The sequence below is a fragment of the Rhodococcus sp. MSC1_016 genome (genome assembly GCF_023667485.2).
GTDB lineage: Bacteria > Actinomycetota > Actinomycetes > Mycobacteriales > Mycobacteriaceae > Rhodococcus_F > Rhodococcus_F oxybenzonivorans.
This window is the reverse complement of sequence record NZ_JAMOZI020000001.1, coordinates 4,419,670-4,650,355: the sequence shown is the minus strand read 5'-3', so window position 1 is coordinate 4,650,355 and position 230,686 is coordinate 4,419,670. Positions and strand designations below refer to the sequence as shown.

At 65.5% G+C, this 230,686-nt stretch carries 218 protein-coding genes and 1 tRNA gene (2 of these 219 running past the window's edge); 124 read left to right on the top strand and 95 right to left on the bottom strand.

From position 1 onward, the window contains the following. Positions 1 to 178: the beginning of an aldo/keto reductase gene (locus tag L1080_RS21600; RefSeq protein ID WP_250772960.1), read on the bottom strand. The gene continues 704 nt to the left of window position 1, outside the view; only the first 178 of its 882 coding nucleotides appear in the window; the start codon lies at positions 176 to 178; the stop codon falls past the left edge of the window. Positions 179 to 244: 66 nt separating this feature from the next. On the opposite strand from L1080_RS21600, the gene L1080_RS21595 reads away from it, so the two are divergent. Beyond that, complete coding sequence (locus L1080_RS21595) at positions 245 to 1,069, top strand: HAD family hydrolase (RefSeq protein WP_250772962.1); 825 nt, start codon at positions 245 to 247, stop codon at positions 1,067 to 1,069. A gap of 286 nt (positions 1,070 to 1,355) precedes the next feature. Here the strand turns inward: L1080_RS21595 and L1080_RS21590 are convergent, their stop codons facing one another. Continuing rightward, complete coding sequence (locus tag L1080_RS21590; RefSeq protein WP_250772964.1) at positions 1,356 to 2,690, bottom strand: HNH endonuclease signature motif containing protein; 1,335 nt, start codon at positions 2,688 to 2,690, stop codon at positions 1,356 to 1,358. Between the two features lie 87 nt (positions 2,691 to 2,777). Between L1080_RS21590 and L1080_RS21585 the strand changes: the two genes are divergently transcribed. Continuing rightward, a complete protein-coding gene (locus L1080_RS21585; protein ID WP_250772967.1) occupies positions 2,778 to 3,356 on the top strand; it encodes a cold-shock protein in 579 nt (192 codons plus the stop codon). Between the two features lie 9 nt (positions 3,357 to 3,365). Here L1080_RS21585 and L1080_RS21580 read toward each other — a convergent pair whose 3' ends face one another. Genes L1080_RS21580 through fadD3 form a run of 5 tightly spaced genes read right to left on the bottom strand, consistent with a single transcriptional unit; the run spans position 3,366 to position 8,965 of the window. Continuing rightward, a complete protein-coding gene (locus L1080_RS21580) occupies positions 3,366 to 4,424 on the bottom strand; it encodes an acyl-CoA dehydrogenase family protein (protein WP_250772969.1) in 1,059 nt (352 codons plus the stop codon). Continuing rightward, positions 4,421 to 5,389, bottom strand: a complete 969-nt coding sequence (locus tag L1080_RS21575; protein WP_250772971.1) for an acyl-CoA dehydrogenase family protein — start codon at positions 5,387 to 5,389, stop codon at positions 4,421 to 4,423. Before L1080_RS21575 ends, L1080_RS21580 begins: the two co-directional genes overlap by 4 nt. Continuing rightward, on the bottom strand, positions 5,386 to 6,546 hold the full coding sequence (locus tag L1080_RS21570; RefSeq protein ID WP_250772974.1) for an acyl-CoA dehydrogenase family protein: 1,161 nt from the start codon (positions 6,544 to 6,546) through the stop codon (positions 5,386 to 5,388). Before L1080_RS21570 ends, L1080_RS21575 begins: the two co-directional genes overlap by 4 nt. Beyond that, the gene (locus L1080_RS21565; protein WP_250772976.1) at positions 6,546 to 7,418 is read right to left on the bottom strand and encodes an enoyl-CoA hydratase; all 873 of its coding nucleotides are present in this window, start codon (positions 7,416 to 7,418) and stop codon (positions 6,546 to 6,548) included. Before L1080_RS21565 ends, L1080_RS21570 begins: the two co-directional genes overlap by 1 nt. Further along, positions 7,415 to 8,965 (bottom strand): 3-[(3aS,4S,7aS)-7a-methyl-1,5-dioxo-octahydro-1H-inden-4-yl]propanoyl:CoA ligase, encoded by a 1,551-nt coding sequence (gene fadD3, locus L1080_RS21560; protein ID WP_159919124.1) that lies wholly within the window; start codon positions 8,963 to 8,965, stop codon positions 7,415 to 7,417. Before fadD3 ends, L1080_RS21565 begins: the two co-directional genes overlap by 4 nt. A 48-nt stretch (positions 8,966 to 9,013) precedes the next feature. On the opposite strand from fadD3, the gene L1080_RS21555 reads away from it, so the two are divergent. The 15 genes from L1080_RS21555 (at position 9,014) to L1080_RS21485 (ending at position 21,649) form a co-directional block, all read left to right on the top strand. Further along, positions 9,014 to 10,234, top strand: a complete 1,221-nt coding sequence (locus tag L1080_RS21555) for an acyl-CoA dehydrogenase family protein (RefSeq protein WP_159919125.1) — start codon at positions 9,014 to 9,016, stop codon at positions 10,232 to 10,234. Next, a complete protein-coding gene (locus L1080_RS21550; RefSeq protein ID WP_250772978.1) occupies positions 10,231 to 11,031 on the top strand; it encodes an SDR family oxidoreductase in 801 nt (266 codons plus the stop codon). Before L1080_RS21555 ends, L1080_RS21550 begins: the two co-directional genes overlap by 4 nt. Positions 11,032 to 11,130: 99 nt before the next feature. After that, positions 11,131 to 11,745 (top strand): TetR/AcrR family transcriptional regulator, encoded by a 615-nt coding sequence (locus tag L1080_RS21545; RefSeq protein ID WP_109326700.1) that lies wholly within the window; start codon positions 11,131 to 11,133, stop codon positions 11,743 to 11,745. Positions 11,746 to 11,758: 13 nt separating this feature from the next. Further along, a complete protein-coding gene (locus tag L1080_RS21540) occupies positions 11,759 to 12,907 on the top strand; it encodes an acetyl-CoA C-acetyltransferase (RefSeq protein ID WP_159919126.1) in 1,149 nt (382 codons plus the stop codon). 91 nt (positions 12,908 to 12,998) lie between these two features. Then, positions 12,999 to 13,328, top strand: a complete 330-nt coding sequence (gene hypA / locus L1080_RS21535) for a hydrogenase maturation nickel metallochaperone HypA (RefSeq protein ID WP_109326702.1) — start codon at positions 12,999 to 13,001, stop codon at positions 13,326 to 13,328. Between the two features lie 5 nt (positions 13,329 to 13,333). Continuing rightward, positions 13,334 to 14,137, top strand: a complete 804-nt coding sequence (hypB, locus tag L1080_RS21530; RefSeq protein WP_250772981.1) for a hydrogenase nickel incorporation protein HypB — start codon at positions 13,334 to 13,336, stop codon at positions 14,135 to 14,137. Between the two features lie 150 nt (positions 14,138 to 14,287). Next, positions 14,288 to 15,343 carry an NADH-quinone oxidoreductase subunit B family protein gene (locus L1080_RS21525; RefSeq protein WP_159919128.1) on the top strand — a complete coding sequence of 352 codons (1,056 nt, stop codon included), beginning with the start codon at positions 14,288 to 14,290 and terminating at the stop codon, positions 15,341 to 15,343. Positions 15,344 to 15,372: 29 nt separating this feature from the next. Next, positions 15,373 to 17,166 carry a nickel-dependent hydrogenase large subunit gene (locus tag L1080_RS21520; RefSeq protein WP_159919129.1) on the top strand — a complete coding sequence of 598 codons (1,794 nt, stop codon included), beginning with the start codon at positions 15,373 to 15,375 and terminating at the stop codon, positions 17,164 to 17,166. Between the two features lie 10 nt (positions 17,167 to 17,176). Then, positions 17,177 to 18,094 (top strand): NifU family protein, encoded by a 918-nt coding sequence (locus L1080_RS21515; protein ID WP_250772983.1) that lies wholly within the window; start codon positions 17,177 to 17,179, stop codon positions 18,092 to 18,094. Beyond that, positions 18,094 to 18,735 (top strand): DUF5947 family protein, encoded by a 642-nt coding sequence (locus L1080_RS21510; protein WP_250772985.1) that lies wholly within the window; start codon positions 18,094 to 18,096, stop codon positions 18,733 to 18,735. The genes L1080_RS21515 and L1080_RS21510 overlap by 1 nt, the downstream gene beginning before the upstream one ends. After that, positions 18,732 to 19,379, top strand: a complete 648-nt coding sequence (locus L1080_RS21505) for a DUF6084 family protein (RefSeq protein WP_159919132.1) — start codon at positions 18,732 to 18,734, stop codon at positions 19,377 to 19,379. The genes L1080_RS21510 and L1080_RS21505 overlap by 4 nt, the downstream gene beginning before the upstream one ends. Continuing rightward, complete coding sequence (locus L1080_RS21500; protein WP_250772987.1) at positions 19,376 to 20,755, top strand: hypothetical protein; 1,380 nt, start codon at positions 19,376 to 19,378, stop codon at positions 20,753 to 20,755. The genes L1080_RS21505 and L1080_RS21500 overlap by 4 nt, the downstream gene beginning before the upstream one ends. Further along, positions 20,752 to 20,871, top strand: coding sequence for a DUF6893 family small protein (locus L1080_RS21495; RefSeq protein ID WP_374434400.1), 120 nt, complete (start codon positions 20,752 to 20,754; stop codon positions 20,869 to 20,871). The genes L1080_RS21500 and L1080_RS21495 overlap by 4 nt, the downstream gene beginning before the upstream one ends. 7 nt (positions 20,872 to 20,878) lie before the next feature. Continuing rightward, entirely contained in the window at positions 20,879 to 21,385 is a 507-nt protein-coding gene (locus L1080_RS21490) for a hydrogenase maturation protease (RefSeq protein WP_250772994.1), read from the top strand. A gap of 3 nt (positions 21,386 to 21,388) precedes the next feature. After that, the gene (locus L1080_RS21485; RefSeq protein WP_109326721.1) at positions 21,389 to 21,649 is read left to right on the top strand and encodes a HypC/HybG/HupF family hydrogenase formation chaperone; all 261 of its coding nucleotides are present in this window, start codon (positions 21,389 to 21,391) and stop codon (positions 21,647 to 21,649) included. 19 nt (positions 21,650 to 21,668) lie between these two features. On the opposite strand, the gene treS is transcribed toward L1080_RS21485, so the two are convergent. The 5 genes from treS to L1080_RS21460 all read right to left on the bottom strand — a co-directional run bounded on the left by treS (position 21,669) and on the right by L1080_RS21460 (position 27,681). Next, on the bottom strand, positions 21,669 to 23,873 hold the full coding sequence (gene treS, locus L1080_RS21480) for a maltose alpha-D-glucosyltransferase (protein ID WP_250772996.1): 2,205 nt from the start codon (positions 23,871 to 23,873) through the stop codon (positions 21,669 to 21,671). Between the two features lie 114 nt (positions 23,874 to 23,987). Continuing rightward, entirely contained in the window at positions 23,988 to 24,299 is a 312-nt protein-coding gene (locus L1080_RS21475; protein WP_159919137.1) for a hypothetical protein, read from the bottom strand. Between the two features lie 183 nt (positions 24,300 to 24,482). Further along, a complete protein-coding gene (upp, locus tag L1080_RS21470) occupies positions 24,483 to 25,112 on the bottom strand; it encodes a uracil phosphoribosyltransferase (protein ID WP_250772998.1) in 630 nt (209 codons plus the stop codon). 20 nt (positions 25,113 to 25,132) lie between these two features. Continuing rightward, entirely contained in the window at positions 25,133 to 26,398 is a 1,266-nt protein-coding gene (locus tag L1080_RS21465) for a URC4/urg3 family protein (protein WP_250773000.1), read from the bottom strand. Then, positions 26,395 to 27,681: a GTP cyclohydrolase II gene (locus L1080_RS21460; RefSeq protein ID WP_250773002.1), complete on the bottom strand. Its 1,287-nt coding sequence runs from the start codon at positions 27,679 to 27,681 to the stop codon at positions 26,395 to 26,397. The genes L1080_RS21465 and L1080_RS21460 overlap by 4 nt, the downstream gene beginning before the upstream one ends. Before the next feature lie 202 nt (positions 27,682 to 27,883). Between L1080_RS21460 and L1080_RS21455 the strand changes: the two genes are divergently transcribed. The 4 genes from L1080_RS21455 (at position 27,884) to L1080_RS21440 (ending at position 32,546) form a co-directional block, all read left to right on the top strand. Next, positions 27,884 to 28,333 carry a helix-turn-helix transcriptional regulator gene (locus tag L1080_RS21455; RefSeq protein ID WP_159919141.1) on the top strand — a complete coding sequence of 150 codons (450 nt, stop codon included), beginning with the start codon at positions 27,884 to 27,886 and terminating at the stop codon, positions 28,331 to 28,333. A gap of 79 nt (positions 28,334 to 28,412) precedes the next feature. After that, complete coding sequence (locus L1080_RS21450) at positions 28,413 to 30,833, top strand: ATP-binding cassette domain-containing protein (RefSeq protein ID WP_250773004.1); 2,421 nt, start codon at positions 28,413 to 28,415, stop codon at positions 30,831 to 30,833. A gap of 362 nt (positions 30,834 to 31,195) precedes the next feature. Next, a complete protein-coding gene (locus L1080_RS21445) occupies positions 31,196 to 31,894 on the top strand; it encodes a M23 family metallopeptidase (protein ID WP_250773164.1) in 699 nt (232 codons plus the stop codon). 43 nt (positions 31,895 to 31,937) lie between these two features. After that, entirely contained in the window at positions 31,938 to 32,546 is a 609-nt protein-coding gene (locus L1080_RS21440; RefSeq protein WP_250773006.1) for a DUF2867 domain-containing protein, read from the top strand. Positions 32,547 to 32,738: 192 nt separating this feature from the next. Here L1080_RS21440 and L1080_RS21435 read toward each other — a convergent pair whose 3' ends face one another. Next, positions 32,739 to 33,251, bottom strand: a complete 513-nt coding sequence (locus L1080_RS21435; RefSeq protein WP_250773008.1) for a hypothetical protein — start codon at positions 33,249 to 33,251, stop codon at positions 32,739 to 32,741. Positions 33,252 to 34,234: 983 nt separating this feature from the next. On the opposite strand from L1080_RS21435, the gene L1080_RS21430 reads away from it, so the two are divergent. From L1080_RS21430 to katG, 14 genes are all read left to right on the top strand, one after another. After that, a complete protein-coding gene (locus L1080_RS21430; protein WP_159919145.1) occupies positions 34,235 to 35,869 on the top strand; it encodes a ferritin family protein in 1,635 nt (544 codons plus the stop codon). Between the two features lie 84 nt (positions 35,870 to 35,953). Further along, entirely contained in the window at positions 35,954 to 36,997 is a 1,044-nt protein-coding gene (locus L1080_RS21425) for an FAD-binding oxidoreductase (protein WP_250773010.1), read from the top strand. Between the two features lie 52 nt (positions 36,998 to 37,049). Next, positions 37,050 to 38,156, top strand: a complete 1,107-nt coding sequence (locus L1080_RS21420; protein WP_250773012.1) for an aromatic/alkene monooxygenase hydroxylase subunit beta — start codon at positions 37,050 to 37,052, stop codon at positions 38,154 to 38,156. After that, positions 38,153 to 38,494, top strand: coding sequence for a propane 2-monooxygenase effector subunit MimD (mimD, locus tag L1080_RS21415; protein ID WP_201453501.1), 342 nt, complete (start codon positions 38,153 to 38,155; stop codon positions 38,492 to 38,494). The genes L1080_RS21420 and mimD overlap by 4 nt, the downstream gene beginning before the upstream one ends. Positions 38,495 to 38,572: 78 nt before the next feature. Further along, complete coding sequence (locus tag L1080_RS21410; RefSeq protein ID WP_250773015.1) at positions 38,573 to 39,619, top strand: amidohydrolase family protein; 1,047 nt, start codon at positions 38,573 to 38,575, stop codon at positions 39,617 to 39,619. Next, entirely contained in the window at positions 39,616 to 40,362 is a 747-nt protein-coding gene (locus L1080_RS21405; protein ID WP_250773017.1) for an iron-sulfur cluster assembly protein, read from the top strand. Before L1080_RS21410 ends, L1080_RS21405 begins: the two co-directional genes overlap by 4 nt. Then, on the top strand, positions 40,359 to 41,384 hold the full coding sequence (locus L1080_RS21400) for an NAD(P)-dependent alcohol dehydrogenase (RefSeq protein ID WP_159919151.1): 1,026 nt from the start codon (positions 40,359 to 40,361) through the stop codon (positions 41,382 to 41,384). The genes L1080_RS21405 and L1080_RS21400 overlap by 4 nt, the downstream gene beginning before the upstream one ends. 43 nt (positions 41,385 to 41,427) lie before the next feature. Next, positions 41,428 to 43,077, top strand: a complete 1,650-nt coding sequence (gene groL / locus L1080_RS21395; RefSeq protein ID WP_159919153.1) for a chaperonin GroEL — start codon at positions 41,428 to 41,430, stop codon at positions 43,075 to 43,077. A 68-nt stretch (positions 43,078 to 43,145) separates the two neighbouring features. After that, positions 43,146 to 43,472: a putative quinol monooxygenase gene (locus L1080_RS21390; protein WP_109326758.1), complete on the top strand. Its 327-nt coding sequence runs from the start codon at positions 43,146 to 43,148 to the stop codon at positions 43,470 to 43,472. Between the two features lie 82 nt (positions 43,473 to 43,554). Beyond that, positions 43,555 to 43,869, top strand: a complete 315-nt coding sequence (locus L1080_RS21385) for a hypothetical protein (RefSeq protein WP_374434413.1) — start codon at positions 43,555 to 43,557, stop codon at positions 43,867 to 43,869. A 92-nt stretch (positions 43,870 to 43,961) separates the two neighbouring features. Continuing rightward, positions 43,962 to 45,710, top strand: a complete 1,749-nt coding sequence (locus L1080_RS21380; RefSeq protein ID WP_250773019.1) for a sigma-54-dependent Fis family transcriptional regulator — start codon at positions 43,962 to 43,964, stop codon at positions 45,708 to 45,710. Between the two features lie 331 nt (positions 45,711 to 46,041). Beyond that, positions 46,042 to 46,287, top strand: a complete 246-nt coding sequence (locus L1080_RS21375) for a hypothetical protein (protein WP_250773021.1) — start codon at positions 46,042 to 46,044, stop codon at positions 46,285 to 46,287. Between the two features lie 307 nt (positions 46,288 to 46,594). Next, positions 46,595 to 47,023, top strand: coding sequence for a Fur family transcriptional regulator (locus L1080_RS21370; RefSeq protein ID WP_159919163.1), 429 nt, complete (start codon positions 46,595 to 46,597; stop codon positions 47,021 to 47,023). A gap of 71 nt (positions 47,024 to 47,094) precedes the next feature. After that, positions 47,095 to 49,329, top strand: coding sequence for a catalase/peroxidase HPI (gene katG, locus L1080_RS21365; RefSeq protein ID WP_250773182.1), 2,235 nt, complete (start codon positions 47,095 to 47,097; stop codon positions 49,327 to 49,329). A gap of 103 nt (positions 49,330 to 49,432) precedes the next feature. Here the strand turns inward: katG and L1080_RS21360 are convergent, their stop codons facing one another. From L1080_RS21360 to hpaC, 4 genes are read right to left on the bottom strand one after another with little or no spacing between them, the layout of a single operon-like run. After that, complete coding sequence (locus tag L1080_RS21360) at positions 49,433 to 50,710, bottom strand: amidase (RefSeq protein WP_250773023.1); 1,278 nt, start codon at positions 50,708 to 50,710, stop codon at positions 49,433 to 49,435. After that, positions 50,707 to 52,257, bottom strand: coding sequence for a solute symporter family protein (locus L1080_RS21355; RefSeq protein WP_250773025.1), 1,551 nt, complete (start codon positions 52,255 to 52,257; stop codon positions 50,707 to 50,709). Before L1080_RS21355 ends, L1080_RS21360 begins: the two co-directional genes overlap by 4 nt. Before the next feature lie 6 nt (positions 52,258 to 52,263). Next, positions 52,264 to 52,557, bottom strand: coding sequence for a DUF485 domain-containing protein (locus L1080_RS21350; RefSeq protein ID WP_250773027.1), 294 nt, complete (start codon positions 52,555 to 52,557; stop codon positions 52,264 to 52,266). Between the two features lie 2 nt (positions 52,558 to 52,559). Then, positions 52,560 to 53,153 (bottom strand): 4-hydroxyphenylacetate 3-monooxygenase, reductase component, encoded by a 594-nt coding sequence (hpaC, locus tag L1080_RS21345; RefSeq protein ID WP_159919171.1) that lies wholly within the window; start codon positions 53,151 to 53,153, stop codon positions 52,560 to 52,562. 224 nt (positions 53,154 to 53,377) lie between these two features. Here hpaC and L1080_RS21340 point away from each other — a divergent pair, with 224 nt between their 5' ends. Next, the gene (locus L1080_RS21340) at positions 53,378 to 53,998 is read left to right on the top strand and encodes a response regulator transcription factor (RefSeq protein ID WP_007301658.1); all 621 of its coding nucleotides are present in this window, start codon (positions 53,378 to 53,380) and stop codon (positions 53,996 to 53,998) included. A gap of 16 nt (positions 53,999 to 54,014) precedes the next feature. Here L1080_RS21340 and L1080_RS21335 read toward each other — a convergent pair whose 3' ends face one another. The 7 genes from L1080_RS21335 to L1080_RS21305 are packed head-to-tail and all read right to left on the bottom strand — an operon-like array spanning position 54,015 to position 59,653. Beyond that, the gene (locus tag L1080_RS21335; RefSeq protein ID WP_250773032.1) at positions 54,015 to 54,974 is read right to left on the bottom strand and encodes a PDR/VanB family oxidoreductase; all 960 of its coding nucleotides are present in this window, start codon (positions 54,972 to 54,974) and stop codon (positions 54,015 to 54,017) included. 45 nt (positions 54,975 to 55,019) lie between these two features. After that, positions 55,020 to 55,760: an SDR family NAD(P)-dependent oxidoreductase gene (locus L1080_RS21330; protein WP_250773034.1), complete on the bottom strand. Its 741-nt coding sequence runs from the start codon at positions 55,758 to 55,760 to the stop codon at positions 55,020 to 55,022. A 41-nt stretch (positions 55,761 to 55,801) separates the two neighbouring features. Next, on the bottom strand, positions 55,802 to 56,305 hold the full coding sequence (locus L1080_RS21325) for an aromatic-ring-hydroxylating dioxygenase subunit beta (RefSeq protein WP_250773036.1): 504 nt from the start codon (positions 56,303 to 56,305) through the stop codon (positions 55,802 to 55,804). Next, complete coding sequence (locus tag L1080_RS21320) at positions 56,295 to 57,581, bottom strand: aromatic ring-hydroxylating oxygenase subunit alpha (RefSeq protein ID WP_159919179.1); 1,287 nt, start codon at positions 57,579 to 57,581, stop codon at positions 56,295 to 56,297. Before L1080_RS21320 ends, L1080_RS21325 begins: the two co-directional genes overlap by 11 nt. Further along, complete coding sequence (locus L1080_RS21315; RefSeq protein WP_250773038.1) at positions 57,581 to 58,081, bottom strand: nuclear transport factor 2 family protein; 501 nt, start codon at positions 58,079 to 58,081, stop codon at positions 57,581 to 57,583. Before L1080_RS21315 ends, L1080_RS21320 begins: the two co-directional genes overlap by 1 nt. A gap of 5 nt (positions 58,082 to 58,086) precedes the next feature. Beyond that, entirely contained in the window at positions 58,087 to 58,464 is a 378-nt protein-coding gene (locus L1080_RS21310) for a hypothetical protein (protein WP_005255968.1), read from the bottom strand. Positions 58,465 to 58,492: 28 nt separating this feature from the next. Next, positions 58,493 to 59,653: an acyl-CoA dehydrogenase family protein gene (locus tag L1080_RS21305; protein ID WP_250773040.1), complete on the bottom strand. Its 1,161-nt coding sequence runs from the start codon at positions 59,651 to 59,653 to the stop codon at positions 58,493 to 58,495. 198 nt (positions 59,654 to 59,851) lie between these two features. On the opposite strand from L1080_RS21305, the gene L1080_RS21300 reads away from it, so the two are divergent. The 3 genes from L1080_RS21300 to L1080_RS21290 all read left to right on the top strand — a co-directional run bounded on the left by L1080_RS21300 (position 59,852) and on the right by L1080_RS21290 (position 61,876). Continuing rightward, entirely contained in the window at positions 59,852 to 61,357 is a 1,506-nt protein-coding gene (locus tag L1080_RS21300) for a PAS domain S-box protein (protein WP_250773042.1), read from the top strand. 97 nt (positions 61,358 to 61,454) lie between these two features. Continuing rightward, on the top strand, positions 61,455 to 61,724 hold the full coding sequence (locus L1080_RS21295; RefSeq protein WP_159926865.1) for a hypothetical protein: 270 nt from the start codon (positions 61,455 to 61,457) through the stop codon (positions 61,722 to 61,724). Continuing rightward, the gene (locus L1080_RS21290; RefSeq protein ID WP_250773192.1) at positions 61,721 to 61,876 is read left to right on the top strand and encodes a hypothetical protein; all 156 of its coding nucleotides are present in this window, start codon (positions 61,721 to 61,723) and stop codon (positions 61,874 to 61,876) included. Before L1080_RS21295 ends, L1080_RS21290 begins: the two co-directional genes overlap by 4 nt. 22 nt (positions 61,877 to 61,898) lie before the next feature. Here the strand turns inward: L1080_RS21290 and L1080_RS21285 are convergent, their stop codons facing one another. The 5 genes from L1080_RS21285 to L1080_RS21265 form a co-directional block, all read right to left on the bottom strand. Further along, a complete protein-coding gene (locus L1080_RS21285) occupies positions 61,899 to 62,684 on the bottom strand; it encodes a TetR/AcrR family transcriptional regulator (RefSeq protein ID WP_201453502.1) in 786 nt (261 codons plus the stop codon). 38 nt (positions 62,685 to 62,722) lie between these two features. Further along, on the bottom strand, positions 62,723 to 64,306 hold the full coding sequence (locus L1080_RS21280; RefSeq protein ID WP_250773044.1) for an FAD-dependent monooxygenase: 1,584 nt from the start codon (positions 64,304 to 64,306) through the stop codon (positions 62,723 to 62,725). Positions 64,307 to 64,483: 177 nt separating this feature from the next. Next, positions 64,484 to 66,172 (bottom strand): (2,3-dihydroxybenzoyl)adenylate synthase, encoded by a 1,689-nt coding sequence (locus tag L1080_RS21275; RefSeq protein ID WP_250773046.1) that lies wholly within the window; start codon positions 66,170 to 66,172, stop codon positions 64,484 to 64,486. A 43-nt stretch (positions 66,173 to 66,215) separates the two neighbouring features. Continuing rightward, on the bottom strand, positions 66,216 to 68,540 hold the full coding sequence (locus L1080_RS21270; RefSeq protein WP_250773048.1) for a hydantoinase B/oxoprolinase family protein: 2,325 nt from the start codon (positions 68,538 to 68,540) through the stop codon (positions 66,216 to 66,218). Positions 68,541 to 68,551: 11 nt separating this feature from the next. After that, positions 68,552 to 70,654, bottom strand: coding sequence for a hydantoinase/oxoprolinase family protein (locus tag L1080_RS21265; RefSeq protein ID WP_250773050.1), 2,103 nt, complete (start codon positions 70,652 to 70,654; stop codon positions 68,552 to 68,554). Positions 70,655 to 70,936: 282 nt separating this feature from the next. Between L1080_RS21265 and L1080_RS21260 the strand changes: the two genes are divergently transcribed. The 6 genes from L1080_RS21260 (at position 70,937) to L1080_RS21235 (ending at position 76,166) form a co-directional block, all read left to right on the top strand. Then, complete coding sequence (locus L1080_RS21260; RefSeq protein WP_250773052.1) at positions 70,937 to 71,695, top strand: maleate cis-trans isomerase family protein; 759 nt, start codon at positions 70,937 to 70,939, stop codon at positions 71,693 to 71,695. Positions 71,696 to 71,719: 24 nt separating this feature from the next. Beyond that, positions 71,720 to 72,364, top strand: coding sequence for a VOC family protein (locus L1080_RS21255; RefSeq protein ID WP_159919199.1), 645 nt, complete (start codon positions 71,720 to 71,722; stop codon positions 72,362 to 72,364). Continuing rightward, entirely contained in the window at positions 72,361 to 72,606 is a 246-nt protein-coding gene (locus L1080_RS21250) for a hypothetical protein (protein WP_159919201.1), read from the top strand. The genes L1080_RS21255 and L1080_RS21250 overlap by 4 nt, the downstream gene beginning before the upstream one ends. After that, positions 72,603 to 73,835 carry an alpha/beta hydrolase gene (locus tag L1080_RS21245; protein WP_250773054.1) on the top strand — a complete coding sequence of 411 codons (1,233 nt, stop codon included), beginning with the start codon at positions 72,603 to 72,605 and terminating at the stop codon, positions 73,833 to 73,835. The genes L1080_RS21250 and L1080_RS21245 overlap by 4 nt, the downstream gene beginning before the upstream one ends. An 82-nt stretch (positions 73,836 to 73,917) precedes the next feature. After that, entirely contained in the window at positions 73,918 to 75,228 is a 1,311-nt protein-coding gene (locus tag L1080_RS21240; protein ID WP_250773056.1) for an MFS transporter, read from the top strand. Next, a complete protein-coding gene (locus tag L1080_RS21235; RefSeq protein WP_250773066.1) occupies positions 75,225 to 76,166 on the top strand; it encodes an SDR family NAD(P)-dependent oxidoreductase in 942 nt (313 codons plus the stop codon). The genes L1080_RS21240 and L1080_RS21235 overlap by 4 nt, the downstream gene beginning before the upstream one ends. On the opposite strand, the gene L1080_RS21230 is transcribed toward L1080_RS21235, so the two are convergent. The 9 genes from L1080_RS21230 to L1080_RS21190 form a co-directional block, all read right to left on the bottom strand. Continuing rightward, positions 76,154 to 76,927 (bottom strand): DUF6390 family protein, encoded by a 774-nt coding sequence (locus L1080_RS21230; protein WP_250773068.1) that lies wholly within the window; start codon positions 76,925 to 76,927, stop codon positions 76,154 to 76,156. The genes L1080_RS21235 and L1080_RS21230 overlap by 13 nt on opposite strands. 5 nt (positions 76,928 to 76,932) lie before the next feature. Then, positions 76,933 to 78,060, bottom strand: a complete 1,128-nt coding sequence (gene hypD, locus L1080_RS21225; RefSeq protein WP_109326808.1) for a hydrogenase formation protein HypD — start codon at positions 78,058 to 78,060, stop codon at positions 76,933 to 76,935. A 16-nt stretch (positions 78,061 to 78,076) separates the two neighbouring features. Continuing rightward, positions 78,077 to 78,349, bottom strand: a complete 273-nt coding sequence (locus tag L1080_RS21220) for a HypC/HybG/HupF family hydrogenase formation chaperone (protein ID WP_109326811.1) — start codon at positions 78,347 to 78,349, stop codon at positions 78,077 to 78,079. A 25-nt stretch (positions 78,350 to 78,374) separates the two neighbouring features. Further along, a complete protein-coding gene (hypE, locus tag L1080_RS21215; RefSeq protein WP_250773070.1) occupies positions 78,375 to 79,475 on the bottom strand; it encodes a hydrogenase expression/formation protein HypE in 1,101 nt (366 codons plus the stop codon). Next, positions 79,472 to 80,143, bottom strand: a complete 672-nt coding sequence (locus L1080_RS21210) for a D-sedoheptulose-7-phosphate isomerase (protein WP_109326813.1) — start codon at positions 80,141 to 80,143, stop codon at positions 79,472 to 79,474. Before L1080_RS21210 ends, hypE begins: the two co-directional genes overlap by 4 nt. Continuing rightward, positions 80,140 to 80,901, bottom strand: a complete 762-nt coding sequence (locus L1080_RS21205; RefSeq protein ID WP_250773072.1) for a HypC/HybG/HupF family hydrogenase formation chaperone — start codon at positions 80,899 to 80,901, stop codon at positions 80,140 to 80,142. Before L1080_RS21205 ends, L1080_RS21210 begins: the two co-directional genes overlap by 4 nt. A gap of 45 nt (positions 80,902 to 80,946) precedes the next feature. Continuing rightward, on the bottom strand, positions 80,947 to 83,253 hold the full coding sequence (hypF, locus tag L1080_RS21200) for a carbamoyltransferase HypF (RefSeq protein WP_250773075.1): 2,307 nt from the start codon (positions 83,251 to 83,253) through the stop codon (positions 80,947 to 80,949). Positions 83,254 to 83,345: 92 nt separating this feature from the next. Continuing rightward, positions 83,346 to 83,915: an ATP-dependent Clp protease proteolytic subunit gene (locus L1080_RS21195; protein WP_250773184.1), complete on the bottom strand. Its 570-nt coding sequence runs from the start codon at positions 83,913 to 83,915 to the stop codon at positions 83,346 to 83,348. 80 nt (positions 83,916 to 83,995) lie between these two features. Beyond that, the gene (locus L1080_RS21190; protein WP_250773078.1) at positions 83,996 to 84,268 is read right to left on the bottom strand and encodes a helix-turn-helix domain-containing protein; all 273 of its coding nucleotides are present in this window, start codon (positions 84,266 to 84,268) and stop codon (positions 83,996 to 83,998) included. Between the two features lie 42 nt (positions 84,269 to 84,310). Between L1080_RS21190 and lhgO the strand changes: the two genes are divergently transcribed. Next, positions 84,311 to 85,516, top strand: coding sequence for an L-2-hydroxyglutarate oxidase (lhgO, locus tag L1080_RS21185; RefSeq protein WP_250773080.1), 1,206 nt, complete (start codon positions 84,311 to 84,313; stop codon positions 85,514 to 85,516). Between the two features lie 43 nt (positions 85,517 to 85,559). Here the strand turns inward: lhgO and L1080_RS21180 are convergent, their stop codons facing one another. Continuing rightward, positions 85,560 to 86,957 carry a cytochrome P450 gene (locus L1080_RS21180; protein WP_250773082.1) on the bottom strand — a complete coding sequence of 466 codons (1,398 nt, stop codon included), beginning with the start codon at positions 86,955 to 86,957 and terminating at the stop codon, positions 85,560 to 85,562. Positions 86,958 to 87,049: 92 nt separating this feature from the next. Here L1080_RS21180 and L1080_RS21175 point away from each other — a divergent pair, with 92 nt between their 5' ends. Continuing rightward, a complete protein-coding gene (locus L1080_RS21175) occupies positions 87,050 to 87,634 on the top strand; it encodes a TetR/AcrR family transcriptional regulator (protein ID WP_159919223.1) in 585 nt (194 codons plus the stop codon). Between the two features lie 5 nt (positions 87,635 to 87,639). Next, positions 87,640 to 88,116 (top strand): hypothetical protein, encoded by a 477-nt coding sequence (locus L1080_RS21170; RefSeq protein WP_250773186.1) that lies wholly within the window; start codon positions 87,640 to 87,642, stop codon positions 88,114 to 88,116. Here L1080_RS21170 and hutG read toward each other — a convergent pair. The 3 genes from hutG to hutU are packed head-to-tail and all read right to left on the bottom strand — an operon-like array spanning position 88,086 to position 91,924. Continuing rightward, on the bottom strand, positions 88,086 to 89,033 hold the full coding sequence (gene hutG / locus L1080_RS21165) for a formimidoylglutamase (protein ID WP_250773188.1): 948 nt from the start codon (positions 89,031 to 89,033) through the stop codon (positions 88,086 to 88,088). The two genes, L1080_RS21170 and hutG, sit on opposite strands and share 31 nt — an antisense overlap. Positions 89,034 to 89,035: 2 nt before the next feature. Beyond that, the gene (gene hutI, locus L1080_RS21160) at positions 89,036 to 90,241 is read right to left on the bottom strand and encodes an imidazolonepropionase (protein ID WP_250773086.1); all 1,206 of its coding nucleotides are present in this window, start codon (positions 90,239 to 90,241) and stop codon (positions 89,036 to 89,038) included. A gap of 9 nt (positions 90,242 to 90,250) precedes the next feature. Then, entirely contained in the window at positions 90,251 to 91,924 is a 1,674-nt protein-coding gene (gene hutU / locus L1080_RS21155; protein ID WP_250773088.1) for a urocanate hydratase, read from the bottom strand. Between the two features lie 222 nt (positions 91,925 to 92,146). On the opposite strand from hutU, the gene L1080_RS21150 reads away from it, so the two are divergent. Together L1080_RS21150 and L1080_RS21145 are read left to right on the top strand one after the other, a co-directional pair. Further along, positions 92,147 to 93,370, top strand: coding sequence for a glycosyltransferase family 87 protein (locus L1080_RS21150; RefSeq protein ID WP_250773090.1), 1,224 nt, complete (start codon positions 92,147 to 92,149; stop codon positions 93,368 to 93,370). Between the two features lie 99 nt (positions 93,371 to 93,469). Next, complete coding sequence (locus L1080_RS21145) at positions 93,470 to 93,751, top strand: DUF2277 family protein (RefSeq protein ID WP_250773093.1); 282 nt, start codon at positions 93,470 to 93,472, stop codon at positions 93,749 to 93,751. Between the two features lie 95 nt (positions 93,752 to 93,846). Here L1080_RS21145 and ipdC read toward each other — a convergent pair whose 3' ends face one another. Genes ipdC through echA20 form a run of 4 tightly spaced genes read right to left on the bottom strand, consistent with a single transcriptional unit; the run spans position 93,847 to position 97,330 of the window. Beyond that, positions 93,847 to 94,908 (bottom strand): (3aS,4S,5R,7aS)-5-hydroxy-7a-methyl-1-oxo-octahydro-1H-indene-4-carboxyl-CoA dehydrogenase, encoded by a 1,062-nt coding sequence (gene ipdC / locus L1080_RS21140; protein WP_159919233.1) that lies wholly within the window; start codon positions 94,906 to 94,908, stop codon positions 93,847 to 93,849. Beyond that, positions 94,905 to 95,666 carry a cholesterol ring-cleaving hydrolase subunit IpdB gene (gene ipdB, locus L1080_RS21135; protein ID WP_250773095.1) on the bottom strand — a complete coding sequence of 254 codons (762 nt, stop codon included), beginning with the start codon at positions 95,664 to 95,666 and terminating at the stop codon, positions 94,905 to 94,907. The genes ipdC and ipdB overlap by 4 nt, the downstream gene beginning before the upstream one ends. Continuing rightward, positions 95,663 to 96,550, bottom strand: coding sequence for a cholesterol ring-cleaving hydrolase subunit IpdA (gene ipdA, locus L1080_RS21130; RefSeq protein WP_250773097.1), 888 nt, complete (start codon positions 96,548 to 96,550; stop codon positions 95,663 to 95,665). The genes ipdB and ipdA overlap by 4 nt, the downstream gene beginning before the upstream one ends. 3 nt (positions 96,551 to 96,553) lie before the next feature. Next, complete coding sequence (gene echA20, locus L1080_RS21125) at positions 96,554 to 97,330, bottom strand: (7aS)-7a-methyl-1,5-dioxo-2,3,5,6,7,7a-hexahydro-1H-indene-carboxyl-CoA hydrolase (protein ID WP_250773099.1); 777 nt, start codon at positions 97,328 to 97,330, stop codon at positions 96,554 to 96,556. A 62-nt stretch (positions 97,331 to 97,392) separates the two neighbouring features. On the opposite strand from echA20, the gene L1080_RS21120 reads away from it, so the two are divergent. The 6 genes from L1080_RS21120 (at position 97,393) to L1080_RS21095 (ending at position 103,319) form a co-directional block, all read left to right on the top strand. Beyond that, positions 97,393 to 98,232 (top strand): SDR family oxidoreductase, encoded by an 840-nt coding sequence (locus tag L1080_RS21120; protein ID WP_250773101.1) that lies wholly within the window; start codon positions 97,393 to 97,395, stop codon positions 98,230 to 98,232. Next, positions 98,229 to 99,143 (top strand): SDR family oxidoreductase, encoded by a 915-nt coding sequence (locus L1080_RS21115; RefSeq protein ID WP_250773103.1) that lies wholly within the window; start codon positions 98,229 to 98,231, stop codon positions 99,141 to 99,143. Before L1080_RS21120 ends, L1080_RS21115 begins: the two co-directional genes overlap by 4 nt. A gap of 158 nt (positions 99,144 to 99,301) precedes the next feature. Then, positions 99,302 to 100,165, top strand: a complete 864-nt coding sequence (locus tag L1080_RS21110) for an LLM class F420-dependent oxidoreductase (protein ID WP_250773104.1) — start codon at positions 99,302 to 99,304, stop codon at positions 100,163 to 100,165. Between the two features lie 87 nt (positions 100,166 to 100,252). Next, positions 100,253 to 101,500: a glycosyltransferase family 4 protein gene (locus tag L1080_RS21105; protein WP_250773107.1), complete on the top strand. Its 1,248-nt coding sequence runs from the start codon at positions 100,253 to 100,255 to the stop codon at positions 101,498 to 101,500. Further along, the gene (locus L1080_RS21100; RefSeq protein ID WP_159919249.1) at positions 101,494 to 102,234 is read left to right on the top strand and encodes a class I SAM-dependent methyltransferase; all 741 of its coding nucleotides are present in this window, start codon (positions 101,494 to 101,496) and stop codon (positions 102,232 to 102,234) included. Before L1080_RS21105 ends, L1080_RS21100 begins: the two co-directional genes overlap by 7 nt. Beyond that, on the top strand, positions 102,231 to 103,319 hold the full coding sequence (locus L1080_RS21095) for a prenyltransferase/squalene oxidase repeat-containing protein (protein WP_250773109.1): 1,089 nt from the start codon (positions 102,231 to 102,233) through the stop codon (positions 103,317 to 103,319). The genes L1080_RS21100 and L1080_RS21095 overlap by 4 nt, the downstream gene beginning before the upstream one ends. Here L1080_RS21095 and L1080_RS21090 read toward each other — a convergent pair. Genes L1080_RS21090 through L1080_RS21070 form a run of 5 tightly spaced genes read right to left on the bottom strand, consistent with a single transcriptional unit; the run spans position 103,295 to position 107,511 of the window. Then, entirely contained in the window at positions 103,295 to 103,957 is a 663-nt protein-coding gene (locus L1080_RS21090) for a class I SAM-dependent methyltransferase (RefSeq protein WP_208962669.1), read from the bottom strand. The two genes, L1080_RS21095 and L1080_RS21090, sit on opposite strands and share 25 nt — an antisense overlap. Then, a complete protein-coding gene (locus L1080_RS21085; RefSeq protein ID WP_159926875.1) occupies positions 103,954 to 104,346 on the bottom strand; it encodes a carboxymuconolactone decarboxylase family protein in 393 nt (130 codons plus the stop codon). Before L1080_RS21085 ends, L1080_RS21090 begins: the two co-directional genes overlap by 4 nt. Positions 104,347 to 104,372: 26 nt before the next feature. Next, entirely contained in the window at positions 104,373 to 105,245 is an 873-nt protein-coding gene (locus L1080_RS21080) for an NAD(P)-dependent oxidoreductase (RefSeq protein WP_250773112.1), read from the bottom strand. Next, entirely contained in the window at positions 105,242 to 105,994 is a 753-nt protein-coding gene (locus L1080_RS21075) for an SDR family oxidoreductase (protein WP_250773114.1), read from the bottom strand. The genes L1080_RS21080 and L1080_RS21075 overlap by 4 nt, the downstream gene beginning before the upstream one ends. A 47-nt stretch (positions 105,995 to 106,041) precedes the next feature. Further along, positions 106,042 to 107,511, bottom strand: a complete 1,470-nt coding sequence (locus L1080_RS21070) for an aldehyde dehydrogenase (protein WP_250773117.1) — start codon at positions 107,509 to 107,511, stop codon at positions 106,042 to 106,044. Positions 107,512 to 107,727: 216 nt separating this feature from the next. Here L1080_RS21070 and L1080_RS21065 point away from each other — a divergent pair, with 216 nt between their 5' ends. Further along, positions 107,728 to 108,651 (top strand): SDR family NAD(P)-dependent oxidoreductase, encoded by a 924-nt coding sequence (locus L1080_RS21065; RefSeq protein WP_250773119.1) that lies wholly within the window; start codon positions 107,728 to 107,730, stop codon positions 108,649 to 108,651. Here the strand turns inward: L1080_RS21065 and L1080_RS21060 are convergent. Continuing rightward, the gene (locus tag L1080_RS21060; protein WP_236603374.1) at positions 108,543 to 109,184 is read right to left on the bottom strand and encodes a TetR/AcrR family transcriptional regulator; all 642 of its coding nucleotides are present in this window, start codon (positions 109,182 to 109,184) and stop codon (positions 108,543 to 108,545) included. The two genes, L1080_RS21065 and L1080_RS21060, sit on opposite strands and share 109 nt — an antisense overlap. 84 nt (positions 109,185 to 109,268) lie before the next feature. On the opposite strand from L1080_RS21060, the gene L1080_RS21055 reads away from it, so the two are divergent. The 9 genes from L1080_RS21055 (at position 109,269) to L1080_RS21015 (ending at position 118,196) form a co-directional block, all read left to right on the top strand. Next, positions 109,269 to 110,483 carry a cytochrome P450 gene (locus L1080_RS21055; RefSeq protein WP_250773133.1) on the top strand — a complete coding sequence of 405 codons (1,215 nt, stop codon included), beginning with the start codon at positions 109,269 to 109,271 and terminating at the stop codon, positions 110,481 to 110,483. Positions 110,484 to 110,547: 64 nt separating this feature from the next. Next, entirely contained in the window at positions 110,548 to 111,108 is a 561-nt protein-coding gene (locus L1080_RS21050) for a TetR/AcrR family transcriptional regulator (protein WP_159926877.1), read from the top strand. A gap of 6 nt (positions 111,109 to 111,114) precedes the next feature. Further along, positions 111,115 to 112,341, top strand: a complete 1,227-nt coding sequence (locus L1080_RS21045; RefSeq protein WP_250773135.1) for a cytochrome P450 — start codon at positions 111,115 to 111,117, stop codon at positions 112,339 to 112,341. Beyond that, entirely contained in the window at positions 112,334 to 113,116 is a 783-nt protein-coding gene (locus L1080_RS21040; protein WP_250773137.1) for an SDR family oxidoreductase, read from the top strand. The genes L1080_RS21045 and L1080_RS21040 overlap by 8 nt, the downstream gene beginning before the upstream one ends. Then, positions 113,116 to 114,468 (top strand): cytochrome P450, encoded by a 1,353-nt coding sequence (locus L1080_RS21035; RefSeq protein WP_250773139.1) that lies wholly within the window; start codon positions 113,116 to 113,118, stop codon positions 114,466 to 114,468. Before L1080_RS21040 ends, L1080_RS21035 begins: the two co-directional genes overlap by 1 nt. Continuing rightward, the gene (locus tag L1080_RS21030) at positions 114,468 to 114,686 is read left to right on the top strand and encodes a ferredoxin (RefSeq protein ID WP_159919264.1); all 219 of its coding nucleotides are present in this window, start codon (positions 114,468 to 114,470) and stop codon (positions 114,684 to 114,686) included. The genes L1080_RS21035 and L1080_RS21030 overlap by 1 nt, the downstream gene beginning before the upstream one ends. 92 nt (positions 114,687 to 114,778) lie before the next feature. Next, a complete protein-coding gene (locus tag L1080_RS21025; RefSeq protein WP_250773190.1) occupies positions 114,779 to 115,294 on the top strand; it encodes a nuclear transport factor 2 family protein in 516 nt (171 codons plus the stop codon). Then, a complete protein-coding gene (locus tag L1080_RS21020; protein ID WP_374434453.1) occupies positions 115,288 to 116,544 on the top strand; it encodes a hypothetical protein in 1,257 nt (418 codons plus the stop codon). The genes L1080_RS21025 and L1080_RS21020 overlap by 7 nt, the downstream gene beginning before the upstream one ends. Positions 116,545 to 116,558: 14 nt before the next feature. Next, positions 116,559 to 118,196 (top strand): acyl-CoA synthetase, encoded by a 1,638-nt coding sequence (locus L1080_RS21015; protein ID WP_250773143.1) that lies wholly within the window; start codon positions 116,559 to 116,561, stop codon positions 118,194 to 118,196. Positions 118,197 to 118,271: 75 nt separating this feature from the next. On the opposite strand, the gene L1080_RS21010 is transcribed toward L1080_RS21015, so the two are convergent. The 3 genes from L1080_RS21010 to L1080_RS21000 all read right to left on the bottom strand — a co-directional run bounded on the left by L1080_RS21010 (position 118,272) and on the right by L1080_RS21000 (position 120,699). After that, positions 118,272 to 118,934, bottom strand: a complete 663-nt coding sequence (locus L1080_RS21010; RefSeq protein WP_250773146.1) for a GNAT family N-acetyltransferase — start codon at positions 118,932 to 118,934, stop codon at positions 118,272 to 118,274. A 101-nt stretch (positions 118,935 to 119,035) separates the two neighbouring features. Then, positions 119,036 to 119,527 (bottom strand): nitroreductase family deazaflavin-dependent oxidoreductase, encoded by a 492-nt coding sequence (locus L1080_RS21005; protein WP_159919274.1) that lies wholly within the window; start codon positions 119,525 to 119,527, stop codon positions 119,036 to 119,038. Between the two features lie 8 nt (positions 119,528 to 119,535). Beyond that, complete coding sequence (locus tag L1080_RS21000) at positions 119,536 to 120,699, bottom strand: steroid 3-ketoacyl-CoA thiolase (RefSeq protein ID WP_213573746.1); 1,164 nt, start codon at positions 120,697 to 120,699, stop codon at positions 119,536 to 119,538. Between the two features lie 160 nt (positions 120,700 to 120,859). Here L1080_RS21000 and L1080_RS20995 point away from each other — a divergent pair, with 160 nt between their 5' ends. After that, the gene (locus tag L1080_RS20995; RefSeq protein ID WP_159919278.1) at positions 120,860 to 122,116 is read left to right on the top strand and encodes a cytochrome P450; all 1,257 of its coding nucleotides are present in this window, start codon (positions 120,860 to 120,862) and stop codon (positions 122,114 to 122,116) included. A 149-nt stretch (positions 122,117 to 122,265) separates the two neighbouring features. On the opposite strand, the gene L1080_RS20990 is transcribed toward L1080_RS20995, so the two are convergent. From L1080_RS20990 to L1080_RS20970, 5 genes are read right to left on the bottom strand one after another with little or no spacing between them, the layout of a single operon-like run. Beyond that, complete coding sequence (locus tag L1080_RS20990) at positions 122,266 to 122,682, bottom strand: nuclear transport factor 2 family protein (protein WP_250773148.1); 417 nt, start codon at positions 122,680 to 122,682, stop codon at positions 122,266 to 122,268. Positions 122,683 to 122,690: 8 nt separating this feature from the next. Continuing rightward, positions 122,691 to 123,554, bottom strand: a complete 864-nt coding sequence (locus L1080_RS20985; protein WP_159919282.1) for a TIGR03619 family F420-dependent LLM class oxidoreductase — start codon at positions 123,552 to 123,554, stop codon at positions 122,691 to 122,693. 13 nt (positions 123,555 to 123,567) lie between these two features. Further along, on the bottom strand, positions 123,568 to 124,746 hold the full coding sequence (locus L1080_RS20980; protein ID WP_109326894.1) for a thiolase domain-containing protein: 1,179 nt from the start codon (positions 124,744 to 124,746) through the stop codon (positions 123,568 to 123,570). Next, the gene (locus L1080_RS20975) at positions 124,746 to 125,810 is read right to left on the bottom strand and encodes a thiolase domain-containing protein (RefSeq protein WP_250773158.1); all 1,065 of its coding nucleotides are present in this window, start codon (positions 125,808 to 125,810) and stop codon (positions 124,746 to 124,748) included. The genes L1080_RS20980 and L1080_RS20975 overlap by 1 nt, the downstream gene beginning before the upstream one ends. Positions 125,811 to 125,822: 12 nt before the next feature. Beyond that, positions 125,823 to 126,803 (bottom strand): Zn-ribbon domain-containing OB-fold protein, encoded by a 981-nt coding sequence (locus L1080_RS20970; RefSeq protein WP_159926881.1) that lies wholly within the window; start codon positions 126,801 to 126,803, stop codon positions 125,823 to 125,825. Between the two features lie 79 nt (positions 126,804 to 126,882). On the opposite strand from L1080_RS20970, the gene L1080_RS20965 reads away from it, so the two are divergent. Further along, a complete protein-coding gene (locus L1080_RS20965) occupies positions 126,883 to 127,920 on the top strand; it encodes an LLM class F420-dependent oxidoreductase (RefSeq protein WP_250773160.1) in 1,038 nt (345 codons plus the stop codon). A 145-nt stretch (positions 127,921 to 128,065) separates the two neighbouring features. Here the strand turns inward: L1080_RS20965 and L1080_RS20960 are convergent, their stop codons facing one another. Together L1080_RS20960 and L1080_RS20955 are read right to left on the bottom strand one after the other, a co-directional pair. After that, positions 128,066 to 129,025, bottom strand: a complete 960-nt coding sequence (locus tag L1080_RS20960; RefSeq protein WP_250778090.1) for a hypothetical protein — start codon at positions 129,023 to 129,025, stop codon at positions 128,066 to 128,068. Between the two features lie 210 nt (positions 129,026 to 129,235). Then, a complete protein-coding gene (locus L1080_RS20955) occupies positions 129,236 to 130,078 on the bottom strand; it encodes a crotonase/enoyl-CoA hydratase family protein (protein WP_250771085.1) in 843 nt (280 codons plus the stop codon). 79 nt (positions 130,079 to 130,157) lie between these two features. Here L1080_RS20955 and L1080_RS20950 point away from each other — a divergent pair, with 79 nt between their 5' ends. Together L1080_RS20950 and L1080_RS20945 are read left to right on the top strand one after the other, a co-directional pair. Further along, a complete protein-coding gene (locus tag L1080_RS20950; protein ID WP_250771082.1) occupies positions 130,158 to 131,834 on the top strand; it encodes an acyl-CoA synthetase in 1,677 nt (558 codons plus the stop codon). Continuing rightward, on the top strand, positions 131,834 to 132,949 hold the full coding sequence (locus tag L1080_RS20945) for an NAD(P)H-dependent flavin oxidoreductase (RefSeq protein WP_109326908.1): 1,116 nt from the start codon (positions 131,834 to 131,836) through the stop codon (positions 132,947 to 132,949). Before L1080_RS20950 ends, L1080_RS20945 begins: the two co-directional genes overlap by 1 nt. Positions 132,950 to 132,998: 49 nt before the next feature. Here the strand turns inward: L1080_RS20945 and L1080_RS20940 are convergent, their stop codons facing one another. The 3 genes from L1080_RS20940 to L1080_RS20930 are packed head-to-tail and all read right to left on the bottom strand — an operon-like array spanning position 132,999 to position 136,915. Beyond that, positions 132,999 to 134,579: a long-chain-fatty-acid--CoA ligase gene (locus tag L1080_RS20940; protein ID WP_250771079.1), complete on the bottom strand. Its 1,581-nt coding sequence runs from the start codon at positions 134,577 to 134,579 to the stop codon at positions 132,999 to 133,001. Continuing rightward, on the bottom strand, positions 134,576 to 135,697 hold the full coding sequence (locus L1080_RS20935) for an acyl-CoA dehydrogenase family protein (protein ID WP_250771076.1): 1,122 nt from the start codon (positions 135,695 to 135,697) through the stop codon (positions 134,576 to 134,578). Before L1080_RS20935 ends, L1080_RS20940 begins: the two co-directional genes overlap by 4 nt. Before the next feature lie 9 nt (positions 135,698 to 135,706). Continuing rightward, positions 135,707 to 136,915: an acyl-CoA dehydrogenase family protein gene (locus tag L1080_RS20930; protein ID WP_159919299.1), complete on the bottom strand. Its 1,209-nt coding sequence runs from the start codon at positions 136,913 to 136,915 to the stop codon at positions 135,707 to 135,709. A gap of 249 nt (positions 136,916 to 137,164) precedes the next feature. Between L1080_RS20930 and L1080_RS20925 the strand changes: the two genes are divergently transcribed. The 13 genes from L1080_RS20925 (at position 137,165) to L1080_RS20865 (ending at position 150,187) form a co-directional block, all read left to right on the top strand. Then, positions 137,165 to 137,356, top strand: a complete 192-nt coding sequence (locus tag L1080_RS20925) for a ferredoxin (protein WP_109326911.1) — start codon at positions 137,165 to 137,167, stop codon at positions 137,354 to 137,356. A gap of 103 nt (positions 137,357 to 137,459) precedes the next feature. Then, on the top strand, positions 137,460 to 138,377 hold the full coding sequence (locus tag L1080_RS20920; protein WP_159919301.1) for a 3-oxoacyl-ACP reductase: 918 nt from the start codon (positions 137,460 to 137,462) through the stop codon (positions 138,375 to 138,377). A gap of 528 nt (positions 138,378 to 138,905) precedes the next feature. Beyond that, entirely contained in the window at positions 138,906 to 139,670 is a 765-nt protein-coding gene (locus tag L1080_RS20915; RefSeq protein ID WP_109326912.1) for an MlaE family ABC transporter permease, read from the top strand. A 20-nt stretch (positions 139,671 to 139,690) separates the two neighbouring features. Continuing rightward, positions 139,691 to 140,542, top strand: a complete 852-nt coding sequence (locus tag L1080_RS20910) for an MlaE family ABC transporter permease (RefSeq protein ID WP_109326914.1) — start codon at positions 139,691 to 139,693, stop codon at positions 140,540 to 140,542. A gap of 12 nt (positions 140,543 to 140,554) precedes the next feature. After that, the gene (locus L1080_RS20905) at positions 140,555 to 141,730 is read left to right on the top strand and encodes an MCE family protein (RefSeq protein ID WP_250771073.1); all 1,176 of its coding nucleotides are present in this window, start codon (positions 140,555 to 140,557) and stop codon (positions 141,728 to 141,730) included. Beyond that, entirely contained in the window at positions 141,727 to 142,749 is a 1,023-nt protein-coding gene (locus L1080_RS20900) for an MCE family protein (protein WP_159919305.1), read from the top strand. The genes L1080_RS20905 and L1080_RS20900 overlap by 4 nt, the downstream gene beginning before the upstream one ends. A gap of 2 nt (positions 142,750 to 142,751) precedes the next feature. Next, positions 142,752 to 143,801: an MCE family protein gene (locus tag L1080_RS20895; protein ID WP_109326918.1), complete on the top strand. Its 1,050-nt coding sequence runs from the start codon at positions 142,752 to 142,754 to the stop codon at positions 143,799 to 143,801. Continuing rightward, positions 143,798 to 145,087, top strand: coding sequence for an MCE family protein (locus L1080_RS20890; RefSeq protein ID WP_159919307.1), 1,290 nt, complete (start codon positions 143,798 to 143,800; stop codon positions 145,085 to 145,087). The genes L1080_RS20895 and L1080_RS20890 overlap by 4 nt, the downstream gene beginning before the upstream one ends. After that, positions 145,084 to 146,328 carry an MCE family protein gene (locus L1080_RS20885; RefSeq protein ID WP_250771070.1) on the top strand — a complete coding sequence of 415 codons (1,245 nt, stop codon included), beginning with the start codon at positions 145,084 to 145,086 and terminating at the stop codon, positions 146,326 to 146,328. Before L1080_RS20890 ends, L1080_RS20885 begins: the two co-directional genes overlap by 4 nt. Further along, a complete protein-coding gene (locus L1080_RS20880; protein ID WP_250771067.1) occupies positions 146,325 to 147,737 on the top strand; it encodes an MCE family protein in 1,413 nt (470 codons plus the stop codon). The genes L1080_RS20885 and L1080_RS20880 overlap by 4 nt, the downstream gene beginning before the upstream one ends. 191 nt (positions 147,738 to 147,928) lie before the next feature. Next, a complete protein-coding gene (locus L1080_RS20875) occupies positions 147,929 to 148,510 on the top strand; it encodes a hypothetical protein (RefSeq protein ID WP_250771062.1) in 582 nt (193 codons plus the stop codon). Next, positions 148,507 to 149,043, top strand: a complete 537-nt coding sequence (locus tag L1080_RS20870; RefSeq protein WP_250771058.1) for a h domain protein — start codon at positions 148,507 to 148,509, stop codon at positions 149,041 to 149,043. Before L1080_RS20875 ends, L1080_RS20870 begins: the two co-directional genes overlap by 4 nt. A 145-nt stretch (positions 149,044 to 149,188) precedes the next feature. Next, a complete protein-coding gene (locus L1080_RS20865; protein WP_159919317.1) occupies positions 149,189 to 150,187 on the top strand; it encodes an NAD-dependent epimerase/dehydratase family protein in 999 nt (332 codons plus the stop codon). Here the strand turns inward: L1080_RS20865 and L1080_RS20860 are convergent. Both L1080_RS20860 and L1080_RS20855 read right to left on the bottom strand, forming a co-directional pair. Then, positions 150,166 to 151,758, bottom strand: a complete 1,593-nt coding sequence (locus tag L1080_RS20860) for an alpha,alpha-trehalose-phosphate synthase (UDP-forming) (RefSeq protein WP_308202141.1) — start codon at positions 151,756 to 151,758, stop codon at positions 150,166 to 150,168. The genes L1080_RS20865 and L1080_RS20860 overlap by 22 nt on opposite strands. 33 nt (positions 151,759 to 151,791) lie before the next feature. Then, on the bottom strand, positions 151,792 to 151,965 hold the full coding sequence (locus L1080_RS20855; protein WP_201453505.1) for a hypothetical protein: 174 nt from the start codon (positions 151,963 to 151,965) through the stop codon (positions 151,792 to 151,794). 158 nt (positions 151,966 to 152,123) lie between these two features. Here L1080_RS20855 and L1080_RS20850 point away from each other — a divergent pair, with 158 nt between their 5' ends. Next, positions 152,124 to 153,830 (top strand): ABC transporter ATP-binding protein, encoded by a 1,707-nt coding sequence (locus tag L1080_RS20850; protein WP_250771052.1) that lies wholly within the window; start codon positions 152,124 to 152,126, stop codon positions 153,828 to 153,830. Then, complete coding sequence (locus L1080_RS20845; protein ID WP_250771049.1) at positions 153,827 to 155,572, top strand: ABC transporter ATP-binding protein; 1,746 nt, start codon at positions 153,827 to 153,829, stop codon at positions 155,570 to 155,572. The genes L1080_RS20850 and L1080_RS20845 overlap by 4 nt, the downstream gene beginning before the upstream one ends. Before the next feature lie 58 nt (positions 155,573 to 155,630). Here the strand turns inward: L1080_RS20845 and L1080_RS20840 are convergent, their stop codons facing one another. Continuing rightward, entirely contained in the window at positions 155,631 to 156,566 is a 936-nt protein-coding gene (locus L1080_RS20840; protein WP_250771046.1) for a methionyl-tRNA formyltransferase, read from the bottom strand. A gap of 111 nt (positions 156,567 to 156,677) precedes the next feature. Between L1080_RS20840 and L1080_RS20835 the strand changes: the two genes are divergently transcribed. From L1080_RS20835 to L1080_RS20820, 4 genes are all read left to right on the top strand, one after another. Further along, positions 156,678 to 157,481 (top strand): alpha/beta fold hydrolase, encoded by an 804-nt coding sequence (locus tag L1080_RS20835; RefSeq protein ID WP_109326929.1) that lies wholly within the window; start codon positions 156,678 to 156,680, stop codon positions 157,479 to 157,481. A 158-nt stretch (positions 157,482 to 157,639) separates the two neighbouring features. Then, positions 157,640 to 174,400, top strand: a complete 16,761-nt coding sequence (locus tag L1080_RS20830) for a non-ribosomal peptide synthetase (RefSeq protein WP_250771132.1) — start codon at positions 157,640 to 157,642, stop codon at positions 174,398 to 174,400. A gap of 160 nt (positions 174,401 to 174,560) precedes the next feature. Next, entirely contained in the window at positions 174,561 to 175,907 is a 1,347-nt protein-coding gene (locus tag L1080_RS20825; RefSeq protein WP_250771043.1) for a lysine N(6)-hydroxylase/L-ornithine N(5)-oxygenase family protein, read from the top strand. Further along, complete coding sequence (locus L1080_RS20820; RefSeq protein WP_109326935.1) at positions 175,904 to 176,155, top strand: MbtH family protein; 252 nt, start codon at positions 175,904 to 175,906, stop codon at positions 176,153 to 176,155. The genes L1080_RS20825 and L1080_RS20820 overlap by 4 nt, the downstream gene beginning before the upstream one ends. Before the next feature lie 91 nt (positions 176,156 to 176,246). On the opposite strand, the gene L1080_RS20815 is transcribed toward L1080_RS20820, so the two are convergent. Then, positions 176,247 to 177,680: a threonine/serine exporter family protein gene (locus L1080_RS20815; protein WP_159926885.1), complete on the bottom strand. Its 1,434-nt coding sequence runs from the start codon at positions 177,678 to 177,680 to the stop codon at positions 176,247 to 176,249. 22 nt (positions 177,681 to 177,702) lie between these two features. Further along, positions 177,703 to 178,083, bottom strand: coding sequence for a nuclear transport factor 2 family protein (locus L1080_RS20810; protein WP_109326936.1), 381 nt, complete (start codon positions 178,081 to 178,083; stop codon positions 177,703 to 177,705). 72 nt (positions 178,084 to 178,155) lie between these two features. On the opposite strand from L1080_RS20810, the gene L1080_RS20805 reads away from it, so the two are divergent. Next, positions 178,156 to 178,227 (top strand) — tRNA-Thr (locus L1080_RS20805). A gap of 45 nt (positions 178,228 to 178,272) precedes the next feature. Here L1080_RS20805 and L1080_RS20800 read toward each other — a convergent pair. From L1080_RS20800 to L1080_RS20785, 4 genes are all read right to left on the bottom strand, one after another. Beyond that, complete coding sequence (locus L1080_RS20800; RefSeq protein ID WP_159919329.1) at positions 178,273 to 178,431, bottom strand: hypothetical protein; 159 nt, start codon at positions 178,429 to 178,431, stop codon at positions 178,273 to 178,275. A 31-nt stretch (positions 178,432 to 178,462) separates the two neighbouring features. Further along, on the bottom strand, positions 178,463 to 179,365 hold the full coding sequence (locus L1080_RS20795; RefSeq protein WP_236603378.1) for a SigB/SigF/SigG family RNA polymerase sigma factor: 903 nt from the start codon (positions 179,363 to 179,365) through the stop codon (positions 178,463 to 178,465). A gap of 91 nt (positions 179,366 to 179,456) precedes the next feature. Further along, entirely contained in the window at positions 179,457 to 179,633 is a 177-nt protein-coding gene (locus L1080_RS20790; protein WP_159919331.1) for a hypothetical protein, read from the bottom strand. 229 nt (positions 179,634 to 179,862) lie between these two features. Next, on the bottom strand, positions 179,863 to 180,006 hold the full coding sequence (locus tag L1080_RS20785) for a hypothetical protein (RefSeq protein WP_250771041.1): 144 nt from the start codon (positions 180,004 to 180,006) through the stop codon (positions 179,863 to 179,865). 490 nt (positions 180,007 to 180,496) lie between these two features. Here L1080_RS20785 and L1080_RS20780 point away from each other — a divergent pair, with 490 nt between their 5' ends. Beyond that, on the top strand, positions 180,497 to 180,814 hold the full coding sequence (locus L1080_RS20780) for a MerR family transcriptional regulator (RefSeq protein WP_159926889.1): 318 nt from the start codon (positions 180,497 to 180,499) through the stop codon (positions 180,812 to 180,814). A gap of 48 nt (positions 180,815 to 180,862) precedes the next feature. Here L1080_RS20780 and L1080_RS20775 read toward each other — a convergent pair whose 3' ends face one another. Then, a complete protein-coding gene (locus L1080_RS20775; protein ID WP_250771037.1) occupies positions 180,863 to 181,249 on the bottom strand; it encodes a hypothetical protein in 387 nt (128 codons plus the stop codon). A 192-nt stretch (positions 181,250 to 181,441) separates the two neighbouring features. Next, the gene (locus L1080_RS20770) at positions 181,442 to 182,272 is read right to left on the bottom strand and encodes an SDR family oxidoreductase (protein ID WP_159919335.1); all 831 of its coding nucleotides are present in this window, start codon (positions 182,270 to 182,272) and stop codon (positions 181,442 to 181,444) included. A gap of 85 nt (positions 182,273 to 182,357) precedes the next feature. Here L1080_RS20770 and L1080_RS20765 point away from each other — a divergent pair, with 85 nt between their 5' ends. From L1080_RS20765 to L1080_RS20750, 4 genes are all read left to right on the top strand, one after another. Further along, a complete protein-coding gene (locus L1080_RS20765) occupies positions 182,358 to 183,935 on the top strand; it encodes a methylmalonyl-CoA mutase family protein (protein ID WP_201453507.1) in 1,578 nt (525 codons plus the stop codon). After that, complete coding sequence (locus tag L1080_RS20760; protein ID WP_109326953.1) at positions 183,935 to 184,336, top strand: cobalamin B12-binding domain-containing protein; 402 nt, start codon at positions 183,935 to 183,937, stop codon at positions 184,334 to 184,336. Before L1080_RS20765 ends, L1080_RS20760 begins: the two co-directional genes overlap by 1 nt. 87 nt (positions 184,337 to 184,423) lie before the next feature. Beyond that, on the top strand, positions 184,424 to 185,380 hold the full coding sequence (locus L1080_RS20755; RefSeq protein ID WP_159919336.1) for an LLM class F420-dependent oxidoreductase: 957 nt from the start codon (positions 184,424 to 184,426) through the stop codon (positions 185,378 to 185,380). Continuing rightward, the gene (locus L1080_RS20750) at positions 185,377 to 186,429 is read left to right on the top strand and encodes a CaiB/BaiF CoA transferase family protein (RefSeq protein ID WP_250771034.1); all 1,053 of its coding nucleotides are present in this window, start codon (positions 185,377 to 185,379) and stop codon (positions 186,427 to 186,429) included. Before L1080_RS20755 ends, L1080_RS20750 begins: the two co-directional genes overlap by 4 nt. Here L1080_RS20750 and L1080_RS20745 read toward each other — a convergent pair. After that, positions 186,420 to 187,421, bottom strand: a complete 1,002-nt coding sequence (locus L1080_RS20745) for a ferredoxin--NADP reductase (RefSeq protein ID WP_250771031.1) — start codon at positions 187,419 to 187,421, stop codon at positions 186,420 to 186,422. The genes L1080_RS20750 and L1080_RS20745 overlap by 10 nt on opposite strands. Before the next feature lie 73 nt (positions 187,422 to 187,494). On the opposite strand from L1080_RS20745, the gene L1080_RS20740 reads away from it, so the two are divergent. Genes L1080_RS20740 through L1080_RS20720 form a run of 5 tightly spaced genes read left to right on the top strand, consistent with a single transcriptional unit; the run spans position 187,495 to position 192,519 of the window. Beyond that, positions 187,495 to 188,964 (top strand): class I adenylate-forming enzyme family protein, encoded by a 1,470-nt coding sequence (locus tag L1080_RS20740; protein ID WP_250771027.1) that lies wholly within the window; start codon positions 187,495 to 187,497, stop codon positions 188,962 to 188,964. After that, positions 188,942 to 189,847, top strand: coding sequence for an acyl-CoA dehydrogenase family protein (locus L1080_RS20735; protein ID WP_250771024.1), 906 nt, complete (start codon positions 188,942 to 188,944; stop codon positions 189,845 to 189,847). Before L1080_RS20740 ends, L1080_RS20735 begins: the two co-directional genes overlap by 23 nt. Continuing rightward, complete coding sequence (locus tag L1080_RS20730) at positions 189,834 to 190,922, top strand: acyl-CoA dehydrogenase family protein (protein ID WP_159919346.1); 1,089 nt, start codon at positions 189,834 to 189,836, stop codon at positions 190,920 to 190,922. The genes L1080_RS20735 and L1080_RS20730 overlap by 14 nt, the downstream gene beginning before the upstream one ends. Before the next feature lies 1 nt (position 190,923). Then, complete coding sequence (locus L1080_RS20725; RefSeq protein WP_250771022.1) at positions 190,924 to 191,691, top strand: enoyl-CoA hydratase/isomerase family protein; 768 nt, start codon at positions 190,924 to 190,926, stop codon at positions 191,689 to 191,691. Positions 191,692 to 191,697: 6 nt separating this feature from the next. Continuing rightward, the gene (locus L1080_RS20720; protein WP_250771019.1) at positions 191,698 to 192,519 is read left to right on the top strand and encodes an enoyl-CoA hydratase/isomerase family protein; all 822 of its coding nucleotides are present in this window, start codon (positions 191,698 to 191,700) and stop codon (positions 192,517 to 192,519) included. A 15-nt stretch (positions 192,520 to 192,534) separates the two neighbouring features. Here the strand turns inward: L1080_RS20720 and L1080_RS20715 are convergent, their stop codons facing one another. Then, positions 192,535 to 193,458 (bottom strand): TIGR03564 family F420-dependent LLM class oxidoreductase, encoded by a 924-nt coding sequence (locus L1080_RS20715; protein ID WP_250771016.1) that lies wholly within the window; start codon positions 193,456 to 193,458, stop codon positions 192,535 to 192,537. 257 nt (positions 193,459 to 193,715) lie between these two features. On the opposite strand from L1080_RS20715, the gene L1080_RS20710 reads away from it, so the two are divergent. Continuing rightward, on the top strand, positions 193,716 to 194,426 hold the full coding sequence (locus L1080_RS20710; RefSeq protein WP_308202140.1) for a TauD/TfdA dioxygenase family protein: 711 nt from the start codon (positions 193,716 to 193,718) through the stop codon (positions 194,424 to 194,426). Between the two features lie 128 nt (positions 194,427 to 194,554). Continuing rightward, positions 194,555 to 195,061 (top strand): nuclear transport factor 2 family protein, encoded by a 507-nt coding sequence (locus L1080_RS20705; protein WP_308202142.1) that lies wholly within the window; start codon positions 194,555 to 194,557, stop codon positions 195,059 to 195,061. Positions 195,062 to 195,135: 74 nt separating this feature from the next. On the opposite strand, the gene L1080_RS20700 is transcribed toward L1080_RS20705, so the two are convergent. Further along, complete coding sequence (locus L1080_RS20700; protein WP_109326970.1) at positions 195,136 to 195,900, bottom strand: SDR family oxidoreductase; 765 nt, start codon at positions 195,898 to 195,900, stop codon at positions 195,136 to 195,138. 53 nt (positions 195,901 to 195,953) lie between these two features. On the opposite strand from L1080_RS20700, the gene L1080_RS20695 reads away from it, so the two are divergent. From L1080_RS20695 to meaB, 3 genes are all read left to right on the top strand, one after another. Then, a complete protein-coding gene (locus L1080_RS20695; protein WP_250771013.1) occupies positions 195,954 to 197,393 on the top strand; it encodes a class I adenylate-forming enzyme family protein in 1,440 nt (479 codons plus the stop codon). Next, complete coding sequence (locus tag L1080_RS20690) at positions 197,386 to 198,525, top strand: thiolase family protein (RefSeq protein ID WP_159919359.1); 1,140 nt, start codon at positions 197,386 to 197,388, stop codon at positions 198,523 to 198,525. The genes L1080_RS20695 and L1080_RS20690 overlap by 8 nt, the downstream gene beginning before the upstream one ends. Before the next feature lie 77 nt (positions 198,526 to 198,602). Continuing rightward, the gene (gene meaB / locus L1080_RS20685) at positions 198,603 to 199,526 is read left to right on the top strand and encodes a methylmalonyl Co-A mutase-associated GTPase MeaB (protein WP_250771010.1); all 924 of its coding nucleotides are present in this window, start codon (positions 198,603 to 198,605) and stop codon (positions 199,524 to 199,526) included. Here the strand turns inward: meaB and L1080_RS20680 are convergent. Genes L1080_RS20680 through L1080_RS20670 form a run of 3 tightly spaced genes read right to left on the bottom strand, consistent with a single transcriptional unit; the run spans position 199,515 to position 202,155 of the window. After that, on the bottom strand, positions 199,515 to 200,594 hold the full coding sequence (locus L1080_RS20680) for an NAD(P)H-dependent amine dehydrogenase family protein (RefSeq protein ID WP_250771007.1): 1,080 nt from the start codon (positions 200,592 to 200,594) through the stop codon (positions 199,515 to 199,517). The genes meaB and L1080_RS20680 overlap by 12 nt on opposite strands. A 42-nt stretch (positions 200,595 to 200,636) precedes the next feature. Then, entirely contained in the window at positions 200,637 to 201,455 is an 819-nt protein-coding gene (locus tag L1080_RS20675) for an acyl-CoA thioesterase (protein ID WP_250770981.1), read from the bottom strand. A gap of 46 nt (positions 201,456 to 201,501) precedes the next feature. Beyond that, complete coding sequence (locus tag L1080_RS20670) at positions 201,502 to 202,155, bottom strand: TetR/AcrR family transcriptional regulator (protein ID WP_159919367.1); 654 nt, start codon at positions 202,153 to 202,155, stop codon at positions 201,502 to 201,504. Positions 202,156 to 202,327: 172 nt separating this feature from the next. On the opposite strand from L1080_RS20670, the gene L1080_RS20665 reads away from it, so the two are divergent. From L1080_RS20665 to L1080_RS20655, 3 genes are read left to right on the top strand one after another with little or no spacing between them, the layout of a single operon-like run. Then, positions 202,328 to 203,326: an acyl-CoA dehydrogenase family protein gene (locus L1080_RS20665; protein ID WP_250770977.1), complete on the top strand. Its 999-nt coding sequence runs from the start codon at positions 202,328 to 202,330 to the stop codon at positions 203,324 to 203,326. Further along, a complete protein-coding gene (locus tag L1080_RS20660; protein ID WP_159919371.1) occupies positions 203,310 to 204,485 on the top strand; it encodes an acyl-CoA dehydrogenase family protein in 1,176 nt (391 codons plus the stop codon). The genes L1080_RS20665 and L1080_RS20660 overlap by 17 nt, the downstream gene beginning before the upstream one ends. A gap of 10 nt (positions 204,486 to 204,495) precedes the next feature. Then, complete coding sequence (locus L1080_RS20655; protein WP_159919373.1) at positions 204,496 to 205,278, top strand: enoyl-CoA hydratase; 783 nt, start codon at positions 204,496 to 204,498, stop codon at positions 205,276 to 205,278. Positions 205,279 to 205,348: 70 nt separating this feature from the next. Here the strand turns inward: L1080_RS20655 and L1080_RS20650 are convergent, their stop codons facing one another. Continuing rightward, entirely contained in the window at positions 205,349 to 206,116 is a 768-nt protein-coding gene (locus L1080_RS20650) for an SDR family NAD(P)-dependent oxidoreductase (RefSeq protein ID WP_250770975.1), read from the bottom strand. A gap of 140 nt (positions 206,117 to 206,256) precedes the next feature. Here L1080_RS20650 and L1080_RS20645 point away from each other — a divergent pair, with 140 nt between their 5' ends. After that, the gene (locus tag L1080_RS20645; protein WP_159919377.1) at positions 206,257 to 206,706 is read left to right on the top strand and encodes a nuclear transport factor 2 family protein; all 450 of its coding nucleotides are present in this window, start codon (positions 206,257 to 206,259) and stop codon (positions 206,704 to 206,706) included. A gap of 6 nt (positions 206,707 to 206,712) precedes the next feature. Here L1080_RS20645 and L1080_RS20640 read toward each other — a convergent pair whose 3' ends face one another. From L1080_RS20640 to L1080_RS20610, 7 genes are read right to left on the bottom strand one after another with little or no spacing between them, the layout of a single operon-like run. Then, the gene (locus L1080_RS20640) at positions 206,713 to 207,513 is read right to left on the bottom strand and encodes an acyl-CoA dehydrogenase family protein (protein ID WP_250770973.1); all 801 of its coding nucleotides are present in this window, start codon (positions 207,511 to 207,513) and stop codon (positions 206,713 to 206,715) included. Further along, complete coding sequence (locus L1080_RS20635; protein WP_250770970.1) at positions 207,510 to 208,607, bottom strand: acyl-CoA dehydrogenase family protein; 1,098 nt, start codon at positions 208,605 to 208,607, stop codon at positions 207,510 to 207,512. The genes L1080_RS20640 and L1080_RS20635 overlap by 4 nt, the downstream gene beginning before the upstream one ends. Further along, positions 208,604 to 209,020, bottom strand: coding sequence for a nuclear transport factor 2 family protein (locus L1080_RS20630; RefSeq protein WP_109326987.1), 417 nt, complete (start codon positions 209,018 to 209,020; stop codon positions 208,604 to 208,606). Before L1080_RS20630 ends, L1080_RS20635 begins: the two co-directional genes overlap by 4 nt. Continuing rightward, the gene (locus tag L1080_RS20625; RefSeq protein ID WP_159919383.1) at positions 209,007 to 210,239 is read right to left on the bottom strand and encodes a metal-dependent hydrolase family protein; all 1,233 of its coding nucleotides are present in this window, start codon (positions 210,237 to 210,239) and stop codon (positions 209,007 to 209,009) included. Before L1080_RS20625 ends, L1080_RS20630 begins: the two co-directional genes overlap by 14 nt. Positions 210,240 to 210,243: 4 nt before the next feature. Then, a complete protein-coding gene (locus tag L1080_RS20620) occupies positions 210,244 to 210,567 on the bottom strand; it encodes a hypothetical protein (RefSeq protein ID WP_159919385.1) in 324 nt (107 codons plus the stop codon). Next, the gene (locus L1080_RS20615) at positions 210,551 to 211,819 is read right to left on the bottom strand and encodes an aromatic ring-hydroxylating oxygenase subunit alpha (RefSeq protein WP_159919387.1); all 1,269 of its coding nucleotides are present in this window, start codon (positions 211,817 to 211,819) and stop codon (positions 210,551 to 210,553) included. Before L1080_RS20615 ends, L1080_RS20620 begins: the two co-directional genes overlap by 17 nt. A gap of 4 nt (positions 211,820 to 211,823) precedes the next feature. Then, on the bottom strand, positions 211,824 to 212,357 hold the full coding sequence (locus L1080_RS20610; RefSeq protein ID WP_159919389.1) for a carboxymuconolactone decarboxylase family protein: 534 nt from the start codon (positions 212,355 to 212,357) through the stop codon (positions 211,824 to 211,826). Positions 212,358 to 212,727: 370 nt separating this feature from the next. Between L1080_RS20610 and L1080_RS20605 the strand changes: the two genes are divergently transcribed. The 9 genes from L1080_RS20605 (at position 212,728) to L1080_RS20565 (ending at position 220,678) form a co-directional block, all read left to right on the top strand. Continuing rightward, positions 212,728 to 213,042 carry a hypothetical protein gene (locus tag L1080_RS20605; RefSeq protein WP_159919391.1) on the top strand — a complete coding sequence of 105 codons (315 nt, stop codon included), beginning with the start codon at positions 212,728 to 212,730 and terminating at the stop codon, positions 213,040 to 213,042. Positions 213,043 to 213,137: 95 nt separating this feature from the next. Beyond that, positions 213,138 to 214,304 carry an acyl-CoA dehydrogenase family protein gene (locus tag L1080_RS20600; RefSeq protein ID WP_250771128.1) on the top strand — a complete coding sequence of 389 codons (1,167 nt, stop codon included), beginning with the start codon at positions 213,138 to 213,140 and terminating at the stop codon, positions 214,302 to 214,304. After that, complete coding sequence (locus tag L1080_RS20595) at positions 214,304 to 215,071, top strand: SDR family NAD(P)-dependent oxidoreductase (protein WP_204164876.1); 768 nt, start codon at positions 214,304 to 214,306, stop codon at positions 215,069 to 215,071. Before L1080_RS20600 ends, L1080_RS20595 begins: the two co-directional genes overlap by 1 nt. After that, a complete protein-coding gene (locus tag L1080_RS20590; protein ID WP_250770967.1) occupies positions 215,071 to 216,297 on the top strand; it encodes a CaiB/BaiF CoA transferase family protein in 1,227 nt (408 codons plus the stop codon). Before L1080_RS20595 ends, L1080_RS20590 begins: the two co-directional genes overlap by 1 nt. 23 nt (positions 216,298 to 216,320) lie before the next feature. After that, complete coding sequence (locus L1080_RS20585; RefSeq protein WP_159919393.1) at positions 216,321 to 217,169, top strand: enoyl-CoA hydratase/isomerase family protein; 849 nt, start codon at positions 216,321 to 216,323, stop codon at positions 217,167 to 217,169. Next, a complete protein-coding gene (locus tag L1080_RS20580) occupies positions 217,162 to 218,307 on the top strand; it encodes a thiolase family protein (protein ID WP_159919395.1) in 1,146 nt (381 codons plus the stop codon). The genes L1080_RS20585 and L1080_RS20580 overlap by 8 nt, the downstream gene beginning before the upstream one ends. Positions 218,308 to 218,320: 13 nt before the next feature. Further along, the gene (locus L1080_RS20575; RefSeq protein ID WP_109327006.1) at positions 218,321 to 219,469 is read left to right on the top strand and encodes an acyl-CoA dehydrogenase family protein; all 1,149 of its coding nucleotides are present in this window, start codon (positions 218,321 to 218,323) and stop codon (positions 219,467 to 219,469) included. Positions 219,470 to 219,575: 106 nt separating this feature from the next. After that, a complete protein-coding gene (locus L1080_RS20570) occupies positions 219,576 to 220,181 on the top strand; it encodes a TetR/AcrR family transcriptional regulator (RefSeq protein WP_159919397.1) in 606 nt (201 codons plus the stop codon). Continuing rightward, the gene (locus tag L1080_RS20565) at positions 220,178 to 220,678 is read left to right on the top strand and encodes a hypothetical protein (RefSeq protein ID WP_159926897.1); all 501 of its coding nucleotides are present in this window, start codon (positions 220,178 to 220,180) and stop codon (positions 220,676 to 220,678) included. The genes L1080_RS20570 and L1080_RS20565 overlap by 4 nt, the downstream gene beginning before the upstream one ends. Before the next feature lie 61 nt (positions 220,679 to 220,739). On the opposite strand, the gene L1080_RS20560 is transcribed toward L1080_RS20565, so the two are convergent. Genes L1080_RS20560 through L1080_RS20545 form a run of 4 tightly spaced genes read right to left on the bottom strand, consistent with a single transcriptional unit; the run spans position 220,740 to position 224,800 of the window. Next, positions 220,740 to 221,714 (bottom strand): NADPH:quinone oxidoreductase family protein, encoded by a 975-nt coding sequence (locus L1080_RS20560; RefSeq protein ID WP_250770964.1) that lies wholly within the window; start codon positions 221,712 to 221,714, stop codon positions 220,740 to 220,742. 7 nt (positions 221,715 to 221,721) lie between these two features. Next, complete coding sequence (locus L1080_RS20555; RefSeq protein WP_109327009.1) at positions 221,722 to 222,489, bottom strand: enoyl-CoA hydratase-related protein; 768 nt, start codon at positions 222,487 to 222,489, stop codon at positions 221,722 to 221,724. Beyond that, the gene (locus L1080_RS20550) at positions 222,486 to 223,502 is read right to left on the bottom strand and encodes a phosphotransferase family protein (protein WP_250770961.1); all 1,017 of its coding nucleotides are present in this window, start codon (positions 223,500 to 223,502) and stop codon (positions 222,486 to 222,488) included. The genes L1080_RS20555 and L1080_RS20550 overlap by 4 nt, the downstream gene beginning before the upstream one ends. Beyond that, positions 223,499 to 224,800 carry an acyl-CoA dehydrogenase family protein gene (locus L1080_RS20545; RefSeq protein ID WP_159919403.1) on the bottom strand — a complete coding sequence of 434 codons (1,302 nt, stop codon included), beginning with the start codon at positions 224,798 to 224,800 and terminating at the stop codon, positions 223,499 to 223,501. The genes L1080_RS20550 and L1080_RS20545 overlap by 4 nt, the downstream gene beginning before the upstream one ends. A 109-nt stretch (positions 224,801 to 224,909) precedes the next feature. On the opposite strand from L1080_RS20545, the gene L1080_RS20540 reads away from it, so the two are divergent. Both L1080_RS20540 and L1080_RS20535 read left to right on the top strand, forming a co-directional pair. Beyond that, entirely contained in the window at positions 224,910 to 225,386 is a 477-nt protein-coding gene (locus L1080_RS20540) for a VOC family protein (RefSeq protein WP_159919405.1), read from the top strand. Next, complete coding sequence (locus L1080_RS20535) at positions 225,310 to 226,008, top strand: TetR/AcrR family transcriptional regulator (protein WP_250770958.1); 699 nt, start codon at positions 225,310 to 225,312, stop codon at positions 226,006 to 226,008. The genes L1080_RS20540 and L1080_RS20535 overlap by 77 nt, the downstream gene beginning before the upstream one ends. Positions 226,009 to 226,035: 27 nt before the next feature. Here the strand turns inward: L1080_RS20535 and L1080_RS20530 are convergent, their stop codons facing one another. Beyond that, positions 226,036 to 226,638 (bottom strand): TetR/AcrR family transcriptional regulator, encoded by a 603-nt coding sequence (locus L1080_RS20530; protein ID WP_250770957.1) that lies wholly within the window; start codon positions 226,636 to 226,638, stop codon positions 226,036 to 226,038. A 197-nt stretch (positions 226,639 to 226,835) separates the two neighbouring features. On the opposite strand from L1080_RS20530, the gene L1080_RS20525 reads away from it, so the two are divergent. The 4 genes in view from L1080_RS20525 to L1080_RS20510 are tightly spaced (at most 19 nt apart) and all read left to right on the top strand, a layout consistent with a single transcriptional unit that may run on beyond the window. Further along, positions 226,836 to 228,134, top strand: a complete 1,299-nt coding sequence (locus tag L1080_RS20525) for a hypothetical protein (RefSeq protein ID WP_250770931.1) — start codon at positions 226,836 to 226,838, stop codon at positions 228,132 to 228,134. A 10-nt stretch (positions 228,135 to 228,144) separates the two neighbouring features. After that, the gene (locus L1080_RS20520; protein ID WP_250770928.1) at positions 228,145 to 229,557 is read left to right on the top strand and encodes an acyl-CoA reductase; all 1,413 of its coding nucleotides are present in this window, start codon (positions 228,145 to 228,147) and stop codon (positions 229,555 to 229,557) included. A gap of 19 nt (positions 229,558 to 229,576) precedes the next feature. Beyond that, on the top strand, positions 229,577 to 230,548 hold the full coding sequence (locus L1080_RS20515; RefSeq protein ID WP_250770925.1) for an aldo/keto reductase: 972 nt from the start codon (positions 229,577 to 229,579) through the stop codon (positions 230,546 to 230,548). A 19-nt stretch (positions 230,549 to 230,567) separates the two neighbouring features. Beyond that, on the top strand, positions 230,568 to 230,686 hold the 5' portion of the coding sequence (locus L1080_RS20510; RefSeq protein WP_250770922.1) for an aldehyde dehydrogenase family protein. The gene runs 1,306 nt beyond the window's last position; only the first 119 of its 1,425 coding nucleotides appear in the window; the start codon lies at positions 230,568 to 230,570; its stop codon lies off the right edge, out of view.

The following is a 230,686-nucleotide window of genomic DNA, read 5'->3' as shown; positions in this document are numbered from 1 at the left end:
CGACCCCCTCCTCGTTGCCGTATGCGGCGGCAGTGTCGATGTGTCGGTAGCCCGCCTCGTCGATGGCGAACCGGACAGCGTGTTCGGTCTCGTCGTTGGTGGCCTGCCATACTCCCAGGCCGAGCTGCGGGATGGTGGTTCCGGAATTCAGCACGATGTGCGGTACTCGAGGACTCATGGTGTCCAGGCTATCGACTGTGATGGTGTCCGGCGCGCAACAAGCCCGGCCTGGCATCATGCGGGGGTGACGCAAATCCGGCTCCTCGCGACCGACCTCGACGGCACCCTGTTGCGCTCGGACCGGGTGATCTCGTCCCGCACCGCACACGCGATGGCGACGGCACAGCAGTCCGGAATCGAGATCGTCTGGGCAACCGCCCGGGCCCGCCACTCGGTGCACGAACTGGCGCAGTCGTGCGGGTTTCGCGGCCGGGCGATCTGTGCGAACGGCGCCGTGGTCCTCGACCTCGCCGACGGCACCCCAGTCGTGACGGCCACGACGTCGATCGCAATGGCTTCCGCGTCGGCCGCAATGAGCAGGGTGCGGACGCTGCTCCCGGGTGTCGTGTTCGCGAACGTGGGACCCACCCGCTTCGTCGCCGAGCCGGCGTACGCCGCGCTGTGCGACTTCGCCGACCACCACCGGCACCCCCACGACATGTCGCTGTCCGAGCTGCTGCCCGACCTGGACGAGCCGATGGTAAAGATCGTCGCCCGACACCCGGAGGTGTCGAGTTCAGACCTGTACCGGACGGCGTTGTCCGCCGGCGTCGACGGTGTCGAGCTGACACATTCCGGCGCGCCGTACGTCGAAATGGCCGCATCGGGTGTGTCGAAGGCCAGTGCACTAGCCGAACTGTGCGCCGTCGACGGGATCGGAGCGTCCGAGGTCGCCGTCGTGGGTGATGCGATCAACGACCTGCCCATGCTGGCCTGGGCAGGGACGGCACTGTGCCCGTCGAACGCCATAGCCGAAGTCCAGGCGCTGGCTGACCGTGTGCTGCCGAGCAACGACGAGGACGCCGTCGCCACGTACCTGGAGGAGCTGGTAGGCGCTTCGCGCCCGTGAGTGGTAACGACTCCGCCGTCTTGGATGGATGGACTGGCTATTTTTTTCTGGGGCTCTACGACGTCAACACCTTCTAGTTCGAAGCCGAGAAGGGAGACGATCTGCGCAAGGTCCGCTACTCGAGAGAGCTCGAGTCGACCCGTAGATCGTGGTTGGACTCCTGGTCGAAACCGCACCGGATCTGGCCTGGGCGCTGGGTCGTTTGGCGCTTGGCACGACGGTATGCCGGCTCTGCAACAGGTGTGGTCCTGTTGCGGAGTCGGCAGATGTGTGTCGCGCGCCGGGGTCAGGCCGCTCGGGGTCGGGCCTGGTTGTGCGCGGGTATGGGTGTGCGCTCCCAGTCGACTTGCCGGGGCGGAATGAAGACGGGGTGCCGGTCTGCCCCCATTTCGATTTCCCAGTCGCTGTGGTGGAGCAGTCGGTGATGGAACCCGCAGAGCAGGACCAGGTTGTCCATGTCGGAGGGCCCACCTTTGGACCAGTGGACGATGTGGTGGCCTTCGCACCATGAGGGTGGTGCACCGCATCCGGGGAATGCGCATCCTCGATCTCTCGCGACCAGCGCTTTTCGTTGTCGTTTGGTCACTGTCCGGGTGGTGGTGCCGAGGTCGAGTGGCGCGCCGTGGTCATCGAGGACGATCGGCGTGTAGATCGAGTCGCAGCTGAGGAGCCGAGCCGCTCGCAGGCTCAGCGGTCCCAGCCATTCGGTCCACGCGACCCCGTCGACCGCGAACAGCGACGCGTCGGTCGCGCAGGCGCCGCGCTGATCTCGAGGGGTGCCGCCGCCGTGGTCGGCGAGGTCTTTGATGTTGATGTGGAGGGAGACGTGGGGTCGTTCTCCGCCTTCTTCGCCGGCGATTGCGGAGTTGAGGTACCGGCGCAGCAGTTCGGTGAATCCGTCGGCCCTGCGCTGTCCGGGGGTGCGGGTGTCTGTGGTTCCGTCCTGCGCGGGTCGCGGCTGGGAGAGTCCGGAGAGTGCGGAGAGCAGCATTTCGCCGGTGACGGCGTCGAGGTCGCCTTTGACGGCGACGCGTCCGTTGAGTGTTCTGGAGGCGTGGAATTCGTTGAGTTCGGTGTCTTCGGCGGGCGGCGGGTCGTCGGATTCGAAGGCGCGTTCGAGTCGAGCGATGACGGCACGCACGGCGTCGGTGTTGGCGGTAGGACCGCTCGCCGCGTACAGCAATGCGTTTCGGCAGTCGTCCATCGCTTCGAGTGGCATGCCTTTGGGCGGCCGCTCGCAGAATTTCATGATCAGTGCGGTGTGCTCCGCCGAGATGGTGGTGTCGAAGTAGGCGTCCGCGATTTCCGGTTGGGAACGTAAACCTCGTCCCAACATCACGATTCGTCCCGCCGCACCGACCTCGAGCAACGTCTTGGAGGCCAGCCACATCTTGGTGTTCGGAAATCCCAGCACATCGACCTGGCAGCGGTGGTCGACGGCACCGACGAGCCTGACCCGCAAAGCTTCGAGTCGCTGGATCTCTTCCGACACAGCAACCACCGAATCGAGCAACTCGGCCTCGGCCAGACGCCACGCATCACCGACCGCAGTCGCCAGAATCTCGTCCGACGCCAAAATCTGGTCCGACAACGCCCCCTGGATATCCTCCCCGATCCCCATGAATCGAACCCTACTTCGAACGCGTGTTCGAGTCAATGGCCTGTCAATCCCGCCCAACCGCATCATCGTGAAGCGGACAATGACGGCATGGCAACTACCGGGGTGGTCCGTAGCTGGGACTTCGGGAGGATGCAGGGCATCATCGATTCCGACGAGACGCCGGGTGGATGCTGGACGTTGTTCCACAGCGTGGCGGTCGAAGGCTTCCCCTCACTTCGCGAGGGCCAGCAGGTGGAGTTCGAGTGGGATGTCCTCGACAGCCCCATGATGGGGTGCGATTTCTACACGATTCGCGCGTGGCCCGTGGGCGGCGAACCGTACGTCGCGCCGCGATCGGACAGCCCGTTCTCGACCAGGGTGTGGATCACCTTTTCCGACGGCACGGGGAGGGAGATGACCGAAGCAGATTTCCCTCCCGTGCCGCCACGCCTTCATGCCGAGAGAACCACCGGTATCGTGCGCATCTGGCACGCCGAAGAGGGCTGGGGTGTGATCGATTCCGACGCCACCCCCGGTGGCGCGTGGACGCATTTCAGCGACGTCGCTGGCCCAGGCTTCCGTTCGCTGACGCCAGGACAGCACGTCACCTTCGAGCCCGAGAGAGTGGTCAGCGGAACGCAGGACGGCTACCACCACCGCGCACTGGACGTTCGGAAAGCAGAGTAGATCTGCTCGCTACTTCCCTCGTCGCCAAGCCTCCGAATTCAAAAGCGGCAGATAGTCCCGCGGCTGCCCGAAGAGCTGGGCGCCGCCGTGGGCGCGTTTGAAGTAGAGCTGGGTGTCGTGCTCCCAGGTGATCGCGATGCCCCCGTGGAGTTGGATGGCCTCGGCTGCCACCGACTGCAGCGCCTCGGAGCAGTACACCTTGGCGATGACGGCGTCCTCGTGCGTGCCCGACAGCGCCGCGGCGTACGACATCGAGCGCGCGGTCTCGACCAACGCGTACATGTCGGCCATGCGGTGTTTGAGCGCCTGGAAAGACCCGATGGCCCGCCCGAACTGCTTGCGCGACTTCGTGTATTCGACCGTCTGTTCCAACACCGCGGACGCCGCGCCGACCTGTTCCGCCGACAGGGCGATCAGCGCGACGGTACGGATGCTGTCGACGAGGTCGGGTGACGACACCAGCCGGCGTGCGGCCACGTCGTCGAAGGTCACCTCGGCCAGCGTCCGCGTCGGATCCATCGTGGGTACCCGTCGTCGGGTCACGCCGTCCGCTGTCGCCGAAACTTCGAACAGGCCGTCGTCCGTGAGGACGAGTAGCACGTCGGCGACGTCGCCGCCGAGGACGTACTGCGCCGTACCCGAGAGGGTCTCGCCCGCCGCGGTGATCCCAAAACGGAACCAGCCTTCGGAACCTGCCCAGCACAATGCAGCCACCGAACCCGCGGCAATAGCCGGGAGTAGCCGGCCGCAGGCGTCGTCGTCGCCCGACAGCAGTAGGGTCTGCGCGGCGAGGACGGCACTGCCCAGCATCGGTGACGGTGTGAGCGTCCGCCCCAGTTCTTCCTGCACCACATGTACTTCGAGCAGGGAGGCGCCGACACCGTCGTACTTCTCCGGGATGGCCAGTGCCGCGACGCCGATCTGCTCGCACAGCCGTGTCCAGAGGGCCTCGTCGTAGCCGTGTTCGGTAGTGATAGCGCGGCGGACGGCACCGGAGTCGGAATGCTTGGACAGCAGGTTGCGTACGGACGCGCGGAGGTCGGCCCGCTCGTCGTTGTCGAAGCTCATGACGCACCCACGAGGAAATCGATCACGCGACCGCGGTGGAACGATGGTGTGCCCCAAGCGGTGACGAGTGCCCTAACTTTGGTAAGCCACAGCGACAGATCGTGTTCCTGGGTATAGCCGATGGCGCCGTGCACCTGCAGCGCCACGCGCGCCGCCCGGTAGGCGGCATCACCGCAGGCCACCTTGGCGGCGGAGACGTCGCGAGGGGCGTCCAGGGAGCCGTCCCGAACCGACAGCGCCGCGCCGTGCAGCAGCGGCCGGGACATCTCCAGCCCGACGGCCACCTCCGCGAGGTGATGTTTGATGGCCTGGAACTGCCCGATCACCTTGCCGAACTGCTTGCGCTGCTTGGCGTAATCGGTGGTCATCTCGAGCAGGGTGTGTCCGAGCCCCTGCAGCTGCGCCGCGGTTGCGAGCGCGCCCAGATCGAAGGCGGGCCCAAACTCGACCGCGCCCAGTCGTTGTCCGGCGGTCACGGGAAAGAGGCGGCGGGACTGGTCGACAGAGTCCTGCACTACCCCCGGATCACCGAGGTGAAGTGACGCGTCCTCGACGAGGAGCACGAGATCCGCGGAGTCCACATCGACGGCGAAAGGCACGTGTGGGGGAGAGGCCACGGTAGCCAGAGAACCTTCGGCGAGGGCGGACAGGCGCCCCGGTGCGGCCTGTGCGAGTAATTGCGGTGCCACAGCGATGGTCTCGGCCACCGGGCCGGGCACGGCGTGGCGCCCCAGCTGCTCCACGGCGACGACGAGGTCGACGGCGTCTGCGCCCAGACCGTCGTGCTCCTCACCGATCAGCAACCCGTTGATCCCGGTCTCGGCCAGACGCTGCCACACCTTCCGGCCGGGTTCTGTGTCACCGCGGTTCCAGGACCGGATCACCGCCGGCATATCGGACTTCGACAGCAGCGCATCGATACTGGATGCGAAATCCTGCTGGGAGGAGTCGAGCGCGAATCTCATTTATCCGCCTTGGGTAGGCCGAGCAACCGCTCGGCGATGACGTTCTTCTGAATCTCGTTGGTGCCGGCGTAGATCGGGCCCGACAGGGAGAACAGGTAGCCGTCCATCCAGTTGTCGGCGAGCTCGGCCGAGGCCCCCTGCAGTTCGAGGGCGGTCTCGTGGGTGGCGATGTCCCACTCCGACCAGAACACCTTGTTGATCGACGACTCGGCGCCCAGCTGCCCGCCTTCGGCGAGACGAGTCACCGTGCCGAAGGTGTTGAGCTGATAGGCGCGGGCCCCGATCCAGGCGTCCGCGACGCGGTTACGCAACGCGGTGTCGTCGGTGCGGCCCGTCGACTCGAACAGCTCGATCAGCCGGTCGACGGTGGCAAGGAACCGGCCGGGGCTGCGCAGGGACAGACCGCGCTCGTTGGACGCGGTGCTCATCGCGACGCGCCAGCCCTCGTTGACACCGCCGATCACGCCCGACTCGCCCGGGTGGGCCGGGTCGTCGGGGACGAAAACGTCCTCGAGGAAGATCTCGGCGAAACCGGGTTCGCCGTCGAGCTGGTCGATCGGGCGCACGGTGACACCCGGGGAGCGGAGGTCGAACATGAAGTAGGTGATGCCCTTGTGCCGCTGCGCGTCGGGGTCGGACCGGAACAGACCGAACCCCCAGTCCGCGAAGGTGGCTCGGGAACTCCACGTCTTCTGTCCGTTCAGCACCCAGCCCCCGTCGACGCGGCGAGCGGTGGAACGCAGTGAGGCGAGATCACTGCCCGACTCCGGTTCCGACCAGGCCTGGGCCCAGATGTCGTCGGCCCGGGCCATGCGGGGCATGATGCGCGCCAGCTGCTCCGCGTTGGCATGCTCGAACAGTGTGGGCGCCAACAGGAAGATGCCGTTCTGGCTGACCCGCCCGGGCGCGCCGGAGCGGTAGTACTCCTCCTCGAAGACCACCCACTCCAGCAGTGAGGCGTCGCGGCCGCCGAGCTCTTCCGGCCACGACACCACCGACAGGCGGGCGTCGGCGAGCGTGCGTTCCCACTCCCGATGAGCCTCGAATCCCTCGGCCGTGTCCATCGACGGCAGGGGGCGCGTCGGCACGTTGTCCTTCAGGAACGCTCGTACCTCGTCGCGGAACGCGAGAGTGGTGTCGTCGTACTCCAGATCCACTACTTGGCCCCGTTCTCCGAGTTACGTGCGCTTTCCGCCATCGACTTGGCGTTCATGCCGCCGAGCGGATCCGTGTCGATCTCGGCATTGTGCGCGTGCGCGAAATGGTGCAATCCGAAGACGGAGTCCATGCCGTTCCGCATGCCCATCTGGTCCTCGCACTGGTTGACGGCCTTCTTCGTGAGCGCGAGCCCGAAGCGCGGCATGGCAGCGATCCGTCCGGCGATCGCGAGGGTTTCCTTCTCGAGGTCCTCTCGCGGAACCACGCGGTTGATCATGCCGACCTCGTAGGCGCGTTGTGCGGGGAATCGATCACCGGTGTAGAGGATTTCCTTCGCGAACCGCGGATTCATCATCCACGGATGCGCGAAGTACTCGACACCGGGAATACCCATACGTACGACCGGATCGGAGAAGAACGCGTCGTCGGATGCCACGATCAAGTCACACACCCACGCCAGCATCAGACCGCCCGCAATGCAGGCTCCCTGCACCATCGCGATGGTGGGTTTCGGGATCTCGCGCCACCGGCGGCACATCCCGAGATAGACCTCCATCTCCCGGGCGAACCGCTGGTCGCCACCCGGCTTGTCGACGTGGTCCCACCACATCACGGCCTTGTTGTCGTAGTGGACGTGATGGTCGCGACCCGGTGTGCCGATGTCGTGTCCGGCGCTGAAGTGTTTTCCGTTGCCGGCGAGGACGATCACCTTCACCTCGTCGTCCTCGACTGCCCGCTCGAACGCGGCATCGAGTGCGTACGTCATCACCGAGTTCTGGGCGTTCCGATAGTCGGGACGGTTGAGCGTCACGAATGCCACACCGCCGCGCACGTCGTAGGTGACGACGTCACCCTCGTCGGGGACCGTCATGATGATTTCTCCTCACGCAAGATGTTCTTCATTACTTTCCCGGACGGGTTCCGGGGCAGAGAGTCGACGAATCGCACGGTGCGGGGGACCTTGAATCCCGCGAGGTGCTTCTTGCCGAAGGCGATCACGTCGTCCTCGGTCAGGGAGGTGCCCGGTTTCGCCACGACGTACGCCCGGCCGACCTCGCCCATGCGCTCGTCCGGTACACCGATGACGGCGGATTCGGCCACGCCGTCCAGGCGCGCCAGAACGTTCTCCACCTCGGCCGGGTACACGTTGAAGCCACCCGAGATGTACATGTCCTTCAGGCGGTCGGTGATGTCCAGGTACCCGCGGTCGTCGAGAACCCCGACGTCACCGGTGTGCAACCAGCCGTCCGGCTCGATGGTGCGGGCCGTTGCCTCCGGGTCGTCGAGATAGCCGAGCATGACGTTCTCCCCGCGCACCAGAATCTCACCCCGCTCGCCGATCCGCACCTCCATACCGGGGATGGCCCGACCGGACGTGGTCGAGACGGTCACGGGATCGTCGTCGGTGCGGCACATGGTGATCACCACCGCCTCGGTCTGGCCGTACGCAGTGAGGACTGCTTCGAAGCTCAACTCGGACTGCATGCGTTCGACGAGCGCCACCGGGACCGCTGCCGCGCCCGTCACCGCGATGCGCAGACTCGACAGGTCGTAGCGGGAGCGGTCGGGGTGGTCGAGGATCGACTGGAAGATCGTGGGGGCACCGGGCAACACGGTGATGTGTTCGTCGTGCACGGTGGCCATCACCTTGGGCACGTCGAACACGGCCATCGGCACGACGGTCGCCCCGGTGAGGAGGCAGACGAGAATGCCCGCCTTGTATCCGAACGTGTGGAAGAACGGGTTGATGACGAGGTAGTTGTCGTCGGCAGTCACCTCGGCACAGTCGGCCCAGGCCCGCGCGATCCCCACCACCTGCCGGTGTGCGCTCAGCACACCTTTGCTCCGTCCCGTGGTCCCGGACGTGAACATCACATCCGCGATGTCCTCGGCGTCGACGGCCCGGGCCCGCCTGTCTGCCGCCGCCCGGGTGTCGTCCGTGGCGAGGGCGAGGAAGTCGTCGAAGTCGAGGACTCCGGGTCTTTCGACGTCGCCCCCGTCGACGGGGACGCGGACCACGGTCGGCAGGTCGAGGGTGCTCGACTCGTCTCGCAGGGTCGCGTACCGGTCGGTGCCGAGGAACATGCCTGCGACCACCAGCGCGGCGGACTTCGTGCGCTCCACGATGTCGAGGGCCTCGGTCGCGGTGTAGCGGGTGTTGATCGGGACCAGCGTCGCCCCCGCGTAGTGCACCCCCAGTGCCGCGATCACCCAGTGAAACGTATTGGGAGACCAGATCGCGACGTGCTCACCTGGCTGTACGCCGCGGGCGCAGAGCGCTGCGGCGAAATCGCGGACACGGTCGTGGAGCTGTGTGAAGGTCAGACGGACGTCGCCGTCCGCCACGGCTTCGCGTTCGCCGAAGTCGTGTGCGGCCGCGATCACGGCGGCCGGAGTGGTTGTCGGTTGTGCGGTCACTTCGCTCCCTACCTACCTAGCAAGTGCTTGGTAGGTTATCTTACAGACGTGGACCAGAGCGAGAGCCCGGACGGGCTGATCACCGACGACGACTTTGCCCAGACCGTGAGAACCTGGCTGGCGGAGAACCTGACCGGCGACTTCGCACGCCTTGAAGGCAAGGGTGGACCCGGCAGCGAGCACGAGTTCTTCGAAGAACGACTCGCCTGGGACCGCCACCTCGCGGCCGCGGGGTGGACCTGCCTCGGCTGGCCTGCGGAGTACGGGGGCCGCGGCGCCACCCTGGCCCAGCAGGTGACGTTCCACCAGGAGTACGCGAAGTCGGGGGCCCCGGCGAGGGTCAGTCATGTGGGCGAGGAACTGCTCGGGCCGACGCTGATCGCGTTCGGCACCGAGGAGCAGAAGCGTCGTTTCCTCCCCGGGATCAAGACGGTCACCGAACTGTGGGCGCAGGGATACTCCGAGCCGGGCGCCGGATCAGACCTCGCCAACGTCGCGACGACGGCCCGGCTCGAGGGCGACAGGTGGGTAATCAACGGGCAGAAGGTGTGGACCTCGCTCGCTCACGTGGCGCAGTGGGCGTTCGTGCTGTGCCGCACCGAGCCGGGGTCGAAGCGCCACCACGGACTCAGCTTCCTCCTCGTCCCCCTCGATCAGCCAGGCGTCACCGTGCGCCCGATTCAGCAACTCACCGGCACGTCCGAGTTCAACGAGGTGTTCTTCGACGACGCCGTGACCGACGCGGATCTCGTGGTGGGCGAACCTGGTGACGGCTGGCGGGTCGCGATGGGCCTGCTCACCTTCGAACGCGGGGTCTCCACCCTCGGCCAGCAGATCGGCTTCGCCCGCGAACTGCAGGGAATCGTCGACCTCGCGCATGCCAACGGCGCGGCCTCCGATCCGAGTATCCGGGAGAAGATTGCGCGGGCGTGGGTCGGGCTTCGAGTGATGCGGGCGCACGCGATGCGCACCCTCGACGCGGTGGACGCCGGCACGTCCGGTCCCGAAGCGTCGGTCGCAAAGTTGTTGTGGGCCAATTGGCATCGCGACCTCGGCCAATTGGCGATGGACGTGCAGGGTGCGGCATCACTGCTGGCGCCCACGGGACCGTCGTCGGACATCACCGACCCCGAACATCTCGAACTGGACGAATGGCAGCGGCTGTTCCTGTTCACCCGCGCCGACACGATCTACGGCGGATCCAACGAGATCCAGCGCAACATCATCTCCGAGCGCGTGCTCGGACTTCCCCGAGAGGCACGACCGTGACTACTGCTCCACTCGCCACCGCGCCCGTCGAGACGCCGGGACACGACCTGCTGAAGGGCAAGAAGGTCGTCGTGACCGCCGCGGCCGGCACCGGCATCGGGTTCGCATCCGCCCGTCGCGCCCTCCTCGAGGGTGCCGACGTGCTGGTGTCCGACTGGCACGAACGCCGCCTGGGCGAGACGCAGGAGAAGCTTGCCGCCGAATTTCCCGAACGCACGGTGAAGGCGCTCGCCTGTGACGTGTCGAGCACGGAACAGGTGGACGCGCTGATCTCCGGGGCCGCCGACGCTCTGGGCCGGATCGATGTCCTCGTCAACAACGCCGGGCTCGGCGGTGAGACCCCACTCGTCGACATGACGGACGAGGAGTGGGGCCGCGTCCTCGACATCACCCTGAACGGAACATTTCGGGCCACCCGCGCGGCGCTGCGCTATTTCAAGGGAGTCGAGCACAACGGAGTGCTCGTCAACAACGCCTCCGTCCTCGGTTGGCGGGCGCAGCACTCGCAGGCGCACTATGCGGCTGCGAAGGCAGGGGTCATGGCCCTGACCCGGTGCAGCGCCATCGAGGCCGCCGAGTACGGGGTGCGGATCAACGCTGTCGCGCCGTCCATCGCTCGTCATGCCTTCCTCGCCAAGGTCACCAGCGAGGAACTTCTCGACCGGCTGGCGTCGGGGGAGGCGTTCGGACGCGCCGCCGAGGTGTGGGAGATCGCCGCGACCATCGCGATGCTCGCCAGCGACTACACCACATATCTCACCGGTGAGGTCGTGTCGGTGTCTTCGCAGCGGGCGTAGGCGGCTCCGCCGCCCGTGCGCCTTTTTGGTAGCTGGAGCAACCAGAAAGGCGCACAGGGCCGAAGGCCCTAGCAAGCGCTTGGTTGATAGGATGGAATGATGACTGCACCCCGAATCGACGAGACGTCCAAGACCGGACGCCGGGCCGAGCTGCTCGAGATCGCGGCCCAGCTGTTCGCGGAGCGTGGCCTGCGGGCCACCACCGTCCGTGACATCGCCGACGCAGCCGGCATCTTGTCGGGCAGCCTCTACCACCACTTCGACTCCAAGGAGTCGATGGTCGACGAAATACTACGAGACTTCCTGGACGACCTGTTCGGCAAGTACCGCGAGATCGTGGCGTCCGGGCGCAATAGCCGCGCGACCCTAGAAGCCTTGGTCACCACCTCGTACGAGGCGATCGACACGTCGCATTCCGCGGTGGCAATCTACCAGGACGAGGTCAAGCACCTCGTCGCCAACGAACGCTTCGCCTACCTGGCGGAACTGAACACCGAATTCCGCGAGCTGTGGGTCGGTGTGCTCGAGGCCGGTGTGCGGGACGGAAGCTTCCGCCCCGACATCGACGTCGAGCTCGCCTTCCGCTTCATGCGCGACACCGCCTGGGTTGCCGTGCGCTGGTACCGGCCCGGCGGCTCCCTGACCGTCGACACGGTCGCCAAGCAGTACCTCTCGATAGTCCTCGACGGACTCGCGAGCCCCAGAACCATCTGACTAGGAGTTCTCCATGACCGAGGCATACATCGTCGACGCCGTCCGGACCCCGATCGGCAAGAAGAATGGTGGCCTGTCCGGCGTGCACCCCGCAGACCTGGGTGCGCACGTCATCAAGTCGATCGTCAACCGCACCGGCATCGACCCTGCCGGCGTCGACGACGTCGTCTTCGGGTGCGTCGACGCGATCGGCGGCCAGGCGGGCAACATCGCACGGACGGCGTGGCTGGCGGCCGGATATCCGGAGGAGGTTCCGGGTGTGACCGTCGACCGTCAGTGCGGGTCGAGTCAGCAGGCCGTGCACTTCGGCGCACAGGCGATTCTCAGCGGCACCGCCGACCTCATTCTCGCCGGCGGCGTGCAGAACATGAGCCAGATCCCGATCGCGTCGGCGATGATGGTGGGGCAGCAGTACGGATTCGACACCCCGTTCGGCGGGTCGACGGGGTGGGTGGAGCGCTACGGCGACCAGGAGGTGTCGCAGTTCCGCGGCGCGGAGTTGATCGCGGACAAGTGGGACATCAGCCGGGAGGAACTCGAGCGCTGGGCGTTGCAGAGCCACGAGCGCGCGCGGACGGCGATCGCGGAGGGCCGCTTCGACCGCGAGATCGTGCCGTTCGGGGAGGTGACGACGGACGAGGGTCCGCGTGAGACGAGCCTCGAGAAGATGGCGTCGTTGAAGACGCTCACGGAGGGTGGCAGATTGACGGCCGCAGTCGCGAGCCAGATCTCCGACGGCGCGAGCGCGGTGCTTCTCGCGTCCGCTGAGGCCGTCGAGCGATACGGATTGACCCCACGTGCCCGCATCCATCACCTCAGTGCCCGCGGCGCGGACCCGATCTTCATGTTGAGTGCACCGATTCCGGCTACGCGCTACGCGTTGGAGAAGACCGGCCTGAGCATCGACGACATCGACCTCGTCGAAATCAACGAGGCCTTCGCCCCGGTGGTGCTCGCGTGGATCAAGGAAATTGGTGCCGACCCGGCGAAGGTCAACGTGAACGGCGGCGCGATCGCCCTGGGACATCCGCTGGGCGCGACCGGCACCAAACTGATGGCCACTCTGCTCAACGAACTCGAGCGCACCGGCGGCCGTTACGGTCTGCAGACCATCTGCGAGGGAGGCGGCACCGCCAACGCCACCATCATCGAACGACTGTGAGTACTTACTAACCTTCCATGGTTAATAAGTACTCACGGGCGCGAAGCGCTACGCTCGAGGGAGAGGTGACGAGTCCGTAAGCGGGGTCGTGATGCACGAACTGGCAATCACCCAGAGCGTCGTCGATGCCGTCTGCGAGAAAGCCGCCGGACGGACTGTTCACAGTGTGCGGGTTCAGGTGGGCGCCCTGACCGCGGTGGTCGCTGATTCGATGCAGTTCTGTTTCGAGTTGGTCACGGAAGGGACTGTGGCGCATGGTGCCCGACTCGACATCGACCACTCCCCGGGCAGCGCGCAGTGCCGCGAGTGCGGCACCACGTTCTCGCTCACCGACCTGGTGTTGCTGTGTCCGTGTGGAAGCGCCGATGTCGAGGTCACCTCGGGCCGGGAATTACGAATCCTCTCGATGGAAGTGAGCTGAGGCGTATGTGTGCCACCTGCGGATGCGGCGACGACACCGGTACCAGGGTCAGCCGCCCCCAGACCCATCAGCACCCGCACGACCACGAGCACCCGCACGACCACGAGCACCCGCACGACCACGAGCACCCGCACGACCACGAGCACCCGCACGACCACGAGCATGAGCACCAGACGGTCACCCTCGAGCAGAAGGTGCTGGCCAAGAACGATCTGACGGCCGAGCGCAACCGGGCCTGGCTGGCCGAACGGGGCGTGCTCGCGCTGAACATGATGAGTTCCCCCGGGTCCGGGAAGACCACCTTGCTCGAGCGGACCATCGCCGACATCGGCGGACACCGTCCGGTCTCGGTGATCGAGGGAGATCAGGAGACGATGCTCGACGCCAACCGGATCGAGGCGACGGGTTGCGCTGTCGTGCAGGTGAACACGGGGGCGGGGTGTCACCTGGACGCGGAGATGATGCGCGATGCGCTGACGGCGCTCGATCCCGGCCCAAACTCGCTGTTGTTCATCGAGAACGTGGGAAACCTGGTGTGCCCGGCGCTGTTCGACCTCGGGGAGCGGTCCCGGGTGGTGGTGATCTCCGTGACCGAGGGCACCGACAAGCCGCTGAAATATCCGCACATGTTCGCTGCGGCGAATCTGGTGGTGGTCAACAAGTCGGACCTGTTGCCGTACGTCGACTTCGACGTGGAGCTCTGCACGAAGTATGCCCGGTCGGTGAACCCCCATCTCGAGGCGATCACCTTGTCCGCGACCACGGGACAGGGCATGCAGCAGTGGTACGACTGGATCGCGGCGCAGTAACGGTCACGGCTGAACTGGCCCGATGTACCTGAGGGCCGTTGACACGCGAACGCCGTGAGGAGCTAAATAGGGAATAGCGTCACACAGGTGGGCCGACGGTCGACCCCGGTGGCGACAGGAGCCGTGTTCGGTTCCGGAAAGCGACCTGCTATGCCGACACAGGAAGCAATCAAAGCCGAGGAAACCCTGATCCACGTCCTGTGGATCAACGCGGGACTCAGCTGCGACGGGGATTCGGTGGCCTTAACCGCTGCCACTCAGCCCAGTGTCGAGGAAATCGCTCTCGGCGCTCTGCCGGGCCTGCCGAAGGTGGCCGTGCACTGGCCGCTGATCGACTTCGAATGTGGGCCCGAGGGTGGCGCCGACGACTTCATCGAGTGGTTCTGGAAGGCCGACCGCGGCGAGCTGGAACCTTTCGTACTGGTCGTCGAGGGGTCGATCCCCAATGAGCAACTTCACGACGAGGGGTACTGGTGCGGTTTCGGCAACAACCCGGAGACCGGTCAGCCCGTCACGACGAGTGAGTGGCTCGACAAGCTGGCTCCCAAAGCGACGGCGATCGTGGCTGCCGGTACGTGCGCGACGTACGGCGGTATCCACGCGATGGCCGGCAACCCGACGGGAGCGATGGGTGTCCCCGATTACCTCGGCTGGGATTGGAAATCGAAGGCGGGCATTCCGATCGTGTGTGTACCGGGTTGCCCGATCCAGCCGGACAATCTGTCCGAGACGTTGACCTATCTGCTGTACATGGCCACCGATCAGGCGCCGATGATTCCGCTCGACGACGCGCTGCGTCCGCAGTGGCTGTTCGGAAGCACGGTTCACGAGGGTTGTGACCGGGCCGGGTACTACGAGCAGGGTGACTTCGCCACCGAGTACGGCTCACCCAAGTGCATCGTCAAGCTCGGCTGCTGGGGCCCCGTCGTCAAATGCAACGTCCCCAAGCGTGGGTGGATCAACGGTGTGGGCGGTTGCCCGAACGTGGGCGGGATCTGCATCGGTTGCACGATGCCGGGATTCCCGGACAAGTTCATGCCTTTCATGGACGAGCCGCCCGGCGGAAGACTGTCCACGACCGCATCCGGTCTGTACGGCTCCGCGATCCGCAGTCTGCGCAGAATCACCAAGAACACCTTGGACAAAGAGCCGCAGTGGCGTAGCCGCGGCACGAAACTGACCACAGGCGCCACTCGCACCTGGTAGCCCAGCTCGGGCCTCTGAGAGGTACGTCGATGACAACGATCATTCCGGATCCTTCGCACAAGACGGAAACCGATGGCTTGGTGGAGATGGCGTGGGATCCGATCACACGCATCGTCGGCAGCCTGGGTATCTACACGAAGATCGACTTCAAGCAGAAGGAAGTCGTGGAGTGCCACAGCACGTCCTCGATTTTCCGCGGCTATTCGATCTTCATGAAAGGAAAGGATCCGCGCGACGCCCACTTCATCACCAGCCGCATCTGCGGTATCTGTGGTGACAACCACGCCACCTGTTCGTGTTATTGCCAGAACATGGCGTACGGCGTGCAGCCACCGCATATCGGCGAATGGATCGTCAATCTCGGTGAAGCCGCGGAATACATGTTCGACCACAACATCTTCCAGGAAAATCTGGTCGGTGTGGACTTCTGCGAGAAGATGGTCTCGGAGACGAACCCCGGGGTGCTCGCACAGGCGGAGAACACTCCGGCGCCGCACGCCGGCGACCACGGCTACCGGACCATCGCCGACATCATGCGATCGCTCAACCCCTTCACCGGCGAGTTCTACCGCGAGGCGCTGCAAGTCAGCCGCTGGACGCGGGAAATGTTCTGCCTCATGGAAGGACGGCACGTCCACCCGTCGACGCTGTATCCGGGAGGTGTGGGCACCTCGGCGACCGTCCAGTTGATGACCGACTACATGTCCCGCCTGATGCGTTACGTCGAATTCATGAAGAAGGTCGTGCCCATGCACGACGACCTGTTCGACTTCTTCTACGAGGCCATTCCGGGATACGAGAACGTCGGACTCCGTCGCACTCTGCTCGGCTGCTGGGGCTCGTTCCAGGATCCGGCGGTGTGCAACTTCGAGTACAAGGACATGGAGAACTGGGGCCGGTCCATGTTCGTCACTCCGGGTATCGTCGTGGACGGCAAACTGGTGACGACCTCCCTCGTGGACATCAACCTCGGTATCCGCATCCTTCTGGGCAGCTCGTACTACGACGACTGGACCGACCAGGAAATGTTCGTCGAAAAGGACCCGCTGGGTAACACGGTCGATCGCCGGCATCCCTGGAACCAGCACACCAACCCGCATCCGCAGAAGCGGGACATGGACGAGAAGTACAGCTGGGTGATGTCGCCGCGATGGTACGACGGCAAGGACTATCTCGCCCTCGACACCGGTGGTGGTCCGCTCGCCCGACTCTGGAGTACGGCTCTCGCGCAGTTGGTGGATATCGGTTACGTGCAGTCGACGGGCCACAGCGTGAAGATCAACCTGCCGAAGACGGCGCTGAAGGGTCCGGTCGAGCTGGAGTGGAACATTCCGCGGCACGGCAGTAACACCCTCGAACGCAATCGTGCGAGGACCTACTTCCAGGCGTACGCGGCAGCATGTGCCCTGCATTTCGCCGAGAAGGCACTAGCCGAAATTCGGGCCGGGCACACCAAGACGTGGGAGAAGTTCGACGTCCCCGACGAGGGAATCGGATGCGGCTTCACGGAGGCTGTGCGCGGAGTTCTGTCGCACCACATGGTAATTCGGGACGGTAAGATCGCGAACTACCATCCGTACCCCCCGACACCGTGGAACGCGAATCCTCGGGACAGTTACGGAACACCGGGCCCCTACGAGGATGCGGTGCAGAAGTCGCCCATCTTCGAGGAGAACGACCGGGACCACTTCAAAGGCATCGACATCATGCGGACCGTCCGCAGTTTCGATCCGTGCCTGCCCTGTGGTGTCCACATGTATCTGGGAGAGGGAAAGACACTGGAGAAGCTGCATTCGCCCACCCAGTCCGTGACCGGCGAGTGACGAGGCAGGCATGGAGGAGGCTGGAGTAGACGGCCCCGATCGCTGGCGGACCGCCGGCGAAAGGATCGACGCCCTCCTGGACGCCAGTTCGGCGGGCGGCGCGGTTGCCCGTGAGCGCGCCGAGCAGCTTGTCCGGGAGGTCGTCGAACTGTACGGCGCGGGCCTGGAGCGGATGCTCGAGATCGTCGGTGAGCAGGACGGCGCATTGGTCGACCGGCTCGCCGCCGACGAACTCGTCGCCAGTTTGCTGTTGGTCAACGGTCTGCATCCCCACGACGTCGAGACGAGGGTGGCCACCGCGCTGGACAGTGTGCGTCCGTATCTGGGTTCACATGGCGGTGACGTCGAATTGCTCGGTGTCACAGACGGAGTGGTGCAACTGCGCCTCACGGGCAGTTGTCAGAGCTGCCCGTCTTCGGCGGTGACCTTGGAACTCGCTGTCAAGGACGCCGTGTATTCCGCCGCACCCGAGACGGTCGACATCGAAGTGGTCGGCGCGAAACCGGAGGCCGGGTCCGGGTTGATCGCCACGGAGTCGTTGTTCTCGCACGTCCATGCTCACGAGTCGGGAACCGGAACGTGGGTATCGGCGCCCGACATCGCGGACCTCGCGTCGGGGGAGGTCGGCGGTTTTTCGCTCGCGGGGTTGCCGGTGCTGGTGTGCCGGATCGGGGAGCAGCTGTTCGCGTTCCGTGACCGCTGCGCGGCGTGCACCAACTCACTGGCCGGGGCCACCCTGCAGCGGCGAGCAGGCGGCAAGGTCGGCGACGCCGTGCTCCGGTGTCCCACGTGCCGCGCGCATTTCGATCCCCGGGGCGCAGGGAAACGGCTCGACGGTGACCCCGAGGCCGAACCACTGGCTCCACTGCCGGTTCTGGTCCGTGACGGCGTGATCTCCGTGGCGGTACCGGCCGCGGAGGTGGCGTGATGGGTCCGTCCGGAAAAGGATTGAGGATTCTGCAGCGAATCGCCTCCCAACGTCCGCAAACCGTGGAAGGCGAACGGTGCGACATGTGTGCCGTCCCGATCGCCGACGCCCACCAGCACGTAGTGAACGTGTCGGAGAGACACCTGATGTGCGTGTGCCGCGGATGTTATCTGCTGTTCACCGACGACACGGCGGAGCTGCGTTTCCGCGCGGTACCCGACCGCTACCTGTCGTTCCCGAACTTCGCGCTGGCACCGGGGCGCTGGGACGAACTCGAGATTCCCGTAGGGCTCGCGTTCGTGTTCCGGAACTCCGCCCTGGGCAGGACGATCGCGTTCTATCCCGGGCCGGCCGGCGCCACCGAATCGGAACTTCCACTCGCCGCCTGGGACGACGTGCTCGCCGCCAACCCGGCGCTCACCCAGCTGTCGGCCGATACCGAAGCGCTGCTGTTGCGAGTGCCCGAGCACGGCGGCGAGGCCGAGTGTTTTCTCGTCCCGATCGACGCCTGCTACCAATTGGTGGGTGAACTTCGCCGGTTGTGGCGAGGATTCGACGGCGGCCAGGATGCCCGCCGCGCCATCGATACTTTCTTCGACACGGTACGGTCCCGGAGCCGCGTCGCGAAGGAGCCGTCGTGACGGAGCTGTCGTTCGACGTCGTGGAGGTGTTTCCCGAACCGTATGCCGTCGTCCCCAATCTCACTGCCCGCCTTCGGGTGGCGGAGACGACGGGTGCCGTGGTGCATGCCATGGCCCTCCGGTGTCAAGTGCGGCTCGATCCGCAGCGCCGTCGGTACACCGACCGGGAGGCCGAAGGGCTGCTCGACCTGTTCGGTCCGCGTGCGCGGTGGACAGCAACGTTGAAGCCTTTCCAGTGGATGGAGACCAGCACTGTCGCCCAGGGTTTCACCGGGTCGACCGTGGTGGACCTTCCGCTTCCGTGTACCTACGACTTCGAGGTGACGGCGTCGAAGTACCTGCACGCACTCGAAGCCGCAGATTCACCGATCCCGTTGATGTTCCTGTTCAGCGGCACCGTCTTCACCCGGGGCGTTGCCGGGTTCGGTGTCGAGCGAATTCCCTGGGACCGGGAGGCCACCTACGAACTTCCGGTGACCGTCTGGCGGGACCTCGTCCAGGCGCATTATCCGAACACGGGCTGGCTGCGCCTCGACCAGGACACGCTGGCGGCCCTCGCGCGGTACAAATCGTCGCACGGCCTGATCGGGTTGGATGTTGCCGTCTCGGATCTGCTGCAGGGAGCCGGGGAGGTGATCGCATGATCTCCCCGGCGTCCCTGCAGCGCGTGCGCGCCGTTGCCGACGCGGTGCTCTACGAGGGTTACCTGCTCTATCCGTATCGTGCGAGTTCGTCGAAGAACCAGTCACGATGGCAGTTCGGTGTCGTGGGGCCACCGGGCGCAGCGGATGCAGGTGTCGGCGAGGAATCGACGATGTCCTGTTCGACGTTGTTGCGGGCGGACGACAACGCGGCGGTCGGCATCACCCTCCGATTCCTGCAGCTGCAGGTGCGGTGCGTCGAACGGGCAACCGATGAGGCGGGCACCGAATTCGCCCGCGTCGACGAATTGACCGTCGACGGGACCAGCTGGCTCAGCTGGGACGAGGCGCTGGAACGTGAGTTCGACTTAGAGGCAGTGAGTCTCGCCGAATGCGGTGGTGGCCGACGTCTCGACGTCCACATCGACGGGGGCTCCGAGGCGGAGGAGCTGCGGAGAGCGGATGGGTCTCTCGCCGGTCGAGTTGTGCGTACCCGGTGGCCTGCAGACGCCGTCGTGACGGTGGACTGCGAAAACAGTGACGGGTTCACCCGGCTTCGGCTCGAGGTGGAGAACGTCACTACCGGCGACATCGGCCTGGACCGGGACGGTGCCATCCGCCACTCGTTGATCGGCGCGCATCTGATCCTCGCGGCAGAGGGCACGGACTTCGTGTCGCTACTCGAACCCCCGGCCGAGGCCGAACACCTGGCGTCCGCATGTACACAGCACCGGTGCTATCCCGTCCTCGCGGGGTTGCCGGGGGAAACCGACCTCGTGCTGGCGTCACCGATCATCTTGTACGACCACCCGGAGATTGCGGAGCAGAGCGACGGCGCCCTGTTCGATGCCACCGAGATCGACGAAATCCTTACTCTCCGCGTCATGACTCTCACCGAGGACGAGAAGCGTCAGGCCCGGGCCACCGACCCGCTCGCGGCGCGGATCATCGACCGCTGCGACGAGATGTCGCCGTCGACGCTCGCGCAGATGCACGGCATCCTGCGGGATCCGCACCTTCCGGACATGGGACTCGTCCCGGAACTGACCGACGACGTGCCGTGGTGGGACCCGGAGGCGGATACCGCGGTCCGGCCCGACGTCGACGGGGTGCTCGTCGACGGCGTGCGGGTAGCCAACGGAAGCGTGGTGCGGCTCCACCCGTCGCGCCGCGCCGACGCCCAGGATTTGTTCTTCGCCGGGCAACTCGCCCGGGTCGTCACCGTCCACGCCGACGTGGACGGTGACACGCACATCGGCGTCGTGTTGCAGGACGACCCGGCGTCGGACATGCACGAGTGGTACGGACGGTATCTGTACTTCGCCCCCGATGAGGTGGAGCCCATATCGACGGACACCGGAAAGGATGAACAGTCATGAAGATTCTCGGAGAGGTCACCACGGCGGCGTTGGCGATCCTGGCGGTCGCCGGAGTGGTGGCAGCAGTCGTCTCGCTACCCGACATCAAGCGGTATATGCGTATCCGGCAGATGTGAGCGCTCCATGACGGTGGACAGGCGAGTTCTTGTTGCCGGGGTGGGCAATATCTTTTTCGGAGACGACGGGTTCGGCCCCGAAGTGCTGCGCGTAGTCGCGTCCAGGCCGTTGCCGGCGGGTGTCCGCGCTGTCGATTTCGGCATCCGGGGAACTCATCTGGCCTACGAACTGCTCGACGGGTGGGGCGCGCTCCTCCTTGTCGACGCGGTTCCGAACCGAGGTGCCCCCGGCGCGCTCAGTGCCGTCGAAGTGCAGCCCGACTCCATTCCGGACGCCCCTCTCGACGCACACAGCATGGACCCCGCTGCCGTCTTCGCCAGCCTGCAGGCGTTGGGCGGCACCCTGCCGCGGACCGTGGTGCTCGGGTGTCAGGTCGAGAACACGGAGGAGGGCATCGGACTGTCGATACCTGTCCAGGCCGCCGTGGAGCCAGCCGTCGAGGCGGTGCTGGACGTGGTGAAGCAGCTGCTCGACGCCGGTGCCGCTCTGCAAGCGGAGGGAAAGGAGAGCTGAATCATGTGTCTCGGTATCCCCGGTCGCGTGGTGCGCATGCTTGAGGGTTACGGCAACCAGTTGGCCCTCGTCGATGTGGTCGGCGAGGAGCGGCGCGTCAACATCGGCATGCTCGACGACGACGTGCACCTGGAGCCCGGTGACTGGATCGTGATCCACATGGGGTTCGCCATGGAGAAGGTCGACGAAGCCGGTGCCGAGAGGGCGATGGCCGGACTGGAGATGATGGGGCGATCGCGGACGGCAGACGACGACCAGGCATGAACAGGGTTCTCTGGTCCGGTCACGGGATCAGTGTCTCGTCGCTGCGCGGGCCCTTCAGGATGACGGGGACTCCCTCGTACGCGTGCAGTGTCACCGGGAAGCTGTGGAGTTCGTCGACGGTCCCGACGAGTTCGTCGGTGAAGAGGTTGTACGCGGACGCACCGGCGGGTAGATGCTGCGATTGGACCGTTGCGGTGATCTCCTCGGAGGTGAAGTTCAAGACCGTCACCTGGGTGCTCATGTCAGCGAGTTGGTGCACCATGACCAGCAATCCCTTGTGAGAGACCGTCGGGACATCGATCTGCACGGCTGTCGCAATTCCGAAGCGATTTCGAACCTCGATGATGCGGGACAGCTTGCAGGCGAACGACTCCGGATTCCGTAGCTGCTCGGGCAGGGTGCCGTAGAGGCTGGTGGCCCGCGGAATCCCGGACTCCGATCGGGTGGCCTCCGGGTTGACGCCCATGAGGTCGTGGGCGCCGCGGTTGATCCACCTCGTGTCGCCCTCGCGGACGAGGTCGGCTACGTCGTCGACGGGTACCGGGAGCAGCCCGCACAGATCCCAGCCGGACAAGGCGAACACCCCGGGCTGAAGGGCGTTGTACATCGCGAGGAGGAGATGCGCGCGTTCGACCATGGCGACGTCGTCGGCCGTCATCCGGTCGAGGTCCCGGATTCCGAGCGTGGCCGTGATGACACTGGCTGTGGTGCAGGCAATTCCGTTGGTGGTGAAGGTGCGGTTGTACGGCGCCCATCGCCCGGTGAGACGTTCGCACAAGTCTTTACGGATGCGGTCACCGAGCTGGGAACCCTTGATCGGCTCACCGCCGTAGACGAATTCGTCGTCCTTGTGGAGGGTGGCGAAGTGCACCAGCTCGAACGTCAACTCGTCGTGGTTCTGCAGAGCATGGACGAGGGATGCGGTATCCACGCCGTGATCGCGCGCCAGATTCATGGTCAAGCGAAGAAATTCGGTGTTGCCCATGACCAGGGCATGGTGATAGGCGGGGCGGTTGATGAAGTCGTACGACAGGTCCGCGCCGCTGGTGCCCATCTCCTTGATGTCGTCGATGGTGAGGTTCAACTCCTGGAAGGTGAAGCCGCCCATCTTGCGGACGATGCTCGCGATCAGGTGATTGGCAGCTTCCGACAGTGGATGTCCTTCCGACCACCCCGGTCCTTCCGTTCGCCGTTCGACACCGAGGAAGCCATTGGCGTCGAGTCGCAGGGCCCCCGCCCCGAGGTCGGCCAGTGAATGGCAGGCATCTCCGATGACCAGGCGCATACCCGCGAAGGATGGATCGAGCCAGTTGATGGACGGCTGACCCGCCTTGAAATAGTGCAGATAGACCCAGCGCCGGTCGACGCCGTCTACTCCCGTGACGACGGGGGTGACGCTCCAGTTGGTCTCCTTGACACCGAGTTCGTAGAAGATCACGCGCTGGAGTTGGCCGATGATGTAGCCCGCACGCGCCAACTGGGCCTCGGTCTCGGCGTCGATGTTGATCGAGTCCCGGCCCTCCGGCACACGGGGGAGTAGGTGCCAGTCCGGGGGTTCTATCTCGATCATGTGGTAGATCCCCGGATAGTCTGCGTACGCCATCTCCGCCAGACGGAAATCCGCGCCCTTGCCGGTGTGGCCCGGGACGATGTCGTCGATGACGGTGCCGTCATACGCTGCGGCGACGACGCAGAGGCGACGGAACTCTTCCTCGGTGCCGAAGGCGGCATCGATCTGCATACTGATTCTGTCGAAGTGACCGTCCACCGACGGGGTGGACTGCCAGCCGTTGATGCCGCCGGCCTGCTTGACGGGCCCGGTATGGACTGCGGTCACACCGATCTGTGAAAAGGCCTGCCACAGGGCCTCGTCGCCGAGTGAGGCCAGGAAACTGGCGCCCGGAGCTGTGATGATCGATATGGGGTATGCGGTGAACCAGACGGGCGCACGCTCGACAGCCGCTCGCGGATTCGGGTCCGCGTACGGGTTCTGCCACATGCTGCCCTTACCGGACAGTTGCTCGGCGATCTGAGTTGCGTCATGAAGGATGGACTGCTTGATGAGCCAATCCACGTAGGCGGAATTCGACGGGTGCGCGTCACCGGACTGGGTGTCCACCCGCGGGCTACGCCGGACGGACGGACGTAGAGGTCGTGGTCGTGCTGGGTAGAACTGCTCGTCGTAGCTGACTTCACTGGGCTCGTGATGGACCTCAGGGTTCATGTTCCTCCGTCTGTTTCTCGGTAACCGGGTACCCGTCGATAGTGACGCACAATCGACGTTCTCGGTCCGAGTCACGTTCGAGGACGAAAGCCCTGACCCGGTAATGCCTCGATATCAGTGGGCGTGTCCGGAGGGGAAGTGGACCGACCCGTCACTACCTACGCAACCTCCCTGGACCGGTCCGCTGCCGAAGAAGACACTGTTGGACTGGCCGATGCTGTTTGGGGGAGCCGTTCCCACTCCACCGCCGGTAACCCCGATGGTCCCGCAGGAGTAACTGTGCTGATCGTGCGAGCGGACATTCAGTTGCGTGCCGGGAGTGGCGGGGTCTCCGTGAAGGGTAGGTCCCGCCGATGCGACGCCGGTGCCGAGCGCGACCGTGATCGCCGCCGCCGCAATAACCGTGCGCAGTACAAAACCGTTCATCTCTAGCTTCACCTCTGGTCCGATTGTGGCCGGCTTCCCCTGACCGGTTCGACGATGCCGGGCTCCCCCGCTCTGTGTTCCGTTTCCGATAGAACAATCATCATCCGAAACGCGCCCGGAATCATCCGCCCATCAGCACTAAAGCTGAGGCTGGATTCGAACTCGTCTGTGCAAGCGGCACGGTTACTTGGTGCCGAAGATCCGGTCGCCCGCGTCCCCGATGCCGGGCAGGATGTAGCCGTGCTCGTCGAGCTGCCGGTCGACAGCGGCGGTGTAGATCGGGACGTCGGGATGAGCATTCTGCAGGACGGCAATGCCTTCGGGACAGGTGACCAGGCAGACGAACTTGATGGTCTTGGGGCTGCATTCCTTCAGCCGCTCCACCGCCGCCACGGCGGAGTTGCCGGTGGCCAGCAACGGGTCGACGATCACCACGTCGCGCTCGTGCAGATCGCCGGGCATCTTGAAGTAGTACTCCACTGCCACGAGTGTCTTGGGATCGCGGTACAGACCGATATGGCCGACGCGCGCGCCCGGCACAATCGTCAGCATCCCGTCGAGGATTCCGGTGCCTGCGCGCAGGATGGAGACGAACACCAGCTTCTTGCCGTCGATCACCTTGCCGGTGGTGACTTCCATCGGCGTCTCGATGTCGATGTCCTGCATCGGAATGTCGCGCAGGACCTCGTAGGTCATCAACGCGGAGATCTCGTTGGCCAGTCGTCGAAAACTGTTGGTGGAGGCATCCTTACGGCGCATCATCGTGAGCTTGTGCTGTACCAGAGGGTGATCGATCACGTGCACTGTTCCCATGTATCCGTCCCCGTTTCGCTCTAGAAGACCGTGCCGTCGCTGACGATGGACAGCGGTGGCAGCCCACCTCTCGCCCGCTGGGACAGGGCGCGGCCTGCGGCCCAGGTGCCGCCCTCCAGGACGCAGGCCAGCGGAAGCTGTGTGGCGTCCAGGCCGAGCCGTCCGCGCACCAGCGGCGCCAGCTCGTCGAGGAGCGCGACCGTCAGCGCACGCCACTCGACCACCACTTCGTCGCCGGCCGTCCAGCGGCGTGCGGCCCAGGTCGGGTCGTGCAGGCGTAGTACCCCGGTGTCCAGCAGGAGACCGCCGTTGCGGTACTCGGGCAGGCCGGTCAGGGCGTCCAGCCCGACGACCCGCACGCCTGCCCACTCGAAGGGCTCCAGCAGCGAGTAGGTCAGCCACTGCGACAGCTTGTGGAACGGAATCCAGCCTCGGGTCAGGCCCGGCCCGACCACCGCCTCGTGGCGCCAGCAGTCGCCCAGGGGCTGACCGCCGATGACGTTGTCTGCCGGCCAGATGCCCGACAGCGACGTCAGAACGTGGGAAAGAATGTCGTGGGCCGCCACTGACGACGTGGCCGAGCCGTGCGGCTCTGTCAGCAGGTCGAACAGGCCACCCGGCCGCCCGTGCGGGCCGAACACCGCGGGTTGTGCGGCGAGTGCGTCGCCCAGCCGGCGCAGCAGGAGCACCCGGCCTTCGAGTCCTACCAACGGATTGGACGGGCCGACCTGAAAGAACTCGGCCAGCCGGTTGGTGTCCAGGCTCCGTAGCGCGGCCGCATCGACCTGCAGTGGGTGTTCCACGTCGCTCGAGAACAGGCCGCCGACGAACGCATGCCAGCTGGCGACACCCAGTCCCTCGGAACGGGCGAACCGCTGCCCGCCGGGCTCCTCGTCGTAATGCCAGTCGGGACCCGCCCCGGCATCGAGCAGCACGCTGACCACGGCCAGATCGATCATCGCGCGGGCGCGGGCCTGCACGTCCAGCCCGGCCAGCCGGGCATCGAGGTCGGCCTTGCGGTCGACGCCGCCGGCCTCGAAATGCCGCCAGCGACTGTGGTAGGGAATCGCCAGGTCCGGATAGCGCGCACGGGTCACGTCGACCACCTCGGCCGCGGCAGTCTGCAACGCGTCGTCGTGAACGCTGAACCAGCGCGAGCCGCCCTCGCGCGCGCGGCGCAGCAGTTGTCCTGAGCGTTCCCGCACAGCGGTCGTGGTGCGCAGCGCCGCGGCCGCGCCCTCCGCCCGCCCGGTGTCGACGTCGGGACCGACGCCGAGCATGCTCATTCGTCCAGCTCCCGGCCCTTGACCTTCGCCAGTTCGTCGGCGCTCGGCACCACGCCCGGCGTGAAGTAACCGGCCGCCATCTTGGCGTCGATTTCTACCCGCGCGTCGGCAGGGATCAGCTCGTCGGGCAGGTCCACCCGTTCCCCGACCTCGATGCCCGAGCCCGTGATGGCGTCGTACTTCATGTTGCTCATCGAAACCAGGCGGTGAATCTTGCGCACCCCCAGCCAGTGCAGCACGTCGGGCATCATCTCCTGGAAGCGCATGTCCTGCACGCCGGCGACACATTCGGTGCGGGCGAAGTACTGGTCCGCGGTGTCGCCGCCCACCTGACGTTTGCGGGCGTTGTAGACCAGGAACTTGGTCACCTCACCCAGCGCGCGGCCCTCCTTGCGGGAGTAGGACACCAAGCCGACCCCGCCGTGTTGCGCACCTTGGATGCATTCCTCGATCGCATGCGTCAGGTACGGGCGGCAGGTGCAGATGTCGGAGCCGAAGACGTCGGAGCCGTTGCATTCGTCGTGCACGCGCGCCGTCAGCTCCACGGCAGGATCGGCCAGATCGCGTGGGTCGCCGAAGATGTACACGGTCTGCCCACCGATCGGCGGCAGGAACACCTCGAGATCCGAGCGGGTCACGAGTTCGGGGTACATGCCCCCGGTCTCCTCGAACAGCACGCGGCGCAGATCCGACTCGCTACAGTGGAAGCGCTCCGCTACACCCGGCAGGTGCCAGACAGGTTCGATCGCCACCTTGCTGACCAGCGCAGCACCGTTGGAGAACAGGAAGCGGCCGTCCGGGCGCAGGCGGCCTTTCTGTATGGCATCCATGATCTCCGGAAGCATGACGTGTGCCTTGGTCACGGCGATGCTGGGGCGGATGTCGTGGCCGGCTGCCAACTCGGCCGCGAATACCTCCGCCACCATGGCGCCCCACGGGTCGAGGCTCACGATTTTGCCGGGCTCGCTCCACTGCGGGTACGGGCCGATGATGTTGGTAGGCGCGGTGTTCGTGAGGTCGGCCTTGTGGTGGCGCGACAGCGCGCCGGCCGCGACCGCCAGCGCCCGGTAGATGCTGTAGGAGCCGCTGTGCGTGCCGACCACGTTGCGGTGGGCGCGATTGGTGGTGGTGCCGACCACCGGTCCGCGCTCGGCAGCCGTGGGAGCGCCCCATCGAATCGGCAGGGACCCGACGCCGCCGCTGTGCGACGTCAATCGGATGTGCCCGCTGGCGGTTTCGGGCGTGGCAGGCGACGGTGTGGTGGGGACGACTTCAGCGGACATGGCGTTCCTCCGTAACGACGGCCCGGCGACGAGGCGCGCCTCCGGAACGTTTCTCCCGCGCCCGGACGCTGCCGGCCACCGGAGACGCAAGCATAGCTATTTGCAGCGACTATCGCGTGGCGTGCACGTCCGCCGGGTCTGCCGTTCCGGCTGGATTGGTGGGCACTGGGCAACTGCGGTGCGGCGTGGCACGATCGAGCAGGTGACCAGCAGACCCGCCTCAGCGCAGCACCTGCAGGACCTTGCACGTCTGCGCCGCGTTCGCGACCGGATCGACAGGGAGTACGCGCAGCCGCTGGACGTCGAGGCGCTCGCCCGCGGTGTGAACATGTCGGCGGGGCACCTCAGCCGCCAGTTCCGGCTGGCCTATGGCGAGTCGCCGTATTCCTATCTGATGACGCGGCGTATCGAACGCGCGATGGCGCTGCTGCGTCGTGGCGACCTCAGTGTCACCGAGGTGTGTTTCGCGGTCGGCTGTTCTTCGCTGGGTACCTTCAGCACCCGCTTCACCGAGCTGGTCGGTGTTCCGCCGAGCGTCTATCGCCGCGAGGCGGAGCACGCGACGGCGGGGATGCCGTCCTGCGTGGTGAAACAGGTGACCAGACCGATCAGGAATCGAGAAGCGTCGGCACCCGAGCCACAGCTAACGTGACTGCGGCATCGAGTGGATGCGCGCGCACGACGCTGACGGAGACCGCGAGGGGCGGCCCGCGGAACCGAGGGGAGACACGATGAGCACGGCGACGAGGACGGACAGGGCGGGGCGAGCGCAGCGAGGGGACAACTCGGAGTCGCCGGCGCAGCATCGTGCCGACAGCCACGATCTGATCCGCGTGCAGGGTGCGCGGGTGAACAACCTTCAGAACATCAGCGTCGAAATCCCGAAACGCAGGCTGACGGTGTTCACCGGTGTGTCCGGCTCCGGCAAGAGTTCCCTGGTGTTCAGTACGATCGCCGCGGAGTCGCAGCGGATGATCAACGAGACCTACAGCGCCTTCGTTCAGGGCTTCATGCCGACGCTTGCCCGGCCGGACGTCGACGTACTCGACGGGCTGACGACCGCGATCATCGTCGACCAGCAGCGGATGGGCGTCGACCCCCGCTCCACCGTCGGCACTGCCACCGACGCCAATGCGATGCTCCGAATCCTGTTCAGCCGGCTCGGAAAGCCGCACATCGGCTCGCCCCAGGCGTACTCGTTCAACGTCGCCTCGATCTCGGGTGCGGGCGCGGTCACCATCGAGCGCGGCGGCCAGCAGACGAAGGAACGGCGCAGCTTCAGCATCACCGGCGGCATGTGTCCGCGCTGCGAGGGCAGGGGCTCGGTCACCGACTTCGACCTGTCCGCTCTCTACGACGACAGCAAGTCACTCAACGAGGGTGCGCTCACGATCCCCGGCTACAGCATGGAGGGCTGGTACGGCCGCATCTACCGCGGCTGCGGGTATTTCGACCCCGACAAGCCGATCCGCAAGTACACCAAGAAGGAACTGCACGACCTGCTCCACCGGGAGCCGACCAAGATCAAGGTCGAGGGCATCAACCTGACGTACACGGGGCTGATCCCGCAGATACAGAAGTCGTTCCTGTCCAAGGACGTCGACGCGATGCAACCGCACATCCGCGCGTTCGTCGAGCGGGCGATCACGTTCACCACCTGCCCCGACTGCGACGGCACCCGCCTCAGTGCGGCCGCGCGATCGTCGAAGATCAAGGGCATCAACATCGCCGACGCGTGCGCGATGCAGATCAGCGACCTCGCGGTGTGGGTACGCGGTGTGAAGGAACCGTCGATGGCGCCCCTGTTGGAGAAGTTGGGCGCAACCCTCGACTCGTTCGTCGAGATCGGGCTGGGCTACCTGAGCCTCGACCGGCCGTCCGGCACGTTGTCGGGCGGTGAAGCGCAGCGCACCAAAATGATTCGCCACCTCGGGTCCTCGCTGACCGACGTCACCTACGTCTTCGACGAGCCCACCACAGGCCTGCACCCGCACGACATCGACCGAATGAACGACCTGCTGCTGCGTCTGCGGGACAAGGGCAACACGGTGCTCGTCGTGGAGCACAAGCCGGAGACGATCGTGATCGCCGATCACATCGTCGACCTCGGCCCTGGCGCCGGTACCGCCGGTGGGCACGTCTGCTTCGAGGGCACCGTCGAGGGCCTGCGAGCCAGCGACACCATCACCGGCCGTCATTTCGACGACCGGGCCGTGCTGAAGGAATCGGTGCGCACCTCCACCGACTCGCTCGAAATTCGGGGTGCGAACGCCCACAATCTGCAGAACGTCGACGTCGACGTACCGCTCGGCGTGCTGGTCGTGGTGACCGGTGTCGCCGGGTCGGGGAAGAGCTCACTGATCCACGGCTCGTTGGCCAAGCGGGACGGCGTGGTGTCGGTGGACCAGGGCGCCATCCGCGGCTCGAGGCGCAGCAACCCGGCGACGTACACCGGATTGCTCGATCCGATCCGCAAGGCCTTCGCGAAGGCCAACGGCGTCAAGCCTGCATTGTTCAGCGCCAACTCCGAGGGCGCCTGCCCCACCTGCAACGGCGCCGGTGTCATCTTCACCGACCTGGCGATGATGGCCGGTGTCGCCACCACCTGCGAGGAGTGCGAGGGGAAGCGGTTCCAGGCTGCGGTGCTCGACTACCACCTCGGTGGCCGCGACATCAGTGAAGTGCTCGCAATGTCCGTGGCCGAGGCCGAGGAATTCTTCGGCGACGGGGAGGCGAAGAACCCGGCCGCGCATAAGATCCTCGTCCGGCTCGCCGACGTCGGGCTCGGTTACCTGGCGCTCGGCCAGCCGCTCACGACGCTGTCGGGCGGCGAGCGGCAACGACTCAAGTTGGCTACCCACCTGGCGGAGAAGGGTGGTGTGTACGTCCTCGACGAGCCGACCGCCGGCCTCCACCTCGCGGACGTCGAGCAGTTGCTCGGCCTGCTCGACCGGCTGGTCGACTCCGGCAAGTCGGTCATCGTCATCGAGCACCACCAAGCAGTGATGGCGCACGCCGACTGGATCATCGACCTCGGCCCCGGCGCCGGTCACGATGGCGGCACGATCGTTTTCGAAGGCACGCCGACCGATCTGGTCGCCGCCCGCTCCACACTGACCGGCGAGCACCTCGCGGCCTACGTCGGCGCCTGACCGAGTTACGCGGAACACCGACGGCGGGGATGTCTCGTTCCCGCCTGTCGGAGCCGTATCCGACGTCGATCCTGTGACCTAACTGTGAGGTCAGTCACCGCTTTTGCGTGACAGTTGGTGTCGATTGGTGCCTACGGGACTGGTGTTCCAACAAAATTTCATGAATCGGCGTTGGCCAGGACGGGCTTGTCAAATCGACGCGCCGTAACCTGTCGAACGCGTAGTAGCCTGTGACGAAACCGTGATCAATTCGTTACCGGTTACCCCGCTCGACAGAGGAATCTGGTTTGTCTCGACACCGGAAAATCGACCCAGCACCGCGCGCCCTACGGCGCCGCCACCTGAAGACCGTTCGCGGCCGACTGATAGCAGTCCCGCTTGCCGCCAGTGCATTGCTCGTGGCCGGGAGCACGATCGCGTCCGCGACCACCGGCGATGTGGCCGTCGGCATCGCGCCTACCGCTGCGGAGGCGGGCGTGTCGCTCTCGATGGCACCCCAGGTCTTGCAGTTCCCGCGTACGGAACTCACCGACTTCACCGACGAGCTGCAGCAGGCAACCCAGCGTGAGGTCGAGCGGATCGAGCGGGCGAGGGCCGAGGCCGAGCGGCTTGCCCGCGAGGCCGCCGAACGAGCTGCCGCTGAGGAAGCCGCGCGTCGACCGGGTGTCATCTTCCCGACCGACGGTACTTTCACGTCGGGCTTCGGCCCGCGGTGGGGCACGAACCACAACGGCATCGATATCGCCAACTCCATCGGCACCCCGATCAAGGCCGTCACCAACGGCACCGTGATCGAGTCGGGTCCGGCGTCGGGGTTCGGGCAGTGGGTCCGCCTGCAGCAGGACGACGGCACCATCGGCGTGTACGGCCACATCGACAGGTCCCTCGTATCGGTCGGGCAGCAGGTCCGCGCGGGCGATCACATCGCCACCATGGGCAACCGTGGTCAGTCGACCGGACCTCACCTGCACTACGAGGTGTGGACGGCCAACGGCGCCAAGATCGATCCCGTCGGCTGGTTCAGCTCGCGCGGAGTGTCCGTTCCCGGACACGGCGGCTGAGACACGCGTATACAGACGTTGTCGCGCATCCTACGATGCGCAGATGAGACTGCCGAAGAGCGCGCACACATCTCAGCCCTGGCGAATCCACGAATTCACCCGTGACTTCCGGCTCGAGGACGTGTGGGCTCTACCGACACCCGGTGGTCCGGACGACTTTCCCCGGCTGGTGCAGGTAGTCATAGCCTTCGACCCGATGCGGCGCGGGCCGTGGCCGATGCGCCTGTTGTTCGCGATTCGGTTCGAGCTCGGCAAGGTGTTCGGGATTGACGATCAGGACGCCGGTTCACGTGTGCCCGCTCCCACACTCGCCGATCGGTTGCCGGACGACCTGCGTGCGAGCTCGGGCGGCCCCGGCCCCGGCCCCACCACTGACACGCTGCCGTTCACCTCGCTGTACCAACTCGACGACGAGTGGGCGCTCGAAACAGTCAACCGGACCGTGCACGGAATTCTCCATGTCGGCTGGGTGCCCGACGGGGCGGGCGGTTACCGCGGCCAAATGGCCATACTCGTGAAACGGAACGGGAAGCTCGGGGCCGCCTACATGGCATCGATCAAGCCGTTCCGGCATGTGATCATCTACCCACTCATGATGCGGGAGTTCGGGCGGGCATGGCGGGCAAGCGCTGAGCGCCGAAAAAAGCGATGAGACCGGATCCGACGAACAACAGCACTCCGGCGGCGCGCTGAGCCCCGCGTCGAAGCTGTGGAACCCGTAGTCCCACAACAGGTAGTAGATGTTGGTCATCGGTTTCGAGCGCTGTGAATTCGCTGGGAATCGCCACGGTGCTGGTCTGGTCCCCGCTCTGCGCGAATACCGCGAAGCAGGCGTGAACGTGGGTCATTTCGTGTCGCGCACAGTAGCGGATGCCTGCCGTGCGAGCTTGACGACATCGGCTGTGTCGCCGTCGAGGAGGGCCTGCCTAAGAGTGCGGTCGTCGAGTTCTGGTTGTTGGCTCGACATCCACGATGCGATGGTCCAGGCCTGGACGTCGGCGGACGGCCAAGCCTTCAGGACGTCTTTGATCCCTCGGATCGGGACGTGGGGCGCGGTGTCGGTCAATCCGCCTGACCAGTAGCCGATCGTCCCGTCGGCGGCGGTCAGACGTAGTACGCGAGATTCCTTGACTGCTTGGCTGAGGGCCTGCTTCGTCCAGCCGGTGGCGTCGACTGCCTGCTTGTGGGTCAAGGTCGCGCCGATGTGGTTCTCCCATGCGCGACGTGCCTCGAGGTTCGAGAGCACGTTCTTCACGCCGGCGGCGACGTAGCTGGCGTCGACCTCGTCGAGCTGCTCCGAGGCCATCCCGCTGGCGTTGAGCTGATCGTCGACGACCTTCTTGAGTGGTGTACTCATGTCACCAAGGTCCTCGGTCAAGTAGGTCAGGTCAAGGGGTCAAGCAAAGCGCGCTGTCCCAGCAATCCTTCGGCCTTGTGTTCGTTGAACGCCGCTCGGAATCGGCGGCGACCGACAGAACTCGTGAGTTCATGGTGAGAAAACGTGCTGCATGTCGCGGCGGTCATGTCCTCGAGGCCGAGCCCATCGGCGGTGATCCGTCGTTCGGTCGAGTACATCTGTGCCAGCGCAGCAAGAACCGATCGTGATCTTTGCAGTCGGTCGTGCGGGGCGACCGACATGACTGCGATGGCAGCATGTGATAGAAGGGATATCTCCGCGGCATGGCGCGACGGCCCCCCCGAAACCCTGTACCCAGTTCAGGGATCGTGCAGTGGACACCGTCGGGCATCTGCAACGATGTCCGGTCTGGATGATTCGCAGGCCGCGGCCACCGTTCGAGCTGAATCCCCCCGCGGCGCCGCAGTCGGCATACTCCCGGTGCACCGTCGAGAATGATGAAATCAGTGAGCGATTGGCGGGCGGCGCGCAACATTCGGAACGTAATCCTCTGCGGTCCAGAAGAACTAGCCAATCCGAAACATCGGCGGCACCCAATGCCACTGGTGCGGAGTAAGTCTCCACGGAGAACGTGTGAGTGCGTCGAATTACCTCACCTCCGCGTCTTGGAATGTTGTCAGTTGCGAGATCCGCGCGGGAGTGGGGCAGTTCATCCGCCGAGGGGGAGCGATGTGGGATGACAACTGCTTGCAGTGGAACGAACGCTCAACGGGTGGGCCACCCCCGATGACCGCCATCCTTCGCCGAAACGTAAACCCTCACAGGTCCGTCATGTCGAAGAGCTGAGTGCGGACGCCCGACACCGCCTCAATGTGACGCCCGTCTCACACTGAGACGCTCGTGAGCTGGATTACGCGGTTGAATCAATCGCACAACGTCCCCACCGCCGGCACTCGGCCGGCACCCGATACAGGAGGCGCACATTGAGTAGGCAAAGCTTGACAAAGGCCCACGCGAAGATCACCGAACTGTCATGGGATCCGACCTTCGCGACCCCGGCCACCCGGTTCGGCACCGACTACACCTTCGAGAAGGCTCCGAAGAAGGACCCTCTCAAGCAGATCATGCGGTCGTACTTCCCGATGGAGGAAGAGAAGGACAACCGCGTGTACGGCGCCATGGACGGCGCCATCCGCGGCAACATGTTCCGCCAGGTTCAGCAGCGCTGGCTCGAATGGCAGAAGCTGTTCCTGTCGATCATTCCGTTCCCGGAAATCTCGGCCGCCCGTGCGATGCCGATGGCCATCGACGCCGTGCCGAACCCGGAGATTCACAACGGGCTCGCGGTGCAGATGATCGACGAGGTTCGGCACTCGACGATCCAGATGAACCTCAAGAAGCTGTACATGAACAACTACATCGATCCCGCCGGGTTCGATATGACGGAGAAGGCGTTCGCGAACAACTACGCCGGCACCATCGGCCGTCAGTTCGGCGAAGGCTTCATTACCGGCGACGCGATCACCTCGGCGAACATCTACCTGACCGTGGTTGCCGAAACTGCGTTCACGAACACCCTGTTCGTGGCCATGCCCGACGAGGCCGCCGCCAATGGTGATTACCTGCTGCCCACTGTGTTTCACTCGGTGCAGTCCGACGAATCACGACACATCTCCAACGGTTACTCGATCCTGTTGATGGCCCTCGCCGACGAGCGCAACCGTCCCCTGCTCGAACGCGACTTGCGGTACGCGTGGTGGAACAACCATTGCGTCGTCGACGCCGCGATCGGCACCTTCATCGAGTACGGCACCAAGGACCGTCGCAAGGACCGGGAAAGCTACGCCGAGATGTGGCGGCGGTGGATCTACGACGATTACTACCGCAGCTACCTCATCCCGCTCGAAAAGTACGGCCTGACCATCCCGCACGACCTGGTCGAAGAGGCGTGGAAGCGGATCACCGAAAAGGGTTACGTCCACGAGGTAGCGCGTTTCTTCGCCACCGGGTGGCCGGTCAACTACTGGCGGATCGATGCGATGACCGACAAGGACTTCGAGTGGTTCGAGCACAAGTACCCGGGCTGGTACTCGAAGTACGGCAAGTGGTGGGAGGAGTACAACCGCCTCGCCTACCCGGGACGCAACAAGCCGATCGCGTTCGAGGAGGTCGGGTACCAGTACCCGCACCGCTGCTGGACGTGCATGGTGCCCGCGCTCATCCGTGAGGACATGGTCGTGGAGAAGGTCGACGAGCAGTGGCGGACCTACTGCTCGGAGACCTGCTACTGGACCGACGCCGTCGCGTTCCGCAGCGAGTACCAGGGCAAGCCGACTCCGAACATGGGGCGGCTCACCGGCTTCCGTGAATGGGAGACCCTGCATCACGGTAAGGACCTCGCTGACATCGTGCAGGACCTGGGTTATGTCCGCGACGACGGCAAGACCCTCGTCGGTCAGCCGCACCTGCACCTGGACGACCCGAAGAAGTTGTGGACTCTCGACGACGTCCGCGGCAACACGTTCCAGAGCCCGAACGTGCTCTTGAACGAGATGTCGGACGCCGAACGCAACGCGCACATTGCCGCGTACCGCGCCGGCGGCGCAGTTCCGGCCTGATTCAGGCCCGGCGGGTGGCGCCGCGGCCACTTCCGGCGCCACCCGCCGCCTCACCATTCACTTCACAAGCACAGGAGAGACCCCGTGGCCGACAAGCACGTAATCAACTTCGAGCCCGTCGATATCGAGATGGAAGTCGGCGAGGACGAGTACATCCTCGATGCCGCATTCCGGCAGGGCATTCACCTGATGCACGGGTGCCGTGAGGGGCGGTGCTCGGCCTGCAAGTCGTTTGTTCTCGACGGCGATATCCAGATGGAGAATTACTCGACGTTTGCGTGCAACGACGCTGAGGTCGACGACGGACACGTCCTGCTGTGCCGTTCCACCGCATACAGCGACTGCACCATCGAACTGCTCAACTTCGACGAGGACGAACTCCTCGGCGGTGTCCCCATCCAGGATGTGCGCACCCAGGTGACCGCGATCGAGTCGATGACCAAGGACATCGTGTCGCTGCGACTGGCGCCCATCGAACCCGCGGCGTACGAATTCCGACCCGGCCAGTACTCCGACTTGCACATCCCGGGCACCGACGAGCATCGCTCCTTCTCCATGGCGACAACCCAATCGACGCCGGGGCACGTCGAGTTCCTGATCAAGAAGTATCCCGGCGGCAAGTTCGCCGGCCTGCTCGACGACGGGATCTCGGTGGGTGACGAGATCGCCCTGACCGGCCCGTACGGGTCGTTCACCATCAAGGACGGCCATGTCCTGCCGATGGTCTTCATCGGCGGTGGCGCAGGGATGGCTCCGCTGCTGTCGCTGCTGCGGCACATGAGCGAGACGGGCAACACCCGCCCCGTGCATTTCTACTACGGTGCCCGCACCCCGCAGGACCTGTTCTATCTCGACGAAATTGTCGAACTCGGACAAGGGTTGACGGACTTCACGTTCGTGGCCTGCCTGTCGGAATCGATGGACCCTGCGCCGGTGGGTGCGATCGCCGTCGAGGACGGCAATGTCACCGATGTCGTCAGCCGCCGCGAACCTGAGCTCGGTCGGGCAGAGGTGTACCTGTGCGGGCCGCCGCCGATGGTCGACGCGGCCCTGGAACTGCTCGAGGCGGAGGGCACCCCGCACGACCAGATCTTCTACGACAAGTTCACCAGCCCCGCATTCGATTAGGCGTCCCGAGGAAACCACCATCCTTTTTCACCGACAGAACTGAGAAAACGAGATGACCGCAACTTCTGAGCCCAAGCAGCGGAGCTTTCCGAAGATCGAGTTCACCGACTCCGAAGCCGGTGCACTGGAATTTCCCAGCTCCCGCAGCCGCACCTTCACCTACTACACGCCCGCCAAGAAGCGGTCGACGATGTACGAGGACGTCACGGTCGACGTCCAGCCCGACCCCGACCGGCACCTCTCCCAGGGCTGGATTTACGGCTTCGGTGACGGCCCCGGCGGCTACCCGCAGGAGTGGACGGCCGCGAAGTCGTCGAACTGGCACGCCTTCCTCGACCCGAACGAGGAGTGGGACCAGACGATCTTCCGTAACAATTCCAAGGTCGTCCACCAGGTCGAACTGTGCCTGTCCAACGCCAAGCGGGCCCGGGTCTACGACGGCTGGAACACACCGTGGCTGACGTTCATCTCCCGCAACCTGGGGGCGTGGATGCACGCCGAGAACGGGCTGGCGCTGCACGTGTTCACCTCCATCCAGCGGTCCTGCCCGACCAACATGATCAACACCGCCGTCGCGGTGAACGCCGCCCACAAGATGCGTTTCGCCCAGGACCTGGCACTGTTCAACCTGGATCTGTCCGAGGCCACCGAGAACTTCGACGGCGCCGCGCACAAAGAGGTGTGGCAGTCCGCTCCAGAGTGGCAACCCACCCGGGAGGTCGTCGAGCGGCTCACCGCGGTACCAGATTGGTGTGAGCTGCTGTTCGCCTCGAACATCGTCTTCGAGCAGCTGGTGGGATCGCTGTTCCGCACCGAACTGGTCATGCAGATCGCCGCCGGCAACGGCGACTACATCACCCCCACCATCGTCGGCACCGGCGAGCACGACTACGACCGCGACCTCAACTACACCCGCAACCTGTTCCGGTTGCTCACCCGCGACCCCGAACACGGGGAGACGAACAAGGAGCTGTTCGGCACCTGGCTCGCCACCTGGGTGCCCCGGTGCCTCGCCGCCGCCCGGGCACTGCAGCCGATCTGGTCGCAGCCGGCCGACAAGGCGGTCACCTTCGCCACCAGTTTGGACGCCGCAAGCGCGAAGTTCCGTTCCCTGCTCGAAGACCTCGGGCTCGACATCCCCAAGGAGTTGGACCAGTGACCATGCAATTCGGATCGACCACCGAGTTCTCCAACATGTGTGGCGTCACCTTGATGAACACCCCCATCGGCCGCGTCGTCGCGGAGGTGATGGGCGCCAAGGACGGTGTCGAGCTGACCGAGTACCCGTCGATGATCCGCGTCGACGGCCAGAAGCTGCTGAATTTCGACTACGAGGAACTCACCGACGCTCTCGGTGAGGAGTTCGACGGCTCCATCTTCGAGGAGATCAGCTCCACCCATTACGGGCGCATGGTTCACCTCGACGACAAGACCCTGCTGTTCGCCAGCCCCGAAGACGCAGCCGAGTACATCGGATTCGACCTCACCGAGCACTGACCGCAGCTGTCCGGGGCCACGCAGGGTGGCCCCGGACACCCCCAGCCCACCCGAAAACCAGGACCAAGCGAGGACGCGATGTATCAGAAGGACGGTCGGAAATACTTCATCGTGGACGGCCACGTACACATCTGGGACGGCCGCAAGTCGAACCAGAAGAACGTGCACGGCAAGCAGTTCATCGACTGCTTCTACGACTATCACAAGAACCTCAGCCCCGAAGAGGTCGTGTGGGACTACGACACCTACACGTACTACGGCAGCGAACGCTTCGAACGTGACATCTTCGTGGACGGATACGTCGACCACGCGATCTTTCAGGCCACCCTGCTCAGCGACTTCTACCACAACGGATTCGGGCAAACCGACGAAGCGCTCGCCCTGGTCGCCAAACACCCCGGCAGGCTCACCTACAACCACGCCTACGACCCACGGCACGAGGAGGCCGGGCTCGAACAACTCCGCAAGGACGCCGACCGGATGAACCTCCAGGGCGTCAAGCTCTACACCGCCGAATGGCACGGCGATTCCCGCGGCTACAAACTCGACGACCCGTGGTCGCGGCGCTACCTCGAAGAATGCATCAAGCTGGGGATCAGGAACATTCACGTCCACAAGGGACCGACGATCCGTCCCCTCGACCGCGACGCCTTCGACGTCTCCGACGTCGACAAGGTCGCCACCGACTACCTGGACCTGCGCTTCGTCGTCGAACATGTGGGTCTGCCACGGCTCGAGGACTTCTGCTGGATCGCCACCCAGGAGTCGAACGTCTACGGCGGATTGGCAGTGGCTCTGCCGTTCATCCACACCCGGCCCCGCTACTTCGCCCAGATAATCGGCGAGTTGCTCTACTGGATCGGCGAGGACAAGATCCTGTTCGGCAGCGACTACGCACTGTGGACCCCGAGATGGCTGATCGAGAAGTTCGTCGACTTCCAGATCCCCGAGGACATGCAGGGCGAGTACGCCCCGATCACCGTCGAGCAGAAGCAGAAGATCCTCGGCCTCAACGCCGCAGCGCTGTACGACATCGACGTTCCCGCGGACCTGCAACTGGCCGAGCCGGCCGGGCAGGAAGGTGTGGAGGTCGCTGCCGGGGCGCGGGAAACCGTGCCGTCATGACCACCGCCGCCGCCGTCTGCACCGAAGAGGACGTTCTGATGGCCCTGTCGACGGTCACCGACCCGGAACTGGACGAGCCGATCACCGAACTCGGTTTCGTCCGGTCGGTCACCCTCGACGACGACGGGGTCACCGTGCACCTGCGGCTGCCCACCGCGTTCTGCTCGCCGAACTTCGCCTACCTCATGGCATCCGACGCCCTCGACGCCCTGCGCCTGATCGAAGACATCGGCGAGGTGCGGGTGATGCTCGACGACCACCACGACAGCGACAAGATCAATACCGGCCTCGCAGCCGACGCCGGATACGTCGGAACGTTCGGCTCCGAGGCGGAAGAGAGTCTGCACGAACTGCGCCGAACGTTCCGGTCCAAGGCACATGCCGCGGCGATGGAACGCTGTGTGGAGGCGCACCTGAAGACCACCGACATGGGTGTGAACGAGATTTACCGACTCGTTCTCAGCGACCTCGCCGCCGGAAAAGCGAAGGCCGCGTTGCTGCGACGCAGAATCGGCATCGGGTTGAGCATCTGCCCGGCCAGCCCGGTGTTCGTCGACGACGCCGGCAAACGCATCCCCGCGGAGTCGGTGCCGATGCGGCTGCGGTTCGCCAAATCGGTGCGCATTTCGATGGAAGGCAACGCCCACTTCTGCCGCGGCCTGCTCGCCACCCGCTACGCCGACAGCGAATCCGTCGGCAGCACTCCGCGAATCACCAATCTCAGAACCAGGAGCCCGCGATGAAGGCCGTGCAAGTGGTGGGATACCACACCAAGCTGCAGCTCACCGATATTCCCGAACCCATAATCGAGGGTCCCCTCGATGTCATCGTGCGGATCGGCGGCGCGGGTGTGTGCCGCACCGACCTGCATGTTCTCGAGGGGCAGTGGGAGGAGAAGTCCGGTGTCGCACTGCCGTACACAATTGGTCACGAGAACGCCGGTTGGGTCCACGCGGTGGGTGACGCCGTCACCAACGTGGTGGTCGGCGACAAGGTGATCCTGCACCCGCTGATCACGTGCGGGCTGTGCCGGGCGTGCCGTTTCGGTGACGACGTCCACTGCCAGAACAGCAAGTTCCCCGGCATCGACACCAACGGCGGGTACGCCGAGTATCTGCGCACCACCGCCCGCAGCGTGGTCCGGATCGACGACTCGCTCGAACCCGCCGACGTCGCCGCCCTCGCCGACGCGGGCCTGACGGCGTACCACGCCGTGGCCAAGGTCGCCAGGACCACTCGCCCCGGAGACGTGTGCGTGGTGATCGGGGCAGGCGGACTCGGCCACATCGGCATCCAAGTCCTGAAGGCGATCTCCGGGGTCACCGTGGTCGTGCTCGACCGTAACCCCGCGGCCGTCGACCTCGCCGTGAAGATCGGCGCCGACCACGGCATCGTCGCCGACGGCACCCACATCCAGCAGGTGCTCGACCTGACCGGCGGGCACGGCGCCGAAGCCGTCGTCGACTTCGTCGGGGAAGGCGGCGCCACCGCCGAAGGGATCGCGATGCTGCGCCGCGCCGGGAACTACTACGTCGTCGGCTACGGCGAGAACCTCGACGTCCCGACCATCGACGTGATCTCCACCGAAATCAACTTCATCGGAAATCTCGTCGGCTCCTACAACGACCTGCAGGAGCTCATGACCCTCGCCGCCCAGGGCAAGGTCACATTGCACACCACCCGGTACCGGCTCGAGGATTTCCAGCAAGCCCTCGACGATCTCGATGCCGGTCGGGTCCGCGGCCGGGCGATCCTCGTCCCTTAACCGCATCTCTCCGCGAAAGAAAGCACGAAAGGACACATCAGCCATGGCGAAAGAGCTGCGGTACAACACGGACGCCCGAGCCCGCCTCGAGCAGGGCGTCAACGCCCTCGCCGACGCGGTCAAGGTGACCCTCGGCCCCAAGGGGCGCAACGCGGTGCTCGAAAAGCTCACCGGGCCACCGACGATCACCAACGACGGGGTGACCATTGCCCGCGAGATCCAGCTCCGCGAACCCTTCGCCAACATGGGTGCCCAGTTGGTCAAGGAGGTGGCGATGAAGACCAATGGTGTGGTCGGCGACGGCACCACCACCGCCACCGTGCTCGCTCAGGCCATGGTCCGCGAGGGTCTGCGCTCAGTCGATGCCGGCGCCAACCCCATGCGGGTGCGGCGCGGCATCGAGCGGGCCGTATCCGTGGTCGTCGATTCCCTCCGCGAGCAGGCCTCCCAGATCGGGGGGCAGAGTGAACTGCACCGGATCGCAACCCTCGCCGCCAGCGACGACGAAGTGATCGGGCACGCCATCTCGACGGCGGTTGATTACGTCGGCAAGTCCGGGGTCGTCACCACCGAGGAGAGCGACACCCTAGGGCTGTCGGTCAACATCGTCGACGGCATCGAGTTCGATCACGGCTACATCTCCGGCTACATGGTCACCGACCCGGAGCGGATGGAAGCGGTGCACACCAATCCGCTGATCCTGCTGACCAACAAGAAGATCACCCAGGTCCAGGACATCATGCCGAGCATCGAGGTGGCCAAACGTGCCGACCGACCGCTGGTGGTACTGGCCGAGGACGTCGACGGTCCGGCCCTGCAGCTGCTCGTCGGCGGAAACATGCACAAGACCATGCAGTCGGTGGTCGTGCGCGCCCCCGGTTTCGGCCACCGCCGCGTCGCCGAGCTCGAAGACCTCGCCGTGGCACTCGGTGGGCACGTGATCGCCAAGGACACCGGCATCGAACTGTCCGAAATCAGCGTCGAACATCTCGGATCGTGTGACCGCATCACCGTGACCGAGAACGAGACCACGATCGTCGGCGGACACGGGGACCAGCGCCTCCTCGATGCCCGCATCGCCCAGCTCGAGGCCCAGCTCGAGCGCGCCAGGATCGAGGCGGATCAGGAAAGCCTCGAACTGCGTATCGCCCGGCTCACCGGGCGTGTTGCCGTCATCCGCGTCGGCGGCGCGACCAGTGTCGAGCTCAAGGAACGGATGCTGCGCGTCGACGACGCGCTGGCTGCCACCCGCGCCGCGGTCGAGGCCGGAATCGTCTCCGGAGGTGGCACCGCGCTGGCGCAGTCGCATCGGGCATTGGCCGATCTCGACCTGGCCGGTGACGAGGCCATCGGATGCGACGTGGTGCGTCGCGCTCTTCCGGAACCGCTGCGCTGGATCGCGATCAACGCCGGGTTCGACGGCGACGAGGTCGTCGAGGTGGTCGCCGGCCTGCCGCTCGGGCACGGATTCAACGCGCTCACCGGCGAATACGGGGACATGTTCGACGACGGAGTGATCGACCCGTTCAAGGTAACCCGCGCCGCACTCGAAAGCGCAGCCTCGATAGCGGCACTGCTGATCACCACTGAAACCGCTGTCGTGGAGGAGGTTATCGGTAATCCCGGTGCCATCATGGCACCCGGTTTCGGCGATCTTGCCGAAGGCATGGTCCGCCCGTCGAATATCTACTAGAAACCAGTGGGTCACCGTCTCGGGGTCCTGCGAGGCGGTGACCCACGCCCGAAAGAAAGTGAAGCATAGTGATTTTCATTGTGGTGAAGTTCAACGTCCTCGACGAACACCAGAACGACTGGTTGCTCATCACCAAGGAGTTCACCGACGCGACCCGATCGGAACCGGGCAATCTCTGGTTCGAATGGCACCGCAGCGCCGACAATCCCGCCGAATTCGTGCTGATCGAGGCATTCGCCGACGGGCAGGCCGGTTCCGACCATGTCAATGCGGACCACTTCCGGAAGGGATTGGACGCGATGCGCCCGGCACTGAGCGAGACACCGCGCATCCTCCACACCGAGCTTCCCGGCGACGACTGGTCCCGTATGGGCGAGTTGGACATCGCTTCGTAATGCGCCAGGCACCACACCGGCCCAGGCAAACCCCGGTGTGGTGCACCCGTGACGGACACACAACAGTGCGGAAGGACAAGGCATGACCGTGGTGACCACCGGCCCCGTAGCGGATCTGGTTGCGGGTCTCGGCGATGCTGTGGTGACCGACGGAGACACCATGATCGCCTACACCCGCGATCAGGCGCTGCTCTCGCCATCCGGTCGACCGATAGCAGTGGTTCGTGCCCGGACGGTCGACGACGTCGTGACGACGCTGCAGACCGCCTACCGGTACACGATTCCGCGGTGTTCGACCCTCCCGGGATTCTCAATCCGGGACGCGCGATATGACCGCCACCCCCCGGCAAATATCGATCCCGTAGTCCTGCCTCGAACGGTGCCCACCCCCGGGTAGCTCGGCGTGTGTCTCATACTGAGACCCGTATCACATTGAGACGCCGTACGCTCATGCATGTGACTGGCGGAAGAACGGGGCGTGTAGGAATCATGACCGCTAGAAATCTACGGGTAGCACGTGAGCGTTTTCTCTCCGAGCATCATCTCGACAGCTCCATTCGGCAGGACATCTACTCCTCCTGGCAGCGGTCGAAGTCGCTGAAAGTGGTACCTGATCAGCTCGATCTCCCGTATGTCCGGGAGCCGAACCTGGACTGTCCCCTCGTCACGGCAGCCGGACCGGTCCTGAGGCAGCTCGCGGACGGGCTGGTGGACGAGCCGGTCAGTGTGATTCTGACATCCGCCGACGGAGTGATCCTGACCAGGATCGCCGCCAGCCAGCGGCTCAATCGCACGCTCGACGCTGTCAGCCTGGCCCCAGGTTTCAGCTACTCGGAAGAATTCGCAGGTACCAACGGTATCGGCACTGCTCTCGAGACCCGGCAACCAACCCTGGTCACCGGCGCCGAACACTACGTCGAATGTCTCGGGCAACTGGCCTGTGCCGGTGTCCCGATCACCCACCCGATTTCCGGAGCTCTCGTCGGCGCGCTCGACCTGACCGGCTGGGTGGAGGACGGGGGACCACTGCTGGCCACCCTGGCCAAATCCGCAACCGCCCAGATCGAAGGCCGGCTCCTTGCACAGGCCAGTGCCGAGCAGACAGCGCTCCTGAACGCCTATCTGAAGGCTGGTCGGCGGGCACCGCAAGCAGGGGTTCTCGCTCTGGGTGACGATCTGGTGCTGCTCAACCGTCGCCTGCGCCTGGCACTGGATGCCCAGGACCAAGCTGCGTTGCTCGAGCACGCTGTCGACCTGACAGGAATGCCTGCCACGCATCGACATATCGTCGCCCTACCCAGCGGACTGTCGGCGCGTCTGTCGTCCACCGAGGATTTCGGATTCGGATCGCGACGGCAGATGGCTTTGTTCTACGTACACCTCCTCGACACCCCCAACTCCGCGGTCCCGGCAGCAGAGAAACATGATTTCCTGCCCGGTATCACCGGCAGCAGCGCTTCCTGGCGCCGTAGTTGCCAGCAGATCGCCCGCTGCGCTCGCGACCAACAGTGGGTCACGGTTTCCGGAGAGCCGGGAAGCGGTCGCACTGCAGCACTCAAAGCGGCTGCTATGGCCCATATTCCGGTCCGAACGCGGATTTTCTGTGGGCAGGAGCTGTCGGGGGACAGTGGTGCCATGCAGGCGCTTCGGCAAGAACTCGAACAGGACCGCTTCAGCATCATCCTTCGCGACATCGATCTGCTCGACGAGGAGCATCAGAGGTCTGTCGCCGACCTCATTTCCGGACGTGAGCACGCCGGCTGGATCGGTGTAACCATCGGCGCTGCAGCGCACAACACCGATCTGGACACGCTGATCCTGCCCTATTTCAGCCATACCGTGTCCGTGCCCGCGCTGCGCCACCGCATCGAGGATCTCCACGACCTGGTGCCGCTCCTACTCCGTCAGCTGGGCCACGGGGCAGAGCTATCGCTCGACCCTGCGGCAATGCGTCAACTGTGCAAATACAGCTGGCCCCGAAACGTGAGCGAGCTCCGGCAGGTCCTCCAGGAGGTGGTGCAGCGGCAACGCTCCGGCATCGCCGGAGTCGATCAGTTGCCACCGGTATGCCGGGCGCTGAGCCGACACACGCTCACGCAGATCGAGGCCCTGGAGCGAGACGCCATCGTCCGCAGCCTCGAAGAAAACCACGGGAACAAGAAGGCGGCAGCAACCGCGCTCGGCATCTCACGCGCGACGATCTACCGGAAAATCAAGGAGTTCGGAATCGGCTTGTAAGTCGTCTCTCAAGCATCGACTGGCCGACCCGCAGTCACGCGGAGCTACTCAGCTATCGCTGATCGAGGACACCCCCGCGTCGTGGCTTCCTGCCTCGTTTCCGGATTGCTCAGTGCCCGAACCCGGTACGGACCGGGAAGCCACGCGACTCGCGGCCGATCGGGTGCCGATCGTCCTCTGTGGTCGTCTCCAGATCGCCGAGTGACCACCCTTTCCGTGTCCGGAAATGAGACGGCCATCACGCCAGTTCCGCCGGATTATGGGGGATACCGAGATAGTGCACTCGGTACGAAACCCGAAGTCTAGCGCAGCAACCGAGAAGGCGATTCTGATGACGACAAACCCGCATACTCTGCACGCAACGACTGGGCGAGAGCACTCCGGTAGTGGTCGGGTCTGGCTGGTGGCTCCACTGTGCACGACGGCCGCCCCCACCGACCGCCCTCCCGTGCGTGATGACCTGATGCGGACCTGGCTGCCGGACGGCGACGCTACCTACCGCAGCTCCGACGGCCGCCGCAAGACCACCTGGGCACAACTGCATGCACAGTTCGATCTGGTGGAGGTGACGTCATGACGACCCTCACCGAAAATCGATCGGCATCTGGATTGCGTTACCCACGAGATGCATCGACGAGCGGCTCGCGAGCGAGGACGCTGCCGAGGATGATCTGCGCTTGGCTCCCGACGACCGCGTCACGTGCCCGCTACACCATCGGTGGATCTACCGCTGCGTCGCGTCGCCGGCCCAGTCTCGCCACCTCGAAACAGCGAGCACGCAAGCCGGCGTGAACCCGGCTGTGCAATGCGCTACCGGGTTCCGCAGCGTCTCAATATGACTCATTATCTTGATCAGTTACAGAAAGCCGGGGCATAGTCTGCCCGTGTCTTCGACAACGGATTTCGCACGACAGTTGCGGCTCGCCGATCTGCGTGTGACCCAGCCGCGGCTTGCGGTATTGGAGGCGGTGCAGGCGAACCCCCACGCCGACACTGAGGGGATCCTCGCGGCGGTGCGCGGTGTTCTACCCCGAGTGTCTCAGCAAGCGGTGTACGACGTGCTTCACGCAATGACCGCGGCAGGGTTGGTGCGGCGGATCCAACCGTCAGGCTCCCTGGCCCGCTACGAGTCTCGGGTCGGTGACAATCACCACCACGTGGTCTGCCGATCCTGTGGAGCCATCGCTGACGTCGACTGCGCCGTCGGTGACACGCCGTGCCTGAGCGCTCCGCACGACAACGGGTTTCGTGTCGACGAGGCGGAGGTCATCTTCTGGGGCACGTGCCCCGACTGTTCCCCATCACACCGTTGACAACCCGATCCACCCAACACAGCCCGGATTACTCCCTTTTTGGAAGGAAAGAAGTGACTGACACCCAGACCATCGCAGAAGGACACCCTCCGATCGCCGAGGCCCAAACGGAGCCCGCGCAGAGCGGCGGCTGCCCCGTTGCCCACGGTCGTCAGAAGCACCCCACTGAAGGCGGGGGAAACCGTGACTGGTGGCCGAACCAGCTCAACCTGAAAATCCTGCAGAAGAACCCCGCCGTGCGCAATCCCATGGACGAGGACTTCGACTACGCCAAGGAATTTGCGACCGTCGACCTCGTCGCTCTGAAGCGTGACATCGAGGAGGTCATGACCTCCTCACACGAGTTGTGGCCCGCCGACTTCGGGCACTACGGCCCCCTCTTCGTCCGCATGGCATGGCACGCGGCGGGCACCTACCGCATCACCGACGGTCGCGGCGGCGCCGGCGCCGGGATGCAGCGGTTCGCGCCCCTGAACAGCTGGCCCGACAACGCGAACCTCGACAAGGCGCGCCGGCTCCTGTGGCCGGTGAAGAAGAAGTACGGCAAGACGATGTCGTGGGCCGACCTCATGGTCTTCGCCGGCAACGTTGCACTGGAGTCGATGGGCTTCGCAACCTTCGGATTCGGCGGAGGCCGGGTGGACCGGTGGGAACCGGAAGAGGACGTGTATTGGGGCCCTGAGCTCACCTGGCTCGGCGACGACCGCTACACCGGTGAGCGGGACCTCGAAAAGCCCCTCGGGGCAGTCCAGATGGGTCTTATCTACGTCAACCCCGAAGGCCCGAACGGCAACCCGGACCCGCTCGCCGCGGCCACGGACATCCGGGAGACGTTCGCCCGGATGGCGATGAACGATGTAGAAACGGCCGCCCTGATCGTCGGTGGCCACACCTTCGGCAAGACCCACGGGGCCGGCCCCGCCGACCACGTCGGCCCGGAGCCCGAGGCCGCACCGCTCGAGGAGCAGGGCCTGGGCTGGAAAAGTTCCTTCGGCACAGGTAAGGGCAAGGACGCCATCACCAGTGGCCTCGAGGTGACCTGGACACCCACCCCGACCACGTGGGACAACAGTTTCCTGGAAACCCTGTACGGCTACGAATGGGAGCTGAGCACCAGCCCCGCCGGCGCCAACCAGTGGATCGCGAAAAACGGCGCCGGTACCGGCACCGTTCCCGACGCCTTCGACTCCTCGGTGCGGCACGCCCCCACCATGCTGACCACCGATCTCTCCCTGCGGATCGACCCTGCCTACGAGAGGATCACCCGTCGCTGGCTCGACCACCCCGAGGAGCTCGCGAACGAATTCGCCAAGGCCTGGTACAAGCTGACCCACCGCGACATGGGCCCGGTCGCCCGCTACCTCGGACCGCTGGTCCCGCAGGAGACGCTGCTATGGCAGGACCCCATCCCCGCCGTGGCCCACGACCTCATCGGCGCCGATGACATCGCCACCCTCGAGGGGCAGATCCTGTCGTCGGGCTTGACTGTTCCACAGTTGATTTCGACTGCGTGGGCGGCGGCGTCGTCGTTCCGCGGAAGCGACATGCGCGGCGGCGCCAACGGCGGCCGTATCCGTCTCGAGCCGCAGGCGAGCTGGGAGGTCAACAACCCCGACGAGCTCGCGCACGTGGTACGCACCCTCGAGGGCATCGCGGAGTCGTTCAACTCCGCCCAGACCGGGAACACCCGGGTGTCGTTCGCCGATCTGGTCGTGCTGGGCGGAACTGTGGCTGTCGAGCAGGCCGCCAAGAACGCCGGACACGACATCGAGGTGCCCTTCACTCCGGGACGAGCCGACGCCACACAGGAACAGACCGACGTGGAATCCTTCTCGGCGCTCGAGCCGAGCGCGGACGGGTTCCGCAACTACCTCGGGACGGCACACCGGCTGCCCGCCGAGTATTTGCTGATCGACAAGGCGAATCTGCTGAACCTCAGCGCTCCCGAGTTGACGGTGCTGATCGGTGGCCTGCGGGTGCTGGGCGCGAACCACAACCAGTCGTCGCTAGGCGTGTTCACCGCACACCCCGGGTCGTTGAGCAACGACTTCTTCGTGAACCTGCTCGATCTGGAAACGGTGTGGGCGCCCACATCTGCGAACTCGGGTATCTACGAGGGCCGCGACCTCACCACCGGCGAGGTGAAGTGGACCGGCAGCCGTGTCGACCTGCTGTTCGGGTCGAACTCGGAGCTTCGCGCGCTGGCCGAGGTCTACGCCGCCGACGACGCCGAGGCGAAGTTTGTGCACGACTTCGTCTCCACATGGGACAAGGTGATGAACCTCGATCGGTTCGACCTCCGCTGACCCGTGCACCCGGCTGTGCCACCCCGCGAGCTCACCGCTCCGGGGTGGCACACCAGGCACGCGGTTGTGCCACCGTCGCACTTCGTTGACTGACGCTTCCCGGTCAGAGCACAGATTCGAGCCAGGCGGCTGTCTCGAAGAGTCGTTGCTCGGCACCGGGACGCCCGATCAACTGCAATCCGAGGGGAAGACCCGCACTGTCACGCTTCCCGGGGATCGTGACCACCGGCAGACCCATCGCCTGCCACGGTCGGCTCATGATGGGCGTACCTGTCGCGTCGTGGCCGTGCGGCGCGGCGCCGAGAGCCGCGGGCCCGAGGATTGCTTCGTCCTCGTCCAACGCCGAGAGCAGCAGCTGTCGGGCCTCGCGGATTCCGGCGAGGGCGGCACGGTAGTCTGCTTCTGCGGTTGCGGCCCCCGCGGTGAACAGTTCGGCGAGGGGCGCACTGATCTTGTCGGTCTGCGCGGCCTCGGCGGCGCGTTCGCGGGCTGCTTCGTACGCCATCACCGTGTGCTGGTATTCCGCCAGTGCCACAACCGTTGCGGCGGAGTCCAACTCACGGCATTGGATCCCCGTCGACGCGGCGGAATCAGCGGTCGTCCTGAGCGCCGCCGTCATCTCTCGGGACACCTCGCCGAGCTCGAACCCGCTCCACAGCCGCAGCCGGTGCGGAGCGGAAGGTTCGAGAGCGGGCGCTCGCGTGCCGTCGCGCAGTGCTGTCCACGCGAAGTGGAGGTCGGGCACGGTTCGTGCCAGCAGCCCCACCGTGTCGAGACTGGGACTCAGCCCGGTGATGCCCGCGGTCGGGAGTTCGCCGTGAGCGGTGACGAAACCTGCGACTCCGCAGAACGACGCCGGCCTCGTCAGCGACCCCGCGGTCTGTGTACCAAATGCGAGCGGCACCATGCCCGCGGCCACCGCTGCCGCCGAGCCGCTCGACGACCCGCCGGGGGTGTGACCCAGGGCGCGGGGATTGCGGGTCGGGCCGGGCTTGAAGTACCCGAATTCGGTGGTCACCGTCTTACCGAACGGGAGTGCGCCGAGGGCACGCGCACGCGCCACACAATCGGCGTCCGTCGTCGCGGAGTCCGCGCCCCGCAGCTCACTGCCGCAGCGCGTCGGCATACCCGCGACGTCGATGAGATCCTTGACTCCGACGGGCAGGCCCCAGAGCGCGCCGTCCGGGCCGCCGTCCTGGATTCGGGCGGCCGCGGACCGCACCGCATCGGCATCGAGGTGGGCCCAGGCGTGGATGTCCGGCTCGAGGTCCGCGATTCGTGCGAGTGCCGCCTCCGCCACATCGATGGGCGTCGTCGCGCCCGTCGCCAGCTGCTCAGCCAGCTCCCGGAGTGGGCTCGGTGACCATAGTTCCGTCTTCATCGCATCGCCACCATCGTGTCGTCGCTCGTCGTCTCGGTCTGCCCGGTGAGCGCTCGGGTGCGCATCACCGAGAAGAGGCGATCGGCTCGTGCTTTCGTCTCCCCGGACGGCGCCGACAACAGCGCGACGATGATGGACACCGCCAGCGAGAGGGGTGCCACGGCGAGTGCCGGGTTCGAGAATCCGAGGATGGAGTCCGGTCCCTGCACGACCGGGCTGAGCAGGATGACGGTCACCGACAGGACGAGCCCGACCACGATGCCGGAGATGACGGCACGCGCCGTCATGCGCTTCCAGTACATGGTCAGCAGCAGTGCCGGCAGGTTCGCACATGCTGCGATCGACATCCCCAGTGAGGCGAGGAACGCGACGTTCTGCTTCTGCGCCGCGAAGGCGATGGCGACACCGATGACGCAGGTTGCCACCGTCGCGGCCCGGGCCGCGCGATGCTGGGCCTTCGCCGACACCGATCCGTTCCTGATCACCTGCCCGTACAGGTCGTGTGCGATCGCACCGGAGGTGGCGATCACCAGGCCGGACAGTGCGGCCAGAATGGTCACGAACGCCACGGCCGCGACGAACGCCAGCAGGACGCCGCCGCCGACCGTCTCGGCGAGCTGCGCGACCGCAAGGTTGCCGCCCCGATTCTCGGACTTGATCACCTCGACACCGACCAGCTTGGCGGCGCCGTAGCCTAGCACGGGAACCAGTAGGTAGAAGGCGAAGAAGATCCAGATCGCCGTGTAGGCGGACGTTCTCGCCTGCTTCGCATCCGGAACGGTGAGGAAGCGGATCATCACGTGCGGCAGGCCGAGCACGCCGAGGACGAGCCCGACGGTCTGCGACAACTGGTCGAACGACGCGGCACCGGACGTACGCTGCGGCGCGACGAACGATTGCCCGAACTCGGCGAGCGCGGTGCTGAACGGGCCGAAGGGATTGAAATCGAACCGCACCAGCACGAGAACGAACAGCACGACGGCGCAGACCATGAGGAGACCGGTCTTGATGATCTGGATCCAGCTGGTGGCGAGCATGCCACCCACCAACGTGTACGCCGTGGTGAGTGTTCCGATGATCAACACGGCCACGGCGTAGTCGAGGTCGAACAGCAACGACACCAGAAGCGCGGCACCGACCAGCTGCGACACGAGATAGACCACGCTGATCACCACCGTGCTGATCGCCATCATCGACCGCACGTCCTTACCGGGGAAACGGGTGGCGAGAACATCCGCCAACGTGAAGCGGCCGAGGTTGCGCAGGGGTTCCGCGATCAGCAGCATCGCGAGGACGAACGCGACGGGCACGAAGACCGCGAGGTAGAACCCGTTGAAACCGGTCAGCGCGATCGCGCCGGTGACTCCGAGAAACGAGGCGGCAGAGATGAAGTCGCCGGCGATGGCGACACCGTTCTGCCTGCCGGTCAGGCTGCCGCCCGCGACGTAGTGATCGGCGGCGGACTTGTTCCTCTTGGAAGCCCACGCGGTGATCATCAGGGTGACAACGACGAGGGCCGCGAAAAGTGCAGCGGAGACGAGGTTCATGGCGCGTTATCCTTTCGCCGGCGAGGCGGTCCGGGAGTCGAGTTCGGCTGCCCGTGCCATGTAGTACCGGGCCACGACGATGGCGACGACGAATTGCGCGACCGCATAGAGCCACGCCACGGTGACGCCGCTGAAGACGACGCCGTCCAGCAGCGAGGTGAACCCGCCGAGGATCGGCAGGGGCAGGAACAGTGCGAGGACCAAGACGCTGAGACGAAACGTCAGGGCGGCACGCGTGTCTGCGAGCGCCTGCAAATCGGATTTGTGTGGGACTTGTTCGGGCGGTGACGAGGTGACCATGGCTATTTTCCTCCGGCTGCGGCGGGAACGAGGGCGGGTGTCACGGTGATCGGATCGGACCATTCGTCGTAGAACAGCCAGTCGGGGGACTCGACCGGAACCGACAAACGGTGGAATTTGCGTTGGAAGTAGACGAGGCTGTCGCCGTGTTCGCGCGTCTGCACGCGGTCCAGTTCGATGAACATCACCGAATGCGATCCCACGGTCTTGCTGTCCGCGATCCGGCCGGCGAGCACCACGTGGGCGGCGCGCAGGATCGGGACACCGTCGTCGGTGTCGTCTTCCCAGATGTCCCACTGGAACCGGTCGGCCATCGCGACTTGTGTTGCGCCCGCGAAATGCATGGCCAGTTCTTCGTCGTCGCCGGAGAGCACGTTGATACCGACTCTGCCGTTGTTCTGGAATACGTTGTGCATGGCGCTGTTCTGATTTACGCATACGAGTGCGGTGGGCGGGGAGTCGGTTACCGAGCAGACGGCGGTCACCGTCATTCCGCATCGCCCGGCAGGGCCGTCGGTCGTCACGATGTTGACCGCGGCCGGCAGATTCGCCATGGCGGTGCGGAAGATCGATTGCATGGTTGTGAGTTCGGGCATTTCGTCTCCATGAGTTGGAACAAGAAAGTCGTGTCACCACGTTGCGCCGGCGTTCCTGAAAGAAGGATATGACGCGCGTCATGCACTGGAACATTGGCGGCGACGCTACTTTCTTGCAGTAAGTCGCCTACCCGGGTAGGGGATTCCTTCAGTTGCCTACCGCTTCCGTTACGGTCGGTGTTCACTGGACGAGGAAGCAAGCCATCTGTACGAGGCAGGATTCGATGGATCAGCAAGAAACACGGGTTTACATCGTCGACGACGATCAAGAGTTGTGCGCATCGCTTGCGTGGTTACTCGATTCGGTCAACATCACGTCGGAGTACTACTTCTCGGTGCAGTCGTTCCTGGACGAGTACCGCCGCGACATCCCGGCCTGCCTCGTCCTGGACGTCCGGATGCCGGAAGTCGGGGGATTCCAGCTCCAGGAGGCACTCCTCGCCGACGAATCCCCGATTCCGATCATCTTCGTGTCGGCACACGGTGACATCAAGATGTCGGTGCGGGCCCTCCAGCGGGGTGCGCTGACGTTCATCGAGAAGCCCTACGATCCGCAGCACATGCTCGACGTCATTCAGGACGCGCTCCGAGTCGCGCGTCAACGATTCGGCGAGCGACGCAACAGAACGGAACTGCAGGGCCGGATAGACACGCTGACGGTGCGCGAAAAAGAAATCCTCGCACTCGTCCTCGACGGATTGCCCAGCAAGAACATTGCGAAAGAATTGGGAATCAGCGTGAAGACGGTCGACGTGCATCGCACCCGTATCAAGGAAAAGACCGGAGCAGAAAGCATCGCAGTTCTCGTACGCGATATTCTGCAGGCCGGAATTGCCGTGACCTGAAATATTTCGGCACTTTTCAGGGGAGTTCGACAACGAGCCGCCCGGATTTCGCGCGCGACACACACGCGGCAATTCTGTCTCCCGCCTTTCTCTCACTCTTGGTGAGGCAATTGTCGCGGTGGTCGGGCTCGCCTTCCAGCACGTCCAGGACGCACGTGCCGCAGATGCCTTCCCTGCAGGACGTGTCGATCTCGATGTCGTTCTCTTCGAGTACGTCGGCGATGGACTTCCCGGCAGGCACTTCGAACACCTCGCCCGTGTCGAGTTCCAACTCGAACGCCGTGTCCGATTCGGTCGCTGTAGGCGTCACCGCCTCGAAGTGTTCGAAGTGGACCGCGTCCTCACCGACAGCGGGTTCCGCCAACCCGCGCACCCGATCCATGAAACCTTCGGGGCCACAGGTGTAGACGTGCGTTGCGGCGGACGCATCCGCCAGGATCTTCTCGAGGGCGGAGAGCTGGTCGTCCCTCGTCAGGCCGAAATGCAGGTGCACGTCCCGGCGGAAATCCGCACTCTCCAGCAGGTCGACGAACGCGGCCTGAGCCCTCGTCCGCGCGAAGTAGTGAAGGTCGAACTGTTGTCCCCGCCGGTGCAACGCGAACGCCAGACTCAACATCGGGGTCAGCCCGATCCCCGCCGCGACGAGGATGTGCCGATCGGCGCACTCGGCGAGCGTGAGCAGTGTGCGCGGCCGGCTGATCTGCAACTCGCTGCCGATCGTCACACGATCGTGCAGTGCGGCCGAGGCGCCGCGGGGACCGGTCTCGCGCTTGACGGCGACCACATAGGATTCGGACTCGTGCGGCGGGCTGCACAGCGAGTACTGGGTGAGGACCTCGGTGGGGCCGAGGATGTCGATGTGGGCGCCGGCAGGGTACGGGTCGAACGGTGAACCGTCCGTCCGAACAAGCCGGAACGATTTGATGTCCGGCGTTTCGTCGACAATGTCCGCAACAGTGACAGTGAACATGCTCATGGTGATTCTTCCTCCGGTGCTGCGACCCGTCGCCCGCGGGCGGGGTCAGCGCATGTACAGGCCGCCATTGACGTCCCAGCAGGCTCCCGTCACCGACGCGGCCGTCGGCGACGCGAGCAGAGCAACGGTCTCGGCAATGAAGTCGGGGGAGCCCAGGGTGCCCACCGGGATCGTGGTGAGGATGGCGGCCAGCCTGTCCGCGGGCACCGTCTCACGCACCACCGGCAGATCCAGCGGCCCCGGGGAGACCGCGTTCACCGTGACACCCGATGGGGCGAGTTCGCGGGCGAAGACCTTGGTCAGTGTGCCGACGCCGCCCTTGGCCGCGGCGTAGTGCGCGCCAGTCGCCGTGCCACCGTTCTGTCCCGCCAGCGACGCGATGTTGATGATTCTGCCGTATCGCTTCTCGGCGAAGTAGCTGCCGAACACCTGGCAGCCGAGAAAGGCCCCGTTCAAGTTGATCTCGACGATGTCGGAGAACTCTTCCGGCGCAATGTCCATCAGCGAGCCTGTCTGCGACCGGCCGGCGTTGTTGACGAGGACGTCGATGCCGCCCCACTCCTGGATCACCCGGTCACGGACGGCTTCGAAACTCTCCCGTTTCCGGACGTCCAACTCCACGCCGATGGCCGTGTCACCGCCCGGATCCAGCTCCGCCGCAGTCTCTTTCGCGGAATCGCTGTCGATGTCCGCGACCGCGACGCGGTATCCGCGGTCGTGCAATTGGTGTGCGATCGCGGCACCGAGGCCGCGTCCGCCGCCGGTGACTACTGCGACAGAATCCACGTCGAGCTCCTGTTCGATCGATGAGGTTCGGAAAATGCTGGTCAGAGCAGGTAGCCGGAGGCGTTGACCGCTGCCTGCGAGTTCACCAGCCGGATGACCTTGAGATCCAACCGCGGTCCGCTCTCGGTGTACCGGATGCGGTGCGTGACGTCGGCGGCGAGGGTCTGCTGATCGTCGCGCTTGAAACCCACGAGTATCTGCGCGGACCTCACGGTGACCGAGTCCTCTGTCCTTTCCTCGACCGTGAACCGCGAGACGGTGCGGACCGTCCGCGCGGCGGCGAGCGCGGACATCGAGTAACCGGAGGTCAGACGTTCGATACGCATGCGGCGCATGCGAGTGTCGTCGTTGACCATGTTCAGCGATCGGTCGAAGTCGTCGGTGTCCGGGTCGATGGGAATGACGTACCGGCCTTCGTCGGTCCAGAGGGCGTCCCATGCCTGGTAGTCCTTGGCGTCGAGGAGGGCCGCTTCGTGCCAGATGAGTTCGATCGCCTGTAGTACGCGGGTGTCGGCGAACTGGGCGGTCATCAGATCAGTGCTCATCGGTCATCATCCTCTTCCACATTGCGTAGGCCTCGCGCATTCCGGTTTCGTCGGTGACGTGCGAGGTGCGGTGTCCGTTGCTGTCGAGCGCTTCCCGATTGAGGCCGCGGTTCACCATGATCGGCATTCCGGGTGCGCCGCGGGATCCGCGTTGTACCCGATCCCAGGCCTCGGAATCGTCGGGACTGCCGAACCCGAACGGGCCCTGAAAATGTTCGTGGATGCGGAGGCGTTCGCGATTGACGATCTCCGGGCCGCCGTCCATGCCGAGGGCGATGTGCCGAATCTCGGTCTCGTCGACCGAGATCGGGCGCAGGACCCGGAAGAACGACATCGACATCGCGACGTTGGGGAAGATGTTGAGGTTGAATCCGGCACCGTGCATCGAGCGGACGATGCGGCGGACCTTGTCGGCGGGCATCGTCTTCGACAGTTCCTCGACGATGTGGTCGAAACGGGACTGAATCTTCTCGGTGCCGTCGTCGTGGTCCAGGTCGACGTGCTCCGGGACCATGATCGCGACACTGTGGCCGTTTCCGAGTGCGTGGGTCACGGCGTTGTCGTCGGTCATGAAGGAGAGCATGTCGGCGGTCTCGGCGTCGACGGAGGACATCCAGGACCGGTGCACGATCGGGAAGTGGTATCCGTCGGTGGTGTTCTCCAACTGGATCTTCCAGTTTCCGCGGAAGCGGAAGCAATGTTCGCCCTGCGTCTTGATGGGGTATCCGGCGCCCTGCTTCATGAACAGGTCCATCCACACCTTGGCGTCGCCGAGGAAGTCGTCGAGAGGTTCGACGTCGGGGTTGAAGCTGGCGAAGATCATCCCGGCGTAGGACTCCACCCGCAGGCTCTGGAGGGGGAGGTCCTTCTTGTCGAGGTTCTCGTCGTATCCGTCGGGGTATGGAATTCCGCGCAGACGACCGTCGAGGGCGTACGACCAGCTGTGATAGGGGCAGGTAAATCCGTTCGCTTTGCCCTTGGGGACCTCACAGACGCTGGCCCCGCGGTGGCGACACCGGTTCAGCAGGACATTGAAGTTCCCCTTGCGGTCGCGGTTGACGATCACCGGCTGCCGGCCGATGGTCGCCATCTTGTAGCTTCCGGCCTCGGGGATCTCGCTCTCGTGGGCAACCCATACCCAGGTGCGGTAGAAGATCCTTTCGAGCTCCGCCTCGAACATGTCGGGGTCGGTGTACAGCGATCCGTCCACGCGGTCGCCCGTGGCGAGGTCCGCGAAGTTGGTGTCGGTGGTGGTGGGATCCAGGGAAGTGGTCATCAGTTTCTTTTTCCATTCGATTCGAGCAGTCGTGTCGCCTCGTCGAGGCGAGTGACGAACAGCTTCTCGGTCGTGAAGTACTTGATCCGGGCGATACCGCCCTGCACTTCACACTCGGCGGTGATGCGTGCGACGAGCAGTTCGGCCGATTCGTCCTCGTATCGCGACAGCTGCTGCATGATCCACCGCCCCCGCGCCACAGGGCCGTCCACCTCGACCTGCTCACTCCCGAGCAGGTGTACATTTCCCCGGAAATGGGAGTTCGGGGGAAGATACGCGGTGAGCATTCCGACGATCTCCGGCCGGCCCCGACGCGTGCCGAATTTGTGCGCGTACTCGGTGCCGATGCCTTCCCACACCGCATCGGGCGTGAACAGCGAGGCGAGTTCTTCGACTGAAAACTCCACGGAGGGAACATCGCACAGTTCCAGGTAACGGCACATCACGCGGTGCACGGCCTCACGACTTTCGATGCGCTCGGCCGCGGTCGCAGAGTGCATTCCGCTCACACGCCGAGGTCGACGTCTTCGCGGACGGTGAGCGCACGGCCGATGCGGGCCTCGATCTTCGCGTATCGCCACAACGTGTACTCGCCGACCGGGGTGGTGCGGAAGAGGTTGCAGACGGCCTTGACGGTCTCCTGGGTGTCGACGTCGGCGAGGATGTAGCAGGTCCAGGGCCAGCCGTCCGACGGTCCGACCAGATGGCTGTCGTCGTCGATGTCGCCGATCACCCGGACACCCGGTGTCTCGGCCACCGCGTCCATCATCCCGGAGAACGCCTTCCACACCAGCCCGCCCTGGCCGGTGGGGAGGTCGAAGAAGTTCTGATTGATGCCGATGCAGAACAGGACTCGCAGCGGTGCGGTCTTGGTGTCACTCACGATGATCTCCTCGATTCGAACGGGGTGGTCAGATGAAGCCGGGGAACGGCGGGATGTCCATGAGTACCGCACCGGCGCTGTCGTAGATGCCGTCGCCGAGGAAGGCGTGCTGCGGCGGGACCAGGGCCTCGCGCATGTACCGCTGCATCGCGTTGCCGTCGTAGATCGCGCCGGTGCCCGACAACTGGAAGGCGGTGTGCACGGCGGAAGCGCCCGCCTTCGCCACGTGCGTCGAGGACAGACGGAGAAGTGCCGCAAGCTTGTCCGGAACCGGATCGCCGGCGACCACCGTGGCGTACGCCTCGTCGGTGACCTCGTAGAAGAAGGCACGAGCGGACCTCAGGGTTGCCTCCGCCTTGGCCAGATCGATGCGATAGTAGGCCCGATCGGCGAGCTTCGGCGCTCCGGTGATTCCCGTGCGTCCCGCACCGACTTTGATCGCGTAGTCGAGCGCGGCGCGGCCCACTCCGAGATTGACGACGGCCAGGACCTGGGCGGCGTACGCGATGGAGGGATAGCGGTAGAGGGGTTCGTCGACGGTCGGGGTTCCGCCCCGGATGAACGTCCAATCCTCGGGGACGACGACGCCGTCGACCTTCAGTTCGTGGCTTCCGGTACCCGACAGGCCTACCACGTCCCAGTTCTCGACGATCTCGACGTCCTTCGGCCACAGCAGTGCGGTGCGGGGTTTTCCGGCTGTGGAGTCGCCGCCGCGAATTCCGACACCGAGAATGTCGGCGCCCTTGCATCCGCTGGCGAACTTCCACTGCCCGGTGATCTTCAGACCACCCGGCACCTGCTGCGCGGGTTGGACCGGGAATAATCCGCCGGCGAAGACCAGGTCCGGGCTGTCCTTGTACAGCTCCGCCTGAGTCGTGAGCGGCAGTGCCGCCAGGTAGACGAGCGCGGAGCCGAAGCTCGCAACCCAGCCCGCCGACGCATCCACCGCGGAGATTCGTTCGATCATCCGCAGGAACTCGCTCGGGGGAAGTGCGTCACCGCCGAATCGGCGGGGGGTCGCCGCGCGGTAGATGCCGATCTGCTTGAACTCGTCGATCATGTCGCGAGGCAAGAACTTCTGGCGAGCGAACTCTTCCCGCCGCAGTGCGACGTGCTCGAGGACGTCCTCGAACGACAGCGTCCCGTTCGCGGCGGCGTCCGTCGTGTCGAGGGTCGGTGCGTTGGTCATCAAATACTCCGATCGACGCGAAGTAGAAGGGGTGTGGCGTGTTTCGTGTCGAATTCACGCTATTGCGGTGGTGGGCATCACTCAATCGGTGCTTCCTCCCGCCGACGTGCAGAGATGTCGCCTCGGAGTAAAGGATTTCCCTATCGTGTCCGCTGTCTGCCCGCTCAGTAGACTCGACGTGAGCCGAAGGAGGCCGCATTGTCCGATCTCGCGCCGTCCGACTACGAACAACTCGTCGAGTCCCTCCGCTACTGCGTCCTGGTCCATGATGCGGCCACCAAGGACATCCTCTGGGCGAACAGGGCTGCGTCGGAACTGCTGGGGTTCACGGTCGAGGAACTCAAACCGCTCAAGGCGCCCGATATGAGTTCCCGGGCGAAGCGTTACCGCCGGTCGGTGGGACGGCGGTGGCTGCAGGACGCGGTCGACAACGGGGCGGCGGTCATCGAATGGGCGTATCGCGCGAAGAGCGGGAGGGAAGTCCTCACGGAGGCGATAGCGGTCCGGGTCGAGTTGAGCGCCCGGACCGTGGTGATGGTGCAGTTCCGCGACATCGAACAGGAGACGTCGATGCGCCGCGACCTCACCCGCACCGAGGCCGACCTCACCCGCACCGAGGCCCGCCTGGCCGCCTTCCTGCGGAACATGGCCGAGGGAATCCTCGTCCTGGACGACGACAGCCGTATCACGTATGCGAGTGAGGCGGCGTCGCAGCTCCTGAAGGTTCCGGTGGCATCGCTTGTCGGCGAACGTTTCACGGAGTTCTGCCGGGCGGGGCAGTCACGGGAGAGCGTGCGGCGCGCCCTGGAACTGACAACCGCCGACGGAGGCTCCCAGAGCCTGCGCTACGAGGTGGAACTGACAGCCGGAGAGCGCCGATGGCATGCGGGGAGCTGCCAGAACATCGGTATCGAGAACGATCTGAGCGGCCACCTCCTGCTATTCCACGACGTCACCGAACACGTCCGCACCGAGCAGGAGCACGAACGGGACTCGCAGTACCTCAATTACCTGGCCCGGTATAACGCGATGGGCGATATGGCCATGGCCATCGCTCACGAGCTGGCCCAGCCGCTGGCGGCCGCCACCAATTTCATCGCCGGAACGCAGAGCCGCCTCGACGACGGCCAGAGCAGTCACGACGAGGTGAGCTGGGGCCTGGGGGAGGCGCGCAAACAGATCGACCGGGCCAATCAGATTGTCCGCAGTCTGCGTGAGTACGTGACGCAACTCGAGGAGTCACAGCAGATCGTCGATCTCAACGACATCGTCGACGAATGCGCGTATTTCATCAACATCCGGGCGCGGCAGAAGGAAGTTCGGGTCGAGTACGTCCGTGCGCCCGGCGCCGTTGCCGTCGTGTGCGAACGTGTGCTCACCGGGCAGGTCATCCTGAATCTGTGTTTCAACGCCATCGACGAGATGGCAGAATGGCCGGCGGCCGATCGCATCGTGAAGGTACGCACCGACGTCACCGAGACGGAGGGCGTCGTGAGCGTCGAGGACCACGGCAAGGGGCTCTCGCACATCCCGGACGGCCGAATCTTCGACGGCGTGTTCACCTCGAAATCCACGGGTCACGGAATCGGGCTCGCACTGAGCCACCGCATCATCACCCGCCAGGGTGGGACACTCACCGCGCGCGAGAACGATCCGCACGGGGCCGTCTTCACGTTCACATTGCCCGCCGATCCGAACCACTGAGCGGCCGACCCCACGCGGGTAAAGGTTTCTTGGATTCCGTTGGGCGCGATCCGGTTCTAGCGTGGTGGAAAACACCACCGCGGCCCGGAGGTACCTCGTGGACTATTCGCATCATCACCGGACATTCCTGACCTGTTACGCCGACACCCACCGCTACGGCTGGCACCACGTCGACCTCTTCGTGCACGACGAGGACGGCAACGAAGTGAACTGGGTCCACTGGCAGACCCGGGAGGACGGACCGGACGGCGCCGACGCGGCCACGGCGCGCGTCGAACCGAGCCTGCGACGGACCACCGACTGGCAACACGGAATCAGCGCCGACGGCAGCGAGTACTGGATCGCCGAGGCGGCATGGGCTCAGTGAACCGGAGGATCGGGGAGGCGGGCTCGACGTGGGCCTGGGCCGTCCCGTTCGGCGGAGTAAAAAGCTCCGGCTACGGACTCGAGCACGGGGTCGAGGGTCTGAAGGCCGTCGCAGCGCCCCGCGTGGTCAACCATCCACCGAAAGGGCAGTGATTGGGACGGGCAGCCTCATCGGTCAGTCCGACTTCGCTGATTCGTCGATGAGACGCTCCAGATAGTCGAGATCTTGGCGGAGTAATGCAATGGCGCGGGCGGGACCTTCGGGTGTGACGGGATGTGGGTTCTCCTGAACCAGGGAACGTACTGCCATGTCGGCGAGTTGGCCGGCGATAGCGCGGTCGTTCTCGGCATTCCCGGGTTGGTGCCACCACGCGATCCAGTTGATCATGCCGATCACACCGAGTGCGGCAGTTCGGGGATCGACGGGACGCATCTCGCCGAGTCGGATTCCGTCTTCGATGACTCGAATGAACTCTTTGAGCACGTGCCGGCGGCTTTGCTGGTACGTGGATGCGATCTCCTCTGGCAGTTCGGCTTCGGATCGGATGATCAGCCGGAATCTGTCCGGACCTTCCGCCTGGTGCAGGGCGATGGCGGTGGCCATTTGCCGGAGCTTCTCGGTCGGACCGACTTCGGGACGTTCGTTGATCTCGTGCAAGAGAGCGGCGGGCGTCTCGGTGCTCTCACTGACCAGGCGCGAAAGGAGTTCGTCCTTGTTGGCCACGTAGTGGTAGAGAGCCGGCCGGGTGAGGCCGGTCGCATCAGCGATGTCCTGGAGCGTGGTGCTGGCGAAGCCTTTCTCGGCGAACAGCCGAGTAGCTTGCTCCATCATTTGCTTCTCCACGAGCTCACGACGAGGGTTGCTGCGGCTCGCTGCGCTCTCGACCGTGGCCTGATCTGCGGTGGTCGACTTACCCCGCCCACGGGGTCGGCGCCCGGGTGCAGCTTCCTCGCGTGTCATGCCCGAAGGATAACGGGAGCCCGACACGGGCCGGGTGCTCATCCCGAGGCCCCGAACCTGGCCAACACGGGATCGGCCGGTGTCGATGCGGGCTCATGGAAGAAAGCAAGGTCAATGCGTGCGCTGGCCAGACCGGCGGCAATATCTTCGCGGCATGAGGTGGGGGCTTCGACGACGACCAGGGCATCGGTGTGGTGGCGGAGTCGTTCGGCGAGATCGAGCCGGGTGAGCACGGCAGCCCGGGTAGGGGGGCCGGCGAGCCACAGAAGACGCGCGTTCGGTGCGGACGCGACGAGGTCGGTGGCTTCGGCGTCTCGAGCCGAGTCGAGATCGGCATCGAGTACGACGGTGGTCGCCGACTCCCGCAGCTCTGGCGGTGCGATCCGGTGCTCGAACCGGTCGTTGTCGTGGTCGAGCGGTTGCTCGAAAATCCAGTCCGCGATGGCCGTGCTGGGGACAGAGTCGACGGGTGCGTTCGCGTAGCTGGCCAGCCCCTTACGAACCAGGTCGGGTGCGGAATCGTGAAATCTGCTGACGCTGACCTTTCCGGCGCGGGTCATGTAGGCGATCATCAGCTGTTCGACGGGAAGGTTCATGCGTCGCGGGAAGGATTCCCACCAGAGTTCGCTGCGGTGCGCGATCTGCTGAAGGTATTCGACGGCGGGACGCCGTACCCGCTCGTACTCCGCGAGGGCGTCTTCGAGGGTCGGGGCCGTGGTGAGTGCGCGGTCGAGGGCGATGGCGTCCTCCATGGCCAGCTTGGTTCCCGAGCCGATGGAGTAATGCGCGGTGTGGGCGGCGTCGCCGAGAAGGGCAACGTTGCCGCTGTGCCAGCGCCCGCACGAGACGGTCCGAAAGCGCATCCAGCGGGTGCGGTTGCCGATGAGCGGGTGATGTTGCAGCGTGTCGACGAACGCATCCTGCAGGTACTGCAGCGCGAAGTCGTCACTGTCCTGCGGTGCGGTCTTGTCGGTGGAGACGTCGAACCGTGCCCGCCGCCACGTTTCCTCATCGGTCTCGATGAGGAAGGTGCTGCGGTCCGGGGCGTAGGGATAGGCATGCGCCACGAAGGTTCCGTGTTCGGTGGTCACGGGGATGAAGATGGCGCTGGGAAGCGCGAAATTTGTTCCGCACCAGAGATACAGGCCGGCGCCGGTGTCGATGCGGGGCCGGAGTGTGTCGGCCATCTGGGTGCGAGTGGCACTGTTGATCCCGTCGGCAGCGACGATCAGGTCCGCGTCGAGTTCTGTTGCGTCGCGTCGTTCGCCGAAATGCAGTCGCACGCCGGCGTTCTCCGCTTGCTGCTGGAGGACGTGGAGCAGGGTGGTGCGCGCGATGGCGAGAAGGTCTCCGTGTGCCAGCCGTGCGATCTGATCGCCGACCTGCATCGACATTTCGTGGGGGTGGGCCGCTGCCACGATCGCCTCGAGTGACGCCGGGTCGGCGTCCCGGAGGTTGCGCTGAGTGCGCGAGGCGAGACCGACGCCGAAGCCGAATGTCTGATCCGGGGGGCTCTGTTCGTAGACCGTCACCTCGGCGTCCGGGTGGCTGCGTTTGAGCAGTCTCGCGGTGTAGAGGCCACCAGGCCCGCCGCCGAGTACTGCGACTCGCTCGAGATTCATGACAACTCCAGTCTGTGACGTGTAAGTAGATTATTCTACGCAGCTGTCGAATGGTCAATCCGACATGTGGCGATCTCGGAGTAGCTCCGGTGTTGCGGTTTTGCGACGCCCCGGCCCCGCATCGTTTTCGGGGCATGCCTCGCTGAGGCATGCCCCGAAAGGTGGTGAACCGTTGGTTCACACGACCGTGTGACTCACTTCTGCCTCGGCGGCCACTTTCGCTGCGATCTCGGCACGCAATCGCTTCTTGTCGATCTTGTTCACGTTCGTGTGCGGCAACGACGAGGCCCATTCGAGCCGTTCGGGCCATTTGAACTTGGCCACACCGAGTTTCGCCAGATGTGCCTGAATATCGCTGAGTGGCAGCGGTTCTCCGTCGGTGGCCACCAGGTACGCGCAGGTTCTTTCCCCGAGTCGCGGGTCGGGCATGGCGACGACCGCCGCGTTTGCGACTCCGGGGTGTGCGAGCAAAAGCAGTTCGAGTTCTTCGGCGTTGATCTTCTCCCCGCCACGGTTGATGAGATCTTTGATGCGGCCTTCGATCGACAGGTACCGCTCACCGTCGATGATCGTGATCGCGGCGAGGTCCCCTGTGCGGTAGAAGCCGTCGGAGGTGAAGGCTTCCCGGTTGTGGTCCGGGGCGTCGAAGTAGCCGGGGATCGTGTACGGGCCTCGGCAACACAGTTCTCCCACCTCTCCGTCGCCGAGTTCGTTCTCGGTGCCGGGCTCGAGGATGCGGATTTCATCGTCCGCGGCGACCGGGGTGCCCACTGTCGTCAGTCGCGCCCGGGTGGGGGCACCGGGCGGAGTCACCGTGAACAGGCCTTCGGACATGCCGAACAGCTGCCCGGCCCAGTGGCCGGCACCGTCGTCGACACGCTCGAACAGTTCGAGTGGAACCTTGGCACCGGACAGTACGACGCGGGACAGTGATGCGCGGGCCTTGTCGAAGTCCGGGCTCAGCACGGCCTGGTAGTGACCGTGCCCGATCAGGACCTCGGTTGCCCGGGCCCGTGCCATCAGTTCGAACGCCGAGGAGGCGTCGGCAGTGGCCAAGATCAGGCAGGCACCGACCGAGTGCGCTGCGTGCAAACCACAGGTGATCCCGGCGTTGTGGATAATCGGAATCAGATGTGCCACACGACTGTGTTCGTCCCAACCGAGTCGCTTCGCGTAGAGCAGGGCGTTGTTCCAGTATTCGGCGTGAATGCGTGGAATGACCTTCGGGACCCCGGTGGTGCCGCCGGAAAGTTGGAACGCCGCGACGTCGAGTGGGTCGGTCTGTGCCTCGGTCTGCTCGACGATCGTTCGCGCCGACGCGACCGGGATGTCCAGCCCCAGTTCCTCGAGTCTCGGTTCGGCGCCGTCAGCGCCGCCGGCGACGGTGAGGATATGGCGAATCGTGGGATGGTCGGCGGCATGTTCGCGGGCGAACCCGACGAGATCGAAAGTCGGCAGACTCGCCTCGACGATGTGCGCAACAGCACCGACCTTTCGACTGATCTTCCCGATTTCGTGCATGCGGTGCGCGGCCAACGTCGCCACCGGAATCAGCCCGGCTTTGACGCAGCCGTACCAGGCGAGGACGGTTTCCAGTCGGTTGGTCAGTTGGAAGATGACCGGGTCGAGTCGCTGGAGACCGAGCCGGATCAGCCCGGCCGCGATCTGGTCGGTGCGCCGGTCGAGTTCGATGAAGCTCATCTCCCGTTCCGCGGTGATCACGGCCGACCGGTCCGGGAAGCGGGTGGCGATCTCGTGCAGTCGCTGCCCGGTGGGATCACTACTCCACGCACCGCTTGCGCGGTAGTGATCGGCCCGATCCTCCGGGAACGGGACCAGGCGCCCACCCCAGTCCGAGAATGTCACGGTCGATCTCCTCTGTTGGTCCTGATTGTCGCGGCGGGAACCATCACCGCTCCGTGACGGCAGGCAGAAGCCGTGCCAGCTCGAGAGCGTGGTCCGGGTGATCGGCAGGCACGATGCCGGAGTAGATGGCGGTCCAGCAGCCCGGGCAGCACAGCTGCCGGAATACGACAGGGGTGTCGACGTACTCGGCCGGGTCGGACGTGACCTGTGGTCCGGCGGTCGACGACGGACCTTCGAACCGTGCCAGATCGAGCGACGTGTTGTTCTTGTCGTCTCCGAGAAGTCGTCCGCACTGGGCGCAGGCGATGGCGCGGGTGTCTCCGATGGTGACCTCGGCGAGGTTGTCGTCGAGTCGGCGAGCGCCGGTCAGATCGAGTGTGGGGGCGTCGATCGGTGTGGAACCGGAGCGCTCTCGCCTCTCGGTGCGCATCGCGTCTCGCCGATCCGAGGTTCGAATCTCGTCGACGGCCCCGTCACCGAGGATGACGCCGTACACGGTCTCGGCACCGGATGCGGTGACCTTGCCCTCACGGAAGTCGGCGGCCACCGCGGCCGGGTCGCGCAGCAAGGGGTCGCCGTATCCGCCGCCGCCCTGCCAGTGCATGTACAGCACCTCGCCGGGGGCGACATAGCTCTCGGCGTAGCAGGCTCCGAGTTCACGACCGCCGCCGAGGTCGTCGAGCGACCCCGGAATGCGGCCCGCCGCGAATTGCTCGACGATGTCGGTGCCGCGGGCAAGCACCTCGACCCCGGTATTTCCGGGGTATCCGCCGGCGAGTCCGTTGTTCTGGGCGACGGCCTTGCCTGCGGATGCCAAGACAAGGCCCATCGGCAGGCTGGTGCCGTAGGGGGTGATGGCGATGGAGGCGCTGACACCGCCGCGGTGACGTCCCGGTCCGCCGGAATCGGGTTCCTCGCGGCGCCACAGGGTGAGTAGCGGATAGAGGAACTCGGTCATCTCGGTGTCCGGAATGCGGCCCATCGGGATGCAGAACAGGCCACCGGTGTCCATGCCGTCGGCGGTTGGGCGCGCACCGTATCCGCCCGCCATGGGTTCCATCATGATGTTGAGGAACGGTACCGATTGTTCGGGGCGCTCGTCGAGACCGGCGATCACCGCGGTGTCCCAGGTGCCGCAGCAGGCGGCCTGCACACTCGTGCCGAGATCGACGGAGCGGTCGAGCATCTGGGACAGGCATTCGGCGATCAGGGTGCCGGTGAGCCACGCCGGTCCGATCGGGCCGCGACTGACGGCGGCGGGGAAGGTGGCGTTGTTGATCGTCCCTTCCTCGGCGACGAGGTCGAAGCAGCGCATCAGCCCGCCCGCGGACCACGGAATGTCGCCGGCGAGGATCGGCAGCAGAGCCAGCATGACGCCGCCGCGCATGCCGGCGTAGGTGCAGTTGATGACGCCGGTCTGGGGGTCGGTGCCGGTGAAGTCGAAAGTGAGGTGATCGGCGGTCTTGGTCATCGCGACTGTGATCTTGTGGACGCCGCGGTCCCCGGTGTGTGACTGATCCTGGTAGCCGGTGGCCTTCCAGGTTCCGTCGGGCAGTGAGGTGAGCTTGCCCCGCAGCCGACTCTCGGCGTCGGCCATCATGCGCTTCATCACGGCCTTGACGGTGTCGGCACCGTACTGCTCGATCACGGCGAGAAGCCGATTGCGGCCGACCGTGTTGGCGCCGATCTTCGCCCGCAAGTCGAGTCCGACGAGCATCGGGACCCGCGAGCGCCGTACCCAGGCATCGGCGACGTCGCGCTGGAGTTCGTAGTCGCGGACCACCTTGATCGGCGGGGTGGGCAGCGACTCGGAGAACACATCCTTGGCTGCGGGGTCGAAGGACCCGAGGCCGGATCCGCCGAGATCGGGCTCGTGGCAGATCGCACTGGTCCACCCGAACAGCTTGCCTTCGTGAAAGATCGGCTGATAGACGATCACGTCGCTCTGGTGCAGGCCGCCCCCGACCCAGGGGTCGTTGCATAGAAACATGTCACCTTCGGTGATGCCCGGATTGGTGGCGCGGTGCTGCAGGGTCCAGTAGATCGCGAGGTCGACGGCACCGACGAGCATGGTGTTGTAGAGGCCGACCTGAACTTCCTGGCCGAGCTCGTCACTGATGGCGAAGTCGAAGTCGTTTGCATCGGTGACGATGGGGGAGCCGGACATTCGCTTGAGTGCCTCACCCATCTCGTCGGTGACCGACCACAGACGGTGCCGGATGACCTCATAGGTAAGCGGGTCGAGGTTGTCGATCTGTTCGTCGGTGACGGTGTGGACTTCCAGCGTCGGCGGAAGGGATCGGGAGAGCGCGTCGGGGTCGACGGGTCGGCTCGAGAAAACCTCGGCGCCGGGAATTTGCATGGTCATCTTCGGTGCTCCTAGTGGGCGACGATGTTGAGGTTGCCGAGACGGTCGACGGTGCCGGTGGTGCCGTGGGGGACGACGACGGTGGTCGTCGGGACCTCGACGATCGCCGGGCCGGACAGTACGTGTCCGGCGAGCAGCTTGCTGTAGTCGTAGACGTCGGTGTCCACGTATCCGATCCGGCCGTTCAGGCAGACCTTGCGGGTGCCGATCCTGGCGGCGGATGCATCGGCGGAGTCCGCGGACTTCAGTTCCGGCAGCGTGGGGGAGAAGGGCAGAATGCCGGTCGCGCGCACCCGGTAGGTAATCGCCTGGATGCCGGCTTCCCGGAATCCGCTGTCCTCTCCATAGAGTTCGGCGTACCGCTGCTCGAACAGATCCGACGCCTGCGCGATCCCGACTGCGTCGAGGTCTCCGGCCGGGATCGGGGTGGCGACCTCGGCGAGCTGCATGGTGTAGCGCATGTCGATCTCACGCTCGATTTCGACGCTGGTGAACGTCAAGCCCTGTCGGTTGATCTGTTCGAGCACCTGGTTTTCCAGCTGCGTGAAGTTGCGCTCGGCGCGGGCGGGGTCGAGGGGCATGGCAGCCGGGTCGGACAGTTCGGCGGCGAGGACGATGTTGGACGACGCGAGACCGTACGCCGAGAAGGCCGACGCGACCTGGCCGAGCGGAACGATGACCTCCCGGACACCGACCTCGGCGGCGTAGGCCGCACAGTGGGCTGGGCCGGACCCGCCGAAGGCGTAGAGGACGAAGTTCCGGGGATCGTGGCCGGCCTCGACCACGGTCTTGCGAAGCAGGTCGCCGGTCTGGGCGTTCTGGACCGCGTAGATGGCCGCGGCGGCGTCCTCGATCGACAGACCCAGCGGCTCGGCAATTCTGGTGCGGATCGCTTCGCGCGCAAGGTTTTTGTCGAGCGGTTTACGCCCGCCGAGGAGGCCGCGTTCGGGCAGGATTCCCAGCACCAGATTGGCGTCGGCGTTGGTCGGTTCGGTGCCGCCCTGGCCGTAACAGGCCGGGCCCGGGACGGCCTGCGCGCTGTGCGGGCCGATTTGCAGGTTGCCACCGGCGTCGATCCAGGCGATGGCGCCACCGCCGGAGCCGATGGCGTGGACCTCGAGGGTCGGCACGTTGATCGGATGGTGGTTGATGATCGTGCTGGAGGAACGGACGGGCTCCCCGTCGACGACGAGTCCGACGAGGAAGGTGGTTCCGCCGACGTCGGTGGCGATGATGTTGCGGTGGTCGAGTTGCTTGCCGAGGGAGACGGCGCCCACCACACCGCCGGTCAGCACTGATCCGACTGTGCTGATCGCGTTCTTCGGTGCCTCCGCGGCGGCGACTGCGCCACCGTTGCTCTGCATCACCAGCAGAGGTCCCGCGAGTTGGAGCTTGCGCAGCTTGGACTCCAATTCGCCGAGGTAGTCCCGGAGCCCGGGCCCGATCTGGGTGCTCATGATGGTCGTCGCGTTGCGGGCGAACTCGCGGATGCGGGGACTCACCTCGCTCGACAGGGAAACGAACATCGTCGGGTCGATTTCGTGGACGAGTTCGCGAATGCGCTGTTCATGCACGGGGTTGCGGAACGACCACAACAGCGAGACCGCGATCCCCGACACCTTCTCGGCGAGGAGCTCGCGGATGGACTCGCGGGCGGAGTCCTCGTCGAGGGCGACGACGACGTTGCCGTCCCGGTCGAGCCGCTCGTTCACCTCCAGGGCGTGCTTTTTCGGGACGAGACCGTGGGACTTGCTCTGTCCCATCACGTTCTGGAGCTGTTCAGGTGAGCTGCCTAGATAACGTCCTTCGACGTTCATGATGTAGATCGAGTCGCGGTGGCCCTTGGTGGTGAGGAAGCCGACCGGGGGCACGTTGCCCATGACGAGGGCGTTCAGGGACGAGGTGGTGCCGTGAGCGATGTGGTGCGTGTTTGCCAGCATCTCCTCGATCGGGCATCCCAGCTGCTCGGCGAGCGCCTCGAGAACGTCGATCACGCCGCGTGAGTAGTCGGGCGGGGTCGAGGGAGCCTTGGCGGCGAGAACAGTGCCGGCGTTGTCGTCCAACACCGCGTCGGTGAACGTGCCACCGACGTCCACTCCGATTACATATGCCATTGCCGCTGTGCTCCTTCGTGCCGGGGGTATGCGACGGGGTGTGAGGTCATCCTCGAACACCTCCTTACGTCAATGTCGAGTATTCGACGTGACTGACGACCTGTCAAGTGCTGAATGTGAGGACGGACACGAACGTGGCTCAGGTCAGCATCGTTGCTCGCGGGGTCCGCCAACCCCGAGGCTTGACGAATCGTCATTAGCGTCGAATAATCGTCGTGAACGTAAATATCCGGCAGGGCGGACCGCGCTCCCAGCTGCCATTCCAATCAGAAGGACTACGCCATGGGCATTCACCGCATCGGACTCGTCGTACCGAGCTCGAATGTGACCGTCGAAACGGAAATGCCGGCCCTGCTCGGCCGACATACGAAGGCCCAGTTCTCATTCCACTCGAGCCGCATGCGGATGCAGGCGGTGTCTCCGGAACAACTGCGAGCGATGAACGCTCAGCGCGAGCGGTGCATCCTCGAACTCGGTGACGCAGGCGTCGACGCCATCCTCTACGCATGCCTGGTCGCCCTGATGTCAGTAGGACCCGGGGAGCACCAACGCGTGGAAAGCCTGGTCGCCGAGCAACTGGCGACCGGGGGTTCCGACGCAGTGGTCCGCTCCAGCGCGGGCGCCCTCGTCGAAGCGCTCCACGCCCTCGACGCGAAACGGATCATCCTCGTCACGCCCTACATGCTTCCGCTCGCCGAGCAGGTCGTCGCCTATATCGAGGCGGAAGGCATTGCGGTGTCCGACTGGCGCGCTCTCGAGGTCTCGGACAACGCCGAGGTCGGCTGCATCCCCGGCGAACGGGTCATGGAAGCGGCACGATCGCTCGACCGCACCGGAGCCGATGCCATGGTGATCTCCGCCTGCGTGCAGATGCCCTCACTCGACCTCGTCCAAGGCGCGGAAGACGAGTTCGACCTGCCGGTGCTGTCGGCAGCTACCGCCGGCGCCTACAGCCTGCTGCGCGCACTCGACCTCGACGTCGACATTCCCGGAGCCGGAAGTCTGCTGCGCGCCGACGCGCCGGCTGCCGCCCGCCAGTAACCGAACCCCTTGGGAGAGTTCACCATGTCCGAACTGCAGCACACCGTCAGAGGCGTTGACCACGTCGCCTATCCGACCTTCGATCCCGCCGCCACCGTGAAGTTCTATCGCGACGTTCTCGGGTTCCCGGTCGTACACTCCATCTGCGCCGCCGGCTGGGGACCGGAGAAACACCCCGACTTCATTCACTTCTTCTTCGACATCGGCAACGACGACCGGCTCGCCTTCTTCTACTACTTCGGCCTCGAACCCTTCGACGGCGGACCACAGGGCGACTCGTACTCCCGCTTCGATGACGACGTGCCCATCTTCTTCATTCGCTCGCGTCATCTGGCCATCCATGTCGACAGCGAGGAAGACCTGACGGAATATCGGCGGCGACTGGACCACAGCGCATGGCCGGTGGAGATGCAGATCCAGCACGAGACGATCGAGTCGATCTACACCCATGACCCCAACGGGTACATGATCGAGATCACCCGGGCGCTGCGTCCGGTCACCCCGCAGGAAGATCTCGACGCGAACCTCACCATCGACGCCCTCGTCGACGTGGTGACCGGCCCCGATCCCAGCATGGCCGCCCTGCTGACTCGCAAGGCGGAACTGATCACCGAACGCGCGGCCGCCTGGCAGCAGGAACAAGAATCGAAGGAGGTGGTGACCCGATGACGACCTTGTTCGTCCTCGACGTCCCGGAGAACACCGCGGTCGCCGAAGTCGCCGGTCAGGATCCGGCGGTCACCGTCGACCACGTCGGTCCCTACTTCCGGATCGTCTCCGAGACGGCCATCGTCATCGACCGCCGCGCCACCGGCTGCCGCCACGCCGTCTGGTACAGCAGTGTCGCCGGGCTGGCGCAGTCTCGAATTACGCAGTGGGACAAGGACGTCATGCGGGTCGAGCCGCGATGAGTGAGGACTCACGGTTGGGCGCCGGCCGGTATATCGACGCTGCTCGAGCTCCCGAGGCCACGGTGACGTCGACGCACGAACTCGCCACCGCCGACGGTGCCACGGTCTCCGGCGTGCTGCGGGTCGTTCCTGGTGCGCGCACCGTCGTCACCTTGATGCACCCGCGTCAGGATCTGACTCATCATGTGCTCGTTCCCGAACTGCTCGCCCGTGGGTTCGCGGTGTGGACGCAGGGCACCCGGTCGGTCAACAACGACATCGCCCTGGTGCATGAGCAGGCGCTGCTGGATGCCGCGGCCGGACAGGTGTTCCTGCGGGAGAAAGGGTTCGAGTACGTCGTCAGTCTCGGGCACTCCGGAGGCGGGACCCTCTTCGCCTTCTATCACCAGCAGGCCGCACTACCGGCAGAGGAGCGATTGGCCCGTACCCCGGCGGGACGACCGATCGATCTCCCCGGCGCCGAGATGCCGCTGCCCGACGCGGCGATCTTCATGGCCCCGCACCCCGGACAGGGGGCACTGCTGTTGCGGTTGATCGACCCGTCGGTCACCGACGAGTCGGACCCCCTCGCCGCCGATCCCGACCTCAACCCCTTCGATCCTGCGAACGGTTTCGCCGAACCGCCGCACAGTTCCTCGTATCCATCGGATTTCGTCACCCGCTACCGGGTAGCGCAGCACGACCGGATCGCCCGCCTCGACGCGATCGCCCGCGCACGAGTCGACGAAGCCGCCGATGCGCGTCGCCGATACAAGCACACCGCGGACCCGGCGGATCGCCGCGCCGCGTTAGCGCCCCGCGTCCTGAGCGTGTACCGCACCGACGCGGACCTCAGGTTCACCGACCTGTCCCTGAGCCCGAACGAGCGTCCCTACGGGTCACTGTTCGGCCGGCGACCCGACCTGACCAACTACGGACTCGTGGGCTTCGGACGGTTCGCCACTCCGGACGCCTGGCTGTCTACCTGGTCGGGTCTCAGCAGCAATGCCGACTTCCTCCTCTGTGCTCCCGCCGTCACCGCCCCGACACTGTTTGTCGAACTCACCGGTGATCAGGCGTGCTTCCCCGAGGACGCCACAATGATGGTCGACGCCCTCGGATCGACCGACACAACGCACGTCCGCGTCGCCGGCACCCACTTCGGAGGGCCGATCCGCGACGGCGCCCCCACCGGCGCCAGCCTGGCCGCCGCCGAGATCGGCGCGTGGCTCGAAACCCGCTGCACGTAACGCGTCCCTAGCCACCGATGCATTCACTCTGACCTGCCTCCAGTGGGACAGCGTGGTCATGTCACTTCGAGCGGAGACACCGATGTCTGCCCGTATCACCCCTGCCGCGCCCGTCGTCGGACTCTGCCTCATGGCACTGGTCCTCGAGGGGTATGACCTTCTGATGTACGGAACAGTGGTCCCCTCACTGTTGAGCTACGACTCCTGGAACCTCGACGCCACCCAGGTTGGGATGCTCGGCTCCCTCGCCGGAGTCGGCATGCTCGTCGGCGCCCTGCTCGCCGCGGCCGTCGCCGACCGGTGGGGCCGCCGCCGCACTCTCCTCACCGCCGTCCTCGTCTTCTCCACGGCGATGGGGGTGTGCGCGTTCGCACCCAGCCCCGAAGTGTTCGGGGTCGGGCGTGTTGCGGTGGGACTCGGGGCCGGTGTCCTGATGCCGACCGCGGCAGCAACATTGATCGAGTTCGCCGAACCGGGTGCTCGGGCCCGGTCGGTGGCGCTCGGGTTCGTCGGCACCAGCATCGGCGGAATACTTGCCGGAGTGCTGTCGCTGTGGCTCGTGCCCGAGTACGGGTTCCGGGCGATGTTCCTGGCCGGGATGGTGCCGGCACTCGTCTTCCTTCCGGTGATGCTCCGATACCTGCCGGAGTCACCGGCCTATCTGAACGCTCGCGGCCGGCATGAGGCCGCGGCGGCGATCGCCGACCGCTATCACCTCCAGCACGCCGGGAGCTCCGCTCTGGCCGCGCCCAGCCCCCGACGCGGGCTGCGCGCACTGTTCGGCGCGGACCGCACTGTCGCGACGCTGCTGTTCTGGGGCATGACCCTGGTCTGCCTGCTCGTATTGTTCGGCGTCGCGACCTGGATTCCCGCGCTCATGAAGTCGGCCGGTTACCCGCTGGGCGCCGCCTTGTCGTTCCTGCTCACCCTGAACGTCGGCGGCGCGGCGGGCGCACTCATCGGTGCCGTACTCGCCGACCGGTACGGCATAAAACCCGTCACCGCAATCTTCTTCGTCATTGCCGCAGTCTCTCTGCTGCTCGTCGCCACCGCCCCGCCGCTCGCGGTCATCTATCTACTGGTACTGCTCGCGGGTGTGGGCACCACGGGCACCCAAATCCTGCTCAACACCTTCGTCGGCACCTTCTACCCGGCATCCTGCCGGGCCACCGGGCTCGGCATGGCATTGGGAGTGGGCCGGATCGGTGCGATCATCGGCCCCACTTACGGGGGACTTTTCGTCGCACTCGGCGCCGGCACCACCTGGCAACTGCTCGCCTTCGCCGTCCCCGCCGTCGTCGGCGCCGTACTGACGCTGCTCGTACCGCGGCATACCGCGGCCGACGCGGCCATCCCTGTCGCTGAGAACGTTGAACAGAAAGCACTGTCATGACCATTGATTTCACGGGCCAGGTCGCCATCGTCACAGGGGCCGGCGGCGGACTCGGCCGCGCCCACGCCCGCGCCCTCGCAGCCCGCGGCGCTCACGTCGTCGTCAACGACATCGCTGGATCCGCTGACGAAAGCTCCGCCGACAACACTCCGAACACGCCCGCAGACCGGGTCGTCGCCGACATCACCACCCGCGGCGGCTCGGCAATCGCCGACTACGCCGACGTCACCGACTATCCCCAGGTCACCGCCATGGTCGACCGGGCCCTGTCCGCATGGGGCCGGGTCGACATCCTCATCAACAACGCCGGAATTCTGCGAGATGCCAGCTTCCGCAACGCGAGCATCGACGACTTCCGCACAGTCCTCGACGTCCATCTGATGGGTGGCGTGCACTGCAGTAAAGCCGTATGGCCGCACATGATCACCCAAAAGTATGGCCGAATTCTCATGACGACCTCCGCATCCGGGATCTACGGCAACTTCGGGCAAGCGAACTACGCCGCAGCCAAATCGGCGCTCGTCGGCCTGATGAACGTGCTCGCGATCGAGGGGCAATCCAAGGGCATTCGAGTCAATGCGCTGGCGCCCCTCGCGACGACTTCCATGACCGAATCGATTTTCGACGTCACGGCCGCCGAACTTCTGACTCCGGAGTCGATTACGCCCGGTGCGCTGTTCTTGGTCTCCGAGGATGCACCGACCAAGACGATCCTCGGCGCCGGCGGTGGAACGTTCGCGGTCAGCCGCATGCTCGAAGCCCACGGCGTCTTCCTCCCCGCGGATGCCAGAACCCCAGAAGACGGTGCCCGTCACTGGCCTCAGATCAACGACTCGACGGCGCAGTCGGGCACCGACAGCACTGCAGCCCAGATTCAGCACTTCGTCGAAACCGCAATCCGGGCCACACCCGACAGAGGAGACTGCTACCCGGAGTGACCAGCCGTATTCAACCTCCGGTTGGTCTGCGCAAGTTGCCATTCCGTTTGCTGCGCGAGGCGGTCGAGCTGGGCGGCGTCGAGTCGGTCGCAGACGAAATTCCAGTGCACCGCGACACGATCGCCGACGGCGAGGTCGGGGACGAAGGCTCCCTCGGGCACTGTGTAGTCGGCGGGCACTTCCCGGTCGGGTCCGAGGAAGAGCTGTCCGTGCTCGAACATCAGCGGTCGTGAACGGACCACTGCCCGGTCGGCCGTGAACCCCACCACCTCACCCCAGCTGATGCGGCACGAGTCGAGGACGTGCAGCGGTTGCGGCATCCCCGTGTCGAGTAGTCGCGACCACGGGTAGACGCCGAAGACATGGAAATTGTGTGTCGGAGCCGCTTCGACGAGGAGCTCCCCGGTCAGATGTTTCCAGTAATGTCCCGCTGTCGACGCCAGCCGCGCGAGGAGGGTTGCGCCGAACTGGGCTCGGTCAATGCGGTCGATCAGGTCGTCGGCCGTCCAGTAGGCACGGACCACCCGCTCGTCCAGGGGGTCGGCGATGCCCGCGAGTTCCGCGATCACCTGCTGATACGGCCAGGCGCCGCTGAACTGCCGCGCCAGCGAGAGCACATCGACGTCGGTGGCCTGACCGCACGCGAGCGCCTGCAGTCGCTCGGAACCCGGAGGGCCACAATACCCGAGCGCATTCGGGGCGTGCGCGTATTGCGCGAACAGGCGGTGCCCCGGCAGCACCGAATGTTCGAGCGACACCATGGCAGTCAGGCTCGCTGCCCGAGCAGCTGCGCGGTCTCGCGGTGCAACCGGCCGAAGTTGTAGTAGGCGGCGCAGGCGCCCTCGGGAGAGACCATGCAGGTGCCGATGGGTGTCTCCGGTGTGCAGGCCGTCCCGAATACCTTGCACTCCCAGGGCTTGATGACACCCTTGAGTACCTCACCGCACTGGCATGCCTTCGGGTCGGCGACGCGGATGCCCGGCATCGAGAACTTCTCCTCGGCGTCGAATTCCGCGTAATTCCGGTGCACCTTCAGTGCGCTCTGCGAGATGAACCCGAGACCACGCCACTCGAAATGTGGTCGCAGCTCGAACGTTTCGGCCATCAACTTCAGGGCCTGCACGTTGCCCTCCGGGCGCACCACCCGCTTGTACTGATTCTCGATCTCGCAGCGTCCCTCCCGAATCTGCTGGAGCAGCATGTGCACCGAGGCAAGAATGTCGAGTGGCTCGAAGCCGGCGACGACCATCGGCTTGCCATACACCTCGGACACGAAGCGGTACGGGCGCAGTCCGACCACCGTGGACACGTGCCCCGGGCCGAGGAACCCGGACAGCCGCAGGTCCGGCGACTCCAGGATCGCCTTGATGGGCGGAACGATCGTGACGTGGTTGCAGAACACGCTGAAGTTCGTCACCCCGAGCGCCCGCGCCCGCACCAGGGTCACGGCCGTGGACGGCGCCGTGGTCTCGAAGCCGACCGCGAAGAACACCACCTGCTTGTCCGGATTGTCGATGGCCACCTTCAGGGCGTCGAGCGGTGAGTACACGAACCGGACGTCCGCGCCCCGCGCCTTGGCCTCGATGAGATTGCCCTTCGAGCCGGGCACGCGCATCATGTCGCCGAAGGTCGTGAAGATGACACCGGGCTGTTCCGCGAGCCACATCGCGTCGTCGACGCGGCCCATGGGGATGACGCACACCGGGCATCCGGGCCCGTGCACCAACTCCACCGATTCGGGCAGCAGGTGCTCGATACCGTGACGATAGATCGTGTGGGTGTGGCCGCCACACACTTCCATGAACTTGAACTCGTCACCGCGGGCCAGCTCGGTGATGGACTTGACCAGGGCTCGCGCCGCTGCGGGGTCGCGGAATTCGTCGACGAACTTCATCACTTACCTCTGACTCTCAGGCGATCTCGGACGAGTTGAACGCGTCGATCTCGTTCACGTAGTCGGCGCCCATCTTCTGCACCTGGTCCAGGGTGAGTTGCGCCTCGATTTCGTCGATCTTCGCCATCGCGAACCCGACATGCACGAGCACCCAGTCACCGACCACCAGGTTGTCTTCGGCGAGCAGTCGAACACTGATCGTTCTCTGGACGCCGTTCACGTCCACCTTGGCCAGATGCTGTTGGGCGTCGACGATGTCGACCACCTGACCGGGTATTCCCAAACACATCGGGTTTCTCCTCTCCGGGAGGTTCTCAGCAGATCCGGGGGAGTGGGTCACCGACGAGCATGTCGACGATCCGGCTGCCGCCGAATGATGTTCTCAACGCGACGATTCCTGGAGGTTCCCTCAGAATCTCGCCCACGACTGCGGCATTCGCTCCGCGGGGGTGCGCCCGCATCGCCGTCACGGCGGCCTCGGCTTCCTCCGCCGCGACGACGGCCACGAACTTGCCCTCGTTCGCGACATACAGGGGGTCGATGCCGAGCATGTCGCAGGCACCGAGCACCTGCGGTTGGATCGGCAGGGTTTCCTCGTCGACGATGACGGCGACCTGGGCGGCCTTGGCGAGTTCGTTGCAGACGGTTCCGACACCGCCGCGCGTGGCGTCGCGCATCCACCGTGTCGACGGCGCCGCCGCGAGGAGCGCCTCCACCACTCCGTTCACCGGCGCGGTGTCCGAGGCGATGTCCGCTTCGATCGCGAGGTCACCCCGCGCCAGCATGACCGCCATCCCGTGTTCCCCGATGGTGCCGGACAGCACCACCTTGTCGCCGGGCCGGACGAGGTCCGGCGACAACCGCCGACCGGCGGGGATCACACCGACGCCCGCCGTGGAGATGTACACGCCGTCGGCGGCGCCCTTGCCCACCACCTTGGTGTCACCGGTGACGATCTGCACTCCGGACAGAATCGCCGCCTCACTCATGTCGGCGACGATCTCCTTCAGCTCCGCGATGGGAAAGCCTTCCTCGATGACGAATGCCGCCGACAGCCACTGCGGCCGCGCACCCGACACCGCCAGGTCGTTGACCGTGCCATGGACGGCGAGGTGACCGATCGATCCACCCGGGAAGCGCCGCGGCTGCACCACGTAGGAGTCGGTGGAGAAGGCGAGCCGCTCACCGGAAGGCAGTGCCAGGGCCGCGGCGTCCCCGAGCTGTTCCAGTTCTTCGTTGCGGAACGCCTCCACGAAGACGGCATCGACGAGCGCGGCCGACGATTTGCCGCCTGCCCCGTGCGCGAGGGTCACCACCTCGTCCAGCAATCGCGGCCGACGCTGACGGAACTTGTCGATGCGTTCGAGCACGCGGTCTTCGCGCTGAACCGAGGTGGCTGGTTCGGTGGTGCTCATGCATACGCTCCCGGTCTCGCGAGATGTTCCTGGGCGACGGACCACAACCGGTACCCGAGCATCGCGTGGCTCTCCTGGATGCGATGAATGCTCTGCGAGTGGATGGTGAAGCAATAGTCCAGGTAGTCGGCAACCGCCATCCGGCCGCCTTCGTGTCCCGCGAATCCGATGGTCAGAAGACCTCTGCTCTTCGCCTCGGTCAGCGCCGTCATCAGATCGTCGGAATTGCCGGAGGTCGACAACGCAATGGCCACGTCCCGATCCCGGGCGTGGGCGATGATCTGTCGCTTGAAGATCAGGTCGAACCCGACATCGTTGGCCAATGCGGTCACCACCGCCTGGTCGGCGGCGAGGGACCAGGCCGCGACGGGGCGTCCGCGCGCCGGACGACTGAACAGGGTCGCCAGGGTCGCGGCATCGGTGGAGCTGCCGCCGTTGCCGAACGTGTAGAGGCGGCCGCCGCGCCGAAACCTGTCGGCCATCTCGATGCCGGCCGCTGTCAGGCCTTCGCCGTACTCCTCGAGTGAGGCCCGTTGCAGCCGTGCGCTTTCGGCTGCTTTCCCACGCGCCGAGGCGGCCAGGTCGTCGAGGAGGCTCTTCGCGTCCGTCTCCTCGGAGTCGATGAACGGGTAGAGAAAATTGGTGCTCTCGGAGTCGTGCGTGGTCATCCTTCCCTCTCCTGCTCTGCTGGGCGGGGCTCTGTGCCGTCGAGTCGGGTGATCGCTGCGCCCGCATGGACGAGGACCAGATCGTTCGGCCGCACGTCGGGCAACACGCTGACGTCCACCCATTCCTCACCTGTGGCGGTGCGGACCAGGGCAGGGCCGAGTGCGTCAGCGGGCTCCAGCACCACTTCGCCGAGACGGCCCTCGTCGCTGCAGGTGACGCAGCCGGTCTGGGTGCACTCTTCGGTGTCGGGCTTCAGCAGCCCCGAGTGCTCGAAGCAGACGTGCGTGAGCTCCCACAACAGGTGGTACATCAGGACGAATCGCCCGGTGGCCGGGACCATCGGGTCGTCGGAATCGACCCACAGGATGTGGTTCGCCGCTCCGGCGGGTGGACGCGGTCCCGCCCCGATCCACAGGGTTTCGACGCCCCACGCGGGGGCGCGGCGCATCGCGTCCACGACGGCACGTTCGTCGGCCGACGCGACCGCCAGCAGGACGTCCCCGGGCCGGCTCGCCACCCGGGATTGCGCCACGGGGTCGGGCTCGACGAGTGCGACCGACGGCAACGCGCGTTTTCCCATGATCACCGGGTGTACGAATTCGACCGCCACATGGTGGGCGTGCGGCTCCCATTGAGGTGAGATGACCCAGAGCGTCGCGCCGTCGTGGAATCTGCGCGCAAGGGCAAGTGATGCGGCGGCAAGGTCTGCCGACAGGTCCGTGTCGACGAGGTGGCCGCCCGCTTCGGTGGTCGTCATTGACTTCGCTCCCGTCCCCGGGCCGGTCGATCGGGGCTACCGACGTCACGGTCCGCGCATGGTCGCCGCGGCACCGATCACCGCCTGGCCGAGGGAGAGTCCTCCGTCGTTGGGAGGCACCCGGTGGTGGGTGAGGACTCGATAACCGCTGCTCTTCCAGTGTGCTCTCAACAGACCGAGGAATAAACGGTTTTGAAAGACTCCACCGGTCAGTCCGATCGTGGTAATGCCGGTGGTGGCGACGGCGAAGTCGACGAGCGTGGCGGTGGCCTCGGCCAGGGCATGGTGGAAACCGAGTGCCAGTTCCGCGGGAGGCGTTCCCCCGCGGACACCCGCGATCAGGCCCGACAGAAGTGAATGGATCCCGATCTGGTCGCCGTCCACGTCCATGGTCAGCGGGGCGGGGTGAGTGGTGGTGCGAGCGAGTGCCTCGAGTTCGATGGCGGCCTGCCCCTCGTAGGTGACGCGGTGACGAACACCCAGTAGTGAGGAGACCCCGTCGAACAGACGGCCCGCGCTGGTGGTCCTGACGCAGCCCCTGCCCGACACCAGTTGTGACGCGACCGCCGCGCGTTCCGCTGCCGGCAGCGCGTCCGTGCAGGGGAGTCCGTCGAGGTTCCCGATCCCGGCCTCGTGCAGGAGGGCGAGTGCCACCCGGGCCGGGTTGCGGACGGCGGCATCACCGCCGGGAAGAGAAAAGGGCTGCAGGTGTCCCATACGCCGGGTGCTCAGCACGTCGGGGCCGACGAGGAGGAGTTCGCCGCCCCACACCGTGCCGTCGCAGCCGTATCCGGTGCCATCGAAGGCCACACCCAGCACCGTGGTGCCCAGCAATCCCTGTTCCGCCATCAGTGACGCGACGTGTGCGTGATGGTGCTGGACGGTGTGCAGAGGGGTGCCGGTCCGCTCGCTGTACCGCTGCGCCCAGTGATGGGTCGAGTATCCGGGATGCGCATCGGCGATCACTGCCTCGGGCGAGATGCCGTGGAGGTGCGTCAACTGCTGCACCGACGTCTCGAACGCCCGCAGACTTTCGAGACTGCCCATGTCGCCCAGATGCGCCGAACAGAAGGCGTAGTCCTGCCGGGTAATGCAGAAGGTGTTCTTGATCTCGGCACCGACCGCCAGCACCTCCGGACTGTGCTCCGGGAGTACGACCGGCAGTGGTGCGTAGCCGCGGGATCGCCGGATCGGCAGGACGGTGTCACCGTCGACCGACAGCACCGAGTCCTCGCACGGCACGGCGATGCGGCGGTCGTGCATCAGGAACACGTCCGCGATGCTCCGAAGCCGCGTGCGCGCATCGTCGTTGTCGAAGCACAGCGGTTCACCGCTGAGATTGCCGGAAGTCATCACCAACGTCCGCGGCGGTGTCACCCGGCCGCCCGGGGTGCGCGCGAATAGCAGATGGTGCAGCGGCGTGTAGGGGAGCATCACACCGAGGTCGTCGATGCCGGGAGCGATGCCCTCGGACACGGAAGTCGAGCCGTGCTTGCGCAGCAGGACGATCGGCCGGGCCGGATGCTGCAGCAGGGCAGTCTCGAACTCGGAGATCCGGCACAGTTCCCGCGCCACGGAGAGGTCGGCCGTCATCACCGCGAACGGCTTGTCCGGCCGATGCTTGCGCTTGCGGAGGGTCGCGACCGCCGCGCTGTCGGTGGCGTCGCAGACGAGATGGAACCCGCCGAGACCCTTGACCGCGACGATCCTCCCGTCCTGCAGCGCCCCCTGCACGGCGAGCAGTACGGTGTCATCGCCCGTGAGACGTTCAGCGTCCACTTCGGCGAACAGGTGCGGACCGCAGTCGGGGCAGCAGACCGGCTGCGCGTGGAACCGGCGATCATCGGGGTCGCGGTACTCGGCCGAGCACCGCTCACACAACGGGAACTCGGCCATCGTCGTGTTGGGCCGGTCGTAGGGCAGGTCGGTGATCACGGTGAAACGAGGTCCACAGTTCGTGCAGTTGATGAACGGGTGGCGGTACCGGCGGTCCTGCGGATCACCCAGCTCGCGGAGGCAATCCGCGCACGTCGCCACGTCGGGTGAGACGAGCGTTCTCGCACCGGCGACGTGACGGCTGTCGATGATCCGGAACGCGTCGTCGCCCCGCAGCGGTACCGCTTCGACGGCCACGTCCACGATGACCGCCATCGGCGGCGCGTCCGCGCGGAGCCTGCGGGTGAACTCCGACAACGACGCGGCGGGACCTTCCACCTCGATGAACACGCTGACGTCGTCGTTGCCGCAGTGGCCGCTGACACCGAGGTCGTCGGCGAGTCGGGCGACGAACGGGCGGAAGCCGACGCCCTGCACGACCCCGTGAACCGTGATGCGCGATCGTTCGACCGTCATCCTCGGATGATTCTCCGGTCGAGGTCTTGGGCGCAAGAGGCCTCCGTGGCGACGCCCGTGTGGAGCGGAAGGGCCCCGGTGATCAGCCCGGGCTACTCCTCTTCGGTAGCGCGGGCGCCGGTGACGGTGTCGATCAACCCGTAGTCCCGAGCCTCGTCCGCGGAGAGAATTCGGTGTGCGCGCATGTCGTCGATCACGGTGTCGACGGGACGTCCACAGGAGTCGGCGATACGACCCTGCAGTCTGCGTAGTTGCCGCGAGTGATGTTCGGTGGCCGTGGCGATGTCCGATGCCGGACCGGCACACGTGGTCCGCGGTTCGCGGAGGTGGAAGGTGGCGTGGGGTGCTGCCGTCCGTTTCTCGGCGGGAGACAGGAGCGCGACCGCCACGCTCGCGACGACGCCCTGGCAGTGGACGTGCAGCGGCACGCTCATCAGATCCAAGGTGTCGAGAAGGGCGGCGGCTGCGTCGACATCGGCATCGACGCTGCGCAGCCACACCTGGACCGCCCCGTCGCCGGACGCGTCGAGCAGGGCGAGTGACGCCGCCGCGCGGTTGGTGGCTTCGCTCTCGAGTCTGCCGGTCAACGTCACGATCCGTTGATCGAACAGGCGCTCGGCGAGCCAGTCGGAACTGGGAGCGGGGACCGACGTGACGTGCATCGGCGCGGGTGGCTGCGGCGGATCCGGTTGCCACGGTGTGTGGAACGGCGGGACGGGCGGCGGTGAGGGTGGTGGCCAAATCATGGTGATGACTCCTGTTGTGCAGAGATCGTCCAGTCGACAGTCCGGCCGACGGCCGCCGCATACCGTTCGAGCGTCGAGAGCCGAGGATCGATGTCACCGCGCTCGAGGCGTGCTATCGCGGACTGCGACGTGCCCATCTGTGCCGCGATGTCAGTCTGGGTCAGTCGGTGCTCGAGCCGGGTTGCGACCAGTTCGTCCAGGAGCGCTCGACGCCGGCCGGACAGGTGTTCCAATCCGGGAAAGGAAGTGCGCCGAGGTTCGGTCGACATACCATCGATGATATCTCGAATTCGATATACGGAGGGGTGCTCATGGCGAAAGTTCGTGCGGCCGTCGTCGGCGGCGGCATCATCGGTCTGGCGGTCGCCCGGGAACTCCTGCACCGGATCGACGGCCTCGAGTTGACGTTGTTCGAGAAGGAGACCCGTGTTGCGGCCCATCAGACCGGCCACAACAGCGGAGTCGTCCACGCCGGTCTCTACTACACCCCCGGCAGCCTCAGGGCCCGGCTGTGTCTGCGTGGTGTCACCCTGCTCCGGCAGTATTCACAGGACAAGGGTGTGCCCTACGAGGAATGCGGCAAAGTGGTGATCGCCCACGATTCCACTGAAATAGCTCGTATGAACGCCATATTCGAGCGTGCCGTTTCCAACGGGGTGCCGGACGTCCGGTTGCTCGACGGCGGCGCGATTCGGGACATCGAACCGCACGCACGCGGAGTCGCCGCGATCCATTCCCCGAGAACTGCGATCATCGACTACGTCGCGGTGGCGGAGGCGCTCGCAGGAGACGTCGGCGCGGCCGGTGGAAGGGTACGACTCGGGACCGAAGTGGTGGGGCTGGAAAGCCGGGCGCGGGAGGCTTTGGTCACCACCTCCCACGGGACCGAGTCGTTCGATCTGGTGGTCACCTGCGCCGGCTTACAGTCGGACCGCGTCGCGGTACTGTCCGGTGAGTCCCGATCACCGCGCGTGGTCCCGTTCTCCGGCGACTACTTCCTGTTGCAACCCGACCGTTCGTCGCTGGTGAAGGGGCTGATCTATCCGGTGCCGGACCCTCGCTATCCGTTCCTCGGCGTGCATCTCACGAAACGGATCGACGGCCGGATCATGCTCGGCCCGAACGCTTTCCTCGCGCTCGGCCGCGAGGCATACACGTGGCAGGACTGGTCGGTGCGCGATACCGCGTCGGCGATCGGATTTCCGGGGTTCTGGCGGTTCGCCCGCGGAAACGTAGCGGCAGCCGTGCGTGAAGCCCGCACCGTCCTGAGTACCGAGGCGTTCGTGCGGGAGGCGCAGAAGTACGTGCCCGATGTGTGTCGCACGGACGTCACCCGTGGTCCCCGGGGGATACGGGCCCAGGCAATGAACGCCGACGGAAGCCTCGAGGACGACTTCGTCATTACCGGGGCGCACCGCGTCATTCACGTCCGGAACGCGCCCTCCCCGGGTGCGACGTCCTCGCTTGCCATCGCCGAATACGTCGTCGACGAGGCGCTCGCGCGCGCAACCGGGTGAGCTTGCCGTGACGTCCGACCGCCGCAACGCTGCAGTCGGAGGGTCAGCGGCGTCGCAGCTGGAGCGTGAAGCCCTCGGGCATGAGGGTGAGCCGCTCGGCGATCTTCAACTGATAATCCGGAGCACCCACGATGTCGTAGCGGCGCAGAATGGTCCCGAGAACGAGCACGGCCTCGTGTACCGCGAATTGTCTTCCGATGCAGGCGCGTTCGCCGGTTCCGAAGGGCTTGTACACGTGCGCGGGACGCGACCGGATGTGTTCGGGCAAGAAGTTGTCGGGGTCGAAGGCCTCGGGATCGTCCCCCCAGACGGGGTCGCGGTGCAGCGCGGGGATGAGGACGAGGACCCAGTCGCCGACCTTCATCGGATACTTGCCGACGAGGGTGGTGTCGACGGTGGCCTCCCGGCCGTAGGCGGGCGCCGTGGGCCACAGCCGCAGCGACTCGTCGAGCACTCGTCGCACATACCGCAGTTTGGCGATCTGCTCGAACTCCGGTGTCTCCTCGCCCCACACCTCCTCGACCTCGGCGCGAGCCTTCGCAAGCACCTCGGGGTGACGAGAGAGGTAGTAGAGGGCGAAAGACAGCGCGCCGGAAGTCGTCTCGTGTCCCGCGACGAGGAAGGTGACCACCTGATGACGGATGTTCAACTCGTCGATCTTGTCGGGGTGATCTTCCCGGGCCGCCCGCAACATCAGTTCGAGCAGGTCCTCGGGGCCCGCGTTGCCGCTGCCTCGGCGGGCCCGGATCACCTCGTCGACCACTTCGGCCAGATACTCCAGATTTCTCGCATTGCGGCGATCCGCCCTGCGTGTCAGGAGTCGCCCGATCGCGGACGTCTTCACGAACGTCGTCCGCTGCGAATGGCTGAGTGCGCCCACCATTGCCTGCACGAATGGGTGCGGACGTGGACGCTCGAACGAGTCGAACGAATAGCTGAAGCCCGTGCGGCCGATCGTCTCGAGGGTCAGCTTGGTCATGTCCGAAGACACGTCCACGGGTGTGCCGTCGGTGCGGCGGTCCCAGTACTCGGTCAACTCGTCGGCGACGTCGAGCATCGTACGGTGGTACGAGCGCATCGCCGGCTTCGTGAAGGCCGGCGCGAGCAGGTTGTGTGCCTTGCTCCAATTGGGCTCGTGGTTGTAGGCGGTGAACAGCCCGTCTCCGCCCAACTCCCGCAAGGAGGCGACGCCGGGAGCGAGGTGTTTGGCGAAACGGGACTCGTCCGACAGTTCCGCCACCATGTCGGCGCCCGAGGCGAACACGAAGCGGTTACCGAGGACATCGCGTTCGAAGATGGGCCCGAGCGTCTTCCCGATCTCCATCGAATTCTGCAATGGCTTGCGGATGTTGATGCCGAGCACGTCACCGAGTACCGGTAGTCGCCAGCGGGGATGAGGAATAGCCGCGGTGTCGCGCTCGCGAAGTGATTCGACGCTCATATTGCCCCCGGTGTGTCGCGCACTACTGAATTGATGTCTAGTACGCAAGGTACGCCTTACTGAATCGGTGTCAAGTAGTAGCGTGAGTCAGCATGACCAGTGCCCGCCGCCGCCTCGACCCCGAACAGCGGCGGACGCAGCTACTCGACATCGGCGCGCGTTTGTTCGCCGACCGGCCGTACGAGGACGTGTGGATCGAGGAGGTCGCCGAGCTCGCCGAGGTGTCGCGTGGGTTGATGTACCACTACTTCCCGACGAAACGAGACTTCTTCGCGGCCATCGTCGAGCGCGAGTCCGAACGGCTCCTCGCGGCCACTGCCCCCGACCCGTCGTTACCCGTCGAAGAGCAGGTGGCGGCGGGCCTCGACGCGTATCTCGAGCATGTCGCCAGCCATCGGCACGGCGTGCGGGCGGTCAACTTCGGTGCCCTGTCGGCGGATGCCGACATTCGGGCCATCGTCGAGCGCGAACTCGACGCGCAACAACGCCGGATCGTCGACGCCCTCGACCCACCGGCGGACGACCGTGAGCTCATCGGTGTCGCGGTGCGCGGCTGGATCGCCTTTGTCCGAGCGGTGTGTATGGACTGGCTCGATCACCCGTCGATCCGCGAAAGCGAACTTCGGGACCTCTGTCTGCGGTCGCTGACCGGGATGCTCGGGGGGTGGCCGGATTGAACCCCGTGATCATCGAGCGAGAATCGACTGTCGATGCACCCATGGACCGGGTCTGGGACCGCGTCGTGAGCCCCGAGGGCATCAACGACGAGTTGCGGCCCTGGTTGACGATGAGTCTGCCCCGCGGCGCCGGGTCGATCACCATCGACACTGTTCCCGTGGGCGACCCCCTCGGCCGCGCCTGGCTCAAACTTTTCGGCATTCTGCCCTTCGACTACGACGCCCTGACCATCGCCGAGCTCGATCGGGGACGACGGTTCCACGAGAAGTCGACGATGCTCAGCATGCGTCGTTGGGAGCACGAACGCACTCTGACTCCGTGCGAGGACGGTCGTACTCGGATTTCTGACCGGATCACGTTCGAACTTCGTACTCCGATGGCGATAATGGCGCCCTTGATCGGTCGCGTGGTGCACGCCCTCTTCGGTCACCGGCACCGTCGCCTGCGGCGTCATTTCGACCGACCGATCACCAGTCGGTGAATCAACCGTGCCGCGGTGCGTGCGGTGCGCTGGTCGATGTCGTAGACAGGATTGAGTTCGGCCACATCGCAGACCGCGAGTTTTCCACTGGCGGAAACGGTGTCGCAGATGAACTGCACTGTCTCGACCGGAATGCCGAACGCGGCGGGCGCACTCACTCCCGGCGCGACTGCAGCGGGTAGAGCGTCGAGATCGATGGTCAGGTAGACGAGGTCCACGCCCGCCAGGGATTCGAGGACGAACGCGCGCACGGCAGCCCGGTCGAGCGAGTCGTCGTCCGACAGATAGCGCACACCGAGTCGCCGGGCGGTGTCGAACAGCGCTGTCGTGTTACTCGGCTGGGCGATGCCGATCACCGAGTACTGCACTGCGGTTCCGGCGGCACGTTCGCGCTCGAGAACTTGCCGGAACGGCGTTCCCGAAGACGCCACCGGATCGGGACGGAGATCGAAGTGCGCGTCCACGTTGAGGATTCCGATTCGCCGATCCGAGGTTCTCAGTGCGGACCGGGCCAGACCGAGGTACGTCCCGTACGCCATTTCGTGCCCGCCGCCGAGGACGACCGGGAAGTGACCCGCGTCGACGACGGCGCCGACCGCGGCCGCGAGCGCCTCCTGCCCGGCCTCGAGCCGATCATCGACGACTGCGATGGTGCCGGCGTCGTACGCCCGAATCGGGTGGGGCAGCGCCATGGAGGAAAGTGCGGACCGCAACGCGTCCGGTCCGCCCGCCGCCCCCCGCCGCCCCTTGTTTCGTGCCACCCCTTCGTCACTCGCGAAACCGAGAAGCACGGTCGCCCCCGGTTCGGTTGCGGGATCGAACGGTGTGACCACTTGATGCCAGCGCAGGTGCTCCGACGTGGAGCCGTCGACTCGCCCCGACCAGGTCGGCGGGGGAGTGGACACCGGAATGTGCACGTTCACGGCCGGCACCGGGCGGCCGAGTATGCAAGGACGCCGCTGCGCCACACGTCGGTGATCAGGGGGACGCCCGGGCGATAGGCGAGATGAAGATACGACGGCGCATCCAGCGCCAGGGCGTCGGCACGGGCGCCGGGACGCAACACCCCGACGTCGTCTCGTCGCAGTGCCCGCGCGCCCCCGGCTGTGGCAGCCCAGACGGCCTCGTCCGGTGTCATGTGCATGTCTCGCACGGCGAGGGCAATGCAGAACGGCAGGCTGGTGGTGTAGCTCGTCCCGGGATTGCAGTCCGCGCCGAGTGCCACCGTCACCCCGGCGTCGATCAGGGCGCGGGCGTCGGGGTACTTGTTCCGGGTCGAGAAGTCCGCTGCCGGAAGGAGAGTCGCCACCGTGGAACTTCCGGCCAGGGCATCGCGGTCGGACTGCGTGGTGTAGCAGACATGGTCGACGGACGCGGCTCCCAGCTCCACTGCCAACTGGACGCCCGGTCCCTGGCCGAGCTGATTTCCGTGTACCCGCGGGATCAGGCCTCTCGCCATCCCGGCAGTGAGGACCGCGCGTGCCTGGTCCCGGTCGAATGCCCCTCTCTCGCAGAAGACGTCGATCCACTTCGCCTCGCTTGCACACGCGTCGATCATCTCCGCGCACACCATGGTGACGTAGTCGTCGGTGCGCCCTTCGTATTCGGGCGGCGGCACGTGCGCGGCGAGCAACGTGACCTCGTCGGTGAGCGACGCCGCGATCCGGGTGCAGCGCAGTTCGTGTCCGACCGTCTGGCCGTACCCGGTCTTGCATTCGACGGTGGTGCTGCCCGACCGCAGCGCTTCGGCGAGGAGACGGCGCGAATTGGCCTGTAGTTCTTCGTCGGTCGCGGATCGTGTCGCTTCGATCGTGGTGCGGATCCCGCCTGCGGCATAGGGGTGCCCGGCCATGCGCGCGGCGAACTCCTCGGCACGTTCGCCGCCGAAGACGAGGTGCGCGTGGCTCTCGACGAAACCCGGGAGGACGGCCCGGCCGTCGAGATCGTGTCCGGCATCAGCGCTCGGGGCGGTTCCCGAGGGCCCCACCCACGCCACCGTGCCACCGTCGAATACGACGGCCGCGTCGCGGATCAGTCCGAGTGGACCGGCTCCGGCGCCCGGGTCGTTGGTCACCAGCATGCCGATGTTGGTGAGGACCGTCGAGCGGGCGGCGTTCGTCGTCACGACGCACCCTCACCCTTCGGACATCGGTATGCGCACACCGCGCTCCCTGGCGATGTCGGCGGCGTGTTCGTATCCGGCGTCGACGTGCCGGACGATTCCCGTTCCGGGGTCGTTGGTGAGCACCCTCGTCAGTTTCTGCGTCGCCAGGTCGGTGCCGTCCGCCACACACACCTGCCCGGCGTGGATGGACCGCCCCATCCCTACGCCGCCGCCCTGGTGGATCGACACCCACGACGCACCGGACGCGGTGTTGAGCAGTGCGTTGAGCAAAGGCCAGTCGGCGACGGCGTCGGAGCCGTCCGCCATCGCTTCGGTCTCGCGGTACGGCGAGGCGACCGACCCCGAATCGAGGTGGTCGCGGCCGATCACGATGGGCGCCGACACCTCACCGGATGCCACCATCTCGTTGAACCGCACACCCGCGAGGTGCCGCTCGCCATACCCGAGCCAGCAGATGCGGGCGGGCAGGCCCTGAAAGGCCACTCGCTGGCCGGCCAGTGTGATCCACCGGCGCAGGTGCTCGTTGTCGGGGAAGAGATCGAGGATCGCGGAGTCGGTGGCGGCGATATCCGCGGGATCACCGGACAACGCGGCCCAGCGGAACGGTCCCCGCCCCTCCTCGAACAGCGGCCGGATATACGCGGGAACGAATCCGGGGAAGTCGAATGCGCGGTCGTAACCGGCCTTGCGCGCCTCGTCCCGGATCGAGTTGCCGTAGTCGAACACCACAGCGCCCCGATCGAGAAACCCCACCATCGCGGCCACATGCCGGGCCATCGACGCCCGGGCGTCCTCGGTGAACGTCACCGGGTCCTTCTCCGCCATCCTCTTCATGTCGCCGAAGTCCATTCCGAGCGGCAGGTACGACAGCGGGTCGTGCGCGGAGGTCTGGTCGGTGACGATGTCGATCGGTGCCTTTCTGGCCAGCAACTCAGGGAGCACCTCGGCAGCATTGCCCTCCAGACCGATGGACAGCGGACGCCTCGCGTCGCGGGCTTCCACCGCGAGAGCCAGCGCCTCCGAGATGTCTGCGGCCTTGACGTCGAGGTAGTCGAGCGCGATCCGGCGATCGATGCGGGTGACGTCGCAATCGACGCAGATCGCCACGCCCTCGTTCATCGTGACCGCGAGCGGTTGCGCGCCGCCCATCCCGCCCAGGCCCGCAGTCAGGGTGATCGTTCCCGCGAGCGTGCCGCCGAAGCGGGCGCGTGCCACCGCGCCGAAAGTCTCATACGTGCCCTGCAGGATGCCCTGCGTGCCGATGTAGATCCAGGAACCCGCTGTCATCTGCCCGTACATCATCAGCCCGAGCGCCTCGAGCCGCCGGAACTCCTCCCAGTTGGCCCAGTCACCCACCAGGTTGGAGTTGGCCAGGAGCACCCGGGGCGCCCACTCGTGCGTGCGGAACACCCCGACCGGTTTCCCGGACTGCACCAGCATCGTCTCGTCCGACTTCAGGGTCCGGAGCGTCCTGACCATCGCCTCGAAGGCGTCCCAGCTGCGCGCGGCCTTTCCGGTCCCGCCGTAGACGACGAGGGAGTCGGGGTGCTCGGCAACCTCGGGATCGAGGTTGTTCATGAGCATCCGCAACGCGGCCTCCTGCGGCCAACCGAGCGTGGTGAGTTCCGGCCCGCGGGGTGCCGACACCCGTCGTGGCCTGGCAGTCGAAGGCGTCGTCGTCACTGTCCACCCTCCAGCTTTCGATGGTCTCGAGTCAGTGTGGGTCTAGAAGCAGTGTGCTCCCGCTGGGCAACGCAGGGGGCAGGTTTCTGCTGAGCGAGGCGGAACGCGCACGTGGCCGGAAGCGGGCATTTCGGGCGCCATCCCCCTGACTTTGTCACGATTGAGTCACGGACCGCTACGGTAGGACATTGACGACGACGCCGATCATGAGAGAACAGATCCTTGTTACGAAGTGACTCGAAGTTCAGGACATATGGCTTTCACGCCGTCGCGGTCCTTGCGGCCGTCTTCTCGCTCGCGTTGGTGGCCTACCGCGAGTACGAGGCGGCGACGGGCTACCTCATGGATCTCTCCGTGTTCCGGGACGCCGGCTACGCATTCCTCAACGGCCTTCCGCTCTACTCTGCTGATTTCCCGAGCAGCTCCGGATTCCGATTCATCTATGCGCCTTTCGCGGCCATCCTCTTCGCGCCGATGGCAGAACTCGACCCGGCGGTTCTGCAGGTGCTGTGGTGCGCCCTGAATATCGCGCTCGTGTGGTGGATGCTGCGGGTGGTGTTCGCCAAGCTCGACATGCGGCGTCCGGACCTTCTCGCACTGATGTCGCTGGGTCCGGTCCTGCTCCTCGAGCCGATGCGCTCGAACTTCGGCTTCGGGCAGGTCAACATCATCCTGATGGCTTTGGTGGTCGCCGACTGCACCGGCGTGATCCCACGCCGATTCCGTGGCATCGCGATCGGTTTGGCGGCGGCAGTCAAGATCACCCCTGCGGCGTTTCTCCTGGTGCTCCTGGTCCGCCGGGATTGCCGCTCCATCGCGCGTGCCTTCGCTGCCATCCTCGCGACCATCGGCCTCGGCTTCTGGCTCCTGCCCCAGTCGTCGGTGTGGTTCTGGACCACCGAGTTCTTCGCTACCGGCCGCGCCGGCCCGCCGGACTTCTTCCGCAACCAGGCCCTCACCGGTCTGATCGCCCGGCTGGGAGTCGAGGGCCGGCTCGCCAGTGCCGTGTGGATGGCGTGCGTCGTCGTGGTGGTCGCAGCTGTCGCGTGGTCGGCTCACCGGTTCACCCGGTCGGGGGAACATGTGATCGCGTTGTCCATCGTCGCGTTGGGGTCTCTGCTCGCGGCACCGTTCGCCGTCACGCATCACTGGGCGTACAGCATCCTTCTCATCCCGATTCTCGTCGCGCCTCGCTACCGCAGCTGGCGGCCGGTGGTCGGCGCGGCAACCCTCGTCTTCTTGATCGGCCCGAATTACGTACTCCAGTCCTCGTCGTCGGGCTGGGTGGAGTCGGCCGTGCGTGAGGTGGTCGGAAGCTCGCAATGTCTCGCCGGGGTGGTCCTCCTCTGCGCCGCAGTCGTGGCGGCGCGGTCGCGTACCGCGGTCAGCCCAGACGCCACGGTCGAGCCCGCCTCCGCGGACGCGTTGGAACCCGCCCGGCCCTGAAACCTCCTACCGACGGCGGGCGAATGTACCGTTCAGCGCCTCAGATGCGTCGAACGGTACATTCGCCCGGTGTCGAGGGGGCCGCGCTATCGTCGAAACATGTGCCGAAACATCACCGAACTGCGCGGACTCGAACCGGCAGCCACCGCGGAGGAGATAGAAGCGGCGGCGCGTCAATACGTACGTAAGGTCAGCGGGATTCAGAAAGTGTCGGACGCCAACCGCGAGCCCTTCGAGGAGGCGGTGGCGATCGTCACCGCGGCCACCACCACACTGCTGGCTGCGCTGCCACCTCGGAAGCAGCCGCCCCCCACCGTGCCGCCGCTGCGACGGCCGGAGGTCCGGGCGCGGATCGAGGCGAAGGCTGCGTCGTCCGGCTGATCCTTCACCCTGCACCTGGACGAACGGGACGTACGCTGCGTTGGATCGAACGAACGTCCCGTTCGTGCAGGAGCAGAGGCGGCCGCGTGCCGACGTCAGTAGCGCAGTGCGCCCAGGGCGTCGATGCGTTTGACGGCGTCCGCGACGATGCCGTCGATGAGGTCCTTGCAGGTGGGCAGATCGTCCAGTAGCCCCACTACCTGACCCGACGCCAGGACACCGGCGGCGGTGTTGCCGTCGACGAGCCCGGCCTTGAGCAGCATCGGTGTGTTGGCGGCCATGATGATCTGCTGCCAGGTGCGGTCGCTGGACTTCTTCATGGCGAGGCCGTCCTTGACGAGCGTCGACCATTTCATGCCGGTCATCGCTTTGAATTTGGACGCGTTGCGGGCGGCGGCCACGAGTCCGCGCACATTCCCGGAGTGCTCGAGGCTGTTGACTAGTTCGGTGTTGAGGACCCGGTGCGGCATGCCGTCGACCTTCCGCGACACCGTGGTGTCCTGCAGTCCCTTGGCCAGGTACTCCTGCTTCACGGAGTCGGGCACGGTCGATTCCTGGGTGAGGAGGAAACGGGTGCCCATCGCGACCCCGGCGGCGCCGTAGGCCAGCGCCGCAGCCAGCCCGCGGCCGTCGTAGAAGCCGCCCGCCGCGACGACGGGGATGTCGACGGCGTCGAGCACCGAGGGCAGCAGCAGGGTGGTGGCGACCGGTCCGGTGTGGCCGCCGCCTTCACCGCCCTGCACGATCACCGCGTCGGCGCCCCACGACGCCACCTTTTTCGCGTGCTTGGCCGCGCCGATCGACGGTATGACCACCACACCGGCCGCTTTGAGCTTCGCGATCAGTTCCTGTTTGGGGGCGAGCGCGAACGACGCGACGCGCACCTTCTCCCGGATCAGCAGGTCGATGCGTTGCGGGGCGTCGGTGGCATCGGCACGGATATTGACCCCGAAAGGCTTGTCCGTCAACGTCTTGGTCTTGGCGATGGCCGCCTCGAGTTCCTCGTACGTCATGGTCGCCGACGCCAGAATCCCGAGTCCGCCGGCGTTCGCGGTACCGGCAACGAGCCGCGGTCCGGCCACCCAGCCCATCCCGGTCTGGACCACCGGATGTTCGACACCGACGAGTTCCGTCAACGCCGTTCGGAGCGCGCTCATGCCGACACCTCCCGGTCGCGAAGGCTGCGAGGATCGAGGACCTCGCGGATCAGGTGCAGTTCTTCTTCGGTCGGTTCGCGCGTCACCCCGGCCTCGTCCAACCCGGCCACCTCGAACGACGTGTTCTCCGCAACCTGGTCGGCGGTGACGCCCGGGTGGAGGCTCAGCGCGCGGAACGTGTGGCCGGGTCCGCCGAAATCGAACACGCCGAGATTGCTCACCACGCGGTGCAGGTGCAGGAAGCGGAACGCCGGGTTCTCGGGATCGACCTGGTCGTAGCCCACTCCGGACACGATGTCGACCTTGTCGCAGAACACCCGGGACGAATGCTTGCCCACCCAGTAGCTCGTGGGGTGGTTGATGGTGTTGCCGGGTGCACCGCGGACACCGAACATCTGGCGCGTGGGGTGTTGCAGCGGACCGAACGCCGACAGGTTCTGGTTGCCGTGCCGGTCGATCTGGTTGGCGCCCATGACGACGTGGCGTCGTCCGGATGCGACGACGTCGAACACCTTCCGGAACGGCATCCACCCCTCGATCGGTGCCTTGGCGCCGACAGCCGGGGTGTCGGCGAAGATCAGGGCTTCACCGTCGGTGATGAGCAGGTCGGGTTCGGTGGTGAGCCGGGCGAGCCGGGCCCCGATCAGTGGCAGCGTCGCCATGGGGCTGGCCATGATCTCTCCTGCACCGGAGAAGATTTCGGCGCAGGCGATGGCGCAGTATTCTGCGCGAGTCACCTCGGTGATCGTCTCGCTCATGCGTGTTCTCCAAACTTCTTCACGGCGGCCTGGTAGTCGTCTTCGCTGCCCGAGAGATAGGTGTCGACGAACTTCTGCCACGACTCCGGAGTTTTCGCCGATTCGGCGTAGTGCCGCTGGAACTTCTCGTCGCGCCCGTAGCTGTCGCCGGCGAGCGTGAAGTGCGCACCGTTGGGTGCCTCGACGACGCCGTCGACCATCATGCGGTTGAGGATGAGGTTCTGCAAGGGAACGGTTTTCACCAGTTCCTCGGTTTCTACCACTCGCTCGACGGAGACGAACCGCTTCTCCGCCGCGGCGCAGTACAGGTCGTCGAAGTAGGGATCGACACCGGTGTATGCGGCGTTGCCGTGCTTGTCGCCGAGATTCAGATGTACCAGCGCCGCATCGAGATTCAGTGCGGGCATCGCGATGAGGGTCTCGGACTTGCCCGAGGCGTCGGGGTAGGGGGAGGTGACGGTGCGTAATTCGTCGCCCCAGAAGGCGCGGACGTCGGAACCGAGGCCCGCGCGGATCGGCAGAAACGGCAACCGCGCCGCCGCGGCTTCGAGGCCGCACTTGACCATGCCCTCGTCCATTTCCCGGACCTCGATCTCGCCGCCCGTGCGGGCCTTCGCGAACCAGGGGTCGTAGAACGGTGCCGAGTCGAGTGAGACGAATCCGTAGTACGCCTTCTTCACCTTGCCCGCCGAGCACAGCAGGCCGAGGTCGGGGCCGCCGTAGGTGACGACGGTGAGGTCGGTGATATCCGAGCGAAGCAACGCGCGCACCAGAGCCATCGGCTTGCGCCGAGAACCCCAGCCACCGATGCCGATGGTCATTCCGCTGCGCAGTTCGCCGACGACGTCGTCCAGAGACATTCGCTTGTCACGCTTGGTGGCCATGTATCAGCCTTCCCTGTTGTTCGAGTTGGAGCGGGGCTTACCGGTCTCGACGAACTCGTCTCGATGTTCGTCGGAGACCCCCACCAGGTTGAGTTCGAAGGTGTAGCCCTGTTCGAGTCGGTAACTGGTCTTCACGTCGACGGGGTCGATCCCGTTGATCGCCTCCTTGGCGCACCGGATCACGCGGGTGTCCTTGGCGGCGATCTTGCCGGCGATGTCGCGGGCGGCGGCGTCGAGTTTCTCGCGCGGTACCACCTCGTAGACCGAGCCGAAGTGCTGCAGTTGTTGTGCGGTCACGTTCTGGGCCGTGTAGTACAGGGTGCGCATCATGTGTTGCGGGACGAGACGAGCCAGGTGTGTCGCGGCGCCGAGTGCACCGCGGTCGACCTCCGGCAGTCCGAAGACGGCGTCGTCCGAGGCGACGATCACGTCGGCATTGCCGACCAGGCCGACGCCCCCACCGACGCAGAACCCGTTGACGGCGACCACCACGGGAACGGCGCAGTCGTAGACGGCGGCGAACGCGGCAGCGCACCCGCGATTGGCGTCAACGAGGGCGTCGTAGCCGTCGGTGGCCTGCATCTCCTTGATGTCGACGCCGGCGTTGAATCCGCGGCCCTCGGCTCGCAGGATCACCACGTGTGTGTTCGGGTTGCGGCCCGCAGCCAGCACCGCGTCGGCCAGTTCGAACCAGCCTTGCGACGGGATGGCGTTTACGGGCGGGTAGTCGACCGTCACTGTCGTGATGCCCCCGGGCTCGTCGTCAGTCCGGATTCCCATGTGTTTCCTCCATTTGAGCGGCCTCGCTACTGCACCAAGCAATTGCTTGGTAGGGTAGCACGATGGAAACGCGTTTCACTATGGACAGAACGGTGGTGCTCGTGACCGGCGGCGTTCGCGGAGTAGGTGCAGGCATCAGCCGCACCTTCCTGCGCGCGGGTGCCACGGTCGTGACCTGTGCGCGGAGGCCGGCGGACGGCCCGGTCGAAGCGGACGGTCGCGTCGCGGAGTTCATCGCCTGCGACATCCGCGACCCGGAGCAGGTACAGGGCATGGTCGATCGGATCGTCGAACGGCACGGCCGCCTCGACGTTCTGGTCAACAATGCGGGAGGTGCGCCCTACGCACTCGCTGCGGAGGCCAGCCCGAAGTACCACTCCAAGATCGTCGAACTGAACCTGCTCGCGCCCTTGCTGGTGTCGCAGGTGGCCAACGCGGTGATGCAAAACCAGGATTCAGGCGGCGCGATCGTCAACATCTCGAGCGTCAGCGGTTCACGGCCCTCACCCGGTACGGCTGCCTATGGGGCGGCCAAGGCTGGTGTCGATCACCTCGGCCGCAGTCTGGCGGTGGAGTGGGCGCCGAAGGTGCGGGTCAATTCGATCGTCGTCGGGATGGTCCGCACCGAGCAGGCACATCTGCACTACGGCGGTGAATCGGGGCTCGCGGCTGTCGCGGAGACGATCCCGCTCGGCCGCATGGCCTGCCCCGAGGATGTCGGCAACTGTGCGGTGTTCCTGGCCTCACCACTGGCCGCCTACGTCAGCGGATCGACCTTGACCGTGCACGGCGGCGGCGAGCGCCCGGCCTTCCTGTCAGCAGCAGACCCCGATCCCGCCGGAGTGGCGGCGAATATCAGCCCCCCGCGAGCAGCGGCGAATATCAATGAGGAGAGAACATGAGTGGACTGGTCGACGGTCGCGTCGTCATCGTGACGGGCGCCGGCCGCGGTATCGGACGCGCGCACGCGCTGGCCTTCGCCGCGGAAGGTGCCAAGGTAGTGGTCAACGACATCGGCGCCGGACTCGACGGCTCGGCGACGGGAGAGAGTCCCGCCGAGCAGGTCGTCGCAGAGATTGTGGCCGCCGGCGGCGAGGCCGTCGTCAACGGTGACGATGTCGCGGACTGGGCCGGGGCGGAGAATCTGATCAAGGCTGCACTGGAGCACTTCGGCCGCCTCGACGTGCTGGTGAACAATGCCGGCTTCCTGCGCGACCGCATGCTCGTCGGGATGAGCGAGCAGGAATGGGACGCCGTGGTGCGGGTGCACCTCAAAGGTCATTTCGCCACCCTGCGGCACGCGGCCGCGTATTGGCGCGGTGAGGCGAAAGCGGGCCGTGCCCTGGACGCCCGGATCATCAACACCAGTTCCGGTGCCGGACTGCAGGGTTCGATCGGGCAGGGCAACTACGCGGCGGCGAAGGCGGGTATCGCGGAGTTGACCATTCAGGCGGCGGCGGAACTGAAGAACTACGGCGTCACCGTCAATGCCATCGCCCCGTCCGCCCGGACCCGGATGACCATCGGCGCCGGCGGGGCCATGGCCGAGGCGATGGCGGCGCCCGAGGACGGGTTCGATGCGATGGCCCCGGAGAATGTCTCCCCTCTGGTGGTGTGGCTGGGCAGCACCGAGTCCAAGGACGTCACCGGACGTGTCTTCGAGGTCGAGGGCGGCAAGATCACCGTCGCCGAGGGGTGGCGTCACGGTCCCACTCAGGACAAGGGCGCGCGGTGGGAGCCGAAGGAAATCGGCCCCGTCGTCGCGGACCTGCTCGCCAAGGCCGAAACCCCGGTCCCGGTCTACGGCGCCTGATCCGTGATGTGCGAACGGGACGCTCGTTGCGATAGACCCGACGAGCGTCCCGTTCGTTCCGATGCCGCTCGGATCGGAACACTGTTTGGACACCTTGCTAAACAGGTGTCCAAAAGTTACTCTCCAAGAAGGAAATGCCTCCCGGCTTAGGAGATTTCGTGAAGTTCGGTATTACGTTGTTCACCAGTGACCGCGGAATCGGACCGGCCTCCGCCGCGCGGGGGGCCGAGGCCAATGGATTCGACTCGTTCTACGTGCCCGAGCACACGCACATTCCGATCAAACGTGATGCGGCACATCCGCAGACGGGCGACGCCTCGCTTCCGGACGATCGCTACATGCGCACGCTGGACCCCTGGGTCGCGCTCGCGTCGGCAGCCGCGGTGACCCAGCGTATCGAGCTCGGGACCTCGGTGGCTCTGCCCGTCGAGCACGACCCCATCACGCTTGCCAAGACGATCGCCTCGCTCGACCATCTGAGCGGCGGCCGCGTCGTCCTCGGTGTCGGATACGGCTGGAATCTGGATGAACTTTCCGATCATCATGTTCCGCCGGGCCGCCGTCGCACGATGCTGCGCGAGTACCTCGAGGCCATGCGCGCCCTGTGGACGCAGGAGGAAGCCTCCTACGACGGCGAGTTCGTCACCTTCGGGCCGAGCTGGGCGTGGCCCAAGCCGACGCGTGTGCCTCCGGTCGTCGTCGGTGCGGCCGGCAACGAGAAGAACTTCAAGTGGATCGTGCGTTCGGCCGACGGCTGGATGACCACACCGATCGAGCAGGACATCGACGATCGTGTCCGGTCGCTTCAGCGAATGTGGCGTGAGGCGGGCAGGGCGGGCGAACCGCGGATCGTGGTGCTCGACGGGAAGCCGGATGTCGACAAATTGCGCCGGTGGCGAGACCTCGGCGTCAGTGAGGTCGTGTACGGAGTTCCGGATCGTAGCGAGGAGGAGGTACTCGCGTACCTCGGGCGACTCGCCGGAAAGATCGAAGGTTTGCGCGAGTCGGCGGCGCTTCGCTGAGTAGTGCGGTTGGATAGGACGAGGACACTCAAGTGTGAGAACGTGTTCTAGTATTGCCGTCTGCTGCTCGAGGAGAGGTCGGAGTCCGTGCGCATCGCACTCCTGTCGTATCGAAGTAAGCCCCACTGCGGTGGGCAAGGTGTGTACGTCCGTCATCTCAGCCGTGAACTGGTCGAACTCGGACACCAGGTAGAGGTGTTCTCGGGTCAGCCGTACCCGGATGTCGACCCCCGGGTCACCCTCACGAAGGTCCCGAGTCTCGACCTCTACCGCGAGCCCGATCCGTTCAGAACGCCGCACCCGCGGGAGTTCCGCGACAGCATCGATGTGCTGGAAGTAGCCACCATGTGGACGGCCGGCTTTCCGGAGCCGCTCACATTCAGCTTGCGTGCGGCGCGACTGCTGCGCGAGCGCGCCGACGAGTTCGACGTCGTGCACGACAATCAGTGCCTCGGCTACGGGTTGCTCCAGCTACAGAAGGCCGGCCTGCCCGTCGTCGCGACCATTCACCATCCGATCACCCGCGACCGCGCGCTCGACCTGGCGGCTGCCAAGTGGTGGCGCAAGGTCACAGTCCGGCGCTGGTACGGCTTCTTGAGCATGCAGAAGCGCGTGGCCCGCCGGATTCCCGCGCTGGTGACGGTGTCGCAGTCTTCGGCCGACGACATCAGCGCGGAGTTCGACGTGCCCGCTGCTCATTTGCGGACCATTCCGCTCGGCGTGGACACCGAGGTGTTCCAGCCGCGCGCCGATGCACGGGTGGCGGGGCGGATCGTGTGTGTCGCGAGCGCCGACATGCCGCTCAAGGGTGTGTCGACCTTGCTCGAAGCCGTTGCGAAGGTGCACACCGAACGCACCGTCGAGTTGGTTCTCGTTGCCAAACTGGCGGCGGGCGGGGTCACCGAGAAGCTGATCGACGAACTCGCCATCGGTGACGTGGTGCGCACGGTCTCGGGCATCGACGACTCCGATTTGGCGTCGCTGCTGGCCTCGGCAGACGTCGCCTGTGTCCCGTCCCTGTACGAGGGTTTTTCCCTGCCCGCCGTCGAAGCGATGGCCTGTGGAACGCCGCTCGTCGCGAGCCGTGCCGGTGCCATCCCCGAGGTCGTGGGAACTCAGGAAGAAGCCGGTGTCCTGGTGACGCCCGGCGATCCGCAGGAACTGGCGGACGTGCTGGGCGCGCTGCTCGACGACCCGGAGCGGCGCGTCAGGCTGGGCGATGGCGGCCGCCGCCGCGCGCTCGAGCGCTACAGCTGGTCTGCGGTGGCGGCGAAGACCGCGGAGACTTATGCCGATGCCATCCAGCAGACCCGTGGAGGAGAACGACTGTGCTGACCGTGGACTTCGACCGGCTGGGCGTGAAGCCCGGCGACAAGGTGATCGACATCGGTGCGGGAGCCGGACGGCACTCGTTCGAACTGTATCGGCGCGGGGCCGACGTCATCGCGTTCGACCAGAACGCCGACGAGCTGGCCGACGTCGAGAAGATGTTCGTGGCCATGGCCGAAGTGGGGGAGGCGCCCGCGGGCGCCGACGCGCGTATTCAGGTGGGTGACGCGCTGAACCTGCCCTATGAGGACGGCACGTTCGACGCTGTCCTCATCTCCGAGGTTCTCGAGCACGTGCCCGAGGACGATCGCGCCATCGCCGAGTTGGTGCGCATCCTCAAGCCCGGTGGTGTTGCAGCAGTGACGGTTCCGCGGTGGTTGCCGGAGAAGGTCTGCTGGGCACTGTCCGACGCCTACCACGAAGTGGAAGGCGGGCACGTGCGGATCTATCGGGCCGACGAGTTGGCGGGCAAGCTCACTGCGGCCGGGTTGAAGGTGCAGGGCCGCGATCATGCCCACGCCCTGCATTCACCGTACTGGTGGCTCAAATGCGCGGTGGGGGTGGAGAACAACGACAATCCCCTTACCAAGGCCTACCACCAGGTACTGGTGTGGGACATGATGAAAGCGCCCTGGCTCACTCGCACCGCGGAGAAGGTACTCAACCCCGTGGTCGGCAAGAGCGTGGTGTTCTATCTGGAGAAGCCGAACCGGCCGAGCGCGGTGAGGGCGCCGCGGTGAGAGCGGCCGACGTTCCGTCGGTGCCGAACGTGTTGTCGGAGAGCCAGGTACTGCAGACGGCGAAGTCGATCGCCGCGGCCCAGGAATCGTCGGGCGCGTTGCCGTGGTTCACAGGTGGTCACACCGACCCGTGGGACCACGTCGAATCCGCCATGGCGCTCAGCGCTGCCGGGTTGCGCGAGGAGGCGGAGGCCGCGTACGAGTGGTCGCGCCGCACTCAGCGGCCCGACGGTTCGTGGCCGATGGAGTTCCGGGACGGTGTGGTCCACAATGCCGACTCCGACAGCAACTTCTGCGCGTATCTCGCGGTCGGAGTGTGGCATCACTACCTGATCACCGGTAACCGGGACTTCGCCGTGTCCATGTGGCCCTCGGTGCGGGCAGGGCTCGACTTCGTCGTGGAGTTGCAGGAACCGAGTGGCGAAATTTTCTGGGCCCGAGGAATCGGCGGCGAAGCATGCCCCGAGGCGCTGCTGACCGGCAACTCCAGCATCCACCACAGCCTGCTGTGCGGGTTGTTGCTGGCGCGACTTGTGGACGACCCCCAACCGGAGTGGGAGTTCGCCAAATACACCCTCGGCCACGCGATCCGGCGGCATCCGGAGTCGTTTGCGCTCAAAGACGAATACTCGATGGACTGGTATTACCCCATCCTCGGGGGAGCCGTGCGGGGTGCGGCGGCGGCTGCGCGCATCGAGTCGCGGTGGGACGACTTCGTCGTCGAAGGTCTGGGCATCCGGTGTGTCGACCACCGGCCGTGGGTGACCGGAGCCGAGACGTGCGAGCTGGTGCTGGCCCTCGACGCGATGGGCGAGCGCACCCGCGCTCTCGAACAGTTCGCGGCCATGCAGCATCTGCGTGATCCCGACGGTTCGTACTGGACCGGGCTCGTCTACAGCGACGGCAAACGCTGGCCGGTCGAACAGACCACGTGGACGGGTGGAGCGATGATTCTCGCGGCGGACGCACTGTCGCGCACCACGCCCGGACACGGAATCTTCCGGGACGCGGCGGCGCCGGTGGGACTACCGATCGGTGCAGATCGGTGCGGCGACTACTGTCACGCCAGCGGTTCTCCGGTCTGACCGCCTACCCGTTCGAGAACGCGCAGTGACCCGGTGACGGATGTCTCCTTGAATTGGCCTGTCGCCAAAGCACGTTCGTAGATCTCGAACGGCGGCCGTCCACCGTCCGCGGGGTCCGGGAATACGTCGTGGATGACGAGTGCACCGCCGACGACGACCCAGGGTGCCCACCCCTCGAGGTCGGCGTTCGCGGCCTCCGAGGTGTGTCCGCCGTCGATGAAGACGAAGTCGACGGGGGAGCGCCAGAATGTTGCCACCGTGGAGGAGCGGCCGAGCACCCCGACGACGTATTCTTCGAGCCCCGAGTCGGCCATGGTGTGGCGGAACCGGCCGACGGTGTCGAGCACACCGGTGTGGGGGTCGACGAAGGCCGGTTCGTGGTATTCCCAGCCCGGCTGGTGTTCCTCGGAGCCGTGATGGTGGTCGATGGTGACCACCCGAGCGCCTCTGGCTTTCGCGGCCGCCCCGAGGTAGATCGTGGAGCGGCCGCAGTAGGTGCCGATCTCGACGCCGGTACCGCCCGGAGTCAGATAGTGCATCGCGGCCGCGTGCAGGGCGGTGCCCTCGTCCTCCGGCATGAAACCGGGCGTGGACTCGGCGAGTCGGAGAAGGTCTCGTGTCAGGTGTTCGGTGCTCATGTGGCCTCTGCATCCGGGGCTGCCGCTCTGGCTGCCTTCTTCCGCTTGTGTAGCACCCCACCGATCATGGAGTCGAGTTTCGTACCCAACGGCCACCCCACGTAGTGGCACAGGAACAGGGCGATCTCCCGCAGTTGCTCCTCGTCGAGTTCCTCGTTGTGCAGGGCGGCTCCCACCTGGATCTCCGCGACATCGACCAGACCTTGCGCGGTGAGCGCACCGAGGAGGAGGAGCCTACGGTCGCGGATGCTGAGCCCGGGCCTCGCCCAGATGTCGGCGAAGAGGTGGTCGGCGGTAACGGCGAAGTGCGCGCCGGGACCGTCCTGCATCTCGAAACCGTAGACCTTCTCCATCATGGCCAGGCCGCGGGTGCGGGTGTCGTCACGCATCCCTGCTCCTTCGTCGCAGTCGGCGGTCATCGCTGCTCCTTCGTCGCTGTGCTGTCCACGCCCAGCCCCGGCCCCAGTCCGGTCAGGGCGATCCGGGCGAGCGGCAGGGTGACGTCGAGGCGCTCGCCGAGGCCGATCGCCAGGAGAAGATCCTTCTCGCCGAGGTCCCGGACGTGGGACATGATCGGGTACCAGTTGTCGTTCTCGTCGAGGGCGGCGGTGGTGTCGCGGAGCATGATCGCGCCGGCGCCACCGGTGATCGCGTCGGTGTGCCGGACGACCTTCCCGAGTTCGGTGATGTCGAGACCGGCGGCCTCGGCGAGTCGCAGCGCCTCGGCCGCGGCCGTGAAGGACACGAAGTGCAGCAGGTTGCGGGCGAGCTTCATGCGCGTACCCGCGCCCACGTCGCCCGCGTGCACGACGAGTTCCGCCCAGTGCCCGAACGGCTCCCGCACCTTCTCGAACGCCGTGTCACTCGCGCCGACCATCACGGCGAGCTTGCCCTTGTGTGCGCCCGGGGCGCCGCCGCTCACGGGGGCGTCCACCAGTTCGACGCCCTGCTCACCGCACAACTGCGCCAATTCGACGGCAGTGACGTCGCTGATCGTCGAATGCACCGCCACGACGGTGCCAGGCCGGGCCACCTCCAGCATCTGGACGACGACGTCCCGCACCTGTTCGTCGTTCAGCACGGTCACGGAGATAACGTCCGCGTTCTCGGCCACCTCCCGCGGACTCGACGTCACCTTCGCGCCCGCCTTGCCGAACGGTTCCAGCGCCTCGGGCCGGGTGTCGCACACGATGAGTCCGCCGGGTCGGCCCAGCAGCCGCTTCGCCATGGGCGCACCCATGTTGCCGAGGCCGATGTAGCCGACGGATACCTGCTCGGTCGTGGTCATGCCCGAAAAATCTGTCCGCCGTCGACGTTGAAGATCTGCCCGGTGATCCAGCTCGCCTCGTCGGAGAGCAGGAACAAACACGCCCCGACGAGATCTTCAGGTGTTCCCATGCGCTTGAGGGGCAGGGTCTTGACCATGTCTGCCACCATATTTCCCGGGGTGACGGTGCGGGTGGCTTCGGTGTCGATCGGCCCCGGCGCAATGGCGTTGACCCGAATGTTCATGCCACCCACCTCATGGGCGAGCTGCTGGGTGAGGCCGTTGATTCCCACCTTCGCGAGCCCGTAGAAGCCGGAGTACAACCAAGCCGCCGTGGACGATTGGTTGACGATCGACCCGCCGCCGCCATTGTTCATGTGCGGCCACACCGCGCGGGTCACGTTGAGGGCGCCGTCGAAGTTCACGCTCATGAACTTCTTGTAGTAGTCCCACGGCACGGTGATGAGGAGGTCGAGTTTCATGCCCCCGTAGATGGCGGCGTTGTTGACCAGATAGTCGATGCCGCCGAACTTCTCGACGGTGAACTCGGCGAGTTGTTTCGCCGACTCCTCGTCGGACACGTCGACATCCTTGAATACCGCCGTCCCGCCGTCGGAGGTGATCTGTTTTGCCACGGTTTCGCCGAGTTCCGCGTTGAGATCCGCGACCACCACGTTGGCGCCCTCGGTTGCCAGCGCCCGGGCATATCCCTCGCCGATGCCCTGAGCAGCGCCGGTGACGATGGCTGTCTTTCCGTCGAACCGTCCCATATCGTCTTGTCTCCCTGAGTTGAGTGCGGTGAAAGTGTGGTGATGGACTACAGGGCCGGTTCCGCGACCAGCTTGGTCTCGAGGTACTCCTCGAAGCCCGCGACACCCATTTCCCGGCCGATCCCGGATTGCTTGTATCCGCCGAACGGCGCATCGGCCGCGTACCAGATTCCGCCGTTCACGCCGAGCGTGCCGGTGTGCACTGCCTCGACCACGTGCTGCACGCGTGCGGGATCCGTACCCCAGATCGATCCGGACAGTCCATAGGGGGAGTCGTTGGCGATGCGAATGGCGTCGTCGTCACCGTCGTGGGGGATGATCACGAGCACGGGACCGAAGATCTCTTCCCGTGCCACCCGCGCGCTGTTGTCGAGTCCGGAGATGAGGGTGGGTTCGATGAAGAAGCCCCGTTCGTGATTGCCGGGGCGTCCGCCGCCGACCACGATGGTCCCGCCTTCCTCGACCGCGAGACGCAGATACGCCTCGACTCGCTCGCGTTGGCGTGCGGAGATGATCGGACCGCAGATGGTGCCGGGTTCGTCGGGGTCACCGGCAGGAAGACCGCGGAGGGTGCGCGCGGTGGCCTCGACTGCCTCGTCGTACTTTTCGCGCGGAACGAGTAACCGGGTGGTGAGCGCGCAGCCCTGCCCGGCGTGGGTGCTCACGGTGAATGCCGCCATCGCGCAGGCGCCCGCCAAGTCGGCGTCGTCGAGCACGATGAAGGCCGACTTGCCGCCCAATTCGAGGAACACCTTTTTGAGTGTCTGGGCGGCGGCCGTCATGACGGCCTTACCCGTTTCGGTCGAGCCGGTGAAGGACACGAGGTCCACCCGGGGGTCGGTCGACAGCTGCGCACCGAGGGAGTGGTCGCTCGACGTCACGATGTTGACCACGCCGGGCGGGAAATCGGTTTCCTGCGCGATCAGTGTGCCGACGAGCGCCGCGCACCAGGGTGTGTCGGGAGCGGGCTTGAGCACCACAGTGTTTCCCGCGGCCAGTGCGGGGCCGAGTTTTGCGAAATTGATTTGATGAGGAAAGTTCCACGGCGTGATGGCGCCCACCACACCGACTGCCTCCTTCAGGACCCGCCTGTGCGACTTGATTCCCATCGTCGTCGACTCACCCAGGTCCTGTTCCCAGGAATAGCTGTCCGCCAGGCCCGCGAAGTATCCGAGATCGGCAACGGGCCCCTCGAGCTGCGGTCCGCTGGTGAAGAACCTCGGCGCGCCGACCTCGGCGATCGTGATCTCCCGGAATTCCTCGATGTGGGCGAGCAGGGCGTCGCGCAATTGCCGCAGGCACCGCGCCCGGAAAGCGTGGTCGCGGGACCAGGTCGTATCGTCGAATGCTCGGCGCGCAGCAGCGATCGCCACGTCCATGTCGGCGGGGGTGGCATCGGCCGCGGCACCCAGCACCTCTTCAGTGGCAGGGTTGATCACGTCGAAGGTGCCCCCGGAACCCGGGACGAGCTTGCCGTCGATCAGCAGGAGGGAACTGTCGGTGGGACGCAGAGTCATGGGGTCACTTCCCGATCGGATGGTGTGGGAGTTGTCGTCGTCACGAGTCGTAGGAGATTCGGACGGTGTGGGTAAGGGGCATCGCCTGACAGGCCGAAAAGTGGAGCCAGCAAAAAAACTGGACATATGTCTGGACTATAGTTTGCACATCTGTTCGGCGCAATGACTGGATGCGCCCGATTCATGGCAATACACGCCTCGCGGGAAGTGGAAAACATGAACTCACACCGAGCAAAGCACCTGGCAGGACGCGGCGCGGTGGTGACCGGATCGAGTCGCGGAATCGGCCGATCGGTTGCCCATGCGCTGGCGGCCGAGGGTGCCGGCGTGGTGGTCAACGGTCGCGACCGGGAGGCCTCCGACACGGTGGCACAGGAAATCGTCGATGCCGGCGGACGGGCAATCGCGGTTTCGGGCTCGGCCGCGGTGCCGGGTCTCGCGGAGGCGCTCGCGGATGCGGCGGTGAGCGCGTACGGGTCGGTCGACGTCTTGATCAACTGCGCGGGGATCGCGGAACCTCCGCAGTCGTCCATCCTGAACGTCACCGACGAGCAGTGGAGCGAACTGATCGACGCCCACCTGACCTCGACTTTTCGCACCTGCCGGGTGATCGCTCCGCTGATGGTTGCCCAGGGACGCGGCGCCATCGTGAACACGAGTTCGTTCGCGTTCCTCGGCGACTACGGCGGTACGGGGTATCCGGCGGCAAAAGGTGCGGTCAACAGTCTCACTCTGGCAATCGCAGCCGAACTCGCAGACTCGGGTGTGCGCGCAAACGTCGTCTGTCCGGGTGCGCGCACTCGACTGTCCGTCGGCGAAGAATACGAGCAACACATCGAAGAGCTGCATCGGCGCGGCATGCTCGACGACGCGGCGCGCTACGGTTCGCTTCATCCTGCGCCACCGGAGTACGTCGCCGCGCTCTATGCCTACCTGGCGAGCGATCGGGCCGCGGCGATCACTGGAGGCGTCTTCGTCGGATCAGGTTGTTTCGTAGGGCGATTCGAGCGGCAGACGCCGAAGTTCGTCGCCTACCGCGACCACGACACGGCGCCACCGTGGTCCCTGGACGAGCTGGCGGAACTGGTCTCCTCCACGCAGCCCACCCCGGACAGAGCTCCCCGCAGCACGGATTCGTAGATCGAGTCCAGGTCCAGCTCGTCGCCGAGGAAATCGGTATTCACCAGCATGACGAAGCCGTGCATGGCGGCGAAGATGCTGACAGCGGCATCGAGAGTGTCTTCGGGCGGCACGCCGCACGACGCCAGCATCGTACGCAGTGCCGTGTTGGCGTCAAGGGCCGCGGAGATGAAGGCGGCCCTGTCGACCGGGCTTGTAGTGAGTGTCCGGTATCGATGCGGGTGCTCGGTCGCCCAGGCGCGGTGCGCGTCGACGAGCGCCCGGAGGCCGTCCACACCGGTTCGACCCATCGCGGTCTCGCGTAGGTGCGCGCCGAGTTCCGCCATGGTGCGCACCTGAACAGCACCGCGGACGTCGTCGAGATTGCGGACGTGGTTGTAGAGCGACGCGGTGACGACCTCCAGTCGGGCGGAGAGACTCGTCATCGACAGGGGATCCCACCCGAGCTCGTCGATGATGTCGATCGCCGCATCCACGACCTTCTCGCGCGTCAGCGTGCGACGCCGGATCGGTTCTTTCTGCCCTCTCGCCATGGGTTCAGCATAAGGGCTTCCATAATAAATGAAAGTGTGTAGTTTGATGCACATCGCATTCATTTAGTCGATCGAGGAGCAGTGATGACCGCGTCTCGGATTGATCTCAAATCCCCCGACCTCTACGCGGAGGGGGTGCCCTACGCATTCTTCGACCGCCTGCGTAACAGCGAGCCCGTCTACTGGCAGCCCGAGGAGGGCGGCACCGGTTATTGGGCCGTGACGAAACATGCTGATGTCGTTGCCGTCTCGCGGGACAGCGCCACGTTTTCCTCCGCGGTGGGCACTACGCAGATCGACGACTTCGACGACGAGACCCGGGCGAAGCAAGCGGCCATGCTCGTCAATCTGGATCCACCGGACCACACTCGGTTGCGCCAGTTGGTCAGCCGAGGATTCACGCCGCGCATGGTCAAGTCGCTCGAGGCGCACATCCGGGACATCTGCTCGCAGATTGTCGACGACCTACTCGACGCGGGAGAGGTCGATTTCGTGCGCCGCGCCGCGGCCCCCTTACCGCTCGAGGTGATCGCGGCTCTCCTCGGCGCGCCCTCGTCGGACGTCGACAGGCTCTACGACTGGTCCAACCGGATGATCGGCTTCGACGATCCCGAGTACGCCACCACTCAGGCGGACGGCGAGCTCGCGGCGATGGAGATCTTCCTGTATGCCAACGAATTAGCGGCCCAGCGCCGCATCGAACCGCGCGACGACATCGTCACCAAGCTGGTCCAGCCGGACGAGAATGGTGACACCCTCACAGAGATGGAATTCAACATGTTCTTCGTTCTCCTCGTGGTCGCGGGGAACGAGACGACACGCAACGCCACCGCGGGCGGCATGCAAGCTTTCATCGACCATCCCGAGCAGTGGCGCCGGTTGCAGGCCGAACCGGAACTTGCCGCGACCGCGGTCGAGGAGATCCTGCGGTGGGTCACGCCGGTGATGGACTTCCGGCGCACCGCCACCCGTGACGCGATAATCGGCGATCAACCGGTTGCCGCGGGCGACAAGGTGGTCATCTATTACCCGAGCGCGAATCGTGACGAGGACGTGTTCGACGCGCCGTACTGTTTCGACATTGCCCGGACGCCCAACCCGCACGTCGCCTTCGGGGGTAGCGGAATCCACTTCTGCCTCGGCGCGCACCTGGCACGGCTGGAATTGCGGATCCTGTTCGAGACGATGGCCGCCCGTATCGATCGCGTGGAGCCGACCCGTCCCATAACGCGGCTGCGGTCGAATTTCATCAGCGGCATCAAGAAGATGCCCGTGCGTATTCACCCGCGCGAGCAGTAAGTGCAGGGCTTTTCGTTGCCAGACCGACCAAACTGTAGTAGCGTCCAGACACGTGTCCAGTAAGATGAATTTCGAGTCCACCCGCCGCCGTTTGACCGAAAAGCAGGCAGACACTGTCGAGCGTCTGACCAAGGCTGCAGTCGAGGTGTTGCGGGCAGAGGGATTCGCCGGTCTCACCGTTCGATCGGTGGCCGGACTCGCCGGCGTCGCCCCGGCAACGGCGTACACCTACTTCTCCTCCAAGGAGCACCTCGTCGCCGAGGTGTTCTGGCGCCGCCTCGCCGCTTCACCCGAGGAGGCGGACGCGGGTCTCGACCGGACCGGACGGGTGGTGGCCGTGCTGCGGCACATCGCACTGTTGGTCGCCGATGAACCCGAGTTGGCCGGCGCCGTCACCAGCGCATTGCTCGGCCGTGACCCCGACGTGGAGCACCTGCGCACGCGGATCGGCATCGAGATCCGGCAGCGACTCGCCGACGCGCTCGGCAGCAACCCGGATCCGGACGTACTCGAGGCGCTGGAGCTCTTGTACGCGGGTGGGTTGGTCCGCGCGGGCATGGGCTACGGGTCGTACACCGAATTCGCAGATCGACTGGAAACTTCCGCCAAGCTGATCCTGGAGTGAATGCACATGACCGCAGCGTCGATCCCCGGAGCGTCACTCGATCCGGTGACGTTCAATCCCTACGATTACGACTTTCACGAGGATCCCTACGTCACCTATCGCCGACTGAGGGAAGAGGCGCCGGTCTACTACAACCCGGAACTCGATTTCTGGGCTCTTTCGCGTCACGAGGACGTCGTTGCGGCGTTTCGGGACAGCACGCGGCTGTCGAGTGCCAATGGCGTGTCGCTCGATCCGGCCGCCTACGGACCGAAGGCGTACAAGACGATGTCGTTCCTGGCCTTGGACGATCCGCGGCACATGCGGATGCGCCAGCTGGTCTCCCGGGGATTCACTCCTCGGCGTGTCAACGAATTACACGGGCGCATAGAGGAATTGACGACGCAGTACCTCGACCCGGCCCTGGCATCGGGGGAATTCGACTGGATCTCGGAGTTCGCGGGCAGGCTTCCCATGGACGTCATCTCGGAACTGATGGGTGTCCCCGAAACGGACCGTTCCGAATTGCGGCGACTGGCCGACCTGGTGGTGCATCGGGAGGAAGGGGTCCTGGACGTTCCCCAGGCGGCCATGGAGGCGTCGCTGTATCTCGTGGGCTACTACGCGGACATGATCGCCGAGCGGCGCAAGAAGCCCGCGGACGATCTGACCTCGGCCTTGCTCGCGGCCGAGATCGATGGCGACCGGCTCACCGACGACGAGATCATCGCCTTCATGTTCCTCATGGTGGTTGCGGGCAACGAGACCACCACGAAACTGCTCGGCAATGCTCTGTACTGGGGCTCACGGTTTCCGGACGAGGCGCGCAAGGTCCTCGGCGACCCGAGCCGGGTGCCGGAATGGGTGGAGGAGACACTCCGCTACGACACCTCGAGTCAGATGGTGGCGCGCACGGCGGCCGTCGACGTCTCTTTCCGCGACACGACCATTGCCGCGGGTGACAAGGTGCTCATCCTCATCGGTTCCGCGAACCGCGACCCGGCGGTCTTCGAGGATGCCGACGAGTACCGAATCGGCCGGGACACCAGCAACAAACTTGCCAGCTTCGGCGGCGGCACACACTTCTGCCTGGGCGCGCACATGGCCCGCCTCGAAGCGAAGATCGCTCTGACGCAACTGGTCGAGAAGGTCGAAGGCTTTGAGGTGGACGAAACCAATTGTGTGCGTGTTCATTCGACCAACGTTCGAGGTTTCGCCTCGCTTCCACTGAAAGTGCAGGTCCGTCATGCCTAGGTTCGAACCCCATCCGCCGCGGCGTCCTGCGATCATCAGCGGTGCCTCTTCGGGGATCGGTACCGCCACTGCCTATGCGCTTGCCGATCTCGGTCATCCCGTGGCACTCGGGGCGCGGCGAGTGGCGGAATGCGAGGCCATCGCCGACAAGATCCGAAGTAGCGGCGGTGAGGCTTTCGCGCACTTCCTCGACGTCACGGACACGGCGTCCGTGAACGACTTCGTGACAGCGGCCGAGAGCACCTTCGGTTCGACGGAGATCGTGCTGTCCGGCGCCGGGGACCTCGAGTTCTCCACCGCCCACGAGATGGATCCGGATCAGTTCCTGAAGCAGGTCGATGTGCACCTCGTGGGTGCGCAGCGACTCGCGCATCGGATCCTCCCCGGGATGATCGAACGCAAGCGCGGTGATTTCGTGCTGATCGGATCGGATTGCGCAGACTCACCGCGGCCGCGGATGGGCGCCTACAACGCTGCGAAAACGGGCGTCGAGGCGATGGGCAGGCAGATGCGGATGGAACTGGAGGGTACCGGTATCCGTGCGTCGATCGTGCGTCCCGGGCCCACCCAGACCGCCATGGGGATGAACACCACCGAGGAGGTCATCGGACCCGTCCTCGAAGACTGGGCGAAATGGGGTTTCGCCCGCCACTCCTACTTCTTGCGTGCGTCCGCGATCGCTGATGCCGTCGTCGCCACCGTGAGTGCGCCCCGTGGAGCGCATCTGGTGCTGATCGAGGTTCAGCCCGAGGCGCCACTGCGAAAGGATGCCTGATGAATCCGACTCAGCCGCCGAGGGTTTCCGGCGGAGAGCGCGAACACGGCCACCTCGAGGAACTGCGCACCGACCCCATCGCCCTGATGCGGCGGGTGCGCGAGGAGTGCGGCGACGTGGGCGCCTTCCAATTGGTGGACCGCAACGTCATCATGCTGTCCGGGGCGGAAGCAAACGAGTTCTTCTTCCGTTCGAGCGACGAGGACCTGGATCAGCAGGCGGCCTATCCGTTCATGAAGCCGATCTTCGGTGAAGGTGTCGTGTTCGACGCCAGCCCCGAACGACGCAAGGAGATGCTGCACAACCAGGCTCTGCGCGGCGAGCAGATGAAGGGGCACGCCGCCACCATCGCCCACGAGGTCGATCGCATGGTGTCGCGCTGGGACGACGAGGGCGAGATCGACCTCCTCGAGTTCTTCGCGGAGCTCACCATCTATACGTCCTCGGCCTGCCTCATCGGCAAGAAGTTCCGGGACCAACTCGACGGTCGCTTCGCGCAGCTCTACCACGAACTCGAGCAGGGAACGGACGCGATCGCGTTCGTCGACCCCTACGCAGATATCGACAGCTTCCGGCGACGGGACGAGGCCCGGGTGCAGCTGGTCGCCCTCGTCCAGGACATCATGACGGACCGGATCGCCCACCCTCCGCAGGGCAAGGAGGACCGGGACATGCTCGACGTCCTCGTCTCGATCAAGGACGAGAACGGCAACGAGCGGTTCAGTGCCGACGAGATCACGGGCATGTTCATCTCGATGATGTTTGCCGGCCACCACACGACCTCCGGCACAGCGGCGTGGACGCTGATCGAACTGCTTCGCCACCCCGACTACGCGAAGCAAGTTGTGGGCGAGCTCGACGATCTGTACGCCGACGGCTCCGATATCAGCTTCGGGGCGCTGCGGCAGATCCCGAAACTCGAGGCGGTGCTGAAGGAAACATTGCGACTGCATCCGCCGCTGATCATCCTGCTGCGGGTCGCGCAGGGCGACTTCGAGGTAGGCGGATACCAGATCGCGCAGGGCGACCTCGTGGCCGCGACACCAGCGATCTCCAACCGCTTGGCCGAGGACTTCCCGAACCCGGACGCGTTCGACCCCGAGCGCTACATCGATCCGAATCAGGAAGACATCGTCAACCGGTGGACGTGGATCCCGTTCGGTGCGGGCCGGCACCGCTGCGTCGGTGCGGCATTCGCCTTGATGCAGCTCAAAGCTATCTTCTCCATCCTTCTGCAGGACTGGGAATTCGAGATGGCGCAGCCGTCGGAGACATATCGCAACGACCACAGCAAGATGGTGGTTCAGCTGCAGCAGCCTTGTGCGGTGAGGTACCGGAAGCGCAGCAAGTGATGAAAGTCGAAGCCGACCTCGATCTGTGCCAGGGCCACGCCATGTGTGAGCTCGAGGCACCTGAGGTGTTCACCGTGCCGAAGCACGGGCAGGTCGAGATTGTGGATACCGCCCCGCCCGAGGCGCTGCGCGCGAGTGTGGAGAGCGCCGTGCGCTTCTGTCCCACGCAGGCCTTGCGGATCGTCGAAGACAACGACACTTCTGAAGGAGATTCCTGATGTCACAGTTCGATCGAAGGATCGACCCGGCGGTACAGTTCGATCGAAGGATCGACCCCGCAGTGCAGTTCGATCGCGCCGAGCTCGATGAGATGGTGCAGCGGTGGATAGACGAGAACAAGCGCTGCGAATCGCTCGGTGACTGGAAGCCGCTCGCCGAGATGTACACCGTGGACGCGACGTACGGATGGAACTACGGCCCCAAGGACGACTTCATGGCCGTCGGGCGCGACGAGATTCGAGACCTCGCGCTCGGACAGGAGATGGAGGGTTTGGAGGGCTGGGAGTACCCCTATCAGAAGGTCGTCATCGATGACCGCAGCGGCGACGTCATCGGGTTCTGGAAACAGGTCTCCGATCGCACCCGCGAGGACGGCACCCACTACCAGGTGTACGGGATCGGTGGCAGCTGGTTCCGCTACGGCGGCAACTTCCAATGGTCCTGGCAGCGTGACTTCTTCGACTTCGGCAACGTCTCCGCCCTGTTCCTCGAGATGATCACGAACAACGCGATGTCCGACGGTATGAACGCGCGGATCGCGCGCTCGACCTCCGGCCGGCTTCCGGGGTGGTATCCGGTGGGCCAGGCCCCGGTTCCGTTGTGGTGAGTGCCGTGCGGGTTCCCACCTCGTTCGCGGACCTGTCCCGTGAAGATCTCGCTGTGCTGGTGCCGGAACTGCTGCTGTGTGGTCATTTGATCGATCGCTCCGGCATGCCGCATCTGATCGGCGCGTTCGGACGTGGAGGGATGACGCAGGTCGCGATCGAGGAGTGGATGGCGGCGAGCCCGATCTACACCAAGCGGATGCAGCGCGCGCTGGCGTTCGAGGGTGACGGCGTCGTGACCATCTTCAAGGGTCTGCAACTCGACATCGGCGCGCCCCCACAGTTCATGGATTTCCGCTACCGCGTGATCGACCATGATCACGGCGAGTTCTGGCTGGACCATTGCGGGGCCCTCATGGACGTCGAACCGATGGGCGACGAGTACGTCACGTCCATGTGCCACGACATCGAGGACCCGACCTTCGACGCGACCGCGCTGGCCACCAACCCGCACGCGCAGGTGCGACCGGTCCACCGTCCGCCCCGGCGCCCGGCGGATCGCACTCCCCACTGCAAGTGGACCGTGACCATCGACGACGCACATACCCCACCGCCGGTGCCCGAGGGCCTGGTGACGCTGGGCAGGTCGATGGCCGCGGCGGTCGAGTTGTCGCCGATCGATACTCGTGGGCCCGGCCGCCACGACTACTCGGATGTGCTTCTGAGCGATCTGCGTTTCTCCGACTTCTCCCATTCGGCCCTCGTCCGGATGGCCGAGGAAGTGTGCCTGCAACAGCACCTGCTCACGCTCGGATTCCTGTTGGCAGTGCGGTCGCGTACCGACGAGGAGTCGGCGATGACCATTGCGCGCAGACAATTCACCGGTATCGCCGGTCTGACCTCCGAGCGAATCCGGAACGCGCTCGGTCTGCCTGGCGACCTCGAGGGACTCGCAGCGGTGCTCGCCGTCCACCCGGCGTTCAATCCTCCCCAGTACGTCGAGGTCACGACCACCCTCGTCGATCGCCTCTTCCTCACCATTCGGCGTGCAGGCGGTTCCGACGCGGACGGTGCCTGGCCCTCGATGATCGACGGCGCACATCTGGAACCGCTCGACGCACTGCTGCGCGGGGTATCGCCGCGCTTCTCCGCACGGGTGATCGAGGAGACGGACACGGCGCTCACCGTGGAAGTCGTCACCGGGGAGGCGCCCGCGAAGGAGGCGTCGGAGGTGGCGCTCACCCGGTTCAGCACGGGCGCCGACTTCGCCTTCACCGACCGTGGCATACCGCTACCCCTCACCGTCGTCTGAAAGAGGACAAGTCCATGGCGTACAACCTTGCAGACCTCTTCGAACACTCCGTCGACGCCATGCCGGACCGGGTTGCGCTGATTGCAGCTGGACGGCGAATCACCTACCGCGAACTCGAGGACCGGGCCAACCGCTTGGCGCACAACCTACTCGAAGCAGGCCTGACCGCCGGCTCCCATATCGGTGTGCACCTGCACAATTCGATCGAGACGGTGGAAACGCTGCTGGCCGCGTTCAAGATCCGGGCCGTTCCCATCAATATCAACTACCGATACACCAGCGACGAACTCGCCTACGTCTACGGCAACGCCGACTTGGAAGCCGTCGTCCATCATCGGATCTACTCGCCGCGGATCGCCGAAGTCCTGCCGTCGCTGCCGAAGATCCGGTACACCGTGGTCGTCGAGGACGACCTCGGCGGCGCCGGGGTGTACAGCGACTCGGTGCCGTACGAGGAAGCGCTGTCCGGCAGCGGCCGAAGGGACTTCGGCGAGCGCAGCAACGACGATGTGTTCATCATGTACACCGGCGGCACCACGGGACGTCCGAAAGGTGTCGTGTGGACGCACGAGTCCATCTGGCGAGTGCTCGCCGGCGGCCTCGACTTCTATACCGGTGAGGCCATCGAAGACGAATACCAGCAGTCCCGGGTGGGGTCCGAGGGCGAGCCGACGTTGTGGTTCGCGTTGCCGCCGCTGATCCACGCCGCGGCGATGATGCCCACCCTCACCGCGCTGTTCAGCGGGAACACCGTGCTTGTGGAGTCGAAATTCGATCCGCACCGGACCTGGGAACTGGTGGAGCGACACCGGGTGCAGATCCTCATCATCACCGGAGATGCGATGGGGCGTCCCCTGATCGAGGCTCGTCAGTCCTTGCGCACCGACACGTCGAGCCTTGCGGTGGTCGCGTCGGGTGCGGCGTTGTTCTCCCCGGTGATCAAGGATGCGTTTCTCGAGGAGTTCCCGAACCTCGTGGTGTCGGATTCCATCGGCGCCTCCGAAACCGGTTTCGGTGGAATCGGGTTCGCGACCAAGGGGCAGAAGCAAGTAGGCGGCCCGCGGGTACCCGCCGGACGGTATGCCATGGTGATCGGTGACGACGATCGCCCCATCGAGCCCGGATCCGGCAAGGATGGCTGGTTCGCCAAGGGCGGCTACGTCCCGCTCGGCTACTACAACGATCCCGAGAAGACGAGGGAGATATTCCGGGAGGTCGACGGCAAGCCCGTCGTGGTCACCGGTGACCGTGCGCGCATCGAGGAGGACGGTTCGATCACCCTCCTCGGGCGCGGCAACATGGTGATCAACACCGGCGGTGAGAAGGTGTTCGCCGAAGAGGTCGAGAGCGCGGTGAAGGCGTACCGAGACGTCTACGACGCCATCGTCGTCGGTGTGCCGGACGAACGCTGGGGGCATCGCGTCTCCGCGGTCGTGCAGTCGCGGGACGGTGCCGGAATCGACTTCGACGGCCTCGAACAACACGTGCGGCAGAGCCTCGCCGGGTACAAGATTCCGCGGCTCCTGTGGGTGGAGGACGCTGTGCAGCGAACGCCCAGCGGCAAGCCGGACTACCGCTGGGCGCAGGGCGTCACCAAGCAGCGGGAGCCAGACCACCGCGTCATGTCAGCCGACCAGGCGGACAGCGCCTAGAGGGCCAGCATCTCTGTTCGCACCGAACGTGGTGGCGCAGCGCGCGGGTGCGCGCCGTGCCACCACGGTGCAGGGTCAGGCCGGTGCGCGAACGACCAGAACCGTGCCGGGGAACTCGGCGGCCAGTTCCTGCCTGCTGTGCTTCACGGCGGCGGTGCCGTACCCCTTCTTGCGGCACTCGGGTGCTACCCAGATGGCTACGTCGACTTCGCGTCCGGTGAGCTCACCGAAGACCAACCCGACGGAGGTGTTCTCGGCGGTGTCCTCGCAGACGAACCACGCTGCGGACTCGTCGTCGATTCGCTTCAAACCCTCCGCGCGTTCCTTCTCGATCCGCTCCTGCGACCACGGAGTGCCGTCTTCCTCCTGTTCGGCGCAGCGGCGGCGGAACAACTCGGCGTCCTCGTCGGTGGGCGTGAACGGGCGCAGACGGAAATTGCGCCCGGTGCTCGCCGGGCGGTCGGACGCCGTCCACTCCAACTTCGCGTCGAGGTCTTCGAGTTCCGACTGGATGCGGAGGCGTTCATCCTTGGTGAGGCGACGGAACGTCAGATTGAGGACGGCTTCCGCGTACGCTTCGGATGTGTCCAGGAGGCCGGCGACGGTGGTGAGCGCCTCGGCATGATCCTTGCTGTCGACGATGGCATCGAGGACTTCGTGTCGCCGTTCGAGCGCGCGCAGAAGTGCTGCCGTGAGCTCCCGACGGTCGTGTATCCGATCTTGAACCTGTGTCGTCATATCTGCTTTCCTCGCCTCGGCCGTCGTACATCTTCCGTACGGGGTCAATACTGCAAGAAGTCTCCGGACATGGCATCCGTTACCCGGCGGTACATACAGTTTTATCGTGGGGTGCAGATGACGACGGGGATCGTTCGCTCGGTCCAGGCCTGGTAGTTGTCGAAATCGGGATACATGTCGACGAGCCTCGGCCACAGCTGCGCGCGTTCCTCGGCGGTGGCCACGCGCGCCGTCATCGGCAGCACGCGGGACTTCACCTGAACGGTGACCGCCGGATCGCTCCGCAGATTCAAGTACCACATCGGGTGCTTCGGCAACCCGCCCTGCGAGGCGACGAGGACGATGTGCTCGCCGTCCTCGAGGAACAGCAGTGGGTTGACCCGGGGTTCGCCGCTCTTGCGGCCGGTGGTGGTGAGCAGGCAGACGGGCAGTCCGCGCGGGAAGGCACTGCCCACCCGCCACGTGCTGCCCAGCCGCCCGCCCGTCCGCTGATACAGGACGACATTGATCTTCGACATCCACTTGATGATGGAGACCGTCCACTTGGAGTCGAGGCCACGCGGTCGGGCGGGGGCGCGGGCAGGTGTGTTCATGGCTGATCCTAGATTCGCTCGATGATGGTGCCGGTGGCCAGCGCGCCGCCCGCGCACATCGTGATCAGTGCCGTCGACCCGTCGGTGCGCTCGAGTTCGTGCAGCGCGGTGGTGATGAGTCGGGAACCCGTGCTGCCCACGGGATGCCCGAGCGCGAGAGCGCCGCCGTTGACGTTCACCTTGTCCATGTCGGGTCCGTGGACGGACGCCCACGACAGAAGCACGGAGGCGAATGCTTCGTTCACCTCGAACAAGTCGAGGTCGCCGATTTTCATTCCGCTGCGTTCGAGCACGCGTGCGGTGGCCTGGACGGGACCGTCGAGGTGGAACTCGGGTTCCGACCCGACAAGGGCCTGGGCGACGATACGGGCGCGTGGTGTCAGTCCGAGCGCGCGCGCCCGGGACTCGTCCATCAACATCACCGCGGCCGCGCCGTCGGAAATTTGTGAGGACGTGCCGGCCGTGTGGATGCCGCCCTCGAGGACGGGCTTCAGCGTGGCCAGCGACTCCGCGGTCGTGTCCCGCAGGCCCTGGTCCCGGCTGACCACTCGGCTTTCGCCGGTGGCGTTGCCTTCCTTGTCGACGACGGGCGCCGTCATCGTCAGGACCTCGCGATCGAACCGGCCTTCGTCCCACGCCTGCTTGGCCCGTGCCTGCGAACGGACACCGAGTGCCTCGACGTCTGCGCGCGTGATCCCGCGGCGACGGGCGATCCGCTCGGCTGCTTCGAACTGATTGGGCATGTCGATGTCCCAGTCGGCGGGTCGGCGAGGTCCGGCGTTCTCGCCTACGTTCGCGCCGAGCGGGACCTGGCTCATCGCTTCTATCCCGCAGGCAATTCCGACGTCGATGGTGTCGGTCGCGATGAGTCCGGCAATCAGGTGATTGGCCTGCTGCGCCGATCCGCACTGGCAGTCGATCGTCGTTGCGCCGACCTGCCAGGGCAGCCCGGCATGCAGCCACGCCGTGCGGGTGATGTTGTTGGACTGCGCACCGGCCTGGGTGACGCAACCACCGATCACCTGCTCCACCAATTCCGGGTCGATGCCGGAGCGGTCGAGGATGCCCCGCTGGACGGCCCCGAGGATCTCGGCGGCATGCAAACCCGACAACCACCCACCACGTTTTCCGATGGGTGTACGCACTGCCTCGACGATTACTGGTGTGCCCACGGCGGGCTCCTTTCCTTGTCCTCAGAAAATAGAACAGGTTCTCCTATGGTGGCAAGGACCGGACCGGCTTTCCTTTGCTAGTCGCCTGGCTTGTGTTTCAATGTTAGTAGAACGTGTTCCACATCACGAAGTGGTGTATGGCCTAGGGCAGGAGACAGCAGTGGCGCAGCCCAATCTTCCAGAGGGTTTCGACTTCACCGACCCGGACATCTACGCAGAGCGCATCCCCTACCAGGAGTTCGCCGAGCTGCGTAAGACTGCGCCGATCTGGTGGAACCCGCAGCCGCCGGAGATCGGTGGCTTCCACGACGACGGCTACTGGGTGGTCAGCAAACTCGACGACGTCAAGGAGGTCTCGCGGCGCAGTGACGTGTTCTCCACGCACGAGAACACCGCGATCGTCCGCTTCGCCGACGACATCCCTCGCGAGAACATCGATATGCAGCGGTTCATCCTCATCAACAAGGACGCCCCCGAGCACACCAAGCTCCGCAAGCTGGTTGCCCGAGGATTCACGCCTCGCGCGATCAACAGCCTCCGCGACGAACTCACCGAGCGCGCCGAGAAGATCGTCAAGGAAGCCGCAGAAGCGGGAGCCGGTGACTTCGTCACTCAGATCGCCTGTGAACTTCCCCTGCAGGCCATTGCCGAGCTTCTCGGCGTGCCGCAGGAAGATCGGCTCAAGGTATTCGACTGGTCGAACCAGATGACCGGATACGACGATCCCGAACTGGACATCGATCCCCAGGCAGCGTCGATGGAAATCCTCGGCTACGCCTATCAGATGGCCGACGAGCGCAAGAAGTGCCCGGCCAATGACATCGTCACGACGCTGATCGAAGCGGACATCGACGGAAACGAACTCTCGCCCGAGGAATTCGGGTTCTTCGTCATTCTCCTGGCGGTGGCAGGCAACGAGACCACCCGCAACGCCATCACGCACGGCATGATCGCTTTCCTCGACCATCCCGATCAGTGGGAACTCTACAAGAAGGAACGCCCGAAGACGGCAGCCGACGAGATCGTTCGCTGGGCCACCCCGGTCAATTCCTTCCAGCGCACCGCGCTCGAAGACACCGAGCTGGGCGGCGTGCAGATCAAGAAAGGGCAGCGAGTCGTGATGCTCTACGGCTCAGCGAATTTCGACGAGGACGCCTTCGACCATCCCGAGAAGTTCGACATCCTGCGGGAGAACAATCCGCACGTCGGTTTCGGCGGAACGGGCGCACACTTCTGCCTGGGCGCGAACCTCGCCCGGCTCGAAATCGACCTGATCTTCAATGCCATCGCAGACCACTTGCCCGACATCAGTAGGCTTGGAGATCCGCGGCGACTGCGCTCGGGTTGGCTCAACGGAATCAAGGAGTTCCCAGTGGACTACAAGACGACGTCTGGCGGCTGCCCGGTCAAGCACTGACCCCCACAAATTCAGCGGCGTCGGAGGGCACCCTCATCCTCTCCGACGCCGCTGTTCTATGTCCTGCTGTTTCTTCATTCGAATCGACGCACGACGAAGGCCCCGGTCCGCTGGTGGACCGGGGCCTTACGCGCGGAAAGTTCGCGGCGTCAGAGTGTGCGCACAGTCTTCATCGCCCGCTCGACCTCCCAGAAGGCGCGGAGAGATGCGATCTTGCCTTCCTCGTTCACCCGGTAGATGATCACGCCCTCGGCGTCGATCTGTGCTCCGCCGACGACTGACCGTATCGTCCCGATGGTCACATTCTCGTTGCCGCACACGAGCGAATCGGTGATGAGGAATTCGAGCGACTCGGTGGTCGCGATCGTCATGTCGTAGAACCGTGAGATCGCCTCGAGTCCACGATGCCCCTTGCCTTCGGGGTCGAAATGCGAGGGACCGACAGGGTCTTCCACGCAGGCGTCGTCGGCGAACAAGGCGAGCCACTCGTCCTTGCGTCTCCGCCTGGCGGCCTCTCGTGACGCCTGCCCCGCAAGGCGTGCCGGGTGGTCGGTGGTGGTGGACATGTGCACCCCTAGTCGATGTACTGGTTGGCGAACTTACGCATGGAGTCCTGCTTGGCTTCGAGGGGTCCGTCGAACCCGATGCCGTCGAAGATCCACGGGACGACGATGGTGTCGGTCACTCCCGCCTCGGCCAGTTCCGCGTATCCCTCCTTGCCGAAGCGGTCGATGCAGACGGTCTGTATTTCGTACGGCAGCTCGGCCCTCCCGTACTCCTCGCGGAGTGCACGGAGGCGTGCAATCACCTGGACGAGATCGTCGAATTTGATCATTGCCGACGTCCAGCCATCGCCCACCCTGGCGGCCCGGCGAAGTGCCACGTCGGTGTGCCCGCCGACGTAGAACGGCACCGGTTTCGTGGGGGCCGGGCTCATCTGCAGGCGGTCGAAGTCGTAGAACGCACCGTGGTACTCGACCATTCCGCCACCGAGAATCAGTTTGATGACCTCGATCATCTCGTCGACGCGGGCGCCCCGTTTCGCGTACGGAACCCCGCACCATTCGAATTCCTCCGGAGCCCAGCCGATGCCGACCCCGAAGCCGAAGCGATTGCCGGTCAGATTCGCCACGGACCCAACTTGGCGGGCGAGGAGCACCGGGTTGCGCGATCCCAGTTTGAGTACCTGGGTGTAGAACTCGATCCTCGAGGTGACAGCGCCCATCGCCGCGGCGGCGATCAGTGGATCCACCCAGGGCGTTTCCTCGTTCCACATCCGCGAACCGTCCGGGGTGTACGGGTAGTCGGTGCTCTGCTTCTCCATGAAGAACAGCGAGTCGGGCAGCGCGATGGACGAGAAGCCGCACTCCTCGGCTGTTTTCGCGAGGGCAGGTAGTTGGTCGAGGGGATTCATGGCAATGCCGACGGTGAATTTCATGATGGTGACCCCGCTACTGGTTGTCCGGCCGGTCGGATCCGACCACCCACATCGAGAAGTATTGAGAGCCGCCACCGTAGGCGTGGCCCATAGCCTTGCGTGCGTCTTTCACCTGGTGATCACCGGCCCGGTGCATCACCTGCATGGCCGACTCGGCGAACCGGATCATTCCCGAGGCGCCGATCGGATTGGACGAGAGGACACCACCGGACGCGTTGAGCGGAAGGCGTCCACCGATGGCCGTCTCGCCCGCTTCGGTCAGCTTCCACCCCTCACCCTCGGACACGAAGCCGAGGTTCTCGAGCCACATCGGTTCGAACCACGAGAAGGGGACATAGATTTCGGCGACGTCGATCTCGTCGAGGGGATCCTTGATTCCGGCGGCCTCCCACAGGGCGGCGGCAGCATCCCTGCCCGCCTGGGGGTTCACCTGATCCCGCCCGGAGAACGTGGTGGGTTCGGTACGCATGGCCGTGGCGTGAATCCAGGCGACCTCGCGACCCTCTGCCGTCACCCGCTCCGCCGCTTCCTCGTTGCCGATCACCATGGCGCAGGCGCCGTCCGAAGACGGGCAGGTCTCGTCGTATCGGATCGGATCCCACAACATCTGGGAAGCCTGTACGGACTCCAGGGTGATATCGGGTTGCTGCAGATGGGCGTACGGGTTGAGGCTTCCGTTGAGGCGGTCCTTCACCGCCACCATCGCGCCGATGTGCTCGGGCGCTCCCGACCGCCGAATGTAGGACCGGACGTGCGGAGCGAAATAGCCTCCCGCGCCGGCACCCACTGGCATGTTGAAAGGGATGGGGGTCGACAGCGCCCACATGGCATTCGACTCGGACTGCTTCTCCCAGGCGACCGTCAGCACTCGCTTGTGTACGCCCGCCTTCACGAGGCTCGACGCCACGACAGCCGTGGATCCGCCGACCGACCCCGCGGTGTGCACGCGGAGAAGCGGCTTACCGTTGGCGCCCAATGCATCCGACATCGCAAGTTCAGGCATCATCGAACCCTCGAACAGGTCGGGTGCCTTGCCGATCACGACGGCGTCGATGTCGTCCCAACCCACGCGCGCGTCTTCCATGGCGCGGTCGATGGCCTCACGGACCAGGCCGGCCATCGACACATCGTGCCGCTTCGCCACATAGTGGGTCTGGCCGGTGCCGAGTACAGCGGCTAGTTGATTCGCCATCAGTTGCGTCCCTCCAAGACTGCGACCAAATTCTGTTGCAGCACAGCACCACTCGTGGCGTGTGCCAGCGTGCGCCCGGCGTTGCCGTCCATGATGGCCCTGGCTGCGTAACCTATGCGCTCCAGGCCCGCCGCGAACATCGGGTTCCCGCTGAGCGGACCTCCCGAGGGGTTGATCGTCGTCGATTCGGGCAGTCCGATGGCCTCGCGCAGGATCAGCTCCTGGTGGGTGAAGGGACCGTGCAGTTCGGCCACGTCTATTCCGCCGACGTCACCGCCGGTGGCGGCCCGGGCCGCCGACGTTGTGGAAGGCGACACCGTCAGGTCGCGGGCACCGAAGTTCGGGGAGTCGATCCGGTGTTCGATCCCGGTGATCCACGCCGGACGTTCACACAGCTCACGGGCACGGTCGCCGGCTGCCAGTACCACCGCGGCAGCCCCGTCGGTGATCGGTGCGCAGTCGTGGGCGCGCAGAGGATCGGCGACGAACGGTGAGGCCAGCAACGTCTCGATGTCGACGTGGCCGGACAGCTGGGTGTCCGGGTTGCTCTCGGCTGCCGCTCGGCTGCGGGCCGCCACGGCTGCCATCTCCTCGGTCGTCCACTTTCCGGCATCGAGCCCGAGACGGGCCTGTAAGCCCGCGATCGACACCGAGTCGAGGGCGAGAGGCGTCACCAGATAGGGGTCGAGTTGCATCGACAGGACCTTGCGGAGATTGCCCGCCGACGACTTGCCGAAGCCGTACACGAGGGCGGTGTCGACCTCCCCGGTCATGATCTTGACCCAGGCTTCGTAGAAGGCCCACGCCGCATCCATCTCGACGTGGGATTCGTTGATCGGCGGAACCGCACCGATCGAGTCGACCGCGGAGATGAACGAGAACGCCCGACCCGCCAGATAGTCGGACGAGCCGGAACACCAGAAGCCGATGTCCGACTTCGCGATCCCGAGTTGGTCGTACAGCTGCTGAAAGCAGGGGACCAGCATTTCGACGCCGTTGGTGGTGCCGGTGGTCTGACGCACGTGCGGTGCGTGCGCGAACCCGACGACTGCGATATCTGTCATTGTGCCGCGCCCTTACAGGTGGTGTTTGAAGGTGTCGTACTCGGCGTCGGGCTCACCCGTCGGCCTGAAGTACTCGATGTTCTCGAGGGTGTAACCCCACTCCTCGCGTGGTTTCCACTTGGCTTCCACGCGCATGCCCATCCGGACGTCGGCGGCGTCGCACTCGAGAATGAGGTGCAGGAATGCGATGTCGGCGCCGTCGAGCAGCACATACGCTGCGACGTACGGCGGCTTGATGCGCTGACCGAGGAACGGGACGTTGACGATGCAGAAGGTGGTGACGATGCCCCGGTCCGGCAGCTCCACCTGCTCCTTCGTCGGGATGCCGTCGGTGGGATTGGCGCTGCGAGGCGGGATGTAGACCTTGCCGTCCGCGCCGGTGCGGCCGCCGATGAGCTTGCCTTCCTTCAGCCCTCGAAGGTAGTAGCTCTCCTCGGCCGACGCCGAATGCATGTAGTCGAGGTCGACCGGCGTCGTCACCATCGTCACCGGCTCCGAGTTCTCGGGCGTCCCGGCGTCGCCGGCCGACTCACCCGGTTCGAAGCACACGATGTCCTGAATGCGTCCGACGCGCTGCTCCGCCCACCGCGCCCGCACACGCATTCCCGTGCTCATCGCAGCGACGGAAGGCACGTCCACCGCGTGCACCAAGGCGGTGTCGGCGCCGTCCAACTTGATCAACGCCCACGCGAACGGCTCGGTGAGCGGCTGTCCGGCAATAGGATCCGGCATCCATGTCCAACTCACTACGGTTCCGGCGTCGGATACGCCGACGAAGTCGGTGAGCGGTTCCGCCGTGTCGGGGTCGAATTCGGGCGGCGGAACGTAGACGCGTCCGTCCGATCCGCGCGCGCCGATGACCTTGCGGTCGCGCAGCGCAGTCACGAAGGCTCCGATGGTCGGGCCCACCGACCGGGTGTAGTCGAATTGAAGTTTCAGCGGGGCGCTCAATGGAGTGTTCGAGAACTTTTCGGCCACCGCGCTCTTTCCCATGGTCACAACTTCGAGTAGAACAGGTTCTAGTGTTTGTGGCAAGGGTCACTTCTGACGACGGTCGATGCGGAGGCACACGATGAAGCTCGGGTTGCAACTCGGATACTGGGGCGCGCAGCCGCCGGCGAATGTCCCGGAGCTGATCGCCGCCGCCGAAGCCGAAGGATTCGACGCCGTCTTCGCCGCCGAATCATGGGGATCCGACGCCTTCACCCCCCTCGCGTGGTGGGGGGCGAGCACCGAACGTGTCCGCCTCGGCACCTCGGTCGTGCAGATCTCGGCGCGCACCCCGACAAGCTGCGCGATGCACGCGCTCACCCTCGACCACCTCAGCGGTGGCCGGGCCATACTAGGGCTCGGGGTGTCGGGCCCGCAGGTGGTCGAGGGGTGGTACGGCCAGCCCTTCGAGAAACCCCTTGCGCGCACCCGTGAATACGTGTCGATCGTGCGCCAGGTGCTCGACCGTCGAGAGCCCGTCGCCAGTGCCGGTCCGCACTACCCGCTGCCGTACACCGGGCCGGGCAGCACCGGCCTGGGAAAGCCCCTCAAACCGATCACCCACCCCCTCCGGGCGGACATCCCGATCTGGCTCGGCGCCGAGGGTCCCAAGAACGTGGCGCTCACCGCCGAAATCGCCGACGGCTGGCTCGCGATCTACTACTCACCCCGCCTCGCCCCCATGTACAACGAATGGCTCGACGAGGGCTTCGCGCGGCAGGGTGCTCGTCGTACCCGGGAAGACTTCGAAGTGGCGGCCACCTGTCAGGTCATCATCACCGACGACCGTGCCGCAGCCATCGACGGGCTCAAACCGGTGACAGCGCTTTACGTCGGCGGCATGGGCGCACCCGAACTGAACTTCCACGCGCAGGTGTACACCCGCATGGGGTACGGCGAACAGGTCGAAGAAATCGGCCGCCTCTTCCGTGCCGGCCGCAAAGACGACGCCGCCGCCGTCGTCCCCGACGACATGGTCACCGAGACCATGATCATCGGCAACGTCGACGAAGTCCGAGCCGACGTCAAACGCTGGGCAGACGCCGGAGTCACCACACTCCTCGTCTCGTGCCGCGACGCCCCGCACGTGCGGCAGCTCGCCTCCGCTGTCCTGGGCTGACCTCCCCGCCCCTGCCGCCCTGCCGCCCCTGCCCCTGCCTCCCCTCCGCCCTGCCCCTGCCCCCGTCCCCCTCCGCCCTCCCTCCGTCCCCCCTCCCGCCGGGCGAATGTACCTTTCGGCGCCTCAGATGCGCCGAAAGGTACATTCATCCGGCCGCTGTTTGCATCCGGACCTCCGGTCGGGGGCGGGACGACGCCAACTGGTAGTGGCTGCGGAGGTCGTCGATCACGCGGTCGGGGTGGTCGCGGACGGCACTAGGGAGAGTCGGAAGCACGATGATGCCGTGGTTCTGCATCCGGGTTCGGCGCTCGACGGTCGATTTGTAGGCATTGGGCGCGAGATGCCAGTCGAGCGAGTCGATGTCCCAGGCGAACGCGACCTCGTCGATCCAACCGTCCGGCATAGCAATGAACTGTCCGTCGGCGTCGACGATCCTGCGGTTGAAGACCATTCGGGGTAGTCCGCTCCGCGTCCACAAGCGGCGGGCTTCGGCTTCGGACACCGAGTGGACGTCGGCGCTCACCTCGCGCAGCACGGCACGGGGGAGTGCTGCGCCGCGGCCACTGCCCGCGTTCAACTCCGTGATGAGCTCGGGGACTCTTGCCCCGCCTCGCTGGATCACCTCGGCGATGAGGGATCGAGTGCTGTCCAGAGTGCGGCACCGTCGCGCCGCGTCGAGCAACGCGCGTGGAAGCGGGGCGCAGGGAAGCCCGTTGCGCATCACCGGCGCCGGCATTCGCGTCGTGCGTTCGACGAGGACGAAGCCCGTGGACTGGACACGCCGGTGCGTGGCGATCAGGACGTGGGCATCGCCGGAGTACGACGTTCCGTACCCGTATTCGTGTAACGCTGCGCGCCCGGTGAGGACCGCATTGTCACCGCTGAGCACGATCGCGGCCACGGCACGCTGTCGTGCGGTCGGGTGGCCGTTGCCGAGCATCACGACGCCGGGAAGGATCCGTTGCCACGGCCCGCCCGGACGGCATCGAGCGTCGATCGCCGAGTTCGACACTCCCCAATGCCTCAGTTGGGCGGTGCGGATGATCCCTGACCGGCTCACTCCGTACAAGTCTTCGAGCCGATGTCCCCATTGTCCCCGTCGCATGGACTCGATGATGACGCACCCGCTGTCGGCGGCAGGCCCTGTTCACCAGGCGTTTTGGTGAGGCCTGTGGATAACTTGGGGGTTGTGGATAAGCCTCACACCCTGGGCGAATGTACCTTTCGGCGCATCTGAGGCGCCGAAAGGTACATTCGCCCAGGGTGGGGTGGGGTGTGGCTGGGGTGGGTGGGGGAGGTCAGCGGCGGGGGAGGGTCAGCGGCCCTGGAAGTTCGGTGCGCGCTTTTCGGCGAAGGCGCGGGGGCCCTCCTTCGCGTCTGCGCTGGTGAATACGGCGGTGCCGAGTGCGGCGTCGATCTGGAAGGCGTCTTCCTCGTGCATGCCTTCGGTGTCGCGGATGGTCTTCAGGATGGCCTGGACGGCGAGGGGTCCGTTGGCGGAGATGAGGTCGGCGAGTTCGAGGGCCTTGTCGAGGGCGCGGCCGTCGGAAACGACGTGTCCGATGAGGCCGATCTCCTTGGCTTCGGCGGCGGTGATGTGGCGTCCGGTCAGGAGAATGTCCGCAGCGATGGTGTACGGGATCTGCCGGACGAGGCGCACTGCCGAACCGCCGAGGGGGAAGAGCCCCCATTTCGCTTCGGACACACCGAATTTGGCGCTCTCGCCGGCGACGCGAATGTCGGTGCCCTGAAGGATCTCGGTTCCGCCTGCGATGGCCGGCCCCTCGACCGCTGCGATGAGGGGTTTGGTGAGGCGACGGCCCTTGAGGAGAGCCTCGATTTTCGACAGGTCCCACGCCGGCTGGTTTCCCTCACCCCCGCCCGAGAAGGAGTCGCCAGGGTGCTGCACCGTCATGGCCTTGAGGTCTGCTCCCGCGCAGAAGGCTCCGCCGGCACCGGTGAGGATGGCGACGCGGATGTCCGGGTCGGCGTCGACCTGATCCCACGCGTCGCGCATGATCGCCATCATTTCGCCGGACAGCGCGTTCTTCGCCTCGGGGCGGTTCATCGTGACGATCAGGACGTGCCCGCGCTTCTCGACGAGGCAGTGCGGCGACTGTGCTGAAACGTCGGTTTTCTCGGTGGTGGTAGAGGACACTGAAGTCTCCCGAAGGGTGTGTGAGCTGGCTCTCGAATTGGGTCTTGCCAGAAACGGTAACACGTTCTACTTTGTTGACGTGGCCCTTAATATCGCAGACCTCGTAGAGCACGCAATCGACCTCGTTCCGGACCGCGTCGCGTTGGTGTCCGACGACCGGGAAGTGACGTACGCGCAGTTGGAGGAGAGGGCCAATCGACTAGGCCATTACCTGCGTGAACAGGGTGTCCGGCCGGGTGACAAGGTGGGCATCTACAGCCGCAACACCCTCGAGGCTATCGAGGCCATGGTGGCGGTGTTCAAGATCCGGGCCGTGATGGTCAACGTCAACTACCGGTACGTCGAGAACGAGTTGCAATACATCTTCGAAAATTCGGACATGGTCGCGCTCGTGCACGAGCGTCGGTACGCCGACAAGGTGGCCGCTGTGCTGCCCGGCACGCCTCTGGTGAAGACCGTCGTCGTCATCGAGGACGGGACTGATCTCGACTACTCGTCGTACGGCGGCGTCGAATACGAGACCGCGTTGGCGCAGGGTTCCCCGGAGCGGGACTTCGAGGAGCGCAGCAACGACGACATCTACATGCTCTACACCGGCGGCACGACAGGTAAGCCGAAGGGCGTCATGTGGCGTCAGGAGGATGTCTGGCGTGTGCTCGGTGGCGGTATCAATTTCATGACCGGTGAGTACGTCGAGGACGAGTGGGACCTTGCCAAGCAGGGTGCCGAGACCGCCGGCATGACCCGCTTCCCCATCCCGCCGATGATTCACGGAGGCAGCCAGTGGGCCACTTTCCAAAGCTTGTTCGGCGGCGGCAAATGCGTGATGCACCCGGAGTTCGACGGCCACGACGTCTGGCGCATCGTCGACCAGCACAAGGTCAATCTCGTCTTCATCACGGGCGACGCGATGGCGCGACCCATGCTCGACGCCCTGATCGAGGGCAACCCGGCCACCGGTGAGCCGTACGACCTGTCGTCGCTGTTTCTGATGGCCAGTTCGGCGGCGCTGTTCTCGCCCAGTATCAAGGAGAAGTTCCTGGAACTGCTGCCCAATCGGATGATCACCGATTCGATCGGCTCGTCCGAAACCGGCTTCGGCGGACTGAGTGTGGTGGAGAAGGGCAAATCGCACGGCGGCGGGCCGACGGTAAAGATCGACGCCTCCACCTCGGTCATCGACGACGACGGGAACCCGGTGGAGCCCGGCTCGGGCAAGGTCGGCATTCTCGCGCGCAAAGGACATATCCCGATCGGCTATTACAAGGACGAAGAGAAGACCAAGGCGACGTTCCGGGAGTATCACGGTGTCCGCTACTCGATCCCCGGCGACTTCGCGCAGGTGGAGGCGGACGGCACCGTCACGATGCTCGGACGTGGTTCGGTCTGTATCAACAGCGGCGGCGAGAAGATTTTCCCCGAAGAGGTGGAGGGCGCGCTGAAGTCGCACCCCGACGTGTTCGACGCCCTGGTGGTCGGTGTGCCCGACGAGCGATTCGGGCAGCGCGTCGCCGCCGTCGTCCAGACGCGCGGCGGGGCGCGTCCCGGCCTACACGAGATCGCATCGGCCGCGCGTAAGGAAATCGCCGGATACAAGGTGCCGCGCAGCCTGTGGTTCGTGGACGAGATCAAACGCTCGCCTGCAGGTAAGCCCGACTACCGCTGGGCCAAGGAACAAACGGAATCCCGACCCGCCGACGACCACAACGGCAACGGTTCGACCCAGAGCGACACCGTGACGAGCAAAGGCGCGTAATGCACACAGCTTTGAGTGAGAAGTTCGGCATCGAGTACCCCATCTTCGGGTTCACGCCCTCCGAGCATGTGGCCGCGGCTATTTCGCGGGCCGGCGGCCTGGGCGTGCTCGGCTGTGTTCGGTTCAACGATCCGGAGGAACTCGAGGCCGTCCTGACGTGGATGGACGAGAACACCGACGGGAAACCGTACGGCGTCGACATCGTGATGCCGGCCAAGATCCCGACGGAGGGCACGTCGGTGGACCTGGAGTCGCTGATTCCGGCGGAACATCGTGCCTTCGTCAACCGCACCCTCGACGAGCTGGGTGTGCCGCCGTTGGAAACGGGCACCGAGCATGCGACGGGGGTGCTCGGCTGGCTTCACTCGGTTGCCCGCTCGCATGTCGATGTCGCGCTCAATCACCGTATCGCCCTGATCGCCAACGCACTGGGCTCGCCGCCCAAGGATGTCATCGATCAGGCCCACGCCAAGGGTGTTCCCGTGGCGGCGCTCGCCGGGGCGGTCGAGCATGCGCGCAGGCACGTTGCGAACGGCGTCGACATCGTCATCGCGCAGGGCTATGAAGCGGGTGGGCACACCGGTGAGATCGCGTCGATGGTGCTGGTTCCGGAGATCGTCGACGCGGTAGGCGATTCCGCTGCAGTGCTGGCCGCCGGCGGCATCGGAAGCGGCCGTCAGGTGGCGGCCGCACTGTCGCTCGGGGCGTCCGGTGTCTGGATGGGGTCGTACTGGCTCACGACGTCGGAGTACAAGCTCGGCAGTGCGTCGGCCGACGGACCATCCGCCATCCAACGGGCCTTGCTCGGTGCGACCTCGGCCGACACGGTGCGGTCCCGCATCTACTCGGGTAAGCCCGCGCGCCTGCTGAAGACCAAGTGGACCGATGCGTGGTCGAAGCCGGAAGCGCCGGCGCCGCTGCCGATGCCGTTGCAGAATCTGTTGGTCAGCGACGCTCACCAGCGGATCGCCGCTTCGGAGAATCCGGACGTCGTCGCGATGCCGGTAGGACAGATTGTCGGCCGGATGAACGAAATCCGGCCGGTGTCCGAGGTGATGGACGAGCTCGTCTCCGGCTTCGAGGCGGCGGTGTCCCGGCTCGTTTCGTACAAGTAGCGGTACTGGGGTGGCGAAGTAGGCGGGAGCGTACTTCGCCGCCCGTCATTCACAGGATACACAGGCGGGAGTAGCCGGTACCATCGCGGACCCACACAGGATCTGCGCAGTTCCATCGCTGCGCGCTGAGTGTGCGTGTGAGTACCTTGAACGTGGCCGTGCGGGGAAACTCGGAGCACACCCGCACCAAGGTCGGGCGCTGTTTCGGACCGAGATCGGTCTGGGCGTCGAGGAACTCCGCGAAGTCGACGGGGTCGAATTCGCGGGTGGGCACGACTGCGGCCATCACCCGGTCGCCGACCTCGGCGTCGGGTACCGCATACACCGACACCGCCGCGAACCCGTCGTAGCGCAGCAGGATTCGTTCGATGGGCGCGGAGCCGAGGTTTTCGCCGTCCACGCGCAACCATCCAGTGCTGCGGCCGGCGAAGTACACGAATCCGTCGGCATCGCGGTAGGCCAGGTCGCCACTCCAGTACTTTCCGTCCCGGATTCTCTCCGCGTCGGCCTCCGGATTGTTGTAGTAGCCGGCGAAGGCGCCGGGACCGTTGACGTTGACGAGTTCCCCGGTGGCGGCCTCGGCATTGACCAGGCGACCGGATGCATCGAATTCGGCAGGGGGACAGGGCAGACCCGACTCCGGGTCGAGGATCGCGATTCCGTCGGGGAGCCGCCCGAGTGCGCCCGGCGGTGAGCCGGGAGTAGCGGAAATGGCCACTCCGCCTTCGGTGGAACCGAATCCGTCGACGACCTGCGTGCCGAAACGCCGGGAGAATGCGGCAACCGCGGGAGCGGATCCCTCGTTGCCGTACATCACTCGCAGCGTGTTGTCGGCGTCGTCGGGCTCCTCCGGCGTTGCCAGCACGTACGACAGCGGCTTTCCCACATAGTTTGCGTAGGTGACCCCGTATCGCCGGACATCGGCGAGGAAGTGGGACGCGGAGAACCTGCGCCGCAACACGATCGAGCTACGGGCTGCGAGCGCCACAGACCAGGCGGCCATCATGGCGTTGGAGTGGAACATCGGCATAGACAGGTACACGACGTCGTCCGCGGACAGCGAGAACCGCTCGGCGAGCATCAGGCCGGGCCCGGTGATCTTCGCGTGCGTACAGCGCACGGCTTTGGGGTCGCCGCTCGTCCCGGAGGTGAAGATGAGCATGAAGAGATCGTCGGGCTCGGGCGTTACCTGCTCGAAAGATGGCCGCTGTACAGACAGCATGTCGGCCCACTCCGCGGAGTCCACGTTGATCACCGGGACCTCGAGCAGCAGTCCGTCGAGCAGATCCGAACGACTGTTCTCGGTAAAGATGACCTGGCAGTCGGCGAGCGCCGCATCGCGGGCCAGCGCGTCGCCGCGCCGGGTGGTGTTGAGGCCGACGAGGACTGCGCCGGAAAGCGCCGCCGCACCCGCGAGAAGCGAGAACTCGGGCACGTTGTCCATCAGCACACCGAAATGCCGCGGGCGTTCGGGATCGAGAAGATCATCGAGAACCGCGGCGCGCTGCAGGCTCGCCCACAGGTGGTCTGACCAGGACAGGAAACGGTCCTCGAAGTACAGCCCCTCGGACTCGCTGTCGGCGACACCGCGAAGCAGGTCCGCCACCGTGCGTGCGAGTGTCGCCGTCATGCGGGGACGGTGGCCAGTTCGGCGCCGAGGGTCCGGAGCTGCCGGGTGGCGGAGCCGAGCCGGAACTCGAGGGCCTTTGCCGCGAGGAAGTACCGGTGCACGGGATGATCCTGGTCGAGCCCGACACCGCCGTGAATGTGAACCGCCGTGTGGGCCACCCGGTGACCGGCGTCGGACGCCCAGAACTTGGCGGTCTGCACGTCGCCCTCGCCGGGCAGTCCTTCGCTGAGCCGCCACGCTGCCTGCCACAGAGTGAGCCGGACGCCCTTGACGTCGATGTACGCGTCGGCGAGTCGCTGAGCCACGGCCTGGAAGCTGCCGATCGGTCTGCCGAACTGCACCCGTTCGCGGGCATAGGCGGCGGTCAGCGTCAGAGCCTGATCGAGCACGCCGTACTGGTACGCGCAGGCGCCGAGAGATCCTCGTTCGACGAGCCGATCGACGATCTCGCTGCCCTGCTCGACGGTGCCCAGGAGTCGATCGGAGCCGAGGACGACTCCATGCAGCGCCACCTCGCCGGTGCTGGCGAAATCGACGGTCTGCTGCCTGGTGACGGTCACCCCTTCGTCGTCGGGGCGCACGAGGAACACCGCCACGCCGTCCGGGGTCGTCGCCGGCACCAGGAACAACTCTGCCGACGGCGCCGCGTCGACGACGATCTTCGTGCCGTCGAGGGTCCAGCCGCCCGGCGCGGGTTCGGCGTGGGTGACCGGAGCGCCCGGGTCGTCGTTGAGTTCCTCGTCGAGGGCGACGGTGAGGATTTTCGCACCGGCCGCTGCGGGAACTGCCCACTTCGCACGCTGTTGTTCGTTGCCGTATCGCGCGAGCGCATCCGCCGCCATGACGATGGATGAAAGGTAGGGGACCGGTGCGACGGCCCGGCCCAGTTCGACCAGGATGCTGCACTGCTCGAGAACGCCGAAACCATCGCCGCCCACCGACTCCGGTAGTGCGGCGCCCAGGACACCGGACGAGCCGAGTGTGGACCACAGTTCGCGATCGAGGCGGTCTTCGGCCACGTCGAGCTCCCGCAGGCGGTCGTTCGTGACGAGATCCGTGACGATGCTCCGGGTGAGACCGGCCAGATCCTGTTGCGCCTCGGTGAGGGTGAAATCCATGGTCGTGTCCTAACGCTTCGCAGGGGGCAGGCCGAGGGCGGTCATACCGATGATGTCGCGCTGCACCTCGTTGGTTCCGCCACCGAAAGTGAGGATGAGGGAAGAACGGTGCATCCGTTCGATGCGTCCGCGCAGCAGGACGCCGGGGGAGTTCTGCCGAAGCGTGGCCGACGGGCCGAGGACTTCCATGAGCAGTCGGTAGGCCTCGGTGGCGAACTCGGTTCCGTAGACCTTGTTGGCCGACGCCGCCTCTGGGCCCGGGGCATGCGCTGAATCATCCCCCGCTTCGCTTGCCCCGGTCGACGAGGCGATCTCCCAGTTCATCAACTTCAAATACTCGGCCTTGGCATGGACCCGGGCCAGATTGATCTGAACCCATTCCTGGTCGATGACGCGGCGGCCGTCCGGCAACTTGGTGTTCTGCGCCCACTCCCGCACTTCCCGCTGTGCGGTGAGGATCGGTCCGGCCGAGGTGAGCGCGACACGCTCATGGTTGAGCTGGTTGGTGATCAACGCCCAACCACCGTGTTCGGGACCGACGAGTGCGGAGGACGGTACGCGCACGTCCTGGTAATAGGTGGCGCTGGTGTCGGGACCGGCCATCGTGTGGACGGGTGTGTACGAGAATCCTTCGGCCGTGGTGGGCACGATCAGCATGCTGATGCCCTTGTGCTTCTTCGCCTCGGGGTCGGTCCGGCAGGCCAACCACACGTAGTCGGCGTATGCGATCAGGCTCGTCCACATCTTCTGGCCGTTGATCACATAGTCATCACCGTCCTTGACGGCGGTGGTGCGCAGGCTTGCAAGGTCCGTCCCTGCCTCGGGCTCGGAGTATCCGATGGAGAAGTGCAGTTCGCCCGCGGATATCTTCGGCAAGAAGAACGACTTCTGCTCAGGTGTACCGAAGTGCATGATCGTGGGGGCCACGGAGTTGATCGTGAGGAATGGCACGGGGGCACCGGCGATGGCGGCCTCGTCGGTGAAGATCAGCTGCTCCATCGCCGAACGCTCCTGGCCGCCGTATTCCTTCGGCCAGCCGAGCGTCAACCAGCCGTCCTTGCCCATCTGCGCGACGACGTCGCGGTAGACGTTGCCCTCGCCGTACTCGCCGGTGGTGGCGGCGAGAGCCTCCCGCCGGTCCGGCGTCATCAACTGCGCGAAGTAGGCGCGCAGTTCTTCGCGCAGCGCCTGTTGCTGTGGCGTGTAGGTGATGTGCATCGAAATACCTCTCCAGTCCGAAGGCCCGGAACTCGTCGCATCTGGCACACGTTCCAGTCTCTACGGTGCGATGGCGGGAAGTCGGCCCAACCGGCTGGGGAGCGCGCTCGGTGGGCCTGCTCGCAGTCGTGAAACGAATCATTGCACACGACTGGAACAGGTTCTAGTGTTATCGCAGGAACGGTGTGCGCCGCAGCCCGGCGGCACCCGGGTCGACGAGCGACGTGACGAGGAGAAGTGAGGGTTGCCATGGAGGTCAGAGTCGATTTCGACCGGTGTGAGGCCAACGGTGTGTGCGTAGGGATTGCCCCCGACATCTTCGACCTCGACGACGACGACAATCTGCATATTTCGACCGCTCATCCACCCGCTGACCGGGAGGAAGACGTGCGGACTGCCATCGCGCAGTGTCCGAGGGCGGCGCTTACCGAACACCCCTGACCGTCGTTGCCCAAAACGAGAACACGTTCTACAGTGACGACGTCCACCGTGGCGCCGGGTGTGCAGCCCGGCGGCGATTGCAGACGACCAGGAGTGCCGCTTCATGAATGATGTTGCTGACCGCGATGTGAACTTGGACGGCAAGGTAGGCGTCGTCACCGGCGCCGGATCCGGGCTCGGGAAGTCCGAGGCGATCGGTCTGGCGCGAGCGGGTGCGTCCGTCGTGGTCAACGACCTGGTGGCCTCCGACGCCGTCGAAGAAACACTCGAAGAGATCCGAGGTTTGGGCGCCAAGGTCGAATTCGTCGCCGGCGACATCGGTGAACGGTCCACTGCCGACGCGATCATGGAAGCGGCGCAGGGCCAATTCGGCAGCCTCGACATTCTCGTCAACAATGCCGGGATCACGCGGGACCGCATGCTGTTCAACATGTCGGACGAAGACTGGGATCTGGTACTGAAGGTGCATCTGCGCGGGCACTTTCTGCTCTGCCGCTCCGCCGCCTCCTATTGGCGTGGAAAATCCAAGGAGGCGGGTGCGCCCGTGTACGGCCGCATCATCAACACGTCCTCGGAGGCAGGCCTGCTGGGGCCCGAGGGGCAGGCCAACTACGGTGCGGCCAAGGCAGGCATCACGGCTCTGACCCTCTCCGCCGCGCGCGGGCTGTCTCGCTACGGAGTACGGGCCAACGCGATCTGTCCCCGCGCGCGCACGTCGATGACGGAAAACGTCTTCGGTGAGGCGCCGGCCGAGGGGATCGACCCACTGTCGCCGGAGCATGTGGCGGCGTTGGTCACCTACCTCGCCTCGCCCGCGGCCGACACCGTCAACGGGCAGCTCTTCGTGGTCTATGGCCCGATGGTCGCGTTGATGGCGGCTCCGGTCGTCGAGCGCCGGTTCGACGCGACAGACTCTCGATGGACGCCGGCGAGTCTGGCCGAGAGCCTCGGCAGCTACTTCGGTGAACGCGATCCGGCCGCGACCTTCTCGGCGTCGGCTGCCCTGCGTGAGCTGGGCTGAACGAGCCGTCGCGGCACGGTCGGCGACACATCCGGCGTTACCGCCCGTTTTCCCAGGTAATACCCGCGTGATGGGCGATACTGGGTAAAAATACACAGCGACCGGCTGGGGTCGAGACGGTGCGACGGGGGGAGGCAGCGATGTGCCTACACACGCTAGATCGTGTTCTAGTTTTACCGTCGATTCCGCGCGTCGACACCTCCATGGCGAGGGCTGAGTGACGTCCACGCAGCGGCGTGCAGGCGGCCCGGTCCGGGTTCGGTAGGCAGCCGACGTGTCGTAGTCAAACCTGCTGTGTGATAACGCTTTAGGCGTACCCGGTCGATGTTCGACGTGGACGCATCGCGGCTCTTCTTTTGGACGAAAACGCCCTCTTCGGAGTGCTCGATGTGGGACGATTCTTGCTGATGAATGACTCTTTTTGACAGGTGAACACGTTCTAGTTAATATGACCTGAGTCACAGGCCGTTGGGGGGCTGGGCTCAATCAACAGTCGGTGCTGGGTGCGATCAGGGACGAGGAGGACGAATGGTAGACCTCCTCGAGGTGCCATTGCGCGCTGTCGGCGGGTTTTTCACGATGTCGGCCGAGACGCTCAGGGCGGTGTTCTCGAGGCCCTTCCAGCGTCGCGAGTTCGTGGACCAGGCGTGGTTCGTTGCCCGGGTTTCGATGGTTCCCACGGTGCTGGTCGCCATCCCGTTCACCGTTCTGGTGAGCTTCACCATCAACATCCTCCTCCGGGAGATAGGTGCCGCGGATCTCAGTGGCGCGGGTGCGGCGCTGGGCACCGTGACCCAGGTCGGCCCTATCGTGACAGTGCTCATCGTGGCCGGGGCGGGCGCCACCGCGATCTGCGCAGACCTCTCGGCCCGCACGATCCGCGAAGAGATCGACGCGATGCGGGTGCTCGGTATCAACCCGATTCATCGGCTGGTCGTACCCCGCGTGCTCGCCTCGACCGTCGTGGCCCTGCTGTTGAACGGCCTGGTCTGCACTATCGGGATTCTCGGTGGGTTTGTCTTCTCGGTGTACATCCAGGATGTGAATCCGGGGGCCTTCGTCAACGGCATCACACTTCTCACGGGGTTCGGTGAGCTCGTGATCTCGGAGGTCAAAGCCGGTCTGTTCGGCATGATCGCGGGTCTTGTCGCGTCCTATCTCGGCCTCAACGTGAAAGGTGGCGCCAAGAGTGTCGGTGACGCCGTCAATCAGACCGTCGTCTTTTCGTTCATGGCGCTGTTCGTGGTCAATGTTCTCGTCACCGCCGTCGGCATCAAGCTGACGGCAGGGTGATCGACATGGTGGTGGAGTAGATGGCTCTCGCAGCGGCCGGGCGGTTTCCCCGCACACGCCGGCAATTCGCGTCGACGTCCCGTTCGATAGACCGGCTCGGCGAGCAGGCGCTGTTCTTTGCGCGCGCCATCGCCTGGGCCCCGCGTGCGGTGAGGCGGTACCCGAAGGAAACTCTGCGGCTCATCGCCGAGATCAGCATGGGCACGGGTGCGCTGGCGGTGATCGGTGGAACCGTGGTGATCGTCGGATTTCTGACGCTCTTCACCGGAGGCACCATCGCCGTGCAGGGATACAGCTCGCTCGGCAACATCGGTGTCGAGGCGCTCACCGGCTTCTTCGCCGCGTTCATCAACGTGCGCATCGCGGCCCCGGTCATCGCGGGTATCGGACTCGCGGCCACGATCGGGGCAGGCTCGACCGCCCAGCTCGGTGCCATGCGTGTGTCCGAGGAGATCGATGCCCTCGAGACGATGGCGATCCCCTCGATCCCGTACCTGGTCAGCACTCGGGTGATGGCCGGAATGATCGCGATCGTTCCGCTGTACGCCCTCGCGGTGATCGCATCCTTCATCGCCAGCCGATTCGCCACCGTGGTTCTCTACGACCAGTCCGCCGGCGTGTACGACCACTACTTCTCGACCTTCCTGATACCGACGGACATCCTGTGGTCGTTCGCGCAGGCCATCGTCATGGCGATCGCCATCATGCTCATCCACACCTACTACGGGTTCACCGCGTCGGGTGGTCCCGTCGGAGTCGGCGTGGCCGTGGGCAACGCGGTGCGGTCGTCGCTGATAGCGGTGGTCACGGTGACCCTCCTCATCTCCCTCGCCATATACGGCGGTTCCGGCAACTTCAACCTTTCGGGATAGGAGTGCCGGTAGATGACTGATTCGGGCGGAAAGAAGAAGCTCGCGGCTCTCGTCCTCGTCGCGGGTCTGCTGGCGATCATCGCCTTCTCGCTGGCCATGTTCAACGGCGCTTTCACGGAATCGACACCGGTCACGGTCACCTCCGACCGGGCGGGCCTGGTGATGGAACCGGACGCGAAGGTGAAGCTGCTCGGCGTCGAGGTCGGTCGCGTCGGCTCCGTCGAGCATGTCACCGACGGTGCCGAATTGAAGCTCGACATGTACCCCGACATGATGTCGCTGATCCCTTCCAACGCCGCGGTGGAGATCAAGTCGACTACCGTATTCGGCGCCAAATATGTCAACTTCGTCATGCCGGAAGATCCCGCCACCACGCATCTCGAACCGGGCGCCGTCATCGCCTCCGACAACGTCACCGTCGAGTTCAACTCGGTCTTCCAGCATCTGACGGATGTGCTCGATCAGATCGAGCCCGAGAAGCTCAACGCGACGCTGGGGGCCATCGCCTCCGCGCTGCGCGGTCGCGGCGACGAACTCGGTGCCCTGCTCGAGCAGAGCGACCGCTATCTCGCCAAGGTGAACCCCAGTCTCCCTCAGTTGCAGGAGGATCTGGCGAAGGCCGCCGTGGTCACGAACGTCTACGCCGACACCGCCCCGGAACTGCTGCAAACCCTCGACAACGTGACCGCTACCAGCCGCACGGTGGTCGAGGAACAGGACAATCTCGACGCAGTGCTGTTGAACGCCACGGGATTGGCCGACACGGCGAATACGGTGCTGACCGACAACGAGCAGGGCCTGACGGACACCGTCGACCTCCTGCTCCCCACCACGGATCTACTGGCGGAATATTCGCCGGAGATCTCCTGCTTCCTCGTCGGCCTCAACAACGTCATTCCCCTTGCCGAACAACTCATCGGCGGCAATCAGCCGGGAATCGCGTTGAGTGCGAGCTTCATGTATGGCCAGGAGCCCTACAGTTACCCGGAGGATCTGCCGAAGGTGAACGCGTCCGGAGGACCCAACTGCGCCGGCCTCCCGAATCCTGATCCGAACGTGCACGCCAAGTTCCTCGTCGCTGACACGGGTACTGTGCCGTTCGTGCCGTCGACCGAAGTACAGGTACACATGCCGAAGGTCTTCCAGATTTTGTTCGCCGGTGTCTACCCGGAGCCGGGTGGGCAGTGACCGTGAGAAGCACAACCGTCAAGCTGGCGATCTTCGCGACCGTGATGACCCTGATCTTCGTGGGTCTCGCAGTGGTATTCAGCCAGTACCGTTTCAGCACGTCCAAGGACTACTCGGCGACGTTCGTCGATGTGTCCGGCCTCAAACCGGGTGACAAGGTACGCATTGCGGGTGTGCCGGTCGGCGCGGTCAAGAACGTGAAGATCGACGACGACAACCTTGCCGACGTGGAGTTCGACGTGGAGTCGAAGTACTCGTTGTTCGAGGGAACGAAAGCTACGGTCCGATACGAGAACCTCGTCGGTGACCGCTACATGGAACTCCTCGAGGGTGCGGGGTCGGTGGAGCCGCTTCCGGAGGGCGGGTCCATCCCGGTGGATCAGACATCGCCCGCACTCGACCTGGACCTCTTGCTCGGTGGGTTCAAGCCGCTCCTGCGTTCGCTGAATCCGCAGCAAGTCAACGATCTCTCGGCGGCGTTGGTGCAGGTCTTCCAGGGGCAGGGCGGCACACTCGTGTCACTGCTGGGCAGTACCAGTTCGTTCACCAACACACTCGCGGACCGCGACCAGTTGATCGGCGAGGTCATCACCAACCTCAACGAGGTTCTCGGAACCATCAACAACCGCGGTGATCAGTTCAGGTCCACTCTCGATCAACTGCAGCAATTGGTAAGCGGCCTCGCGCAGGACCGCGATCCGATCGGTGACGCCATCCCGAGGATCGCCGGCGGCACAGGAGACCTTGCGGAGTTGCTCGAAGGCGTCCGCCCGCCGCTGCAGAGCACCGTTGCGGAGGCGAATCGTACTGCGACACAGCTGCAGATGGGCGAAGAGACTCTCGATTGGGTGCTCCAGAACCTGCCGGACGCCTATCGCCGACTCATCCGAATCGGCACGTACGGCAGCTTCTTCCAGATGTACGTGTGCACGGTCAAGTTCAAGTTCACCGGACCGGAGGGCTCGGACCTGCTTCTCAACATGCCAGGCGGGCAGACAGCGGGGAGGTGTGCACCGTAACCATGAGACAAGAACGCAATCCCGTCCAGGTCGGGCTGATCGGTGTGGCAGTCTCCGCCATGATCGTGATCGCCACCCTCCAGTACGACCAGCTCCAGTTCCTCTCGGGCGGAACACATTACAATGCCATGTTCGAGGACGCCGGTGGCCTGATGGCAGGTGACACGGTCACCCTGGCGGGGGTCGACGTGGGCAAGGTCTCCGACGTCGAGCTGGACGGGCAGCACGTGCTCGTCACCTTCACTGTCGAGGACGGCATAGCACTCGGTGATGTGACCGAGGCGGATATCAAGACGAATACCATTCTCGGCCGCAAGTCGCTTGCGGTCACTCCGCGAGGAACGGAGACGCTGCCGGTGGGATCGACAATCCCGCTGGACCGCACCAATTCGCCCTACTCGCTCAACGATGCACTCGGTGACCTCACCACGACGGTCTCCGAGCTCGATACCGATCAGGTCAACGACGCGCTGAACGCGATGTCGGGTGCGCTCGAGAACACCCCTCCGGAGCTGCGCACCGCGCTCGACGGGCTGACCCGGTTGTCGGAAAGCATCAATTCACGCGACGAAACGCTGAAGCAGTTGCTCTCTCGCGCCGAGAACGTGACGGGCATACTCGCCGAGCGCAGCGGCCAGATCAACTCGCTGATCGTCGACGGCAACGAACTGCTGGGTGAACTCGACCGTCGCCGGGCCGCGATCAGCCAATTGATCGTGAACATCTCTGCGGTGTCGAGGCAACTGACGGGCCTGGTGCAGGACAACCAGGAGCAGATGAAGCCGACGCTCGACAAGCTGAACTCCGTGGTCGACATCCTCCAACGCAACAAGGACAACATTTCGCAGGCGCTCGACGGCCTCGCACCGTACGCGACGCAGCTGGGTGAATCTGTGGGGAGCGGACCCTTCTTCATGGCGTACGTCTACAACATCGGCATCGGCAACCTGCTGCAGGGGCTGAACGACGCGATCCTGTGGCCGGAGCATCTGCCGAACGACCTGCAGGCCTACCTGCAGACCGGGCCGTCCCTCGAGCTGAGGCCGCGATGACACACACAGAAGAAACCGGTGCGCGGAAGAAGTGGTGGATTCGCGGTGCGATCGCCGGCGTCGTGGTGGCCCTGATCGTCGGCGGCTTGGTCGTCATTCTGCCGCGACTGTTCGAGAACACCATCACCGCATACTTTCCGACCACGACCGGCCTCTATTCCGGGGACGACGTGCGTGTGTTGGGCGTCAAGGTGGGCACTGTCGGCGAGATCGAGCCGGGTCCCGACTTCGCCAAGGTCACCATGAGCGTCGACAAGAGTGTGGACATCCCCGCCGACGCCAAGGCAATCATCGTTGCGCCGAGCCTGGTGTCCGGCCGGTTCGTCCAGCTGACGCCCGTCTATGCCGGGGGGCCGACCATGCAGGACGGTGCAGATATTCCGGTGGAGCGCACCGCGGTGCCGGTGGAGTGGGACGAGATCAAGTCGGAGCTGAACAAACTGTCCGAAGCGCTCGGACCGCAGGGCGCCGACCCGCAGGGATCGCTGGGAACGTTCATCGACACCGCAGCGAACAACCTCGACGGCAACGGTGAATCCCTGCGCAACACGCTGCGTGAACTGTCGGAGACCATGCGGACGCTGTCCGACGGACGGACCGATCTGTTCTCCACCATCCGGAACCTGCAAACATTCGTAGCAGCCCTGTCGTCGAGCAACGAGCAAATCGTGCAGTTCGAGGGACGGCTCGCCTCGGTGTCGAACTTGCTCGCCACCAATTCGGACGAACTCGGCACCGCCCTGGTCGACCTGGATCTCGCACTGGGCGACGTCAACCGGTTCGTCGTCGAGAACAGGGCCGCGCTCACCGAGCAGGTCGGCCGCCTGGCCGATGCCACCCAGGTGCTCGCCGACAAGCGACCGCAGCTGGAACAGACGCTGCACGTCGCCCCTACGGCATTGGCCAACTTCAGCAACATCTACAAGCCGGCGCAGGGGTCCTTGGTAGGAGCCGTGGCATTCGCGAACTTCGGCAACCCCGTCAACTTCATGTGTGGGGCGATCCAAAGTTTGCAAGCCAACGATTCCCAGCGCAGCGCCGATCTGTGCACGCAATACCTGTCGCCGGTGCTGAACTCGCTCACGATGAACTACCTGCCCATTCTCAGCAATCCCACGACGGGTGTGAACGCGTTCCCGGATCAGCTTCAGTACAGTCCGCCGAGCCTGGCCGGATCGGTACCCCCGCGGTCCGCCCCGCCGGCGACGGGTGCGCTGGCCGGAATACCGACCGTCGCGGTGCCGAGGGACTTGAACGACCTGCTGCAGCCGGGAGGTGGACGATGACCGGGTTCGGGAGCAGACACGTGCGGGGTGGCGGGATCGCGGCCGGGGTGCTCGCCTTGTCGCTGACCATGACCGGCTGTGAGTGGGAGGGTCTCAATTCGCTTCCCCTTCCGGGAACGGAAGGCACCGGCGGTGACGCGTACGCCGTCGAGATCGAGATGCCCAATGTCACCACTCTCTCGCAGAATTCACCGGTCCGCGTCAATGACGTCACCGTGGGTACCGTCACGGGAATCGACGTGAAGGATTGGCACGCGCAGGTCACCGTCTCGCTGAACAACGACGTCGAATTGCCCGCCAATGCGACCGCCAAGATCGGCCAGACCAGTCTTCTCGGTTCGCAGCATCTCGAGTTGGCGCCGCCCACCGACGCGGAGCCCGAGGGCCGGTTGGCGGAAGGGGAAGTGATCCCGATCGAGCATGCAGGGGCATACCCGACAACGGAGCAGACGCTGTCGTCCTTGTCTGTGGTCCTGAACGGCGGAGGTATCGCCCAGATCCGGGATATCACCGAAGAATTGAACGCTGCACTCGGCGGGCGAGAGGCCGAGGTCCGTGACCTGCTTCCACAACTCGACCGGTTGGTCACGAGCCTGGACCGACAGCGCGGCGACATCATCGGTGCCATGGAGGGACTCGATCGACTCTCCGTCACCGTCAACCAGCAGAAGCCCACACTCGAGGCAGCGCTCGACGACATCCCACCTGGCTTGGAAGTGCTTGTGGCGCAGCGCCAGAATCTGACGACGGCGCTGGTGGAGCTCGGCAAACTCAGCGACACCGCGACCCGTCTCGTCGACAGCAGCGGGGAAGAGCTGGAACAGAACCTGCGTAACCTCACACCGGTGCTCGCGGAACTTGCCAATTCGGGCAGCGCACTCACCGACGTCCTGACCCTGATGCTCACCTACCCGTTCCCGATGAGGACGATGGACAAGGCCATTCGAGGCGACTACGCGAACCTGATGATGACCGTCGACCTGAGTGCGGCGAGGGTCGACAGCAACTTCCTTACCGGTACGGCCCTGGGTGGATCACTCGGTGGAGTGGAGGGAGCTGTCGGTTCGCTCGCGGGTGTCGCCGGACAGTCCGGCGACCCGCTGCAGATTCCGCTGCTGCCCGCCCCGCCGCCGGCACCGAAACCCGCGCCGGCACCCGCTCTCCCCGGACTGCCGCAGATTCCCGGTCTCCCGCAGATTCCCGGCCTTCCGCCGCAACTGGGAGGGGCCCCGGCACCATGAGAAAATTCGTTCGTATCCAGTTGATCATCTTCTCGATCCTCACGGTGATCGGCCTCGTGGTGATGTCGATCCAGTATGTGAAGGTGCCGGTCATGTTCGGCATCGGGCGCTACGACGTCGTGGTGCAACTGCCGTCCACCGGCGGGCTGTACTCCCACGCCAACGTTGCTTATCGGGGAACCAATGTCGGTGTCGTCGATCGTGTCGCGCTCACCGACGACGGGGTCGAGGCCCAGCTGTCGCTCGACAGCAGCTACAAGATTCCCGCCGACGTCGACGCAGTGGTGAAGAGTGTGTCGGCCATCGGCGAGCAGTACGTCGACCTGATTCCGCGGACGTCGGAGGGCCCGGATCTCGCGGACGGTGACGTCATTCCACGGGATCGGTCCGCCGTACCGCAGGATGTCGGCGAGATGCTCGATCAAGCCGACGTGCTGTTGGCCAGCATCTCCGATACTCGGTTACGTACCGTGATCGACGAGGCGTTCACCGCGTTCAACGGTTCCGGCCCCGACCTCCAGCGGCTCATCGACTCGGCTCGTCTCTTCGTCGAAGAGGCGGATGCCAACAGCGACGAGACGATAGACCTGATCGAACAGATCGGCCCACTGCTCGATACGCAGACCGTCAGCAGTGACGCCATCCGGTCCTGGACCCAGGACCTTGTCACCTTCACCGATCAGCTCCGGGCCAGCGACGCCGATATCAGGGGAGTGCTCGAGAAGGGTCCCGGGACGGCCGTCGAAGCCACCCAGCTTTTCCAGGAGTTGCAGCCCACCCTGCCGATCCTGCTGAGCAACCTGGTGAGCGTCGGGCAGGTCGGCGTCATCTACAACAAGAGCATCGAGCAAGTTCTCGTCATCTACCCACCGTTGACCGCCGCGCTCGTCACCGCCGCCAAGGGCGGACCGGTCGAGGACGGCGCGATCGTGGACTTCGCCCTGGAACTCCACGATCCGCCCGCGTGCACCACAGGTTTCCTGCCGGCGGATCAGCGGCGCACTGGCGATCAGACCGAACCTATCGCGACTCCGAACGATCTGTATTGCAAGGCGGCGCAGGATGATCCGTCGGTCGTCCGTGGTGCGCGCAACCTGCCCTGCATGGAATACCCCGGCCGCCGGGCGCCGACCGTGCAGGCGTGCCGGGACGGGTGGGAGGCCGCGGGTAACAACCCACCGTACGGGCCGATCATGCCGCCGGATGTACCCTCGTATACGGCCGTTCCTGTTATCCCCAGTTCCTACGAAGGATCACCGAGTGGGCCGGTCGCGGCCGTCCCGTACGACCCGGGAACGGGTAGCTTTGTCGGTTCGGATGGTAAGACGTACACCCAACCGGATCTGGCGTCAGGATCGCCGAGAAAGGACTCGACGTGGCAGACGATGATGACAGGTCAGCAGATTTGAGTTCATCGACACAAGAGCGTGCCGCTGACGCGGTGGGGGAGGACTCCCCGGCACGGAAGGAGCGCAGCAGGCGGCGAGCGGTACGTCACGCGGGTCCACCGGTCGGTGAGACCGGAACGCCGCAACCGGTCGTATTGGCGAAGTCCAGCGACGCGCACCCTGCTACAGCGCCCCAGCCCGAGCGTGAACCGGTGACAGAGACGATCTCGACGAAGAAGGCGGCCGCCGAGGGTGCCGTCAAGTCGAGCGGGGCATCGCCACCGCCCGAAGACGAGAAGAGAACGCGTCGTTCGCGGACGTCGCTGATCGCCTACGGTGCGGTCGCGGTCGTCGTTCTCGCCTTGGTCGTGGCCGCCGTCGTCCTGCTGCTCGACCAACGGTCGGCGCGCGAACGAGACGACCGGCGCCAGGCCTTCATCGACACGGCGCGACAGACCGTACTGAACCTGACGACGATTCATCCGGAGACCGCGGAAGAAGATGTCGACCGAATCCTTGCGGGTGCGTCAGGAGCCTTCCTGGCCGAATTCCAAGGCAGGGAAGACCCGTTCGTCGGTGTGGTCCGCGACGCCAACGTCACCACCGAGGGCGAAGTCCTCGAAGCGGGAATCCAGAGCGAGACAGACATTTCGGCCGACGTGCTCGTCGCGGCCCGCACCATGGTCACCAGCACCGAACAGCCCGAGCCGTCGCCGCGTGACTTCCGGATGCGGGTGACCGTCAGTGACGACAACGGGAAGTTGACCGCATCGAAGGTGGAGTTCGTCCCATGACCGACAACGACGTCGACACGTCAACAGAACAACGGCGAAAGCTCCCGGTCGTCACCAAGGCGACAGCGTTGAAGATCGTGACGGCGCTTGTGATCGTCGCCCTCGCTGTCGCCGTGGGTTTCCTCTGGTACGGCCATCGCCAGGACCAATTGGCCGAACAGGCCCGCTCCGAGGCGGTCGACGCGGCGAGCAGGCAGGCCGTTGCGATGCTGGCGTACGACTTCGCCAATGTCGACAGCCAATTGGCTGCTGCGGCAGACGGAATCACCGGCTCGTTCCGCGACGAGTACACCGCCCTGGTGGAGGAAACCATCGCTCCCGGGGCCAAGGAGAAGCAACTGACGGTTCAGGTGACCGTGCAAGCCGCCGCACCGGTGTCGACCACTCCCACCGAGGCGGTGGTCCTGCTGTATCTGAACCAAACCACTACCAGTGCCGATGCACCGGATGCTCGGACGTCGGGTAGCCGGGTGCGGGTCTCGCTGCAGAAGGTCGACGACCGCTGGCTCGTCGATCAGCTCACCCCCGTGTAGCGGTGTTGACTGTGCAGCGGTGATCCGCACACGAGTCGCGCGGACCTTCACAAAGTGAAACATGTTCTAGTACTGTCGGGGCTTCCGGGCCGACTGCGACGCATCACGTTGTGTCGCAGGGCCACAACCGAACGGGGAGTCGTCGATGAAAGTTGCTGTAACCGGGGCCGCGGGATTCGTGGGCACCAATCTGCTCGATCTCCTGGTCCGATCGGGGCACGAGGTGACCGCCATCGACCGCATCCGTTCCGAGCACGCTCCCGAGGGAGTCACCTGGATGAACGGCGACGTGCTCGACGTGGAATCGATGAAGAGGGCCCTGGACGGTGTCGAGGTGGTCTATCACCTCGTCGCCATGATCACCCTCGCACAGAAGGACGATCTGGCGTGGACGGTCAACACCAAGGGTGTTCGCACCGTGGCCGAGGCTGCGCTTGCCGTGGGTGTGCGGCGGATGGTCCATTGCAGTTCCGTGCACTCGTTCGATCAGAGCAACTGCGGGGGAGTGCTCGACGAGCAGTCGCCGCGATCCGTGGACGCGTCGATCCCGGTGTACGACCGGTCGAAATGGGCCGGTGAGATCGAACTGCGTGCGGTGATCGAGACCGGTCTCGACGCGGTGATCTGCAACCCCACTGGGGTGTACGGCCCCGTGGACTATGGTCTCTCCCGCGTAAACAGTTTGCTACGCAACGCTGCTCGTGGCCGGGTGCCTGCCGCGGTGCACGGAGCGTTCGACTTCGTCGACGTTCGCGACGTGGCCGCCGGGTTGATCGCCGCGGGGGAGAAGGGGCGGACGGGGGAGAACTATCTGATCTCGGGGCACATGCTGGGCATGCACGACGCCGTGCGGAAGGCCGCCCGAGCGGCAGGTCGGCGTGGACCGATGTACTCGTTCCCCCTCAGCGTGATCGAACGAGTGCTGCCCCTCGCAGAACCCATCGGAGCCAGGTTCGGCTCCGACGTGCTGTCCCGGTCGGCGATGGCGGCGCTGCTCGCGGCACCCGTGATCGACGGTGCGAAGGCAGCGTCCGAACTGGGGTACGTCCCTCGTCCCGCCGACGAGACGATCCGCGACCTCGTCGCGTTCCTGGTCACGTCGGGTCAGCTGGGACGCCGCAGTCAGTTGTCCTCGGTCGTGTAACCGGCCTCGCCGGCCTCGGTGATGTGGTCCGCCTCGTCGGCCTCGGCGGCGTACTCGGCCTCATCGGCCTCGGCCGGCGCGATCAACGCCGGCCCGGCCGCACCGCTGTGCGACAGTGCGTCGAGGAATGCCTTCGCCCAGCGGTCGACGTCGTGCGCGAGCACCTGCCGACGCAGCGCACGCATGTGCCGGCGACCGCTTTCGTGCGGCTGGTTCAACGCCTGTTCCATCGCGTCTTTGACACCGTCGAGGTCGTGCGGATTGCAGAGGAAGGCCTGCCGGAGTTCGGCCGCCGCCCCGGTGAACTCGCTGAGCAGGAGGGCGCCGCCGAGATCGCTGCGGCACGCCACATACTCCTTGGCGACGAGGTTCATGCCGTCGCGCAGTGGCGTCACGAGCATCACGTCGGCGGCCACGAAGAAGGCGATCAGTTCTTCGCGCGGGATCGGGCGATGGATGTAGTGCACCACCGGCCGGCCGACCTCGCTGTATTCGCCGTTGATGCGCGACACCTTCCGCTCGATGTCGTCGCGCATCTGGACGTAGCTGTCGACCCGCTCGCGGCTGGGCGTGGCCAACTGCACCAGCACGGTGTTCGCCGGGTCGACCCGGTGTTCGTCGAGGAGTTCGTGCAGCGCAGCAAGGCGGACGTCGATGCCCTTGGTGTAGTCGAGTCGATCGACGCCCAGCATGATGTGCTTCGGGTTGCCCAGTTCCTTGCGGATCTGTCTCGCACGGTCGCGGATCGACTTGGAACGTGACTGTTCGTCCAGCTCGCCGGAGTCGATGGAGATGGGGAACGCCCCCACACGGACCGTCCGCCAACCGACCTGCACGACACCGAGCTTGGAGCGGACACCGACAGTGCCGCGCGACGTCGGCTGGCCGGCGAGGCGTCGAGCGAGGAACAAGAAGTTCTGCGCACCACCCGGGAGGTGGAAGCCGATGAGATCTGCACCGAGAAGTCCCTCGACGATCTCGGTCCGCCACGGCATCTGCATGAACAGCTCGACCGGCGGGAACGGGATGTGCAGGAAGAAGCCGATCGTGAGGTCGGGGCGGAGCATGCGCAGCATTTTCGGCACGAGCTGCAGCTGGTAATCCTGGATCCAGACGGTGGCACCCTGCGCCGCCGCCTTGGACGTTGCCTCCGCGAACCGCCGGTTCACCTCGACGTAGGCGTTCCACCAGTCGCGGTTGTACTCCGGCTTCACGATCACATCGTGGTAGAGCGGCCACAGGGTGGCGTTGGAGAAGCCCTCGTAATAGTCGCGGATTTCGGCGCCGCTCAGCGGGACGGGATAGAGCTCGAGCCCGTCCTCGACGACCGGCTCCAGATCGGCGTCTGCGACACCCGCCCAGCCGACCCATGCACCCTTGTTGCGGCGAAGGATCGGCTCGAGCGCGGTGACGAGTCCGCCTGGGCTCCGCTTCCACTTGGTGGTGCCGTCCGGCAGCCGCTCGAGATCGACAGGGAGTCGATTCGCCACGACGACGAAGGTGGCTTGCCCGGAGACAGGGTCAGATGTCGAACTCGATGACGAAACTGACGATTCCGAGCTGAGTGCCACGGGCTTCCTTCGCGGTCGAAGTGGATGAAATTATCAGTCGAGCTTGGCGGTGGGCCCGATTCCGAGCATCGAGAGCAGCATCCTGCACTCGTCGGCGTCCTCGGCGTATGCAGCGACAACGCGCTGTGCCTGGCGGGCGGTCTCGTCGGCCAAGGGTTCGAGATCCTCGTCCGCGATGTCGGTCTCGGCGGTCGTGTTCGCGGCCATTCTTGTCCTCTCGGGGGCTTGCTGCTGCGTCAACGCAGTAGTTCGTATCGGCGACTCTATGAGAACCGGGCACGTCGACGCTAGTTGCCCTTCCGATAGTGTTCCTCTAGTTAGGGTCTGCTTACTTGCCGGGAACCGTCAGGGTGGGAGTTGTCTGCGTGAAGACTGGTGGCGCCGCAATTCTGCGTCGAGCTCTGGTGCGCAATCGTGTGCGCCTGGGTATCGGCACAGTTCTGGTCTGCCTGCATCAGGTGGCCGAAACGCTCGTGCCGATCGCAATCGGCGTCATCGTCGACCGCGCGGTCGCGACGGGCGATACGTCGGCGCTGGTGATCTGGCTGTGTGCTCTTGCCGTGCTGTTTGTCGTTCTCACCACAGCGTGGCGGTTCGGTGCCCGATTCCTCGTGCTGGTGATGCAGAACGAGGGACACCGGCTGAGGATGGAGGTGGCGCACCGAATACTCGACCCCCGCGGCGTGCGCACCGACCTGCGCGCCGGGGAGTTGCTCTCGGTGTCCTCGACCGACGCAGATCGGTCCGCCTTCATCGCGGACATCGTGCCGCGCGCGGCCTCGGCCCTCACGGCAGCCGTCGGCTCGGCGGTCGCCCTGCTACTCATCGACGTCCCGCTCGGACTTGCGGTCCTCGTCGGAACGCCCGTCATCCTGGGTCTCCTGCAACGTGCCGCCCCGCTCATCACCCGACGAGCCACCGACCAGCAAGCCGCCGTCGCGCGGGCCTCCGGCATGGCCACCGACCTGGTGAGTGGGCTTCGTCCCCTCCGCGGGATCGGCGCCGAGGACGCAGCGTCGCAGCGTTACCGCAGCGCGAGCCGGGACGCCCTCGACGCGACCCTCCACACCGCGCGAAGCTCGGCGGTGTTCACCGGGGTGTCGATGACCGTCAGCGCACTGCTCGCCGTCGGGATCGCGGGATTCGCGGGTTGGTTCGCCCTGGAAGGGCGGATCACGATCGGGGAACTGATCACCGTGGTCGGCCTCTCACAGTTCTTCATCGAACCGCTCGGCGTCCTGGCGGGTCTTCCGGGATCTCTCGCGCTCACCCGGGCATCGGCAGATCGGGTGGCGTTGGTCCTGGACGCCGAACCGCTGTTGCCTGCGGGTTCCGGACTCATCCCGGCCGGCAGCGAGCTGTCGTTGTCGGGCGTGAGCTACCGGTCTCTCACAGCGCTGGACCTTCGCGTCGGGTCCGGTGAGTTACTCGGCGTCGTCGCCTATCGGCCGCAGGACGCCGAGGCGTTGGCCGCGCTGCTGTCGGGGCAGGTTCCGCCCGAGCGCTACGAGGGCGAGGTGACCGTCGGCGGTGTTCGACTCTCGGATGCCGACCTGGGGCACGCGCGGCGGACTGTGCTGGTCGAACCCCACAACGGTGACCTGTTCTCCGGAACGGTGGCGTCGAACGTGACCGCAGGCCGGCCGGATGCGCCGGAAGCCGAGGTCCAGGCGGCGCTGCGGGCGTCCGCAGCGGTCGATGTCATCGATGCACACCCGGACGGTCTCGACCACGAGGTGACCGACCGCGGGGCGTCGTTGTCCGGCGGGCAACGCCAGCGCGTTGCGCTCGCCCGGGCGCTGATGAGGAGGTCCCCGGTGCTGGTGCTGCACGACCCGACAACGGCGGTGGACGCGGTGACCGAACACATGATCGCCGGAGGAATCGCCGACTCGAGGCACCACGACTCCGCGGGCAGCGGCCAGACGACCATCCTCCTCACGAGCAGTCCTGCGTTGCTGTCGGTGACCGAACGCGTCGTCGTCCTCGACGAGGGAACGGTCGTCGCCGAGGGCACGCACGCACAGTTGGCCGCCTACGATGCGCACTACCGGCGGGCGGTGCTGCGATGAGTGAACTGCTCCCCATCGCGTCCGCACGCGACACCTGGGTATGGCTGAGAACCGAGCTGGGCCGGCGGCGCGGACGAAGCCTGCTCACCCTGCTCGTGGCGGCCTCTGCCGCCGGGATGGCACTGGTGCCCGTCTACGTGTTCGGTGTGCTCGTCGACCGAGTGCAGGACGGCGCCCCACCGTCGACGATCGGGTGGGTGGTCGCGGTGATCGCCTCGGCCGCTGTGATCGGCGGAGTCTGCGCCGGCTGTGCGTCGTTCCTCATCCGGAGTCTCGGCGAGGGCATCCTCGCGGACCTGCGGGAGCGGACCGTCGACCGGGCGCTACGGCTTCCGGTGCAGACGATCGAACGCGTCGGCAAGGGCGACTTGCTGTCCCGGGTGGGCGACGATGTGGCGGTGATCGGCAAGGCCGTCAGCGATGTGGTGCCCAACCTCGTGACGGCGATACTTCTGGTGCTGCTGAGCATCGTCACGATGCTGGGCATCGACTGGCGTCTCGGGCTCGCAGGCATGGTGGCCTTGCCGATGTATGCGCTCGCGATGCGCTGGTATCTCCCGCGGTCGGCTCCGGTCTACGCGAGCGAACGTGTGGCGATGGGCGAGCGCTCGCAAGCGCTGATCAGCAGCATGCAGGGTGCCCGCACGGTGCGGGCCTACGGTCTCGAAGACCTTCACCTCGGGCAGATCGACGACGCCTCGCGGAAAACCCGGAATCTGTCCGTCGGCGTGTTCACGCTGTTCACCCGCTTCGCCGGTCGCGGCAACAGAGCCGAATTCGTCGGTCTGGCCACCATCCTCGCCGTGGGTTTCGCGCTGGTGCAACGCGACCTCGTGACGGTCGGACAGACCACCACCGCCGCTCTGCTCTTCCACCGATTGTTCAATCCGATCGGCATGCTCATGTACACCTTCGACGAGGTGCAGTCGGCGGGCGCAAGCCTCGCGCGGCTCGTCGGGGTGGTTGCTCGGCGTGACGAGGCGGGTGGCGTCGCAGGGGTCCCGCCTGCTGCCGAATCGACCCTCGACCTGGTCGAAGTCCGGCACACCTACGACGGCGAGCACGAGGTGGTGCACGGCATCAGCCTGCGCGTCGAGCACGGCGAACGAGTCGCACTGGTCGGGTCGACAGGGGCCGGGAAGACCACTGTCGCAGCGATTGCCGCCGGGTCGATCGTCCCGACGTCGGGTTCGGTGCACATCGGGGGCACCGCGCTGTCGGAGTTGTCGCCGCGCGAACTCCGCCGTCGGGTGGCCATCGTCAGCCAGGAGGTACACGTATTCGCTGGGCCTCTCATCGACGACCTGCGCCTGGCGGCCCCCGGCGCGTCCGAGGAGGACGCGGCGATGGCACTGAAGACGGTGGGTGCGGCCGACTGGGTGAACGCGCTCACCGATGGTGTCCGCACCGTCGTCGGCGAGGGTGGGCACGAACTGACTGCGGCGCAGGCACAGCAGTTGGCGCTGGCCCGCCTCGTCCTCGCCGATCCCGCGGTCGCCGTCCTCGACGAGGCAACTGCCGAGGCCGGCAGCGCCGGGGCGCGGGACCTCGAGGCATCCGCCGCGGCCGCGACCCGCGGTCGGACCACGCTGATCGTGGCGCACCGGCTCACCCAGGCCGCCACTGCCGACCGCGTCGTCGTGCTCGAACACGGCCGGATCGTGGAGGAAGGACCGCACTCTGCACTCGTCGACGCCGGCGGCCGCTACGCGCAGCTCTGGTCGGCGTGGGAGGGGCGGTAGGCGCTCCGCGCTCGTGCGCCTTTCTGGTTGTGGGAGCTACCAGAAAGGCGCACGGGCGTCAGCCTAGGTAGCCGCCGCCGTGGGGGAAGAACTCGGTGCCGGCCAGCTCGGTGCCGTCGTCGAGGCGGACGCGCCGGATCTTGAGTCCCTTGTTCTTGCCGGTGCGGGCGTCGGGTCCGGCGACGATGACCATGCCGTCGCCTTCGTGGATGAAGACACGCCCGGGGGTTCCGCCGTAGTTGCCCTCGGACACCGCGGCCTCGAGGATTCTGATGCGCTTGCCCTTGTAATGGGTGAACGCGTTGGGATATGGGTCGGACTGCGCGCGGACCAGCCGCTCGATGGCGTCGGCCGGCCAGGTCCAGTCGATGCGACTGTCCTCGGGCGCCCGCTTGTGGAAGAAGGTGGCCTGCGAGCGGTCCTGCGGTGTCCAGTCGGTGCGGCCGGACGCGATGAGGTCGAGGGCGTCGAGGGTGATCGGTCCGATCATGTCGACGGTGCGGTGGAACAGGTCGGTGACGGTGTCCGTGGGTCCGACCGGGGTGGACCGCTGCAGGACGATGTCGCCTGCGTCGAGTTCCTCGTCCATGAGGTGCGCGGTGAGCCCGACCTCGTCTTCACCGTTGATGAGCGCCCAGATGAGCGGTGAGAATCCCGTGTACTTGGGCAGGAGGGAGTCGTGAATGTTGAGGGTGCCGTAGCGGGGCGAGTCGAACACGTCCCGCGGCAGCCATGTGCGCCAGTTGTTGGCGACGATGATGTCGGGGTCCGCTTGTTTCAGGGCCGCCTTGAAGTCTTCGTCGGGCTTGTTCGCGATATGAACGGGGACGCCGTGCTCGGTGGCCAGATCTGCGACGGAGTCGGCCCACATCTGTTCGTAGACGTGCTCGCTCTTGGGATGCGTGATCGCAAGGACGACCTCGTGCTCCGACTCGAGCAGGGCCTTCAGGGTACGGTGACCCCAGGTTTGATATCCGAGTGTGGCGACTCTCAACGCGGTCCTCCTGGACGAGCTTGACGATCAGCGCCGCACAGAAGCGGCAGCAATGCGAGCTTAGGCTATCCAACCCAATTTGGTGAGACCGCCCTTGGAAGGAAGGCAGACATGACGATCGCCACGATCAACGGAATATCCTTGAACTACCAGGTCAAAGGGTCCGGCGATCTCGTGGTACTCATCATGGGCACCGGCAGTCCGGGACGTGTGTGGGATCTCCACCAGACCCCCGCGCTCGTCGACGCCGGCTATCGTGTCTGCACCTTCGACAACCGCGGCATCGCTCCTTCCGCCGAGAGCGTGGAGGGCATCACGATGGATGACCTCGTTGCGGACACCGCGGCACTGATCGAACACCTCGGCGGCGGGCCCGCACGAGTCGTCGGCACCTCGATGGGTGCCCGGGTCGCTCAGGAACTCGCGTTGTCGCGTCCGGACCTCGTCTACAAGGCCGCCTTCCTCGCCGGTCATGCCCGCATGGACTACTTCCAGCAGACGCTCACCGAGGGTGAGCGCGCGCTGCACGACAGCGGCGTCGAGCTTCCGGCCAAGTACCGGGCGGCGGTCACCGCGGTGATGAATCTGTCTCCGGCCTCGCTCGTCGACCCGCACACCGCAAGGGATTGGCTCGACCTCTTCGAGTTCAGTGGCGGCCGGACGTCCGCCGGTGTGCGCGCCCAGATGGAGATGGACCGCACGTTCGACCGTCGGCAGGCGTACCGGGCGATTACCACACCGTGTCTGTCGGTCGGGTTTGCCGACGACCGGATGATCCCGCCGTATCTCTCTCGTGAGGTCGCCGAGTCCATCCCGTCGGCGCGCTACTACGAGATCCCAGATGTCGGGCACTATGGTTACCTCGAGCAGCCCGAGGTAATCAACAAAGTTCTGCTGGAGTTCCTCGCGGACTGAGCGTTCCGGTCGACGTAGGGGTTGAGCCCCCGGCGTTACAGTGATATTCGGCACCTGTGGAGAAACCGGGAATCGGTTGTTGCTGGTGGGTAGCCTAACCTAAACTCCTTCGGGTGCTGGTCGTGCGACGAGCACTCTCGACGGACGATCGGATCACCATGTCACCGGACCACTCGGCGGCTGCCCAGGCTCAGTTCCTCTCTGCAGAGAGCGCGCACACGTCTGCTTCTACGCCGACCGCGCTGCCCCTCACTGCCGCGCAGTCCGAGGTCTGGGTGGGGCAGGAGTTGCACCCGGGCAGCCCGGTGTACAACCTTTCGCTGGTCGTCGAGGTCGCTGGTCCGATCGATCTGAACCGCACGATCGCCGCTGTCCGGAAGACGGTCGAACGTGCCGAGGCGCTGCACGTGCGTTTCGAGCGGGGAGACGACGACGAACTCCTGCAGGTGCCCACGCCCCCCGACAGCTGGTCCCTGGACGTCGTCGACCTGCGCGCCGACGAGGATCCGGAGTCCAGTGCGCATGCCTGGATGGACCGTGACATGCAGACCGTGGTCGCTGTCGGGGGCGAGGAGCCCTTGTTCCATCACGCCCTGCTGCGCACCGGCGACGAATCGTTGATCTGGTACCAGCGCTATCACCACAGCATCATCGACGGCTATGGCATCACCCTGCTGGTAGGTGACGTCGTCGAGCGTTACGACGACCCCGACCTCGAGACCGCCGCAGGACCCTGGCCCCTCGACTCGCTGCTTGCCGCCGATCGCGAGTACCGCGGGTCCGCGCGCTTCGCAGCCGATCGCGAATTCTGGTTGCAGCAGGTGATCGACGCACCGGAACCCCCGCGGTTGCTCCCTCTTGTCGACGACCGGTCGGAAGCACCGATTTCGGCGGTAGTCGAGATCGACGGGGAGGACGCCGACGCCCTTTACGCCTTTGCAGCCGACGCCGGAATTCGCCGCACGCGACTGCCTCTCGCGATCGTGGTGGCGTATATCCACCGGATCACCGGCAGGCGCGACCTCACGTTGTCGCTGCCGATGGCGGCGCGGGTCGGGCGCGACATGCGCCGGGTGCCCGGGATGGCCTCCACCATCCTGCCGTTGCGGATTCAGGTCGATTCCGGCATGACTGTGGGCGCGCTGGCCCGGCGGATCGACACGACACTCGTCTCGGTGCTGCGGCACGGCCGTTACCGCGGTGAAGATTTGGCCCGTGACCTGCGATCGCTCGACCCGGACCGGCAGATTTTCGGACCAGGTATCAATTCGATGATGTTCGAGCATTCGCTCACCTTCGGCGGGTTCCCGGCGTGGGTGCGGAGTTCGGCCACTGGACCGGTATCGGACCTCGACTTCTCCATTCGCGGAGGACAGGATTCGGAAGCCATCGAGATCGATCTACGGGCGCCCTACGGCCTGGATGCCGAACTCGAGGAACACCGTCGCCGGCTCGAACACTTCGTCGGCCAGTTCGTCGCCGACCCTTCCGCGACCATCTCCACTCTCGACCCGTTGACCGAGGCCGAACGTCACCAACTGCTGACGGACTTCAACGACTCTGGGCGCGCACAGGAGTCGGCGACGATCCCCGAACTGTTTCAGGAGCAGGTGCGACGCAGCCCGGACGCGGAGGCGCTGGTCGCCGGCGAGATCCGCCTCACCTACCGCGAGCTCGGTGAACGGGTGGCTCAGCTCGCCCAGCACCTGCGGCTTCGTGGCGTGGGATCCGAAGACGTTGTGGCCGTGGGGTTACCGCGCTCGGCCGAGATGGTGGTCGGGCTCCTGGCCGTGGTGTGCGCGGGCGGCGCCTTCGTTCCCCTCGACCCGTCGTGGCCGCAGGAGCGTCGCGTTGCCGTACTCGAGGACGCGCGGGCGAGCCTCGTCCTCACCGGACCCGGCGGGGTGGCGGACGCCGGTGGCAGCGCTGTCCCGGTCGACCTGGCGGACTGGGCGTACGCGGACTACTCCACCGACCTGCCCGCTCTCACCGTGCAGGGTGCCCGACTGGCGTACGTCATCTTCACCTCGGGATCGACAGGCAGGCCCAAGGGTGCGATGATTCGCCACGACGCGGTGTGCGCCCGCTTGCTGTGGCAGCGTGACGAAATTCTGCATTTCGGAGCCGGGGACGCGTCGTTGTTCAAGGCCCCCTTGTCTTTCGACATCTCGGTCAACGAAATTCTGCTGCCCCTGGTGTCGGGTGGGCGGCTGGTGGTGGCCGAGCACGGCGGGGAGCGCGACCCCCAGTACCTGCTCGACCTCATCGCGCGGGAGTCGGTGACGTTCGTCTACCTCGTCTCCTCGATGCTCGATGTACTTCTCGACCTGTCGCGGGGCACGGACCGGTTGTCGGTACTGAAGCATGTGTGGTGTGGCGGTGAGGTTCTCACACCGGAACTGTTCGAACGTTTCCGCGCTCAGTTGTCGACGACGCTGTATCACGGTTACGGTCCGGCAGAAGCGACCATCGGTGTGTCACACGTCGTGTACCGGGAAGACGCCGCACGGATCGCGACGTCGATCGGCCGCCCCAACCCCGGCACCCAACTCTATGTACTGGACGGCCACCTGAACCCGGTACCGCTCGGTGCGAGCGGTGAGCTCTACGCGGGCGGATTCCTGCTCGGACGCGGGTATGTCGGAGCGTCGGCGCTGACGGCGGCTCGCTTCGTTGCCAACCCCTTCGCCGCCGACGGTTCACGCCTCTATCGCACCGGTGACCTGGCCCGGTGGACCCCCGACGGTTCGCTCGACTTTCTCGGCCGCGCCGATAATCAGGTGAAGATCCGGGGAATGCGCCTCGAACTCGAGGACGTGGAGGCGGGACTAGCCGCGCATCCCGCGGTGCGGCACAGCGCCGTGGTGGTGCGGGAGACGCCGACCGGCGCCAAGTATCTCGCCGCCTACCTCGTGCCCGACTCCGGTTCGGCACTGGACGATTCCGAACTGGGGACGTGGGCGTCGTCGAGACTGCCCGAGTACATGGTGCCGTCGGCTTTCGTGATTCTCGACCGGTTTCCGCTCACGGCCAACGGCAAACTGGATCGGCGGGCCCTGCCGGAACCCGATTTCGGCGCGGCGGGGAACAAGGTCGCCCCGCGTACCGCCGTCGAGAAAACGTTGTGCGCGTTGATGGCCGGAGTCCTCGGAGTGGAGTCGGTCGGGGTCACCGACGACTTCTTCGCCCTCGGCGGCGACAGTATCGTCGCCATCTCGTTGGTGAACCATGCCCGCAGGGAAGGGTTGTCGATCAGCCCGCGCGAGGTGTTCCAGCTCCGCACCGCCGAAGCGCTCGCCCGGGCCGAGGCCGGGCGCGAGGTGGCGGCGGTCGACACGGACGACATCGCGTTCGGCGCTGTGGCCGGCACTCCGATCCTCGCCCGCATCAGTGAGGCGGGAGACCAGATCACCCGGTTCCACCAGTCGGTGCTGGTGCAAACCCCGCCCGAATTCGACGAACAGCGTGCGCGCGAAGCGCTCTCCGCCGTCCTCGAGCGGCACGACGCCCTGCGAGCACGGTTGGTCCGCGGGAAGCGGTGGACACTGTCGGTGCCGCACTGGGATCCCTCCTCGGCATCCGACGTGCTGCGCGTCGTCGAGGTCGAGGGCAGCATGGATCAGCTCCTTTCCGAGCGGCTCGACGGCGAAACCGCGGCAGCGCTCGACCGGCTCGATCCTGATGGCGGCGCGATGCTGCAGGCCGTCCTCTTCCGGGTGACCTCCGGTCCGGGCAGGCTGCTTCTGATCGGCCACCACCTGGTAGTGGACGGCGTCTCCTGGCGCATCATTCTCGAAGACCTGGCGCAGGCGGGCGCTGCTCGCATCTCCGGTGCCGAGCCCGCCCTTGCCCCCGTCGGCACGTCGTTACGCAGGTGGTCTGCGCTGCTCGAAGAACGCGCGCACACAGGATCTTTCGATGCCGAACTGCCGTTCTGGAAGGCAGTGACGTCGACTCCCGAACCGATGCTCGGATCCCGTCCACTCGACCCCGCGGTCGATCTGGCCGGTCAGGCCGAAACTCTCACGGTCACGCTAGCGCCCGAGTTCACCCGCCCACTGCTGTCGGCCGTTCCCGCAGCGTTCTCCGGATCCGTCAACGACGTGCTGCTCACCGCGTTCGCCGTGGCTGCTGCGAGGTGGCGGGCCGCTCGTCGAGCGGAGGTCGCGCCGGGTCCGGTCCTGCTCGATCTCGAAGGGCACGGACGCGAAGAAGACCTGGTGCGCGCGCCCGGCGGACCGGCGGTCGATCTGTCTCGGACCGTCGGCTGGTTCACCACGGTGTATCCCGTGGGGATCGACGCCGGTGTGGCAGACAGCGACGAGGCGCTGGCGTCGGCGCTGAAGACCGTCAAGGAGCAGATGCGCAGCATCCCGGGAGCCGGTTTCGGTTACGGAACACTGCGTTACCTCGGTGACTCGGTGCCGGAACTCGAGCACGCGCCGACCCCTCAGGTGCTCTTCAACTACCTCGGCCGAGTCGCGGCCGGGGGAGACGTCGACTGGTTGCCTCAGGCGATGGGCGGCGCCGACGACCCACGCATGCCGCTCGGGCACGTCCTGACTTTGAACGTGATTGCCGAAGACGGCGGGGACGGGCCGGTGCTGAGCACCTCCTTCACCTGGGCGCCCGGAATTCTCGGGAGGGACGACGTCGAGGCGCTCGCCGAGGAGTGGACCACGGCGTTGTCGGCCGTAGCCGGCATCGAACGCCTGGGCGGGCCCACACCGTCGGACTTCCCGCTGGTCGGATTGACGCAGCAGGACGTCGACGCGTTGTCGGGGCCGTCCGATGTGCTCCCGCTGACGCCGTTGCAGGAGGGAATCTACTTCCAGTCTGCGTTCGAGGACACGAGTTCGGACCCCTACCTGGTGCAACAGGTCATCGAGCTGAGCGGCCCCGTCGACCCCGGCGCACTGCACCGGGCCTTGCAGACCGTGGTCGATCGGCACGCTGCACTGCGCACCGGAATCTCGTCCGTGTCGGACGGCCGGATCGTGCAGGTGATCCGCGACGGTGTCCGGGTACCGATGGACGTGCTGGACCTCACCGAAGTCGCGAACCCGTCACAGCGGATCGAGGAGGTGCTGGCCGCGGATCGCACTCGCGGCTTCGCCTTCGACCGGCCGCCGCTGCTGCGCTACACCCTCGCCCGACTGGAGTCGGAGAAGTACCTTCTGCTGCAGTCGATCCACCACGTGATCGCCGACGGGTGGTCGGTGCCGGTGATGCTGCGGGAGATGCTGGCCCTCTACAGCACGTCGGGTACACCGCCGGCGCTGCCGGCACCCACCCCGTACCGCAGCTACCTCGAATGGCTGGATGCGCGGGACCGGAACGCGTCCCTCGAGGTGTGGCGAGAGGCGCTCAGGGACCTACCGGAGCCGGTGGAGTTGCCCCGCACGGCGTCTCCGATCGAGTCCGGCATTCGCAGCGTGCAGGTGGCGCTGCCGGCCGCGGATACCGACGCACTCGTGGCCGTCGGCCGGGCCCGCGGACTGACCCTGAGCACGCTCGTCCACGGCACCTGGGGACTTGTCGTTGGCCGGCTCACCGGCACGGACGACGTGGTGTTCGGATCCACGGTGTCCGGGCGCGGCGGCGACCTGCCCGGAATCGAATCCATGGTGGGGTTGTTCATCAACACCGTCCCGGCGCGACTACGGTATCGGCCCACCGAGACGGTGGCCGAGGCGCTCACGCGATGGCAGGACGAGCAATCGGCGTTGCTCGACCACCAGCATGTCGGACTGGCCGAACTGCGCCGCGATGCCGGCTTGCACACCATGTTCGAGACCCTCGTCGTCTTCGAGAACTATCCGCTGGGTGACGGAGCTGCCACCGACCCGTCCGGCTCCGTATGCCTGACGAATGTGCGTTTCGACGAGCACCCGCCGTACCCGATGACGCTGATCGTCGTGCCCGGTGACACGGTGGCCCTCGAGCTGAAATACGATGCCACGCGCATCGATTCGGCGACAGCCGACCGTTTCGCCGAATCGATGGTGGCTTATCTTCGCGAGGTCACTCGCGACGCCGACCAAGCCGTGTCGAGTGTGGCTCTGGCTTCACGTCGACCGGTCCACTCGGCCGTGCCCGATGCGCGTCCGGCGTTCCCCGACACGACACTCACCGCTCTTCTCGCGGAGCAGGCGGCCCGAACACCCGACGCGGTGGCCGTCGTGTTCGAGGACGAACAACTTACCTATGCCGAATTGCATTTACGGGCCAACCGCCTCGCGCGGCTGCTGATCGAGCGTGGTGTCTACCCGGGGTCCAGGGTGGCCGTGGCGTTGCCACGTTCACTCGACCTGATGGTGTCGCTGCTGGCGATCGGCAAGGCGGGCGGAGCCTATGTGCCGCTCGACACCGGCTACCCCGCAGAGCGATTGGCGTACATGCTGGAGGATGCGCACCCGGTGTGCGTGGTCACCGACAGCGGATCCGCCGCTCTCTTCACCGACGCCGGCGTTCCCCAGGTGCGCGTCAGCGAAGCGGACGACTACTCGTCGGCACCGCTGCCCGAGTCGGGCTCGCCGGGCCATCCCGCGTACGTGATCTACACGTCCGGTTCGACCGGCCGGCCCAAGGGGGTCGTCGTGCCGCACGCCGGCATCGTCAACCGACTGCTGTGGATGCAGTCGTTCCGGCCGATCACCCCGTCGGACAGGGTGCTTCAGAAGACTCCGGCCAGCTTCGACGTCTCGGTGCCCGAACTCTTCGGCCCTCTCCTCGCGGGCGCTACCGTCGTACTCGCGCGGCCGGACGGACACAAGGATCCGGGCTACCTCGCGGATGTCATCGTCGAAAAGTCGGTAACCAGAGCGCATTTCGTCCCCTCGATGCTCGAGGCGTTTCTCGCCGAGCCTGCCGCGGCCGGGTGCACCGGGCTGCGGATCATCGCCTGCAGCGGTGAGGCGTTGCCCGTGGCGTCGGCACGGCGGGTGGCCGAGGTGCTGCCGGGCGTGGAAGTCGACAACCTGTACGGGCCGACCGAGGCATCCGTGGAGGTGAGCTACGCGGCGTCGGTGCAGAACATCGACGCTGCAGCGTCGTCGGTGCCGATCGGCTTCCCGACGTCGAACACCGGCTTGTACGTCCTGGATCGGTACCTGCATACGGTGCCGCCGGGTGCCTCGGGAGAGCTGTACTTGTCGGGACCGCAGGTGGCCGACGGATACCTCGGCAGGGCAGCGCTGAGTGCGGAGCGGTTCGTCGCCGACCCGTTCTCACCCTCCGGTACTCGCATGTACCGCACCGGCGATATCGCACGGATCAATGCCGACGGAGCCGTCGAGTATGTCGGCCGAGTGGACGATCAGGTGAAGCTGCGGGGCTTCCGAATCGAGCTCGGCGAAATCGAGGCGCACCTGTCGGCCTGTCCCGGAGTGCGGCAGGCGGCCGCCGTCGTCCGTTCGGACCGGCCGGGCAGGCAGCAGTTGGTGGGCTACCTCGTGGGTGACATCGACCTCGACGACGTTCGTGCCCGGCTCAGTTCCGCTCTGCCCGAGTACATGGTTCCCGTCCTCTTCGTCATCCTCGACGCGTTCCCGCTCACCCCGAGCGGCAAACTGGATCGCACCTCTCTCCCCGCGCCCGCCCTCTCGGCTCCGGCCGCGTCGGCACACGCCGGCGGCAACGACACCGCAGAAATGCTCGCCGCCCGTTTCGCCGAAGTCCTCGGGCTCGACGTGGTCGGGGTGGACGACGACTTCTTCATGCTCGGTGGAGACAGCATCCTGGCCATCCGGCTCGTCAATCTCGCACGGCGGGAGGGGTTGACGATCACCCCACGCCAGATCTTCGAGCAGCGGACACCGGCTGCCCTCGCGAGGCTCGCCGGTGACACGCCGGCCGCCGTGGCCGAGGCCGCAGTGCCGATCGAGTCGGGGACGGGGGCACTGTTGCCGCTTCCCGTCGTTCACCGGCTGTCCGAGTGGAGCGGAGAGAAAGACCGCTTCAACCAGGCCGTTCTCCTGCTCACACCGGCCGGCACCAGCAGCGACGTGCTCACTTCCGTGCTGCGCTCGGTGATCGCCCATCACGACGGGCTTCGCCAGCACTTGACCCGGCATGCGCCCGGAGTCTGGTCACTCGAGATCGCGGAGACGGCGGAGGCGTCGATCCGCCGGGTCGACGCGACCGGACTCGACGACAAGGCACTGCGTCAGCTGGTGGCCGCGGAATCCGACGCCGCCACCGACCGGCTCGACCCGGACAGCGGGATCATGGTGTCGGCCGTCTGGTTCGACGCGGGACCGGACGAGCTCGGCAGGCTTCTGCTCGTCGCCCATCATCTGGTCGTCGACGGGGTGTCCTGGCGAATCCTCGTCGAAGACCTCGCCATGGCCTGGGTGGCCGCCGACAGCGGACAGGCCGCGGCACTCGATCCGGTGCCCACATCGCTGCGGACGTTCTCGCGCATCGTCACGGAACAGGCGCACGCGCCGACACGTCTCGCCGAACTCGACCACTGGCTCGAGGTCACCGAACCGGGCGCCGACCTCGTCCCCGGTGTCTCCGGTACCGCGGTCGTGAGCAGTGGCGCTCGTCGCACCGTGCGCCTGGACTCCGCGCTGACGAACGCGCTGCTGACCACCGTTCCCGCAGCGGTCGGCGCTGACGTCACGGACGTGCTGGTCGCCGCACTGCGGCTGGCCGTCGACCGGTGGCGCGCAGCGAGCGAACGCAGCCAGGACCTCTTGGTGGACCTCGAACGGCATGGCCGCGAGGAACTGGTTCCGGGACTCGACCTCTCGCGCACGGTCGGCTGGCTGACCAACGTCGCCCCGGTGCGGTTGCCTAGCGCCGGCGGCCCACTCGACACTCTGAAGGCCGTCAAGGAACAGCTGCGTGCGGCGCCCGACGGCGGCATCGGATACGGCATGTTGCGGTATCTCAACGCGCGGACCGCTCGACTCCTCGGGTCGCGGTCCGAGTCCCAGGTGTTGTTCAACTACCTGGGCCGGATGCCACACGCGGTGTCCGGGCCGTGGACTCCGGCGGCCGAATCCGATTCCCTCCGCACGGACCCCGATGCCGATTTCGGCGCGCCCTACCGATTGGTGATCAACGCGCTCTGCGAAGACGGCGAACAGGGTTCGCAGCTGCACGCAGTCTTCGCCTGGTCGGGAGACGACCTGAGCGAGGACGACGCGATCGCGCTCAGCGAGGGCTGGGCGTCGGCTCTCGGCGAGTTGGCGGAGTCGGTATCCGAACATCGGGGGCCGGCGCTACTGACCCCGTCGGATCTGTCGCTGGTTCGCCTGACCCAGGATGAGATCGACCGCATCGCGGCGACCTGCCCTGCGGGCGTGGAGACGGTGCTCCCGTTGTCACCACTTCAGGAAGGGTTGTACTTCCAAGCAGGGTTCGCGGCAGGTTCGGACATCTACACGGCGCAGTTCTCGCTCGATTTCGCGCACCGACTGGACCTCGACCGCCTTGCCGCTGCGCTGCGCACCCTGCAACGACGCAATCCCACGCTCCGGGCGGGATTCGTCAGTGACGGGCTCTCGGCTCCGGTGCAATTCGTCAGCGCCGGGCTCGACGTGCCGATCACCGAATACGATCTTCGGGATCTGGGTGACACCGAACGGGCCGACTACGCCGAGGAATTGGCCGCCCGCGACCGTCTGACGCCGTTCGATCTGACGGCTCCGCCGCTGTGGCGCGTGATGGTTCTCCATCTCACCGACGACCACGACCGATTGGTGGTCAACCGGCAGTTCCTGCTGTGGGACGGCTGGTCCAACGGCCTGGTGGTGAGTCAACTTCTCGCCCTCTACGATTCGGCGGGCGACGACTCGAGTTTCGGTTCCCCGGAGGGCACCTTCGAGGACTACCTGACCTGGCTGGCCGCACAGGACCCGGACGCAGCGCAGGCGGCATGGACGGAAGCCCTCCGCGGACTCGAGGAACCCACCCTGGTGGCCGCGGCGGCGGTGGACGACCCACAGCCGCCCCAACGCCGGGACGCCGTGCTCGATGCGGACCTCAGTGAACGCCTTCGTGCCGCCGCCCGCGGTGCCGGTGTCACCTTCAACGCCGTGCTCAATGCCGCTCTGGCCGTCGTACTCGGGATCGAAACGGGAAGAGCGGACCTGGTGTTCGGCACCACGGTGGCCGGCCGGCCTCCCGAGGTGCCGGGCCTCGACGCCGTCGCCGGCATGTTCCTCAACACCGTCCCGGTCCGCATGACGTTGCGTCCCGGCGAGACCGTCACCGAGCTGCTGCGCCGGGCGCAGTCCGAACGGCTGGCGCTGACCCCGTACGACTATCTCGGTCTTGCCTCCATTCAGCGCGTCTCGGACCACCGGCAGCTCTTCGACGTGCTGTATGTGCTGCAGAACTTCGTCGACGAGAAGCAGGTGTCGGCGCTCAACGCCGCCCACGACATCAGCGGCGGCGACAGCATCGACCACACCCACTACCCGCTGACCGTCGTCGTGACGCCGGGCGCCAGCGTGAAGGTGAAGTTCGAATTCGATCCCCATCGCGTGTCGCAGTCGCGGGTGGAAGCCATGCTGGCCCGCTTCGTGGACCTGCTCGCACAGTGGTCCACCGACATGTCCGGGATAGTGGGCGGTATTCCCGGTGCGGCCACGGTCACCCCGCCGGCGAGCAGAGCGTTGCCCGACGCGACCATCGCCGACCTGTTCGCGGACGCCGCCCGGCAGCGCCCGGACCACTCGGCTCTCGTCTTCGGGGACCGCACGGTGACGTATGCGGAGCTCGACGCCGACATCAACCGCATGTCGCGGCTCCTGCTCGATCACGGTGCCGGCCCCGAGAAGATTGTCGCGCTGGCACTTCCGCGGTCGGTGGAGATGGTCGTGGCGTTGTTCGCCGTGCTGCGCACCGGATCCGCCTACCTGCCGCTCGAACTGGACCACCCCGCCGAACGCCTGGTGGGCATGCTCGACGATGCACGCCCGGTCACCCTGGTGACCACCTCCGAGGTCGCGGGCACGCTGGCCGCGGCCCACGTCGACGTCCTCTCGGTCGACACCGCACTCCTCGACTCCGCACTTCTCGACACCGTGTCTTCGGAGCCGCTGTCCGATGACGAACTCGGAAGTTTCGTGCCGGGGACGCCGGGACGGCTGGACCATCCGGCGTATGTCATCTACACGTCAGGGTCGACAGGCAAGCCGAAGGGTGTGGTCACCCCGTACCGCGGTCTGACCAACATGCAGTTCAACCACCGGGAGGCGATCTTCGAACCGGTGGTGAGCGCCGCCGGAGGCCGGCGTCTGCGCATCGCCCACACCGTGTCGTTCGCATTCGACATGTCGTGGGAGGAACTGCTGTGGCTCGTCGAAGGCCACGAGGTCCACATCTGCGACGAGAACCTCCGCCGCGACGCCGAAGCCCTGGTGTCCTACTGCGACACCCATCGGATCGACGTCGTCAACGTCACGCCCACGTACGCGCAACACCTGATCGAGGAGGGATTGCTCGACGACGGTGACGGACGCCATCGGCCACCTCTGGTGCTGCTCGGCGGCGAGGCCGTGTCGGATTCGGTCTGGAACCGTCTGCGGGACACCGAGGGAACGTGTGGTTACAACCTGTACGGCCCCACCGAGTACACGATCAACACCCTCGGGGCAGGCACCGGCGACAGCGTTACTCCGACAGTCGGAACTCCGATCTGGAACACCTCGGCGTATGTACTCGACGCCTGGCTGCGTCCCGTCCCGGACGGTGTTCCCGGTGAGCTGTACATCTCCGGTGTCGGGCTGGCGCGCGGCTACCTCGACCGGTTCGCGCTGACGGCGGAGCGGTTCGTCGCCGATCCGTTCGGCACGTCCGTACGTATGTATCGGACGGGCGATCTGGTCCGTCGCCGTGAGGACGGGAATCTCGACTTCCTCGGCCGCACGGACGATCAGGTGAAGATCCGCGGCCACCGGGTGGAACTCGGCGAAATCGCGTCGGCGCTCGAAGCGTTGGACGACGTGCGCCAGGCCGCCGTGGTGGTCGATACCGGCCCGGGTGGTTTCAAGCGGCTCGTGGGCTACGCCGTCCCCGTGCGTACTTATCAACCGCGGGATGTTAATAAGTACTCACGGGCGCTGCGCGCAACCCTGCCGGACTACATGGTTCCGGCCGCCGTCATCGAGGTCGAGTCGTTGCCGATGACCGTCAACGGCAAACTCGACGTCAAGGCGCTCCCGTCTGCGGAGGAGGTGCTCGGCGTCCACGCCGGTGCACGCACCGAACCGCGGGACACCACCGAACGGGTGCTGTCCGACCTGTTCGGTGACATCCTCGGAGTTCCGGCTCCGGGTGTCGACGACAACTTCTTCGACCTCGGCGGGCACTCGCTGCTGGCCACTCGCCTGATCAGCCGGGCCCGGGCCGCCCTCGACACGGACCTCGTCATGCGTGACCTGTTCGAGGCGCCCACCGTCGCCGAACTGGCCGACCGCATCCGGGGCAACACGGGGTCGACGCGTCCGGTGCTGACCGTGAGACCGCGCCCCCGGAATCTCCCGCTTTCGGCTGCGCAACAACGTTTGTGGCTTCTGCAGCAGATGGACCCGGATTCGGCGGCCTACAACTTCCCGATCGTGCTGCGACTGCGGGACGGGCTCGAGCCCGAATTGCTGGCGCAGGCACTGGCCGACGTGGTGGCGAGGCACGAATCGCTCCGCACCGTGTTCGGGCAGCACGACGGCGAACCGGTGCAGGTGATCCTCGACGGCGTGCGACCCGACATCAGCGTGGTGGACGGCACGGATGCCGATCTCTTCCGACTGGTAGGTGACACGGTCGGGCGCCCGTTCGATCTGGCGACGGAGATCCCGATCCGAGCGGCCCTGATCCGGATCGGTGACGAGCAGGTGCTGGCGATCGTGTTGCACCACATCGCCACCGACGAATGGTCCGACCGGCCGTTCCTCCGGGACCTGATGACGGCCTATGCCTCCCGGGCGCAGAATTCGGCACCGGCATGGGAACCGCTCGACGTGCAATACGCCGATTACACCCTGTGGCAACGGGAAATGCTCGGCGATCCGCAGGACCCGTCGAGCCTGGTGAGCCGTCAACTCGACTACTGGGCGAAGACTCTCGACGGGGCACCCGAAGAATTGGTGCTCCCCGCCGACCGCACTCGCCCGGCGCGACCGAGCTTTTCGGGTGGTGCCATCGAAACGGTGCTGGACGCCGCCACCACGCGCTCGCTCCGTACCTTGGCGCGCGCCACCGGCACGACCATGTTCATGGTGATGCACGCGGCATCCGCGGCGTTGCTGCACAGGCTCGGTGCGGGGGACGACCTGCCGATCGGGGCACCCGTCGCGGGAAGAAGCGAGCAGGGTCTCGACGACTTGATCGGGTTCTTCGTCAACACCGTCGTGTTGCGGACGGACGTGTCCGGCAATCCGACGTTCGACGAGTTGCTGAGTCGAGTCCGTGGCATCGACCTGGCTGCGTTCGCGCACTCGGACGTGCCGTTCGAGGCGGTCGTGGAGAAGGTCAATCCCGGCCGCACCCTCGCCCGGAATCCGCTGTTCCAGGTGATGGTCGGCTACCACAGCCGAACGGCGGATGCTGCTCTCGCACCCGGACTTTCGGTAACTCCGGTGCAGTTCGAGGAGCGCACCGCCAAGTTCGACCTGGTGTTCAACTACACCGAGTACCTCGACGAGGACCGGGTGGAACTGCGTCTCGAGTACGGCAGCGACCTGTTCGACCGCGACACCGCGGCGAAGATCGCACGTCGACTGATCTCCGTGTTCGATACAGTCGCAGTGCAGTCGGACCTTCCGGTCGGTGATCTCGACGTATTCCTCGACGACGAACGAGAACTGGTGGTGCGTGGGTTCAACGACACCGCGCTGCCCGTGCCGGAGGAAACGTTCTACGAGGCGTTCGCACGCCACGTGGATTCCGCTCCACACGCCGTCGCTGTAGTCGACGAGCACGGTCAGGCATCCTATGCGGAATTGAGTGCACGCGCCGACCGCATTGCAGCACTGCTGGATCGTCGCGGGGTGTCGGTCGAGGGCGTTGTCGGACTGGCTGTTCCGCGGTCGGTGGACATGGTGGCCGTGGTTCTCGCCGCACTGAAGCTGGGTGCCGCCTATCTGCCGCTGGACCTGAACCATCCGTCCGACCGCATCTCGTACATGCTTTCCGACTCCGGCGCGCAGGTACTCGTGACGACCATCTCGGAGAGCCCGCGCATCGCGGAGGTAGACGGACTGAGCCGCGTACTCCTCGACGACGCATCGATTCTTGCCGAACTCGACACCGCGCACGGCGAAGAGCTGCCGGGTCCGCCGCGAGGTGTGGACCACGCCGCGTACGTCATCTACACGTCGGGTTCCACCGGAAAACCGAAGGGCGCGATCCTCACCCACGACGGCATCCCCAGCCTGGTGGCCACGGCGCAGGAGCGGATGCGACTGGTTCCCGGTTCGGTGGTCATGCAGTTCGCGTCGATCGGCTTCGACGTGGCGGTCTTCGAGCTGTCGATGGCCCTGTGCACGGGTTCGCGTCTGGTCATCGTCCCGGACGACGCCAGGGTGGCAGGACCCGAACTCACCGACTTCATGGCCGAGCACGCGGTGACGCACGCGATCATCCCGCCGTCCCTGCTGGCGGCGCTTCCCGCAGGGTGCGTCGTCCCCGAGGGATGCACGGTGCTGGTGGGCACGGAGACGGTGCCGCCCGAGCTGATCGGCCGATGGGCGGAGAGGCTCAATCTCCTCGCCGCGTACGGGCTCACCGAGGCCACCGTCAACAACACTCTGTGGCAGGCCGAGCCGGGCTGGACCTCGGCCGTGCCGATCGGCATCCCCGACCCCAATGAGCAGGCGTACGTGCTCGACGACCGCCTGCAGCCGGTCCCGCCCGGGGTGGCGGGGGAGTTGTACATCGCCGGGCGTGGGCTCGCACGTGGGTATCTGGGCCGGCCCGACCTCACCGCGGCACGCTTCGTGGTTTCGCCTTTCGGCGCCGCGGGTTCGCGGATGTACCGGACGGGTGACCGGGCTCGTTGGCGGGCAGACGGCAACATCGAGTTCCTCGGGCGTGTCGACGATCAGGTGAAGATTCGTGGATTCCGCATCGAACTCGGCGAGATCATCGCAGCGCTCGGGAGTCATCCGGGTGTCAAGCAGGCTGCTGTGGTGGCAGACAGGGAGGGCGACATCGTCCGGCTCGTCGGCTACGTGACCCCGTCGGAGGATCCCCTGTCCGACGCCGTGGACCCACGGGCCGTGCGCGAGCATGCGGCCACACGACTACCCGACTACATGGTGCCCACCCTCGTCGTGGTGCTCGACGGCGATCTGCCGTTGACGCCGAACGGAAAGCTCGACCGCAAGGCGCTTCCTCTGCCGGACTGGTCCGCGTTGACGGGGGACGGTACCCCCCAGACGCCGGAGCAGAAGGAGATCGCCGGGGCGTTCGCGGAGATACTGCACCTGCCGTCGGTGGGAATTCACGACAACTTCTTCGACCTCGGTGGAAACTCGATGGCGTCGATGCGGTTGGTGGGCAGGATTCGTCAGCGATTCGGCGTCGACATCGGCATCCGCGACATCTTCGACCGGTCCACCGTGGCCGAACTCTCGGCGATCGTGATCGCCGCCGGCGGAAGCGGGAGGCCGGTGCTCGCACCGGCGGACCCACGCCCGGACGTGGTGCCGTTGTCCGGTCCGCAACGCCGGTTCTGGAACCAGTTCCGCGCGGCCGGAAGCGACGCGACGGCCAGTCATGCACTGTCGCTGCAACTCCGCGGGACGGTCGATCCGGTGATCCTGGCGCAGGCGTTGGGCGATGTCGCGTCCCGTCACGAACCGTTGCGCACCGTGTATGTGGAGATCGACGGCACCGTGATTGCGCAGGAAGCGGTTCCGCCGACGCTCGACGTGGTCGACGTCGGCGACGGTGACGTGCATCGCACGGTCTTCGCCCTGGCCCAGAAGCCGATGGACCTCACCGAGGAGTCGCCGCTCCGTGCCCATCTCGTCGGCGGCGCGGACGGAACGCAGGCCCTGCTCCTCGCGATGCACTACATCGCGGTGGACGAGTGGTCGGTGGTGCCGCTGCTCGGGGATCTGCTGGGGGCGTACGCCTCGCGTTCGGACGGCAGTGCCCCGGAGTGGGAACCGCTGCCGGTGAGTTACCCCGACTACGTCGTGTGGTCGCGGTCGCTTCTGGGCGACCTGGCGGACCCGGGCAGTCGGCACGCCCGACAGCTCGCGTATTGGCGGGAGCGGCTGGCCGGACTACCGGCGCAGTTGGAGTTGCCTCGCCCGGTTTCGCAGTCCGCGCCGCGAGCGGAGATCGTGCCCGTGGAGATCGATGCGGATCTGCACGCCGCGATCGATGCGCTGGCGAGCCGTACCGGAACCAGTCTCTTCATGGTGTTGCAGGCGGCGCTCGCGACCGTCCTGACGCGGCACGGTGCCGGTACGGACATTCCCATGGGTTCTCTGGTCGCGGGACGCCCGGAGGAGTCACTGGACCACCTGATCGGCTGCTTCTTCAACATCGTTGTGCTGCGGACGGACACGAGTGGAGAACCGGATTTCACGGAGCTGTTGCGGCGTATCCGTGCGAACAACCTCGATGCCCTGGACAATCAGGACATCGCCTTCGCCGAGGTCGTGGAGGCCCTCGGCGAAGGCGAGGCGAGGGTGATGCGTCCGCAGATCATGCTGGTGCATCACGAGCAGGCACGCCTGTCGCATCTCGGTGCGTTGGACGGGTTGATGCCGGTGCCGGTCGGAGTGCCGGATGCGGACCTGACACTGAGCTTTTACGAGCCCGTCGGCGAGGGGGCGGTGCACGCCTACTTCTCCTTCTCCTCGGCAGTGCTGGAGTTCGACACCGTGGCGAGGTGGGCCGCGGAGTTGACGGCGCTCGTGGCGAACTGGAGCGGGGAGGTGGCATGACTTCACGTGATCCGGATCGCAGAGTCGGTGCCGAGATGGCTGTCCCGGAGGGGCTTTCTTCTTGGTACTGTGCTCGAAATAAGGATAGGCTTCACTACCTTCTAGGGCAGACGGCAGCTGGGTCGGGTGCGACGCGGCGTCGAGGACGGGACAGCGTGCTATGAACGAATCGCCGGAAATGGTCGATACGGATCTCCCAGTGCGAGATGTCGTGGGTGTCGGGTTCGGACCTGCGAATCTCGCACTGGCGATTGCCATCGAGGAACACAACGCGAACTGCGCGCCGGGGGAGCAGATGAGCGCGCAGTTCCTGGAGAAGCAGGACCGTTTCGGGTGGCATCCCGGAATGCTGCTCGACGGGGCGACGATGCAGATCGCTTTCCCCAAGGACCTCGTCACATTCCGCAACCCGCGCAGCGCGTACACCTTCTTCAACTACCTCTTCGAGCGCGGCCGTCTCGTCGATTTCGTCAACCACCAGACGTTCTTTCCCACCCGGCACGAATTTCACGACTACCTGCAGTGGGCTGCCGGGCGTGTCGGCGCGGACGTCCGGTACGGCACGGCGGTGGAATCGGTGCGAGGAATCCGCAACAGCGAGGGAATGATCGACCGTTTCGAGGTCCGGGCGTCGGACGGCACAGCGGTGATCGCCCGCAACGTCGTGATGGGTGCGGGTCTGCGCGAGCGTATTCCGGAGTGGGCCACGCCCTCCATGCGATGCTTCCACAATCATCAGTTCCTGTTCCGCATCGGTGAGTTGCCCACCCTCGCCCACCAGCGATTCGCCGTTCTGGGGGCCGGCCAGAGTGCTGCCGAAATTGTGCAGTACCTGCACGCCAACTACCCCGAAGCCGAAGTCCACAGCGTCTTCTCGCGGTACGGCTACAGCCCGGCGGACGACAGTCCTTACGCCAACCGAATCTTCGACCCGGAGGCCGTGGACGATTTGCACGGCGCACCCGAGGTCGAGCGCCTGCGGCTGCTCGATGTCCATCGCAGCACCAACTATTCGGTGGTGGACATCGAACTCATCAACGAGTTGTATGCCAAGGAGTACCAGGAGCGGGTTCGTGGTCGCCGCCGCCTCTTCATGCGCCGCGCCTCCGAGATCGTCTCCGTCGAGGAAGGTTCGGACGGCATCGATGTGGCGGTACGCAGCGCCGTCGACGGCCTCACGGACACACTCGCCTGTGATGCGTTGATTCTTGCCACCGGGTTCACTCCGGCGCCTCTCGAACCGCTCCTCGGCGAACTCGCACCGGCTGTGCACCCGCCGCGTGAGGTGGGGCGCGATTATCGGCTGGCGGTTTCGCCGGACGTCGCAGCGGGAATCTACCTTCAGGGCGGCACGGAGAAAACGCACGGAATCACGTCGTCGCTCCTGTCGAACGTTGCCGTGCGGGCGGGAGAGATCTTGACATCTGTCGTAACACGGCGTGGCCGGATCGGCACGCTTGCTAGTGTGAACGCACAGGACACGTATGCGACAAGCGAGGCGAGATGAGCACCAATCCATTCGATGACGAAGAAGGCCGCTTCTACGTGCTGGTGAACGACGAAGAGCAGCACTCTCTGTGGCCGACGTTCTCTGAGGTGCCGGCGGGCTGGCGTGTGGTTTTCGGCGAAGAGAGCCGCGCAGCATGCCTCGAGTACGTGGAGAAGAACTGGACGGACATGCGGCCGAAAAGCCTGCGTGAGGCCATGGAGGCCGACGAGAAGTCGGGTGGTCGTCACAGCGTCGACAAGAGCTGACCTGCTCGGAGCTGCACTGCGGTAACAGCTCACCGAGTCCACGACCGTTCGATCCGCCCCGGTTGGGACGGATCGAACGGTTCTGTGTCTTTCAGGCCGCCCTGGGCGTTTCCACGGGCTTCCGCCGCCTCGTCTTGATGACGGGGCGGCGGATGTTCTCTGTGTACCGCAGGATGCGCGGCCTCCGGAGGGTCCTGGCCAGCCATTCGCCGAGTGTGACGCCCGCCGCGAGTGCGCAGCCGATACCGAAGGCGGCGAGCAGTGAGCTCAGTCCGATCACCACCTCGTTGTTGAGCAGTGCATACAGCCCTCGATACAGCGAGAGGCCCGGCAGCAGTGGGGTGATGCCGGCCACGGCGACCACCAGTGGCGGTGTGAGCGCTCGGCGAGCCATGAGACCACCGGCGAAACCGACCACTGTCGCCGCGAGTGCGGAGCCGATGATGGGCCCCACTCCGAACTGATGCGCCACCATGTAGACCAGCGACCCGGCCGCGCCGCCCATCCAGGCCGCCGTCAGCGCACGCTGCTCGGCGTAGCAGGCGAGCGCGTAGAACATCGAGGCGAACGCGCCCGACATGACCAGCACGGGCAGCTGGGTGAGTTCGTCGATCTCCACGTTGACCGGCGGAAGTGTGGAACCGAACAATCCGGTGACCCGCAGCGAGATGGCCACACCGGCGATAATGCCGCCGGTCATCATGACCACTTCGAAGAATCTGGCCGCCGCGGTGATGGGCGCCCCCGTGATGGCGTCCTGGACGGAGCCGACCAGTGACAATCCGGACAACAGCACCACCACACCGGCCGCAATGATCTGCGACGGTCGAACTTCGACCCCCAGCTGATCCTGGAACGTATAGAGCGTGGCGGCCGGGGTAGCGGCCACCAGACCGCCCGCCACCTGCTGGAAGAAGAACGGCAGCCCCACCCGGTTGAGGACGCGGTTAACCCGGTAGATCACCATCGTCGTGAGGAAGGCGACCGACGCCACCAGCACCCCACCACCCATCAACACGGAGATGGATGCGGCCATCGACGACCACGCCAACGTCGCGATCCACCGGTTGTAGGGGTGCGGCGCCGTGGTGACAGCGGTCAGTGCCTCGTGGGCCTCACTCGGAGTGACGGCCTCGCGGCGGATACGCCGAGTGAGGCGGTCGACCGCGGCGAGGCGGGTGAAGTCCATGGAGCGGTAGTGCACGATCCGCATCGTGCTCGCGGGGGGAAGTGTGGGCCCGCGGTAAGCGGAGAGGACGATCGAGTTGTAGGTGACGTCCACGTCACACTGCGCGAGGCCGTAGGTCGCCGCGATGAACTGCACCTGTTCGGCGGTGTCCATCGCGCCCGTCCCCGAAGCGAGCAGAACTTCACCGACCCGGACGGCGAGGTCGAGAACCTCGGCAACCACCGCGTCATCGGTGAGGTCGATCGGCTGGAGTGGTGTCGGCGCCGCCGTCACCGTGTCGACGGTGGCCCGGCGGTCGCCGGTCAAACGCTGGAGCGTGTCTGTGAGCTTTGCCATACCCTCTGTGAGCTTCGCCATACTACGTGTCTGAGACACGATCCTTCTCGGTCAAATCGGTTGCTTTCAACGCTGCATCGAGTGTCTCGTGGCGGAAAGTGGAGATGACCTGATCGTGGACTACTCGGAACGCGGACGCCACAATACTCGTCTCCTCGGGTGCGGTCGCCCACGTGGCCTGCTGTTCGACGACGATGACGCCGTCGTAGTAATACATTCGCTTCGGGATCAGCGTGATGTTCGCGGTCGACGCCCATTCCCGCAGCGGCGTCAGGCCCTGGGTCGCACCCTTCGGTCCACCCATCTCGATGTCGTCACTCGACAGCGACAGCAACGTGTCGATGTCGCCGGAATTGAGGGCGTCGTGCCAAGCAAGGACAGTGGCGATCTCCGAGGTACTCATGGCATCAACGCTATCCAATATGGCCGGAGGACGACGGCGTTCTCCTTATGGATATGATGGGCGCGCGTGTCCGCCTCCTTAGCTCAGTGGTAGAGCACTCGCCTTGTAAGCGAGCGGTCGTCAGTTCAATCCTGACAGGAGGCTCAAATACCGATCCTCGTGCCGAGTGCGGCACGAGGATCGTGGCCTTTACGGAATGAACGTGTCCCTCAGCAGGGCGGCGGGGTCAGCGCTTTCCCCGGAGTCCGCCGTCGACCCACGGTCGGGGCGGCTCGCGGTGTCGGTGAGGTCCTCGCGCCGACCACGTGCCCGGGCCCGTCCCCTGACCTTGTCGAGAAAATTGACCATAGGCACTCCTTTCATGCTGACGACACTTGCATCATTCGAGCTTGGTTCGCAGATCCTTCAGTGTCTTGGCCAGCAGTCGCGAGATCTGCATCTGCGATACGCCCACCCGCGCGGCGATCTGTGACTGCGTCATGTTCCCGAAGAAGCGCAGCACGAGCACGGTGCGCTCGAGGTCGGGCAGCGCGTCCAGCAGCGGTTGGACGGTCACGTGATCTTCGACGCGGGACAACGCCGGATCGATATCACCGAGCGTCTCCGACAACGGCCTTTCGTCGTCGGTGAGCGGGTAGTCGACCGACAGGGTGCTGTAGGCGTTGGCTACGCGCAGTCCCTCCAAAACCTCGCTCTTGTCGATGTCGAGCGCCTTCGCCAGTTCGCTTGCGGTAGGCGCCCGACCGAGCGTGGTGGTCAGTTGTTTGGTGGCTCCCGTGAGGGCGAGGTGAAGCTCCTGCATGCTGCGCGGCACGCGCATGGCCCATCCGGTATCCCGGAAGTGGCGGCGCACCTCGCCGGTGATGGTCGGGACCGCGAAGGACACGAAGTTCGCTCCGTAGCTTGCATCGAATCGGTCGACGGCCTTGACGAGACCGAGACGCGCCACCTGGATCAGGTCGTCCAGCGGTTCTCCGCGTTCGTGGAATCGGCGGGCGATGTGTTCGGCCAGCGGGAGGCATCGTTCGATCAGCCTCTCGCGCAGCACTTCCCGGCGTGGATCAGAGGCGTCGAGCTGAGCGATGGCTTCGCATTGTGCGGGTACGTCACGGTACTGATCGCGGGCGCGGTGGGTGGTGTCCGGTGTACGCGCCGGGCGAGGATTCGGCGGGACATCGACGGAGAGCTGTGTCCGGGGCAACTTCCGGCACGTCGTCGAGGAGATCGGGGTGGTGCGGCGGAGCTCGCGGGGTGCTTCGGCGAGCGGGATGGACATGGTCATGTACTCAGCCCTTCTCTGACCGGCCGGTATCAGCGGGAGCGCTGATGGTGTCGGCAAAAAGTCTTCGTTGCGGTGGAGCGGCGGTGCGGCCCTAGTCGACGAGTGCCGGGGAGTGGTCGACGTCCCGGGCCGCAAACATGGCCTCGATGCGTGCCTTGATCTCCTCGGTGCTCATCGCGCTCGCGCTCCGCCCGGCGGCGAGTCGAGTGGGGGCGGAATACGACGAAGCAGTGGGCATGATCATGGCGTCCTGTCCTGTGGTCTGCATTGTTCTCATTCTCGAGCGGATTGGTGGGTAGCAGCGAAAAGGCCGGCGACCCCGAGGAGGGCTGTGCTGACCAACGCAGCAAGGGGAATCGAACCGGTCGCCGCGGCCGTGAACCCGGCAATGACCGACACTCCGATTACGCATTGGATGGCGACGGAGACGATCACGGACGGTCGCGTTATCACCCTGGTCTCTCTTTCGACGGCGATGCGAGTTGCTTCGAGTCGGGTCAGCTCGGAAGCGAATCGAGGACGGCGAGGGTGCTGAGGGCGAGCGTCGCGAGGAGGCCACTGACGATCGCTCCTCCGCTGCCCGCTCGAAGGACCAGAACCTCTCCGTCGTCGGGGGTCGCGTTCGTATGTCGGCTGGCCATCGTTTTCTCCTTTCCTCGCGCCCGGCAGTCTGTCGTGCGATGCCCGCTCGATGTCTGACCGAGAACTAATCTGCGTTGGTGAAGATAGATTTTGTTGTACAGCCCTGGAACCAGAAGTTCAAGCGAGCCGATCAAGAATTTTGTTCGTCGAGCGCCTCGGTATCTGCCGGAGGAGGGCTCGTCGGAGCGAGGTGCGCACGGTCGAATAGCGCGCTTACCTGCGTTTTATCGGCGAGATTGGGCGGTGCGGAACGTGCGCCCAGTGCAGTGATGAGTCGAGCGAAAAGTGGGATTCGGAGTAGCGATTGCGGCGAGAGTGCGGGTCGTGAAGTTGTGTGGCATCGCGATCGTGACGAAGATTGTCGATGGGCTCCTCCACCGAGGGTCCATCTCGACCGAATTTGTACCCCCCGCGTCACATTGTGTCTGTCGATCCTTGATAGGATTGGTATTCCCTGAGAAGAAGGGAGATCCGGTGACGTCCTCTCAGATGCCACCTCGTTCGAAGCGAGGTGTCTACGGGATCTCGGTGACGTCGGAGCTGACGGGCATCGGGCCCCAGACTCTGCGGTTGTACGAACGGCGCGGATTGATCACGCCGACTCGTACCGGCGGCGGCACGCGGCGCTACAGCGAAGACGACATTGCGCGCCTCGACAAGATCACCGAACTCGTCGCCGACGGGGTCAATCTGATCGGTATCCGCCAGATCCTCGAACTGGAAGCGCAGAACGCGCTGTTGGCGGCGCGAAACGCCGAATTGGAACAGGCAGTCGAATCTCAGAACTCGCCCCACGCGGGGGTGTGAACACGCGTCACCCGCACGGCAGCTGCCGGCGGGTGACTTCTCGTCACGTCAGCTTGCGGTCTGATCGTCGTTCGTCGGGTTGAATTCGTCGAACGAGGCATCCGCAGCTTGCCACTTGCCGCTGGCACGAATGTCCGCGAACGCGATGTCGAAAGCGTCGACCAGCCATGAATGCTCCGCGACCGCCAGCACTTCGTCGGCGGTGCCGTCGGCCGTGCCCTGGTGGAGGCTCACCTTCCACGGAGCGGCGGCGTCGGTCTGGTCGACCAATCCGTCGGTGCCGTTCGATGCCAGCAGGTAGCGGTTGTACTCGAAATCGACGCGAATTGCGTAGCCTGCGCCGGTGTTGACGACGTTTGCCGGGCGCTGAGTTGCCGCAGCGAGCGCGGTGAGTGCGTCGCGGTAACGTTCGGCGTGTTCCTGAGTGCGGGGCACCGTTCTCTCGTCTCTGGCGCAGAGGCCGTGACACTCCCGGTCACGACACCTTCACGAACCTCTGCTTCCAGGCAAAGGTTCGTGTCGGTTCGCACCAAAGATTACGGCACTGGTTTCCCGGCCTGTCGCAGCCGGTCGGTCGATTGCCGACCCGTCGAGCGCGGCGAAGCTTCCTCGCAGGGTCCTGTCCCGTCAGTCGAGGAAGAGATCGAGCTGGGGAGCATCCCCGCCGCCGTAGCGGGACAGGTCCGAGACGCCCGACTCCGCGAGCACGTCCGCATCGATGTAGCAGTGTCCGCTGGTCTCCCTCGCAGGCCGGGACACAATCTCGACTGCTGCGTCGGCCATGATCTCCGGACTGCGCGACGAGGAGAGCATCGACGTGCCGTCTTCCATGTTCGCCACCGCGGAGGTGGCGATGTAGGTCTGTGGCCACAGGCAGTTCGCTGCGATCCCGGCGTCGGCATACTCGGCCGCCCAGCCGAGCGACAGCAAGCTCATCCCGTACTTAGACAACGTGTACGACGGGTGGGCGCCGAGCCAGCGCGGGTTCAGGTTCACCGGAGGCGAGATGGTGAGCACATGCGGGTTGGGGGAGCTCCGAAGATAGGGAAGGCAGGCGCGGGTCAGCAGGAACGTCCCGCGGCAATTGATGTCCTGCATGAGGTCGTATTTCTTGGCTGACAGTTCCTCGGTTCCCTCGAGCGCGATGGCGCTGGCGTTGTTCACGCAGATGTCGATGCCACCGAACCGCTCCACCGCGGTGTCGGCGGCGCGCTGCACATCCTCCTCGCGGCGGACGTCACCGACCACGGCGACTGCTTTGCCGCCGACGGCCTCGATATCCGCGACGGCGGTGTGGACCGTCCCTTGAAGGCGCGGGTGCGGCTCCGCCGTCTTGGCCAGCACAACCACGTTTGCGCCCTGCTTGGCCGCGGCGATCGCGATCGCCAGTCCGATCCCGCGGCTACCGCCGGAAACGATCATGGTCCGGTCACTGAGTGCGTTCTGCTGGCTGGACATCGTTCTCCCTGTTCCGACACTGTCGATCATTGCGTTCTCGACGATGATATTGGCATTCTCATTTTCTGCAAGTACTGTATCCATCGTGAACGACTTCGCTGAAACCTCTTCGGGCATCCCGCTGGAGCCGGTCTACGGGCCGACCGACAGGCGCGCAGAGCCGCCCGCCCCGGGCACCTTTCCCTTCACCCGTGGCAACTTCGCCTCCGGCTACCGGGGCCGGTTGTGGACGTTCCGCCAGTACTCCGGATTCGGCACCGCGGAAGAGTCCAACCAGCGCTATCGGTACCTGCTCGAACAGGGCGGCACCGGATTGTCGGTGGCACTGGACCTGCCCACCCAATGCGGTTACGACTCCGACGACCCCGAGGTCACCGAGGAAGTCGGCCGGGTCGGGGTCGCGGTCGACACCCTCGCCGACGCCGAAGTCCTCTTCGCCGACATCCCGCTGGACAAGATCAGCACCAGCTTCACCATCAACGGGACGGCGGCGATACTGCTGGCGTTCTATGTGGCCGCGGCCGAGCGGGCCGGCGTGCCGCGGGCGAAGCTCACCGGGACGATCCAGAACGACATCCTCAAGGAGTACGCCTCCCGGGGCACGTGGATCTGGCCGCCGGAGCCGTCGCTACGGCTGATTGCCGACACCATCGAATTCTGCGCGGCCGAGGTGCCGAGGTTCAACGCTATTTCGGTCGCCGGCGCGCACTTTCGCGACGCCGGAGCCACCGCGGTGCAGGAAATGGCCTTCACGCTCGCAGACGGAGTCACCTACTGCGACACGGTGGTCGAACGTGGGCGAATGACGATCGACGAGTTCGCTCCTCAGATCTCGTTCTTCTTCTACACGCACGGGGACTTCTTCGAAGAGATCGCCAAGTACCGGGCAGGACGTCGTCGATGGGCCACGATCGTGCGGGAGCGTTACGGTGCGGTGACGGACAAGGCGTCGATGTTCCGGTTCGGTTGTGTTGCCGGCGGCGCGTCCCTCTACGCACCCCAGGCACAGAACAATCTGGTGCGAGTGGCGTACGAGTCGATGGCTTCGGTTCTCGGGGGAGTGCAGTCGATGTTCACCGCGGCGTGGGACGAACCGTTCGCCCTGCCCAGTGAGGAGTCGGCGACCCTGGCGCTGCGCACCCAGCAGGTTCTGGCCTACGAGACCGGAGTGACGCGTGTCGCGGATCCGCTCGGCGGCTCCTACTTCGTCGAAGCGCTGACCGATGCCACCGAGGCCCGCCTGATCGAGATCATGGACGATCTCGATCAGCACGGCGGCATGGTTCGCGCCATCGAGGACGGGTACCTGCAAGGACTCATCGCCGACGAGGCGTACAAGCTGCACAAGGACGTCGAATCGGGGGAACGCCCGGTGGTCGGGGTCAACCGGTTCGTCTCGCCGGAGCCGCCGCCCGAGATCTCCACGTACGAGCTGAATGCCGAAGGGCGCGAGCTGCAGCTGAAACGGCTGGCGAAAGTGAAATCCGAACGTGATCCCGAGGCGGTCAATGCCTGCCTCACCGCTCTGTCCCGCGCCGCGGAAGGAACCGAGAACCTCATGCACCCGTTGATCGATTGCGCCAACGCCTACTGCACCGTCGGCGAGATGGTATCCGCGCTCAAAGCTGTCTGGGGCGAATTCCAGCAGCCGGTGGTGTTCTGATGAGCGCCCGCATACTCGTAGCGAAGCCCGGACTGGACGGCCACGATCGCGGCGCCAAGATCGTCGCCCGCGCGCTCCGCGACGCCGGTTTCGAGGTGATCTACACCGGTATCCGCAAGCGGGTCGAGGACATCGTGTCGATCGCCCTCCAGGAGGATGTTGCCGTCGTCGGTCTGAGCATTCTCTCCGGCGCCCATGTGGCGCTGACCACGCGAACGGTCGATGCGCTGCGCGCTGCGGACGCCGGTGACATCGCTGTGGTGGTCGGCGGCACGATTCCCCAGGAGGACGTTCCGCGCCTTCTGTCCGCGGGAGCAGCGGCGGTCTTCCCCACCAGCACCCCTCTGGAGGATCTGGTCACCGGAGTGCGCGCACTCACCGGAACTCCCACTCCTTCTTGACCTTTCGTCATAGAAGGCGAAAGGCGATTACACCGCGTCGACCACCCGGTCACGCGTGCGAGAACAATTTTCGGACCTGGAGGAACAGTGCGTATCGGAGTGATGATCGGGCCCGAGCGAGGGGACTCCGCGCGGAAGGTCGCCAGAATGCTGGACGACGTGGAGTGGGCGGAGAGCGCAGGGTTGGACTCCGTCTGGGTTCCGCAGGTCCCCACGGACTTCGACGCGCTGATCGCCGTGGCGTTGATGGGAACGAGGACGTCCCGCATCGAAATCGGCACCGCGGTGGTACCCCTGCAGGCGCAACACCCCGTCGCACTGGCGCGACAGGCGCTCTCGGCGCATGCCGCCACTGGAGGACGTTTGGCGCTGGGAGTCGGCCCCTCACACCACTGGATCGTTCAGGACATGCTCGGTCTCCCCTACGAGAAGCCGGCCGCGTTCACCCGCGATTACCTGGACGTACTGGACGCCGCGCTGCTCGCACCCGGCCCGGTCGACATCGAGAACAACACCTTCACCGTGCACAACCCGCTCGAGATCGGACCGGTGGCGCCGATGCCGGTCCTGGTAGCGGCCCTGGGCCCGGTGATGCTGACGATCGCAGGCGAGCGAACCGACGGGACCATCCTCTGGATGGCCGACGAGCGAGCGGTCGCCGACCATGTCGTCCCGCGAATTACCAAGGCTGCCGACAATGTGGGGCGTCCGGCTCCACGCATCATCGCGGGTGTCCCGGTCTGTCTCTGCCGGCCTTCGGAAGTCGACACTGCGCGTGAGCGCGCCAACCGGATCCTCGGGGAAGCGGAGATCTCCCCCAACTATCAGCGGCTGCTGGGATACGGCGACGCCCAGGACATCGGTGACCTGTGCGTCGCCGGAGACGAGGACGCCATCCTCGAGGGCTTCCGCCGATACGCCGACGCGGGGGTCACCGACCTGTCGATGCGGCTGCTGCCGATCGGCGACAACCGGGACGAGCTGATCGCCTCGAAGCGTCGTACCCGGGACGTCGTGGCGGAACTCGTCAAGGAGCTGCGGTGACTGCGGGGCCACTCGAGGGCATCCGGATCCTCGAGGTCGGCCATATCCTCGCGGGTCCGTACGCCACCATGATGCTCGCCGACCTCGGCGCAGAGGTGACCAAGATAGAACCACCGAGCGGTGACCTCTCGCGGCAGGTGAGCGACGCCTACTTCGCCAGCCTGAACCGGGGTAAGCGGAGTATCTGCGTAGACCTGACGACCACCGAGGGGCAGGCCCGTCTCGGAGAACTTGCGGCCGAATCCCATGCCCTGCTGGTCAACCTGAAGCCGTCCGCCATTCACCGGTACGGCCTGACCTACGACGCTCTGCGTCGATGGAACGACAAAATAGTCTGTGTCGCGCTCACCGGTTACGGCCTCGACGAGGGAGACGACCCAGCTTTCGACTACGTGATCCAGGCTGTCACGGGTGTCGCCGCACTCACCGGTGACCCGGCAGGGCCGCCGACGCTGCCCGGGTACTCCGCTGCCGACAACTCGACCGGACTGGCAGCCGCACTCGGACTGCTGGCCCAGATCATCTCCGGACGCGGCGGTCAAGTGGAGGTGTCGTTGCGCGACGTCATGCTGTCGCAACTCAACTACCGCGCGTCGGCGTATCTCAACGAAGGCACCGAGCCGCGGCGTATGCCGTTCGGTGCCCATCCGTACTACGTGCCGGCCCAGCTGTTTCCGACTGCGGAGGGCCATCTCGCCCTGTTCATCACACATGACGGGTTTTGGCGGAAGTTCGCTGCGGAAGCGGGGATCGAAGGATTTCCGACGATGGCCGAGCGCGCGGAACGTCGTGACGAGGTCCTCGCGGTTGTGACTGCGGCTCTGGCGGCCGACTCCGCGACGGGCTGGGAGTTTCGGCTGCGACCGTTGGGAGTGCCTGCGGCAGCAGTGCGTTCACTGCCCGACGCACTCGCAGCCACACCGGAGATGATCGCCACTGCCGGTGACTTCCGGTTGGTCGGAAGTCCCATCCGCGTGGCCGGCTTCGACCCGGATTACGGGCCGCCGCCGCGCCTCGGTGAGCACGGCGGCCTGCCGGTTCACTCGTAGCGGACCTTGATCGACCCGGTGTCGGGCACTGCTTGGCAGGTGAGGACGTAGCCTTCGGCCACCTCGTCGTCGCTCAGCGCATCGTTCACCCGCATGGTTGCGCTGCCCTCGGTGACGGTGGCGATGCAGGTGGCGCAGTTGCCCGATTCGCAGGAGAACGGTGGCGTGAGCCCGGCGCGCCGGGCGCTTTCCAGGAGTGTTTCGTTCGCTTTTCTGGGCACCGACACCTTTTTCCGTCCGAGAACGATCGAGACGGTTCCCTCGACCTCGGAATCGGGTGCGTCGGCCGATGGCGCCGTCGGGGCCGTGGCGCCGAACCGCTCACTGAAGATCCTGCCCGGCCCTGGCAATGCCGACTCCACCAGAGCCATGAAGGGCTCGGGCCCGCACAAGTAGGAGTCGGCATCTCCTTCGGCGCCGACGAAGTGGCGTACGGCTGCCGCGTCGAGGAATCCGCCCCGGTCGTCGAGGTGCCGTACGAACGAGAACCGGTCGGGATAGCGCTCGGTGAGTTCGTTCAGTACTGCGTCGAACATCACCGATGCGTGGTCTCGGTCGGCGCACAGCAGCCGGACATGCCGGTCCGTGGTCGCCAGCGCGCTCTTCGCCAGTGACAGGATCGGGGTGATCCCGCTGCCACCGCTGAACCCGAGCAACGGCGCCGAGGTCGGACGCAGGCAGAAGGTTCCCGCGGGCCGTGTCAGTTCGACGGCGTCACCCTCGGCGACGTTATCGTGCAGCCAGTTCGACACCTTGCCGCCGGGGACCCGTTTGACCGTCGTCATCAGCTCACCATCGGTCTCCGGTGCGCTCGACATGGAGTAGGAGCGGAACAGCTCGGTTCCGTCCACGTCGACCCGGAATGTGCAGAACTGCCCGGCCCGATAGGAGAACGGACCGTCGTGCGGTGCGAGCACGAACGTGCGTGCGTCCGAGCTCTCCTTGACGATTCGCGTCACGGTCGCGCGCTGGAACAAGGGTGGTCTCGACATGCCCGTCGCCTCCTGATATTGAGATTCTAACTGTGAGAGAATATCATTCTCTCTGACGAGATAGGACTTCTCAATGGTGAATTCCCACACGAGAGACGGGGCAGGCATCGGATACCGGGCCCCCGACGAGGAAGAAGAAACGACCGAGCCGACCGTGCTCGTGTTCGAGGAGCGCGAATACAGCCTCAGTGAACTCGACGCTCTGGCCGACGGGTTGGCTGCCGAGATGGCCGGTCGCGGCGTGAAGGCAGGTGACCGTGTCGCTCTGATGTCGTCGAACCGGCCGGAATTCGTCGTGGCCGTTCGAGCGATCTGGCGGCTCGGCGCTGCCGTCGTGCTGATCAGCCCGGCGTACAAGCATGACGAAGTCGCGCACGCGCTGGCGCTCACGAATCCGACGCTCGCGGTCGGGGACAGTCCGGTCCTGGCCGGACTTCTGCCGATGCTGAGCCTCGACGATCCGGTCGACCCCGCGCAATGCTCCTTTCCGCCACCCGATCCAGCCGCCGAGGCCGTACTCGTGTTCAGTTCGGGCACCACCGGGATGCCGAAAGCGGTGCGGCACACGCACGCGTCTTTCGGCGCCGCCGTGCGGCAGTGGTGTGACGCGCTGCAACTGTCGTCGGCGGACAGGATGCAGGTGCTTACTCCGCCCTCGCACATCCTGGGCGTCCTCAACATCATGACCGCCCTCGAGGTCGGCGCATGGGTGCGGCTGCACCGTCGGTTCGACGTGGACCGGATGCTGCGGCACATCGAGACCGATCGGATCACGGTGGAGATGGCCGTCGCGCCGATTGCGCTGGCCATCGCCCAGCATCCGGACCTCGAATCGTTCGACCTGTCGTCGCTGCGCTACATCATGTGGGGCGCCACTCCGGTCACGCCGAGCGTCGCCGAGACCGTCACCCGGCGCGCCGGGGTCGGGTGGGTACCCGCGTACGGCGCCAGCGAGTTGCCGGTGATCGCCTGCAACCCGATCGAAGGGGCCCGTCTGGACAGTGTCGGACGCCCCGTTGCGGGCGTCAGCATCCGGGTGGTGTCGCTCGAGACCGGTGAACCGCTTGGCGTGGGAGAACCCGGCGAAATTCAGGCTCGAGCGAATTCGCTGATGGCAGGTTACCTGCCAGAGGAGACGAATGCCGAGGCGTTCGTGGACGGGTGGTACCGGACCGGGGACGTCGGTTACCTCGACGAGGACGGCTGGCTTCGGCTCACCGACCGGTCGAAAGAGATGATCAAGGTCAAGGGGTTTCAGGTTGCGCCCGCCGAGATCGAGGCGGTGCTGCACGGGCACCCCGGCGTGGTGGACTGTGCGGTGTTCGGGGTCCCCGACCCGGTCAGCGGGGAAGCAGTGATCGCCGCGGTCGCACGGACCGGCACGACCGAAGCCGAAGAACTCATCACCCTCGTGGGAGACCGGTTGGCGTCCTACAAGAGGCCCAGCCGGGTGGTCTTCGTATCCGACATCCCTCGCCTGCCTTCCGGCAAGGTGTTGCGCCGAGAACTCAAGGAGCGCTATGGACGTACGTCTGACAAGTGAACAGCAACAATTGCGCGATGCCGCAGCCAAATTGGCCGACGACCTGGGACCGGGATCGGTCCAGGACCTGGCCGACGACACTCGGCTCGCGCGGTTGGAGAAGGCGGTGGCCACAACAGGGTGGCGATCGCTTCGATCCGACGGGGCGTCGGGTGTGGAAGTCGCCATCGTCGCCGAGGAATTCGGTCGGGGCCTGGTCGATATTCCCTTCCTCGGACCCGTCCTCGCCGATGATCTACACCGGCACGTCTCCGACGATCAGCAGACATGGGCGGTGGCCCTCGACGGGGAAGCGACCGACGCGCGAGGACTGGAGCGCGCGCTTGTTCTGAGCGGAAACGGGATTTCGGCCGGTCGAGTGGGAGCCGTCGTTCCGGGAGCGGACCTGACCAGAGGCTTCGCGGACATACTCGAGCCGTTCGAACCCCTCGGCGAACTGTCCACCGAGCACGTCGAGCGCTGGCATGCTCTCGCCGTCCTCGTCACCTCCGCCGACCTGGTCGGCACGTCCCGCGGAGCCCAGGCGCTCGCCGTCGATTACGCGAAGATGCGCGAACAGTACGGCAACACGATCGGGTCCTATCAAGCCGTGGCGCATCTGCTCGCAGAGAGCCAGGCGCTGATCGAGGGTTCGGTGAGCGTGCTCCGCCATGCAGCCTGGGCGCTCGACCAGCTGACTCCCGGCGAGGCGCAGCAGGCTGCGCGAGTCGCGAAGATCTACTGCGCGCGCGCTGCCCGAACCGTGTGCGAGACGGCGATTCAGGTACACGGCGGCATCGGCAACACCTGGGAATGCCTTGCACACGTCTACCTTCGGCGGGCACTGACGTCCACCGAATTGTTCCCCGTACGCCTGGAGGAGATGCACCGTGGACTTTCGTGACTCGCCGGAAGAAGCCGCCTTCCGGGACCGACTGCGGTCCTGGCTGGCGGACACGGCCAAGACGTTCCCGACTTCGGGTGACGAGTACTGGGAACGGCAGCCCGAATGGCACCGGGCGCTCTACGGCGCCGGGTTCTTCGGGTTGTCGTGGCCCGCAGAATATGGTGGTCAGGAGCTACCACCCGTCTACGACGTCATCCTGGACGAAGAACTGGCCATCGCGGGCGCACCCGCCCGGCCGAGCCTCGGGTACCTGGTGATCGGACTCGGCAGGCATGGCAGCGAGAAACTCCGCCGCACTTTCCTGCCCGGAATGATCGACGGAACCGAGCGATGGTGTCAGGGATTCAGTGAGCCGGGCGCCGGATCGGATCTCGCAGCACTCACTACCACTGCCACCCGCGACGGCGACAACTACGTCATTCACGGACACAAGATCTGGACGAGCTATTCGGACGTGGCCGACTGGTGTCTCCTGCTGGCCCGTACCGAACCCGACAAGCCCCGTCACCGCGGCTTGTCGGCGTTCATCGTCCCGATGAAGCAACCGGGAATCGAGCAGCGACCGCTGCAGATGATGAGCGGCGTCACCAAGGAGTTCGGTCAGGTTCTCTTCGACGGAGCTACGGTGCCTGCGGAGAACATGGTCGGTGCGCCGGGGGAAGGGTGGGCGCTGGCGATGACGGTGGTCGGGCACGAACGAGAGCCCTCCACGCTCGGTTTCGCCGCGAGGTACGACAAGCTCGTACGCGATCTCGTCGCCCGGTCGGAAGGGAGCCCCTCTGCGGAATTGGCTTGGGCTGCAGTACAGACGGAGATGCTGCGCCTGCATGTCCGTCGCAGGCTGTCCGAACAGCTCGACGGTGTGTCGCACGGTTCGGAGGGGTCGCTCGACAAGCTGCTCATGACCTGGGTCGAACAATCGGTCGGGCACGCTGCGTTGTCCGAGGCCGGCACTCGCGACACCGACATGCTGGGCGCCTACCTGTACAGCCGCGCACAGAGCGTCATGGGTGGAACGTCACAGATTCAGAAGAACATCATCGCCTCGCGAATTCTTGGATTGGGAGTCTGACATGTACGACATGCCCGAGGAGATCGACGTCCGCGCGGACGGTGCCCTGCGCATCATCACGCTGAACCGGCCCGACGCGCTCAATGCCGTCAACGACGGCTTGCACACCGGACTGGCGCGGTTGTGGCCTCAGCTGAGCGAAGACCGGGATGCCCGCGCCGCGGTACTCACCGGAAGCGGCAACGCCTTCTCTGCGGGTGGCGACTTCGCCTACCTCGCCGAGCTCGCGGCAGACCGCGAACTGCGCGCCCGGACCATCGCTCACGGCCGCGAACTCGTCCTCGGGATGGCACGCTGCCGTATTCCGGTGATCGCGGCGGTCAACGGACCGGCTGTGGGACTGGGCTGCAGCTTGGTTGCGCTCAGTGACATCGTCTACATGGCCGAGACGGCCTACCTCGCTGATCCTCATGTACAGGTCGGGTTGGTCGCGGCCGACGGTGGACCGCTCACCTGGCCGCTGCAGATCAGTCTGCTGCAAGCCAAGGAGTACGCCCTCACCGGCGCACGCATACCCGCGGCGAAAGCATGCACGCTCGGATTGGCCAACCACATGGTTGCCGATCCGCTGAGCGAGGCCCTCGCTTGTGCCAAACGCATTGCGGAACAGCCCCGGCAGGCTGTCGAGAGCACGAAGCGGTTGCTGAACATGCATATCGAGCGGGCCGTACTCGCCACGCTGGACTATGCGATGACCGCCGAGGAGCTGACGTTCCAATCCGACGACTTCCAGACCAACATCGCCAGGCTCACGGCGGGAAAGAGCTGAGAAGGTATGGGCGACGCCTTGGGGACGAGTGGTCTGCGGTTCGAGCGTGAGGGTTCGATCGGCTGGTGCGTCATCGATCGGCCGGCGGCGCGGAACGCGTTCACGCCCGCGATGTATTTCGGTCTGAAGCGGGCTGTCCGGCTGGTGAATTCCGATCCCGACCTTGCTGCGCTCATCATCACCGGTGTCGACGACGTGTTCGCGCCGGGCGGTGATCTCGGTGGCCGATCAGAGCCGGGCGACTCGCTCCCCGAGGGACTGGCGGGCAACGACGTGGTCCCGTTCCTCACGATCCGGGACAGTCGGGCACCGGTGATCGCGGCCGTCAACGGCATCTGTCAGGCGGGCGGTCTGCTGGTCGCGATGATGTCCGATATCGCAGTAGCCAGCGATCGGGCGACATTCCGGGTGCCCGAGCTTCTCCGCGGTATCCCCGATGCGACCTTTGCGGCGGCCCTTCCCGCGCACATCGGCATAGCCGCAGCGCGGGACCTCATGCTGTCCGCGCGCCGCTTCGATGCCGCCGAGGCGCAGCGCCTGGGGGTGATCTCTCGCGTGGTACCCCACGAGAATCTGCGGGCCGCCGCGCTGGAGGCTGCCCGCGAGGTGCTGCAGACGTCCCCCGAGGCCCGCGCCCAGGTGAAGCGAATGCTGAACGAGCGTTACGGATTCATCGACTACCAAACGATGTTCGGCGCACTCGAAAGTTCGCCGGAGCCCCGCGAGGGTATGCGGGCATTCATGGAGAAGCGCAACCCGAACTGGATCCCGGCGGATCTTCCGACCCTGACTCGAGAGGAGGTCGGGGACCAGGCCTCTGTCGTATGAGGCGTGACCCGGGGATTACCCGTCGGTGGTCGCCAGTTCTCGGAGAAGGTCCTTGGTGCGGCCGACCGACGCTTTCGCGTCGGCGCCGACGGGGAAGACCGCAGCCCAGATGTCGGTGGCACCCGCGTCGAGGAGACCCTGCAGCTGGCTGTGCACCGACGCCTCGTCGCCGACGATGGCAACGTCGGCCGGGCTCGATGCACCGCCGACCTCCAGAATGCGTTGGTAATTCGGCATTCCCGCGTACATGGTGGCGGTTGCGGCAACGGCTTCGCGGGCTTCATCGGCGTCGTCGTGAACCGCCACGGGGAGCCCCGCGACTATCCGGGGAGTGGCACGGCCCACGCCTGCCGCGGCGGCATGAATCGCGGACGCGACGCGGGATTCGATCACCTTCGCGGAAGCCATCCACAGGATGGTGCCGTCGGCGTACTGCCCTGCCACCCGGAGCATGCGTGGTGACATGGCCGAAAGAAGGACAGGCACCTCGTGGGCCAGGGGCACCATGCGGCCGGCACTCCGTGTGGTCCACTCCTGACCGCGGATGTCGACCTCTTCACCGTGGAGCAGTGCGGCGACGATCCGTATGTATTCCTCGGTGTTCTGGCCGGGCCGGTCGTAGGAAAGTCCGTACACCTCACGGACCAGGGACTCGTGTGAAGGGCCCAGCCCCAGAGTGAATCCGCGACGGCCCATTGCTTCGGAAACGGCGGCGACCCGATTCGCCTGCAGCAAGGGGTGGCACGGATAGGTCTGCAGGACAGCGGTTCCGAGTTCGATCGATGTCGTGGCGCGACCGGCAACCGTCAGCGCCGCCAGTGGATCACCGGCGACGCTGCTGGCGTACCAGAGTGAGGTGAAGCCATCCGCCTCGGCTTGTACCGCTTGGTGCACGATCTTGTCGGTCGACGATGCGCCGCCGGTCAATCCGATACGCATGTGAATCTCCTTGCCGCACGGACATAGCCGTGCCTTATGCCTTGTCGATCAAGTACAGATCTCCGCATGAGAGAACTGTAGTGTCGAAATAAGAATATTGATAGCTTGTCATGAGAATCATATTTCCAAGAAACTGGTGTCTGCCAATGTCACCCCGATCACCGACTCCGTCGGTGTAGAAATCACGGGAATCGAGGGCAGCCGACTCGCCGACGCGCAGGCCGCCGCCCGGTGCCGAGCCTTGCTCGACATGCACGGTGTGGTGGTTTCGCGACGCCTACATCGCAGATGCCCACCTGGTAGCCGTGAGCTGCATGCTCGGCGACGTCGTCGTGGCGCCGGTAGGTGGTCAGGAGAAGCACCCGGCAATTTCGGCCATTAGTCTGGATCCAGCCACAACTGTCCTGGCTTCCTACAACAAGGGCACCTTCCACTGGCACATCGACGGCGCCACTGACGCGGTCCCGCAGAAGTCGACGCTCCTCACCGCGCTCGAGGTGTCAGAAGAAGGCGGTGACACCGAGTTCGCCAACACCTACGCCAGTTACGAAGCCCTTACCGAGGATGAAAAGGCGTCCCTCGCCGATCTGCGCGTGGTGCACAGCTTCGCAGCGGCGCAACTGCTGGCCAGCCCTGATCCGTCGGACAAGCAAAGGGCAGCGTGGGCGCGGGTGCCGACGCGCGAGCACCCCCTGATCTGGACGCGTCGCAACGGACGGAAGTCGCTTCTGCTCGGCGCGACCGCCGCGCACGTGGTCGGCTGGCCCGAGGAGCAGGGGCGGGCACTTCTCGACCGTCTGCTCGACTGGTCGACGCAACCTCGATTTTCTCTGCGACATCATTGGCGTCGCGGCGACCTGGTCTTATGGGACAACACCGGAATGCTGCACCGCGCTGTCCCCTATGCGCCCACCTCACCCTGGTTGCTGCACCGGACCACCCTGATCGGCGAGGAAGCCGTCGCTTGAGCGCATGCAGCCGGAATGCATCGGCCACCATCCACGCTCACAGGACCATCTTTGAAGGTGAGGCAGCTGACCACCGACGATGTCGCAAGGCTCCAGCGTGACGTGCGGTACTTGATGGACGCGGCGAAATCCTCGACTGCGTTGCCAGGCATTCTCGTGGCTGCGATCGCCACGATTCCGATCTCCTGTGTGGCACTTACCACGACGACGGAATCGACGAGCACGGAACCAGCACCAACAGAGGACCGGACTACGCGAACTGGGCGAATGCCGCACACGCGGCCACCTCGCTGGCGCATACACACAACATCACCACCCACACGTGCGAGATCGACGGCGATACCGCCCACTGCGAGAGCTACGTGTTGGTGGGAATACTCCTCAACGACGGGGTCACCGTGCAGCTACTCAACGGCCGCTATCTCGACCGATGCGAACGACGCGAACGACGCGACGGTGGGTGGCGGATCGTGGTGCGGCGCTCGACCGTCGAATGGCGCGCGAAGGCAGACGCGTCGATGTTGCAATCCCGCTTCTTTACCGAGAAGGCGTTCCTGAGAGGCACGCGAGCCAAAGCCGACCTGTCCTACCAGCGCCCACTGCGCATCGACACACCGGCACCAGCACGCTGGTGACCGACGTGCGGCCGGAATGAGTGCGGCGGAGGTCTCGGGAACGACGGTTCCCGAGACCTCCGCCGCATTCGCACTTATTTCGGCGGGAATCGCAGGCCACCGTCGAGCCGGATGACCTCGCCGTTGAGATAGTCGTTCTCGACGATCGATGCGGCGAGAGTCGCGTACTCGGATGGCCGGCCCATGCGCTTGGGATGGGGAACCTGGGGTCCCCAGTAGGCCTCGAGTTGATCTCCGGCCTTGCCATAGGCCGGAGTCAGGATGGTGCCCGGTGCAATCGTCACGACCCGGATACCGAGGGGGGAAAGGTCCCGGGCGGCCACGAGGGTCATGCCGACGATGCCGCCCTTCGCTGCGGAGTAGGGGAGTTGTCCGATCTGGCCTTCGTAGGCCGCGATGGACGCGGTATTGATGATCACGCCTCGGCCGCTGTCGTCGATCGGCTCCTGCTTGGCGATTGCGGCCGCGGCCAATCGCATGACGTTGAAGGACGAGATCAGGTAGGACTCGATGGTCGTCCGGAACGCAGCAAGATCCATGGGGCTTCCATCCTTACCGACGAGTCGCCCGCCCCCGGCTGGGCCGCCGTGTGTGTCCACCGAGATGCGCAGCGGCCCCAGCGACTCCGCCTCGGCGATCGCAGCCCCGACGGATTCCTCGTCCGAGGCGTCGGTTCGCACGTAGCGGACTCCCAGCTCCTCCTCCAGTTCCTTGCCCTTGTCGTCGGCGACGTCGGCGACGACCACCTTGGCTCCCGCCTCATGGAGACGGCGAACGGTGGCTTGACCCAACCCGCCCGTGCCTCCGACGACTATCGCGGAACAACCCATGATCTGCATCGCAATTTCCCTTCTTGCAAGTAACCCTCTTGTACTGAGAGAATCATGTTCTCATGAACATCAACATGATTCTAGAGATGGCCGCGACCGACAGCGACAAGGCGGTTGTGACCGTCGACGAGCGCTCGTTGACCGCCGCGCAGCTCCTCGACCTCGCCCACCGCGCCGCCGACCGGTTCCGGGATCACCCGGCCGTGCTCTATCTCGGTGCCAATCATCTCGGCTATCCGGTCGCCCTGTTCGGGGCCGCCCTGGCCGGCGTCCCGTTCGTGCCGCTCAACTACCGGCTCGGTGATCAGCAGTTGACTGCACTGCAGGAGCGCCATGCCGGCGCCGTGATCCTCCGCCCCGAAGATCTCGACGCCCTCGTCGATGTCGACGTGGTGCAGGACGAGCCCGCAGAGGTGCCCGCCCCGCAGTGGGACGGTGACAGCGTCGCCGTGATCATCTACACGAGCGGAACCACATCCGATCCCAAGCCTGCTGTGCTGCGGCATCGGCACCTGCTGGCCTACGTCCTGAACACGATGGAGTTCGCATCCGCCGCGGACACTGATGCCGCGTTGGTGGCAGTTCCGCCCTATCACATCGCCGGCCTGACGAACCTGCTCTCGAACCTCTACACCGGCCGTCGCGTGGTCTATCTGGCCGGGTTCGACCCGACCGTGTGGCTTGACACCGTCCGGCGCGAGGGCATCACGCACGCAATGCTCGTGCCCACGATGCTGGCCCGCGTCGTCGCCGAACTGGGCGACGCCGACGCGGAATCGCCTACGCTGCAGAGCCTTGCCTACGGCGGATCCCGTACTCCGAGGCCCGTTCTGGAGCACGCGCTGCGCGCATTTCCGGATACGGGTTTCGTCAACGCCTACGGTCTCACCGAAACGGCGTCGTCGGTGGCCGTTCTGTCCCCCGAAGATCACCGGGTGGCGTTTGCGTCGAGCGATTCGGCTGTACGGGACCGGCTCGGGTCGGTCGGGCGGCCGCTGCCCGGGATCGAGATCGAGGTCCGCACGGAAACCGGTGAGCCGGTCGCGGCAGGCGAGACCGGTCTGGTCTTCGTGCGGGGCGAGCAGATCTCCGGCGAATACGGCGGACGCAGTGTGCTCGACGCGGACGGCTGGTTCGCGACCCGGGACCTCGGTCACCTCGATGCGGACGGCTACCTGTTCGTCGAGGGCAGGGCTGACGACACGATCATCCGCGGCGGCGAGAACATCGCACCGGCAGAGATTGAAGACGTGCTGCTCCGCCACCCGGCGATTTCCGAGGCAGCAGTGATCGGAATACCCGACACCGAATGGGGACAGCGAATAGTCGCTGTTCTCGTCGGTGACGCAGACCCGGCCGAAATCAGGCAGTGGGTCAAAGACAGGCTGCGTTCCTCGAAAACCCCGGACACCGTCGTGTTCCGAGATGAACTCCCGAAAACCGAGACCGGAAAACTACTGCGCCGCACCCTTGTGGCCGAACTGGAGAACTCCCATGCCTGAAGCCGTCATCGTCTCCGCGCTGCGCACTCCCATCGGCACTGCCGTGAAGGGAACGTTGCGCGACACCACCGCTCACGACCTTGCTCACCACGTCGTCGCCGCAGCAGCAGAAGATCTCGACCCGGGCCTGATCGACGATGTGATCCTCGGTGAAGGCCTGTACGGCGGCGGGGTGGTTGCCAGGCACGCCGCACTCACCGCAGGACTGACCGAGGTTCCCGGGCTGGCGCACAACCGGCACTGCGCCGCCGGCCAGGCCGCGGTGCAGAGCGCGGCCGCGAGCATACGCGCGGGTATGGACGAGCTGGTCATAGCCGGCGGAGTCAACTCGGCGTCCACCTCGCCGAAATCACTGTTCAAGGTGGACGGCGAGTGGGTGCCGTGGTTCCCTCCCACCCATCCCGAACAGGCCAATGCCCCCACCATGGATATGTCGATCACGGTCGGATGGAACGCGGCCGTCGAGGCGGGCGTGACCCGGCAGGAGATGGACGAGTGGGCATTTCGCTCACATCGCAACGCCGTGCAGGCCATCGATGAGGGCAGGTTCAAGGAGGAGATCGTTCCCATCGACACGCCCCACGGACTCTTCTCGGTCGACGAGCATCCGCGGCGCGAGACGAGCTTGGAGAAACTGGCGTCACTGAAGCCGCTGCATCCGGAGATCGAGGGGTTCAGCATCACAGCGGGAAACGCGTGCGGTGGCAACGACGGCGCTGCCGTCCTGACGATCGCTAGTGACCGTCTCGGATTACCCGCGCTGGCCACCGTTCGGTCGTGGGCGTCCGTCGGGATCGACCCCGCACTCACCGGTCTCGCGCCGGTCAGGGCCATCCCGAAAGCCCTTACCCGAGCCGGTATCTCTCTCGCCGATGTCGACCTGTTCGAAATCAACGAAGCTTTCGCCGCGATGTGCGTGGCCACCATCAAGCTGCTCGAGATCGACCCGGACAGGGTCAATGTGAGCGGAAGTGGTTGTTCGCTCGGACATCCGGTTGCAGCGACCGGTGCCCGGATGCTGGTGACGCTGGTGCACGAACTGCGCCGTCGCGGTGGCGGTATCGGTGTGGCGGCAATGTGTGCGGGCGGGGGAATGGGGTCGGCGACGGTGATCGAGGTTCCAGCGCCGTGACTGTGAGCCGACCCGTCAGTGATTCCCTTGTGTCATCCAGTGTTTCGGACCTAGTCGCGGCAGCGCGTGCAGGATCCGTGCGTGCGGCGGGACGGTTGCTCAGCCTGGTAGAGAGTAGCCGTCGTTCCGAAGTGCTCGACTCGCTGGCCTCGGTGGTCGACTCGCCGGCCGCGGCGCCCGCCCGGGTCGTCGGTGTGACGGGGCCGCCCGGTGCCGGAAAGTCGACGACCATAGGAGCCCTCGTCGCAGAGTATCGGCAGCGGGGCCTGCGGGTGGCGGTACTGGCGGTCGACCCGTCCTCGCCGTACAGCGGCGGTGCGCTTCTCGGCGACCGAATCCGGATGGCCGCGCACATCAACGACCCTGGCGTCCTCATACGGTCGGTCGCAACGCGCGGCCACCTGGGCGGACTGGCCGCGGCGGTGCCCGCGGCCATCCGCCTGCTCGGGGCGCTGTCGTATGACCTCGTCCTGCTCGAAACGGTGGGGGTGGGGCAGTCCGAGATCGAGATCGCGGCCATCGCTGACCCCACGATCGTGATACTCAACCCCGGTGCGGGTGACGCTATTCAAGCCGCGAAGGCAGGTCTGTTGGAGGTCGCAGACATCCTCGTCGTCAACAAGGCCGATCGCGATGGCGCCGACCAGACCGTACGAGACCTACGAGCCGAGTTCCACGTGCCGATCCTCACCCTCGTCGCCGCACGAGCCGAGGGCGTGTCCACCTTGGTGGAGGTGATCGAGGCCCACCGTCGCGCCGACACACTCGCGCGCCGGACAGCACGGGCGCGGGCACAAGTCCTCTCCCTTGCGCACACTCGCCTGCGGACTCATCCCGGCCTGGCGCATCTCGCCGCCTCGGTCGCGGCCGGCCGCCACGACCCCTACACGGCGGCTGATCTGTTGCTCGCTCCCGCGTCCGACGCTGCCCACGACACACGGGTCTTCCGGTACGAGACGGAAGACCCGGCGTTCTGTGATGCGCGCGGATCAACCGAGTGAGGCAATGACCTGGGGAAGGTCGGTGGTCGAGCGAATTCCCGGGGCGGCAGCGCAGACGAAAGGGACCGCGTTCACAGCGCGGTTCGCCGTGTAACCGGGCGCCACCGCACCCATCCGTTCGAGCGGCACCGGCATTGTGATGTCGATGTCGAGGGGTGCGTCCCCATCGACAGTGACATGCCAGCCGGTGGCGCGGACGTCCCAGGCCGGATCGACGTCGGCTGTGCAGTACCAGGTAGCGCGGAAGCGCAACAGTGCCTGGCCGTCCCGCATCCCGGCGGCGGTAATTCGCTGGGCCGCCACCGTACCCGCCTCCAGGACCCCGGCAGCGATGTGGGTTCTGTGGCGGGCGGTGGCGATTTCACCACTGGCCTCCACGGAATCGAGCGGCTGCCCGAGGGCGTCGGCGACGAGTTGGAGCGAGGGCCCGAAACTCGTACGAGCATGTGACAACCGGGCTTCGCTGAAAGCGCCGGGAGCGCGTCCGAATCCCATGATCTCGAACAGGAGGTCTGGTGAATCCCTCTGCGACAGATCGGCATACTCGTCGATCGTCAGGTTGTCGAGCCGTCGTTGGATCGAGGTCAACACGAGCGGAACGGCTTCGGTAATGAACCCGGGACTGCTGCCGGTGCTGTGGATCGAGGTGTTGCCGAGCTCGCACGCGGCCTCGACCCGTGCGCGTACCTCAGGGTCCATGCCGGCCGGATAGTGGAACTCACCGCGGGTTGTCACGATATTGATCCCCGACGCCAGCAACCAGCACACTTCGTCGAAGTCGCACGCACGCGGCATGTACAGCACACAATCCGCTCCGGAGTCCACGACCTCCTCGATGCTCCGGGTGGCGGTGATGCCGGTAGCGGGCAGCCCGCACAGTTCGCCTGCATCGCGGCCGATCTTGTCGTCTGCGTGTACGTACACACCGGCCAGGGTCAGCGTCGGGTGTTCGATCACCGCCCGGAGTGCACGGGTGCCGATGTTTCCTGTCGCCCATTGCACGACCCGATACGGCCGGGTGGCCAGAGTCGAGTCGACAGCGCTCTCGGACAAGGGATTTACACTCATGTCACACCTTTGATCGGTCGACGTGCCACCACGAAGCGGGTGTCACGAGTGGATGCGGAGGAGGGCTTCTTGCGCATAGGACGCGACGAGGCTCCCGTCCTCGGTGAGAACATCGCCACGGCCGAAGCAGCGGCCGTGCGCCAGCAGTGGACTGTGCTGGCGAAGGAGGAGCCACCTGTCGGTGCGGAAGGGCCGATGGAACCAGAGGCTGTGCGAGGTGACGGCAGAGGTGAATGCCGTGCCGTTACCGAGTTGGCTGAGCCCGTGAAGTGGGCGCAGCGCCGTGCCGATAAGGTTCAGATCGGTGGCGTACGCAGTGAGCGCCTCGGCCAACTCATCGGCGACTTCCGGTGTGCGCATCCAGAATTCGAACTCGGGGGTTGCGGCTGCCGTTGCGTTCAGGTCGGCGGCGGCGAGGGTCTCCCACGGGAGAAGGTCGAGGTGTACCCGGAATTCTTCCGGAAGGACGGCCGGAACCGCCGGAACGCTTTGATGTTCGGGTCCGTCCTCACCGCAATGCAGGGAGATCGCGGCAGTCGCGACCACCCGTTCCGACTGCCGGGCGACGACCGCCAGGGTTGCGAACGATCGGCCTTCGTGCTGAGTCGTGACCTCGTACCGGACCGGCTCGTCGGCGCGGCCCTCCCGTGCAAACAGCGCATGCATCGATTTGACGCTCTTGCTCGGACAGGTGAGACGAGCCGCCTCCAGGAACTGGCCCAGGATTTGTCCACCGAACAGTCGGTGGTAGTCCAGTTTCTGGTTGCTTCCCTCGAACACCGCGACCGTGGGGTGATCGGGGTCGGGTGGGTAGGGGCGCAGATCGAGGCAGGCGAGAAGGTCGTTCCATAACTCGGGCACAGATCGACTGTAATCGATGTTTCTCTCGTTGAGAATACCGTTCTCGTCAGGAGTGCGCGAAACCCCGCGAGCAGAAAGCCCAGACCTCGTCGGCGGAAATGGGACGGACGGTTGTGTCGTCGTTGCCGCCGCTGGACTGAGCGATGAACATGACCGTCTGCATCGTCATGGCGGCCATTCGGCGCGGATTGATCTCGGCGCGCAATTCACCTGCGGCTTCGGCCTGCTCCATCAGCTCGGTAAACAGCGAGAGCAGCGCCGAGTGCGCGACCTTCACCTCGGCGGGATGGGAAATCAGCAACTGCGGGGCAAAGTCGGTGAACAGAGGACGATGCGCCACCGGGTCGGGGCGGCACGACTCGAACAGCAACTCGACGGCGACGCGGAGCTGGTCGAGTGGGTCGGTCTCGTTGGCCGCCGCGGCGCGGATCTGATCGGCAGACCGGGTCAGTGCTTCCTCGAACAGGGCGAGGAGAAGTTCGTGTTTGCCGTCGAACTGCAGGTAGAAGCTACGCAGCGACTGCTTGGACCGGTCGACGAGCTCCTGCACCGTGAAGTCGGTGCTGCCCTTTTCAGTAATGATCGCCTGCGCTGCATCGAGGAATTTCTGCACCCGCTGCTCGGCGCGAAGCTTGGCGGTTTTGATGGAGCGTTCGACCGCGCGCTGCTTCCAGGCCGGCTCTTCGCTGATTTCGGTCACCGCCGGACCCCCCCTCTGTGTGTAGCAAACATGTATCCACTGTACCGGAGAGGAGCATGGCGTTGGGTCGCCAGCCTGCCGGCTTCGGGCAAAAGTGGAACTCTTACTTTCGTCTAGCGAGAATGTTATTCTCGCTAGACCATTCGCAGCTCTGGCAAGGAGGCAAGCCGGGATGCTTTTCGAGTTCGACTCCGATCAGCGGTTGTGGCAGAAAACCGTCCGAGAAGTCACGGCCAAGGAGTGCCCGCCCACCCTGATCCGCGGGATCGTCGACGATGGTGGTGACCCCGGTCCTCTATGGAAGGTGTACGTCGACCTCGGGTGGACCGAGCTGGCGGAAGCCGACGTCGCCGTCGAATTGGCGATCGTCCTGGAAGAGCTGGGCCGAGCTACCGATCCCACGCCCTACCTCGCGACGATGACCCAGTTCGCTCCTCTGGCCGTAGGGTGTGCCAATCCTGCGCAGTCCGGCGCGGCGGTATTCGACGGTGTGAGCGCCCACCGCGACGGTCGTGGCTGGCTCCTGAACGGCACCGCCCACCGAGTCATGGACGGAGATCGCGCAGATCTGCTGGCTGTGGTGACGGGCGCTGGCGTCTTCGTGGTTCCCGCAGAACGGGTGACCGCAACGCGCAGTCTGATATTCGATCCCGTGCTGCACCTTGCCGAGGTGACCTTCAGTGGGGTTCGCGTGAGCGAAAGCGACCGCAGTGCCGCCGATCCGGAGCGCGCTCGTCAGCTGGCGCTGACCGGCATGGCGCTGACGATGGTCGGAGCTTGCCAGCGCATTCTCGACTCAGTGCTCGTTCATGTGAAGGGCCGCAATCAATTCGGTGCTCCGATCGGCTCCTTCCAGGCGGTCAAGCACAAAGCAGCGGACATGCACGTGGCCGTCGAACGTGCCCGCGCACTCGCCTACTATGCCGCCCTCACGATCGCCGCCGACGATCCCCGCCGCCGTGTGGCTGCGGCAATGGCCAAGGCCGCGGCGGGGGAGTGCCAGTCGCTGGTCTTCCGCAACGGCCTGCAGCTGTTCGGAGCCATGGGATTCACCTGGGAAAACGACCTTCAGTTCGCGCTCAAGCGCGCCAAAGCCGGCGAGCTCCTGCTCGGCGGCGCGGCCGAACATCGGGCGCTCATCGCCGAGGAGTACCGTGCAACTCACCTTTGATGCCGACGTCGAAGAATTCCGGGCCGAGTTCCTGGCCTTCCTCGCCGAACATCTGCCCGACGAGGCCGAGGCGGGGGAACGACCCCGCTCCAGTGCGGATGTTCCGGAGTGGGCCCGCCGCTGGCAGCGGAAGCAGTTCGACAACGGCTGGCTGCTCCCTGGGAACCCTCCCGAGTTCGGCGGCCGCAATGCCAGTATCCTGCAGCAGTACGTGCATCTCGAGGAACTTTCCCGGCGCCGGATCTATCACAGCTTCAACCCCCAGGGCCTCGGCATCATCGCGGCCTCGTTGTTGTCGTTCGGTACGCCGGAACAGAAGGAACGTTGGGCTGCACCCATTCTGCGTGCCGAGATCACTGCTGCGCTCGGCATGAGTGAACCCGGTGCGGGCTCCGACCTCGCGTCGTTGCGTACACGCGCGGTGCGCGACGGTGACTCTTTCGTGGTGAACGGCCAGAAGGTGTGGACGTCCGGTGCCAACGAGGCCGACGTGTTGCTCACCTTCGTCCGCACCGATCCCGACGCTCCGAAGCACAAGGGAATCAGCGTGCTTCTGATTCCCACCGACACCCCGGGGGTCACGCGCCGTCCCTTCGCCTCCGTGTGTGCCGAGGACGACTTCGACTTCAACGAAGTGTTTTTCACGGACGTCAGGGTGCCTGTGGAGAACCTCGTCGGTGGGCTGAACCAGGGCTGGGGCGTTGCGAACGGTGCCCTTGGCCACGAACGCACCCTGTTGTGGCTGGGTTTCGCCGATCGACTACAGGATCTCGTCGAGGATTTCCGGCCTGTCACGGCGCTCGACCGTGATCGCTATGCCACGCTCGCCATGGACAATCAGGCGCTGCGGCTGCTGGGCTCTGCGGCGCTGGCCCGTGCAGACCGGGGTGAGCAGGACGTAGCGGCCCTGTCGGTTCTGAAGATCCTGGGATCCGAGGCGGTGCAGACCGCTTCGGAGCACGCGCTGGACGGCGCCGGGTTCGACGGTCTGGTCCACCCCGCGCTGACGGCACCGTACACACCCTGGAACAACGACCATTTCGCGTCGAGTTGGTTCGAACGCTATGCGCGGAGCTTCGCCGGCACCATTGCCGGCGGCACGTCCGAGATTCAGCGCACGATCGTCGCCGAGCGCGTGCTCGGCCTACCCCGAAGCTGAGGAGCCCGACATGTATATCGACTACGAGGTCGCCGACAAGATCGCGACCATCACACTCAATCGCCCCGAGGCCGCCAATGCCCAGAACGGCGCCCTCCTCGACGAACTCGATGCAGCCTGGACCAAGGCGGCAGAGGACCCTGATGTGGCGGTGATCGTCTTGCGTGCCGAGGGGAAACACTTTTCGGCCGGTCACGACCTCAACGATCGGTGGCCGGCTCCCGCGGAGATCACCCTGGAATGGATTTACGGGGCGGAGACCCGTCGCTATCTGGAGTACTCGCTGCGTTGGCGCAATGTTCCGAAGCCGTCGATCGCGGCCGTCCAGGGGCGCTGCATCGCGGGCGGGCTGTTGTTGTGCTGGCCGTGCGACCTGATCGTCGCTGCCGAGGATGCCTCCTTCTCCGACCCGGTGGTGATGATGGGCATCGGAGGAGTCGAATATCATGGCCATACCTGGGAACTCGGCGCCCGCAAGGCGAAGGAAATTCTCTTCACCGGCCGTCCGGTGACGGCCGCGGAAGCCGAGCAGGTCGGCATGGTGAACAAGGTAGTGCCGCGCGATCAGCTCGACGCGGAGACTCGGGCCCTTGCCGAACATATCGCCACGATGCCCTCGTTCGGGCTGCGCCAGGCCAAGCGCGCGGTCAACCAGACGCTGGACGTGCAAGGTTTCTACGCTGCAATCCAGTCGGTGTTCGACATCCATCAGTCCGGACACGGCAACGCCTTGAGTGTCAGTGGCTACCCGATTCTGATGAAGCTGGACGAGATGAAGGCAAAAATCCAGTAATTGGATTCAGTAGAAGTGTCGACTCCGATGGTGGGTCCCGTAAGCGGGGCCCACCATCGGGGGTAAGTCGTCAGACCTTTTTGGTGACGCCGCCGTCGACCCGGATGATAGCGCCGGTAGTGAAACTCGATGCGTCACTGGCGAGATGGAGTGCGAGAGGTCCGAGTTCCTCGGGCTTCCCCATGCGACGCAGCGGCACGAACGACGCTTCCTCGCCTTCAGCCGGCGCCCACGACTTCGAGACATCCGTCAGGAAGGGGCCCGGCAGGATTGCGTTCACCCGGACCTTCGGCGCGAATGCATCGGCCAGGCCGACCGTGAGTGCATTCACCCCTGCTTTGGCACAGGCATAGGGCAACTGACGCGCGCTCGCCACCAGGGACCCCGCGGTACCGACATTGATGATGGAGCCACCGTCGTTTTCGGCCATGTGGGTGGCGGCTCGAACGGCAAGCCGAAACGGTCCCTTGAGGTTGACAGCGAACGTCTTGTCATACAGCTCTTCGGTGATGTCGTCGAGGTTCTCGTACAGCGGTGACATTCCGGCGTTGTTCACCAGTACGTCGAGCCTTCCGAAATGCGCCAGGGTCTGTTCGATCAACTGGTCGCACTGGTCCCAGCGTCCGACGTGACAGGCTACGGGAAACGCTCGACTGCCGGTGGACGTCTCTACCTCCTTGGCCGCGAGCTCGCATGCAGCGAGCTTGCGTGAGGCGATGACGACGTCGGCCCCCGCCTCGGCGAGAGCCTGCACGATGGCTCTTCCGATACCGCGGGATCCGCCGGTGACGACGGCAACCTTGCCGGTCAGGTCATGTAGGGAAGCACTAGTGGTCATCCATGAATTATGCCCGAGTCGAGTGCCCTTTGGAAAGGACATTCTGAAATTCGAGAATTACATTCTGCAGGCGGCGGAGTGCTTGTGTGGTGAGCTACCTGCGGGGGGTCGATTGTGCTTGTCGAGAGGTGAGGAACCACATGAATATCCGAGTGGTGCAGGACAAGGCCGAGATCGCGGAGCTGATGTATCGGTACGCGCGAGCGGTCGACACGAAAGACTGGGCGCTGCTGACTTCAGTGTTCACGGAGGACGCTCACCTCGACTACAGCTCGGTCGGGTACCCGCCCGGGCCGCGAGACGAGGTGGTCGCCCTTCTCCGGGATGCGCTGACCCAGGTTCCGCTGACGCAGCATTTCGTCACGAATATCGAGATCGATCTCGATGGCGCCACCGCGAAGGTGCGGGCAATGTTCTTCAATCCCATGCAACTACCCGGCGTGAGCGGCATGACCTACTGCGGGGGCAACTACCACCACGAAGTGGTGCGTACTCCGGATGGCTGGAGAAGCGCCCGACTCCGGGAAGAGAGTCTTTGGTTCTCGAATCATCCCGGGCCGAGCGGCCTTGACGAGGCCGCTCGGTCATAGCCGGTGTCAGAGCTGGACGAGGCGCGGCGCCGATCCTTCGGCCCGGATCGTCGCGCCTGCTTCGCGGGTGAGCTCTCGCGCACTGCCGAGGAGGCCGTCCAGCACCAGCGCGCGCCGGATGTGCCGGTGTAGATCGTGTTCGGCGGTGAAACCTATCCCACCGAGCACCTGCTGGCAGTGACGAGCCGTAGTGAGCGCCGCCTGGCCGGCCGCAGCCTTGGCGAGCAGGGAGCCGAGGTCGTCGGTGGCGGCGGCCAGGGTTGCTTCGGCGCCCTCGATGGCGACGAGGGTCTCCGCGAGCCGATGCCGTACGGCCTGGAATGCGGCGACCGGCCTGCCGAACTGTGTACGACCCAGCGCGTGTGTTCGAGCAAGGGACAGCATGGCTCGGCTGGTACCGGTCAACCACCAACCGAGCGCTCGGCGGCCCGCAGCAAGCGGAACCGGACTTCCGGGGTCGACGATCGTCAGCGGTAGTTCACTGTCCAGTGTGCTGTACTGCGGTGTGGTCGCCTTGTCGATGCGGTCCCACAGAACCGAGGAGCCTCCGGTGTACGGCAGGGGGACGGCGCCACCGACGGGGAGTCCTGCCTCGTCCAGCACCACGTCATTGAGGAAGGGTCCGTGTGCGCCGGTCTCCCCGAGGAGCCGGAACACCATCGGCACTGCGAGGTCTGGCATTTCGGTGAGCATGTCGTGCCACCCGAGTTCGGTGAGGGCGGTATCGAGATCTGCGCCCGATCGGGTGGTCATCGTTTTGCGAAGTGTGTCCTCGAGGAGGGTGAGCTCCACGTCGTACACGGTCATTCCGCCCCCAGGTCGAGTAGCCGGCGCGCGATGATGTTGCGTTGTATTTCCGCGGTGCCGCCGTAGATGGTCGCGGCGCGGGAATACAGGAATTCCGTGCGCCACTCGTTCTCGCCGAGTTCGAGCACCCCGGGGAGCAGGTCTCGGGCGGTGTCGAACAGTCGCTGTTCGGCGGTGGCCAGCAATACCTTGTCGATGGAGGTCTCCGGGCCGAGCTGGGCTCCATCTGCCAGTCGCTGCTGGGTGGCGTGGGAGCGACACCGAGCGGTGTGGAGCGCGAGGTATGCCGCACCGAGATCGCCGTCGTCCGACGTCGCGGTATTCGATTCCGTCAGCAATCGATCGAGACGGGTGAACAGATAGGCGATTCGGTGCCAGAAGCAGGTGGACCGTTCGTGAGGGAGTAAGTCCATGGCCACCCGCCATCCGTCGCCCGGGCGGCCGAGCATGCGATCCTCGGGAACGACCACATCGTCGAAGTACACCTCGGCGAACTCGTCGACGCCGTGCATCGTGCGCAACGGCCTGACGGTGATGCCTGGTGTGTTCATGTCGACGAAGAAGGCGGTGATACCGCCATGACCCGGCGCGGTGCGGGTGAGTAGGACACAGCGGGTGGAGTATTGGGCGAGGCTCGTCCAGACCTTTTGCCCGTTGATCACCCATGTGCCGTCACCGCGGGGATCCGCGCGGGTGGTCAGCGACGCGAGGTCGCTTCCCGAACCGGGTTCGGAAAAGCCCTGGCACCACTGCTCGTGGCCGCTGAGCAGCAACGGCACCATCTCGGCCGCCAACTCCGGGCGGGCGTACGAGATCATGGTCGGAGCGAGCACTTCGATCATCGAATAGATTCCGGGCTCGGCCAGGTCGCGGGTCGCCACTTCCTCGCCGAGGACGGCGCGAAGCACCGCTGGCCCGCCTACACCGCCGACCTCGGTGGGCCAGCCGTAGCGCATCCAACCGGCGTCGTAGAGGGCGCCACGCACCCGGGCCAACTGCGCGACCTGTCCGTCGAGTGAATGATCGGGCCCGGCGGACAGGTCGTTGTCTTCGAGCCAGACGCGCAGACCTGCCCGAAATTCCGTGACGTTCATGCGCCAGGACGTTCGAAGGCGTGCGGGCGCCCCGAATCATGCGCTCCGCTACGGCGAATGAACGTCATGGCTCGTGTCCGAAGCCGCCAGCCGTCGGTGGTCCGGGCATAGGTGTCGTTGTAGTACCCGATTCGCATGTCGTGCGTCGCCTCGTCGACGAAGCACAGTGGCTGGGTCCCGGTTGCCGTGTCGCCGGACAACTCGATGAGGGGCGTACCGGTCATGAACAGACCCTTGGGTGCGGCAGCGACCAGTTCGGGGAACTGATCGAGGGGAAATGCGTCACCGAAGGCGCTGTAGGTGCCGTCAGCAGTGAAGACACCGATCACCCCCTCGACGTCGCCCTTGGTCATGTTCACCGCATAGCGGGCGAGCAACTGCTGAATTTCCATCAGGTCGTCATTTGTTGACATAGACCTTGCCGCCTTTCATGACGAACCGCACGTTCTGGGTCACGGTGATGTCGCCCACCGGGTCACCGGGAACACCGATGATGTCGGCCAGCAGGCCCTCCGCGAGCCGTCCCCGGTCGGTCACGTCGATCAGATCGGCGGCCGTGGTGGTCGCTGCCTGCAGCACCGACAAGGGCGGCATACCTCGCTCCACGAGGGCGACGAGTTCGTCGGCGTTCTTGCCGTGGGGAATCGCGGGTGCATCGGTGCCAACGGCGATCTTCACGCCTGCCTTGTATGCCGCAAGCACCGAAGTGCGTGCGCGGGGGAACATCTCGGCGGCCTTGGCTTGCAGATCGGCAGGGGCATGCGAGACGTCCATGGCATCCGCGAGCCGGGTGGTGGGCACCAGGTAGGTACCGCGCTCGACCATGAGGTCGATGGCATCGTCGTCGATGAGAAAGCCGTGCTCGATGCAATCGATGCCTGCTTCCACCGCCGCACGTACCGCATCCGCGCCGTGTGTGTGCGACGCGACGCGCAACCCGCGCCGATGAGCCTCGTCGACGATGGCCCGTAGTTCCTCATCCGAATAGTGCTGCGCACCGGGAAGTCCGGTGTGCGACATGACCCCGCCCGAGACGCACACCTTGATCAGCTGTGCGCCGTGCTTGATCTGATAGCGGACGGCCTTGCGTACCTCGTCGATCCCGTTGGCGATCCCTTCCTCGATGGTGAGGTCCAGAACACCGGGGGCGAACGCCGCGAACATCGTGGGGTCGAGATGGCCACCGGTGGGGGTGATCGCGTGTCCGGCCGGCACGATCCGGGGACCGTCGACCCAGCCGGCGTCGATCGCCTTGCCGAGCGCGACGTCGAGTAGGTAGCCGCCCGTCTTGACGAAGAGTCCCAAATTGCGGACGGTGGTGAAACCGGCGTGCAGCGTGCGGCGGGCATTGCCCACCGCACGCAGCATGCGCAGCGGAGGATCGTCCTGCACGGTGGAGTACACGGGCTTCTCTCCCCGCCCACCCATCAGGAGGTTGACCTCCATGTCCATGAAGCCGGGAAGGAGGATCAGGTCGCCGAGATCCAGCACCTCCCCTTCCGCGTGGTCGCCGGCATTGCCGGCGTCAGAGCCGACACCGACAATGCGATCGTCCTCGATGTGGAGGATGCCGGGTCGGATGATCTCGCCGGAATCGATGTCGAGTAGCCCGGCCGCCTTCAGTGTCAGCATGATGTCAGACCACCGGTTCCTTGATGAGATCGACCCACGCCGCGCCGCTGTCGGGCACCCGGGCCTGCTTCCACACCTCGATCGGGAACGACACCATGACGAGCGACTGCATCAGGTGCACGAGGGAGCGGGCGTCGTCGGGCAGGTCGTCGAAGTCGAACTTGTCGCAATACGTGATCGCGTCTTCGAGGCGGCCGAACGCGGCGTCGTAGAACTCCTGCATCTCGGGCATGGTGGAGGCGAGGCGTTTTGCATAACGCTCGGGTTCGGTCTGCAGGGCCCAGCCGGCGTACGGCTCGAGGTCGGCGAACTCAGTTGGCAGAGCCATCACGGTACTCCTTGACGTAATCTTTGACGGTCTTGTGAAGGTGGCGGAGAAGAACTTCCTGATCGCAGAGCGGGAAGTCGGTGACGGTGCCGGTGGCAAGCATCGACTGGGTTGCCTCGAGGGTGTTGGCATCCTGGAGTGCGTACTCCTTGAAAGTCACCGCAGCCAGCTCCTGCGCGAGGCGTTCGCGCGTGTTCTTCGGGGGAACGAAGTAGAGGTTCGCCTCGAAGGTGTGGCGACCGACCTCTGTCGGCCAGTACTGGTACGTGAGGTACCAGCCCGGTGCCCAGAACAGGAGCGAGAAGTTGGGGAAGATCTCGAATTCGTCGATGCCCCAGGGCTTTGCGCCGGCCGGGTTGATGCCGCGCGGCAACGGATCGAGGCCCTCGATGTCGGGACGATCCCACGGACCGAAGAGACCACTGCGCAGGACTCGCTCGATCGGCTTGACCATGTTGAGATCCTTCGGCGGCGACATGCCACCCCAGGAGGAGATCATCGAGTGGGGAGTCTGCAGCTCGTAGTGCAGTGCCTCGAAGCCGTAGCCGATGAGTTTGTCGGCCTCGTCCTTGGTTGCCTGCTTCTGGTGGAGCACAGGCGCGTGGTAGAACTCGGCGAACGCGTCGATGAACAGCTTCCAGTTGCTCGCGATGTCGGAGCGGTAGCTGTAGACCTCGGTCATCTCGTGGAAGGGGTATCCCTTGAGGCTCTGGCCGTAGTCGCCGAGGTATTCCTCCAGCGATACTGCTTCGGGATCGAGGTTGACGAAGATGAAGCCTTCCCAGACCTCGCAGCGCACGTCCTTGAGGCCGTAGTTGCTCTTGTCCAGGTCGAAGAACTCGCCCTCTTGCTGCACGAACGTGAGCTCGCCTTCGAGGCTGTAGCGCCACGCGTGGTACTTGCAGGTGAACTGACGGCAGGTGCCGGAGGTTTCTTCCTGCGGGAAGTCGTTCCACACCAGCTTGTTACCGCGGTGGCGGCAGACGTTGTGGAAGGCGCGGATCGTACCGTCGGCCCCCTTGACGATGATCAGTGAGGTGTCGGCGGCCTTCAGTTCTCTGGTGAAGTAACCACCGGTCTTCGGCACCTGTTCGACGCGCCCGACCAGCAGCCAGGTGCGCTTGAAGATTGCGACCCGCTCGTCTTCGTAGAACTGGGGATCAGTGGAGTCGGTGTAATCGACCGGCTCGGTACCGAGTTGGGGGAAACTCTTTGTCCAGCTTCCCGCAGCTGGTTTCGCGAAGTGGGGCACGGGTCTACCTTTCCTGTTCGAGCTCTATGCCGAATGTGTTGAAAGCCATGGCCATCATGGTGTAGCCGCCGATCGTGAAGACCAGGTCCATTTGCTGCCGTTCATCGAGACGCTCACCGAGCGCGGCCCAGGTCCGGTCCGACAGGCGGGACGTCTCGTCGAGTTCGTCCACGGCCGCGAGCAACTTCTGCTCGAAGTCGTCGGCGGCTTCGCCACGCTGCGCGGAGGCGATCTCCTCCTCGGACAGTCCTACTTCTCTGCCGAGCTCTGTGTGGTGTGTCAGCTCGTACAAGCAGTCGCGGCGATACGCGACCCGCAGTATTGCCAGCTCGCGCAGGCGTGCGGGCAGGGTCGACCGGTACAGCAGGTGAACGCTGAGACCGAGAAATGCCTTTGTCAGGTCGGGATGGCGAGCGAGTGTCGCCAACGCTGTGCCCGCCCCTTCCGGATTCTGCCGTTCTCTCGGAAGCATCCCGGCGAAGGCGAATCGTGCTTTGTCGTCCCAGCGGTCTGCGGGCAGCGGGGGCAGTAAGGGCATTCGTAACCTCCTCTCGATGAGAATTGTATTCTCAAATATGAGCACTAGGTTTCCACGAGATGCTCCGATAGTCAATCTCTGCGGTAAATCCGCCCTCGGACCGCGGTCAACGGCATCCCTCGCCGAGCGTCGGGCGGGACCATCTCAAGTGAGGTCACCGCCCGGTCGACAGCCTCCTCATCGCGTGTACACGACTCTGTACAGCTTGATTCTCTGTAAACGAGAGGATAGTTTCCAGGTAGTAAGAGAGCGACCATCGTGGGTGTCCGGGTCAGAAAGCGGAGACACCCGGTAATGCTTCTGCTCCACATCAGCGGTCCCCATGTCCTCGACCTGCCCGCTGACCGCTTCGTCGAAAGGGAGATTCATCGTGACCACATCAGCACCGCTGCGTCCCGGTGAGCAGCTCGCCAGTACCGTCTGCTCCACTCGAGTGATCGTCGTGCGTGCCCCGGCCGAGGGTGCGCCGCTCATCGCCTGCGGTGGCACACCGATGGTCCCCGCTACCGGCGGTCGGCCTTCCACAGCCGGAATGACCGATCCCCGCACACTCCTCGGCAAACGCTATGTCGATGCGAGCGAGACCCTGGAGGTGCTCTGCACGTCCCCCGGCGTGGGAGAGCTGAGCTGCGACGGCGTCCCCATGACCATCAAGGCCGCAAAAGCCCTTCCCGCCTCCGACTGAGCGGAAACGGTCTGGGCACGCAGAGACGTGTTCGACGGTTCCGTCGGCGGCAGGCTGAAATGAGAGAGAGCAGAGTAATGGCTGTGCCCGGTGGCATGAGTTTCGAGCTGACCGAGGATCAGAAATTGATCCGGAAATCGGTCGGCGAGTTGGTGAAACGGTTCGACGACCAGTACTGGATGGAGAAGGACCGCGCACACGAGTTCCCCACGGAGTTCTATGCCGCCATCGCGGACGGTGGATGGTTGGGAATGACGATGCCGCAGGAGTACGGCGGACACGGGCTCGGAATCACTGAGGCAACCTTGCTACTCGAGGAAGTTGCCCGATCCGGCGGTGGTATGAACGCCGCGAGCTCCATTCATCTGTCGATCTTCGGAATGCACCCAGTTGTGGTGCACGGATCCGAAGAACTCAAGCAGCGGACGTTACCGCGCATCGCTTCGGGCGACCTCCACGTCTGTTTCGGGGTTACCGAGCCGGGTGCGGGGCTGGATACCTCGCGCATCTCGACCTTCGCGCGGCGGCAAGGCGACCACTACGTCGTGAACGGCCGCAAGGTGTGGATCTCGAAGGCGATGGAGTCGGAGAAAATTCTCCTGCTGACCCGCACCGAACGCTACGACGACGTATCCAAGAAGACCGATGGCATGACGCTGTTTCTCACCGATCTCGATCGCAGCCGCGTGGACATCCGTCCGATTGCAAAAATGGGGCGAAATGCGGTCACCTCCAACGAGTTGTTCATCGACGATCTCCGTATTCCCGTCGAGGACCGCGTCGGTGAGGAAGGCATGGGCTTCAAGTATCTGCTTGACGGCCTGAACCCCGAGCGGATGCTCATCGCCTCCGAAGCGCTGGGGATCGGCCGGGTAGCGCTCGAGAAGGCAGTGAAGTACGGCAAGGAACGCGAAGTGTTCGGCAGGCCGATCGGAATGAACCAGGGCATCCAGTTTCCACTCGCCGATGCCTTGGCGCATCTGGATGCGGCCGAACTGGTTCTTCGAAAGGCCACCTGGCTCTACGACAACGGTCAGCCGTGCGGGCGTGAGGCGAACACCGCCAAGTATCTCTGCGCGGAGGCCGGGTTCGCGGCTGCGGACCGAGCGCTGCAAACCCATGGTGGAATGGGGTATTCGGAGGAATATCATGTCGCCCGCTACTTCCGCGAGGCCCGGCTGATGCGAATTGCACCGATCAGTCAGGAAATGATTTTGAACTATCTAGGATCACACACTTTGGGATTGCCGAGGAGCTACTGATGGCCGACAATATTGGGTTGTTCGATCTGACCGGACGGTCTGCGCTGGTAACCGGTGCCGCCGGGGGTATCGGTTCGGCAGTTGCGCAGGCACTCGCTGCCGCGGGCGCTGCCGTGCTCGTCACGGATGTCGATGCCACCGCCGCCGCGGCTGTGGCCGAGAAGATTTCGGCGCGCGGGGGTAAGGCCGACAGCATCGCCTTGGACGTCCGCGACAAGGACTCCGCCGACGCGGCGGTGGCCAGGGCGGCCGGTTTCACCGAGGGCGTCCTCCACGTACTCGTGAACAACGCCGGAGTGACTGCACCGGCCATGTTCGCCGATCTGCAGGAGGAGTCCTTCCAGCGGATGCTCGACATACACCTGCTCGGAGCCTTCCACTGCGCCCAGGCAGCACTGCCCTTCCTTGCCACCGATGGGACCGGACGGATCATCAACGTGACCTCTTCGGCTGGCATCACCGGCACGCTCGGTCAGGTGAACTACTCCGCCGCCAAAGCCGGCATCATCGGCATGACAAAGTCGCTGGCGCGTGAACTGGCCCGCAAGAACATCCTCGTCAACGCGCTGGCACCACTCGCTGCCACCCCGATGACGGAAACTATACGTACGGACGAGAAGTTCGCCGCCCAGATGCTGAACCGCATCCCACTGCGACGCTGGGCCGAACCCGAAGAGATCGCCGGTGCCTTCGTCTTCCTCGCCTCCGATGCCGCCTCCTTCGTCACCGGGCAGGTGCTGCCGGTGGACGGCGGCATGGTGATGTGATGGCCGAACCTGCGGCGTCGGGCGGCCCACTCGAAGGCATCACGGTCGTCACGATCGAGCAGGCCGTCTCAGCCCCGATGTGCACCAAGACGCTCGCGGACTTCGGTGCCCGCGTGATCAAGGTGGAAAATCCGCGAGGTGGTGATTTCGCCCGCCACTACGACGACGTCGTCGACGGCATGGCAGCCCATTTCGTCTGGGCCAATCGCGGTAAGGAGTCCGTGACACTCGACCTGAAAACCGACGACGGGATCGAGATGCTGCACCGGTTACTCGGCAACGCCGACGTGCTGGTGTCCAACCTCGCGCCGGGGGCCACTTCCCGCCTCGGTATCGCGCCCGCAGATCTGGCAACGCGCTACCCGGAGCTCGTCGCGGTCGAGATCGACGGCTATGGGTCGGGCGGGCCACTGTCGCACAAGCGGGCGTACGACCTTCTCGTGCAGGCGGAGTCGGGCGCATGCGCGGTAACCGGATTTCCGGGTGAGCCGGCCAAACCGGGTCCCCCGGTAGCCGATGTCAGTTCTGGACTGTATGCCGCGTTGTCGATCCTCGCTTTGCTGTGCGTGAAGGGGCGTCGTCCTGAACTGGGTGCTCGTTTCGGCGCGGTCACAGTCAGCATGTTCGACACTATGACGGAACTGATGGGCTACCCCCTCACCTACACACGGCATTCCGGGGTAGATCAGCAGCCGCTCGGAATGTCGTCGCCTGCGGTCGCGCCGTACGGCGCCTACCGGACCGCCGATGAACAAACCGTGGTACTCGGCACCACGAACGACGGGGAATGGCAGCGGTTGGCGCGGGACATACTGCAGCGCAGTGACCTTGCCGACGACGACCGATTCGGGACGAACTCCGGCCGGGTCATGCACCGTGCCGAGCTCGACGAGGCCATCGGTGCATGGTGTGCGCTCCACGACCTCGCCCACGTGCAGAAGACTGCCGACGCCGCGGGTATCGGCAACTCTCGGTACAACCTCCCGAGTGAGGTTCTGCGGCATCCGCAGCTCACGACGCGCGACCGCTGGCGGCAGATCGAGACACCGGCAGGGCCGATCCCCTCACTGCTGCCGCCGCCCATCATCGCCGGTTACGACCCTCCGATGGCGGCGGTGCCAGGTCTCGGGGAGCACACCGACTCCGTACTCACCGAGTTCGGGATTGCCGAAGCCGACCTCGCCCGGCTGCGGGAGCAGGGCGCCGTCGGGCCCATCTACCGCTGATGTGCCTGTGAAGGGGAAACACTGTGACTGACAGTTCCATCCTGTTGTGCCGGGACCGCGACGGCGTGCGAACTCTGACGCTCAACCGGCCGCAACGCAAGAACGCCATCAACGCGGAGTTGTGGACCGTATTGCGGGATGCGCTCGTCGCAGCCGGAACCGATCGTGCGGTACGTGCGGTGGTTGTCACCGGGGCCGGCGGGGCATTCAGCTCGGGCGCTGACATCGCTGCCCCGAGCGGCGACCACCCGACAGACAAGATGCGGCGCCTGACCGACGTAGCGATGCTGTTGCACGAGCTGCCGAAACCGACGATCGCCAAGGTGACCGGTGTGGCTGTCGGTGCCGGATGGAACCTGGCACTGGGATGCGATTTCGTGATTGCCACGCCGGAAGCGAAGTTCTCCCAGATCTTTACGCGGCGTGGGTTGTCCTTGGATCTGGGCGGCTCCTGGCTGCTGCCGAAACTGGTGGGACTACAGCAGGCGAAGCGACTTGCCTTGCTGGCCGAGATGATCGACGCCGAAGAAGCACACGCCCTCAATCTCGTGACCTGGGTGGTGCCGGCCGCGGACATCGATGGTTTCGTCACCCACCTCGCCGAGCGACTGGTGGCAGGCCCGCCGGTTGCACTCGCGCAAAGCAAGGCGCTGCTCAACGAGGGAGCCGACCGAACGATGCGCGATGCGCTGGCGAACGAGGCCCGCGCGCAGATGGTCAATTTCGCCACCGCGGATGCTCCGGAGGCATACGCCGCTTTCGCGGAGAAACGCGAACCACATTTCACGGGTCGTTGGGCGGTCGCCCGTGCGCGCGACGCCGCCGACCTTCGAACCATGGACAGACCGACAGTAGGAGAAGTCAATGCGTGAGGTAGTAATCGTCGAGGCGGTCCGTACCCCGGTGGGGAAGCGGAACGGCGGACTGTCCGGCGTGCACCCGGCAGACCTGTCGGCAATGGTTCTCACAGCGCTCGCCGAACGCACCCGGCTCGATCCCGGCATCGTCGACGATGTGATCTGGGGGTGCGTCTCCCAGGTCGGAGATCAGTCGAGCAACATCGGCCGCTACGCCGTACTCGCCGCGGGGTGGCCCGAAACCGTTCCCGGAACGACGATCAACCGAGCGTGCGGGTCGAGCCAGCAGGCGATCGATTTCGCGGTGCACGCGGTGATGTCGGGGCAGCAGGACGTCGTCGTAGCAGGCGGTGTCGAGGTCATGAGCAGGGTGCCGCTCGGAGCGGCGAAAGCTTCCGGCGCGCCGTACGGGCCCAAAGCGCTTGCCCGTTACGACAATTTCCAGTTCAACCAGGGTGTCGGCGCGGAAATGATCGCCCAGAAGTGGGGTCTGTCCCGGAGCCGGCTCGACGAGTTCGCCAGTCTTTCACACGACCGCGCGGCAACCGCTCTGGACAACGGTGCCTTCGACACCCAGATCGTTCCCGTATCCACTGAGGCGGGAGTGGTCGCCGTCGACGAGTGCGTGCGACGGGGCACCAACGTCGACAAGCTCGCTGCGCTGAAGCCGGTGTTCCAGGACGACGGTGTGATCCACGCAGGCAACTCCTCGCAGATCGCCGACGGGGCAGCCGCTCTGCTCGTCACGACACCGGACAGGGCGCGCGAACTGGGGTTGACGCCGATCGTGCGGTACTGCGCCGGTGCCGTCACAGGGGCAGATCCGGTCTTCATGCTGACCGGACCGATTCCGGCGACCGAGAAGGTGCTGAACAAGGCGGGCATCGACCTCCCGGAGGTCGGCGTTTTCGAGGTGAACGAAGCCTTCGCCTCGGTGCCGCTGGCCTGGCTCGCGGAGACCGGTGCCGATCCCGCTCTGGTCAACCCGTTGGGTGGCGCGATCGCGCTGGGGCACCCGCTCGGCGGATCGGGCGCCATTCTGATGACCCGCATGATCCATCACATGCGCTACAACGGGATCCGCTACGGCCTCCAGACGATGTGTGAGGGCGGCGGCACCGCCAATGCCACCCTGGTCGAGCTGTCGGCGTAAGGAAGGAATCGACATGCGCAGAGACGTTTTCACCGCAGACCACGAAGCTTTCCGAAAACTGGCCCGCGACTTCATCGAGAAGCGAGTGGTCCCCGACTATCCGATCTGGGAGAAGGCAGGGCGGATGCCACGTGCGGTCTTCGAGCAGCTCGGATCCCTGGGATTGCTTGGTACCGCCATCCCCGAGGAGTTCGGGGGAGCGGGGCTGCCCGACTACCGCTACAACGTCATCCTGCAGGAGGAGGCGGCCCGCGCACTGGTCACGTTGAGCACGGTCCGCACCCAACTCGACGTCATCCTTCCGTACTTTCTCGCCTATGCCGACGACGCGCAGAAGAGCCGCTGGTTTCCCGGTCTGGCGGCAGGCACGCTGCTGACGGCCATCGCGATGACCGAACCCGGTACGGGCTCCGACCTCGCGGGGGTTCGCACCACCGCAGTGCGGGACGGCGACGAGTATGTCGTCAACGGTGCCAAGACGTTCATCACGGGGGGATTGCTCGCAGACCTCGTGATCGTCGTCGCTCGGACGTCGACCGATCCGGACAATCGGCGCGCGGGACTGACCCTGCTGGTCGTGGAGGACGGCATGCCCGGGTTCACGCGCGGTCGAATTCTCGACAAGATGGGCTGCAAGGTGCAGGACACCGTCGAGCTGTCGTTCGATGACGTCCGCGTTCCGGTGGCCAACCGGCTGGGCGAGGAGGGTGCCGCCTTCGGTTACCTCGGCCGGAATCTGCCGCAGGAGCGAATGACAGTCGCGGTCGGGTCGGTCGCCCAGGCGCGGGCGGCAGTGATGACGACGATCGAGTACGTCAAGGAACGTAAGGCGTTCGGCACGCCCGTCGCGTCGTTCCAGAACACCAAGTTCGAGCTGGCAGCCATGTCCGCCGAGGTCGAGGCAGCACAGTCGATGATCGACCGGGCGGTGCTCGATCTCGTGGACGCGGAGTTGTCCGGTGCCGACGCTGCGAGGGTCAAGTTGTTCTGCACCGAGATGCAAGCGCGTGTCGTCGATCGGTGCCTGCAACTGTTCGGCGGCTACGGCTTCATGACCGAATACCCGATAGCCCGCCTCTACACGGATGCGCGCGTCGCCCGAATCTACGCGGGGACGAGCGAGGTGATGAAGGTAATCATCGCCAAGTCTCTAGGACTGTGACGACCGGATGTGACTGTAGCCGCGCGTAACAACAAAAGAGATCCTTGTCACACCGGACGAACTGACCTACTGTGTGTTCAGTAGGTTGGTCCAACGAAGGAGTCCGGTGTCGGAACCACGGCCGTATGACACGCTTCTGGCGAAGGGTGAGGATCGACGGCAATTGATCGTCACGGCCGCTCAGCGGCTGTTGGCGCGAAACGGCTGGCGCAACACGACGTTGGCTCAGATCGCGAAGGAGGTCGGGGTCAGCCCTGCTGGACTGCTGCATCACTTCGAGTCGAAGGAGCAGCTGTTGCACGCGGTGCTCGACGCCCGCGATGCCGACGACGACGCTCACGCAGACCGCTCGGGTGATCTCATCGAGCAGATCGAGCGGGTCGCTGAGCGATTCCAGCGCTCACCCGAGCTGCTCGGCATGTTCGCCGCCCTCCAGATCGAAAACCTCGATTCCAACGCGCCGCTGCACGACCGCCTCCTCGGCAGAGCCAGGGCCTCTGTCGAGGCCGTGGCAGAAGGCATCCGGCGTGGTCAACGCGCCGGCCGATACCGAACCGACGTAGACCCGGCACTCAAGGCCGTAGAGATTATGGCGTTTCTCAGAGGAATGGAGACCTCATGGCTACTCGACCCTTCGATCCCCGTGACCGACGTATTCAGGGAGTATGCACGATCGCTGACTCGACAGCTCGCGCCCGACAGCGAAGCCTGAGGTACCGGGTTGCCGTTGTCGCACCGAACGTGGTCGACGTAGTGCGACTCGCTGGAGGGTGGCTGTTCGACCAGACGATGGCAGGGTGGGACGTCTCGGTCATCGTCGCAGACCACTCGGACGCGCGGCCACTCCAGATTCTCGGAGCGATCACACTCGACCTGGAATCGGCGCTCGCGGGTCCTCACGGTCCCTGCCCACAGGTGATCGCAGTGTCGGCAGATCTGTACCAAACCGACTCCCGCGTGCGGCGGGGTGTGCTCGACAACTTGGACAAGGGCGAAACCGAGGTGATGCTGCTCGGCGATACGTTCCCAGACGATCTCGATGGGAGATTCGGCTCCGGCAGCCACCGGCTGAGTATGGCTGCCAGAGCTTTCAAGGCCCATGCCCTCGCGGCGGCTGCCGTTTCGGTCGATTCGATCGGTGCCACGGAGACCTTCCGCCACAACGAGCTACTCAACTGGCCGTCGTGGTCGATATCCGACATAGCTTGACCGTCGGGGTTCGTGGTCATAAGTGTTACTCCTCCGGCTGCGTCGGAGGAGTAACACCGCACTACGATTCGCAGTCGATGAGTACCTTACCGATGGCGTTGCCGTCGGCGACGAGCCGGAGAGCGTCGGCCGTGTCCTCGAGCGGATACGACGCGCCGATGTGGGGGACTGCACGATTCTCGAGTAGCAGGTCGGTCAGTTCCTGTTCGTTACGATGAAATTCGTCGGCTGGGATGTCCTTGAACTGGAATCCGGAAATGTGAATGCCTTTGACCAGCACCAGATTGAGCGGAATGGACGGGATGACGCCGGAGGCGTAGCCGACCGTAACGAAGCGGCCGCCCGGGCGTAGCGCGCGGAGTGCAGGCTCGGAGAGGTCGCCTCCCACCGGGTCCACCACGACGTCTGCGCCCTGGGGAAGTGCCTCCTTCAGCCGGGTGCGCAGATCCCCGGATCGGTGATCGATGAGGTGGCCGGCTCCATATGAAGCGGCGACGACGAGCTTGTCGGTGCTCGACGCGACCGCGGTGACGGACGCACCGAGTGCGATACCGAGTTGAACAGCGGCGATGCCGACTCCGCCGCCCGCTCCGAGAACGATCAGCTCGTCCCCGGGCCGCACGCGGGCCACCGAGCGAAGTGTGTGATAGGCCGTGCGGTGTGCGACGCCGAAGGCAGCGGCGACGCGTGCATCGATGCCGTCCGGGATCCGCTTGAGGGTGAGTTTGTCGGAGGCCACGACGATCTCCTCGGCGAAGGCACCGACAAACCCGGTTCCGGTGACCCGGTCGCCCACTGAGACTGCGCTGACTCCTTCGGCCACTTCCTCGACGACGCCTGCGAACTCACTCCCGGGTGTGAACGGTGGTGGGACACTGACTTGGTACTTGCCGGCAATCAGTAGCACATCTGAGAAGTTGACGGCTGCGGCTCCGATCTTGATCCGCACCTGACCCGGTTCCAAGAGAGGTGAGGGAAGCGTTTCAACTGTGACAGCCTCGGGGGGCCCGTACGAGGAACAGACTGCGGCACGCACTGTCAGATCACCGTCCCTGCCAGATCGGTGCGCGCTTCTCGATGAACGCCGCGGCGCCCTCTTTGGCGTCTGCGCTGGTGAATACGATGGACTGCCAGTCGGTGAGTCGTTCCGCGGCCCTGTCCGCATCGGAGACCGAGAGGCGGACGAGTTCCTTGCAGGCAGCGAGTCCGAGGGGTGCATTAGCGGCGATTCGCTCGGCGAATCCCAGGGCGGTGTCCAACACAGCATCAGCTTCGACCACGGCATTGATCAAACCGAGCTGGTAGCCACGGTCTGCGGTGATGAAGTCGCCCGTGAGCGTCATCTCCAGCGCGGCGTGCAACGGGAGTCTCGTCCCGATGGTCGTTCCGCCGCCACCGGGGAACAAACCCCGTTTGACCTCCGGGAAGCCAAATTTAGCGGTCGACGAAGCGACGATGACATCGGCCCCGAGCAGCAGCTCGAGTCCGCCGCCGATGGCGGTGCCGTTTGCCGCACCGATAACCGGGAGGGTCAGTTGCCCCGAAGCCAATCGTGCGTAGCCCTCGGAGCTGAAGCCGCCCTCGCCTTCTTCCGCGAAGGATCGCAGATCCATCCCTGAACAGAATGCGCGGTCGCCCGCACCGGTGAGGACGATGGCGCGAATGTCCGGATCCGCTTCGGCCTCCACGACGATGGTGCCGAGGTCACGCATCAGCGTGCCGGTGAGTGCGTTCCGTGCCTCCGGCCGGTTGAGGCGAAGTACCAAAATGGCGCCGTGGCGTTCCTGTACGAGTTCTGCGATGTCGGTCATAACTTGTACTCCGTCGTTTCGGCGAGCTCGGCGGCCGCAATCATGGACTGGACGACGATAGGCCCGAAGGCGAGGAGCTTCTCGTTGTCGCCCGCACGCTGGTATCCCTGTTCGAGGATGATCGCCAACTTCCATTTGGCAAGGATCCGGTAATAGTCGAGATCGTCGACCTGGCGTCCCGAGACGTCGGAATAGTGTCCTGCCAGCTGATCCATTGACGGCATCCCCTGCAGGTTGACGTAGCTGCAGGTGGCAGCTTCCGGGGTGCTGGTGTCCGCGGGCCAGCCCTCGAGCATCCAAGCCAGGTCGAGCTTGGGGTCTCCGACCGTGCCCATTTCCCAGTCGACGATCGCGGCCAGTTTCGCCGGTGCACCGTGATGGAACATGACGTTCGCGAACTGATAGTCGCCGTGCATGATGCCGGGGATGAAATCGAGCGGCTTGTGGTTGCGCAGCCAGTCAGTGGCCACTTCGAAACCGTCGAGCTCGCGCGCCTTGATCTTCGCGAAGAGGCCGGTCCAGCGGTCGACCTGACGTTCGTGGAAGCCTTCGGGCCTGCCCAGGTCTTGGAGACCCCTGGACTTCCAATCGACCGCCGACAGGAGGGCGATGCCTTCGGCCAATTGGTAGCCGAGTCCGGCGCGGGCCACGAGGTCGGTGTCGAAGGGGGTGGTCCAGTTCCTGTTCTCCATCGGTGACCAACCGTCGACGAATCCCATCAGGTAGAACGGCCGGCCGAGGACCGATGCGTCTTCGCATACCGCGATGGCCTCGGTGTGTGGCACGTCGGTGCCCTCGAGTGCCTGGATGATCTGCCACTCCCGCAAGATCCCCTTGTCGCGGTTCGCCGGCGCCTCGGGCGGTGGTATCCGGATCACGCAGCGGAGGTCTTCGCGGGTCAGTTCGTAGATGTCGTTCTGTGTTCCGCCGGAAAGGTATCGGTGTTCGAGCGGGGCCCCCTTGCCGAGTCCCTGACCGTCCATCCAGTCCGACAGGCGTTGAAAGTCGATCACAGATTCCCTACTTCCAGTTCGAGGTAGTCGGCGAACTTCGCCTTGGCGGCTTCTTGCTTCTTCGGGATCCATTCCGTGGGCCAGAGGTCGTCGTTGGGCTTATAATCGCGAAGTACCTGTTTGGCCACTGTGGTCTTGTGCACCTCGGTGGGGCCGTCCGCGAGGCCCATGACAGCGGCGCCGTGAATCATCTGGAACAGCGGCAGCTCGTTGGTCACGCCCAGCGCACCGTGTACTTGCATTGCGCGCCAGGCAATGTCGTGCAGAACAGTCGGCATGATGACCTTGGCGGTGGCGATGTCTTTTCGAACCTTTTTGTAGTCGTTGTACTTGTCGATTTTCCAGGCCGTATGCAACACGAAGAGCCGGAACTGGGCCAGCTGGGCGTAGGAGTCGGCGATATAGCCCTGGACGAATTGCTTCTCGGCGAGGCGGCTACCTGAGGTCTCGCGGCTGAGGGCGCGCTCGCACATCATGTCGAGCGCCTTCTGTGCCAGACCGATCGTCCGCATGGCGTGGTGGATCCTGCCGCCACCGAGGCGGGCCTGAGCGACGGCGAAAGCCTGACCTTCTCCACCGAGCATTGCCTCTTCGGGAACGCGGACACCGTCGTAGTGAATGAGGGCGTGGGTACCGTCGTTCATGGCCTCCCCATACAGGCCGACGTTGCGGACGATGTCGATTCCGGGCGTATCCGCCGGGACCAGAAACATCGACATGCCCTTGTAGACGCTGACGTCGGGGTTCGTGACGGCCATGACGATCAGGAAGGATGCGGTTCTGGCGTTGGACGAAAAATACTTCCAGCCGTCGATGACCCAATGGTCACCATCCTTGACCGCTCGCGTGGTGAACTGGGCTGGGTCGGCGCCCGCCTGGGGCTCGGTCATCGAATACGTGGAGAACAACTCGCCGTTGAGTAGCGGCTGCAGGTAGCGCTCTTTCTGTGCTTCGGTGCCGTAATGGGCGATGATCTCGGCGTTGCCAGTGTCCGGCGCTTGGCACCCGAACACGATCGGTGCCCACGAAGATCGGCCGAGGATTTCGTTCAAGAGCGCCAACCGCAGCGCTCCGTATCCCTGGCCGCCGAGTTCGGGTCCGAGGTGGGTGGCCCAAAGGCCTTGTTTCCGAACCTGGTCTTTCAGCGGGTCGATCGCCTTGCGTCGGGCCCCGTCGAGGGGAACGAACTGTTGGTGTTCCCAGATGTGATCGAGTGGCTCGACCTCCTCGCGTACAAACGTATCCGCCCAGTCCAGTTTCGCTTGGTACTCAGCGTCCGTCTCGAAATCCCATGCCATTGCGCCTCCTTCGTCAGCATGAGAATATCGTTCTCGTGAACATAAATGCAATTCTTATTTTGCAGAGTTCTCTTCTTGAAGCCGTGCGGAGTTGGGCGAGGCGGGGCCGATGAAGGCTGAGGACCTCTTTCATCTCGGCATCGTCACCGACGACCCGGAAGCGACCCGGATGGAGCTCGGCGCCCTGTTCGGGTACGAGTGGGGCGACGAAGTAGGTGGTCCGATCGCGGTGACTGTGCCGGACGGTGACACCGTCGTCGATCTCAGCTGCGCATACTCCGTCACCACACCTCGCATCGAAGTGGTGCGAAGCGTCCCCGGAACTCTGTGGGAACAAGCGCCGGGCATTCACCACGCCGGCTACTGGTCCGACGACGTCGCGGCGGACGCTGGAAAACTTGTACGCTGCGGTTTCGTGACCGAGGCGACCCGGGTGGGTTCCGACGGGCAGCCGTTCTTCACTTTCCATCGCAGCGCGACGACGGGCCTTCGGATCGAATTGGTGAGTCGTGTGGCGCAGCCAGGGCTTCAGCGGTGCTGGGCCCGCCCCGAGCGGCTTTCGCGCGGCCCAGCCGAAGCGCACTGACGCGATGGAGGATCTTGCGAACCGTATTGCTCAGCGCGCGTTGGCCAAACGCGGCGCGATCTATGCCATGGAAATCCGTGGGTTGCTCGACGCCGCGCTCGAGGTGATGCGGGCGTGCGGAACGACCTCCCGCCCGCGGGTCGCGGACATTGTCGCTGCGGCCGGCCTGTCGAACGAGGCGTTCTATCGTCATTTTCGGTCGAAGGATGCGCTGGTGGCTGCGCTGTTCGAGGACGGAACGGAGCGGTTGCGGAATTACGTTGCGCACCAGATGGGCAAGGAGTCCACGCCTGAGGTAAAGGTTCGCCGCTGGGTCGAGGGTGTGATCTCCCAGGCCGCCGGTGAGGTCGCGGAAACCACGCGCGCCGTCCTGTGGAACGCCGGCAGTCTCGGCGAGGACGCGGCGTCGGGCCTGCGGTCGGCCAGTGATCCGCTGGCCGGTTTGCTGCACGAACCGTTCAAGCAGTTGGGAAGCGAGGCGCCCGAATTCGATGCCTCCCTTGCAGCGCACGCGATGATCGGCACGTTGTCGGACTACCTCTGGCGGCGGGTTCAGCCGACCGCGACCGACATCGATCGCATCACCGTGTTCTGCCTGAGAGCCGGAGCAGCCGGGCGGTAATGCGCCGACCGGCCGTTGCTTTCCGGGTCACGTCCGTTCGTCGTCGACGCGCCGCAGGCTGCGAAGAAAGAGCTGCACCGCCGAACGGGTGTGGCGTGCCCGCTCCTCAGGGTCGTGCACGATGCCGAAGGACGCGAGGCGCGCCGGCGCGACCGAGGCCATCCCGAGGAAGTGTTCCGCGAGCAGGTCGGGGTCTTCGGCCACGATCGAGCCGTCTGCCGCGTGCCGGTTGAGTAGGTCGACCACGAGCTGCTTGCGCGGCCAGAATCCGGTCCCGAAAGTCCGGCGGGCGAGCTCCGGGTAGTGCGAAGCATGGGCAACAGCGATCTGTTCGAGCCTGATCATCGAGGGTTCGAGCGCCCGACTCAGCGCGGCGGACGCGATCGCGGTCAAGGCCTCCTCCAAGTCGTCGAGGCTCGGCGCGGGTGGTTCGGGAACCGGCCAGTCGGTGCGTTGTATCGCCCATTCGAGTACCGAGCGGAAGACTGCCTCCTTGGTGGGGAAGCGGGCGTACAGGGACGGTTTGGTGGTGCCGGCCGCCTCGGCGATCGCATTCATCGACGTGCCCTCGTAGCCGTACTGGAGGAAGAGCTCGAGCGCGCTTTCGCGGACGCTTCGATCGATCCGCATGGCTTGCTCCCGGGTGGGACGGCCGCCGCGGTGAGGCGTGGAGTCGTCTGTACGAGAGCGGGACTTCGGCGACGTCATGCCGGTAAGTCTGCCAGCCGAGTCCGGGACTGCTGTGGACAAAATAACTATACCGTGGGTAAAGTTAGCGAAACTTGACCGTGGGTAAAGTTATTTGCGCATACGAGGCCGGAGGCACAATGTCAGGAACGACGAAACAGCGGAATGTCATCGAGACACTGGATGCGCTTTTTCAGGAGCGGCGCCGGCAGGTGCCCTTTCTCGCGCAGCGGGCCGATGCGGAGGGAATCGAGAGAATCGCGTCCCGTGAGGACATGATTCCCCTGCTCTTCCCGCATACCGCCTACAAGAGCTACCCCGAATCGTTGATCGCGAAGGGCAAGTGGAGGCAGCTCACTCGCTGGCTCGATTCTCTCTCGACCCACCGGGTCACCGACGTCGACCTGTCCGGCGTCGCGGACGTCGACGGCCTGATCGACAGGTTGGAAGCTGCCGGACATCTGGTGTCGAGTTCGAGCGGCACCAGCGGGAAGAGTTCCTTCCTGAACAAGTCTCCGCGTGACCGGGAAGTGTCGCTGCAGAACATGCTCGACGGCCTGACCGATCTCGGTCTACCGCCGGAACGCACGTGGCATTTCATTCCTGTCGGTCCGGAGACCGGGCTCAGCGGACACAAAGCGATACGTGACCTGCTCGTCGGCTCCTACGGCCGGCCGGACGGCATCCCGCCCTTTCCGGCAGCGCCCCCCGCTGCCGGGCACCACGCCTACATGGCGCGCCTGTCCGCGGTGCGCAAGGCGATGGCCGACGGGACCGCCACACCGGACGAGCTCGCGGCGCACGAGGCAGAGGCCGCGAAGCGGCAGGCGGAGAACGAGCGGCGCCTGCACTACTGGGCAGAGCAGATACTCGAACATCGTTCGGAGCGAATCTTCTTCAGCTCCCAGTTCGCAAGCCTGTTTCGGCTCACGGAGATACTGCGCGAACTCGGAGCGAAAGACGGAGACATCACCGGCGAGAATGCGCTGACGGTGGGCGGCGGATTGAAGGGCCACTCCTTGCCCGCCGACTATCAAGCGCAGATCTACCGGATGCTGAATATCGCACCGAGCAGGTTTTTCCACTACTACTCCATGCAGGAGCTGAATCTCCGTCTTCCCCGCTGTTCCGCCGAGCGCTACCACGTGCCCTCCGGGCTCGTACTCTTCGTACTCGACAAGAACGGCGAGGCGCCGGCACCGGAATCGGACGGACAGGTCGAGGGTCGTGCCGCATTCTTCGACACGACCGTCGACGGGCGCTGGGGCGGGACGATCACCGGCGACAAGATCAGCGTCGACCTCGGCGCGTGCGCCTGCGGCCGATCGGGGCCCTCGATCGCCCCCGACATCACTCGGTACACGGATCTCGTCGACGACGACAAGATCACCTGTGCCGGCACCACGGATGCTTACGTCCGTGGATTCATCGAGGACTGAGGACGAAACCATGACGACGACAACCACTCTCACCCCGAGTACGTCCAAGATCCGTGTACCCCACTTCGTGCGCGGCAAGCTGATCTGGGGTGACGACACCGAATATCTCTCCCGCGACTTCGGCGTGCCCTTTGCCACGCCGCGCCTGAAGCTCGACGAACTGTTCGTTCCGCGCACCCAGCAGGGCCCGGCATTCGACGTTCCAGTCTCGGAGATCATCGATTTTCTCGTCGAGACCGCGAAACATCTCACGCTCGAAACGAACGAATATCTGCAGGAGTCGCTCGAGATGACCCTGCAGGTCAGCGCGCTGCCGCGGCGAATCATCGAGAATACGTTCGCCAGGCCCGGGCAGTTCCTGACGAGGGAGGCGCTCGAGTACCGGCTCGACCGCACGTTCGGTGACCGGAATCTACTCGACGGATGGGTCGAGCGCACCGATCCGAACGGAAGGGTGAGCCGAATTCGCGCCTTCCCACCCCGGCTCGTCCACATGCTCGCAGGAAACTCGCCGAGCGCAGCCATGACCTCCATCGCTGACGCAGCACTTGTCAAGGCGGTGAACGTCTTCAAGATGCCCTCTGCTGATCCCTTCACCACGGTTGCCGTACTTCGAACCATGTCGGACATCGAGCACGATCACCCGATACTCCGGTCGATGTCGGCCGTCTACTGGCGCGGCGGCGACGCGCAGGTCGAGAACGTCCTGTACCGATCCCAGTACTTCGACAAGCTGGTGGCCTGGGGTGGCGGCTCTGCGATCGAGAACGCCGCGAAGTACGCAGGGCCGGGATTCCAGTTGATCTCGTTCGACCCCAAGGTGTCGATGTCCATCGTCGGCAGGGAGGCGTTCGCATCGGAGGACACCCTGCAGCAGGTGGCCGAACTCGCCGCAGCCGACGCCACGATCTTCAACCAGGACGCGTGCGTCGCCGCTCGGCACATCGCGGTCGAGGGTGACATCGGGCAGGTCGACCGGTTCTGTGCCGCGCTCACCGCACGACTCGGTGTCAACCGGGACTTCGCGGAGGCAACCGGGCCGAAGACTCCCAGCGACATTCGTGAGGAGGTGGAGGGAATGCGCTTCCTCGAACCCGACTATCGGGTCTGGGGAGGTTACGACGGTAGCGGCCTGGTTGTGCGCTCGCCCGAGCCGGTCGACTTCCACCCGACGAACAAGACGGTCAACGTCGTGCCGGTCGCGTCGATAGGCGACGCCGCCGCCTTCGCGACGGTGGCGACGCAGACGGTCGGCATCTACCCGACACACCGGAAGGCCGAGGTGCGCGATCATCTCGCCACGGCGGGCGTGCAGCGTGTCGTGAAACTGGGCAGCGCACTCACCGGCAGCATGGGCAGCCCTCACGACGGTATGTATCCCCTCCATCGATTTGTGAACTGGGTGGTGGACGACGATGCCTGACTCGGATCACAGGAGGGGAATGGGGATGCGTGTGCTGGGCTCGTCCGGCCTCCGCGTCAGCGAGCTCTGCCTGGGTGCAATGACATTCGGGACGGAGTGGGGGTTCGGTGCGGATGAGAAGACGTCGCGGCAAATCTACAGTGCCTTCCGCGACGCGGGCGGCAACGTGGTCGACACGGCCAACAACTACACCGAAGGCGCGAGCGAGTCGATTGTCGGGCGACTGGTAGCGGGCGAGCGCGATTCTGTCGTCCTGAGTACCAAATTCACGCTGCCGACCCACAAGGACGATCCGAACTCGGGCGGCAGCCACCGCAAGAGCCTGCGTCGCAGCGTCGAGACGAGCCTGCGACGGCTGGACACCGACTATGTGGACTTGTTGTGGGTACATGCGTGGGACCAGTGCACTCCCGTCGAAGAGACATTGCGTGCACTCGACGACCTGGTGCGATCCGGCAAGGTCCTCGCGATCGGCGTGAGCAACACGCCCGCCTGGGTCGTCTCCCGATCGGCCGCCATTGCCGAGTTGAGGGGCTGGTCCGCGTTTTGCGGCATGCAGGTCGAATACTCGCTCGCCGCAAGGACTCCGGACCGAGAGCTCCTGCCCATGGCAAGGGCACACGGCCTGGCTGTCTACGCGTGGAGTCCGCTCGCACGCGGGATACTGGCCGGGAAGCTTCCCGGTGGTATGGAACGGCTGTCTCCGTCTCACCAACGGGGTGTGAACGCTGCCGTCGAAATCGCCGAAGAACTCGGAACCACCTCCGCGCGCGTAGCGCTGGCCTGGGTGCTGCGCCAGGGGCTGATGCCGTCGATCGGCGCACGTACCGTGACCCAGATCCACGACAATCTCGGCGCACTGAGTGTCCATCTGGACGACTCACATATGGAGCGGCTCGACGCGGCCACACGTGTGCGGCTCGGCTATCCGCACGACTTCCTGCACGAGCGTCGGGCGATGTTCTCGTCGGATGCCGACGCCGCAACCTGATTGGGAAGGAACCACGATCATGGCGATCACACGGTCGTTCATCAATGGAGAATCTGTCGATTCCCCCGAGTGGTACGAGAACATCGACCCGTCCACGGGCCGTTCCCTGGGCACCGTCGCACGTGCCACGGCGCAGCA

Coding starts and splice junctions, on each gene's coding strand:
- L1080_RS21580 (WP_250772969.1), bottom strand. CDS start 4,424: ATGAGCTTCGACAACGACGAGCGGGCCGACCTCCGCGCGTCCGTACGC.
- L1080_RS20595 (WP_204164876.1), top strand. CDS start 214,304: ATGGCCGACAATATTGGGTTGTTCGATCTGACCGGACGGTCTGCGCTG.
- L1080_RS21475 (WP_159919137.1), bottom strand. CDS start 24,299: ATGAACGGTTTTGTACTGCGCACGGTTATTGCGGCGGCGGCGATCACG.
- L1080_RS20540 (WP_159919405.1), top strand. CDS start 224,910: ATGAAGGCTGAGGACCTCTTTCATCTCGGCATCGTCACCGACGACCCG.
- L1080_RS20715 (WP_250771016.1), bottom strand. CDS start 193,458: ATGCGTATCGGATTGACCGGCGGCGCATCGTCGACCGACAAGATCGTG.
- L1080_RS20770 (WP_159919335.1), bottom strand. CDS start 182,272: ATGTCCAGCCAGCAGAACGCACTCAGTGACCGGACCATGATCGTTTCC.
- L1080_RS20800 (WP_159919329.1), bottom strand. CDS start 178,431: ATGGTCAATTTTCTCGACAAGGTCAGGGGACGGGCCCGGGCACGTGGT.
- L1080_RS20915 (WP_109326912.1), top strand. CDS start 138,906: ATGGTAGACCTCCTCGAGGTGCCATTGCGCGCTGTCGGCGGGTTTTTC.
- L1080_RS21495 (WP_374434400.1), top strand. CDS start 20,752: ATGAAGATTCTCGGAGAGGTCACCACGGCGGCGTTGGCGATCCTGGCG.
- L1080_RS21250 (WP_159919201.1), top strand. CDS start 72,361: ATGACGACCTTGTTCGTCCTCGACGTCCCGGAGAACACCGCGGTCGCC.
- L1080_RS20515 (WP_250770925.1), top strand. CDS start 229,577: ATGGGGATGCGTGTGCTGGGCTCGTCCGGCCTCCGCGTCAGCGAGCTC.
- L1080_RS20735 (WP_250771024.1), top strand. CDS start 188,942: ATGGACGTACGTCTGACAAGTGAACAGCAACAATTGCGCGATGCCGCA.
- L1080_RS20965 (WP_250773160.1), top strand. CDS start 126,883: ATGAAGCTCGGGTTGCAACTCGGATACTGGGGCGCGCAGCCGCCGGCG.
- L1080_RS21040 (WP_250773137.1), top strand. CDS start 112,334: ATGCCTAGGTTCGAACCCCATCCGCCGCGGCGTCCTGCGATCATCAGC.
- L1080_RS21220 (WP_109326811.1), bottom strand. CDS start 78,349: ATGTGTTTGGGAATACCCGGTCAGGTGGTCGACATCGTCGACGCCCAA.
- L1080_RS21055 (WP_250773133.1), top strand. CDS start 109,269: ATGACCGCGTCTCGGATTGATCTCAAATCCCCCGACCTCTACGCGGAG.
- L1080_RS20600 (WP_250771128.1), top strand. CDS start 213,138: ATGAGTTTCGAGCTGACCGAGGATCAGAAATTGATCCGGAAATCGGTC.
- hypA (WP_109326702.1), top strand. CDS start 12,999: ATGCACGAACTGGCAATCACCCAGAGCGTCGTCGATGCCGTCTGCGAG.
- L1080_RS20645 (WP_159919377.1), top strand. CDS start 206,257: ATGAATATCCGAGTGGTGCAGGACAAGGCCGAGATCGCGGAGCTGATG.
- L1080_RS20630 (WP_109326987.1), bottom strand. CDS start 209,020: ATGTCAACAAATGACGACCTGATGGAAATTCAGCAGTTGCTCGCCCGC.
- L1080_RS20830 (WP_250771132.1), top strand. CDS start 157,640: ATGTCACCGGACCACTCGGCGGCTGCCCAGGCTCAGTTCCTCTCTGCA.
- L1080_RS20930 (WP_159919299.1), bottom strand. CDS start 136,915: ATGCACATCACCTACACGCCACAGCAACAGGCGCTGCGCGAAGAACTG.
- L1080_RS21590 (WP_250772964.1), bottom strand. CDS start 2,690: ATGGGGATCGGGGAGGATATCCAGGGGGCGTTGTCGGACCAGATTTTG.
- L1080_RS21190 (WP_250773078.1), bottom strand. CDS start 84,268: ATGTCGACCGAACCTCGGCGCACTTCCTTTCCCGGATTGGAACACCTG.
- L1080_RS21015 (WP_250773143.1), top strand. CDS start 116,559: ATGGCGTACAACCTTGCAGACCTCTTCGAACACTCCGTCGACGCCATG.
- L1080_RS20695 (WP_250771013.1), top strand. CDS start 195,954: ATGAACATCAACATGATTCTAGAGATGGCCGCGACCGACAGCGACAAG.
- L1080_RS21465 (WP_250773000.1), bottom strand. CDS start 26,398: ATGAGCATGCTCGGCGTCGGTCCCGACGTCGACACCGGGCGGGCGGAG.
- L1080_RS20975 (WP_250773158.1), bottom strand. CDS start 125,810: ATGACAGATATCGCAGTCGTCGGGTTCGCGCACGCACCGCACGTGCGT.
- groL (WP_159919153.1), top strand. CDS start 41,428: ATGGCGAAAGAGCTGCGGTACAACACGGACGCCCGAGCCCGCCTCGAG.
- L1080_RS20635 (WP_250770970.1), bottom strand. CDS start 208,607: ATGAACGTCACGGAATTTCGGGCAGGTCTGCGCGTCTGGCTCGAAGAC.
- L1080_RS21070 (WP_250773117.1), bottom strand. CDS start 107,511: ATGACTCTGCGTCCCACCGACAGTTCCCTCCTGCTGATCGACGGCAAG.
- L1080_RS21545 (WP_109326700.1), top strand. CDS start 11,131: ATGACTGCACCCCGAATCGACGAGACGTCCAAGACCGGACGCCGGGCC.
- L1080_RS20870 (WP_250771058.1), top strand. CDS start 148,507: ATGACCGACAACGACGTCGACACGTCAACAGAACAACGGCGAAAGCTC.
- L1080_RS21340 (WP_007301658.1), top strand. CDS start 53,378: ATGGATCAGCAAGAAACACGGGTTTACATCGTCGACGACGATCAAGAG.
- L1080_RS20655 (WP_159919373.1), top strand. CDS start 204,496: ATGTATATCGACTACGAGGTCGCCGACAAGATCGCGACCATCACACTC.
- L1080_RS21285 (WP_201453502.1), bottom strand. CDS start 62,684: ATGACACGCGAGGAAGCTGCACCCGGGCGCCGACCCCGTGGGCGGGGT.
- L1080_RS21265 (WP_250773050.1), bottom strand. CDS start 70,654: ATGGCATATGTAATCGGAGTGGACGTCGGTGGCACGTTCACCGACGCG.
- L1080_RS21335 (WP_250773032.1), bottom strand. CDS start 54,974: ATGAGCATGTTCACTGTCACTGTTGCGGACATTGTCGACGAAACGCCG.
- L1080_RS21245 (WP_250773054.1), top strand. CDS start 72,603: ATGAGTGAGGACTCACGGTTGGGCGCCGGCCGGTATATCGACGCTGCT.
- L1080_RS21490 (WP_250772994.1), top strand. CDS start 20,879: ATGACGGTGGACAGGCGAGTTCTTGTTGCCGGGGTGGGCAATATCTTT.
- L1080_RS20795 (WP_236603378.1), bottom strand. CDS start 179,365: ATGACCATGTCCATCCCGCTCGCCGAAGCACCCCGCGAGCTCCGCCGC.
- L1080_RS20910 (WP_109326914.1), top strand. CDS start 139,691: ATGGCTCTCGCAGCGGCCGGGCGGTTTCCCCGCACACGCCGGCAATTC.
- L1080_RS20810 (WP_109326936.1), bottom strand. CDS start 178,083: ATGAGTACCTCGGAGATCGCCACTGTCCTTGCTTGGCACGACGCCCTC.
- L1080_RS21120 (WP_250773101.1), top strand. CDS start 97,393: ATGGAAACGCGTTTCACTATGGACAGAACGGTGGTGCTCGTGACCGGC.
- L1080_RS20740 (WP_250771027.1), top strand. CDS start 187,495: ATGGTGAATTCCCACACGAGAGACGGGGCAGGCATCGGATACCGGGCC.
- L1080_RS21045 (WP_250773135.1), top strand. CDS start 111,115: ATGACCGCAGCGTCGATCCCCGGAGCGTCACTCGATCCGGTGACGTTC.
- L1080_RS21510 (WP_250772985.1), top strand. CDS start 18,094: ATGGGTCCGTCCGGAAAAGGATTGAGGATTCTGCAGCGAATCGCCTCC.
- L1080_RS20940 (WP_250771079.1), bottom strand. CDS start 134,579: ATGACGGCGACACTCGCACGCACGGTGGCGGACCTGCTTCGCGGTGTC.
- hypB (WP_250772981.1), top strand. CDS start 13,334: ATGTGTGCCACCTGCGGATGCGGCGACGACACCGGTACCAGGGTCAGC.
- ipdC (WP_159919233.1), bottom strand. CDS start 94,908: ATGAGCGCGCTCCGAACGGCGTTGACGGAACTCGTCGGTGTCGAACAT.
- L1080_RS21525 (WP_159919128.1), top strand. CDS start 14,288: ATGCCGACACAGGAAGCAATCAAAGCCGAGGAAACCCTGATCCACGTC.
- echA20 (WP_250773099.1), bottom strand. CDS start 97,330: ATGGGAATCCGGACTGACGACGAGCCCGGGGGCATCACGACAGTGACG.
- L1080_RS21030 (WP_159919264.1), top strand. CDS start 114,468: ATGAAAGTCGAAGCCGACCTCGATCTGTGCCAGGGCCACGCCATGTGT.
- treS (WP_250772996.1), bottom strand. CDS start 23,873: ATGAACCCTGAGGTCCATCACGAGCCCAGTGAAGTCAGCTACGACGAG.
- L1080_RS20825 (WP_250771043.1), top strand. CDS start 174,561: ATGAACGAATCGCCGGAAATGGTCGATACGGATCTCCCAGTGCGAGAT.
- L1080_RS21235 (WP_250773066.1), top strand. CDS start 75,225: ATGACCATTGATTTCACGGGCCAGGTCGCCATCGTCACAGGGGCCGGC.
- L1080_RS21385 (WP_374434413.1), top strand. CDS start 43,555: ATGACCGTGGTGACCACCGGCCCCGTAGCGGATCTGGTTGCGGGTCTC.
- L1080_RS20760 (WP_109326953.1), top strand. CDS start 183,935: ATGAGCGCCCGCATACTCGTAGCGAAGCCCGGACTGGACGGCCACGAT.
- L1080_RS21485 (WP_109326721.1), top strand. CDS start 21,389: ATGTGTCTCGGTATCCCCGGTCGCGTGGTGCGCATGCTTGAGGGTTAC.
- L1080_RS20725 (WP_250771022.1), top strand. CDS start 190,924: ATGTACGACATGCCCGAGGAGATCGACGTCCGCGCGGACGGTGCCCTG.
- L1080_RS21050 (WP_159926877.1), top strand. CDS start 110,548: ATGAATTTCGAGTCCACCCGCCGCCGTTTGACCGAAAAGCAGGCAGAC.
- L1080_RS21085 (WP_159926875.1), bottom strand. CDS start 104,346: ATGCGTGACGACACCCGCACCCGCGGCCTGGCCATGATGGAGAAGGTC.
- L1080_RS21205 (WP_250773072.1), bottom strand. CDS start 80,901: ATGACGACCACCGAAGCGGGCGGCCACCTCGTCGACACGGACCTGTCG.
- L1080_RS20970 (WP_159926881.1), bottom strand. CDS start 126,803: ATGGGAAAGAGCGCGGTGGCCGAAAAGTTCTCGAACACTCCATTGAGC.
- hypE (WP_250773070.1), bottom strand. CDS start 79,475: ATGAGCACCACCGAACCAGCCACCTCGGTTCAGCGCGAAGACCGCGTG.
- L1080_RS21255 (WP_159919199.1), top strand. CDS start 71,720: ATGTCCGAACTGCAGCACACCGTCAGAGGCGTTGACCACGTCGCCTAT.
- L1080_RS21260 (WP_250773052.1), top strand. CDS start 70,937: ATGGGCATTCACCGCATCGGACTCGTCGTACCGAGCTCGAATGTGACC.
- L1080_RS21065 (WP_250773119.1), top strand. CDS start 107,728: ATGAACTCACACCGAGCAAAGCACCTGGCAGGACGCGGCGCGGTGGTG.
- L1080_RS20985 (WP_159919282.1), bottom strand. CDS start 123,554: ATGAAATTCACCGTCGGCATTGCCATGAATCCCCTCGACCAACTACCT.
- L1080_RS21350 (WP_250773027.1), bottom strand. CDS start 52,557: ATGGTCACCTCGTCACCGCCCGAACAAGTCCCACACAAATCCGATTTG.
- L1080_RS20845 (WP_250771049.1), top strand. CDS start 153,827: ATGAGTGAACTGCTCCCCATCGCGTCCGCACGCGACACCTGGGTATGG.
- L1080_RS21270 (WP_250773048.1), bottom strand. CDS start 68,540: ATGACCATGCAAATTCCCGGCGCCGAGGTTTTCTCGAGCCGACCCGTC.
- L1080_RS20895 (WP_109326918.1), top strand. CDS start 142,752: ATGAGACAAGAACGCAATCCCGTCCAGGTCGGGCTGATCGGTGTGGCA.
- L1080_RS20680 (WP_250771007.1), bottom strand. CDS start 200,594: ATGAGTGTAAATCCCTTGTCCGAGAGCGCTGTCGACTCGACTCTGGCC.
- L1080_RS20855 (WP_201453505.1), bottom strand. CDS start 151,965: ATGGCCGCGAACACGACCGCCGAGACCGACATCGCGGACGAGGATCTC.
- L1080_RS20815 (WP_159926885.1), bottom strand. CDS start 177,680: ATGGCAAAGCTCACAGACACGCTCCAGCGTTTGACCGGCGACCGCCGG.
- L1080_RS20690 (WP_159919359.1), top strand. CDS start 197,386: ATGCCTGAAGCCGTCATCGTCTCCGCGCTGCGCACTCCCATCGGCACT.
- L1080_RS21540 (WP_159919126.1), top strand. CDS start 11,759: ATGACCGAGGCATACATCGTCGACGCCGTCCGGACCCCGATCGGCAAG.
- L1080_RS21460 (WP_250773002.1), bottom strand. CDS start 27,681: ATGTCCGCTGAAGTCGTCCCCACCACACCGTCGCCTGCCACGCCCGAA.
- L1080_RS21450 (WP_250773004.1), top strand. CDS start 28,413: ATGAGCACGGCGACGAGGACGGACAGGGCGGGGCGAGCGCAGCGAGGG.
- L1080_RS20865 (WP_159919317.1), top strand. CDS start 149,189: ATGAAAGTTGCTGTAACCGGGGCCGCGGGATTCGTGGGCACCAATCTG.
- L1080_RS20935 (WP_250771076.1), bottom strand. CDS start 135,697: ATGGATTTCACCCTCACCGAGGCGCAACAGGATCTGGCCGGTCTCACC.
- L1080_RS21305 (WP_250773040.1), bottom strand. CDS start 59,653: ATGACCAACGCACCGACCCTCGACACGACGGACGCCGCCGCGAACGGG.
- L1080_RS20720 (WP_250771019.1), top strand. CDS start 191,698: ATGGGCGACGCCTTGGGGACGAGTGGTCTGCGGTTCGAGCGTGAGGGT.
- ipdA (WP_250773097.1), bottom strand. CDS start 96,550: ATGGCCACCAAGCGTGACAAGCGAATGTCTCTGGACGACGTCGTCGGC.
- L1080_RS20610 (WP_159919389.1), bottom strand. CDS start 212,357: ATGCCCTTACTGCCCCCGCTGCCCGCAGACCGCTGGGACGACAAAGCA.
- L1080_RS20980 (WP_109326894.1), bottom strand. CDS start 124,746: ATGGCGAATCAACTAGCCGCTGTACTCGGCACCGGCCAGACCCACTAT.
- L1080_RS21180 (WP_250773082.1), bottom strand. CDS start 86,957: ATGAGCGTCGAATCACTTCGCGAGCGCGACACCGCGGCTATTCCTCAT.
- L1080_RS21145 (WP_250773093.1), top strand. CDS start 93,470: ATGTGCCGAAACATCACCGAACTGCGCGGACTCGAACCGGCAGCCACC.
- L1080_RS21080 (WP_250773112.1), bottom strand. CDS start 105,245: ATGACCACGACCGAGCAGGTATCCGTCGGCTACATCGGCCTCGGCAAC.
- L1080_RS21075 (WP_250773114.1), bottom strand. CDS start 105,994: ATGGGACGGTTCGACGGAAAGACAGCCATCGTCACCGGCGCTGCTCAG.
- L1080_RS21230 (WP_250773068.1), bottom strand. CDS start 76,927: ATGGTGTCGCTCGAACATTCGGTGCTGCCGGGGCACCGCCTGTTCGCG.
- L1080_RS21575 (WP_250772971.1), bottom strand. CDS start 5,389: ATGAGATTCGCGCTCGACTCCTCCCAGCAGGATTTCGCATCCAGTATC.
- hypF (WP_250773075.1), bottom strand. CDS start 83,253: ATGACGGTCGAACGATCGCGCATCACGGTTCACGGGGTCGTGCAGGGC.
- L1080_RS21420 (WP_250773012.1), top strand. CDS start 37,050: ATGACCGCAACTTCTGAGCCCAAGCAGCGGAGCTTTCCGAAGATCGAG.
- L1080_RS21240 (WP_250773056.1), top strand. CDS start 73,918: ATGTCTGCCCGTATCACCCCTGCCGCGCCCGTCGTCGGACTCTGCCTC.
- L1080_RS20530 (WP_250770957.1), bottom strand. CDS start 226,638: ATGCGGATCGATCGAAGCGTCCGCGAAAGCGCGCTCGAGCTCTTCCTC.
- ipdB (WP_250773095.1), bottom strand. CDS start 95,666: ATGAGCGAGACGATCACCGAGGTGACTCGCGCAGAATACTGCGCCATC.
- L1080_RS21025 (WP_250773190.1), top strand. CDS start 114,779: ATGGTGCAGCGGTGGATAGACGAGAACAAGCGCTGCGAATCGCTCGGT.
- L1080_RS21090 (WP_208962669.1), bottom strand. CDS start 103,957: ATGAGCACCGAACACCTGACACGAGACCTTCTCCGACTCGCCGAGTCC.
- L1080_RS21435 (WP_250773008.1), bottom strand. CDS start 33,251: ATGAGTACACCACTCAAGAAGGTCGTCGACGATCAGCTCAACGCCAGC.
- L1080_RS21515 (WP_250772983.1), top strand. CDS start 17,177: ATGGAGGAGGCTGGAGTAGACGGCCCCGATCGCTGGCGGACCGCCGGC.
- L1080_RS20665 (WP_250770977.1), top strand. CDS start 202,328: ATGCTTTTCGAGTTCGACTCCGATCAGCGGTTGTGGCAGAAAACCGTC.
- upp (WP_250772998.1), bottom strand. CDS start 25,112: ATGGGAACAGTGCACGTGATCGATCACCCTCTGGTACAGCACAAGCTC.
- L1080_RS21410 (WP_250773015.1), top strand. CDS start 38,573: ATGTATCAGAAGGACGGTCGGAAATACTTCATCGTGGACGGCCACGTA.
- L1080_RS20580 (WP_159919395.1), top strand. CDS start 217,162: ATGCGTGAGGTAGTAATCGTCGAGGCGGTCCGTACCCCGGTGGGGAAG.
- L1080_RS20575 (WP_109327006.1), top strand. CDS start 218,321: ATGCGCAGAGACGTTTTCACCGCAGACCACGAAGCTTTCCGAAAACTG.
- L1080_RS20785 (WP_250771041.1), bottom strand. CDS start 180,006: ATGGCCAGCCGACATACGAACGCGACCCCCGACGACGGAGAGGTTCTG.
- L1080_RS21520 (WP_159919129.1), top strand. CDS start 15,373: ATGACAACGATCATTCCGGATCCTTCGCACAAGACGGAAACCGATGGC.
- L1080_RS21005 (WP_159919274.1), bottom strand. CDS start 119,527: ATGAACACACCTGCCCGCGCCCCCGCCCGACCGCGTGGCCTCGACTCC.
- L1080_RS20625 (WP_159919383.1), bottom strand. CDS start 210,239: ATGCTGACACTGAAGGCGGCCGGGCTACTCGACATCGATTCCGGCGAG.
- L1080_RS20700 (WP_109326970.1), bottom strand. CDS start 195,900: ATGCAGATCATGGGTTGTTCCGCGATAGTCGTCGGAGGCACGGGCGGG.
- L1080_RS21325 (WP_250773036.1), bottom strand. CDS start 56,305: ATGAGCACTGATCTGATGACCGCCCAGTTCGCCGACACCCGCGTACTA.
- L1080_RS21500 (WP_250772987.1), top strand. CDS start 19,376: ATGATCTCCCCGGCGTCCCTGCAGCGCGTGCGCGCCGTTGCCGACGCG.
- L1080_RS20905 (WP_250771073.1), top strand. CDS start 140,555: ATGACTGATTCGGGCGGAAAGAAGAAGCTCGCGGCTCTCGTCCTCGTC.
- L1080_RS21375 (WP_250773021.1), top strand. CDS start 46,042: ATGACGACAAACCCGCATACTCTGCACGCAACGACTGGGCGAGAGCAC.
- L1080_RS21060 (WP_236603374.1), bottom strand. CDS start 109,184: ATGGCGAGAGGGCAGAAAGAACCGATCCGGCGTCGCACGCTGACGCGC.
- L1080_RS21405 (WP_250773017.1), top strand. CDS start 39,616: ATGACCACCGCCGCCGCCGTCTGCACCGAAGAGGACGTTCTGATGGCC.
- L1080_RS20920 (WP_159919301.1), top strand. CDS start 137,460: ATGAATGATGTTGCTGACCGCGATGTGAACTTGGACGGCAAGGTAGGC.
- L1080_RS20790 (WP_159919331.1), bottom strand. CDS start 179,633: ATGCAGACCACAGGACAGGACGCCATGATCATGCCCACTGCTTCGTCG.
- lhgO (WP_250773080.1), top strand. CDS start 84,311: ATGGCGAAAGTTCGTGCGGCCGTCGTCGGCGGCGGCATCATCGGTCTG.
- L1080_RS20880 (WP_250771067.1), top strand. CDS start 146,325: ATGAGAAAATTCGTTCGTATCCAGTTGATCATCTTCTCGATCCTCACG.
- L1080_RS21565 (WP_250772976.1), bottom strand. CDS start 7,418: ATGACGGTCCCCGACGAGGGTGACGTCGTCACCTACGACGTGCGCGGC.
- L1080_RS21210 (WP_109326813.1), bottom strand. CDS start 80,143: ATGACCACGCACGACTCCGAGAGCACCAATTTTCTCTACCCGTTCATC.
- L1080_RS21585 (WP_250772967.1), top strand. CDS start 2,778: ATGGCAACTACCGGGGTGGTCCGTAGCTGGGACTTCGGGAGGATGCAG.
- L1080_RS20555 (WP_109327009.1), bottom strand. CDS start 222,489: ATGACCGACATCGCAGAACTCGTACAGGAACGCCACGGCGCCATTTTG.
- L1080_RS20590 (WP_250770967.1), top strand. CDS start 215,071: ATGGCCGAACCTGCGGCGTCGGGCGGCCCACTCGAAGGCATCACGGTC.
- L1080_RS20990 (WP_250773148.1), bottom strand. CDS start 122,682: ATGTCCACCACCACCGACCACCCGGCACGCCTTGCGGGGCAGGCGTCA.
- L1080_RS20545 (WP_159919403.1), bottom strand. CDS start 224,800: ATGGCATGGGATTTCGAGACGGACGCTGAGTACCAAGCGAAACTGGAC.
- L1080_RS21360 (WP_250773023.1), bottom strand. CDS start 50,710: ATGAAGACGGAACTATGGTCACCGAGCCCACTCCGGGAGCTGGCTGAG.
- L1080_RS20525 (WP_250770931.1), top strand. CDS start 226,836: ATGTCAGGAACGACGAAACAGCGGAATGTCATCGAGACACTGGATGCG.
- L1080_RS20520 (WP_250770928.1), top strand. CDS start 228,145: ATGACGACGACAACCACTCTCACCCCGAGTACGTCCAAGATCCGTGTA.
- L1080_RS21315 (WP_250773038.1), bottom strand. CDS start 58,081: ATGCACTCTGCGACCGCGGCCGAGCGCATCGAAAGTCGTGAGGCCGTG.
- L1080_RS21355 (WP_250773025.1), bottom strand. CDS start 52,257: ATGAACCTCGTCTCCGCTGCACTTTTCGCGGCCCTCGTCGTTGTCACC.
- L1080_RS21440 (WP_250773006.1), top strand. CDS start 31,938: ATGAGACTGCCGAAGAGCGCGCACACATCTCAGCCCTGGCGAATCCAC.
- L1080_RS20640 (WP_250770973.1), bottom strand. CDS start 207,513: ATGACCGTGTACGACGTGGAGCTCACCCTCCTCGAGGACACACTTCGC.
- L1080_RS21010 (WP_250773146.1), bottom strand. CDS start 118,934: ATGACGACACAGGTTCAAGATCGGATACACGACCGTCGGGAGCTCACG.
- L1080_RS21035 (WP_250773139.1), top strand. CDS start 113,116: ATGAATCCGACTCAGCCGCCGAGGGTTTCCGGCGGAGAGCGCGAACAC.
- L1080_RS20945 (WP_109326908.1), top strand. CDS start 131,834: ATGCACACAGCTTTGAGTGAGAAGTTCGGCATCGAGTACCCCATCTTC.
- L1080_RS20890 (WP_159919307.1), top strand. CDS start 143,798: ATGACACACACAGAAGAAACCGGTGCGCGGAAGAAGTGGTGGATTCGC.
- L1080_RS21380 (WP_250773019.1), top strand. CDS start 43,962: ATGACCGCTAGAAATCTACGGGTAGCACGTGAGCGTTTTCTCTCCGAG.
- L1080_RS20925 (WP_109326911.1), top strand. CDS start 137,165: ATGGAGGTCAGAGTCGATTTCGACCGGTGTGAGGCCAACGGTGTGTGC.
- L1080_RS21195 (WP_250773184.1), bottom strand. CDS start 83,915: ATGCACGTCACGTCGGTCCCCGCTCCCAGTTCCGACTGGCTCGCCGAG.
- L1080_RS21400 (WP_159919151.1), top strand. CDS start 40,359: ATGAAGGCCGTGCAAGTGGTGGGATACCACACCAAGCTGCAGCTCACC.
- L1080_RS20960 (WP_250778090.1), bottom strand. CDS start 129,025: ATGCGACGGGGACAATGGGGACATCGGCTCGAAGACTTGTACGGAGTG.
- L1080_RS21320 (WP_159919179.1), bottom strand. CDS start 57,581: ATGACCACTTCCCTGGATCCCACCACCACCGACACCAACTTCGCGGAC.
- hypD (WP_109326808.1), bottom strand. CDS start 78,060: ATGAAGTTCGTCGACGAATTCCGCGACCCCGCAGCGGCGCGAGCCCTG.
- L1080_RS20835 (WP_109326929.1), top strand. CDS start 156,678: ATGACGATCGCCACGATCAACGGAATATCCTTGAACTACCAGGTCAAA.
- L1080_RS20650 (WP_250770975.1), bottom strand. CDS start 206,116: ATGACCACTAGTGCTTCCCTACATGACCTGACCGGCAAGGTTGCCGTC.
- L1080_RS20745 (WP_250771031.1), bottom strand. CDS start 187,421: ATGTCGAGACCACCCTTGTTCCAGCGCGCGACCGTGACGCGAATCGTC.
- L1080_RS21280 (WP_250773044.1), bottom strand. CDS start 64,306: ATGAATCTCGAGCGAGTCGCAGTACTCGGCGGCGGGCCTGGTGGCCTC.
- L1080_RS21175 (WP_159919223.1), top strand. CDS start 87,050: ATGACCAGTGCCCGCCGCCGCCTCGACCCCGAACAGCGGCGGACGCAG.
- L1080_RS21115 (WP_250773103.1), top strand. CDS start 98,229: ATGAGTGGACTGGTCGACGGTCGCGTCGTCATCGTGACGGGCGCCGGC.
- L1080_RS20820 (WP_109326935.1), top strand. CDS start 175,904: ATGAGCACCAATCCATTCGATGACGAAGAAGGCCGCTTCTACGTGCTG.
- L1080_RS20620 (WP_159919385.1), bottom strand. CDS start 210,567: ATGGCTCTGCCAACTGAGTTCGCCGACCTCGAGCCGTACGCCGGCTGG.
- hpaC (WP_159919171.1), bottom strand. CDS start 53,153: ATGCCCGAACTCACAACCATGCAATCGATCTTCCGCACCGCCATGGCG.
- L1080_RS20885 (WP_250771070.1), top strand. CDS start 145,084: ATGACCGGGTTCGGGAGCAGACACGTGCGGGGTGGCGGGATCGCGGCC.
- L1080_RS20780 (WP_159926889.1), top strand. CDS start 180,497: ATGCCACCTCGTTCGAAGCGAGGTGTCTACGGGATCTCGGTGACGTCG.